221 protein-coding genes and 1 tRNA gene (1 of these 222 running past the window's edge) are annotated in these 230,686 nt (G+C 32.8%); 166 read left to right on the plus strand and 56 right to left on the minus strand.

Translation table 11 applies throughout. From position 1 onward, the window contains the following. Window positions 1-595 precede the first annotated feature (595 nt). From M4I21_RS04010 to M4I21_RS04025, 4 genes are all read right to left on the minus strand, one after another. Complete coding sequence (locus tag M4I21_RS04010; protein WP_013621600.1) at window positions 596-787, minus strand: cold-shock protein; 192 nt, start codon at window positions 785-787, stop codon at window positions 596-598. 68 nt (window positions 788-855) lie between these two features. After that, entirely contained in the window at window positions 856-2,322 is a 1,467-nt protein-coding gene (locus M4I21_RS04015; RefSeq protein WP_249557827.1) for a glutamate synthase subunit beta, read from the minus strand. Window positions 2,323-2,331: 9 nt separating this feature from the next. After that, window positions 2,332-6,843 (minus strand): glutamate synthase large subunit, encoded by a 4,512-nt coding sequence (gltB, locus tag M4I21_RS04020; protein WP_249557832.1) that lies wholly within the window; start codon window positions 6,841-6,843, stop codon window positions 2,332-2,334. A gap of 230 nt (window positions 6,844-7,073) precedes the next feature. Continuing rightward, on the minus strand, window positions 7,074-8,216 hold the full coding sequence (locus M4I21_RS04025; protein ID WP_249557834.1) for an acyl-CoA dehydrogenase: 1,143 nt from the start codon (window positions 8,214-8,216) through the stop codon (window positions 7,074-7,076). Between the two features lie 304 nt (window positions 8,217-8,520). Between M4I21_RS04025 and M4I21_RS04030 the strand changes: the two genes are divergently transcribed. From M4I21_RS04030 to nagB, 9 genes are all read left to right on the plus strand, one after another. Further along, on the plus strand, window positions 8,521-9,744 hold the full coding sequence (locus M4I21_RS04030) for a Glu/Leu/Phe/Val dehydrogenase dimerization domain-containing protein (RefSeq protein WP_249557836.1): 1,224 nt from the start codon (window positions 8,521-8,523) through the stop codon (window positions 9,742-9,744). Between the two features lie 21 nt (window positions 9,745-9,765). Continuing rightward, complete coding sequence (nhaD, locus tag M4I21_RS04035) at window positions 9,766-11,100, plus strand: sodium:proton antiporter NhaD (RefSeq protein ID WP_249557838.1); 1,335 nt, start codon at window positions 9,766-9,768, stop codon at window positions 11,098-11,100. Between the two features lie 50 nt (window positions 11,101-11,150). Next, window positions 11,151-11,843: a MotA/TolQ/ExbB proton channel family protein gene (locus M4I21_RS04040; RefSeq protein WP_072303303.1), complete on the plus strand. Its 693-nt coding sequence runs from the start codon at window positions 11,151-11,153 to the stop codon at window positions 11,841-11,843. A 10-nt stretch (window positions 11,844-11,853) separates the two neighbouring features. Next, complete coding sequence (locus tag M4I21_RS04045) at window positions 11,854-12,240, plus strand: ExbD/TolR family protein (protein ID WP_034642970.1); 387 nt, start codon at window positions 11,854-11,856, stop codon at window positions 12,238-12,240. Beyond that, window positions 12,240-13,148 carry an energy transducer TonB gene (locus M4I21_RS04050; RefSeq protein ID WP_249557839.1) on the plus strand — a complete coding sequence of 303 codons (909 nt, stop codon included), beginning with the start codon at window positions 12,240-12,242 and terminating at the stop codon, window positions 13,146-13,148. The genes M4I21_RS04045 and M4I21_RS04050 overlap by 1 nt, the downstream gene beginning before the upstream one ends. 54 nt (window positions 13,149-13,202) lie before the next feature. Continuing rightward, window positions 13,203-14,414 (plus strand): bifunctional folylpolyglutamate synthase/dihydrofolate synthase, encoded by a 1,212-nt coding sequence (locus M4I21_RS04055; protein WP_249557840.1) that lies wholly within the window; start codon window positions 13,203-13,205, stop codon window positions 14,412-14,414. Window positions 14,415-14,501: 87 nt separating this feature from the next. Continuing rightward, a tRNA-Val gene (locus M4I21_RS04060) sits at window positions 14,502-14,576 on the plus strand. 280 nt (window positions 14,577-14,856) lie between these two features. Continuing rightward, window positions 14,857-15,720, plus strand: a complete 864-nt coding sequence (locus M4I21_RS04065) for an outer membrane beta-barrel protein (protein ID WP_249557841.1) — start codon at window positions 14,857-14,859, stop codon at window positions 15,718-15,720. A 393-nt stretch (window positions 15,721-16,113) separates the two neighbouring features. Further along, window positions 16,114-18,042, plus strand: coding sequence for a glucosamine-6-phosphate deaminase (gene nagB / locus M4I21_RS04070; RefSeq protein WP_249557843.1), 1,929 nt, complete (start codon window positions 16,114-16,116; stop codon window positions 18,040-18,042). A gap of 64 nt (window positions 18,043-18,106) precedes the next feature. Here nagB and M4I21_RS04075 read toward each other — a convergent pair whose 3' ends face one another. Both M4I21_RS04075 and M4I21_RS04080 read right to left on the minus strand, forming a co-directional pair. Continuing rightward, on the minus strand, window positions 18,107-18,943 hold the full coding sequence (locus tag M4I21_RS04075) for a universal stress protein (RefSeq protein WP_249557845.1): 837 nt from the start codon (window positions 18,941-18,943) through the stop codon (window positions 18,107-18,109). 94 nt (window positions 18,944-19,037) lie between these two features. Next, the gene (locus tag M4I21_RS04080; protein WP_249557847.1) at window positions 19,038-19,724 is read right to left on the minus strand and encodes a Crp/Fnr family transcriptional regulator; all 687 of its coding nucleotides are present in this window, start codon (window positions 19,722-19,724) and stop codon (window positions 19,038-19,040) included. A 119-nt stretch (window positions 19,725-19,843) separates the two neighbouring features. Here M4I21_RS04080 and M4I21_RS04085 point away from each other — a divergent pair, with 119 nt between their 5' ends. Beyond that, window positions 19,844-22,219, plus strand: a complete 2,376-nt coding sequence (locus M4I21_RS04085; protein ID WP_249557849.1) for a heavy metal translocating P-type ATPase — start codon at window positions 19,844-19,846, stop codon at window positions 22,217-22,219. Between the two features lie 98 nt (window positions 22,220-22,317). On the opposite strand, the gene M4I21_RS04090 is transcribed toward M4I21_RS04085, so the two are convergent. From M4I21_RS04090 to nirK, 5 genes are read right to left on the minus strand one after another with little or no spacing between them, the layout of a single operon-like run. Further along, window positions 22,318-23,577, minus strand: coding sequence for an alginate export family protein (locus M4I21_RS04090; RefSeq protein ID WP_249557851.1), 1,260 nt, complete (start codon window positions 23,575-23,577; stop codon window positions 22,318-22,320). Next, window positions 23,574-24,308: an iron-sulfur cluster repair di-iron protein gene (ric, locus tag M4I21_RS04095; RefSeq protein WP_249557853.1), complete on the minus strand. Its 735-nt coding sequence runs from the start codon at window positions 24,306-24,308 to the stop codon at window positions 23,574-23,576. The genes M4I21_RS04090 and ric overlap by 4 nt, the downstream gene beginning before the upstream one ends. Before the next feature lie 4 nt (window positions 24,309-24,312). Further along, complete coding sequence (locus tag M4I21_RS04100) at window positions 24,313-25,026, minus strand: SCO family protein (RefSeq protein ID WP_249557854.1); 714 nt, start codon at window positions 25,024-25,026, stop codon at window positions 24,313-24,315. Next, entirely contained in the window at window positions 25,013-25,792 is a 780-nt protein-coding gene (locus tag M4I21_RS04105) for a formylglycine-generating enzyme family protein (protein ID WP_502798711.1), read from the minus strand. Before M4I21_RS04105 ends, M4I21_RS04100 begins: the two co-directional genes overlap by 14 nt. Window positions 25,793-25,830: 38 nt before the next feature. Further along, window positions 25,831-27,300, minus strand: coding sequence for a copper-containing nitrite reductase (gene nirK, locus M4I21_RS04110; protein ID WP_249557855.1), 1,470 nt, complete (start codon window positions 27,298-27,300; stop codon window positions 25,831-25,833). Window positions 27,301-27,431: 131 nt separating this feature from the next. Between nirK and ccoS the strand changes: the two genes are divergently transcribed. From ccoS to M4I21_RS04150, 8 genes are read left to right on the plus strand one after another with little or no spacing between them, the layout of a single operon-like run. Continuing rightward, window positions 27,432-27,632: a cbb3-type cytochrome oxidase assembly protein CcoS gene (ccoS, locus tag M4I21_RS04115; protein ID WP_249557857.1), complete on the plus strand. Its 201-nt coding sequence runs from the start codon at window positions 27,432-27,434 to the stop codon at window positions 27,630-27,632. Window positions 27,633-27,635: 3 nt separating this feature from the next. Further along, window positions 27,636-29,834, plus strand: coding sequence for a cytochrome-c oxidase, cbb3-type subunit I (gene ccoN, locus M4I21_RS04120; protein WP_249557859.1), 2,199 nt, complete (start codon window positions 27,636-27,638; stop codon window positions 29,832-29,834). 4 nt (window positions 29,835-29,838) lie between these two features. Beyond that, window positions 29,839-30,033, plus strand: a complete 195-nt coding sequence (locus tag M4I21_RS04125) for a CcoQ/FixQ family Cbb3-type cytochrome c oxidase assembly chaperone (RefSeq protein ID WP_249557861.1) — start codon at window positions 29,839-29,841, stop codon at window positions 30,031-30,033. A 4-nt stretch (window positions 30,034-30,037) separates the two neighbouring features. After that, window positions 30,038-30,931: a cbb3-type cytochrome c oxidase N-terminal domain-containing protein gene (locus M4I21_RS04130; RefSeq protein ID WP_249557862.1), complete on the plus strand. Its 894-nt coding sequence runs from the start codon at window positions 30,038-30,040 to the stop codon at window positions 30,929-30,931. A gap of 31 nt (window positions 30,932-30,962) precedes the next feature. Next, the gene (gene ccoG, locus M4I21_RS04135; protein ID WP_249557867.1) at window positions 30,963-32,378 is read left to right on the plus strand and encodes a cytochrome c oxidase accessory protein CcoG; all 1,416 of its coding nucleotides are present in this window, start codon (window positions 30,963-30,965) and stop codon (window positions 32,376-32,378) included. 11 nt (window positions 32,379-32,389) lie between these two features. Further along, the gene (locus M4I21_RS04140) at window positions 32,390-32,836 is read left to right on the plus strand and encodes a FixH family protein (RefSeq protein ID WP_249557868.1); all 447 of its coding nucleotides are present in this window, start codon (window positions 32,390-32,392) and stop codon (window positions 32,834-32,836) included. A gap of 2 nt (window positions 32,837-32,838) precedes the next feature. Next, entirely contained in the window at window positions 32,839-33,540 is a 702-nt protein-coding gene (locus tag M4I21_RS04145; protein WP_249557869.1) for a sulfite exporter TauE/SafE family protein, read from the plus strand. A gap of 18 nt (window positions 33,541-33,558) precedes the next feature. Next, window positions 33,559-34,827 carry an acetyl-CoA hydrolase/transferase family protein gene (locus M4I21_RS04150; protein WP_249557870.1) on the plus strand — a complete coding sequence of 423 codons (1,269 nt, stop codon included), beginning with the start codon at window positions 33,559-33,561 and terminating at the stop codon, window positions 34,825-34,827. Between the two features lie 26 nt (window positions 34,828-34,853). Here M4I21_RS04150 and M4I21_RS04155 read toward each other — a convergent pair whose 3' ends face one another. Continuing rightward, window positions 34,854-36,065 (minus strand): hypothetical protein, encoded by a 1,212-nt coding sequence (locus M4I21_RS04155; protein WP_249557871.1) that lies wholly within the window; start codon window positions 36,063-36,065, stop codon window positions 34,854-34,856. Window positions 36,066-36,196: 131 nt separating this feature from the next. On the opposite strand from M4I21_RS04155, the gene M4I21_RS04160 reads away from it, so the two are divergent. The 9 genes from M4I21_RS04160 (at window position 36,197) to M4I21_RS04200 (ending at window position 49,741) form a co-directional block, all read left to right on the plus strand. Further along, entirely contained in the window at window positions 36,197-38,020 is a 1,824-nt protein-coding gene (locus M4I21_RS04160) for a hypothetical protein (protein WP_249557872.1), read from the plus strand. Window positions 38,021-38,139: 119 nt separating this feature from the next. Further along, the gene (locus M4I21_RS04165; protein WP_249557873.1) at window positions 38,140-38,553 is read left to right on the plus strand and encodes an HYC_CC_PP family protein; all 414 of its coding nucleotides are present in this window, start codon (window positions 38,140-38,142) and stop codon (window positions 38,551-38,553) included. A 129-nt stretch (window positions 38,554-38,682) separates the two neighbouring features. Further along, window positions 38,683-42,465 carry an efflux RND transporter permease subunit gene (locus M4I21_RS04170; protein ID WP_249557874.1) on the plus strand — a complete coding sequence of 1,261 codons (3,783 nt, stop codon included), beginning with the start codon at window positions 38,683-38,685 and terminating at the stop codon, window positions 42,463-42,465. Window positions 42,466-42,680: 215 nt separating this feature from the next. Then, complete coding sequence (locus M4I21_RS04175; RefSeq protein ID WP_249557875.1) at window positions 42,681-43,034, plus strand: four helix bundle protein; 354 nt, start codon at window positions 42,681-42,683, stop codon at window positions 43,032-43,034. Between the two features lies 1 nt (window position 43,035). Continuing rightward, complete coding sequence (locus tag M4I21_RS04180) at window positions 43,036-44,391, plus strand: TolC family protein (RefSeq protein ID WP_249557876.1); 1,356 nt, start codon at window positions 43,036-43,038, stop codon at window positions 44,389-44,391. A 2-nt stretch (window positions 44,392-44,393) separates the two neighbouring features. Then, on the plus strand, window positions 44,394-44,948 hold the full coding sequence (locus M4I21_RS04185) for a helix-turn-helix domain-containing protein (RefSeq protein ID WP_249557877.1): 555 nt from the start codon (window positions 44,394-44,396) through the stop codon (window positions 44,946-44,948). 70 nt (window positions 44,949-45,018) lie between these two features. Next, a complete protein-coding gene (locus M4I21_RS04190; protein WP_249557878.1) occupies window positions 45,019-47,514 on the plus strand; it encodes a heavy metal translocating P-type ATPase in 2,496 nt (831 codons plus the stop codon). A 3-nt stretch (window positions 47,515-47,517) separates the two neighbouring features. Next, entirely contained in the window at window positions 47,518-49,281 is a 1,764-nt protein-coding gene (locus M4I21_RS04195) for an efflux RND transporter periplasmic adaptor subunit (protein WP_249558280.1), read from the plus strand. 43 nt (window positions 49,282-49,324) lie between these two features. Beyond that, window positions 49,325-49,741, plus strand: coding sequence for a heavy-metal-associated domain-containing protein (locus M4I21_RS04200; RefSeq protein ID WP_249557879.1), 417 nt, complete (start codon window positions 49,325-49,327; stop codon window positions 49,739-49,741). Window positions 49,742-49,816: 75 nt separating this feature from the next. Here M4I21_RS04200 and M4I21_RS04205 read toward each other — a convergent pair whose 3' ends face one another. Next, window positions 49,817-50,482 (minus strand): 3'-5' exonuclease, encoded by a 666-nt coding sequence (locus M4I21_RS04205; protein ID WP_249557880.1) that lies wholly within the window; start codon window positions 50,480-50,482, stop codon window positions 49,817-49,819. Next, a complete protein-coding gene (locus M4I21_RS04210; RefSeq protein ID WP_249557881.1) occupies window positions 50,479-52,401 on the minus strand; it encodes a DUF294 nucleotidyltransferase-like domain-containing protein in 1,923 nt (640 codons plus the stop codon). Before M4I21_RS04210 ends, M4I21_RS04205 begins: the two co-directional genes overlap by 4 nt. A 604-nt stretch (window positions 52,402-53,005) precedes the next feature. Between M4I21_RS04210 and M4I21_RS04215 the strand changes: the two genes are divergently transcribed. From M4I21_RS04215 to M4I21_RS04240, 6 genes are read left to right on the plus strand one after another with little or no spacing between them, the layout of a single operon-like run. After that, window positions 53,006-54,409, plus strand: a complete 1,404-nt coding sequence (locus M4I21_RS04215) for an arginine decarboxylase (protein WP_249557882.1) — start codon at window positions 53,006-53,008, stop codon at window positions 54,407-54,409. Continuing rightward, window positions 54,393-55,343 carry an agmatinase gene (speB, locus tag M4I21_RS04220; protein WP_249557883.1) on the plus strand — a complete coding sequence of 317 codons (951 nt, stop codon included), beginning with the start codon at window positions 54,393-54,395 and terminating at the stop codon, window positions 55,341-55,343. Before M4I21_RS04215 ends, speB begins: the two co-directional genes overlap by 17 nt. A 9-nt stretch (window positions 55,344-55,352) precedes the next feature. After that, a complete protein-coding gene (locus M4I21_RS04225; protein WP_249557884.1) occupies window positions 55,353-56,885 on the plus strand; it encodes a bifunctional GNAT family N-acetyltransferase/carbon-nitrogen hydrolase family protein in 1,533 nt (510 codons plus the stop codon). A gap of 8 nt (window positions 56,886-56,893) precedes the next feature. Continuing rightward, window positions 56,894-57,862: a deoxyhypusine synthase family protein gene (locus M4I21_RS04230; protein WP_249557885.1), complete on the plus strand. Its 969-nt coding sequence runs from the start codon at window positions 56,894-56,896 to the stop codon at window positions 57,860-57,862. A gap of 2 nt (window positions 57,863-57,864) precedes the next feature. Beyond that, entirely contained in the window at window positions 57,865-58,164 is a 300-nt protein-coding gene (locus M4I21_RS04235; protein WP_249557886.1) for a hypothetical protein, read from the plus strand. A 2-nt stretch (window positions 58,165-58,166) separates the two neighbouring features. Beyond that, window positions 58,167-58,943 (plus strand): RMD1 family protein, encoded by a 777-nt coding sequence (locus tag M4I21_RS04240; RefSeq protein ID WP_249557887.1) that lies wholly within the window; start codon window positions 58,167-58,169, stop codon window positions 58,941-58,943. Window positions 58,944-58,979: 36 nt separating this feature from the next. On the opposite strand, the gene M4I21_RS04245 is transcribed toward M4I21_RS04240, so the two are convergent. Both M4I21_RS04245 and gldJ read right to left on the minus strand, forming a co-directional pair. Next, a complete protein-coding gene (locus M4I21_RS04245) occupies window positions 58,980-60,257 on the minus strand; it encodes a UDP-N-acetylmuramoyl-tripeptide--D-alanyl-D-alanine ligase (protein ID WP_249557888.1) in 1,278 nt (425 codons plus the stop codon). Window positions 60,258-60,324: 67 nt separating this feature from the next. After that, window positions 60,325-61,992: a gliding motility lipoprotein GldJ gene (gene gldJ / locus M4I21_RS04250; RefSeq protein WP_249557889.1), complete on the minus strand. Its 1,668-nt coding sequence runs from the start codon at window positions 61,990-61,992 to the stop codon at window positions 60,325-60,327. 405 nt (window positions 61,993-62,397) lie between these two features. Here gldJ and porV point away from each other — a divergent pair, with 405 nt between their 5' ends. From porV to M4I21_RS04295, 9 genes are all read left to right on the plus strand, one after another. Further along, on the plus strand, window positions 62,398-63,543 hold the full coding sequence (porV, locus tag M4I21_RS04255) for a type IX secretion system outer membrane channel protein PorV (RefSeq protein WP_249558281.1): 1,146 nt from the start codon (window positions 62,398-62,400) through the stop codon (window positions 63,541-63,543). Further along, window positions 63,544-64,026: a cytidine deaminase gene (locus M4I21_RS04260; protein ID WP_249557890.1), complete on the plus strand. Its 483-nt coding sequence runs from the start codon at window positions 63,544-63,546 to the stop codon at window positions 64,024-64,026. It abuts the gene before it with no gap. A gap of 172 nt (window positions 64,027-64,198) precedes the next feature. Continuing rightward, window positions 64,199-65,197: a pyruvate dehydrogenase (acetyl-transferring) E1 component subunit alpha gene (pdhA, locus tag M4I21_RS04265; protein ID WP_249557891.1), complete on the plus strand. Its 999-nt coding sequence runs from the start codon at window positions 64,199-64,201 to the stop codon at window positions 65,195-65,197. Window positions 65,198-65,200: 3 nt separating this feature from the next. Beyond that, window positions 65,201-66,832, plus strand: coding sequence for a dihydrolipoyl dehydrogenase family protein (locus M4I21_RS04270; protein WP_249557892.1), 1,632 nt, complete (start codon window positions 65,201-65,203; stop codon window positions 66,830-66,832). 87 nt (window positions 66,833-66,919) lie between these two features. Beyond that, a complete protein-coding gene (locus M4I21_RS04275) occupies window positions 66,920-67,879 on the plus strand; it encodes a M28 family metallopeptidase (protein WP_249557893.1) in 960 nt (319 codons plus the stop codon). Continuing rightward, window positions 67,879-68,559: an SDR family NAD(P)-dependent oxidoreductase gene (locus M4I21_RS04280; RefSeq protein WP_249557894.1), complete on the plus strand. Its 681-nt coding sequence runs from the start codon at window positions 67,879-67,881 to the stop codon at window positions 68,557-68,559. Before M4I21_RS04275 ends, M4I21_RS04280 begins: the two co-directional genes overlap by 1 nt. Window positions 68,560-68,739: 180 nt before the next feature. Then, a complete protein-coding gene (locus M4I21_RS04285) occupies window positions 68,740-69,339 on the plus strand; it encodes a SprT-like domain-containing protein (protein WP_249557895.1) in 600 nt (199 codons plus the stop codon). Window positions 69,340-69,343: 4 nt separating this feature from the next. After that, on the plus strand, window positions 69,344-70,414 hold the full coding sequence (locus M4I21_RS04290; protein WP_249557896.1) for a mannose-1-phosphate guanylyltransferase: 1,071 nt from the start codon (window positions 69,344-69,346) through the stop codon (window positions 70,412-70,414). An 11-nt stretch (window positions 70,415-70,425) separates the two neighbouring features. Then, on the plus strand, window positions 70,426-71,931 hold the full coding sequence (locus M4I21_RS04295; protein ID WP_249557897.1) for a DUF389 domain-containing protein: 1,506 nt from the start codon (window positions 70,426-70,428) through the stop codon (window positions 71,929-71,931). Here M4I21_RS04295 and M4I21_RS04300 read toward each other — a convergent pair. Together M4I21_RS04300 and M4I21_RS04305 are read right to left on the minus strand one after the other, a co-directional pair. Continuing rightward, the gene (locus tag M4I21_RS04300; RefSeq protein WP_249557898.1) at window positions 71,928-72,695 is read right to left on the minus strand and encodes an ABC transporter ATP-binding protein; all 768 of its coding nucleotides are present in this window, start codon (window positions 72,693-72,695) and stop codon (window positions 71,928-71,930) included. The two genes, M4I21_RS04295 and M4I21_RS04300, sit on opposite strands and share 4 nt — an antisense overlap. Further along, window positions 72,695-73,432, minus strand: a complete 738-nt coding sequence (locus tag M4I21_RS04305) for an MlaE family ABC transporter permease (protein WP_249558282.1) — start codon at window positions 73,430-73,432, stop codon at window positions 72,695-72,697. Before M4I21_RS04305 ends, M4I21_RS04300 begins: the two co-directional genes overlap by 1 nt. 113 nt (window positions 73,433-73,545) lie before the next feature. Here M4I21_RS04305 and pafA point away from each other — a divergent pair, with 113 nt between their 5' ends. Further along, window positions 73,546-75,240, plus strand: coding sequence for an alkaline phosphatase PafA (gene pafA / locus M4I21_RS04310; RefSeq protein WP_249557899.1), 1,695 nt, complete (start codon window positions 73,546-73,548; stop codon window positions 75,238-75,240). On the opposite strand, the gene M4I21_RS04315 is transcribed toward pafA, so the two are convergent. From M4I21_RS04315 to gcvP, 4 genes are all read right to left on the minus strand, one after another. Beyond that, on the minus strand, window positions 75,237-76,088 hold the full coding sequence (locus tag M4I21_RS04315; protein WP_249557900.1) for a glycosyltransferase family 2 protein: 852 nt from the start codon (window positions 76,086-76,088) through the stop codon (window positions 75,237-75,239). The two genes, pafA and M4I21_RS04315, sit on opposite strands and share 4 nt — an antisense overlap. A 20-nt stretch (window positions 76,089-76,108) precedes the next feature. After that, entirely contained in the window at window positions 76,109-76,633 is a 525-nt protein-coding gene (locus M4I21_RS04320; RefSeq protein WP_249557901.1) for a class I SAM-dependent methyltransferase, read from the minus strand. A gap of 2 nt (window positions 76,634-76,635) precedes the next feature. After that, entirely contained in the window at window positions 76,636-77,694 is a 1,059-nt protein-coding gene (locus M4I21_RS04325) for a 3-oxoacyl-ACP synthase III family protein (protein WP_249557902.1), read from the minus strand. Between the two features lie 157 nt (window positions 77,695-77,851). Then, window positions 77,852-80,704: an aminomethyl-transferring glycine dehydrogenase gene (gene gcvP, locus M4I21_RS04330; RefSeq protein ID WP_249557903.1), complete on the minus strand. Its 2,853-nt coding sequence runs from the start codon at window positions 80,702-80,704 to the stop codon at window positions 77,852-77,854. A gap of 134 nt (window positions 80,705-80,838) precedes the next feature. On the opposite strand from gcvP, the gene M4I21_RS04335 reads away from it, so the two are divergent. Further along, complete coding sequence (locus tag M4I21_RS04335) at window positions 80,839-81,693, plus strand: UbiA prenyltransferase family protein (RefSeq protein WP_249557904.1); 855 nt, start codon at window positions 80,839-80,841, stop codon at window positions 81,691-81,693. A gap of 195 nt (window positions 81,694-81,888) precedes the next feature. Here the strand turns inward: M4I21_RS04335 and M4I21_RS04340 are convergent, their stop codons facing one another. Beyond that, window positions 81,889-82,437, minus strand: a complete 549-nt coding sequence (locus M4I21_RS04340) for a sigma-70 family RNA polymerase sigma factor (RefSeq protein WP_072303252.1) — start codon at window positions 82,435-82,437, stop codon at window positions 81,889-81,891. A 73-nt stretch (window positions 82,438-82,510) separates the two neighbouring features. On the opposite strand from M4I21_RS04340, the gene M4I21_RS04345 reads away from it, so the two are divergent. After that, a complete protein-coding gene (locus M4I21_RS04345) occupies window positions 82,511-82,873 on the plus strand; it encodes a rhodanese-like domain-containing protein (RefSeq protein WP_249557905.1) in 363 nt (120 codons plus the stop codon). A 1-nt stretch (window position 82,874) separates the two neighbouring features. Here the strand turns inward: M4I21_RS04345 and M4I21_RS04350 are convergent, their stop codons facing one another. The 6 genes from M4I21_RS04350 to M4I21_RS04380 all read right to left on the minus strand — a co-directional run bounded on the left by M4I21_RS04350 (window position 82,875) and on the right by M4I21_RS04380 (window position 87,275). After that, complete coding sequence (locus tag M4I21_RS04350; protein ID WP_249557906.1) at window positions 82,875-83,762, minus strand: TIGR01777 family oxidoreductase; 888 nt, start codon at window positions 83,760-83,762, stop codon at window positions 82,875-82,877. Between the two features lie 418 nt (window positions 83,763-84,180). Next, entirely contained in the window at window positions 84,181-84,927 is a 747-nt protein-coding gene (locus M4I21_RS04360; protein ID WP_249557908.1) for a class I SAM-dependent methyltransferase, read from the minus strand. Beyond that, a complete protein-coding gene (locus M4I21_RS04365) occupies window positions 84,921-85,655 on the minus strand; it encodes a DUF2071 domain-containing protein (protein ID WP_249557909.1) in 735 nt (244 codons plus the stop codon). Before M4I21_RS04365 ends, M4I21_RS04360 begins: the two co-directional genes overlap by 7 nt. After that, window positions 85,649-86,041 (minus strand): DoxX-like family protein, encoded by a 393-nt coding sequence (locus M4I21_RS04370; protein WP_249557910.1) that lies wholly within the window; start codon window positions 86,039-86,041, stop codon window positions 85,649-85,651. Before M4I21_RS04370 ends, M4I21_RS04365 begins: the two co-directional genes overlap by 7 nt. A 6-nt stretch (window positions 86,042-86,047) precedes the next feature. Continuing rightward, on the minus strand, window positions 86,048-86,551 hold the full coding sequence (locus M4I21_RS04375) for a GbsR/MarR family transcriptional regulator (RefSeq protein WP_249557911.1): 504 nt from the start codon (window positions 86,549-86,551) through the stop codon (window positions 86,048-86,050). Window positions 86,552-86,555: 4 nt separating this feature from the next. Further along, window positions 86,556-87,275 carry a YqjF family protein gene (locus tag M4I21_RS04380; protein WP_249557912.1) on the minus strand — a complete coding sequence of 240 codons (720 nt, stop codon included), beginning with the start codon at window positions 87,273-87,275 and terminating at the stop codon, window positions 86,556-86,558. A 211-nt stretch (window positions 87,276-87,486) separates the two neighbouring features. On the opposite strand from M4I21_RS04380, the gene M4I21_RS04385 reads away from it, so the two are divergent. The 8 genes from M4I21_RS04385 to M4I21_RS04420 all read left to right on the plus strand — a co-directional run bounded on the left by M4I21_RS04385 (window position 87,487) and on the right by M4I21_RS04420 (window position 98,338). Then, window positions 87,487-88,248 carry a hypothetical protein gene (locus M4I21_RS04385; protein ID WP_249557913.1) on the plus strand — a complete coding sequence of 254 codons (762 nt, stop codon included), beginning with the start codon at window positions 87,487-87,489 and terminating at the stop codon, window positions 88,246-88,248. 27 nt (window positions 88,249-88,275) lie between these two features. After that, entirely contained in the window at window positions 88,276-93,267 is a 4,992-nt protein-coding gene (locus M4I21_RS04390) for a DUF4132 domain-containing protein (protein WP_249557914.1), read from the plus strand. A gap of 121 nt (window positions 93,268-93,388) precedes the next feature. After that, on the plus strand, window positions 93,389-93,805 hold the full coding sequence (locus tag M4I21_RS04395) for a hypothetical protein (protein ID WP_249557915.1): 417 nt from the start codon (window positions 93,389-93,391) through the stop codon (window positions 93,803-93,805). 43 nt (window positions 93,806-93,848) lie between these two features. Beyond that, entirely contained in the window at window positions 93,849-94,358 is a 510-nt protein-coding gene (locus M4I21_RS04400) for a hypothetical protein (protein WP_249557916.1), read from the plus strand. Between the two features lie 281 nt (window positions 94,359-94,639). Next, complete coding sequence (locus M4I21_RS04405; protein ID WP_249557917.1) at window positions 94,640-95,158, plus strand: hypothetical protein; 519 nt, start codon at window positions 94,640-94,642, stop codon at window positions 95,156-95,158. Window positions 95,159-95,256: 98 nt separating this feature from the next. Next, window positions 95,257-95,655 (plus strand): hypothetical protein, encoded by a 399-nt coding sequence (locus tag M4I21_RS04410; RefSeq protein ID WP_249557918.1) that lies wholly within the window; start codon window positions 95,257-95,259, stop codon window positions 95,653-95,655. A 31-nt stretch (window positions 95,656-95,686) separates the two neighbouring features. Next, window positions 95,687-96,565, plus strand: coding sequence for a hypothetical protein (locus tag M4I21_RS04415; RefSeq protein ID WP_249557919.1), 879 nt, complete (start codon window positions 95,687-95,689; stop codon window positions 96,563-96,565). A gap of 30 nt (window positions 96,566-96,595) precedes the next feature. After that, window positions 96,596-98,338 (plus strand): leucine-rich repeat domain-containing protein, encoded by a 1,743-nt coding sequence (locus tag M4I21_RS04420; protein WP_249557920.1) that lies wholly within the window; start codon window positions 96,596-96,598, stop codon window positions 98,336-98,338. A gap of 4 nt (window positions 98,339-98,342) precedes the next feature. Here M4I21_RS04420 and M4I21_RS04425 read toward each other — a convergent pair whose 3' ends face one another. Both M4I21_RS04425 and M4I21_RS04430 read right to left on the minus strand, forming a co-directional pair. Further along, entirely contained in the window at window positions 98,343-98,927 is a 585-nt protein-coding gene (locus M4I21_RS04425; RefSeq protein ID WP_249557921.1) for a hypothetical protein, read from the minus strand. Window positions 98,928-99,054: 127 nt separating this feature from the next. Next, the gene (locus M4I21_RS04430; RefSeq protein WP_249557922.1) at window positions 99,055-100,065 is read right to left on the minus strand and encodes an LLM class flavin-dependent oxidoreductase; all 1,011 of its coding nucleotides are present in this window, start codon (window positions 100,063-100,065) and stop codon (window positions 99,055-99,057) included. 342 nt (window positions 100,066-100,407) lie between these two features. Here M4I21_RS04430 and M4I21_RS04435 point away from each other — a divergent pair, with 342 nt between their 5' ends. Next, on the plus strand, window positions 100,408-100,989 hold the full coding sequence (locus M4I21_RS04435; protein ID WP_249557923.1) for a DUF4494 domain-containing protein: 582 nt from the start codon (window positions 100,408-100,410) through the stop codon (window positions 100,987-100,989). 83 nt (window positions 100,990-101,072) lie between these two features. On the opposite strand, the gene M4I21_RS04440 is transcribed toward M4I21_RS04435, so the two are convergent. From M4I21_RS04440 to M4I21_RS04450, 3 genes are all read right to left on the minus strand, one after another. After that, a complete protein-coding gene (locus M4I21_RS04440; RefSeq protein ID WP_249557924.1) occupies window positions 101,073-103,088 on the minus strand; it encodes a M3 family metallopeptidase in 2,016 nt (671 codons plus the stop codon). A gap of 65 nt (window positions 103,089-103,153) precedes the next feature. Beyond that, window positions 103,154-103,642: a 5-(carboxyamino)imidazole ribonucleotide mutase gene (gene purE / locus M4I21_RS04445; protein ID WP_249557925.1), complete on the minus strand. Its 489-nt coding sequence runs from the start codon at window positions 103,640-103,642 to the stop codon at window positions 103,154-103,156. 2 nt (window positions 103,643-103,644) lie between these two features. Then, on the minus strand, window positions 103,645-104,799 hold the full coding sequence (locus M4I21_RS04450) for a 5-(carboxyamino)imidazole ribonucleotide synthase (RefSeq protein WP_249557926.1): 1,155 nt from the start codon (window positions 104,797-104,799) through the stop codon (window positions 103,645-103,647). Window positions 104,800-104,927: 128 nt separating this feature from the next. Here M4I21_RS04450 and M4I21_RS04455 point away from each other — a divergent pair, with 128 nt between their 5' ends. The 7 genes from M4I21_RS04455 to M4I21_RS04475 all read left to right on the plus strand — a co-directional run bounded on the left by M4I21_RS04455 (window position 104,928) and on the right by M4I21_RS04475 (window position 110,351). Beyond that, window positions 104,928-106,037 carry an adenylate kinase gene (locus M4I21_RS04455; protein ID WP_249557927.1) on the plus strand — a complete coding sequence of 370 codons (1,110 nt, stop codon included), beginning with the start codon at window positions 104,928-104,930 and terminating at the stop codon, window positions 106,035-106,037. A 38-nt stretch (window positions 106,038-106,075) separates the two neighbouring features. Continuing rightward, a complete protein-coding gene (gene obgE / locus M4I21_RS04460) occupies window positions 106,076-107,077 on the plus strand; it encodes a GTPase ObgE (RefSeq protein ID WP_249557928.1) in 1,002 nt (333 codons plus the stop codon). Between the two features lie 114 nt (window positions 107,078-107,191). Then, window positions 107,192-107,719, plus strand: coding sequence for a DUF4136 domain-containing protein (locus M4I21_RS04465; RefSeq protein WP_249557929.1), 528 nt, complete (start codon window positions 107,192-107,194; stop codon window positions 107,717-107,719). Window positions 107,720-107,904: 185 nt separating this feature from the next. After that, the gene (locus tag M4I21_RS18535) at window positions 107,905-108,039 is read left to right on the plus strand and encodes a hypothetical protein (RefSeq protein ID WP_283771751.1); all 135 of its coding nucleotides are present in this window, start codon (window positions 107,905-107,907) and stop codon (window positions 108,037-108,039) included. A 194-nt stretch (window positions 108,040-108,233) separates the two neighbouring features. Beyond that, complete coding sequence (locus M4I21_RS18540) at window positions 108,234-108,368, plus strand: hypothetical protein (RefSeq protein WP_283771752.1); 135 nt, start codon at window positions 108,234-108,236, stop codon at window positions 108,366-108,368. A 148-nt stretch (window positions 108,369-108,516) separates the two neighbouring features. Next, on the plus strand, window positions 108,517-109,605 hold the full coding sequence (locus M4I21_RS04470) for a sensor histidine kinase (RefSeq protein WP_249557930.1): 1,089 nt from the start codon (window positions 108,517-108,519) through the stop codon (window positions 109,603-109,605). Beyond that, window positions 109,602-110,351 (plus strand): LytR/AlgR family response regulator transcription factor, encoded by a 750-nt coding sequence (locus M4I21_RS04475; RefSeq protein ID WP_249557931.1) that lies wholly within the window; start codon window positions 109,602-109,604, stop codon window positions 110,349-110,351. Before M4I21_RS04470 ends, M4I21_RS04475 begins: the two co-directional genes overlap by 4 nt. 170 nt (window positions 110,352-110,521) lie before the next feature. On the opposite strand, the gene cls is transcribed toward M4I21_RS04475, so the two are convergent. Beyond that, window positions 110,522-111,979 (minus strand): cardiolipin synthase, encoded by a 1,458-nt coding sequence (gene cls, locus M4I21_RS04480; RefSeq protein WP_249557932.1) that lies wholly within the window; start codon window positions 111,977-111,979, stop codon window positions 110,522-110,524. Window positions 111,980-112,028: 49 nt separating this feature from the next. After that, window positions 112,029-118,061, minus strand: coding sequence for an alpha-2-macroglobulin family protein (locus tag M4I21_RS04485; RefSeq protein ID WP_249557933.1), 6,033 nt, complete (start codon window positions 118,059-118,061; stop codon window positions 112,029-112,031). A gap of 252 nt (window positions 118,062-118,313) precedes the next feature. On the opposite strand from M4I21_RS04485, the gene M4I21_RS04490 reads away from it, so the two are divergent. Both M4I21_RS04490 and M4I21_RS04495 read left to right on the plus strand, forming a co-directional pair. Next, the gene (locus M4I21_RS04490) at window positions 118,314-119,669 is read left to right on the plus strand and encodes a UDP-N-acetylmuramate--L-alanine ligase (protein WP_249557934.1); all 1,356 of its coding nucleotides are present in this window, start codon (window positions 118,314-118,316) and stop codon (window positions 119,667-119,669) included. A gap of 71 nt (window positions 119,670-119,740) precedes the next feature. Beyond that, a complete protein-coding gene (locus tag M4I21_RS04495) occupies window positions 119,741-121,858 on the plus strand; it encodes a hypothetical protein (protein WP_249557935.1) in 2,118 nt (705 codons plus the stop codon). Window positions 121,859-121,933: 75 nt separating this feature from the next. Here the strand turns inward: M4I21_RS04495 and M4I21_RS04500 are convergent, their stop codons facing one another. Further along, window positions 121,934-124,426, minus strand: coding sequence for an Hsp70 family protein (locus M4I21_RS04500; protein ID WP_249557936.1), 2,493 nt, complete (start codon window positions 124,424-124,426; stop codon window positions 121,934-121,936). Between the two features lie 6 nt (window positions 124,427-124,432). Then, window positions 124,433-124,726: a hypothetical protein gene (locus M4I21_RS04505; RefSeq protein WP_249557937.1), complete on the minus strand. Its 294-nt coding sequence runs from the start codon at window positions 124,724-124,726 to the stop codon at window positions 124,433-124,435. A gap of 74 nt (window positions 124,727-124,800) precedes the next feature. Between M4I21_RS04505 and radC the strand changes: the two genes are divergently transcribed. The 7 genes from radC (at window position 124,801) to M4I21_RS04540 (ending at window position 132,390) form a co-directional block, all read left to right on the plus strand. Further along, window positions 124,801-125,499, plus strand: a complete 699-nt coding sequence (gene radC, locus M4I21_RS04510; RefSeq protein WP_249557938.1) for a RadC family protein — start codon at window positions 124,801-124,803, stop codon at window positions 125,497-125,499. 102 nt (window positions 125,500-125,601) lie between these two features. Next, window positions 125,602-127,290, plus strand: a complete 1,689-nt coding sequence (locus tag M4I21_RS04515) for a right-handed parallel beta-helix repeat-containing protein (RefSeq protein WP_249557939.1) — start codon at window positions 125,602-125,604, stop codon at window positions 127,288-127,290. A gap of 310 nt (window positions 127,291-127,600) precedes the next feature. Further along, on the plus strand, window positions 127,601-128,896 hold the full coding sequence (locus tag M4I21_RS04520; protein ID WP_249557940.1) for a polysaccharide deacetylase family protein: 1,296 nt from the start codon (window positions 127,601-127,603) through the stop codon (window positions 128,894-128,896). Then, a complete protein-coding gene (locus M4I21_RS04525) occupies window positions 128,889-129,578 on the plus strand; it encodes a YjjG family noncanonical pyrimidine nucleotidase (protein ID WP_249557941.1) in 690 nt (229 codons plus the stop codon). The genes M4I21_RS04520 and M4I21_RS04525 overlap by 8 nt, the downstream gene beginning before the upstream one ends. Window positions 129,579-129,616: 38 nt before the next feature. Beyond that, window positions 129,617-130,168, plus strand: coding sequence for a hypothetical protein (locus tag M4I21_RS04530; RefSeq protein WP_249557942.1), 552 nt, complete (start codon window positions 129,617-129,619; stop codon window positions 130,166-130,168). Beyond that, window positions 130,165-131,592: a DUF5723 family protein gene (locus M4I21_RS04535; protein WP_249557943.1), complete on the plus strand. Its 1,428-nt coding sequence runs from the start codon at window positions 130,165-130,167 to the stop codon at window positions 131,590-131,592. The genes M4I21_RS04530 and M4I21_RS04535 overlap by 4 nt, the downstream gene beginning before the upstream one ends. 9 nt (window positions 131,593-131,601) lie before the next feature. Then, the gene (locus tag M4I21_RS04540; RefSeq protein WP_249557944.1) at window positions 131,602-132,390 is read left to right on the plus strand and encodes a hypothetical protein; all 789 of its coding nucleotides are present in this window, start codon (window positions 131,602-131,604) and stop codon (window positions 132,388-132,390) included. Here the strand turns inward: M4I21_RS04540 and M4I21_RS04545 are convergent. After that, window positions 132,387-133,664 carry a replication-associated recombination protein A gene (locus M4I21_RS04545; protein ID WP_249557945.1) on the minus strand — a complete coding sequence of 426 codons (1,278 nt, stop codon included), beginning with the start codon at window positions 133,662-133,664 and terminating at the stop codon, window positions 132,387-132,389. The two genes, M4I21_RS04540 and M4I21_RS04545, sit on opposite strands and share 4 nt — an antisense overlap. 89 nt (window positions 133,665-133,753) lie before the next feature. Here M4I21_RS04545 and M4I21_RS04550 point away from each other — a divergent pair, with 89 nt between their 5' ends. Continuing rightward, window positions 133,754-134,500, plus strand: a complete 747-nt coding sequence (locus M4I21_RS04550; protein ID WP_249557946.1) for a rhomboid family intramembrane serine protease — start codon at window positions 133,754-133,756, stop codon at window positions 134,498-134,500. Between the two features lie 3 nt (window positions 134,501-134,503). Here the strand turns inward: M4I21_RS04550 and rlmB are convergent, their stop codons facing one another. From rlmB to M4I21_RS04575, 5 genes are all read right to left on the minus strand, one after another. Next, entirely contained in the window at window positions 134,504-135,241 is a 738-nt protein-coding gene (rlmB, locus tag M4I21_RS04555) for a 23S rRNA (guanosine(2251)-2'-O)-methyltransferase RlmB (RefSeq protein WP_249557947.1), read from the minus strand. An 80-nt stretch (window positions 135,242-135,321) separates the two neighbouring features. After that, window positions 135,322-136,917 (minus strand): SusD/RagB family nutrient-binding outer membrane lipoprotein, encoded by a 1,596-nt coding sequence (locus M4I21_RS04560; RefSeq protein ID WP_249557948.1) that lies wholly within the window; start codon window positions 136,915-136,917, stop codon window positions 135,322-135,324. Between the two features lie 5 nt (window positions 136,918-136,922). Further along, window positions 136,923-140,132, minus strand: coding sequence for a SusC/RagA family TonB-linked outer membrane protein (locus M4I21_RS04565; protein ID WP_249557949.1), 3,210 nt, complete (start codon window positions 140,130-140,132; stop codon window positions 136,923-136,925). A gap of 359 nt (window positions 140,133-140,491) precedes the next feature. Then, window positions 140,492-141,952 (minus strand): RagB/SusD family nutrient uptake outer membrane protein, encoded by a 1,461-nt coding sequence (locus M4I21_RS04570; protein WP_249557950.1) that lies wholly within the window; start codon window positions 141,950-141,952, stop codon window positions 140,492-140,494. 10 nt (window positions 141,953-141,962) lie between these two features. Beyond that, entirely contained in the window at window positions 141,963-145,067 is a 3,105-nt protein-coding gene (locus M4I21_RS04575) for a SusC/RagA family TonB-linked outer membrane protein (protein ID WP_249557951.1), read from the minus strand. Window positions 145,068-145,371: 304 nt separating this feature from the next. Here M4I21_RS04575 and rpsL point away from each other — a divergent pair, with 304 nt between their 5' ends. From rpsL to M4I21_RS04770, 39 genes are all read left to right on the plus strand, one after another. Next, window positions 145,372-145,746, plus strand: a complete 375-nt coding sequence (gene rpsL, locus M4I21_RS04580; protein ID WP_013621708.1) for a 30S ribosomal protein S12 — start codon at window positions 145,372-145,374, stop codon at window positions 145,744-145,746. A 26-nt stretch (window positions 145,747-145,772) separates the two neighbouring features. Continuing rightward, window positions 145,773-146,249, plus strand: coding sequence for a 30S ribosomal protein S7 (gene rpsG / locus M4I21_RS04585; RefSeq protein WP_072303198.1), 477 nt, complete (start codon window positions 145,773-145,775; stop codon window positions 146,247-146,249). 2 nt (window positions 146,250-146,251) lie between these two features. Then, the gene (fusA, locus tag M4I21_RS04590) at window positions 146,252-148,384 is read left to right on the plus strand and encodes an elongation factor G (protein WP_249557952.1); all 2,133 of its coding nucleotides are present in this window, start codon (window positions 146,252-146,254) and stop codon (window positions 148,382-148,384) included. Window positions 148,385-148,394: 10 nt separating this feature from the next. Beyond that, window positions 148,395-148,700 carry a 30S ribosomal protein S10 gene (rpsJ, locus tag M4I21_RS04595; RefSeq protein WP_249557953.1) on the plus strand — a complete coding sequence of 102 codons (306 nt, stop codon included), beginning with the start codon at window positions 148,395-148,397 and terminating at the stop codon, window positions 148,698-148,700. Window positions 148,701-148,860: 160 nt separating this feature from the next. Next, on the plus strand, window positions 148,861-149,478 hold the full coding sequence (gene rplC, locus M4I21_RS04600; RefSeq protein WP_249557954.1) for a 50S ribosomal protein L3: 618 nt from the start codon (window positions 148,861-148,863) through the stop codon (window positions 149,476-149,478). Continuing rightward, window positions 149,478-150,107 carry a 50S ribosomal protein L4 gene (rplD, locus tag M4I21_RS04605; RefSeq protein ID WP_249557955.1) on the plus strand — a complete coding sequence of 210 codons (630 nt, stop codon included), beginning with the start codon at window positions 149,478-149,480 and terminating at the stop codon, window positions 150,105-150,107. The genes rplC and rplD overlap by 1 nt, the downstream gene beginning before the upstream one ends. Before the next feature lie 7 nt (window positions 150,108-150,114). Further along, a complete protein-coding gene (gene rplW / locus M4I21_RS04610) occupies window positions 150,115-150,405 on the plus strand; it encodes a 50S ribosomal protein L23 (RefSeq protein WP_249557956.1) in 291 nt (96 codons plus the stop codon). Between the two features lie 9 nt (window positions 150,406-150,414). Beyond that, a complete protein-coding gene (rplB, locus tag M4I21_RS04615) occupies window positions 150,415-151,239 on the plus strand; it encodes a 50S ribosomal protein L2 (protein WP_249557957.1) in 825 nt (274 codons plus the stop codon). A 12-nt stretch (window positions 151,240-151,251) separates the two neighbouring features. Next, window positions 151,252-151,530, plus strand: a complete 279-nt coding sequence (gene rpsS, locus M4I21_RS04620) for a 30S ribosomal protein S19 (protein WP_072303192.1) — start codon at window positions 151,252-151,254, stop codon at window positions 151,528-151,530. Window positions 151,531-151,533: 3 nt separating this feature from the next. Then, window positions 151,534-151,941, plus strand: coding sequence for a 50S ribosomal protein L22 (rplV, locus tag M4I21_RS04625; protein WP_013621717.1), 408 nt, complete (start codon window positions 151,534-151,536; stop codon window positions 151,939-151,941). Between the two features lie 9 nt (window positions 151,942-151,950). Next, on the plus strand, window positions 151,951-152,667 hold the full coding sequence (rpsC, locus tag M4I21_RS04630; protein ID WP_249557958.1) for a 30S ribosomal protein S3: 717 nt from the start codon (window positions 151,951-151,953) through the stop codon (window positions 152,665-152,667). Window positions 152,668-152,687: 20 nt separating this feature from the next. Beyond that, on the plus strand, window positions 152,688-153,107 hold the full coding sequence (rplP, locus tag M4I21_RS04635; RefSeq protein WP_072303190.1) for a 50S ribosomal protein L16: 420 nt from the start codon (window positions 152,688-152,690) through the stop codon (window positions 153,105-153,107). Window positions 153,108-153,125: 18 nt separating this feature from the next. Then, window positions 153,126-153,317 (plus strand): 50S ribosomal protein L29, encoded by a 192-nt coding sequence (gene rpmC / locus M4I21_RS04640; protein WP_249557959.1) that lies wholly within the window; start codon window positions 153,126-153,128, stop codon window positions 153,315-153,317. Between the two features lie 13 nt (window positions 153,318-153,330). Next, window positions 153,331-153,588 (plus strand): 30S ribosomal protein S17, encoded by a 258-nt coding sequence (rpsQ, locus tag M4I21_RS04645; protein ID WP_013621721.1) that lies wholly within the window; start codon window positions 153,331-153,333, stop codon window positions 153,586-153,588. A gap of 1 nt (window position 153,589) precedes the next feature. Beyond that, window positions 153,590-153,958 (plus strand): 50S ribosomal protein L14, encoded by a 369-nt coding sequence (gene rplN, locus M4I21_RS04650; RefSeq protein ID WP_034642780.1) that lies wholly within the window; start codon window positions 153,590-153,592, stop codon window positions 153,956-153,958. Between the two features lie 11 nt (window positions 153,959-153,969). After that, window positions 153,970-154,284, plus strand: a complete 315-nt coding sequence (rplX, locus tag M4I21_RS04655) for a 50S ribosomal protein L24 (protein ID WP_249557960.1) — start codon at window positions 153,970-153,972, stop codon at window positions 154,282-154,284. Between the two features lie 2 nt (window positions 154,285-154,286). Further along, window positions 154,287-154,838, plus strand: coding sequence for a 50S ribosomal protein L5 (gene rplE, locus M4I21_RS04660; RefSeq protein ID WP_249557961.1), 552 nt, complete (start codon window positions 154,287-154,289; stop codon window positions 154,836-154,838). Between the two features lies 1 nt (window position 154,839). Next, a complete protein-coding gene (rpsN, locus tag M4I21_RS04665; RefSeq protein WP_249557962.1) occupies window positions 154,840-155,109 on the plus strand; it encodes a 30S ribosomal protein S14 in 270 nt (89 codons plus the stop codon). 73 nt (window positions 155,110-155,182) lie between these two features. Then, the gene (gene rpsH, locus M4I21_RS04670) at window positions 155,183-155,581 is read left to right on the plus strand and encodes a 30S ribosomal protein S8 (RefSeq protein WP_249557963.1); all 399 of its coding nucleotides are present in this window, start codon (window positions 155,183-155,185) and stop codon (window positions 155,579-155,581) included. 19 nt (window positions 155,582-155,600) lie between these two features. Next, a complete protein-coding gene (gene rplF, locus M4I21_RS04675; protein WP_249557964.1) occupies window positions 155,601-156,143 on the plus strand; it encodes a 50S ribosomal protein L6 in 543 nt (180 codons plus the stop codon). Window positions 156,144-156,154: 11 nt separating this feature from the next. Then, on the plus strand, window positions 156,155-156,508 hold the full coding sequence (gene rplR / locus M4I21_RS04680) for a 50S ribosomal protein L18 (RefSeq protein ID WP_072303182.1): 354 nt from the start codon (window positions 156,155-156,157) through the stop codon (window positions 156,506-156,508). 6 nt (window positions 156,509-156,514) lie between these two features. Beyond that, window positions 156,515-157,039 carry a 30S ribosomal protein S5 gene (gene rpsE, locus M4I21_RS04685; RefSeq protein ID WP_249557965.1) on the plus strand — a complete coding sequence of 175 codons (525 nt, stop codon included), beginning with the start codon at window positions 156,515-156,517 and terminating at the stop codon, window positions 157,037-157,039. 10 nt (window positions 157,040-157,049) lie between these two features. After that, window positions 157,050-157,229, plus strand: a complete 180-nt coding sequence (rpmD, locus tag M4I21_RS04690; RefSeq protein ID WP_013621730.1) for a 50S ribosomal protein L30 — start codon at window positions 157,050-157,052, stop codon at window positions 157,227-157,229. A gap of 15 nt (window positions 157,230-157,244) precedes the next feature. Then, the gene (rplO, locus tag M4I21_RS04695) at window positions 157,245-157,697 is read left to right on the plus strand and encodes a 50S ribosomal protein L15 (protein WP_249557966.1); all 453 of its coding nucleotides are present in this window, start codon (window positions 157,245-157,247) and stop codon (window positions 157,695-157,697) included. Between the two features lie 14 nt (window positions 157,698-157,711). Beyond that, window positions 157,712-159,055 (plus strand): preprotein translocase subunit SecY, encoded by a 1,344-nt coding sequence (secY, locus tag M4I21_RS04700; RefSeq protein ID WP_249557967.1) that lies wholly within the window; start codon window positions 157,712-157,714, stop codon window positions 159,053-159,055. 3 nt (window positions 159,056-159,058) lie between these two features. Continuing rightward, entirely contained in the window at window positions 159,059-159,274 is a 216-nt protein-coding gene (gene infA / locus M4I21_RS04705; RefSeq protein ID WP_013305172.1) for a translation initiation factor IF-1, read from the plus strand. A 1-nt stretch (window position 159,275) separates the two neighbouring features. Next, on the plus strand, window positions 159,276-159,392 hold the full coding sequence (gene ykgO, locus M4I21_RS04710; protein ID WP_013621733.1) for a type B 50S ribosomal protein L36: 117 nt from the start codon (window positions 159,276-159,278) through the stop codon (window positions 159,390-159,392). Window positions 159,393-159,394: 2 nt separating this feature from the next. Beyond that, window positions 159,395-159,769, plus strand: coding sequence for a 30S ribosomal protein S13 (gene rpsM, locus M4I21_RS04715; protein ID WP_072303178.1), 375 nt, complete (start codon window positions 159,395-159,397; stop codon window positions 159,767-159,769). A gap of 99 nt (window positions 159,770-159,868) precedes the next feature. Further along, entirely contained in the window at window positions 159,869-160,261 is a 393-nt protein-coding gene (rpsK, locus tag M4I21_RS04720) for a 30S ribosomal protein S11 (protein WP_013621735.1), read from the plus strand. A 97-nt stretch (window positions 160,262-160,358) separates the two neighbouring features. Beyond that, entirely contained in the window at window positions 160,359-160,964 is a 606-nt protein-coding gene (gene rpsD / locus M4I21_RS04725; RefSeq protein WP_249557968.1) for a 30S ribosomal protein S4, read from the plus strand. A gap of 16 nt (window positions 160,965-160,980) precedes the next feature. Further along, window positions 160,981-161,973 (plus strand): DNA-directed RNA polymerase subunit alpha, encoded by a 993-nt coding sequence (locus tag M4I21_RS04730; RefSeq protein ID WP_072303176.1) that lies wholly within the window; start codon window positions 160,981-160,983, stop codon window positions 161,971-161,973. Between the two features lie 37 nt (window positions 161,974-162,010). Beyond that, on the plus strand, window positions 162,011-162,499 hold the full coding sequence (gene rplQ / locus M4I21_RS04735) for a 50S ribosomal protein L17 (RefSeq protein WP_249557969.1): 489 nt from the start codon (window positions 162,011-162,013) through the stop codon (window positions 162,497-162,499). 113 nt (window positions 162,500-162,612) lie between these two features. Further along, window positions 162,613-163,725 (plus strand): glutamine-hydrolyzing carbamoyl-phosphate synthase small subunit, encoded by a 1,113-nt coding sequence (gene carA / locus M4I21_RS04740; RefSeq protein WP_249557970.1) that lies wholly within the window; start codon window positions 162,613-162,615, stop codon window positions 163,723-163,725. Window positions 163,726-163,854: 129 nt separating this feature from the next. Beyond that, window positions 163,855-165,147: a phosphopyruvate hydratase gene (eno, locus tag M4I21_RS04745; RefSeq protein WP_249557971.1), complete on the plus strand. Its 1,293-nt coding sequence runs from the start codon at window positions 163,855-163,857 to the stop codon at window positions 165,145-165,147. A gap of 238 nt (window positions 165,148-165,385) precedes the next feature. After that, on the plus strand, window positions 165,386-166,669 hold the full coding sequence (locus tag M4I21_RS04750) for a citrate synthase (RefSeq protein WP_249557972.1): 1,284 nt from the start codon (window positions 165,386-165,388) through the stop codon (window positions 166,667-166,669). 119 nt (window positions 166,670-166,788) lie between these two features. Next, the gene (locus tag M4I21_RS04755) at window positions 166,789-167,700 is read left to right on the plus strand and encodes a dimethylarginine dimethylaminohydrolase family protein (protein ID WP_249557973.1); all 912 of its coding nucleotides are present in this window, start codon (window positions 166,789-166,791) and stop codon (window positions 167,698-167,700) included. Between the two features lie 18 nt (window positions 167,701-167,718). After that, window positions 167,719-168,651, plus strand: coding sequence for a citrulline utilization hydrolase CtlX (gene ctlX, locus M4I21_RS04760; protein ID WP_249557974.1), 933 nt, complete (start codon window positions 167,719-167,721; stop codon window positions 168,649-168,651). A gap of 58 nt (window positions 168,652-168,709) precedes the next feature. After that, window positions 168,710-170,485 (plus strand): arginine--tRNA ligase, encoded by a 1,776-nt coding sequence (gene argS / locus M4I21_RS04765; protein WP_249557975.1) that lies wholly within the window; start codon window positions 168,710-168,712, stop codon window positions 170,483-170,485. Window positions 170,486-170,500: 15 nt separating this feature from the next. Next, on the plus strand, window positions 170,501-171,313 hold the full coding sequence (locus tag M4I21_RS04770) for a zinc-dependent peptidase (RefSeq protein ID WP_249557976.1): 813 nt from the start codon (window positions 170,501-170,503) through the stop codon (window positions 171,311-171,313). Here M4I21_RS04770 and M4I21_RS04775 read toward each other — a convergent pair. From M4I21_RS04775 to M4I21_RS04785, 3 genes are all read right to left on the minus strand, one after another. Beyond that, on the minus strand, window positions 171,310-173,844 hold the full coding sequence (locus M4I21_RS04775; RefSeq protein ID WP_249557977.1) for a TonB-dependent receptor: 2,535 nt from the start codon (window positions 173,842-173,844) through the stop codon (window positions 171,310-171,312). The two genes, M4I21_RS04770 and M4I21_RS04775, sit on opposite strands and share 4 nt — an antisense overlap. Then, entirely contained in the window at window positions 173,831-174,739 is a 909-nt protein-coding gene (locus M4I21_RS04780) for a FecR family protein (protein ID WP_249557978.1), read from the minus strand. The genes M4I21_RS04775 and M4I21_RS04780 overlap by 14 nt, the downstream gene beginning before the upstream one ends. A 94-nt stretch (window positions 174,740-174,833) precedes the next feature. After that, a complete protein-coding gene (locus M4I21_RS04785) occupies window positions 174,834-175,346 on the minus strand; it encodes an RNA polymerase sigma factor (protein ID WP_249557979.1) in 513 nt (170 codons plus the stop codon). Between the two features lie 116 nt (window positions 175,347-175,462). Here M4I21_RS04785 and M4I21_RS04790 point away from each other — a divergent pair, with 116 nt between their 5' ends. From M4I21_RS04790 to M4I21_RS04825, 8 genes are all read left to right on the plus strand, one after another. Beyond that, window positions 175,463-176,872, plus strand: a complete 1,410-nt coding sequence (locus M4I21_RS04790; protein ID WP_249557980.1) for a hypothetical protein — start codon at window positions 175,463-175,465, stop codon at window positions 176,870-176,872. A gap of 132 nt (window positions 176,873-177,004) precedes the next feature. Further along, the gene (gene ffh, locus M4I21_RS04795) at window positions 177,005-178,345 is read left to right on the plus strand and encodes a signal recognition particle protein (RefSeq protein WP_249557981.1); all 1,341 of its coding nucleotides are present in this window, start codon (window positions 177,005-177,007) and stop codon (window positions 178,343-178,345) included. Between the two features lie 55 nt (window positions 178,346-178,400). Continuing rightward, window positions 178,401-179,288, plus strand: a complete 888-nt coding sequence (locus M4I21_RS04800; protein WP_249557982.1) for a bifunctional 5,10-methylenetetrahydrofolate dehydrogenase/5,10-methenyltetrahydrofolate cyclohydrolase — start codon at window positions 178,401-178,403, stop codon at window positions 179,286-179,288. 153 nt (window positions 179,289-179,441) lie between these two features. Then, complete coding sequence (locus tag M4I21_RS04805) at window positions 179,442-180,407, plus strand: sulfurtransferase (protein WP_249557983.1); 966 nt, start codon at window positions 179,442-179,444, stop codon at window positions 180,405-180,407. Between the two features lie 3 nt (window positions 180,408-180,410). After that, a complete protein-coding gene (locus tag M4I21_RS04810) occupies window positions 180,411-181,136 on the plus strand; it encodes a helix-turn-helix transcriptional regulator (protein ID WP_249557984.1) in 726 nt (241 codons plus the stop codon). A gap of 37 nt (window positions 181,137-181,173) precedes the next feature. After that, window positions 181,174-181,635, plus strand: coding sequence for a GyrI-like domain-containing protein (locus tag M4I21_RS04815; protein ID WP_249557985.1), 462 nt, complete (start codon window positions 181,174-181,176; stop codon window positions 181,633-181,635). 91 nt (window positions 181,636-181,726) lie between these two features. Then, window positions 181,727-182,401: an APC family permease gene (locus tag M4I21_RS04820; protein ID WP_249557986.1), complete on the plus strand. Its 675-nt coding sequence runs from the start codon at window positions 181,727-181,729 to the stop codon at window positions 182,399-182,401. Between the two features lie 125 nt (window positions 182,402-182,526). Then, complete coding sequence (locus tag M4I21_RS04825) at window positions 182,527-183,384, plus strand: alpha/beta hydrolase (RefSeq protein WP_249557987.1); 858 nt, start codon at window positions 182,527-182,529, stop codon at window positions 183,382-183,384. 71 nt (window positions 183,385-183,455) lie between these two features. On the opposite strand, the gene M4I21_RS04830 is transcribed toward M4I21_RS04825, so the two are convergent. Next, window positions 183,456-184,103: a 7-carboxy-7-deazaguanine synthase QueE gene (locus M4I21_RS04830; protein WP_425291838.1), complete on the minus strand. Its 648-nt coding sequence runs from the start codon at window positions 184,101-184,103 to the stop codon at window positions 183,456-183,458. Between the two features lie 172 nt (window positions 184,104-184,275). Here M4I21_RS04830 and M4I21_RS04835 point away from each other — a divergent pair, with 172 nt between their 5' ends. The 5 genes from M4I21_RS04835 to M4I21_RS04855 are packed head-to-tail and all read left to right on the plus strand — an operon-like array spanning window position 184,276 to window position 188,056. Further along, the gene (locus M4I21_RS04835; protein WP_249557988.1) at window positions 184,276-185,784 is read left to right on the plus strand and encodes a helicase HerA-like domain-containing protein; all 1,509 of its coding nucleotides are present in this window, start codon (window positions 184,276-184,278) and stop codon (window positions 185,782-185,784) included. Between the two features lie 36 nt (window positions 185,785-185,820). Next, window positions 185,821-186,366 carry a hypothetical protein gene (locus tag M4I21_RS04840; protein WP_249557989.1) on the plus strand — a complete coding sequence of 182 codons (546 nt, stop codon included), beginning with the start codon at window positions 185,821-185,823 and terminating at the stop codon, window positions 186,364-186,366. Beyond that, window positions 186,367-186,735 (plus strand): cupin domain-containing protein, encoded by a 369-nt coding sequence (locus tag M4I21_RS04845; RefSeq protein ID WP_249557990.1) that lies wholly within the window; start codon window positions 186,367-186,369, stop codon window positions 186,733-186,735. Between the two features lie 36 nt (window positions 186,736-186,771). After that, window positions 186,772-187,614, plus strand: a complete 843-nt coding sequence (locus tag M4I21_RS04850; protein WP_249557991.1) for an alpha/beta fold hydrolase — start codon at window positions 186,772-186,774, stop codon at window positions 187,612-187,614. Between the two features lie 13 nt (window positions 187,615-187,627). Then, a complete protein-coding gene (locus M4I21_RS04855; RefSeq protein WP_249557992.1) occupies window positions 187,628-188,056 on the plus strand; it encodes a VOC family protein in 429 nt (142 codons plus the stop codon). 45 nt (window positions 188,057-188,101) lie between these two features. Here the strand turns inward: M4I21_RS04855 and M4I21_RS04860 are convergent, their stop codons facing one another. After that, entirely contained in the window at window positions 188,102-188,914 is an 813-nt protein-coding gene (locus tag M4I21_RS04860) for a zinc metalloprotease (protein WP_249557993.1), read from the minus strand. A gap of 68 nt (window positions 188,915-188,982) precedes the next feature. Beyond that, entirely contained in the window at window positions 188,983-189,699 is a 717-nt protein-coding gene (locus M4I21_RS04865; protein WP_249557994.1) for a class I SAM-dependent methyltransferase, read from the minus strand. Window positions 189,700-189,758: 59 nt separating this feature from the next. Here M4I21_RS04865 and M4I21_RS04870 point away from each other — a divergent pair, with 59 nt between their 5' ends. The 3 genes from M4I21_RS04870 to M4I21_RS04880 all read left to right on the plus strand — a co-directional run bounded on the left by M4I21_RS04870 (window position 189,759) and on the right by M4I21_RS04880 (window position 191,662). Continuing rightward, window positions 189,759-190,274: a DUF2059 domain-containing protein gene (locus tag M4I21_RS04870; protein WP_249557995.1), complete on the plus strand. Its 516-nt coding sequence runs from the start codon at window positions 189,759-189,761 to the stop codon at window positions 190,272-190,274. Next, entirely contained in the window at window positions 190,274-190,768 is a 495-nt protein-coding gene (locus M4I21_RS04875; protein ID WP_249557996.1) for a YkgJ family cysteine cluster protein, read from the plus strand. Before M4I21_RS04870 ends, M4I21_RS04875 begins: the two co-directional genes overlap by 1 nt. 63 nt (window positions 190,769-190,831) lie before the next feature. Next, the gene (locus M4I21_RS04880) at window positions 190,832-191,662 is read left to right on the plus strand and encodes a sterol desaturase family protein (protein ID WP_249557997.1); all 831 of its coding nucleotides are present in this window, start codon (window positions 190,832-190,834) and stop codon (window positions 191,660-191,662) included. A 6-nt stretch (window positions 191,663-191,668) separates the two neighbouring features. Here the strand turns inward: M4I21_RS04880 and M4I21_RS04885 are convergent, their stop codons facing one another. After that, complete coding sequence (locus M4I21_RS04885) at window positions 191,669-192,904, minus strand: exo-beta-N-acetylmuramidase NamZ family protein (protein ID WP_249557998.1); 1,236 nt, start codon at window positions 192,902-192,904, stop codon at window positions 191,669-191,671. Between the two features lie 3 nt (window positions 192,905-192,907). On the opposite strand from M4I21_RS04885, the gene M4I21_RS04890 reads away from it, so the two are divergent. The 10 genes from M4I21_RS04890 to M4I21_RS04935 all read left to right on the plus strand — a co-directional run bounded on the left by M4I21_RS04890 (window position 192,908) and on the right by M4I21_RS04935 (window position 204,924). Continuing rightward, window positions 192,908-194,149 (plus strand): ABC transporter permease, encoded by a 1,242-nt coding sequence (locus M4I21_RS04890; protein ID WP_249557999.1) that lies wholly within the window; start codon window positions 192,908-192,910, stop codon window positions 194,147-194,149. Between the two features lie 91 nt (window positions 194,150-194,240). Next, window positions 194,241-195,221 carry a PLP-dependent cysteine synthase family protein gene (locus M4I21_RS04895; RefSeq protein ID WP_249558000.1) on the plus strand — a complete coding sequence of 327 codons (981 nt, stop codon included), beginning with the start codon at window positions 194,241-194,243 and terminating at the stop codon, window positions 195,219-195,221. A gap of 12 nt (window positions 195,222-195,233) precedes the next feature. Further along, on the plus strand, window positions 195,234-195,824 hold the full coding sequence (locus M4I21_RS04900) for a sugar O-acetyltransferase (RefSeq protein WP_249558001.1): 591 nt from the start codon (window positions 195,234-195,236) through the stop codon (window positions 195,822-195,824). A 28-nt stretch (window positions 195,825-195,852) separates the two neighbouring features. Continuing rightward, the gene (locus M4I21_RS04905; RefSeq protein ID WP_249558002.1) at window positions 195,853-196,638 is read left to right on the plus strand and encodes an aldose epimerase family protein; all 786 of its coding nucleotides are present in this window, start codon (window positions 195,853-195,855) and stop codon (window positions 196,636-196,638) included. Window positions 196,639-196,712: 74 nt separating this feature from the next. Continuing rightward, window positions 196,713-198,437, plus strand: coding sequence for a SulP family inorganic anion transporter (locus M4I21_RS04910; protein WP_249558003.1), 1,725 nt, complete (start codon window positions 196,713-196,715; stop codon window positions 198,435-198,437). Between the two features lie 65 nt (window positions 198,438-198,502). Next, window positions 198,503-199,912: an MBL fold metallo-hydrolase gene (locus M4I21_RS04915; protein WP_249558004.1), complete on the plus strand. Its 1,410-nt coding sequence runs from the start codon at window positions 198,503-198,505 to the stop codon at window positions 199,910-199,912. A 201-nt stretch (window positions 199,913-200,113) separates the two neighbouring features. After that, entirely contained in the window at window positions 200,114-201,484 is a 1,371-nt protein-coding gene (gene fucP, locus M4I21_RS04920; protein WP_249558005.1) for an L-fucose:H+ symporter permease, read from the plus strand. Between the two features lie 101 nt (window positions 201,485-201,585). After that, window positions 201,586-202,635 (plus strand): lactonase family protein, encoded by a 1,050-nt coding sequence (locus M4I21_RS04925; RefSeq protein ID WP_249558006.1) that lies wholly within the window; start codon window positions 201,586-201,588, stop codon window positions 202,633-202,635. Window positions 202,636-202,721: 86 nt separating this feature from the next. Next, complete coding sequence (gene hemN, locus M4I21_RS04930) at window positions 202,722-204,083, plus strand: oxygen-independent coproporphyrinogen III oxidase (RefSeq protein ID WP_249558007.1); 1,362 nt, start codon at window positions 202,722-202,724, stop codon at window positions 204,081-204,083. A 22-nt stretch (window positions 204,084-204,105) separates the two neighbouring features. Further along, the gene (locus tag M4I21_RS04935) at window positions 204,106-204,924 is read left to right on the plus strand and encodes a universal stress protein (RefSeq protein WP_249558008.1); all 819 of its coding nucleotides are present in this window, start codon (window positions 204,106-204,108) and stop codon (window positions 204,922-204,924) included. A gap of 64 nt (window positions 204,925-204,988) precedes the next feature. On the opposite strand, the gene M4I21_RS18545 is transcribed toward M4I21_RS04935, so the two are convergent. Continuing rightward, complete coding sequence (locus tag M4I21_RS18545) at window positions 204,989-205,120, minus strand: hypothetical protein (RefSeq protein WP_283771753.1); 132 nt, start codon at window positions 205,118-205,120, stop codon at window positions 204,989-204,991. A 93-nt stretch (window positions 205,121-205,213) separates the two neighbouring features. Then, window positions 205,214-205,390: a hypothetical protein gene (locus M4I21_RS04940; protein ID WP_249558009.1), complete on the minus strand. Its 177-nt coding sequence runs from the start codon at window positions 205,388-205,390 to the stop codon at window positions 205,214-205,216. A 183-nt stretch (window positions 205,391-205,573) separates the two neighbouring features. Here M4I21_RS04940 and M4I21_RS04945 point away from each other — a divergent pair, with 183 nt between their 5' ends. Genes M4I21_RS04945 through M4I21_RS04960 form a run of 4 tightly spaced genes read left to right on the plus strand, consistent with a single transcriptional unit; the run spans window position 205,574 to window position 206,831 of the window. Next, entirely contained in the window at window positions 205,574-205,903 is a 330-nt protein-coding gene (locus M4I21_RS04945) for a YtxH domain-containing protein (RefSeq protein WP_249558010.1), read from the plus strand. After that, window positions 205,903-206,250 (plus strand): hypothetical protein, encoded by a 348-nt coding sequence (locus M4I21_RS04950; RefSeq protein WP_249558011.1) that lies wholly within the window; start codon window positions 205,903-205,905, stop codon window positions 206,248-206,250. The genes M4I21_RS04945 and M4I21_RS04950 overlap by 1 nt, the downstream gene beginning before the upstream one ends. An 11-nt stretch (window positions 206,251-206,261) precedes the next feature. After that, window positions 206,262-206,459: a hypothetical protein gene (locus M4I21_RS04955; RefSeq protein ID WP_249558012.1), complete on the plus strand. Its 198-nt coding sequence runs from the start codon at window positions 206,262-206,264 to the stop codon at window positions 206,457-206,459. A gap of 54 nt (window positions 206,460-206,513) precedes the next feature. Beyond that, on the plus strand, window positions 206,514-206,831 hold the full coding sequence (locus tag M4I21_RS04960; protein ID WP_249558013.1) for a hypothetical protein: 318 nt from the start codon (window positions 206,514-206,516) through the stop codon (window positions 206,829-206,831). A gap of 63 nt (window positions 206,832-206,894) precedes the next feature. Here the strand turns inward: M4I21_RS04960 and M4I21_RS04965 are convergent, their stop codons facing one another. Further along, on the minus strand, window positions 206,895-207,254 hold the full coding sequence (locus M4I21_RS04965; protein WP_249558014.1) for a hypothetical protein: 360 nt from the start codon (window positions 207,252-207,254) through the stop codon (window positions 206,895-206,897). A gap of 330 nt (window positions 207,255-207,584) precedes the next feature. Here M4I21_RS04965 and M4I21_RS04970 point away from each other — a divergent pair, with 330 nt between their 5' ends. The 24 genes from M4I21_RS04970 to M4I21_RS05085 all read left to right on the plus strand — a co-directional run bounded on the left by M4I21_RS04970 (window position 207,585) and on the right by M4I21_RS05085 (window position 225,018). Next, entirely contained in the window at window positions 207,585-207,998 is a 414-nt protein-coding gene (locus M4I21_RS04970) for a hypothetical protein (protein ID WP_249558015.1), read from the plus strand. Window positions 207,999-208,393: 395 nt separating this feature from the next. Next, window positions 208,394-208,756 (plus strand): hypothetical protein, encoded by a 363-nt coding sequence (locus tag M4I21_RS04975; protein WP_249558016.1) that lies wholly within the window; start codon window positions 208,394-208,396, stop codon window positions 208,754-208,756. A gap of 249 nt (window positions 208,757-209,005) precedes the next feature. Beyond that, complete coding sequence (locus M4I21_RS04980; protein ID WP_249558017.1) at window positions 209,006-210,337, plus strand: RHS repeat domain-containing protein; 1,332 nt, start codon at window positions 209,006-209,008, stop codon at window positions 210,335-210,337. A gap of 263 nt (window positions 210,338-210,600) precedes the next feature. Further along, on the plus strand, window positions 210,601-211,095 hold the full coding sequence (locus tag M4I21_RS04985; protein WP_249558018.1) for a hypothetical protein: 495 nt from the start codon (window positions 210,601-210,603) through the stop codon (window positions 211,093-211,095). 169 nt (window positions 211,096-211,264) lie between these two features. After that, a complete protein-coding gene (locus tag M4I21_RS04990; protein ID WP_249558019.1) occupies window positions 211,265-211,579 on the plus strand; it encodes a hypothetical protein in 315 nt (104 codons plus the stop codon). A 165-nt stretch (window positions 211,580-211,744) separates the two neighbouring features. Then, window positions 211,745-212,266, plus strand: coding sequence for a hypothetical protein (locus M4I21_RS04995; protein ID WP_249558020.1), 522 nt, complete (start codon window positions 211,745-211,747; stop codon window positions 212,264-212,266). A gap of 115 nt (window positions 212,267-212,381) precedes the next feature. Further along, on the plus strand, window positions 212,382-212,897 hold the full coding sequence (locus M4I21_RS05000) for a hypothetical protein (RefSeq protein WP_249558021.1): 516 nt from the start codon (window positions 212,382-212,384) through the stop codon (window positions 212,895-212,897). A 529-nt stretch (window positions 212,898-213,426) separates the two neighbouring features. Beyond that, window positions 213,427-214,239, plus strand: a complete 813-nt coding sequence (locus M4I21_RS05005) for a hypothetical protein (protein WP_249558022.1) — start codon at window positions 213,427-213,429, stop codon at window positions 214,237-214,239. A 65-nt stretch (window positions 214,240-214,304) separates the two neighbouring features. Further along, entirely contained in the window at window positions 214,305-215,156 is an 852-nt protein-coding gene (locus tag M4I21_RS05010; RefSeq protein WP_249558023.1) for an RNA 2'-phosphotransferase, read from the plus strand. A 196-nt stretch (window positions 215,157-215,352) separates the two neighbouring features. Continuing rightward, a complete protein-coding gene (locus tag M4I21_RS05015; RefSeq protein WP_249558024.1) occupies window positions 215,353-216,090 on the plus strand; it encodes a hypothetical protein in 738 nt (245 codons plus the stop codon). A 281-nt stretch (window positions 216,091-216,371) separates the two neighbouring features. Then, complete coding sequence (locus M4I21_RS05020) at window positions 216,372-216,590, plus strand: hypothetical protein (protein WP_249558025.1); 219 nt, start codon at window positions 216,372-216,374, stop codon at window positions 216,588-216,590. A gap of 11 nt (window positions 216,591-216,601) precedes the next feature. Next, window positions 216,602-217,627, plus strand: a complete 1,026-nt coding sequence (locus M4I21_RS05025) for a hypothetical protein (protein WP_249558026.1) — start codon at window positions 216,602-216,604, stop codon at window positions 217,625-217,627. Window positions 217,628-217,719: 92 nt separating this feature from the next. Further along, complete coding sequence (locus M4I21_RS05030; protein WP_249558027.1) at window positions 217,720-218,319, plus strand: hypothetical protein; 600 nt, start codon at window positions 217,720-217,722, stop codon at window positions 218,317-218,319. Window positions 218,320-218,326: 7 nt separating this feature from the next. Next, a complete protein-coding gene (locus tag M4I21_RS05035; protein ID WP_249558028.1) occupies window positions 218,327-219,127 on the plus strand; it encodes a hypothetical protein in 801 nt (266 codons plus the stop codon). A 188-nt stretch (window positions 219,128-219,315) separates the two neighbouring features. Beyond that, window positions 219,316-219,693: a hypothetical protein gene (locus tag M4I21_RS05040; protein WP_249558029.1), complete on the plus strand. Its 378-nt coding sequence runs from the start codon at window positions 219,316-219,318 to the stop codon at window positions 219,691-219,693. A 12-nt stretch (window positions 219,694-219,705) separates the two neighbouring features. Next, window positions 219,706-220,176, plus strand: coding sequence for a hypothetical protein (locus M4I21_RS05045; protein ID WP_249558030.1), 471 nt, complete (start codon window positions 219,706-219,708; stop codon window positions 220,174-220,176). A gap of 85 nt (window positions 220,177-220,261) precedes the next feature. Then, window positions 220,262-220,621 carry a VOC family protein gene (locus M4I21_RS05050; RefSeq protein WP_249558031.1) on the plus strand — a complete coding sequence of 120 codons (360 nt, stop codon included), beginning with the start codon at window positions 220,262-220,264 and terminating at the stop codon, window positions 220,619-220,621. A 20-nt stretch (window positions 220,622-220,641) separates the two neighbouring features. Beyond that, entirely contained in the window at window positions 220,642-221,103 is a 462-nt protein-coding gene (locus M4I21_RS05055) for a MarR family winged helix-turn-helix transcriptional regulator (RefSeq protein ID WP_249558032.1), read from the plus strand. A gap of 455 nt (window positions 221,104-221,558) precedes the next feature. After that, window positions 221,559-222,128: a hypothetical protein gene (locus M4I21_RS05060; RefSeq protein WP_249558033.1), complete on the plus strand. Its 570-nt coding sequence runs from the start codon at window positions 221,559-221,561 to the stop codon at window positions 222,126-222,128. Between the two features lie 7 nt (window positions 222,129-222,135). Then, entirely contained in the window at window positions 222,136-222,762 is a 627-nt protein-coding gene (locus M4I21_RS05065; RefSeq protein WP_249558034.1) for a hypothetical protein, read from the plus strand. A 25-nt stretch (window positions 222,763-222,787) separates the two neighbouring features. Then, entirely contained in the window at window positions 222,788-223,258 is a 471-nt protein-coding gene (locus M4I21_RS05070) for a hypothetical protein (protein ID WP_249558035.1), read from the plus strand. A 387-nt stretch (window positions 223,259-223,645) separates the two neighbouring features. Next, a complete protein-coding gene (locus tag M4I21_RS05075) occupies window positions 223,646-223,993 on the plus strand; it encodes a hypothetical protein (protein ID WP_249558036.1) in 348 nt (115 codons plus the stop codon). Window positions 223,994-224,010: 17 nt separating this feature from the next. After that, window positions 224,011-224,493 (plus strand): hypothetical protein, encoded by a 483-nt coding sequence (locus M4I21_RS05080; RefSeq protein WP_249558037.1) that lies wholly within the window; start codon window positions 224,011-224,013, stop codon window positions 224,491-224,493. A gap of 192 nt (window positions 224,494-224,685) precedes the next feature. After that, window positions 224,686-225,018 (plus strand): hypothetical protein, encoded by a 333-nt coding sequence (locus M4I21_RS05085; RefSeq protein ID WP_249558038.1) that lies wholly within the window; start codon window positions 224,686-224,688, stop codon window positions 225,016-225,018. A 117-nt stretch (window positions 225,019-225,135) separates the two neighbouring features. Here the strand turns inward: M4I21_RS05085 and M4I21_RS05090 are convergent, their stop codons facing one another. Continuing rightward, window positions 225,136-226,503 carry a DUF4374 domain-containing protein gene (locus M4I21_RS05090; RefSeq protein ID WP_249558039.1) on the minus strand — a complete coding sequence of 456 codons (1,368 nt, stop codon included), beginning with the start codon at window positions 226,501-226,503 and terminating at the stop codon, window positions 225,136-225,138. A gap of 19 nt (window positions 226,504-226,522) precedes the next feature. After that, window positions 226,523-228,949: a TonB-dependent receptor gene (locus M4I21_RS05095; protein ID WP_249558040.1), complete on the minus strand. Its 2,427-nt coding sequence runs from the start codon at window positions 228,947-228,949 to the stop codon at window positions 226,523-226,525. Window positions 228,950-229,072: 123 nt separating this feature from the next. Here M4I21_RS05095 and M4I21_RS05100 point away from each other — a divergent pair, with 123 nt between their 5' ends. Both M4I21_RS05100 and M4I21_RS05105 read left to right on the plus strand, forming a co-directional pair. Beyond that, complete coding sequence (locus M4I21_RS05100) at window positions 229,073-230,047, plus strand: helix-turn-helix domain-containing protein (RefSeq protein WP_249558041.1); 975 nt, start codon at window positions 229,073-229,075, stop codon at window positions 230,045-230,047. Between the two features lie 243 nt (window positions 230,048-230,290). Beyond that, a protein-coding gene (locus M4I21_RS05105; RefSeq protein ID WP_249558042.1) for an ankyrin repeat domain-containing protein crosses the window boundary here: on the plus strand, window positions 230,291-230,686 show its 5' end (the start). It continues 1,080 nt past the right edge of the window; 396 of the gene's 1,476 nt are visible here — the first part of the coding sequence; its start codon is at window positions 230,291-230,293; the stop codon falls past the right edge of the window.

The raw sequence follows: 230,686 nt of genomic DNA on the forward strand, positions 1-230,686 counted from the left end.
TATTTTTAAGTAAAAAAACTTATTTCTTACTTAAATAATATTAAAAACTGCTTGTAATTGATGTAAAGACCTACAAAATATAAAGAAGTTGTAAAGTAATTGATGTAGTTTTTTTTATCTAAAATCAAAAATAGAATCTCTTACTGTGTTTTAATCGATGTTTATTGTATTTAATCGATTTAATTTTATCAAATGTTTTAGTCACTGCTTGTAAATTGCAAACCTCTTTTTGGTGAAAGGAATACGTATAGTGAACTTAAACTAAGTAGCGAGTATTTATGGAGTAGTACTATCTATTTGATAAAATACTGAGGAATAGATTGTTCTAAGTTCTTCTAAGTAAATTATTAGGGCTGCTGCACTGTTAAATTGCATCGAGTAAGTTTTATGTGTTTTCTTTGAGTTATGTATTCTTTCAAAAAATTGATAAATGTAGGCTGTTTAAAACTCTGATTGGTAAAACAGTTAATTGCACGTACTCTTTATGTTTCTTGTAATTTAAGATCAACTTAATTTAAATCTGAATATAAAACACAAAAAAGCCTGTTGTTAAAACAACAGGCTTTGTAATGTAATAAGTTAAATTCTTTATATATTAAAGGACTTCAACGTTTACTGCATTAGGTCCTTTTTTTCCTTCTTCAACGTCATAACTAACTTTGTCTCCTTCAGCTATTTCGTGTGTTAATCCACTGATGTGAACAAAAACGTCTTTACCACCATCATCTGGAGTGATAAAACCAAATCCTTTAGAGTCGTTAAAAAATTTTACTGTACCGTTACTCATAATTTTATTTTTAATTTAAAGTGCAAAGATAGTATAATATCAATACAAATGGGTTTTTTTTTATTCTTCTATAATCTAGGTAAATCTCCTTCTCCTTTTAGTGGTAGAGTAGAGCTTCCTGTAAGGTAAATATCTACGTGATGCGCTGCCTGCCTGCCTTCAGAGATTGCCCATACAATTAAGGACTGTCCTCTACGTTGGTCACCAGCTACAAAAACACCGGGAACATTGGTCATATAATTTTTTGCAGTGGCTTTAATATTCGTCCTAGAATCGGCTTCTAAGCCTAGTTGTTGAGCTACAGTCATTTCCGATCCTGTAAAGCCCATTGCAAGCAAAACTAAGTCACATTTCCACTCTTTTTCTGTTCCTGGAACTTCTTTTAAGCTTGGTCTTTGTCCAGGAGTTTTAATCCATTCTACTTCTGTTGTAATTAAGGCTTTTAGGTTGCCATCCTTGTCGCCAACAAATTCTTTTGTAGAAATACTAAAGAAACGTTCTGCGCCTTCTTTATGAGAAGAGCTTGTTCTTAAGCGCATTGGCCAAAACGGCCAGGGTTGATCTTCTGGTCTCTCTGCTGTGCCTTTGCTCATAATTTCAAAGTTAGATACAGAAGTAGCTCCATGGCGTATAGATGTTCCTATACAGTCAGACCCAGTATCACCACCACCAATAACAATAACATCTTTGTCCGTAGCTTTAATCTCTTCGCCTAAATCTGTAATGCCATCTACACGTTTGTTATTTTGCTTTAAAAAGTCCATTGCTTGTACAACACCTTTTAAATCTGCTCCTTTTATAGGTAGATTTCTGCGAATAGTAGCGCCTCCCGAAAGAACAACAGCATCAAAATCGGCTTTTAGTGTGTTGGCATCTATGTCTACACCAATATGTGTATTGGTTTTAAATACAATGCCTTCTTCCTTTAAAACTTCTAATCTACGGTCTATTACATTTTTTTCCATTTTAAAATCTGGAATGCCATAACGTAATAATCCGCCAACTTTTGCATCACGCTCAAAAACAGTAACTAAATGTCCGGCTCTGTTTAATTGCTGTGCTGTTGCTAAACCTGCAGGTCCAGAGCCAACTACGGCTACTTTTTTACCAGTTCTTGTTTTTGGTGGTTGTGCAATAATCCACCCTTTAGAAAAAGCAGTTTCTACAATGTTTTTTTCTATATTTTCTATAGATACGGGGTCTTCATTAATTCCTAATACACAAGCTTCCTCACAAGGAGCAGGGCATAGTCTGCCAGTAAATTCTGGAAAGTTGTTGGTAGAGTGCAGAATTGTTGCGGCCTTTTCCCATTTTCCTTTGTATACAGCATCATTAAAATCTGGAATTAAATTACCAAGCGGACAACCGCTGTGGCAAAAAGGTACGCCGCAATCCATACAACGTGCACCTTGATTTTTTAATTCATCTTCTTTTAAAGGTTGTGTAAATTCTTTATAATTTTTTATGCGCTCTTCTACAGGAGCGTAGTCTTCTACTTTTCTATCGAATTCTAAAAATCCAGTTATCTTTCCCATAGTATCGATTTATATTATGCTAGCTTTTTCTTCTTCTTCAAGCCTTTTAAGTGCTTGTCTGTATTCTTCAGGGAATACTTTTATAAACTTAGGTAGACTTTCTTCCCAGTTCTCTAATAATCGCTGTGCTAATGGACTCATTGTGCAGTTGTAATGACTTTCTATTAAGTCTTTAAGTTCTGCGATGTCTTTAGCTTCTTCTACAGGAAGTAAATTAAGAGCTTCTTTGTTGCAGTTTTTTTCAAACGTTTTGTTTGGGTCGTATGCATATGCAATACCACCACTCATACCTGCACCAAAGTTTCGCCCAACTTCACCTAAAATTACAGCAACACCACCAGTCATATATTCGCAACCGTGATCTCCAATACCTTCTACTACTGTTTTTGCTCCTGAATTACGAACACAAAAGCGTTCGCCGGCTTTCCCATTTATATAGGCTCTACCAGCAGTAGCTCCATATAGCGTAACGTTACCTGTGATAACATTGTCTTCTGGTATTATAGTAGCGCCTTCTGGTACTTTTATAACAAGCTTAGCTCCAGATAAACCTTTGCCTAGGTAATCATTAGTATTACCATTAACGGTCATAGTTAAACCTCTTGTAGCAAAGGCACCAAAACTTTGACCCGCAGAACCTGTAAAGTTTAATCGTAAAGTGTTTATAGGTAATCCTTTTGCTCCGTAAGTCTTAGATATTTCGTTGCTTATGATGGCACCTACCGCTCTATCTGTGTTTTTTATAGGGTAATCTAAAGTCAGTTTTTCTTTTCTAAATAAAGAAGGGTTTGCTTTTTCTATAATTTTAAATTCGATTGACTTATAAATGTCGTGCTCCTGTTTTTGAGTATTGTATAGTTTTGTACCTGCAGGAACAGCTACTTGGTGTAAAATAGGTGTAAGATCTATGCCTTCTGCTTTGTAATGTTGTATTGCTTTATTACGATCTAATTTTTGTACTTGGCCAACCATTTCGTTTACCGTTCTAAATCCTAACTGTGCCATTATTTCTCTTAGTTCTTGAGCTATAAAGTACATGTAGTTCACAACGTGTTCTGGTTTTCCTTTAAATTTTTTACGTAACTCAGGGTTCTGAGTAGCTATACCAACCGGACACGTATTTAAATGACAAACACGCATCATAATACAACCAGAAGCTACTAATGGAGCGGTGGCAAAACCAAACTCTTCGGCGCCAAGTAAACAAGCAATAGCAACATCACGACCAGTTTTTAACTGTCCGTCACATTCTACAACAACTCTATTTCTAAGGTCGTTCATGACCAAAGTTTGTTGTGCTTCTGCAATACCAAGTTCCCAGGGTAAACCAGCGTGTTTTAAAGAGGTAAGCGGAGATGCTCCTGTACCACCATCGTGACCAGAAATTAAAACCACATCTGCTTTTGCTTTTGCAACACCTGCAGCAACAGTACCTACGCCAACTTCTGAGACTAATTTTACGTTTATTCTTGCCTCTCTATTCGCAGATTTTAAATCGTATATTAATTGAGATAGATCTTCAATAGAATAAATATCATGGTGTGGAGGTGGCGAAATTAACCCTACATAAGGAGTAGAATTTCTTGTTTTTGCTATTGATGGATTAACTTTTGGTCCAGGCAATTGTCCGCCTTCACCAGGTTTGGCACCTTGTGCCATTTTAATTTGTATCTCCTTAGCACTTGCTAGGTAGTTAGATGTAACACCAAACCTACCTGAAGCAACTTGCTTTATAGCGCTGTTTCTCCAGTCTCCAGTTTCGTTCTTATAAAAACGTTCTGCATCTTCACCGCCTTCACCAGAATTACTTTTACCGCCAATACGGTTCATGGCTATCGCTAAGTTTTCATGAGCTTCTTTGCTAATAGAGCCGTAAGACATTGCGCCAGTTTTAAAACGCTTAACAATATCTGTCCATGGTTCTACTTCATCAATAGGAATAGGATCGTAATTAGAGAATTCAAATAAGCCTCTAATAGTCATCAAGTGCTTAGATTGTTCGTTTATTAAACTAGAGTATTCCTTATATGTATCTGGCTCGTTATTGCGTACAGCTTTTTGAAGTTTAGCAATAGTCTCTGGGTTAAAAAGATGTTTTTCTCCATCTCTACGCCATCTGTAAGCGCCACCCATTTCTAATTCTAAATTAGCAGCAACTTCTTTACTGTTAAATGTTTTTAAGTGTCTTTTTGCAATTTCTTTTTCAATTTGATACAAGCCAATACCTTGTATTCTTGTTGGTGTGTTAGGGAAATAGTTGTCAACCACCTTTGTGTTTATCCCTATACATTCAAACAACTGCGAGCCTCTGTAAGAATTTAAAGTAGAGATCCCTATTTTGTTCATCACTTTTAAAACACCTTTTCCAATACCTTTGTTGTAGTTTTTAATAGCTTCATCAAAAGTAATATCGGTAATATCGTGTTCTTGTATTTGCTCGGCAATAATCTCGTTTACTAAATACGGGTTTACTGCACTAGCGCCATAACCAAATAATAATGCAAAATGATGCACTTCTCTTGGTTCTGCAGATTCTACAATAACACTAAGTTTAGATCTTTTTCCTAGTTTTTGAAGACCACTATTTACAAATGATAATGCAAGTAATGCAGGAATAGGAGCATTGTCTTTATTTACATTTCTATCTGATAAAATAATAATATTTGTACCGTTGTCTATAGCTTTTGATGCTTGATCAAGAATTGAATCTAGCGCTTCTTCTAAAGCATTGTGTCCACGTGCTATTTTATATAGAATGGAAATAGAAGTTACTTTGTAGTCTGGACTAACATCATAATTCTTTATTTTATCTAAATCTTCTTTAGATATTACAGGATTCTGAATCTTTAGTTTACGACAGTGTAATTCTGAAAAGTCGAAAATATTATGATCACTACCTAAAGTAAGACTAATATCTGTAATTAATTCTTCTCTAATACCATCTAAAGGCGGATTGGTTACTTGTGCAAATAATTGCTTAAAGTAATTGTATATGAGTTGAGGCTTGTCTGATAAAACCGCTATTGGCGTATCAGACCCCATTGAGCCAAGAGGTTCCTTGGCAGTTTTAACCATTGGTAAAATAATGGTGTTTATGTCTTCTAAAGTATATCCAAAAAGCGATTTTCTTTTTTCTAAGGTTTCTTCACCCAAAAATAAAGGGCAATCGTTATATGGTATGTCTTTTAAATGCACTAAATTTTTATCTAACCATTTTTGATATGGTTTTAGTTGTGCTATTTTTTCTTTTATTTCTTCGTCATTAATAATACGGCCTTCTTCCATATTTACTAAAAACATTTTTCCTGGTTCTAATCGACCGTGAAATTGTATGTTACTCGGTTCTATATCTACAACACCTGTTTCAGATGACATAATTACATAACCATCTTTAGTAACAGAATACCTGGAAGGTCTTAAGCCGTTACGGTCTAATACTGCACCAATGTAATTGCCATCTGTAAAAGGCACAGATGCTGGTCCGTCCCAAGGCTCCATCATACAAGAATTATACTCGTAAAAAGCTCTTTTAGCAGGAGACATATCTGGGTTTTTTTCCCAAGCTTCTGGTACCATAATCATCATAACTTCCGGTAAAGAACGACCAGTCATTAACAATAATTCTACAACCATATCCATAGTGGCAGAATCTGATTTTCCTGGCAATATTATAGGGAGTATGTTTTTTATTTCGTCTCCGAATAAATCACTTTTTAAAAGTTCTTCTCTAGAGCGCATTCTAGAAACATTACCACGTAATGTATTTATTTCACCATTATGACACATATACCTAAACGGTTGCGCTAAATCCCAAGTAGGGAAGGTGTTTGTAGAAAAACGTTGGTGTACCAAAGCAAGTCTAGTTACGACTCTAGGATCCATTAAATCTTTAAAGTAAAATTTAATGTCTTGTGGCATTAAAAGTCCTTTAAAAATAATTATTTTGGTTGATAAACTTGGTACGTAGAAAAAGCCGCTTTCAGATAATTTTGAACTTAAAATAGTGTGTTCTGTTACTTTACGGGCAATGTAAAGTTTTAGGTTAAACGCATCATAACTTTGAGAAGCATTCTCTTTAGCAATAAAGATTTGCTTTACAAAAGGCTCTGTTTCCATAGCAATGCGCCCGGGAACATTTTTGTTTACAGGAGCATCTCTCCATCCTAATAAGTTTAGGCCTTGTTTTTTTATGTTTTCTTCAAAAGCAGAAATACAGAAGTTTCTTTGGTTTTCTTTCTGAGGTAAAAATATGTTGGCAACTGCATATTCTCCAGGTTCAGGCAAGTCAAAATCACAAACTGCTGTAAAGTAGTCGTGTGGTATGTCTATTAAAATACCTGCACCATCTCCTGTTTTGCCATCAGAGCTTACAGCACCTCGGTGTTCTAATTTGTCTAGTATCTCTAAAGCTTTGTGTATAATATCATTAGACTTTTCTCCTTTTAAGCTACAGATAAACCCAGCTCCACAATTATCATGTTCAAAATCCGGTAGGTATAACCCTTGTTTTTTTAGCTTCATAAATTATCACATTTACTCAAATATATCACAAATGTTAAATTATGTTTAAATAATTAGCAATAACTAAGAAATAAATTCATCATTTTCAGGATAATGATAAGTTAAATGAAATTTTGCATTTTTAAGCCTAGCTAAATTGTGATATTCATAATTGCATATTTCGGTTTGGAGCATAAAAAAAGCTGCATACAAAAGTATACAGCTTTAATAGTAACTAAAAATTATAATAATTAATCTCTTAAAATACTTCTAGAGATTACAATTTTCTGGATTTCAGAAGTACCTTCATATATCTGAGTAATTTTAGCATCTCTCATTAAACGCTCTACGTGGTAATCTTTTACAAAACCATTACCCCCGTGTACTTGTACTGCTTCTACAGAAACATCCATAGCAACTTTAGATGCGTATAATTTTGCCATAGCTCCAGATAAATCATAGTTTTCGTGATTATCTTTATCCATTGCAGCTTTGTAAACTAACATTCTAGCTGCCTCAATAGAAGTATGCATATCTGCTAATTTAAACGCAATGGCTTGGTGGTTTGCTATCTCTGTACCAAAGGCTTTTCTTTGTTTAGAGTATTTTAATGCTAACTCATAAGCACCTGCAGCAATGCCTAATGCTTGTGCAGCAATACCAATTCTTCCGCCAGAAAGTGTTTTCATAGCAAATTTAAAACCAAATCCGTCTTCACCAATTCTGTTTTCTTTAGGTACTTTTACATCGTTAAAAATTAAAGAGTGTGTATCACTACCTCTAATTCCTAATTTATTTTCTTTAGGACCAATTTCAAAACCTTCTGCGCCTTTTTCTACAATAAGTGCATTAATTCCTTTATGACCTTTTTCTACGTCTGTTTGTGCAATTACAAGGTAATAATCTGCAGAACTACCGTTTGTAATCCAGTTTTTAGTACCATTTAATATGTAGTGGTCTCCTTTATCTATTGCAGTTGTTTTTTGTGATGTTGCATCACTACCCGCTTCTGGCTCAGACAAACAAAAAGCACCAATGCTTTCGCCTGTAGTTAGACGTGTTAAATATTTTTGTTTTTGTTCTTCGTTACCAAAAGTTTCTAATCCCCAACAAACAAGAGAGTTGTTTACAGAAACAATTACGGAACAAGAAGCATCTACTTTAGACAGCTCTTCCATAACTAGAACATAAGAAAGTGTATCTAGACCACTTCCGCCATATTTAGGGTCTACCATCATTCCTAAAAACCCTAATTCCCCCATTTTTTTTACTTCTTCTTTAGGAAACCTCTGGGCATCGTCTCTTTCAATTACTTCTGGCAATAATTCATTTTGAGCAAAATCTCTTGCTGCTTGCTGAATCATTAATTGTTCTTCTGTTAACTTAAAGTCCATCTTGTTGCGATAATGTTAATTTATGTATGCAAATATAGGTTTATATTGTGATATATTCAACAGCATATGGTTCTCTTTCTCTATCATTTACAACCGTTCAACGTAAAATTAATGAAAAATTAATCATTCTATGACTGTTAAAAGTTTAAAAATGCCGCAATATTTTTATATTTGTTGAATTGAATTTTTATTAATTGATTTAATATTAAAATTATGAGACAGCAGTAACTCCCGTTTGGGAGGGATATTTTTAACAACAATAGCGATGCAGAAATAATGTTACATAATTTATAATCAATTTAAAATGAAAGATTTACTACAAAAATACGAGGATAAACAACCTGAAATAGTTTTTAATTGGAAAGATCCTGAAACTGAAGCTGAAGGGTGGACAGTTATAAATTCTTTACGTGGAGGCGCTGCCGGAGGAGGAACAAGAATGCGTAAAGGCTTAGATATGAACGAGGTTCTTTCTCTTGCAAAAACAATGGAAGTTAAATTTACAGTTTCTGGACCAGCAATTGGTGGTGCAAAATCTGGAATAAATTTTGATCCAAGTGACCCAAGAAAAAAAGGAGTTTTAAAACGTTGGTACAGCGCAGTTGCTCCTTTATTAAAAAGTTATTATGGTACTGGTGGAGATTTAAATGTTGATGAAATACACGAAGTAATTCCTATCACTGAAGATGCAGGAGTTTGGCACCCGCAAGAAGGTGTTTTTAACGGGCACTTTAAACCTACCGAGGCAGACAAAATTAACCGTATTGGTCAGTTGCGTTTAGGAGTTATTAAAGTAATAGAAAGTAAGTATTCGCCATCTGTAGACCACAAGTATACAGTTGCAGATATGATTACAGGTTTTGGTGTAGCAGAAGCAGCTAAGCATTTTTATGATATTTATGGCGGAACCATAAAAGGTAAACGTGCAATTGTACAAGGATTTGGTAATGTTGGTGCGGCAGCAGCGTATTATTTAAGCCAAATGGGAGTAAAAATAGTTGGTATTATAGATCGTGATGGTGGTGTAATAAATAAAGAAGGTTTTTCTTTTGAAGAAATAAAAGAATTTTACCTGAATAAAAACGGAAATACGCTTGTTGCAGAGAATATGATTCCGTTTTCTGAAATAAATGAACAAATTTGGGGATTAGAAGCAGAAATATTTGCACCTTGTGCAGCTTCTAGATTAATTACCAAAGATCAAATAACACAATTAATAGATACAGGTTTAGAAGTTGTTACTTGCGGCGCTAATGTACCATTTGCAGATAAAGAAATTTTCTTTGGTCCTATAATGGAATATACAGATGAGCGTGTAAGTTTAATTCCAGATTTTATATCTAACTGTGGTATGGCAAGAGTATTTGCTTATTTTATGGAAAGAAGAGTAGAGATGAATGACGAGTTGGTTTTTCAAGATACATCTGAAACTATAAAAAAGGCAATGCAAAATGTGTTTAAGAACAACGCATCTAAAAAAGAACTGAGCAAAACTGCTTTTGAAATAGCATTAAAACAATTAATATAAACTAAACTAAGAGAAAGAAGAATGGAGACCATTATAATTATTATTTTTTTTGTTGGTTATTTGGCAATAACCTTAGAGCATAATCTAAAAATAGATAAGCTAATACCTGCACTTGCAATGATGGCATTGCTTTGGGCGGTAATAGCGTTAGCTCATATGCCTGTTTTTGAGGTGGATGCTGCTTTGCGAGAATTAGCACCTTCACACGTAGATGAAATTTTACTGCATCATTTAGGTAAAACGGCAGAAATATTGGTCTTTTTATTAGGGGCAATGACCATTGTAGAAATCATAGATTACTTTAATGGGTTTGCAACAATTAAAGATTTTATTAAAACCAAAAAGAAGAGTAAACTTTTATGGTTGTTCTCCATTCTTGCTTTCATCTTATCAGCAATTATAGATAACTTAACAGCTACAATTGTATTAATCACAATTTTACAAAAGGTAATTAGAGATAGGGAAACACGTTTGTGGTTTGCTGGTATGGTTATTATTGCGGCAAACGCTGGTGGTGCTTGGTCTCCTATTGGTGATGTTACAACAACAATGCTTTGGATAGCACATAAAGTATCTGCTGCACAATTAGTAGAGCACGTATTTGTACCTTCAGTTTTATGTATGGTTATACCAACATTTATAGCGAGTAAGTTTAAAGCGTTTAAAGGTAATATTGAAGATATTGAAGAAGCAGAAGAGGAAAAGAAATCTAAATTTGGGTCAACAATGTTGTACTTAGGTTTAGGAGCTATTGTTTTTGTTCCTTTCTTTAAAACAATTACACATTTACCTCCTTATGTAGGTATGATGTTGTCTTTAGCAGTAGTAGCTGCTTTTGCAGAAATATACAGTAACTCTAAATTTAGTATTTCTAATGTAGATGGTGAAAGTGAAGCAGCTTCGCATCACAGTCCAGTACACCATTCATTATCTAAAATTGAGTTGCCTAGTATTTTATTCTTTTTAGGGATATTATTAGCTGTTGCAGCATTGGAATCTTTAGGTATGTTATTCCATTTTGCAGAAGGTCTTAATTCTGCAATACCAAATTCAGATATCGTAGTTATGTTATTAGGGGTTGGTTCTGCAGTAATTGATAACGTTCCGTTGGTAGCAGCAAGTATTGGTATGTTCCCTCAAGGAATGGATGATCCGTTGTGGCATTTTATAGCATATTCTGCTGGTACAGGTGGTAGTATGTTAATAATTGGTTCTGCGGCAGGTGTTGTTGCAATGGGTATGGAAAAAATTGATTTTTTCTGGTATCTGAAAAAGATTAGTTGGTTAGCATTAATAGGATTTTTAGCTGGTGCGGGATCTTTTATTTTAATTAGAGATTTTATACTAAACGCATAATTTTATTTGCAAAATAACGTTATAAGAGCAACTTAAATACTGGAAAATATATGTTATTGTTTCAAGATGCTGCTAATGAGGTAGTAATGGGAGAAAGTGTATCCGAGGAAAAAACACTATCTGTAATAGATTTAATTGTAGATGGTGGTGCAGGAAGCATTATTATCATAGGAATTTTAGGAATTCTATTATTTGTTGCGCTATATATTTATTTTGAAAGAGTCTTTGCAATTAAGGCTGCTTCTAAGATTGATAAAAATTTTATGAATCAGATTAAAGATCACATAACAAATGGGAAGTTAGATGCTGCTCGTATGTTGTGCGCGCAAACAGATTCTCCAGTAGCAAGATTAACAGAAAAAGGGATCTCTAGAATTGGCAAACCTCTAGACGATATTAATACAGCAATAGAAAACGCTGGTACATTAGAAGTCTATAAATTAGAAAAAAATGTAAGTGTTTTAGCTACGGTTGCAGGTGCTGCACCAATGATTGGTTTCTTAGGAACAGTAATTGGTATGATTTTGGCATTCCATGAAATGGCATCCGCAGGCGGACAAGCAGAAATGGGGTCTTTAGCATCTGGTATTTATACTGCAATGACAACTACAGTAGCTGGTTTAGTAGTAGGTATTATTGCCTATATTGGGTATAACCACCTTGTAAACAGAACAGGTAAGGTTGTACATGCAATGGAAGCTAATGCGGTTGACTTTTTGGATTTATTAAACGAACCACTTTAAATTTCTATAGATGAAATTAAAAGGGAGAAATAAAGTGAGTCCAGACTTTAGTATGTCATCAATGACAGACATTGTGTTTTTACTGTTGGTATTTTTTATGCTAACATCAAATGCACCAAATGCGCTAGATTTGTTACTGCCTAAGGCAAAGGGAAAATCGACCAATACACAAAATGTATCTGTAAGTATTAATAAAAACTTAGAGTATTTTGTGAACAATGAAAAAATTAACGGGAAGTACATAGAAATTGAATTAAAGAAAGCACTAGAAGGTCAAGAAAAACCAACAATTATTTTAAGAGCAGAGGAGACAGTACCTGTTAAGGAAGCAGTAAATGTTATGGATATTGCTAATAAAAATAATTACAAGGTTATACTAGCTGTGCGAGCTAAATAATGTCGTTCTTAAATACAAAACACAAGAAAAAATCTTTTACGCTAACAACATTGTTGTTTAGCGCACTCTTGTTATTGCTTTTTTATATAGGTCTTACTTATATGGATCCTCCAGAGGAAAAAGGTATTGCGGTTAATTTTGGTCAGATGGATTTTGGTAAGGGAGATGTACAGCCAAAAGAAAAGATAAAATCTGAGCCAATAAAAACAGTAAAAGAAATTGTAGAGGAGCAACAAGAAGAGGTAAAACCAGTTACAGAGCCAGAAGTACAAGTATCTGCAGAAGAAAAAGCAGCAGAGAAACTGGTTACTCAAGAAAATGAGGAATCTATCCTAATAAAACAAAAACAAGAAGCTAAACGTAAAGCAGATGCTGCAGCTAAAAAGGCTACGGCAGATGCAGCGCGTAAAGAGCAGCAACGAGTGGCTGCAGAAAAAGCTGAAACAGAACGCAAAAGAAAAGCCGAACAAGCCAAAAGAGATAAAGTAGATAACCTTTTTGGTGGTTTAGCTAAATCTGATGGTACCGCAAAAGGCGGCGAAGGAGATGATAATAAAGCAGGCGATAAAGGTAATCCTGCGGGAGATCCTTATGCTACTAGTTATTATGGTACTCCAGGTTCCGGTAGTGGTGGTTCTGGTTATGGACTTTCCGGTAGAAAACTACTAAAAAAAGGTCAGGTCAAACAACAATGTAACGAAGAAGGTAGAGTAGTTGTTAAGATTGTGGTAGACCGTAATGGTAAAGTACTATCTGCAACAGCAGGGGTAAAAGGCACAACTAATAACGACCCTTGTTTGTTAAAACCTGCAGAAGCAACTGCGCGTTTACATAAATGGAATTTAGATGCTAACGCACCTAGCCAACAAGTAGGTTTTGTTGTTGTAAACTTTAAATTAGGAGAGTAATTATCTAAAATTACTTTAATTTTACTTCTTATTTAGACAACTTAATAAACTTTAATGACATATACCCAAACGTTAGATTGGATGTTTGCACAGCTTCCAATATACCAAAACAAAGGAAAATCTGCGTTCAATGGTAAGTTAGATACTATTTTATTATTTTCTAAAGCATTAGGATCACCAGAAAAGCATTTTAAAAGTATACACGTAGCAGGTACCAATGGTAAGGGCTCTAGCAGTCATATGTTAGCTTCTATTTTGCAAGAGGCAGGGTATAAGGTTGGTTTGTATACATCTCCTCATTTAAAAGATTTTAGAGAGCGTATTAGAATTAATGGAGAGATGATATCTAAAAAAGATGTTATTAGCTTTATAGCGCACAATAAACAGTTCTTTAATGATCATAAGTTGTCTTTTTTTGAGATGACTGTGGCAATGGCTTTTAAACATTTTGCAGATGAGAAAGTAGATATAGCCATTATAGAAGTTGGTTTAGGCGGAAGATTGGATTCTACCAACATTATTACTCCGGAAGTATCTTTAATTACAAATATAGGTTTAGATCATACAGATTTGTTGGGAGATACTATTGCTAAAATTGCAGTAGAAAAAGCAGGTATTATTAAGGAAGGGGTTCCTGTGGTGGTTAGCGAGTCACAAGAAGAAACAACTTCTATATTTAAAACTATAGCAAAAGAAAAGAACGCTACTATTATTTTTGCAGATTCGGCTTCTATAAAAGAATACAAGACATCTTTGTTGGGTTATTATCAGAATAAAAATATAAAAGGAGTGGTAGGCACTTTACAGCAGCTTAAAAACTTTGTTATTAAAGAAAGCGCTATAATAAATGGTTTATTAAATGTAGTTGTTAATACAGGTTTAATGGGTAGGTGGCAAGTGTTACAAGATAGCCCAAGGGTAATTTGTGATACTGCACACAATGCAGAAGGACTAAGTTTAACCATGCAGCAATTAAAAGCGCAAAATTACAAGGAGCTTTTTATTGTTTTAGGTGTTGTTAAAGACAAGAATTTAGATGCTATTTTCCCCTATTTTCCTAAAAATGCAAGCTATTTTTTCTGTTCTCCAAAAATAGAAAGAGGTTTAGATGCAACCTTGTTACAGCAACGTGCTAGTGACTTTTTGTTAAAGGGAGCGGTCTATTTATCTGTAAAAGAAGCACTTGAAAAAGCAAAATCTTTAGCGGGAAAAGAAGATTTAATTTACGTTGGGGGCAGTACATTTGTTGTTGCTGAAATAGTTTAATTTTTTTTCATATTTTATTTGCGGGAATCGAAAAACAGTTATATATTTGCACTCGCAATAAGGAAATAACCTTCTAAATTGCAGTGAGGGCTCTTAGCTCAGTTGGTTTAGAGCACCTGCCTTACAAGCAGGGGGTCACTGGTTCGAATCCAGTAGGGCCCACATTATAAAAAGCTTCCGATTTTATCGGGAGCTTTTTTGTTTTCTACTATTTTGTAGGTGTAATACAGTAAGTTGTATGCCTAAATAAAACATCAATATCTTAAAATATTTGAAAATAAACATAGCTTATGAGCTATTGTTTTTGCTATGTTTTGTATTTTAAGTTAAATGTTATTAATTTGATAAAATTACCGTTAAACGTGCGAAATTACTGTAATTGAGTGCTTCTCCATTTTCCTTTTTTTTATATTTACATTATATTAATTTTAAATTATTTATTTTGAAACAAAGGGTAATATTATTAGTCGGTATTTTAATTAGTACTATGTCTTATGCTCAATTTGAAATTTCGGCAGGGTCAGGTTATGCAATAAGTAGTGCAGGGATGAAATTAGGAACGGAAACAAGTACTTCAGGTGTAGAGAATACATATGGTAGTTTTGGAGAAGGTACTAACATACAAGTAAGAGGTGCTTATTTTTTTAATGATAAAGTAGGTGTAGATGTTGGTGTAGGTTATTTACATGGAACAGATAAAACTGTTAATGAAACTAATTTACCTGGTGTAAATGTAGATGCAATTGCAAGAGCTAGAGCTTTTGGTGCAACAGCTACAGTGGTTTACAAATTTACAGATAATTTTTATGGTCGTGTTGGTGCGTTGTTAAAAATTGCAGGTAAAACGGAAGCTGTTGTTTCTAGTAATACGGTTTTTTCCAAAGCGCAATCTGATGCTCAAAGTTTACCAGAAGGTTCTTATTCAGAAACAAATTATATCGAAGATTTTCATGGGAAGTTTCCATTAGGTTTTGTTGGTGCTTTTGGATATAAATTTCCTATAGATGCTAACTTTAGTGTTTATGTAGAGGCAGAATACTATGGTATTAGTTTAAAACGTAAAGATTCTGAATTACAAGAATTCAATACAAACATATTTAGACCAGACGGTACTATGGCTGCGGAAAGTGTTTATACTTTAGATAATTTACCTGCAGGTACGTATAAGAAGACTACTTACGTAGATGAATTGCCAAACAATAATACAGATCCATCTAAAAAATTATCTCAAAAAGTACCATATTCTTCTTTCGGAGTTAATGTAGGTGTAACATACAAGTTTAAAAAATCTGCTAAAAAGCAGTAGTACTTAAAGGAGTTTAAAATTCTTTACGTAAAGCCTACTAAAAATGTTTTAGCATTTTTAGTAGGCTTTTTTATTTATCATCGTTGTTTTAGACGATTTAAATTTATAAATAATTACACTTTATTGTTAAATTTTTGTCAATTTATTAGTTATTGTTTGCTTGCTAGTTAGTTAATCATACCTTAGTGAGCTTATTGTCTTCAGAACAGTTTTTGAGTTCTTAGTAGTAATAAGGCTCATTTGTTTTTATTGATGATATTAAAAATTTGGTCTTTAGTTTGCTTTTGCTTTACGTCTAGAACACTTAAATGGGTGTTAGTCTAAAAATTATCAAATTATACAAAAAGACTTTTAATCTTTGATTTAAATAACCCCAATATAAATTGAAAGAGCATGTTGAAAAGTAAGATTGATAAGGCTACAGGTTTTGAAAAACGTTTTGAAAACATAAATACCGTTGTTTTTGAAAATTCAAACACCGCATCTAAAGCCGTTGCAAATGAGATTGCCGATTTAATTAAAGAAAAGCAAAAGGAAAACAAACCTTGTATTTTAGGTTTAGCTACCGGTTCTACACCAAAAGGATTGTATGCAGAATTAGTAAGATTGCATAAAGAAGAAAATCTAAGTTTTAAGAATGTAATTACATTTAATTTAGATGAGTACTACCCAATGGAACCAGATTCTATTCATAGTTACGTTAGGTTTATGAAGGAATTACTGTTAGACCAAGTAGATATTCTTCCTGAAAATTACCATATTCCAGATGGTACATTAACCAAATCACAAATTTCTAAGTATTGTAATGACTATGAGACTAAAATTGAAAATTTAGGTGGTTTAGATTTGCAAATTTTGGGTATTGGTGGTAATGGTCATATTGGTTTTAACGAATCGGGATCTCTACAAAATTCTAAAACAAGATTGGTTGCTTTAGACCATATTACAAGAGTTGCGGCTAGTAAAGATTTTGGTAGTTTAAGTAATACACCTAGAACAGCAATTACACTTGGGGTTAAAAAAATAATGGAAGCCAAACGTGTTGTTTTAATGGCTTGGGGAGAAGGAAAATCTAATATTGTATCACAATCTGTAGAGGGTGAGGTTACTAATAAGATACCTGCATCTTTTTTACAAGAACACAATAATGTAGTTTTTATTTTAGATAAAGAAGCTGCCTCTAAATTATCTAGGGTAGATACACCTTGGTTGGTAGAGAAAGTAGAGTGGACAGATAAATTAATCCGTAAAGCAGTATTAGGGGTAGCGCTACGCTTAAATAAGCCTGTTTTAATGCTAACAGATGCAGATTATATAGAAAACGGTATGAGTGATCTATTGGCAGATTCTGGACCGGCTTACGATATAAACATTAAAATATTTAATAAGTTACAAAGTACAATAACAGGTTGGCCAGGAGGTAAGCCTAATGCTGACGATAGTAATAGACCAGAGCGTGCAGAGCCAGAAAAAAAACGTGTTCTAATTTTTAGCCCACACCCAGATGATGACATAATTAGTATGGGTGGTACTTTTAAAAGATTAGTAGAGCAAGGTCATGATGTGCACGTAGCATACCAAACATCCGGAAATATAGCTGTTGCAGATGATGAGGCTTTGCGTTTTGCTAGTTTTGTGTGCGACTATAATGAGAAGTTTTCTATTAAGAGTGATGAAGCACTTGGTATTTATGCTAAAGCTGCTAAATTTTTAGCAAATAAAAAGGCTAGTGAGGTAGATATACAAGAAGTAAGATATATAAAAGGACTTATAAGAAAGGGTGAGGCAAGAGCTACTAGTCATTTTATAGGTTTAAATGATAGTCATATTCATTTTATGAACCTTCCTTTTTATGAGACAGGAACTATAGAAAAGAATCCATATGGTGAAGAGGATTTAAAACGTACTATGGATTTAATAGCAGAAATAAAACCACATCAAATATATGCAGCAGGAGATTTAGCAGATCCCCACGGTACGCATAAGGTTTGTTTAGATGCTATTTTTGAGTCTATTACAAGACTGAAACCTGAATCTTATATGGATAACTGTTGGGTTTGGTTGTATAGAGGTGCTTGGCAAGAATGGGGAATAGATGAAATTGAAATGGCGGTACCAATGGGGCCAGATCAAGTTCTAGAAAAAAGACGCGGTATTTTTAAACATCAATCTCAAAAAGATGGTGTAGTTTTTCAAGGAGCAGATAGCCGTGAATTTTGGCAAAGAGCAGAAGATCGTAATAGAGAAACCGCAGATATTTATGATGCCCTAGGAATGGCTCGCTATGCAGCTATGGAAGCATTTGTTAGATGGCGTTTTTAATTAAAAAATTCGAATTATAAAAAAAAGCGAAAGACACATCTTTCGCTTTTTTTATAGCTAATGGTTAGCTAGGTAAAACCAATAACGGTATTTTAGTATGGTGATCTGCGTCTAATAAAACGGACTCTTTTATAATATCTTCTAAATAGCTACGGTTATTATATACCAAAGCTAAAGTATCTATGTTGTAGTCTTTAGTAAACCTACTTAGTATTTCAGACTTATTTGCGTAAGATGGTAGTATGTGTAACTTAATGGTAACTGGCTGTAAATAGTTTTGTAATATTTTTAAGTTTGATTTCTGAAAATCATCTAATATATTATTTACTTTTAAATGAAGAATATGTACAGTGCAATTGTACATTTTTGTAATAAATAATAATGCTTCTAGCGCTTCTGGTCCTAAACTTCTTTTTAAATCGGTTGCTAACACAATTTGTTTTGGTTTACGATACATATAGTTATTTGGTATTGCTAAGACAGGACATTCTTTTATGGCGTTTATAATACGCATTGTATTTGCTCCAATAAAAACACGCTCAAAATTTGTAATACCTTTTGTGCCAGACACTACAAAATCTATTTTTTCATTTTTAATAATATCAACAACTTCATGTGTTAATAAATCAAAAGAAGAAATAGTTTTGTAACTATGTTTGGAGTTTTTATGATGAAGAGAAATATAAATTAGCGTATTTTTAAGTCCCTTTTTAGAGTCGGTCTCTGCGCATTTTTCTACTACTTCTGTTGAGGTAGCCATAAACCTGCTGTGTGGTATGGCAGGTGTATAAGTATTTAATATGTAGAATGTAGTTGCTTCGTTTTTAAACAATTCAAGTGCATAAGAAATTGCATTATATGCATTTTCTGAAAAATCAGTAGGTAAAAGAATATTTTTCATTACACTATTATTTAATATCTAATAATGTAAAAGTAGCAGTAGTGGTATCTTTAAACTATGACATTTATCATTTAATAAAAAAGAAGGAAGTTTTCTACAAACCGCTAATAACGGTTTCCAATTTTGGAATATTTAAAATACGTATTTTTTTACCAGAAGTTTCTATTATTCCTTTTTTCTTAAATTCAGATATAATTCTAATTGTAGACTCTGTAGCTGTACCTACTACATTACTCATATCTTCTCTAGTAAGGCTCAGGTTTAAAAAACCAAGCTCGTCTTCTCCAAAGTTATCTTTAAGGTAAATAAAAGCTTCTGCAATACGTTGTTTTACTGTTTTCTGAGAGATATTTACAATAACATCATCTGCATCTCTTAGGTCTTTTGCCATATGGCGCAATACCTCTACAGCAAAGTTAGGGTTGGTGTTTAAAGTGTGTAGAATACTTTCTTTAGGGATAAAGCAAACGTCCATATCTTTAATAGCAATTGCGCTTAAGTTTGCAGATTCTTCTGCAATAACAGAGCGTTGGCCTAATATTTCTCCTTTAGAAGCAAGTTTTATTATTTGGTCTTTTCCGTTAGAACTTAATTTAGATAGTTTAGATACGCCATCTCTAACACAAAAAACACCATCTAATCTATCTCCTTCTTCAAAAATTGCATCGCCCTTTTTAAAGGTCTTGGAAACCTTGGTGTCCGAAACCTTTTTTAACTCTTCCTTGCTCATAGCTCGCAAAGAGTTAAACTGACGAATAATACAATTTTCACATCTACTCATAATGTTTTTTTACCTGACACAACAAATTTACAGCTTCTACGATAACCGAAACCTGACAATTGTCATATTTTTAAATACTTCTATCATGGACCTTTGTTTTTAGCTTAACTTGCTTATAAATGAATAAAGAAAAATGTTTTCATTGTGGAGATGACTGTGATATAGTACCAATTGTGTTTAAAGATAAGCATTTTTGTTGCAATGGATGCAAAACAGTCTTTGAGATTTTTGAGTCTAATGATTTGTCGTACTATTATGATTTACAATCTGCTGCTGGTGCTACACCAAACGAGGTAGAAGGTAAATACAACTTTCTAGATACTCCAGAAATTTTAGATAAGCTTATCGAGTTTAATGAAAAGAAGCATCAGATAGTTAATCTATATATTCCACACATACACTGTAGTTCTTGTATTTGGATTTTAGAAAACCTAAATAAATTGCAAAAGGCAGTAAGTAGTTCTCAGGTAGATTTTCCAAAAAAAATGGTGCGTATAGCCTACAATCCAGAAGAGTTAACGCTAAAGCAATTGGTTATTTTATTAGCTAAAATTGGCTATGAACCGTATATCTCTTTAGACGATTATGACAAAGGAAAAAAGAGCGTAGATCGTGGTCTTATTTATAAATTAGGGGTTGCTGGTTTTGCCTTTGGTAATGTTATGTTTCTATCCTTTCCTGAGTATTTTGAAGTTCAGGAATTTTGGTTAGATCAGTATAAAAATATATTTAGGTGGTTAATGTTTGTTTTTGCTTTACCTGTTGTTTTTTATTCGGCTCAGGATTATTTAATATCGGCATACAAAAGTATTGCTTCTAAAATTTTAAATATTGATGTTCCAATAGCATTGGGTGTTTTGGTTCTTTTTATACGCAGTACTTTAGAGATTGTTTTTGATTGGGGAACCGGTTTTTTTGATAGTCTTACTGGCTTAATTTTCTTTTTGTTATTAGGTAAATTTTTTCAACAAAAAACATATTCTTTTTTATCTTTTGAGCGCGATTATAAGTCGTACTTTCCAATAGCAGTAACTAGAATTTTATCAGGAGGTAAAGAAGAAACAGTACAGGTTTACGACATTAAACAAGGCGACAGGCTTTTAATTAGAAATGAAGAATTAATACCAGTAGATGGTATCGTTTTAAAAGGAAATGCACGTATAGATTATAGTTTTGTAACGGGGGAATCAGAGGCCGTAGAAAAGGTTTCTGGCGATAAAATTTTAGCAGGGGGCAAGCAGTTACAAGGGGCCATAGAAATGGAAGCCTTAAAATCCGTATCTCAGAGTTACTTAACACAGCTTTGGGGTAATTCTGTTTTCTCTATAGATAAGACTAGCAAGTTCCAAACCATAACAGATAAAATTAGCCAACGTTTTACTATAGCTGTTTTAACCATTGCATTTGTAGCTACTTTTATTTGGATGTTTATAGATAGTAGTAAGGCTATGAATGTGTTTACGGCTGTATTAATAATTGCTTGTCCGTGTGCAATTGCCCTAGCGGCACCTTTTACATTAGGGAATATGTTGCGCATTTTTGGGCGTAAAAAATTCTACTTAAAAAACACCCAAACTATAGAGCAGTTAGCACAATTAACTACCGCTATTTTTGATAAAACAGGTACATTAACTACGGCTCAAAAAAGCACCGCTACTTATGAAGGTCTTACTTTAACTAAGGAGGAAGAATTACTCTTAAAAAATACATTACGTGCCTCTAATCATCCATTAAGCAGAACACTTTATAGCTTGTTAGCTGAGCAAGATATTTTAACCTTAGATGAGTATCAAGAACATCTAGGGAAAGGAATTGTAGGAGTTTTAGAGCATAATAATATCAAAGTTGGTTCTGCAAGCTTTGTTGGTAATGCTAGTATTGTTAACCAAGAAAATACTGCTGTTTATGTTAGTAGTAACGACACTTATAAAGGTAGATTTGTTTTTTCTAACGAATATAGAGAAGGTGTTTCTAAATTATTTTCAGAAATGCAAGAAATGTTAGATTTAGGTATTTTATCTGGTGATAACGAAGGAGAGAAGCAACGTTTGGAGGCTTTGTTGCCAAAAAATACTCCGTTATATTTTAATCAGAAACCAGAAGATAAATTAGGTTTTATACAGCGTTTACAGGATCAAGGAAAAAAAGTACTTATGGTTGGCGACGGATTAAATGATGCAGGGGCTCTTGCACAGAGTGATGTTGGTATTGCAATATCTGAGAATGTAAATGTGTTTTCACCTGCGTGTGATGGTATTTTGGATGCATCTAAATTTAAACAACTAAATCAATATATAAAAGCATCTAAAAGTGCAATGAATATTATTAAATTTAGTTTTGGGTTTTCTCTCTTGTATAATGTAATAGGGTTATACTTTGCTACAACTGGGCAGCTAATGCCCGTTATTGCGGCTATTTTAATGCCTTTAAGTTCTATAAGTATTGTATTGTTTACCACTATAGCAACAAATTTTTTAGGTAAAAAACTAGTGTAAAAAAAGTTAAGGTAGTAAGCTAAGGTAGAAAGTATCGTATATAAAAAGAGCAACTCTAAAATCAAGAGTTGCTCTTTTGCTGCTAAATAATAAAAAGGTTAGTTACTAGTATAGCTAAAAAAATGAGGTTTAAAAGTGATCATTGCCCAAGCCCAATTGTTGGTTTTAGAGGCATCTCCTCCTTTTATTGTCTCCATAGTGTCTGTGGCAAACATTTGTGAATAACCAGCGTTAAACGTAATACTTTTAGATGCTTTGTAACCTAATGTAAGATCTATTTCTGTTCCTAAGTAGTTGTCTTGTTCTATATTATTAATAGCTATTACGGTAGCTGCCGCACTAAAAAAGTGAGGGGCCAAATTAGCAGAGAATTTATTTTTAGTATAGTTTATTTTTGCATTAAAATCTAAAAGGCCAACAGAGTTACTATGGTTGCCGACATAAAAATAATCCATAGTACCATTAAATTTATGATTGGTTCCAAACCAAGGAGTAAAAGAATGTAACTCGCCATCTGTCTCGTTCATATCTGTACCAGAGATATATTCTGCACCAAGACCAACCAGAAACTCTGAGTTAAGGCTATAGCTAAAATTAGCACTTGCGTTTAAAGCGGAAAGAGCTGTTTTTTCTATTTTACCTGTTTGTACATAGATAGCAGCATCTGCATTCCATTTATTTTCTGTAATACCACTGGTTAAACCAATAGTTTGGTTATATGCTATTTTTTGCTCGTTAACATCTGTATATGCAAAACCTGTATTTAAAAATAAGAAACTTAACCCTATTTTATTAAAATTGGTATTGTACCATAAGTACTGAAAGTTTTTATAATTGTTTACTGTGTAATCTTGTTCAAAAACGGATTCAGAATTCTCGTTTAAAGCAAAACCAATATCTATTCTATTGTTAACATCTGCTTTAAATTTAATTCTAAGAGCATCGTGGCTACGTGCTTGTTGGTTCCAATTTACGCTACCAAAAATACGTTCGTTATCATAGGCAATTTCTTGCCTACCTAACTTAAAACTAAACTTTCCTAAAAAAGCTTCTGCCCAGGCTTGTTGCAGTGTTATGCCATTTAGATCTGTAGTAGATAATGTGCCAACGTCTCCCCAGGTTCTAACATTTTGAGCAGATATGTACGCATTAAAATCAGTGCTTAAATAGCCAAAATTAAGCCTAGTTCTTTGCGATACAAAAGACGCAGCATCTACAGCATCGGAATTAAGAGTTTTGTAACCGTTTCTATATTCAAATCTAGGTTTTAACTCAGCATCTAAGTCAAACTGTTGCGCGTTAGATTGCTGAATGCATATTAAGAATAGAATACTAAATATACTTTTTAATAACTTCATACCTGTTCTTTTTTTTGTATCGCTTTCTCAAAGATGATGGCTTTAGGAAAAAGAATGTTATTCTCTAAATGTACATGCTTATGTAAGTCCTGTTCAAACTCATTTAATTTATTATAGAGTGCTTTAAATGTGTTGCAAGCACCTTCAGGCGGAGTATAGTTATTACTTAATATGGAGATTTGTTTTAATAGATCACCTGCAATTTCATGTTCCGTTTCCATCATTTTTATTGGATTTTCTATAGTTCCAAATTGTGGTTTACTTATAAAAGAAGCTCCATTTTTTTCTGCAACCATACGTTTTATAAAGGGGAAAAGAATAATTTCCTCTTTTTTCATATGTGATGCAAGTTCTTGTATAACCTGGTGTATTATGTTGTTTATTTCTACTACTTCGGTATAATGATGTCCATGTACTTTAGCAACTTTGTCTGAATATTGAATAAGTATAGTGCTAGCTTCTTCTACATATTTATGATGTGTGTTTACTATATAATCTGCTAAATAGTCTATTTCCCATTCGTTGTAATTGTGACTGGTAACCACATTAGCATCAATAGCAATAAGTTCTTTTTTTAGTTCGTCTAAATTTGTGTTACTTTTTTCACAAGCTTTTTCTAGTGTAATGCCTCCACCGCAACAAAAATCTATGCCGTGCTTTTTAAATATATCTGCAGTCTTAATATTTTCTGTTACTATTGCTGCTACTGTTTTGTTTTTAATTATTTCCATACTACTAGTAATTAGATTCCGTAATTATTTTAGCTACTGTTTCTGCATTATCTACACCCAAACCTTCTTGTTGGTGCATAAGAACACCTTCTTTGTTAAAAACACTTATAATATTAGAGTGAGAAAAATCTTTTGGTGAAATTTGCTTATAACTTACTGCTAAAACGGCTGCAAATTCTCTTGTATCTTCTACTGAACCGGTTAAAAATATAAACTGATCACTGTCCATTTGGTTTTCTTTAGCAAACTCTTTTAAACGAGTAGGTGTATCTGTTATAGGATCTATACTTACAAAAACTAATTTTACGTTATTTTTTTGTTCGTCCGGAATTTGTCTTTCTATATTTCTCATATCAGAAACAAGTCTAGGACAGGCAGATGTGCAGGTGGTGTAAATCATAACCATAACCAATACATCGCCTTTTAAATCTAGCAAAGAGATGTTTTCGTTGTTTTGGTTTGTCCATTTTGAGGGTAAATTAAAAATGGACATTTCTGGAATTTCACCATCGTTTTTTATACTGGTGTTTGCTAGTTCCGTATCCATTTTACAAATAGGACATTTTTGTGGTTCTGTATAGGTTTTTTCTCCTTCGCAATGCATTGGGCATTGGTATAAAGCAGTGTCCTTCTTCACTGTTTCTTTGCAAGAAAATGTGACTACTGATAGTAAAATAAGTAGGATTACATTTACTTTTTTTAAATTATAATTTTTCATCTGTTATGTCTTTTACGCATCTAAATCCTAAATTTCTCATAGCATAATTTGCTTTTATACTGCCTCTAAATGCATAACGCATAAAAGCGGCATAGTTCATTAGATCTGTAGCCCCAATAGCGGCTGTGCCACAGAATAAATTGCTGTCTTTGTCTACATCTTTTCTAGATTCTCCAGATATTAAAACGGAGTTAAAATCACCAGTCCATTCCCAAACTAATCCATGTAAATCATAAATCCCCCAATAGTTTTTAAACGTACTGCCTATTTTGTTTTTATTAGTTTTAGGGGTTTCGTACCAGCTTAAAATAAATTGATTGTATGTTTTTTTTTGTCGTGCATCTGGCAATTCTTCATCCGCCATAGCAGCGTATTCCCATTCATCAATTGTAGGTAATCTTTTGTTTTGGCACTCGCAGTAATTTTTTGCTGCAAACCATGATACTTCTGTAATAGGCGTATCTTTTTTTAAATTGATGCCCAGAATGGTATCAGATTGCCACGTACTAAGGTAATTTTTATCAGCAAAAAGACCTTTTACATTAGATCGTCTCCATTTTGGATTTTCTTTTACAAAATTTAAAAACTGAAGATTGGTTACTGGGTACACATCCATTTTAATACTAGCTACTTTTACCTTAACAGAATCGCTACCATAAAGCGGAATATATTCTCCGCCTTTAATAATAACCATTGGGCTAACTTGAGCCTGTGCTATACAAAGTGTAGCAATTAAAAGGGATAACGTAAGTCCAATGGTTCTCATAGTTTATAATTTTAAAGAGGTGTATAATTAAGTTTAGATTAATGGCTATTTTTAACACCGTTAACCATTTTTGTAGTTACTACACTTTTGTTATTGCCCCAGTTGTTATATACATAAGTTAATACATCTGCGATTTCTTCAGAAGAGATTACCTGCTTGGTCATAACACTATTGTATTTTTGTCCGTTTACAGTAATTTCTCCTGATTTCCCATGCAATACAATACCAATAGCTCTGTTTACATCAGCATTTAAATAATCTGACTTCGCTAAAGGAGGAAAAGCATTTGGTATACCTTGCCCTTCTGCTTGGTGACAAGCAAAACAGGTTTGGGAATATATCTGCTTACCAGCAGATAGTTGTTCTTCTAAAGATTTTATAACTTCTACATCTGCAACTTCTTTTTTATTGCCATTAGGCATTTCTTGTATACCACTTCCTTCTGGCTGGTAAATTCCTTCTTGTATAGTTCCAGAGTAAATATCTTTTTTTTCTTCACCAGAAACTTTAAGCATTCCTAGTGCACCTTTATTAAAAGCTCTAAAAATTGAATGATCTACCAGTATAAAAGTACCAGGGACCTCAACCTTAAACTCAACTATAGTAGCACTACCAGCTGGTATAAGTGTGGTTTGTACATTTTCATTAACTAAAGAACCACCTTCTACGTGTACTTTGTCAAAAATTTCACCAATTACGTGGAAAGATGATACCAAGTTTGGACCACCGTTACCAACATATAGTCTAATAGTTTCACCAACCTCAGCAACAATAGCATTATCACCAGTAAGGGCATCTACACTACCATTAAAAACTACATAGTCTGCATTTTCATCTACTGCTTTTTGCATATCAAATGCTTGTAAGCCTGGTTCTCCGTTTTTACCTTTTGTATAAAAATCGCCCTGCATAATATAATATTCACGATCTACAGGAGGTAAGCCACCTTTAGGTTCTACTAAAATTAAACCGTACATACCATTTGCAATGTGCATACCAACTGGTGCAGTAGCACAGTGATATACATAAAGACCAGGATTTAATGTTTTAAACGAAAATTTAATCTCGTGTCCTGGAGCAACAAAAGAAGATGTTGCACCACCACCAGGGCCAGTAACAGCATGCATATCTATGTTGTGTGGTAGTTTGTTGTCTGGGTGGTTTTTTAAAGTAAATTCTACTTCATCACCAACACGGGTTCTAATAAAGCTACCTGGTACACTACCACCAAACGTCCAGTAGTTATATTTAACTCCATTAGTCATAGTACCTTCTTTTTCTAGCACTTCCATATTAACCAACAACTTTTTTGCCGCACGGTTGCCAACAGATCTAGGCACATTAGGAGGCGAAGTTAATGTCGCAACTAATTCGCCACGTGTTTCTATAGTCGTAGAATCTTGGTTTGTACTTTCTGCTTTTTTGCAACTAGCTACTAGTAGTAAGAAAGCAAAAAGAACATACAGAACTTTTAGATTTGGTAAATAATTATTGAATTGATTTTTCATAATAAACTGTTTTAAATGAAGGGGTTGTTATTGTGAACAAAGATCATTGTGATAAATAGTTTAAAGTATGATATATATCATATATTGTAAAAGTGAACATTATTATTTTTGTAATATAAATTCAGGTAGGTATGAGTGTAATTTATGTGTTGCTGTCTATAAGTATTGTAGTGGCGCTGTTTTTCTTTGTAGCATTTATAGTTTCGGTAAGGAGTGGTCAGTATGACGATTCTTACACACCGTCTGTACGTATGCTTTTTGAAGATGAACTGGTAAAAGAGAGCTCTAAAGCTCAAGAAAGTAAAAAAATCGAACAAACTAAGATGAATTAAATTATGGAAGTACAACAGTTTTATTACGATAACAAGATCGTAAAGAAATTTCTCTATGCTACAATATTTTGGGGTATTGTAGGTATGTCAGTAGGTCTACTTTTAGCCTTTATGTTTCTTTTTCCAAATATAACCGATGGTATTTCATGGTTAAGTTTTGGTAGGCTAAGACCATTACACACAAATGCAGTAATTTTTGCCTTTGTTGGTAACGCTATTTTTGCGGGTGTTTATTACTCTACGCAACGTTTGCTTAAAGCGCGTATGTTTAGTGATGGACTAAGTAAATTTAACTTTTGGGGCTGGCAAGCTATAATTGTAGCGGCAGCAATTACGTTACCATTAGGGTATAGTACATCTAAAGAATACGCAGAATTAGAATGGCCAATAGATATTGCTATTGCTGTAGTTTGGGTAGCCTTTGGCTGGAATCTTATTGGGACCATGTTACGCAGAAGACAAAGACATTTATATGTTGCAATTTGGTTTTACCTAGCAACATTTGTAACTGTAGCTGTATTACATATTTTTAATAGTTTAGAATTGCCAGTAAGTGCCTTTAAAAGTTACTCTGTTTATGCCGGTGTGCAAGATGCCTTAGTGCAGTGGTGGTACGGACATAATGCAGTTGCATTTTTCTTAACTACACCATTTTTAGGGTTAATGTATTACTTTGTGCCTAAAGCGGCGAATAGACCGGTATACTCTTATAGGTTATCTATTGTACACTTTTGGTCGTTAATATTTATATATATCTGGGCAGGACCACACCACTTGTTGTATACTGCTTTACCAGGTTGGGCTCAAAATTTAGGAGTAGCGTTCTCTATTATGTTACTTGCTCCTTCTTGGGGTGGTATGATAAACGGACTTTTAACCTTGCGTGGGGCTTGGGATAAAGTACGTACAGACCCTACTCTTAAATTTATGGTAGTAGCCATTACTGGTTATGGTATGGCAACTTTTGAAGGTCCTTTACTTTCGTTGAAAAACGTAAATGCCATAGCTCACTTTAGTGACTGGATTATTGCTCACGTACACGTTGGTGCATTAGCCTGGAACGGATTTTTAACTTTTGGTATGATCTACTGGATGGTGCCTAAAATGTTTAAAACAAAATTACACTCTATCAGTTTGGCAAATGCTCACTTTTGGATTGGTACTTTAGGTATAATTCTTTATACGTTACCAATGTATGTGGCAGGGTTTACACAAGCCTTAATGTGGGAAGATTTTAATCCAGATGGGACATTAGTTTATGGTAACTTTTTAGAAACTGTAAAAGAAATTATACCAATGTATTGGATGCGTGCAATAGGTGGTAGTATGTATATTATTGGTGCATTTATAATGTTGTACAATGTCTTTAGAACAATACGTTCTGGACAAAAAGTTGAGGATGAATTGGCAGAAGCAGCTCCGCTTACTAGAGTCTCTAAAAAGAGAACAAAAGGAGAGACATACCACTCTTGGTTAGAGCGTAAGCCAGTACAGTTAACAATATTAGCTACAGTAGCTATTTTAATTGGTGGTATAGTGCAGATTGTACCAACCATTTTAGTGAAATCTAACATACCAACGATTACAAGTGTAAAACCATATACACCATTAGAATTAGAAGGTAGAGATTTATATATAAGAGAAGGTTGTGTTGGTTGTCACTCGCAAATGGTGCGTCCGTTTAGAGGAGAGGTAGAGCGTTATGGCGAATATGCCAAGGCAGGTGAGTTTGTGTACGATCATCCATTTTTATGGGGGAGTAAGCGTACAGGTCCAGATTTACTTAGAGTAGGTGGCAAATACTCAGATAACTGGCATTTAAACCATATGTACGATCCACAAAGTACATCTTCGGGTTCTATAATGCCTGCATATCAATGGCTAGTTCGCGATGAGCATGACAGAAGCAATATTAAAACTAAAATGGAAGCAATGGTAACTTTAGGGGTGCCATATACAGAAGAAGATATTGCTAATGCAGAACAATCTATGGATGTACAGGCAACCAAAATAGAGAAGAATTTATATACAGATCCAGATTTTGCAAAGAACTACGAGGCAGATAAAAAATATGCCAAAGAAAACGGAGAACCTTTTGTAGAAATGAGAGATAGAGAAATAGTGTCTCTAATAGCTTACTTACAGCGTTTAGGTACAGATATTAAAATAAAAAACGTAGAAGAAACAACCACTAAAAATTAATTATATGCTAAAGTTTATAAAAGGCCATATGGAGAGCATGGAGGGTATAGCAACTTACCCTATGATATCGCTACTTATATTTTTTGTGTTCTTCGCCATACTTTTTTGGTGGGTGCTTACAGCAACAAAAGAACATATTAATGAGGTAAGCCATATTCCTCTAGATGATGATGATACAACCAACCTAACAAAAGAATAATACTATGAAAAATATGACACCATGGTGGATAAGGATCCCCGTAGTTTTCTTCATCGTTTTTGGATTGATGGAGTACTTTGTAGACTCTGGTGATAAACCTGCATTTATTACTTATCCTATAGTTTCAGGTTTCTTAGTTCTTGTTTTACTAATACTAATTGCTACCGAGCTTATTGTTAGGTCTATTGAGAATGTAATGTTTCAGACCTTACCAGAAGAAGCAAAGCAAAAGTATTTAGAAGAGGACACTAAGAAGTTTGAGTGGAAATGGGGTAAAAGAGTGTATTCTAAATTATTAGGTACTAAATCTATAGAAGAAGAACACGAAATTATCTTAGATCATAATTATGATGGTATACAAGAATTGGATAACAATTTACCACCTTGGTGGGTATACCTTTTCTATGCAGGAATTATTTTTGCTGTTGTTTATTTGGCTAGGTTCCATGTGTTTAATGATTATGATCAAATATTAGAGTACGAGCAAGAAGTTGCAGCTGCTAAAATAGAGATAGAAGAGTATAAAAAAACAGCTAAAGGTTTGGTAGATGTTAATACTGTTGAATTGTTAACAGATGCAGCAGATATTAAAGCTGGTAAAAAGATATATACGACGAGCTGCGTGGCTTGCCATATTGTAGATGGTGGTGGTGGTATTGGTCCTAACCTAACAGATGAGTATTGGCTTTTAGGTGGTGGTATTAAAAATGTTTTTAACACCATATCAGAAGGTGGTAGAGACGGTAAAGGTATGGTTGCTTGGAAACAAATACTTAAACCTTTAGAGCGTGCACAAGTAGCAAGTTATGTGCTAACACTACAGGGTACAACGCCAGCTGCTCCAAAAGAACCACAAGGAGATATCTGGAAACCAGAACAAGTAGAAGAGAGTAAATAAAGGAGTATTATTACTAGTAAAAATAATAAGAATGGCTGCAGATGAAAAATTTAGAGATTCTATTGGTACAATAGATACTGATGGTAAAAGAGCCTGGGTTTTTCCAAAAAAACCAAGTGGTAAATTTTATAAATATCGTAAATGGGTTAGTTACACATTACTGTTATTTTTACTAGTATCTCCTTTTATAAAAATAAATGGCAATCAGTTTATATTATTTAATGTAATAGATCGTCGCTTTAATATTTTCGGATTTCCTTTTTGGCCACAAGATTTTCATTTGGTAGTAATCTCAATGATTATTGGTGTGGTTTTTATCGCCCTATTTACAGTAGCATTTGGTCGTATTTTTTGTGGGTGGATGTGTCCGCAAACCATATTCTTAGAAATGGTTTTTCGTAGAATAGAATATTGGATAGAAGGTGACCGTGGAGCCCAAATACGTTTGGATAAACAAAAGTGGGATGCCGTTAAAATAAGAAAAAGAGTAACCAAATGGATAGTCTTTTTTATTATATCGTTTATTATAGCAAATGTATTTTTAGCATATTTAATTGGAAGCGATAAATTAATTAGTTACATCACCGACGGACCAATGTTGCATACAAGCACAATGATTTCGTTGTTAATTTTTACAGCTGTCTTTTATTTTATTTTTGCTTGGTTTAGAGAGCAGGTTTGTATTATAGCTTGTCCTTATGGACGTATGCAAGGTGTGCTTTTAGATAATAAATCTATAGTTGTTGCATACGATCATAAAAGAGGAGAAGGAGAAAACGGAAGAAAAAAGTTTAGAAAAAATGAAGATCGTTCTGCTCTTGGTAACGGAGATTGTATCGATTGTTTTCAATGTGTAAATGTTTGTCCTACGGGTATAGATATAAGAAACGGCACCCAACTAGAGTGTGTTAACTGTACAGCCTGTATAGATGAGTGCGATACCATCATGGAAAAAGTAAACTTGCCAAAAGGTCTTATTAGATATGCAAGTGAAGATAATATAGAGAAAAAAGCAAAATTTAAGTTTACACCAAGACTTAAAGGATATTCAGCTGTTTTGGTAATTTTAACAGGTTTGCTAATAGGTATGTTGTTTTTAAGAAATGATATAGAAGCAAATATTTTAAGACTTCCAGGTCAATTATACGAGCACAAAGAAGGCAATATTATTAGTAATGTGTACACCTTTAAATTGGTGAATAAGACAACTGAAGATGTAGAAGATGTTAACTTTAAATTATTGTCTCATAAAGGAACAATTAAATTAGTTACCCATCAAAATTTTAAAGTTCCAGCTCAAGAGTTAGCAGAAGGTACATTGTTTATAGAGATAAATAATGCCGCTTTAAATGGTGATAAAGACAAACTTAAAATTGGTGTATATAGTAAAGGTAAGTTAGTAGAAACAACTACAGCTCGCTTTTTAGCACCAAGAAGTTATAAATAAAACGAATAGTTATGAAAATAAATTGGGGAACAGGAGTTGTACTAGCGTTTTTAGCTTTCATAAGCTTTATTCTATATTTTGTTATTAGGATGAATTCTGAAAACAGAGCAAAGCACGATTTAGTGACGGAAGAATATTACAAAGCAGAGTTAGGCTACCAAAAAGAGTTGAATGACGCTACTAATGCTTATAAATTAACGAATAAACTTGTTCTAGAAAAAACGGAGGACGGCTTGTTAATTGAATTTCCAAAAGATCAAGATTTTAATAAAATAACAGGTAATGTGTCCCTATATAGACCATCTAATAAACAATTGGATTTTAACTTACCCATAAGTTTATCCAAAACACATTTGCTCATACCTGACAAACGTTTGTTAGATGGTCGATGGGACATTAAAATTACTTGGCAATACAATAAAGAAGAATATTTACACAAACAAAGTATTACGTATTAGTTATGCTACTATCTGCTTTTATACTGGGATTAATGGGGAGTCTGCACTGCGTTGGTATGTGCGGTCCTATTGCTTTTATGTTACCAGTAGATAGACACAGTAAGCTCAAAAAAACAATCCAGATATTTATTTATCATTTTGGGAGATTATTGGCTTACGGAATAATTGGGCTTGTTTTTGGCCTGCTTGGTAAGGGTTTGTATGTTTTTGGTTTGCAACAAAAATTGTCAATCTTTATTGGTGTTGTTATGATTATTATCGTTCTAATTCCATCTAAAACATTAAATAAATACAATCTGTCTAAGCCTATATATAGACTTATCTCTAAGGTGAAGTCTAGGTTGGGGAAAGAACTTAAAAAGAGAACTCCAGATACTTTTTTAACCATAGGATTTTTAAATGGTTTTTTACCTTGTGGGTTGGTTTATATGGCACTGTTTGGAGCTATTGCAATGGGTAATGCAGCACAAGGATCTCTATATATGATTCTTTTTGGAGCAGGGACTATACCACTTATGACTGTTGCTGTTTATTTTGGAGGAATGTTAAAAGGCGTAGCTCGTAAAAAGGTACAACAATTAATTCCGGTTTTTGTGGTCGTAATTGGTGTGTTATTTATTCTTAGAGGCTTGGGCCTTGGTATACCTTATGTGTCTCCTAAGCCTGTAGTAGAAATGGTTTCTACAGATATGGAGTGTCACTAATTTTTAAAAATTAAATTTATGAATATTGTTTCTGCAGCGCAAGCCGCAAAATCTATAGAATCTGGTAATAGAGTTTTTTTACAAGGTGCAGCAATGACGCCTAATGTATTAATTGATGCTTTGTGTGAGCGATACAATGAGCTAGAAAACGTAGAAATTGTATCTATACATACAGAGGGCGAAGCTAAGTATGCGCAAGAACCTTATAGCAATAGTTTTAAGATGAATAGCTGTTTTGTTGGTAGCAATGTTAGAAAACTAATAAACACCACTCAAGGAGATTATATTCCAATTTTTTTAAGTGAAATTAATCTCTTGTTCAGAAATGGTATTCTTCCGTTAGATGTTGCTGTGGTACAAGTATCACCGCCAGATAAACACGGGTATTGCTCTTTAGGTGTTTCTGTAGATATTACATTGCCAGCGATACAAACAGCTAAAAAAGTAATAGCACAAATTAATCCTTTTGTGCCAAGAACACACGGTGATGGTATTATACATATAAGTAATATAGATTGTGCTATAGAAGTAAATACTCCAATACATACACACGGTATTACACCTATATCTAGTATAGAACAAGAGATTGGAAAACACGTAGCTGGTTTAATAGAAGATGGTGCAACCTTGCAAATGGGTATTGGTAACATACCTAATGCGGTATTAAGTAATTTAGGCAACCACAAACGTTTGGGTATACATACAGAAATGTTTTCTGATGGTGTTTTGCCTTTAATAGAAAGCGGCGTAATTACGGGTGAAGATAAAGTGGTAAAACACGGAAAAATTGTAACTTGTTTCGCTGTTGGTTCTCAAAAGTTGTACGACTTTGTAGACGATAATCCATTAGTGCACTTTAAAGAAGCAGCCTATACCAACGATACTTCTATTATACGTAGAAACCCAAAAGTTACAGCTATTAATAGTGCTATAGAAATAGATATCACAGGTCAGATTTGTGCAGATACTATTGGTAGTAGACAATATTCTGGTGTAGGCGGACAAATGGATTTTATACGTGGTGCATCTTTATCTAAAGGTGGTAAGCCTATTTTTGCAATGCCATCTATGACAGCAAAAGGGATTTCTAAAATAACTCCGTTTTTAAAGCAAGGAGCCGGAGTTACAACAACACGTGCACATGTACATTATGTAGCAACAGAATACGGAGTAGTTAATTTATATGGTAAAAATTTACAAGAAAGAGCAAAAGCATTAATCTCTATTGCACACCCTAACTTTAGAGAAGAATTAGAAAAAGAAGCATACAACCGTTTTAAAAGTTAATTTTATAGAACGATAAAAGCTTCAGACTAGTTTTCTTTTTTAATGAAGAATGATGTTGCAAAAATATATAAAATTGCGATTACAATTAATAAACTAGCTAAGGCTAATAGTTTAAAATATGTATGGGGTAATGGTAAACTTTGCCAAATAATAAAGCCTTTATAAAATATAAGAGCTTCAGTTAATAAAAATCCTGAGAGGTATATGTAATATGCTTTTTTCGGGATTTTTATCATTCTAAAATAGTCTAGAAATAAGAATAAAGTAATAGTTACTACACCTAAAAAAGTCCAGTGTAAATAACCAATTGTAAAATCTAAAATTGTCACGGCTAAATTAGCAAAATAGGGTAGTGCCGTTAATAATTGAAGTGTCATTTTTAGCACTAATAAGAAACCAACTGTTTTTAATAGTAAGAGTTGAAAACTAGAAAATAGAACACTAATTTTTTTACTGTTTTGTTTTAAATAGTTAACTATTAGAAACAAACTATATAGCTGAAAAATAGCACCAATGCCACCCAGTATATATAAAATAATAGGAGGTTTTGTAAATAGAGTAGATAAAAAGAATGTTCCTATTATTCCGATATTTATACTGTAAAAAAAGCGTTTAAAAACAGCTTTAGGTACTTGTATATTTTGTTCCTCTAAAATGTACAGTAGTATGCCTATTAAGGCTAAAATCATCCATCCGTTGTACTGAAAGTGTAAATAGAAATAGATAGCCAATCTGTACCAAATAGATGTAGCGCCTAGTGTGGTCATAATTCCGCCTAAAGCCCAAGGGCCTATGCTAGAAATTACCAGATACCACAGCGCAGCGTTACTACAAGAATAAGAGTTTCGGTTTTTATCTTCTAATGAAATGTACTTTTTAAAAAATATAAAAAACCAATACGATGCTATTAAAAACAGCGTAGAAAATACAATTGAAAATAAGGCATATCCCTGAAAAGGAAACGAACAAAGCATACCAACTAATGTAAGTTGAGTAAACCAGAATATATAATTGTATTTTTTTTGTACCTGTAATTTTTCTAGATACAACTTATAAATAAGTGTGGTTAGTGCAATGTATACCCAGCCCAGCAATGCGATATGCGAATGTGCGTGCACTACAAATTTAAACGTAATTGGTATTTCTAAAACATAGAAAAAACGTAGAATTAACCCTAATAAAGCAGCCATTAAAAAATAACCTAATGCTAGTCTAGAATGATTTTTTAGATACTTCATGTTACATATTTATTAGACTAAATATCTTTTTTTAAAAATAGGCAAAGCCTGACTAAAATCATATAATAACATCTTTTATGTTCTCTATTTTGTGAAATGAATAAAAAGAATTTCTAAAGTATAGATCATTTATGGATAATTACAATACAATTACAACAAATAGCTTAAAAGCACATTCTTTTCATATTCCAGTTATGGGCATCGGCTTTACCATAGATACGCCTTTAAAGGTATCTAAGTATGGTATAGACTCTGTTATTTCTTTGGTAGACGATATTCTGTTAGAGAAGTTACGTAAAATGTACTGCGATAAATTTAATATGCAGTACACAGAAATATCTGAAAAGATAGAAGATTTTAGAGCAAAAAGAATAACATCTTATTTAAACATGATGCATAGTATTTCTAATGCTAAGTTTGAAGAGTTTAAAAATACCACAGTAAAAACTGCAAATAGTATTAAAGGTTTTTTTGATACGCTACCAGATATGTCTTCTGTTAAGCAAGAATTTAAAAAGTATACAGATACTGTAGATTTAGATGCTATAAGAGGCTGGGTTAAAGACCATATGGTTATGGGGAGTATAGATGTAAATATTATGACCAAGGTAGATAAAGAGAATTACATTAAAAAAGAAAAACTACCAACAGAATATAACGATGCACACGCTGCTCTTCGCGGTTTTGCTAATAGTACATTAAATTCTTCTGTTATTCTTTCTGCGGGGATGAATCCTAGGTTGTATAGTTATTTAGAAAATTTTAAAGATTTTTACCCAGATGCAAATGGGAACATTAAAAAGAAAATTGTTTTAAAAGTGAGCGATTATCGTTCAGCTTTAATTCAAGGTAAATTTTTAGCTAAAAAAGGTCTTTGGGTGTCAGAATATAGAATAGAATCTGGCTTAAATTGTGGCGGACATGCATTTGCGACAGATGGGTATTTAATGGGGCCTATTTTAGAGCAATTTAAAGTGAACAGAAACGAGCTAATAGAAACAGTGCATAAAATACTAATAAAGGCATTAAGTGATAAGAATATGACTGTTCCGGCATCTTACTTGCAACTAAAAATTAGTGCGCAAGGTGGAGTTGGTACGGCAGAGGAACATCAGTTTATAGTAGATTATTACAATGTAGATTCTGTTGGCTGGGGATCTCCTTTTTTACTAGTGCCAGAAGCAACAACGGTAGATAAATCAACTTTAAATAGATTAAAAGAAGCTAAAGAAGAAGATTTGTACTTAAGTAATACGTCACCGTTGGGAGTTCCTTTTCATAGCTTAAAAGGGAATACGAAAGATCAAGAAAAACAACATTTAATTAATAAGGGTAGGCCAGGTAGCTCTTGCCCTAAAAAGTTTGTGGCTCTTAATAAAGATTTTTCAGATAAAGGAATATGTACTGCATCTAGAGAGTATCAATATTTAAAAATAAAAGACTTAGATAAAGCGGGTTTGTCTAGTTCGCAGTATCAATTAAAATATAATAAAATAATAGAAAAATCTTGTACTTGTGTTGGCTTAGGTACTTCTGCTTTGTTGGCATATGGATTAGATACAAAGACAGAAGGAGAAGGGGTTTCTGTTTGTCCAGGTCCAAATATGGCCTATTTTTCTAAAGAAATGAACCTATCTGAAATGATAAACCATATTTACGGTAAAGCCAACGTAATTACTAGAACAGACAGGCCAAATATTTTTATTAAAGAACTTGGTATTTATATTAAATATGTAAACGATAAATTAGAGGAGAGTAGAGAAGGCACAACCGATAAGCAGCGTAAATATTTAACGGTTTTTTTAAATAATTTAAAGGAAGGTGTATTGTACTATCAGACATTATTTACTACATCTGGTAAGGTTTTTAAAGAAAATAAAGATCAAATTATAGACGATTTACAGAAAAGTTTAGGAATTCTAGGTGTATTAGAAATTGAAGTAAAGAGTCTGTAGCTTTATTAAATAATTGATACGTAATTATATAGGTGTATGTAAAATAAGAAATTTGAATATGCGTTTTTAAGATAGTAATAACAGTTGTCATTCTTTTTTTTAGTAATTTTGTGACTAATATGAAACAAGTATTCCATAAAATAATGTCTAGCTTGCTGGCTATTGTAGTTTTATTTTCTACAATGTCCTTTGCTATAGATATGCATTATTGTGGCGATACTTTAGTAGAAACAGCTGTTTTTTATAAAGCAGAAGGTTGTGGTATGGAAATGCAAAAACCACAAACTAAAGAGTGTTCTATTACAAAGAAAAGTTGCTGTACAGATGAGCAATTGGTTATAGACGGACAAGATAGTTTGCAATTATCGCTAGGCGCCAGCTCTTTTGATCAGCACATATTTATTACTTCATTTGTTTACACCTATATTTCTTTATTTGAAGAATTAGAAGAGAATGTAACCTTATACACAAAATACAATCCTCCCCTTGTCGTCAAAGACATTTTTAAGTTAGACGAGACTTATTTAATCTGATTTTTTTTAGTAGTTGGTTATAATGCAAAGCTTTTTGTGTTATGCCTTTTTATGTTTAGAAGTTAACTTTTTTACAAAATACTTCTTGGTATCTAATACCTTGTATTCACTACTAAAATTTTATAATCAATGCTAAATAGAAGCATCAAATTTCTAATAGAAAATAAGCTTGTAGCTGTTTTGTTACTCGTTCTTTTTATAGGCTGGGGAACCGTAAATGCACCGTTTAATTGGGATACAGGTTTTTTGCCAAGTAATCCGGTAGCTGTAGATGCTATACCAGATATTGGCGAGAACCAACAAATTGTGTATACCAAATGGGATGGTCGTTCACCACAAGATATAGAAGATCAAATTACATACCCATTAACGGCATCTTTATTGGGTATTCCTGGGGTAAAAACCATTCGTAGTTCATCTATGTTTGGGTTTTCTAATATTTATATCATTTTTGATGAGGATGTAGAGTTTTACTGGAGTCGTAGTAGAATTTTAGAGAAACTAAATTCTTTGCCAAGTAATTTATTGCCAGAAGGTGTAAACCCTGCCTTGGGTCCAGATGCAACAGGTTTGGGACAAGTGTATTGGTATACCCTAGAAGGTAGAGATAAAGATGGTAATGTTACTGGCGGTTGGGACTTAAATGAACTTAGAAGCGTGCAAGATTACTATGTAAAGTTTGCGCTGTCTTCTGCAAGTGGAGTATCTGAGGTTGCTTCTATTGGGGGGTACGTACAGGAATATCAGATAGATGTTAACCCAGAATTAATGCGCCAATATAATATTGGCTTGGACAAAGTTGTAAAAGCAGTAAAAGATAGTAATAAAGATATTGGTGCGCAGACTTTAGAAATTAATAAAGCCGAGTATTTAGTTCGTGGTTTAGGATATGTAAAATCTGTGGAAGATATAGAGAATGCAGTTGTTACTTCTGTTAACTATACCGCTATAAAAATAAAAGACATTGCTAAAGTGTCTTTAGGGCCTGCTGCTCGTAGAGGTATTTTAGACAAAGAAGGTGCTGAGGTTGCAGGTGGAGTTATAGTTGCACGTTATGGTGCTAATCCAATGGAGGTGATAACCAACGTAAAAGAAAAAATAAAAGAACTTAGTGCGGGTATGCCATCTAAGGTTTTAAAAGATGGTAGAACATCACAATTAACTATAGTTCCTTTTTATGATAGAAGTGAGCTTATACAAGAAACACTAAGCACATTAAACGAAGCCTTAACGTTAGAAATACTAATTACTATTTTAGTAATTATTGTAATGGTATTTAACCTTAGAGCATCTGTTCTTATTTCTGGTTTGTTACCAGTAGCAGTCTTAATGGTTTTTGTAGCTATGAAACTTTTTAATGTAGATGCTAATATTGTAGCTCTTTCTGGTATTGCAATTGCCATTGGTACAATGGTAGATGTAGGTGTTATTTTATCAGAAAATATTATTAGGCATATAGATGAGGAAAATCTTAGAGTTAAAAGGGAAGAGTTAAATGTTAACACGATAAATGTTGATGAAGAAAAATTATCAATTAATCAAATTGTATACAATGCTACTGCAGAGGTTTCCGGAGCAATTGTAACTGCTGTATTAACCACTATAATTAGCTTTTTACCTGTTTTTACAATGTTAGGAGCAGAGGGTAAATTATTTAGACCGTTGGCTTTTACCAAAACATTTGCGCTTATTGCCGCATTGGTTATAGCTTTATTCTTAATTCCACCGTTTGCCGCATCAATATTTAAAAAAGTCAACCTAAAAAAAACGGTATCTAATGTTTTAAATGCATTATTAATTGTTGTTGGTAGTGTAATAGTAGTTTATGGGTATTGGATAGGTACTTTGCTTATTGGCTTTGGTCTTACTGCTTTTTGGTTTACTTTCTCTAGTCAAAAAGAATATAGAATATCGTTTTTCAATTTCAATTTTACAATTAATAAGAATACGGTAAATATTATATTGTCTTGCGTGGCTATTGTGCTTTTACTAGCAGAACATTGGAGACCATTAGGTGTTGGGAACAGCCTATTTTTAAACCTTCTATTTGTTTCTATTATTTGTTTTGGCTTGTTAGGTGTATTTAGTGTTTTTCAAAAATACTATAAGCAAATTTTACAATGGGCGTTACAAAACAGACTGTTGTTTTTATCAATTCCTTTAACGTTAGTTGTTTTTGGATTTTTCATTCTTAAAAATACAGGTAAAGAGTTTATGCCGTCTTTAAATGAAGGTTCGTTTTTATTAATGCCTACATCTATGCCACATTCTGGTGTAGAAGAAAATAAACGTGTTTTACAACAGTTAGATATGGCTGTGGCTAGTATTCCAGAAATTAAAACTGTAGTTGGTAAAGCGGGTAGAACAGAATCTGCTCTAGATCCTGCACCATTATCTATGTACGAGAATATGATTCAGTATAAACCGGAATATATGCTGAATGAAAAAGGAGAACGTCAACGTTATAAAGTAAATGATGATGGTGATTTTGTTCTTAAAAACGGAATGTTATTACGTGTAGAAGAACGTGAAACTTGGGAATCCATCAACCTAAAGGAACAATTAATTCCAGATAATAGTGGAGATCTTTTTCGTAATTGGAGACCAGAAATTAAGAGTCCAGATGATATTTGGAACGAAATTGTTAGGGTGACTAAATTACCAGGAGTAACATCTGCACCAAAACTGCAACCTATAGAAACTCGTCTAGTAATGCTGCAAACAGGTATGCGTGCACCAATGGGCATAAAAGTAAAAGGTCAAGATTTAAAAGAGATTGAAGCTTTTGGTATTCAGTTAGAGGGTATTTTAAAACAAGCAGAAGGAGTAAAAGTAGAAGCTGTTTTTGCAGATCGTATCGTAGGTAAACCTTATTTGTTAATAGATATTGATAGAGAAAAAATAGCGCGTTACGGTATTTCTATAGATAATGTGCAAAGCGTTTTACAAGTTGCCGTTGGTGGTATGGTATTAACCCAAACAGTAGAAGGTCGCGAGCGTTATGGCGTTCGTGTACGTTACCCAAGAGAGCTGCGTAGCAATCCAGAGGATTTAAAAAACATTTATATTCCAGTAGAAAAAGGAAGCCCAGTTCCGTTAAGCGAATTGGCAAGTATTACCTATGAGCAAGGGCCACAAGTTATAAAAAGTGAAGATACTTTTCTTGTTGGTTATGTTTTGTTTGATAAACTAGATGGTTTTGCAGAGGTAAATGTTGTAGAAAAGGCGCAAGAGTTAATAGAAAGTAAAATTAGCACAGGCGAATTGGTTGTGCCAAAAGGAATAAATTATCAATTTACGGGAACGTACGAAAATCAGTTGCGTGCAGAAAAGACGTTATCTGTTGTTGTGCCATTAGCGTTGGTAATTATTTTCCTTATTCTGTATTTTCAGTTTAGATCGATAACAACGTCATTAATGATTTTTACAGGAATTACAGTTGCTTTTGCAGGTGGCTTTATAATGATGTGGTTATATGGTCAAGATTGGTTTTTAAATTTCAGCCTATTTGGAGAAAATTTAAGAGACCTGTTTAATATGAAAACTATTAATCTAAGTGTAGCAGTTTGGGTTGGTTTTATTGCATTATTTGGTATCGCTACAGATGATGGTGTTGTAATGGCAACATACCTTACACAGACTTTTAATAAAGAAACCCCAACAACTAAAAACGAAATTAGGTTAGCGACTTTAGAAGCAGCAGGTAAACGTATTAGACCTTGTTTAATGACAACCGTTACAACTGTTTTAGCATTGCTGCCAGTACTTACATCTACAGGTAGAGGTAGTGATATTATGATTCCTATGGCGATTCCAATTTTTGGCGGAATGATTATAGATATAACATCCTATTTTATTGTTCCGGTTTTATATAGTTGGAGAGAAGAGGCGAAATTGAAAGTGAAAAACTAAAAGTGATAAGTTAAGAGTGATAAGTGAAAAACTAAAAGTGATAAGTTAAGAGTGATAAGTGAAAAACTAAAAGTGATAAGTGAAAAGTGATAAGTTAAGAGTGATAAGTGAAAAACTATAAGTGATAAGTTAAGAGTGATAAGTGAAAAATGAAGAGTGATAAGTTGAAAGTGAAAAGTTGAAAGTGAAGATTGGAAAACTAAAAGTGAAAAGTTATGGCAGAAAGTATTTTAAAAGAAAAGAGTTATGCCTTCGCAATTTTAATTGTTAAGTTATCACAGGTATTGGTTGCAGAAAAAAAGGAATATATTTTAAGCAAACAACTTTTGCGAAGTGGAACCGCTGTTGGAGCGTTAATTCGTGAGGCTGAATTTGCACAAAGTAAGCCTGATTTTATACATAAAATGAGTATTTCATTAAAAGAAGCTAATGAATCTCTTTACTGGATAGACTTATTAAAAGATACAGGTTATATGAGTAAGCAAGAATATAATACCCATTATAATCTAAATAAAGAATTGGTAGCAATGTTAGTGAGTTCAATTAAAACTACAAAATCGCGATTGTAATATGAAAATATTTAAAATCATAAAATTTAATAAAGAACAGACGAAAGTGAAAGGTGAAAACTTAGAAATAGATAAAACGAAGTTATTTATTTATTTAAACAAAATGTTAGCTTTTCGCTTTACAGTCTTCTCTTTTCGTTTAAAGAATGCTGTTATTTTTAGCTTTTCTCTTTTAACTTTTCACTTAAGTAATGGTCAGAAACTAGAAACATATATACATGAAGCTTTGGAGAACAGTCCAGAGATTCAGAAGTACCAGTTGCGTTACGGTATTGCATCAGAAAAGGTAAACGAATCTAATACATTGCCAAATACAGATTTCTCTGCAGGTTATTTTGTGAGCGAGCCAGAGACAAAAACTGGTCCGCAACGCTTTAAATTATCGGCAAAACAAATGTTACCTTGGTTTGGGACTATTACTGCTAGAGAAAATTATGCAAGTTCATTAGCAGATGCAACCTTTGAAGACGTAGTTATAGCAAAGCGTAAATTGGTGGTTTCAGTAACACAGTCGTACTACAACCTTTACACATTAAAAGCAAAACAGACAGTTTTAAAAGAGAATTTTGAATTGCTAAAAACGTATGAGACTCTGGCTTTATCTTCTGTAGAAACAGGTGCTGCATCTGCAGTAGATGTGTTGCGTTTGCAAATGAGACAAAACGAGATAGAACAACTAAGACAAGTTTTAGAACAGCAATATGTAGGAGAACAAACTGTGTTTAATAAATTATTAAATAGAGCTAAAAAAGAAGAGGTTCATGTAGTAGAAACATTATTTCTTCCGACTAATGATATGCAAATTGTAGACAAAGATTTTACATTGCATCCAGAATTAATTAAGTATGATAAGTTGTATCAATCTATAGAAAAATCTGAATTGTTAAACCAGAAAGAACGTAAGCCTCTACTAGGTTTTGGAATAGATTACATAGCGGTTACAGAATTGCCTAATCAGAGTTTTACAGACAATGGTAAAGATGTATTAATGCCAATGGTAGCATTGTCTATTCCTATTTTTAATAAAAGTTATAAATCTAAAACCAAACAAAATGAGCTTTTACAGCAAGAAATTGTACAGCAAAAACAAGAACGATTAAATGTTTTGGAAACACAATTAAGTAAAGCGGTAACAAATTTAAATGCAGCTAAAATTAATTACAATACACAACTTAAAAATATACAGCAAGCGAAAGATGCAGAAGAAATTTTAATAAGAAGTTACGAGACGGGAACAATAGATTTTAATGACGTATTAGATGTACAAGAATTGCAGTTAAAGTTTCAGATAAATCAGATTGATGCAGTCTATAACTATTATTTACAGTTTGCAATAATTAACTATTTAACACAGTAATAATGGAAACTATCTATATAAAAAATATGGTTTGTAATCGCTGTATAGTATCGGTTTTAAATATTTTTAAAACTGAAGATTACACTGTGGAATCTTTAAAATTAGGGGAGGTTGTAGCCATTAAAGGGCTAAAAAGTGAGTTTGGTAATTTAAGCTATGCTCTTGAAAAAGCTGGTTTTGAAATTATAGAGAATGATAATGATGCTTTAATAGAAAAAATAAAGGTTGCTATAATTCATAAAATTGAAATAGGAGAAACAGCGAATTTGTTTCAGGCATTAGCAGTGAAATTTAGTAAAACAGAAGCCGCTCTAAGTAAACTTTTTAGTAAATCTGAAGGGTTAACCTTGGAGAAATATACCATCAACCTAAAAATTGAAAAAGTAAAAGAACACATACAATTAGGGCAATTAAATTTTTCTGAAATAGCTTATAGCTTAAATTATAAAACAAGCAGCCATTTAGCGCGACAGTTTAAGGCTGTTACAGGAATGTCTATGAGCAATTATAAAAGCCTAGGAAGTTGGGATAGAAAGACATTAGACAGAATTGTATAAATAAGAATCGGAATTGTGAAAACCAAAGAAGAAGCATTTATTTAATTTTGTAGTATAAAAAGAAGACAGAATGAAACATACATATCACATACACGGAATGACTTGTAATGGTTGTCGTGGCCACGTAGAAAAAACACTTTCTAATATAGACGGAGTAACTAATGCTGCGGTTAATTTAGAAAAAGCTGAAGCTATTATAGAAATGGAATCTCATATAGCATTAGAAACTTTAGCAGAAGCATTAAAAAACGATGGCGGTAGATATAGTATACATAATTTAGGTGAGCACGTGCATACTCCTAAAAAGGAAGCGCAACCCAAAGGGCAAGGAACAGGTGTTTTTTATTGCCCAATGCATTGTGAAGAAGATAAAACATATGATAAGGCTGGCGACTGTCCAGTGTGCGGTATGGACTTGGTAGAGGAACAGAATTTAAACGCTGTTGCAGAACAACAATATACGTGCCCTATGCACCCAGAGGTTGTAAAAGACGAACCTGGCGATTGTCCTATTTGTGGTATGGATTTAGTGCCAATGAAGCCTAGTCTTTCTGCTGAAGAAAAAACATATAACAAGCTAATTCGTAAGTTTTGGATTGCATTAGGGTTTACATTGCCTGTTTTTTTAATAGCAATGAGCGAGATGCTTCCGAACAACCCATTGTACACTATTCTGGACCAGAAATATTGGAATTGGGTGCAATTAGTACTTTCTATTCCTGTTGTTTTTTACGCAACTTGGATGTTTTTTGAGCGTGCTTACAGAAGTGTAAAGACGTGGAATTTAAATATGTTTACGCTTATAGGCATTGGTGCAGGTGTAGCTTGGTTGTTTAGTGTGTTTGGCTTACTAGTCCCAGATTTCTTTCCGGCCGAGTTTAAAACAGAAAGCGGTGCAGTACACGTTTATTTTGAGGCTGCTACGGTAATATTAACGTTGGTTTTAATGGGGCAAGTGTTAGAGGCACGTGCGCATAGTAAAACAAATGCAGCAGTAAAAGAGTTACTTAAATTAGCACCTAACAAAGCAGTTAAAGTTGTAAACGGAGTAGAAGAAGAGGTTTCTATAAATGCCGTTGTTAAAGGCGATATTTTAAGAGTTAAACCAGGTGAAAAAATACCGGTAGACGGTTTTATTACAGAAGGGAAAACGACGGTAGATGAATCTATGATTTCTGGTGAACCAATTGCTGTAAGTAAAACAGTAAAAGATGAGGTTAGCAGTGGAACTATGAACGGTAATCAATCTTTTTTAATGCAAGCAGAAAAAGTGGGTGCAGATACATTGCTTTCTCAGATTGTAAAAATGGTGAATGATGCTAGTCGTAGTAGAGCGCCAATTCAGAAATTAGCAGATAAAGTATCTGGTTATTTTGTGCCAATTGTAGTATTTATTTCTATAGTTACATTTATAGTTTGGGCAGTTTTTGGTCCAGATCCAGCTTATGTTTTTGCATTGGTAAATGCTATTGCGGTTTTAATTATCGCGTGCCCTTGTGCGTTGGGTTTAGCAACGCCAATGTCTATTATGGTAGGCGTTGGTAAAGGAGCACAAAATGGTGTTTTAATTAAAAATGCAGAGGCTTTAGAATTAATGAATAAGGTAGATACATTAATTGTAGACAAAACAGGAACCATTACAGAGGGGAAACCTACAGTAGAAAAAGTAGGTGGTTTTTCGGCTGATTTTACCACAGATAAAATTACACAGTATATCGCTTCTTTAAATAGTTCTAGTGAGCACCCTTTAGCAGAGGCAACTGTAAATTATGGTAAAGAAAAAGGTGTTACAGTTTTAAAGGTAGATGAATTTAATGCGGTAACAGGAAAAGGAGTAGAAGGTGTTGTAGCCGCTAAAAAAATAAGCCTAGGTAATGCTAAAATGATGGAGTTTGCCAATGCTGCTATTTCTCCTTCAATGAAAGAAGAAGTTCAAGTGTTTCAAAAACAAGGAAAAACAGTTTCTTACGTAGCAATAGAGACTTCTATTATTGGCTATGTTGTTATAGCAGATAAAATTAAAGAAACCAGTGCTAAAGCTATTAAAGAATTACAAGATAGAGGCATTGCTGTAATTATGCTTACAGGTGATAATTATGACACAGCAAAGGCTGTAGCAGACGCACTTAATTTAACCTCTTTTAAAGCTGGTATGTTACCACAAAACAAGTTAGAAGAAGTTGAAAAACTACAAAAGCAAGGTAAAATAGTAGCTATGGCTGGTGATGGAATTAATGATGCACCTGCTTTAGCAAAAAGTAGCGTTGGTATAGCAATGGGCACAGGTACAGATGTTGCTATAGAGAGCGCAATGATTACACTTGTAAAAGGAGATTTACACGGTATAGTTAAAGCGCATAATTTAAGTGATGCAGTACTTAAAAATATTAAGCAAAACTTATTCTTTGCGCTAATCTATAATACTATTGGTGTGCCAATTGCTGCAGGTGTTTTATATCCTGTTTTTGGGTTGTTATTATCTCCAATGATAGCTGCTTTGGCTATGAGTTTTAGTTCAGTTTCTGTAATTGCAAATGCATTGCGATTAAAAAATATAAAAATATAGATGATGAAAAAATATCTAGTGTATGCGGTTATTTTAGTTGTGGGGCTTTTGTTGGGAAAACTTTTTTTTGGCGGAACAATGGAAGTACAAAAAACTAAAGATAATCATAACCATAATGAAACTTCAATGGTTAATGAAATGTGGACGTGCTCTATGCATCCACAGATTATGCAACCAGAAGCTGGCGATTGTCCTATTTGTGGTATGGATTTAATTCCTGCAGAAACTAGTGCAGAAGGTTTGTTAGCAGATCAATTTAAGCTGACAAAAAATGCAATGGCTTTAGCTAATATACAAACCACAGTTGTTGGACAAAGTAGTGCAGATAACAATGATGGTATAACGCTATCTGGTAAGGTTGTAATTAATGATGATGAGACGGCTATACAACCAGCTCATTTTAATGGTAGAATAGAAAAGTTATATGTTACCTCTCTAGGTGAAAAAGTGAGTAGAGGACAGGCTGTTGCTAAAATATATTCACCCGAGTTAATTGCAGCGCAACAAGAGCTAATTACGGCATATAAATTAAGAGCATCACAACCACAATTATACAAAGCTGTACAAGCAAAATTTAAAAATTGGAAAGTACACGGGTCACAATTAGAAGAGGTTGTAAAAACAGGTAATGTAAAAACTAGTTTCACAATATATTCTCACGTGTCTGGTGTGGTAACAGAAATTGCTGTGAGTGATGGGGCCCATATTATGGATGGTAAACCTATTTTTAAAGTATCTAACTTAAATACGGTTTGGGCAAATTTTGATGTATACGAAAATCAAATTTCATTATTTAAAAAAGGTCAAAATATTAAAGTAGTAACCAAGGCATATCCCGATAAATTTTTTAATGCAAAGGTGTCTTATATAGACCCTATTTTAAATTCGCAAACCAGAACAGTAATACTTAGGACTGTTCTAAGTAATAAAGACAATGTGTTTAAGCCGGGAATGTTTGTAGAAGGTAAAATACAAACAGGTACAGAGACAACAAAACAGGTTGTAGTTGTACCTGCATCGGCAGTTTTGTGGACAGGTAAGCGTTCCGTGGTATATACAAAAGCTACCGCTAACGAACCCGTTTTTGAAATGAAAGAAATTGAACTTGGTGCTAAAATTGGAGATAATTACCAGGTTATAAGCGGATTAGATAATGGAGATGAGGTGGTAACCAATGGAGCTTTTACTGTAGATGCTGCGGCACAACTACAAGGAAAAAAATCTATGATGAATAAGTCGGGCGGAAAAGCAACTACGGGCCACGAAGGCCATATGAAAATGCAATCTAATAAAGGGGCTAAAAACGTGAGAATTAAAGTGTCTGAAGATTTTCAGGCTCAGCTAGCAGCTGTTTTGGAATCTTATATTTTAGTAAAGGATGATTTAGTTAATGAGAGTACAATAGCATCAAGCAAGAATGCAAAAGCAATGCTTAAACAAATAGAAAAAGTAAATTTGAAGCTTTTAAAAACTGAAGATGCTCTTAAAGAAGGAGAATTATTTATCAGTCCTATAAAACAAGAAACAGAACTTTTTGTAGCATCAGAAGATATAAAAGAACAACGTAAACATTTTCAAAATATATCAGCAAAACTATTAAGTGCTATAGAAGTTTTTGGAGTTAATAAAAAAATATACAGCCATTTTTGTCCAATGGCAGACAGTAATAAAGGTGCTTTTTGGTTAAGTAAAGAAGAAAGTATTGTTAATCCATATTTTGGAAAAGCAATGCTTAATTGTGGTGAAATTAGTAAAATTATAGAATAAGAATACAAAAACAATTATAGTAACAACTAAATAATTAACTATTATGAAAAAGATGATTTTGAGTATAACTGTATTAAGTGTGTTAGCCTTTGCAAGTTGTAAAAACGAAGCAAAGCAACCAACAGAGGAAGCTAATGAAACTACAACAGTGGCCGTAGAAAATGAATTAGCTACGACTAAAGCTACTTTTGGTGTGCGTGGCAACTGTGGTATGTGTAAAAGTACTATAGAAAAAGCCGCAAAGTCCGTAGATGGAGTTTCTAGTGCAAACTGGGATGTAAAAAAGAAACAAATTACGGTAGCTTTTAATGGTGATAAAACAAATGAAACTGCTTTGCATAATGCTATAGCGGCTTCTGGTTACGATACTGATAAATCTGTAGGTCGTGAAGACGCTTACAAAGAATTACCTGCTTGTTGTAAATACGATCACGAAATGGCAATGAGTTTAGAAGAATAGGGAAACTATTTTTAAAAATGGAAAAGCACTAAATCCTTGCATAGGTTTTGGTGCTTTTTTTAGTTATAATTATGCCTAGTAAATTCGCAACAACTGTTTTAAAGTAGAAATATTTTTCTCTTTTAATTTTGATAAAATCTTTAGAAAGGCGATCGCAGTAATATAGGCATCACCAAGAGCAGTATGTCTGTCTTTTACAGAAAGATTAAACTTTTCTGCCAATTCATCTAAAGAGTAATGCTCTTTTTTCACTAATAAATTAGAGCGTATAAGTGTTTTTTTATACAGAGTAGATGTGTCTAGTATTTTGTTTTTAAGCTTAGGTAAACTATAACGTTCTAGAGCTGTATTTATAAAAGTAACATCAAAACCTGCGTGATGAGCTACAATAACACTATTTCCTAAGTACGCTAGAAATAATTTTAAAGTTTCTAATTCTTCTAACCTAGTGGCTTTACCTTCTTTTAAAATTCCGTGTATCTCTGCAGTTTGTTGGTTGTAGTGATCTTGATGTATAAACACCTCAAAACTATCGCCTACATTAATATCATTATTCTTAAGTTTTAATGCGCCAATACAAAGCATGCGATCTTCTTCATAACTAAAACCAGTAGTTTCTGTATCTAGAACAACAAAGGTTATATCTTCTATTTTTTCTGGGAGCTTAGCATCAAAAAGATTTTCATAACTACGCCAATAGTCTGGTAAGTCTAACTTACTTTTTTTAAAGAAGTTTCTCATCTTAATAAGTTTGATACTTTAAATCTAATATACACCAATTCTTGAATTTCTTTAATAGTCCTAAAGGTCCGTTTTAGTTTAATTTTTTCTGCTTTTGTAAGCTTACTTAAGGATATATATCTGCCAGAATCGTTGTGAGCTAGACCTTGTTTGGTTCTAAATTTTAATAGCGCTTTTGTAGCATACGAAGCAGCCATAAAAAGTTCTGCATTGTTGGGTTCTAATTCAGCTAATTTTTCAAAACGTTCTGCTGTATAATTTATAGATTTTATAGAGTGCGATAAAAGAAGTACTCTAGCGGCATCTGTTAAGGGCATTAGTGCTCTTCTTTTAATATCAAAAGAATCTTTGTTTGCACCATCTTGTTCTACTAAAAATTGTCTAAAGAATCCTGTTGGCGATGGATTTTGTAATGCGCCACTAGCTAAATGTAAAAAGAAGCTAGGGTAGTTTTTTGCAGTTTTAAATATATGGTCTGATAGGTCTGAGACTAGATCGTGATTGCCATAAACATTATTATAATCAAAAAATATCGAGGATAATAGAACTTCGTCTGGACCAGGATTGGTAATCCAAGTCGTTATGTTCTTTTTCCATTCGCTTAAACTTAAACACCAGCTAGGGTTAGACGCCATCATCTCTGCAGGGCAGTACTCGTAGCCAATAACATTAAGTCGCTGTGTAACCTGTTTGGCAAAATGTATAAAAAAGGCTCTGGTTTCCTCTAAGTCTTCAGGAGCTACATCTTCAAATACTAACGCATTATCTTGGTCTGTATGCAAAAGTTGCTCACTTCTACCTTGACTACCCAACGCAAGCCATGCAAAAGTTACAGGTGGCGGTGTATCTAGCTTTGCTAAAGAGTTTTTAATTATTTGTTTAATACAAGCATCATTAAGCTCAGAGATTATTTTAGAAATTAACGTCATTGGTATATTCTGATCTAAATAGCCTCTAAGAAGCATCATTATACCTTTTCTAACTTGTTTAATTTCTTTGGTTCTAGTTGCTCTTTTTATTGCCTTAATTAAAACTGTAGGGTTGTTACCAACAGCCAGCATAACATCATGCTTAGATAATATACCAACTGCCTTAGAGTTTACTGTACCATCTTTGGTTAAGCATAAATGACTAATATTGCTTTTAATCATAGCCATTTGTGCCTGTGTAATTGTTAGTTTTTTAGAATAAGTAATTACAGGAGATGTCATTATTTCGCTAGCTGGTGCAGAAATAGGTAATTGGCCTGTCACAATTTTATTACGTAAATCTTTATCTGTAATAATACCAATAGGCATCTTATCTTCTAACACTAAAATAGCACCAACATTTTTACTTGTCATTTTTGCAGCTAACACCTTTGCTTGGGTTTTAGGAGAGCAGCTAACAAGTTTTTTAGAATATTTAACGGGTTGTAAATCTAATAACTCAGTACTAGGATTGTAAATTTCTGTACTTTCTGGTTCGCCATATAAAGTTCCTCTGTGACTTTTAGAATAGGGATTTCTTGTATTAGACGCAAAACTGTCTATTAAAAAATTACCAACCTCTCTATTGCTGGTTGCATAAGGTTTAAAAGTGGTTATTGGTATGGCATAAAGAATACTCTCTTCATGCGCTTTGGCTTCCATTTTGTAATTTTCATTAGCAATTAAAGGTCGTAATCCAAAAATATCTCCCTCATCACAGATGTCTACAATAGTACTGGTTTGGGTTTTATTTAAAGATACAGCTCCTTTGTGTACAATATAAAAATGAGAGTGTGGTACATCGTTCTCATTAAAAATGATAGCATCTTTTTCTTTATAAACTATAGAAATTTGAGTAGATAATTCTTGCAACTCTTCTAATAATAGTAGATTAAAAGGAGGGTAGTTTTTTAAGAAATCTGCTACTCTGTGCGAAATAGTATTTTTCATAGAGGGTGACTATAGTGTTTGTTTTTTGTGTTCTCTAGCTATATAATTTAGAAATGAAGCTATAAAATAACAGAACTAATGTACGTTAGTGTGTCAATAGAATGCAATTTGTTTGTTGTTTTTTATAAAATAATCTTTTTTTTATTTTTTGAAATGATATTTAAAATGCTTTTAGCCCTTAATTTTAGAGGTGTTTTCTATGGTTGCGTTTTTTAAATGTTAAGCAAAAATTATTTTTTTCATTTTTTTTATTTGAATATTAGTTTTTTCGTTTTTTTTGTTTTCATTTGTTCTGTCAAAATAACATAACAATTTTGGCGTTTTAGCACGTAGCTGAGCATAAATGTATAATGTTTATATGTTCGGGTTTTTGGGAATTAGGAAGGTATACCCACAAACAACCTATAAGATAGGAAACCGAATTTTAAAGCTAACTTCCGGTAACAACTCTATAGTCTGCAGTCAGCATGACTACTTCTTCGTGCCAACCACGGAGCGTCAAATCATTGTTTAGTATTTAGAAATTTTTTTACAAAAAATAGTGCCAAAAGGTGCAAGGTTTTCTTGTGCTTCAAATTTTTAATTTTACTAAAATAATAATTTAATGAATACTAAATATATCGATTTAATTGACCAAACTTATCATTTTCCACAAGAAGAATTTAAGTTAGATGGTGAAAACCTTATGTTTCATGACATACCGCTAAAGCAACTAGTAGAGCAGTATGGCAGCCCTTTGAAATTCACATACTTACCAAAAATCTCTGACAACATTTCTAGAGCTAAAGATTGGTTTGGTATTGCAATGGAGAAGCACAAATACAAAGGTAAATACCATTACTGTTACTGTACAAAAAGTTCTCACTTTAAGCCTGTATTGCACGAGGCATTAAAGAATGATATTCATATAGAAACGTCTTCTGCGTTTGATATTGATATTGTAGAAAATTTAAAAAAGGATGGTAAAATTAAAGATGATACATATGTAATTTGTAACGGTTTTAAGAGAGACCAATACGTAACTAACATTGCTAGATTAATTAATGAAGGTCACCGTAACTGTATTCCTATAATAGATAATTACGAGGAAATAGATTTGTTGTCTAATGAAATTAAGGACGATTTTAAAGTAGGTATACGTATAGCGTCTGAAGAAGAACCTAAGTTTGAGTTCTACACTTCTCGTTTAGGTATTGGGTACAAAAACATAGTTCCTTTTTACGAAAGTCAGATAAAAGATAATGATAAAGTGCAATTAAAAATGTTGCATTTCTTTATTAACACAGGTATAAAAGATAACGCATATTATTGGAACGAACTTTTAAAGTGTTTAAAGGTTTATGTTAAACTGAAAAAAATATGCCCATCATTAGATAGTTTAAACATAGGAGGCGGTTTTCCTATTAAAAACTCGTTGGTGTTTGATTATGATTATCAATATATGATTGATGAAATAATTAATCAAATTCAATTAACTTGTGATGAAGCAGATGTAGATGTACCAAATATTTTTACAGAATTTGGTAGCTTTACAGTAGGTGAGTCTGGAGGAGCTATTTATGAAATTTTATACCAGAAGCAACAAAACGATAGAGAAAAGTGGAACATGATAGATTCTTCTTTTATTACAACATTGCCTGATACATGGGCAATTAATAAGAGATTTATTATGTTGGCAATTAATAGATGGGAAGATGAGTACGAGCGTGTTTTACTAGGTGGTTTAACTTGCGATAGTGATGACTATTACAACAGCGAGCAAAATACAAACGCTATTTATTTACCAAAATATAAAAAAGATAAACCATTATATATTGGATTCTTTAATACAGGTGCTTACCAAGAAAGTATTGGTGGTTATGGCGGTTTACAACACTGTTTAATACCACACCCTAAGCATATATTAATAGATAAAGATGTAGACGGAAATATAACAACCAAATTATTTAGTGAACAACAAAAGGCAGAAGATCTGCTTAAAATTTTAGGATATGAGCACAACAAATAATTACGCAGGCATACCAGACCAGTTTGCGCAATTGGAAACCGCAAAAGTAGTTTTAATACCTGTTCCTTATGACGGAACAAGTACATGGGGAAAAGGAGCAGATAAGGGGCCAGAAGCCTTTTTAAATGCATCGGAAAATATGGAGCTGTACGATATTGAAACAGGAACAGAACCATACCAGCAAGGTGTATATCTTGCAGATGCAATTACTGAAAATAGTTCTCCAGAAGCTATGGTAGATGCAGTGCATAAAATAACCAAAAAATACATTAAGCGTAATAAGTTTGTTACCTTGTTTGGTGGTGAGCACTCTATATCTATAGGAACAATTAGAGCTTTTAATGAGTGTTTTAGCAACTTAACAGTATTGCATATAGATGCACATGCAGATTTAAGAGCATCTTATGAGGGTACTACTTGTAATCATGCTTGTGCTGTACATGAAGCTAGTCAGCAAACGAACTTATTACAAGTTGGTATACGTAGTATGGATGCAATAGAAAAAACATTCATGGACGAAGAAAAAACATTCTTTGCACATGATATGGTAAACGATGAGTATTGGATGGATAAAGTTGTAAATCAAATGACAGAAAACGTATTTATTACGTTAGATTTAGATGCTTTTGATCCTTCTATAATGCCATCTACAGGTACGCCAGAACCAGGAGGCTTACTTTGGTACGAGATGCTTGAGTTTTTAAAACAAGTGTTTACAGAGAAAAATGTTGTTGGTTTTGATATTGTTGAGCTTTGCCCAAATAAAGCAGATAAATCATCAGACTTTTTGGCTGCAAAATTATATTACAAAATGTTAAGTTATAAATTTGCGACTAACGATGATAGTTATGACAATGGTGATGATGCTGATAAAGCAAATCCATTTAGTAAACTATCTAAGTTTAAAGATGCTGCTGATAACGATGATTTTTAGTATTATAAAATGATCAAAAATATAGAAAACATTGAGCTTCATTATTTAACCTTAACTGACTATAAGCAGTTAAAAGAAGCAATGATTCAGGCATACTCTAGTATGCCAGGTTCTTATTGGAGAGAGAGTCAAATTAAATCTTTAATTGATAAATTTCCAGAAGGGCAGGTTGTAATAAAGATAAATGGAGAGTTGGCGGGTTGTGCATTATCTATAAAATTAGATTATGATAGTTTCGACGATCAACATACGTATGAAGATATTACGGGCAATTATACCTTTGATACGCATCATGAAGATGGTGATGTTTTATACGGAATAGATGTTTTTATAAAAAAAGAATACAGAGGTTTACGTTTAGGTAGAAGGTTGTATGATTATAGAAAAGAACTGGCTGAAAAACAAAATTTAAAAGGAATTGCTTTTGGCGGTAGAATTCCTAATTATCATAAATATGCAGCAACTTTATCACCAAAAGAATATATAGAAAGTGTAAAGCGTAAGGATATACATGATCCGGTTTTAAACTTTCAAATTTCGAATGATTTTCATCCTTCAAAAATTTTAAAAGGATATTTAGAAGGTGATGAGAATTCTGGTGAATTTGCAGTTTTGTTAGAATGGGATAATATTTACTACGAGAAAAAATCTAAAAAAGCAGCGACAAAGAAAAAAGTGGTGCGTTTAGGCTTAATTCAGTGGCAAATGCGTTTGTATAAAGATTTGGAAGAATTAATGCAACAAGCAGAATATTTTGTTGATGCAGTTTCTGCTTACAGATCTGACTTTGCATTGTTTCCAGAGTTTTTTAATGCGCCTTTAATGGCCGATAATAATCACTTGCCAGAATCGGAAGCAATTAGAGAATTAGCAAAATATACACCACAAATTGTTCAGAAATTTTCTGAGTTAGCGATTACGTATAATATTAATATTATTACGGGTAGTATGCCAGAAATTAAGGATGAATTGCTGTACAATGCTGGTTATATCTGTAAAAGAGATGGTTCTACAGAGCGTTATGAAAAATTACATGTTACACCAGATGAAGCCAAGGTTTGGGGAATGCAAGGTGGTAATGAAATAAAAACGTTTGATACAGATTGCGGTAAAATTGGGGTATTAATTTGTTATGATTCTGAGTTTCCAGAACTAAGTAGAATTTTAGCAGAAGAAGGAATGGATATTTTGTTTGTTCCGTTTTTAACAGATACTCAAAATGGATATTCTAGAGTGCGCCATTGTGCACAAGCTAGAGCAATAGAAAACGAGTGTTATGTGGCCATTGCAGGTAGTGTTGGTAATTTGCCAAAAGTAAATAATATGGACATTCAGTATGCGCAATCTATGGTATTTACACCTTGCGATTTCTCTTTTCCTGCAAACGGAATTAAGGCAGAAGCAACTACAAATACCGAAATGATTTTAATTGCTGATGTGGATTTAGACTTGTTAAAAGACTTGAATAAATTTGGTAGTGTACGTAATTTAAAAGATAGAAGAACAGATATTTTCGAAGTTAGAAAATTATCAAAAAAATAAAAAATAAAATGAGCAAACCAATTACAAATTTTATAGAAAAATACTTTTTACACTTTAATGCTGCTGCTTTAGTAGACGCTGCAAAAGGGTATGAAGCACAATTAAATAAAGGGTCTAAAATGTTAGTTTCTTTAGCAGGAGCAATGAGTACTGCAGAGTTAGGAAAGATTTTTGCAGAAATGATTCGTCAAGATAAAGTGCAAATAGTTTCTTGTACAGGAGCCAACTTAGAGGAAGATGTTATGAATCTTGTAGCACATTCTCATTACAAACGTGTGCCTAATTATAGAGATTTAACGCCTCAAGATGAATGGGATTTATTAGAAAAAGGACTAAACAGAGTTACAGATACTTGTATACCAGAAGAAGAGGCTTTTAGAAGAATTCAAGAACATATTGTAAAAATATGGAAAGATGCAGAGGCAAATGGTGAGCGTTTTTTACCTCATGAATATATGTACAAATTATTATTGTCTGGGGTTTTAGAGCAATATTACGAGATAGATATTAAAGATTCTTGGATGTATGCAGCTGCAGAAAAGAACTTGCCAATTATTTGTCCAGGTTGGGAAGATTCTACTATGGGTAATATTTTTGCTTCTTATGTTTTAAAAGGCGAATTAAAAGCGAGTACGGTAAAATCTGGTATAGAATATATGACTTTCCTTGCAGATTGGTATACAAATAATTCTGAAAACGGAATTGGATTCTTTCAAATTGGAGGAGGAATTGCAGGAGATTTTCCAATCTGTGTTGTTCCAATGTTGTATCAAGATATGGAAAAACCGGAAACTCCATTTTGGAGTTATTTTTGTCAGATTTCAGATTCTACAACAAGTTATGGTTCGTATTCTGGAGCAGTACCAAATGAGAAAATTACTTGGGGTAAATTAGATATTGATACGCCAAAGTTTATTATAGAAAGTGATGCCACGATTGTTGCGCCATTAATTTTTGCTTACTTGTTAGAGATGTAACTATGGATAATTTAAAAAGAGTTATAGTAGATTTTAAAAAGCTAACACCTGAAGTTTTAAAACTTTTAGTAGAAAGGTATCCTGATGGTTATGATGACCTAAATGTTATTCGTTTTTCTAATGCCAAAGGAGAGCGTATAGAGGCCGTTGAGGTGTTAACAGAGGACACTAAGTACTTGGTTAAAATTAGTGAGAAGTTAGAAGTAACTATGGCTAATTATGATGAAGATGATTATGAAGGTTTTGATGATGATGACCCTGATGCAATACCAGATGTACCTTTAGAAGAAGATGAAGATTAGCTATGTATAGCGTAGACGCCTACCAAATTGCGGCCTCTATATCTATTAGAGAATGCAAACGTAATTTATCTTGGAACCTGCTTTTTTTAGACGGAGACGAGTTGTTTTATGAGATGGGTGATGAAAAGTTTGTGTACATCTTTCAATACGGAATGGTTGGTTTTTTTAACCATTCCTTAGAAGAGAAAAGAATAATTTTAGATGGTATTAAACCTTTTTGCAAGGGGTTAAAAGAAGAACGTTTTTCTGAAGAGGTTAACGTTATAATAGAACCAGGTAAGCAAGAGGTATCATTTTATAAAGTGATAATACCTTCTTTTGATACAGAAGCAATACGTTTAATAGTTTTAAATGCATCGCAGTCTGTAGCTTTGGATAATTATTTTGAAATTACAGAGAAACTTTTAGGAGAAACAAACGAACATACAAAGTATCTTGAGCAAAAAGGAAAATTAGATATATCTGGCAATAAGTTAAAACGATTTATAGGTCGAGTTTTAAACATTAAAAACGAGATTTCTGAAAACTTATATATTTTTGATTCACCAGATGTAACTTGGGATAACGAAACTTTAAATCATTTAAACCTAGAGTTAAAAAAGACGTTTGACTTAAAAGACAGGTACAGATACATTCACGAGCGGTTAGGTGTTATAAAAGAAAACCTAGAGCTGTTTAAGGATATAATGGATCATAAAGAAAGTAGTAGGCTAGAATGGATTATTATAATCTTAATTGTAATAGAAGTTTTAGATATGTTTTTTCTGAAATTAATATAAAAACTAAAAAGCCTCTCTGTAATAGAGAGGCTTTTTTTATAGTATATCTAAAATTCTTTCTAGGGCCATACCTCTAGAACCTTTTATTAAAAGGTAGCTGTTGGCTTGTAAAGGATGTTCTTTTAAGTACGTTGGTATGTCATTAAAACTAGGAAGTTGTATAGCTTCAGTTTTTACTTTAGCAAAATTCTCTCCTACTAAAAAGGAAGTAGTAAAATTCATTTTGGTAACCTTGTCTGCAATCTCTTGGTGTTCTGCAGCGGCTGTATTTCCCAACTCAAACATATCGCCTAAAAAAACAATTTTGTGGGCAGCTTTTAAGCTGTTAAAATTATCTAATGCAGCCGTCATACTTGTTGGGTTGGCATTATAAGCATCTAGTATTATTTTATGGCCGTTTAGTTCTACTATTTGCGATCTATTATTTTCTGGAACATAACGTTCTATTGCATCTTTAATTTCGGGTAACGTAATATTAAAATATTTTCCCATTAAAATGGCAGCACAACAATTTGTAAAGTTATAGGCGCCAACTAAGTTAGATGTTATAGTGGTATCCTTAACTTTTATAGTCACAAAAGGATTTGCATTTACTAATTCTATCTTGTAGTATTGCTCGTTACTTGTGCTAAACCCTATTTTTTTAATATAGTTGCCAAGTTTGCTTTCTTGTATAGAATCATCAGCATTTAAAAAAATATGCTTTTGGTTTGTTGTTAGGTAGTGGTATAATTCGCTTTTGCCCTGTATTACACCCTCTGTACTTCCAAAACCTTCTAAATGGGCCTTTCCAAAATTAGTAATATAACCGTAGTCTGGTTCTGCTAAGTTGCTTAAAAATTCTATTTCTTTAAGGTGATTAGCACCCATTTCTACAATTGCAATTTCCGTATCTTCTTTTATAGATAAAAGAGTTAAAGGAACACCAATATGGTTGTTTAAGTTGCCAACGGTAGCAATGGTTTTATATTTTTTTTGAAAAACAGCTTTTATAAGTTCTTTGGTCGTAGTTTTTCCGTTACTACCTGTTAGACCAATAACTTTTGCTATACATTGCTTTCTATGGTATTTACCAAGTTGTTGCAAAGTTTGTAAAACATCTTCAACCAAAATAAATTGATCTGATATTGCGTATTTCTTTTCGTCAACAATAACATAAGCAGCACCTTTTTGTAGTGCTTCTTTGGCATATTTATTACCATTAAAATTATCGCCTTTAAGAGCGAAAAAAATACAGTCTTTGGTGATTTTTCTTGTATCTGTACAAACGGTAGAATACGTTAAAAATAGTTGATGGATTTGTGCTATTGTCATAAAGCGAATATAAAAAAAAAAGACCGCTCTAAGGAGCAGTCTTTTTTAAAAAATATGTTATAGTAAGTTATTTTACTTTTTTACCTCTAGCAGTCTTATTTTTAGTTTTAGACTTAGAACCAACTCTAGACATTGCACATCTAAAGCCAATATCATCTGTAGCCATATACTGTGGTAAGTATCTACGTTGTGCAGGGTCTAACCAGAATGCACGGTCTCTCCAAGAACCACCTTTGTATACTCTAACTTCATTGTTAATTAAAGAAGTTCTATAATTAGATTTGTCATAGTTTCTAATAAATTTACCAGCACTATCTCTTTCTATCTTGTTTGTAGGTGAGTTGTACATAGATTTCTTGTTAGATTCATCACCATCTGCATCATTAAACTTATCGTAAAATCTTGTAGATCCTGGTTCACCATCTCTGTAACCTCTGTTGTCACTAGAAGAGAAGTTTGTTCTTAAGTACGTTTCTTCTTCATCTACAGGAACCATTTTAATTTCTCCTGGTAAGTTAACTGCTACTATTTTTCCGTTTGGTAAGGTGTCATATAAAACAGAATCTCTAAGGATGTTTACTTTACCATCTTCGCCAATAGCTGTTTTCATATAAATGTTACCTCTATAGTAGTTAAAATCACTAATTTCATCATCTACTATTGGTCTGTATACATCGGCAACCCATTCAGATACGTTACCGGCCATATCGTAAAGACCTAAATCATTTGGTTTGTAAGACATAACTGCGTTAGTAATATCTGCACCATCGTCAGACCAACCAGCAATTCCGCCATAATCACCTTTACCTTGTTTAAAGTTGGCTAATTGATCACCTCTACCAACACGTTGCCCGTTACGAGTGTAATCACCATCCCAAGGATATTTTTTTCTACCTCTATAGTTATTGTATTCTCTATTACCTTGGTTAGCTTGTGCAGCATATTCCCATTCTGTTTCTGTAGGTAATCTATATTCTGGTAAAATTATACCACTACTTCTTTTAGCAAAAGTAGAAACTGAATCCACCTTTTGAGCTTTACCTTGTAAAGAATCTATTTGTCCGCCATATACAGACTCTGGTCTGTTTAGGTAAGCCTCAGTACTAAAGGTACCACCGCCTTCACCATTTAAGGCTTTATATTTAGCTTCGTTATTAAGAAAACCTTCTTTTTCTAGCATTAGTTCGTTAACACGGTCTGTACGCCATTCCGCAAATTGAGTAGCTTGCACCCAGTTAACACCAACAACAGGATACTCTGCATAACCAGGGTGTCTTAAATAGTTATTAGTCATAGTTTCGTTAAAACCAAGTCTGTTTCTCCATACTAACGTATCTGGTAAAGCACCTTTATATATGTTAGCATATTTAGGGTTTTCTGGAGGGTAAACAGATTTTAAGTAATCTAAAAATTGTAGGTACATTTTATTAGTTACTTCAGTTTCATCCATATAAAAGGATTGTACGTGTTGCTGAGTTGGCGTATTATTCCAATCGTGCATAACATCATCTTGCACTTTACCTTTTGTAAAGGTACCTCCTTCTACAAAGACAAGACCGGGTGCGGTAACTTGTTCTTTAAAATCAGAGTTGTGCTGAAAACCACCTTCTTTGGCGTTAATTTTCCAACCTGTGGCACGAGATACATCTTTGGAAGAAGATGATTTTTTACAACTTGTAATGCTACCTGCTACAACAGCACACGAGAGTACAACTTTAATGAATTGTTTTTTCATAATTAAGACTTGAGTTCTATTCTTTACTGCTAATTTGCAGTTATACTATACTTATTTTCTATTTAAACTTTGCTTACTATCGGCTTATTAAACGCAAATTTTCTAAGAATATTTTACATATCCTAAAAAAAACTGAAACTAGCAGAAAAACAAGGTTCAACACATCTATAACGGAGTAAAGAATAGAATAGTATTATTTTTTAAATTCTTTTTAGTAGAAATTCTTATATCCTTAATAATAAGGAAATAACAGATTTTATTTTTATAGTACATTAGAAGTCTTTAGGTTTGTCATTAAAAATAAAGTTATTTATTTATAAGATATTTTAAAAAAGAGCGTTAATTAAATTATTGTACCTAATTAGATATAAAAAGGTAGGGAATACCACTATTATACATATGATGATGAAAAAAATACTATTCGTAGCGCTTTTAATATCCGGATACACTGGCAAAGCCCAAGAAAACAGATCTATTACTACTGCAGTACCTTTTTTAAATATTGCGGCAGATGCTAGAGCAGCTGGAATGGGGGATATGGGAGTAGCAACATCTGCAGATGCATATTCTTTGCAGTGGAATGCAGCTAAATTTGCTTTTGCAGAACAAAAAATGGGGTTTGGCATAAGCTATACACCATATTTAGAAAACATAGTTACAGATGTAGCCTTACTTAATGCTAGTTTTTATAATAAGTTAGATGATAGAAGTGCTTTTGCTTTTGGTTTGCGATATTTTGGTCTAGGAGAAGTAGAACTTAGGCAAACTATAGATGAAGAAGGTACTACTGTTAAACCAAATGAATTTGTTTTAGAGGGTGCATACTCTTTAAAATTATCTACCCAATTTTCTATGGGTATTGGAGGTAGATTTATTAGCTCTAATTTAAAATTCCCTTTAGATCCTAGTGTAGACTCTAAAGCAGCAACAGCTTTTGCAGTAGATATCTCTGGTTTTTACAGATCTCCAGAAATAGCTTATGATAAGTTTGATGGTAGATGGAGAGCTGGTTTTAATATCTCTAACTTAGGAAGTAAAATAGCATATGATAATAACGGACAGGAAAACTTTCTGCCAGGTAATTTAAAATTTGGTGCAGGGTTTGATTTTATTTTAGATCAAGACAATGTATTATCATTAACAACAGAATTTAATAAATTGTTAGTTCCTACTCCTCAAGATTTTAATGAAGACGGACAGATAGATAGTCAAGATAACGAACGTTACCAACAAATAAGCTTTTTAGAAGGGGCCTTTAATTCTTTTACAGATGCCCCAGATGGTTTTGGAGAAGAAATTAAAGAAGTAACTTGGGCATTAGGAGCAGAGTATTCTTTTCAAAATGCATTTATGTTACGTACAGGCTATTTTAATGAAAACGAATTAAAAGGAGCTCGTAAATTCTTTTCTTTAGGAGCTGGATTTAAGTTTAAAGCTACCCAGGTAGATTTATCTTATTTATTCTCTACATCAAAAATAAAAAACCCTTTAGAAAATACACTGCGTTTTTCTCTTACCTTTAACCTAGGTGAAGAATTATTAAACGACTAAATGAAGAAACAAACAATATCTTTTGATATGTCTGTTTACGACTCTATTGATGAGTTGTCTAAAACAGACAAAGACCTTATGCTTAAAGCTGTAGGCGCTCGTAGTAACGCATATGCTCCATACTCTAGTTTTTTAGTAGGTGCGGCAGTGCTTTTAGAAAACGGAGAAATAGTAGTAGGTAATAATCAAGAAAATGCAGCGTACCCTTCTGGTTTGTGCGCAGAGCGTGTTGCAATTTATCAAGCAGCAGCTATATACCCAAACGTAAAAATGGTTTCTGTAGCAATTTCTGCTACATCAAAAAATTATAAGGTGTTGGAGCCTGCGGCTCCTTGTGGAAATTGTAGGCAATCTATGATAGAATATGAGCAAAAACAAAAAGAACCACTCTCTTTAATGTTAATGGGTGAGGTAGGTAAGGTTTTAAAGTGTAATTCTATCTCAGATATTTTACCGCTAGCTTTTAGTAATTCTTTCTTATAACTGCTTTTTTTTAATGAATTATTTTTTTATAGCTAATTTTCTGATAAAAATTTAATTTAAAAAAACATTAAGCATCTTGTCTGTGCTTTTTCTTTATTTTTTTTTTGATAGTGGATTTAATGTGTATTTTTGCTACTCTGTAAAACAGACCTTTTTAAAAAAAAAGTTTTCAATGAAAAAAATAACCAAAGAAGTTTACCTTAATTGGTACAAGGATATGTTGTTCTGGAGAAAGTTCGAGGATAAACTTGCTGCAGTGTATATTCAACAAAAAGTTAGAGGCTTTCTACACTTGTATAACGGACAAGAAGCTGTTTTAGCTGGGTCGTTACATGCAATGGATCTTACTAAAGATAAGATGATTACAGCATACCGTAATCATGTACAGCCAATTGGTATGGGAGTAGATCCTAAAAGAGTAATGGCAGAACTTTATGGTAAGGTAACAGGTACTTCTCAAGGTATGGGAGGTTCTATGCATATCTTTTCTAAAGAGCACCGTTTTTATGGTGGTCATGGTATCGTAGGAGGACAAATTCCTTTGGGAGCTGGTCTAGCATTTGGAGATAAATATGCAGGTAACAACGCAGTAACCCTTTGTTATATGGGAGACGGTGCTGTTAGACAAGGATCTTTACATGAAACATTTAACTTAGCAATGCTTTGGCAATTACCAGTTGTTTTTATTTGTGAAAACAATGGATATGCGATGGGTACATCTGTTGCAAGAACATCTCATTCTACAGAAATTTGGAAACTAGGTTTGGGTTACGAGATGCCTTGTAAGGCAGTAGAGGGTATGAACCCCGTAACTGTTGCAGAAGAGGTAAGTAAAGCAGTAGAAAGAGCAAGATCTGGAGGAGGACCAACTTTCTTAGAGATAAAGACATACCGTTATAGAGGTCACTCTATGTCAGATGCACAACACTACAGAACTAAAGCAGAAGTAGAAGAGTACAAGAAAATAGATCCTATTACGCAGGTTTTAGAGGTTATAAGAGATAAAAAATACGCTACAGAAGATGAAATTGCTGAAATGGGCAAAGAAGTTAAGCGTATGGTTAAGGAGTGTGAGGAGTTTGCAGAAAGTTCTGATTACCCACCAGTAAGTCAATTATACGATATGGTTTACGAGCAAAAAGATTTTCCATTTGTACAACATAAATTATAAAAAATGGCAATTATAGTAAATATGCCAAGACTTAGCGATACCATGGAAGAAGGTACTGTTGCTGCTTGGCTTAAAAATGTTGGTGATAAAGTTGAAGAAGGAGACATTCTTGCTGAAATTGAAACAGACAAAGCTACAATGGAGTTTGAGTCTTTTAATGAAGGTGTTCTTTTACATATAGGGATACAAGAAGGTGATACCGCTCCTGTAGATTCTCTTTTAGCTATTATTGGTGATGAAGGTGAAGATATTTCTGGATTGTTATCAGGAGATGCTTCAGCTGTAACCAATGAAGAGGCTAAAGAGGAAAAGGAAGAAGAAACTGCTGCACCTGTAGCAGAAACTTCTACGTCAGCTGCTATTCCGGAAGGGGTAGAAGTAATAAAAATGCCTCGCCTTAGTGATACTATGGAAGAAGGTACAGTTGCTGCTTGGTTAAAAAATGTTGGTGATAAAGTTGAAGAAGGAGATATTCTTGCTGAAATTGAAACTGACAAAGCAACAATGGAATTTGAGTCTTTTTACTCAGGTATTTTATTATACGTTGGTATAAAAGAAGGAGAATCTTCTCCGGTTGATGAAGTTTTAGCAGTTATAGGACCAGAAGGAACAGATGTAAATGCTGTACTTAGTGCTGGTAATGCTCCTGCGTCAAAACCAACTTCAGATGCTCCTAAAACAGAAACTAAAAAAGAAGAAAAAGCAGCGCCAGTAGAAGCAGTTTCTACAGATGGTAAGCGTATTTTTGCTTCTCCGTTAGCTAAAAAAATAGCAGCAGATAAAGGTGTTAACTTAGCAGATGTTACTGGTTCTGGTGACAATGGAAGAATAGTAAAGAAAGATGTGGAGAGTTTTACTCCTTCTGCAGCTTCTAGTTCTTCTAATGTAACAGCGGCAAAAGCGACTGCTCCAGAAGCAAAATCACAGCCTGCAATATATGCACCAGTTGGTGAAGAAGGTTTTGAGGATGTTAAAAACTCTTCAATGCGTAAAGTAATTGCTAAAGTTCTTGGACAGTCTAAATTTACAGCACCACATTTTTACCTTACAATAGAGGTAGATATGGACAATGCAATAGCTTCAAGAGTTCAGATTAATAGCTTGCCAGATATTAAGGTGTCATTTAATGATATGGTTCTAAAAGCTTGTGCAATGGCTTTAAGAAAACATCCGCAAGTAAATACAACTTGGAAAGATGATGTTACGCGTTACAACAAACATATACATGTTGGGGTAGCAGTAGCGGTAGATGAAGGATTGGTTGTGCCAGTTCTTAAATTTGCAGATCAAATGAGTTTAACTACAATTGGTGCTTCTGTAAGAGATTTAGCTGGTAAAGCAAGATCTAAAAAAATTGCTCCTTCAGAAATGGAAGGCAGTACATTTACAGTGTCTAATTTAGGTATGTTTGGTATTCAAGAATTTACATCAATCATAAACCAACCTAACGCAGCAATATTATCTGTAGGTGCAATTGTAGAAAAGCCAGTTGTTAAAAATGGAGAAATAGTAGTAGGTAATACTATGAAATTAACTTTAGCATGCGATCACAGAACAGTAGATGGTGCAGTTGGAGCTCAGTTTTTACAAACTTTAAGAAGTTTTATAGAGAATCCAGTTACAATGTTAGCGTAATTGTAAAAACTTTAATAAATTATATTAAAAAGCATCTCATTAATTTTGAGATGCTTTTTTTATCTTTAGTGCTTAAATAAATTAAACATGAGAAAGACACTTTATTTTTTAGCTATAATTATGTTAGGTTCTTGCACAACGCAAGCACAACAAAACTCTGTAGATCATAGTGTAGACGTAACACCAATGAGTGTAAAAAAAATTGTTAACTTTTTAGCTTCAGATGATCTGCAAGGAAGAATGTCTGGTTCTGAAGGTATTGCAGAAGCAGCTACGTTTATCGAAAATAGTTTTAAGTCTAGTGGTGTAAAACCATATTTTTCGTCATACAGAGATACATTGACTAATTTCGAGGCAAAAAATGGTGTAGCTTATAATATTGTTGGGTATATAGAAGGTAATGATCCAGTTTTAAAAAATGAGTTTATTATTTTAGGAGCGCATTATGATCATATAGGTAAGGCTAAAGCAGATGGAGACGATGTAATAGCGAACGGAGCTAATGATAATGCATCAGGTACTTCTGCAGTTATGGAATTTGCACGTTACTTTGGGAAGAATAAAACCAATAAACGTAGTATTATTTTTGCTTTGTTCTCTGCAGAAGAAATGGGACTTTTAGGTTCTAAACATCTTGCTGCTAAATTAAAACAAGCAAACCTTAATTTGTATACAATGCTAAATTTTGAAATGATAGGTATACCAATGAAAGACAAAGATTACGTAACATATGTTACAGGTTTTAACGAATCTAATTTGGCAGAAGTAAGTAATACGTATGCAGGAGAAAATATAGCGGGATTTTTACCTAAGGCAGGCGAATTTAGACTGTTTATGAGATCTGATAATTATCCTTTTCATGAGGAGTTTAATGTTCCTTCACAAACCTATTCTACATTCGATTTTACAAATTTTGACCATTACCATAAAGTAGGTGATGAGCCAGATGTAATGGATTTTGATCATATGGCGAGCTTAATTAATAAGTTTGTGCCAGTATTAGAAAATATTGCAAACGCTAAAACAAAAGAAATAAAATACAATTAATGGCTAATATTATAATTACAGGATCTAGCAGAGGTATAGGGTATCAAATGGCGCAACTATTTGCTAACAATGGGCATAAAGTTTTGGCATTGTCTAGAAATAACGAGCCTATAGCATCTCTAAATAATTCAAATATTTTTTCTTTTCCGTTTGATATTTCAAAAGAAGAAGATTTAAAAAAGGTAGAGAATTTTATTACCGAAAACTGGCAACAGGTAGATGTTTTAATTAATAATGCCGGAAAATTAGCAAATAAACCATTTTTAGAAACTACAACTCAAGATTTTGAGGCTGTTTATAAAGTCAATGTTTTTGGAGTAGCAAGTATTACAAAACTAGTGATTCCGAAAATGCCTAAAGACGGACATGTAGTAACTATAAGTTCTATGGGTGGTGTGCAAGGTAGTGTTAAGTTTGCGGGCTTATCTGCATACAGTTCTAGTAAAGGAGCTGTGGTGACATTAACAGAGCTCTGGGCAGAAGAATTTAAGGAAACCGGACCATCTTTTAATGTTTTGGCATTAGGAGCAGTACAGACTGAAATGCTAGAAGAAGCTTTTCCGGGGTATACAGCGCCAACTACTGCCTTAGAAATGGCAGAATATATTCAAAATTTTGCGCTTACAGGACATAAAATGTATAACGGTAAATTATTACAAGTAAGTAATAGTACTCCTTAACTTGTAACATAAATTATAGAAGTAAAACTGCCTGTTTTTTTTAATAGGCAGTTTTGTTTTGATGTGTTGGGAGTAACTATTATAAAAGCCGTTAAAAAATAATTTAAAAAAGTTGTATTTTACTACAAAATAAACTGTGAACCTTAGCAGTAAAAGGTAGAATCTATTATTTTTGTTTATATGGAGAGTACCCTTGTGAAATATCTACCAGAAAGAGCTGTGCAATCTTGTGTTTCTTTAATAAAAGTAAATGCAGTGCATCTAAAAATTGTGGGAGACAGAGTTACACGTCATGGAGATTATAGAAGATTGCCAGGAGGGATGCATCAAATAACAGTAAATGCATCATTAAATAAATATAGGTTTTTAATAACCTTAATACATGAGATTGCACATTTAGTCGCATTTGAAAAATATGGAAGACGTATTAAGCCGCACGGTATGGAGTGGAAAAAAACGTTTCAATCTTTAATGTTACCATTTATAAGACCAGAAATATTTCCAACAAAGGTATTGCCGGTTATAGCTAATCATTTTAAAAATCCTAAGGCAAGCAGTGATACAGATGCTAAGTTATCGTTAGCATTAAAACAATTTGATCCTGAGTCAAATAAAACATATATTTTTGAGTTACCAATAGGTAGTGTGTTTAGAATTCACAACGGTAAGTTATTTAAAAAGGGAGCAAGGAAAATAAAGAGATATGAGTGTGTTGAAATATCTAGTGGTAGAACGTATGTTTTTCAACCTAATGCAGAAGTAGAACTTATAAAAGATTAATAACATGAACAAAAATTATTACGCAGTTATAATGGCTGGCGGTATTGGGTCTAGGTTTTGGCCTGTAAGTACTGCTGAATACCCTAAGCAGTTTCATGATATGTTAGGGTCTGGTTATACTTTAATTCAGAAAACGTTTAATAGACTCCATAAGTTTATTCCAAAAGAAAATATTTTGGTGCTAACTAATGAAAGTTACAATGACCTGGTTTTAGAGCAATTGCCAATGTTAACACAAGATCAAGTAGTTTTAGAGCCTGCAATGCGGAATACTGCTCCTTGTATTTTATATGCTGCCCTTAAAATTAAGAAAGAGAATCCCAATGCGGTAATGATAGTTGCTCCTAGTGACCATTGGATTGAAGACGAAGAAGCTTTTGAAGATAATGTAAAGCAGTGTTTTGCAAAGTGTGAGAAAGAAGATGTGTTATGTACATTAGGTATAAAACCGACCTTTCCTAATACAGGATTTGGTTATATTGAGTATAATAAAAATGCTGATTTAGAAATTAAAAAAGTAAATCAATTTAGAGAAAAACCAGATTATAACACAGCTAAAGAATTTATTAGTCAAGGTAATTTTCTTTGGAACGCAGGTATTTTTATGTGGAGTGTAAAGACAATAGTTGATGCATTTAAAACGTTTCAGCCTAAACAATACGAATTGTTTAATTCGGGAATGGATGATTACAATACACCAGCGGAGAAAGATTTTATAACTAAGAACTATGCTTTAGCAGAGAATATATCTATAGATTATGCTATTTTGGAGCATTCTAAAAGCATATTTGTTTTACCTGCTACTTTTGATTGGAATGATCTTGGTACTTGGGGTTCTTTATATGATAAGTTAGATAAGAATGAAGCTGAAAATGCTGTTGTTGGAGCTAAGTTGTTAGATAGAAACTCTAATGGTAATATAGTGCGTACGGCAAAAGATAAAGTTGTAGTTTTAGATAGCTTAGACAATTATATTGTAGTAGATAAAGAAGATGTTTTATTAATTTGTCCTAAAGACAAAGAGCAAGATATTAAGGTTATCTTAAACGAGGTTAAAGAAAAATTTGGTAAATAATACCAGTCTATATGAGTAATAATACAGAGCAAGAAAATAATGTTGCAGGTAATGAGTCTTCAGAAAATGTAAAGAAAGATTTTCAAGGCTTATTGGGGAGTACAAAAAAGTTTTTAAAAGAGCTTTTAGATATTCGTACTAATACAGACCAGGAAGCTACTAGAGAATCTATAGTAGCAGATATACCTTTTAAGGGGCACACTTCTTGGATTTTAATTTGCTCTATATTTATAGCTTCTATTGGGTTAAATGCGAATTCTACAGCTGTTGTTATTGGTGCCATGTTAATATCACCATTAATGGGGCCTATTTTAGGGATGGGCTTATCATTGGCAATTAATGATATAGATACATTACGTCGTTCTCTTAAGAATTTTGGGGTAATGGTGGTGCTAAGTATTCTTACCGCCTTTTTGTTCTTTAAATTTTTTCCATTACGCAATGAGTCTTCTGAACTTTTAGCGCGTACGGCACCAGATATTAGAGATGTACTTATTGCTTTTTTTGGTGGTTTGGCCTTGGTTATTGCGCGTGCAAAAAAAGGAACTATTGCCAGTGTAATTTTTGGTGTGGCAATTGCGACAGCATTAATGCCTCCTTTGTGTACAGTAGGTTTTGGTCTGGCTATTGGCAATTGGAGTTATGCCAGTGGAGCTATGTATTTGTTTACGATAAACACCATATTTATTGCTTTAGCAACCTTTTTAGTGATTAAGATATTACGTTTTCCAATGGTGCGGTATGCAAATTCTGAGCGCCGAAGGTTAATTAGTAGATTAGCTTCTTTAGTGGCTATTTTAGTAATGGTACCTGCAAGTTGGACGTTTTTTAAGGCTTGGAGAGAATCTAACTTTAAGAGTCAGGCATATGAATTTGTTTCAGAAAATATAGCAAAATATCAGTTTTCGGGTAATGGCCTGTTCTTAGATAATCTTACTAATGTTGAGTATCATGGTGGGGATCAATCTTTATATGAGATGATATTTAAAAAAGAAAATGATCATCAAAAATCTGTGATAGAAGTAATGTTTATGGGTGAAGAATTGGTGCCTGATAATATTATTTCTAGTTGGAATTCTATTAAGAGTGAAGACTATAAAGAACTGTCTAATACAGAGCTAAAGGTTATTCAAGGCTCTAGAAATAAAGAGGTAGATCAGATGAAATATATTGATGAGTTATACCAAACGAAAAAGGCGGAGTTAATGGGGAAAGAAGAAAAAATTGCCATGTTAGAGTCAGAATTAACCCAACTTCAGAAATTAGTGTCAAAACAAATTCCTTTTAATGATGTTAGTGCAGAAGCTAAAGCTAATTATGAAAACTTAGCATCTTTAGGGTACTCATATACCATACGTACGGACTTTAAAAAAATAGATACAATTCCTGTTTTCGAGGTTAATTGGAAACCAAAAACAAAGTCTAAAGATAAAGACGCAGATATGAAAAAAATATCGGAATGGTTAAAACTAAGGTTAAAAGATAAAAATATTCAGGTACGAGAATTAGCGAATTAATTTCGTTCTTCAATATACATTTGTCTAACTTTTTTAAATAATTCAGAAGAATAAACAAAGTCAGTTACAGCTTCATTATCTGTTTTAAAAATTTCTTTATTAGTACCTTCCCATTCTTTATGGCCGTTTTTTAGGAATAATATTTTTTGTCCAATTTCCATAACAGAGTTCATATCATGGGTGTTAATTACCGTAGTGATATCATATTCTTGAGTAATCTCTTGTATAAGATTATCTATTAATATTGCTGTTTTTGGATCTAAACCAGAGTTTGGTTCATCGCAAAATAAATACTTAGGATTCATTACAATTGCTCTAGCAATTGCAACCCTTTTTTGCATACCTCCAGAAATCTCAGATGGATATTTATGGTGAGCATCTATTAGGTTTACTCTTTTTAAAACTGCATTTACGCGGTCTTGCATTTCTGATTTAGATTGTTTTGTAAACATTTCTAAAGGAAACATTACATTACCTTCTACAGTAAGAGAATCGAACAAGGCACTGCCTTGAAAAACCATTCCCATTTCTTGTCTAAGGTTTCTTTTTTGATCAGGGGATAAGTCGTTATAAATATTTCCATTATAACAGATGTATCCTTCATCTGGAGTAAACAAACCAAGCAAGCATTTTAAAAATACCGTTTTACCAGATCCACTTTGTCCTATAATTAGGTTAGTTTTTCCTTTTTCAAAATTAGTTGTTACACCTTTTAAAATATGCGATTCGCCAAAAGATTTGTGTAAGTTATCTACCTCTATCATTATCCTAATAGTAATTGAGTTAATATATAGTTTAAAATAATAATAGCAACACTGGTCCAGACAAAGGCAGTGGTACTTGCTTTACCAACTTCTAAAGCGCCACCTTTCATGTAATATCCGTGAAAAGATGGTATAGTGGCAATAACAAAAGCGAATATTATAGATTTTATAAAAGCATACGCAACATGGTACGGAATAAAATCTAGTTGAATTCCTTCAATAAAACTAGCACTTGTTGTAAAACCACCAAAAACACCGGCAACCCATCCGCCAAAAATACCAACGTACATGGCAATTGCAATAGCAAACGGATATAGAAGTAAGGCTATAATTTTAGGAAAAACTAAATAGTTTAAAGAGTTTACTCCCATAACCTCGAGTGCATCTATTTGTTCTGTAACTCGCATTGTACCAATACTAGATGTAATATAAGATCCAACTTTACCAGCCATAATAATAGATGTGAATGTTGGAGCAAACTCTAATATTACAGATTGCCTTGCCGCAAAACCAATAAGACTTTCTGGTATTAAAGGGTTAGTAAGGTTTAATGCAGTTTGTATGGTTACAACACCACCGATGAAAAACGAAATAAAGATAATGATACCCAAGGAACCAAAAACCAATTCGTCTATTTCTTTAAGGATAAGAGTTTTCATAATAGACCATTTTGTGGGCTTTCTAAAAACTTCTTTAATCATTATAAAATAACTGCCAATAGATGCTATGTAATTCATATAAAATAGACTTCTGTCTGTAAAAATAATAATATTAACTTTCATTTGACATCCAAATAAAAAATTTAAAAGTTTATTTATTTACATTTACGTTATCAATAAAATTAATTGCAATGAAGAGAAGACTAATTGTGGCATTATTAGCAGTGTTTTTTGTGTCTAACACGGAAGGAATTAATGCGCAAAAAAAATCTAAAAAGAAGAGTAAGAGCAATGTAGAAGTGCAAAGTACAACCTCTCTAGGTACAACTCCTAAGTTGGTAGTTGGTATTATAGTAGATCAAATGAGATACGACTATCTTACACGTTTTTGGAATCAATACGGAGAAGACGGTTTTAAACGTATGGTAAATGAAGGTTTTACAGCTAAAAATCATCATTATAATTATTCACCAACAAGTACAGGTCCTGGGCATACTTCTGTTTATACAGGTACTACACCTGCTATGCACGGTATTATAGGTAATAATTGGTACGACAAAGATTTAGGGGTAAATGTTTACTGTGCAGGTGATAGTAACTATAATTCTGTTGGTACAAACGGTAGTGAAGGTAAAATGAGCCCAAATAGAATGCTAACAACTACGGTTACAGATCAATTGCGTTTACATACACAAATGAAGGGTAAAGTTATTGCTGTTGCTATAAAAGATAGAGGAGCTGTTTTACCTGGTGGTCACGCAGCTAATGCTGCATATTGGTTTGTTGGTAAAGATGAAGCTAACTTTATAACTAGCTCTTATTATATGAATAGTTTGCCTAACTGGGTTACTAGTTTTAATGCTTCTGATGCAGCACAGAAATATAAAAAATCTTGGACTACTTTAAAAGATATAAATGCATATGTAGAAAGTGGTTCTGATGAAAATAATTATGAAGGTAAGTTTAAAGGCGAAACATCAACAAGTTTTCCTCATAATTTGCCAGCAATTTGGAATGATAATAACGGTTTTGATATTATTAAGGCTACTCCTTATGGTAATAGTTTAACAGCAGATTTTGCTATTGCAGCTTTAAAAGGAGAAAGTTTAGGTAAGGATGCAATTACAGATTTTTTGGCTGTTAGTTTTTCTTCTACGGATTATGTTGGACATCAATTTGGGGTTAACTCTAAAGAGGTTCAAGATACTTACCTTCGTTTAGATCAGGATTTGGCTCGTTTGTTTAAAGAGTTAGATTCGGAAGTAGGAAAAGGAGAGTATACTGTGTTTTTAAGTTCAGATCATGCGGCAATACAAGTTCCAACCTATTTAAAGGATCATAATATACCGGGTGAATATATAAGTTATAAAGAGATATCTGCTAAATTAAATGAATGGTCTAATTTTAAATTTGGTTCAGAAGATTTAATTAAGAATGTTTCTAATGACCAAATATTTTTAGATCATAAAGTAATTGCAAACTTAGATTTGGATCCTAAAACGGTACAAGAAGCTTTTGCGAATGAACTACTTACTTTTAGTGATGTAGATAAAACGTATACTGCATACCAGATGTGGCAGAATAATTACACAAGAGGTATACCTTATGTTGTACAGAATGGTTACAATCAAAAGCGTTCTGGAGATGTTATAGTTGTTTTAAAACCTGGTTATATTAGTTACTCTAGAACAGGGTCTACGCACGGTTCTCCTCGAGTTTATGATACGCATGTACCTTTGTTGTTTTTTGGAAAAGGAATTAGAAAAGGAAGTACAGTACAACTTACTGAAATTCCTGATATAGCACCAACAGTCTCTGCTTTATTGGGTATGGCTGCTCCTAATGGAACAACCGGTAAGCCAATTGAAGCTGTTTTGCAGAATTAAAATAATTTACTTTTAATATTCTTCCAACGAAGATTACGAATAAAATTGCCTTCTTTTGGTGTAACCAAAAAGGGCAATTTTTCTTTTTTAGCACTTGAGTAACCAGATAGGTTATCAAAAAAAACAGCTGCTTTTTTTTGTTTTAATCCCATTTTTAGAGAAGCAATGCAACTTATGGCAAAACCATATCGCATTGCGTACATCGCTTTACCTTGTAGTAATTTCGCTTGTTTGTTATATGCGTTTCCTGTAGGTCTTAAATGCTTTACTTTTAAGGTTGTATCTGTAAATATAGTGTAGTTGTTGTATTGCGCTAGAAGCTCGTCTACAGTGTCCCAACCCATTGCACTTCGCAATCCGTTTATGCTTTTAAAGCAAGATTTTCTATAGGCTTTAAATGCACCGCGAACGTGGTCTTTGTTCATTGGATGGTTAAGTTTCCATTTCCCATTTTTATCTTCTTCATATGCAAAGCCACCAGCAATACCTATAGTTTCATCACTCTTAAAAATATGAACTATTTTTTCAAAGTAATTTTCAGGTAAAATAATATCTGCATCTAACTTTACAATAAAGTCGTATTGGTTATCTAAGACGGCTAGTCCTTTGGTAAAAGCATTTATAACTTTGCTACCAGGCATATGTTTGGTAGAAGATGTTGTATTTACTTTTTTAAAGATGTTATGTTTGTCTGTAAAAGAGTCTATAATTGTTTCTGTAGTGTCTGTAGAATTATCATTTACAATAATTACTTTTTTAGGCGCTAAGGTTTGATGAAGTATAGAATTTAATGTCTTAGCTATAAAAGCTTCTTCATTATGTGCGGGAATTATAATGTAATACATCATACTAAAAAGATAAAAGGATACTATTTTTTTCTTTCTGCATATACAATATAGTACCTAGGAGTAAAGCTACGTAGTATTGGTCTAAGTCCAATTTTTTTAATAGGATTAGTCCATTTTGCAGTATCTTTTATTTCCCAGCCAGCTTTTTCTAGTAACCAATCAAACTGCCAATCTTCAAATTCGTGGTAGTGTCTATCCCATTTATCTGTTTTACTTCTGTATGCGGGAGCAAACCAAAGGTTAAGCGGAATACTAGTAACTAGTTTATCGCTCTTAATTTCTTTTAGCACATTAAGAGGAGCTAGTAAATGTTCAAAAATTTCAAAGGCCGTTACCACATCTGATTGGGTTGTAATAACAGAAGAAAAATCGATATCTAAATCTTCTCCTTTTGTATTAGTTACCTGGTAACCTTGTTCTACCATAATTTTAGATAGAGGGTTTTCTACACCTAGATCTAAAATGGATTCACTTGTGTTAATGTGTTTTTGAAGAAATTCTAGCGTATGTTTAAAACGTTTGCTAGGATATGTTTTTTCGTACATTTTTAATATTTGTAAACTATGGCATTGATGTTCATACCAGCGCCAACGCTCGCAAATATAACAACATCTCCTTTTTTTACAGCGTGATTTTCTAATTTTCCTTTTCTAACAACATCAAAAAGTGTCGGAATGGTTGCTACAGAGCTATTACCAAGTTTATAAATATTCATTGGCATAATGTCTGTGGGCATAGTTTTATCGTACAATTTGTAAAACCTGCTTACAATAGCTTCATCCATTTTCTCATTTGCCTGATGTATAAATATCTTTTTTACATCTTCTATTGCCACTCCGCTTTCGTCCAAACAATCTTTCATTGCTTGTGGAACGTGAGTTACTGCAAATTCATATATTTTACGACCATGCATTTTAATATATACTCGGTCGTTTTTATCTTCTTTGTTAAATGTTTTTCCAAAGAATAAATAGTTAGCCTCGTCAACAGTATAGGTTGCTGCGTTGTGGGCTAAAATATTACCAGCATCTTCGGTAGCTTCAATAATAGTAGCTCCTGCGCCATCGGAATATATCATAGAATCACGATCGTAAGGATCTACAACTCTAGATAGTGTTTCTGCACCGATTACCAAACATCTATTTGCTAAGCCGGCTTTGATAAAGGCATAGGCTTGTATGGTGGCTTGTACCCAACCTGGACAACCAAAAAGAATATCGTAACCAACACATTTTGGATTTTTAATTTGTAGTAAGTGTTTAACCTTACTAGCTAAACTAGGTAAGACATCTCCTTGAATTTGTCCGTGAGAAACATCTCCAAAATTATGAGCAACAATAATATAATCTATACTTTCTTTGTCTATATTGGCATCTTTAATTGCTTTTTTGGCAGCTAGATATGCAATGTCCGAAGTATTTTGATCTTCTTTTACATACCTTCTTTCTTCTATTCCTGTTATTTTTTTAAACTTCTCTATGATAACTTCATTAGAGTTAGGTATGGCGGAGCCATCTGTATTTAAAAAAGTGTTATTTATAAAGTCTGAGTTTGGGGTAGTTATGGATGGTATATAACTACCAGTTCCTGTAATTCCGATATGCATAATTAGGGTTTAATTTAAAAAATAAAGTTACAAAAAACGAATGAAATAAACTATGCGTGCATAATAAATTGTATGATGTTCAAGCTAAAAAATTAAAATAAAAAAAGCCGTTTAGATTTTTCTAAACGGCTTTAGTGCATTGATTTTGTTGAGCTTATTAAGCTTCCATATATGCTTCTATAGGAGCGCAAGTACATATTAAATTACGGTCTCCATATGCTTCGTCTACACGTCTTACTACAGGCCAAAATTTATTGTCTGCAATATAGTCTAAAGGAAAAGCAGCTTTTTGTCTGCTGTAAGGAAATTCCCAGCTATCACTAGTAACCATATCTAGTGTGTGCGGAGAGTTCTTTAAAACATTGTTAGGGTTATCTAATGTTGCTTCGTCTATTTCTGCTCTAATAGCTAACATAGCGTTACAAAAACGATCTAGCTCTGGTAAACTTTCACTTTCTGTAGGTTCTATCATTAAAGTTCCTGCTACAGGGAAAGATACAGTTGGCGCATGAAAACCGTAGTCCATTAAACGTTTAGCAATATCTGTTACCTCTATACCATTTTGCTTAAATGGTCTACAGTCAATAATCATCTCGTGTGCAGCTCTACCTTTTTCTCCTGTGTATAAAACATCAAACTTACCAGTTAATCTTTCTTTTATATAATTAGCATTTAAAATAGCAATAGAAGTAGATTGTTTTAGTCCGGCTTCGCCTAACATTACAATGTATCCGTAAGAGATAAGGCAAACTAAAGAACTACCCCAAGGAGCAGAAGAAATTGCAGTTATGGCTTTTTCTCCACCAGTTTTTATTACTGGGTTGCCTGGTAAAAATGGTACTAATTGTGGGGCAACACAAATTGGACCAACACCTGGGCCACCACCACCATGTGGAATGGCAAAAGTTTTGTGTAAGTTTAGGTGGCATACATCTGCGCCAATATTGCCTGGGTTAGTTAAGCCAACCTGAGCATTCATATTAGCACCATCCATATAAACTTGTCCGCCATTGTCATGTATAAGTTTTGTTACTTCTTTAATTGAAGATTCAAAAACACCGTGAGTAGATGGGTAAGTAACCATTAAGGCTGCTAAATTGTCTTTGTGCAATTCAGCTTTTTCTTTTAAGTCTGTTACGTCTATATTTCCAAATTCATCAGTTTTAGTAACAACTACTTTCATACCAGCCATTACTGCAGATGCAGGATTTGTACCGTGTGCAGAAGCAGGAATTAAACAAATATTTCTGTGAGACTCGTTTCTAGATTCGTGATACGCTCTAATTACCATTAAACCCGCATATTCTCCTTGTGCACCAGAATTTGGTTGTAAAGAAGTTGCTGCAAAACCAGTAATTTCACTTAAGTAATTTTCTAGTTTTTTTAATAGAATTTGATACCCTTCTGCTTGGTCTATTGGAGCAAATGGGTGAATGTTTCCCCATTGTGCAGAACTTAAAGGAAGCATTTCTGATGCTGCATTTAATTTCATAGTACACGACCCTAAAGAGATCATAGAATGATTTAAAGCTAAATCTTTACGTTCTAGTTTTTTAATATAACGCATTAATTCTGTCTCAGAATGATAAGAATTAAAAACTGCGTTTTCTAAAAATGGTGTATTTCTCTTTACAGCAAATGGTATTACATCTGCTAAGTCCTCTGAGAATGAAGCGGTATTATCTTTATTGTTAAGCGTTGCAAAACAATCTAAAATAGCAATAAGATCTTTTTTAGATGTAGCTTCATGTATAGAGATAGATACAGTGGTATCATCAATATAATTAAAGTTTATTTTATGAGCTTCAGCTATCGTTTTAAGAGCGCTTGCGTCTTTAACTTCAACTTTAATAGTATCAAAATAAGCAGAGTTTAATTGCTTAAATCCTAAATTTTCTAATGCAGTTGCAGTAGCTTTAGCTGTGTTATGTACTTTAGTAGCAATATACTCTAAACCTTTTGGGCCATGATAAACTGCGTACATACCAGCCATAACAGCTAATAATACTTGTGCAGTACAAATGTTAGAGGTTGCTTTATCTCTTTTAATATGTTGTTCTCTGGTTTGTAGCGCCATACGTAAAGCTGGCTTGCCATCTGTATCTTTAGTTACTCCAATAATTCTTCCTGGAATGTTTCTTTTGTACGCATCCTTAGTTGCAAAAAATGCAGCATGAGGACCACCGTATCCTAAAGGTATACCAAAGCGTTGTGTTGTTCCAACAACAACATCTACACCAAATTCAGCCGGGGCTTTAAGTTTTACTAAACTTAATATATCTGCAGCAACGGCTACTTTTATTTCGTTGGCATTACAGTTTTCTACAAAATTAGCATAGTCATAAACTTGACCAAATTTACCTGGGTACTGTAATAAGGCCCCATAAAAATCTGTTCCAAATTTAAACTCTTCATGATTTCCAATAACAAGTTCTATTCCTATAGGGGTAGCTCGTGTTTGTAATAGAGATAAGGTTTGAGGTAGTATTTCTTCAGAAACAAAAAACTTAACTATATTTTCTTTTTTCTGTGCTCTACTGCGAACATCAAAAAGCATAGCCATTGCTTCTGCAGCTGCTGTACTTTCATCTAAAAGAGATGCATTTGCAAGTTCCATACCTGTTAAATCACAAACCATTGTTTGAAAGTTTAACAATGCTTCTAAACGACCTTGAGCAATTTCTGCTTGGTAAGGAGTGTAAGCTGTGTACCAACCCGGGTTTTCTAAAATATTTCTTTTGATAGGAGAAGGCAAAAGACCTTCGTTATATCCTAGACCAATATAAGATTTAAAAACTTTGTTTTTGTCTGCTAGCTCTTGTAAGTGCTCTAAGTACTCATTTTCACTTAAGGCTTCTGGCAGGTCTAAGTTCTTTTTTAGCTTAATGTCATTTGGGATAGTTTCATGTATCAGTTGGTCTAAGTTTTCTACACCAACAGTTTTAAGCATATGTTGATAGTTGTCTTCATTTATACCAATATGTCTTAAGGCAAACAAATCTGTTCTCATATTCTAGAGTGTTTTTTATAAAAGATGTGCAAAATTAATGATATTTTTTATCAAAATTGATAAATTGTACCGTACTTAATCTAAAGTTTTTAACCAATAATTAATGTTATGAACACTTTAGTTACATTTGCGTAATGAAATTAGTCAGGAGAATTTTTAATTTTTATCTAGATGCAAGCGTTCACGTTGCTGCTTCTGTGTTTTGCCTGCTAGAAATTACCGCACTACTTTTAGATATCACTATAAATCAAAACCTTGCTTATTTTTGTTTTTTTAGTACTATAGCTTGCTATAATTTTATAAAATATGGTGTAGAGGCAAAGAAGTATATTTTGGTCGTAAATAAATACCATAAAAGCATTCAGGTTTTTAGCTTTTTAGCCATGGCTTTTGCTGTCTATTTTGCTTTTTTTCTACATAAAGACGTTTGGTATTGTATGTTTGCTTTAGGTGTTTTTACAGCTATCTATACATTGCCTGTACTACCTAAAGCTAAAAATTTAAGAAGTTTTGGTGCATTAAAAGTATTTATGGTGGCCATTGTTTGGGCGGGAGTTACAGTGCTGTTGCCTGTTTTGTCTGCTAATATGGACTTAAGTGCAGATGTTTGGATAGAGACTTTTCAGCGTTTCCTAATTGTTTTAATACTACTAATGCCTTTTGAGATTAGGGATTTAGCGTACGACTCACCATCTTTAAGAACAATACCACAGCGTTTTGGTGTAATACATACTAAGTTAACGACAGGTGTTGTTGTTCTAATTTTCTTTTTTACAACGTACTTAAAAGAAACAATTACACCTTTAGATTTAATAGCTAAGGGTATTCTTTTTTTAAGTTTTGGCTTTTTAGTGTTGTATACACAAGGTAAGCAAACAAAGTATTTTGCTTCTTTTTGGGTAGAAGCAATTCCTATTGCATGGCTTTTAATAGTCTACCTAGTAGATTACTTTATTCATTTACATTTTCTAGCTCTCGTTTCATCTTAACTTTATCTTGTTCTGTTAAAGATTGTAAGTGAGCTTTTTCGCAAAGCGATGTAAACTCAGTATTTTTTTTAGAAAACTGAGGACAAGTTTTGCAAATTAATAAATGAAACTTAAGACTTATCTTTTCGAAAAAAGAAGCTTCTTTGTATTGTATTTTGTTGCAGATTTTAGCTGCTTTTTCACAAGAAATCATAATTAAAACCAATTAGTGTTTAGGCATCCCATTAAAGCAGTTCTAGCTCTATGGATAATAACCCAAAGGTTAGACGAATTAATGCCAAGTTCATTACAAATATCTTCTGTACTTATGCCTTGAATTGTTTTCATTTTAAAAACTAATGCTTGTTTTTTAGGTAACTTAGAAATACATTCTTGGATCGCAAGACCTAATTCTTCGTTTTCTAAATCGCTATTCTCTAGTTTACTAAAAGGATCTGCTACTTGTTCTTCTAACCAATCTCCGTCAGAGTCAATGCTAGAACTATAAGACATTCTAACCTCTGCTTTACCTTTGTTAGAATTTATTTTACGGTAATGATCTATCACTTTTCGTTTTAGAATAGCGATTAACCAGGTGCGTTCTGCGGCATCTCCCTTATAATTTTTTGCAGATTTTAATCCTGCAAAAAAAGTTTCTTGCACTAAATCTTTAGCAATTTCGGAATCGCTTACTCTAGCTACTGCGTAATTAAATAAATAATCAGCATAGTTATCTACCCAAGTGTTAGGTTTAAGTTGGTGCATTAGTTCATATTGATTTTCCAAATGTAGGGGATTTTAATTAAAATGTTTAATTTTGAATAAAAACAATCTTCTTATGAAATCTTTTTTCAGTATTATTTTTTTTGCGCTTGTAATTACTGCTTGTTCGCAAAGTAAGTCTAAACATATCACAGAATTTTCACAGACTGATATTAAAAACGCTCTGTTAGTAGACGTACGTACTTCTGAGGAGTATGGTTTGGGTCATTTAGAAAATTCTAAAAATGTAAATGTACTTAGTGATTCTTTTGCTAGTTATTTTGATAGTATACCAAAGAGTAAAACTATTTATGTGTACTGTAAAAGTGGAGGAAGAAGTACAAAGGCAGCAGAAAAGCTAACATCTTTGGGCTATAACACCATAAACTTATTAGGAGGTTATGATGCTATAAAGGAAAAAGAGAACGCTAAAAAGTAAGTTATTTTAAAATGTTTTTTAAAGCAGATTCTAATGTTGCATATTTAAACTTGAATCCGTTTTTAATTAATTTTTCAGGATAAACATTCATGCTATTTAAAATTAGGCTTGGTTCTGTGCCAATAATAAAACCACCTATTTTAAGCATCCAACTAAAAGAAGGTAAGCCAAAAGGTACTTTTAAAGTCTTTCTTATTGTTGCCATTAATTTTTTATTAGATTTTGAATCTGGAGCAGCAACAACTACTGGTCCGTTCACCGATTTGTTTTCTAGTAAAAAGTTAGTGATACTCACAAAGTCTTTACTGTGTACCCAGCTTACCATTTGGTTGCCACTGCCTTGTTTGCCACCAAGTCCAAATTGGGTAATCTTTTTTAAAGGAAGTAAGGCGCCACCACCTTTACCAAAGACTAAGGAGATGCGCAAAGCTACTTTTCTAGTTTCTTTGTTTGTAATTGCATTAAAAGCTTTTTCCCATTCTTGACTAACGTAAAGCATAAAATCTTCTCCGTTTTCTTCTTTATTAGGATGAGATATTGCTGCAGAAGATGCATTTAGCCAAACTTTAGGAGGATTGTCTACCAAGTTTATTGCCTTGCCAAGTGCTACTGTAGAATCTATTCTGGAATTTAAAATGAGTTCTTTGTTTTTTTTGGTAAATCTACAATCTACAGATTTCCCTGTTAGATTTATCAGTGCATCTGCATTGTCTAAACTGTGGTGCCATTTGCCAATAGTTTTGGCATCCCATTGTATATAAGATATATTTTTAGATACACGAGATTCTCCGCGCGTTAAAACAACTATTTCATTGTATTTACTGCTGTAAAAATCTAGTAGCTCTTTTCCTAAAAAACCTGTTCCGCCTGCAATTACTAACTTACTCATATGTTTAGTTGTTAAAATAGATCGTAAAAAAAATTGTACATAAATATACCCAAAATCCTGAGAATACAATATGAATTATGGTCTCAAATTTTTTGCCTTTCCATAACATTTTAGAATACACAAAAAACTGAAAAAATAACCTAATACTCCAAAATATAGCTAAGCCTAAGGTTATCTTGTTGCCTAAACTTGTTTCTATTAATTGGGTTGCAGATGTTACACATAATAACCCCATTAAAAACACAGTTAGTGCAATAAAAAAGGTGTGTGTGGTCATTATCTGACGGTTAATTAAACTAAGCGTTTGCAACTCTATTTTCCAATTAAAGTACTTAGGGAAAATAATGTGTACTATCGCTAAAACCATTAATAGCGAGCCAATAATATATAAATGAAATTCCATATGTAAATAGTAAGATTATGAACTGCAAGTGAAAACCGACATAAATGGTGTAAATTTCTTTTCCTCAATTTTAGTAAACCCTGCATTTTTAAATACTTTTTGCCACGTTTTTTTGCTAAAGAAATGGGTAAAGCCAACAGAGAATGCAAAAAAATTAGGTAAATCTCTTAAATGCTCTACTATTATTACTTTGCCTGTTGGTTTGCACACTCTTCTACATTCTTTTAAAAACAACACTTTTTCTTGGAGGGATCTAATTTCATGTGCTGCTGATAATAAGAATAATAAATCTATAGATTTTTCTTCTAAAGGAATTTTTGTTGTTTTTATGGTTGATGTTTTTGGGAATACTAAACTTACTTTACGTGCACGTACAATGGCAGGTTCTGTGTGTTGTTCTGCATTATAAAAATCGAATACTTTCACCTCTGATGTTGGAAAGTTTTTTTGAAGAATGAAACTGGTCTCATCAAACCCAGCATTTATGTTTACTATTTTTTTTATATTAGTATCAATCTCTTTTTTCAACCAATTAAAATTATAATAACCTGAAAAATCGTAAACATAGGCAGACACTAAAAGGGGTGTCAGTAGGCCATAGGTAAATGCCGCTATGATAATCCATAGTATAATAACTGGTGTTTTTAATACAAGTAGTACTGTTAATATAATTGCCAGTACAAGCAAGCCAATAACATAAAAATGCCTATTAAAATTTAGGATGTTTAATACACCTTGAAATTTTTTTCTGTCTGTTACCATAATTCTAGTTTTCCTTTTTTCCAGTGATATGGAATGTTCTTAATACTAAAAGCATTTGCTAAAATTGGATTTTTAAATCCAGCTTCCTCTAAAAAATTAAAGTAGTACTTATTAATGTGAATAGGAACGGGTTTCCAATTTTGGCGTACACCTTGTATTATTAAAATACTGTTGTTTTCTTTTTTGTATGAAAATGTAAATGGCAACGGACCTGCAAATCTTCTTGCTTCTTTATAGTCGCTAAAAGGTGAATCGTCAGGTAGGTTAACTAGTTCTAAGTTGTCATTATAATCAACCTTAAAATTAGATGCTAAAGAACTTATTTCTGTTTTTCCTTTTTCTTTAGTTATGGTAATATCTGTAGTTGTGTAGTTGTAATGTGTAAAAATATTACCCATGAACTGCATCTTTTTTTTATTTGTTTCGGACTTTAAAATGTACAATCCTCTAAGGCGTTTACCAGCTTTGTTTGTGTAGGTTACAAATACTCTATAGCCAATTAAAAAAAAGTTGTTACCCATGAATTTAGGAAAACCTTTAGGTCTTAAATCTTGTGTCTGTACCATTGCAATAGCAACAAAAGCCCATTTGTCTTTAAATGTGTCTAGTTTTAAGTGTTTGGGTATTCTGTTTTCTAATTCTTCTTTAGGAATTGCGAAGGTGAGTACAGTAGAGTTTGTAAAAAACGCTTCAACAGCAAACGGATGATTTTTTAAGGCGTTTACCATAATGTATTTGTTGTTTTTTTATTTAAATAAAACTCATTGTAAAAAATAACACCTATCAAAAGAAAAGCAAAAACCAAATTTAATTTACCCCATAGAAGTAAATCAGGTACTAGTGCAAATTCTAAAATGTTCATTACACCTATAATTAGTATTTGTAACATTGCGTTTGTTTTAGATTTATAACCAATAAAAATCCAAACGGCCATTACTATTTCTAATATTCCAATACCTATGGTTAATGGTTTTGCAAAAGTACCTCCTAAAATACGACCTACAATTTGCTCGTGTCTAGGAACAAGGTTTAGTACTTTGCATAACAATCCGTTAGCAAGCCATACCAGTCCAATACTAATGGTTAGTATTTTATTTAGGATGTTTTTTTGCATTTTTGGTTAATTAAAGATTTTAAAAATGGATTTTGTTAACCAATTTTGTTTATGACTTACTAGCCTGTTTAGCATTGTGTCTGCTGTTTCAGCTAGATCATGCAATGCTTTTGTTTGCTTTATAAGTTCCTTAGTTTCTGCAGTACCATCGTCTGTTATAGTATACACCTCTTTTAATGTTTTTACAGCAGGTTGTAATTCTCTTCGACTACGTTCTTTTGCTATAATACGTGTAAGCTCTTGCACGTCTTTTTCTGTTGAAAAATACTCTTTGCGTTCACCAGCTTTAAACTCTTTGGTTACAATACCCCAGTCTATAAGCTGCCTAAGATTCATACTTGTATTGCCTCTAGATATCTTTAATTCTTCCATTATTTCTTCCATAGAAAGGGGAGAGGTAGAAACAAATAAAAGAGCCTGTATTTGTGCCATTGCTTTATTTATGCCCCAAAGAGACCCTAAAGTTCCCCAAGTGTTTATAAACTTTAATTTAGCTTCAATATAGTTCATTACGTTATTTTTTAAAAGTAAGTTTTCTTTTGCTTTCTACTGTTATGGTAGAGCCTTCAGCTAGCATTACAGACGATGGTTTTTTGGTTGATAAAAATTGAAATTCCTCGCCGTACAATGTTCCAAAGTCTACTGAAATAGAATAGTCCTTTATAGCATATTGTTCCCATTTAGGATGTGTAACTTCATACTCATTAGAACTATTTTGACTAACTGTTGCGTAACCCCAATAATGTTCAGTTATAAATTCTGTTTCGCTATTAGGTGCTATGGTTTCAGAAGTAGCATCTGCATCAATAGAAAATGAATTCCATTTGTTATTCTTTTTCCACTTGTAAACTACTTTTTTAATGGTGTTATTTTGTTCCCACTGATGTTGCATTGGTAGCGTTTCATAATTTTCATTATAAACGGTATTTGCCACAAAAGTTAATGCAGGCTTAGGAACTATTTCTTTAATAAAAACAACACCTCTTTTCCAAACTTCGCCATCAAACCTTTTTACATAAAAGCGAAGATTTACTTCTTCAAAATTAGAATGAAAAGGAATTTTAACTCCAAGTAACTTTGTGTTTACAAACATAAAACCAACTAAACTAACATAGCATTTGCCTTTGTAGCTGTCTAGTTCTGTGCCAAACGGAACATATTTTTGCAATAATTTAGGATCTATTGTATAGTTTGCAAATGCTAGCTTTCTCCATTCTGCTTTTAAAAAACTCATAATAAATATGTTATGTTCACTGCAAAGGTATATTAAATATATTAAACTTTCAGTAATTATTGAAAGTTTAATTAGGTTCTGATTAATAACACTATGGACAGTTGGGGAATTATCCCTTAATTCAGGGATAAAAGAGTTCTACATTCATTTTAAATTGCAAAAGAATTTAGGCTTGTATAAAATAAGATAAAAAGGTTTCTGTTTATAACGTATGCATATAAAACACATTTTAAAAAAACAAAGGGATAGATACTTACTAGTTGTATCTGTTATGTTATTTAGCATAACCTCTCTTAGTGCGCAGAAAATAACTACGTCAATAGATTCTATACTATTTGAATCTTCCTATTTAAAAATAACAACAAAGAAAGCAACGGTTATGGGGACTGTTTTGTATCATACAAAAACTGATAGCATCAACTTTTTTATAAAAAATAGACAAGATTCTAGTGAATGCAAGCCTTTTTATTCCCCCTATTACAATCCCCTTTCTCTTGTAGGTCCTTTTTATAGTTATGAATATGGTGTTAGTAGTCAAGAAGCGTGTGGCCCATTGGGTAACTCTTTAGGAGTTGTTACACTAGATTTACGTACAATGCAAAATGTTACACTGCAAGAAGTTTTTACAGAAGAATCTCTTTTAAATGCATTAAGAAATGATTCTTGGATTAAAGAGTTAGCACAGTTGAATAATGTTACTATTTCAGAAATTAAAACCTATAAAGCATTTTTACATTTTTTAAGCGAAGCAGCATCAATGCAATTTTTAACGCACAGTTTTACTGTGCTGGATTATACTAGTGTAACTAATGAGGCACAAGTGCGCTTTGTTGCTCAGGAATACATGGGCTATGATCACAATAAACATTTTCAACTAGGACTTACACTACAGCCAAGAGAAGATCTTAAAGAGGTTTTTAAAAGTCATATAGATTTTAAATTAGGAGCCTACAAAAACGGACTAATAAAATAAAAAATACATCAAAAGAATAGCATAATTATGATTCCATTTGAAAAAGCACAAGAGTATATAAAAAAGCACCAAAAAGCAGTGTTAAAAGATGAAGATTTAGCGGGTTTTTCGTATCCATATGAGGTATTAGGACAAATACTAGCAAATTTGCTTAACCCACGAATGGATCAAGAAACACTAACCATTTTTTCTAATGTTTTTGATGATGCAGTTACGGTTAACCCATGGACAACAGATGAAGGTTTTCGTTTAGGGGTTTTATTGTACGGAGAAGTACAAGCTCCATATTTAGCTGCTATGTGGAGCTTGTTCGATTATTTACCATATCAGAATGGTTATGGTAGAAGAGCTTTTAGAGCAAAAGTAAATACAACCCATTTACGTAATAAGTTAGATTACTTTAGAACTTTTTTAGCTTTTAGTCGTAAAGGCTTTGGAGCGTTGTCTTTAGTAGAGCAGTTTCAATATAGTACCTATTTTGATCACAAAAACAGTTATTTTTTTGGTACGGTATTACAATACAAAACAGAGTTAGTTATAGATGTTGTTAAAGATATTATACAAGCTGAAGATGAAATTGGAGGTGTAAGTAGAGATATTATAAAAGGGTTGTTGTTAACCCAAAAGGAAGAAAATTGGGAATTAGTTTCTAAATTATTATTGGCAGCTCAACGTCAAGAAGGTTTAAGACAAACTATTTTAGAATCTTTAGATTTTACCAGTCACGGTGCATTAAAACATATGATTGGAGTTATTCTAGAGAACGATTTAACCCGCTTTAGTAGTGTAGTTAGAGCTGTAGATACTTGGTTTGGATTTGGCTGGGAAGCACCTAAAAAAGCAACTATAAGAAGAGTGTTAGAATTGAGTAAGGCTTCTATTTTAAACCTAAAAGATATAGACGTATTACTTACTAGTAAAGATAATTTAGAGGTTTATGTTGCTCTTTGGGCTATTGGCTTAGTAGATGTAGATGTAGCAAATAAAAAAGCACTAGAACTGGTGTATACATCAGATAAACTAGAGAAAAAATTGCTAGGACTTTATTTTGTTCATCAGACCCAGCGTACAAACGAATCTATTGTAGCGTATTACAAAAAAGAACTTGGTACGAACCCAGCTTTAGATTATTGGCTAAGTTTAAGCTTGCCTGCAATAAATATAGATAATAAACTTTTCGCGCAAATACAGAAAGTTGCAGAGTCATTACCAAAAGAAGGAAAAAGCTATGACGGAATGGTATTCTCTTGGCATAGTTTTACAATTACACCAAATTATTTCTATAATTTAATTATAGAAAAAGCATCGGAAGAGCAGTTGCTTTTATTGTCTAATAACATTGCTCTTTTGCCATCAGAAATTAGAGAAAGTTATATTAGAAAAATATTTCCAGATCATTACACGTATTCTTTTGGGTATAACTATGGAAGTAAAAAACCAGGAATGCTTATACTATCTAAAGATGCTTGGCGTAGGAAATTAGCGCACCAAGCAATTAAGGATAGGAGTGAATCTGTAATGTCTACAGGTTTAACTGTTTTTCATTATATGCCGATGTTTCGGGAAGATTTAGATATAGTAGAAGACCTTTTTACTAGAAAAAATAAAAGTCTACGATCTGGATTAATGAAGTTGATAATTAAACAGCCAGAAGCTACATTTAAAAATAGTACTCATAATTTAATAACAGCAAAAAGTGTAGACCAACGTTTAGCTGCTTTAGAAATACTAACATTAGTACAAGACGAAGAACAATATCTAGAATTTATAGAAGAGCAAGTTAGTTTATACAAAGAGCGACCAAAATTCACAAAAAATGAGAGTGTGTTTTTAGAGAAGTTTTCTAAAACAAAAATTGGGTATTCGTATAGCAATGGTTTTGGAGAGGTAGATTACTCTAGCTTATCTCCATTATATACGCCACAAGTTAGGTTTAATGACAATAAAGGTTTTTTTAGCAAGCTAGGCATTACAACGGGTAGTTTTAAATTTAGAGATTTTATAGATGAGCGTAAAATAGTAACTGCAATTAATAATTTAATAGGACTTGTACACGAGCATAGAAACCATGAATATCAATTCGAGGCTTATGATGGTGAAACAGGAACAACCTTAATAGCAAACAATATTCATGAAATTAAGAGAATTAAAGAAGATGTTGCACCCGAAGTACATTTACAAAATATTCCTTTAGCAGATCTATGGATAAAATGGTATGAAGAGAGTAATCTTAACGATTTTGAAATGTATTCTGCTATTCGTTATATCAATAGAGTTAATGCTCCTTATGGTAATTATGAAAAATTAGAAGAATATGCCAAGCAATACGTTCCTGACTTAACACAGATAAAATTAGATACTACAAACCGTAGCTATTACAGTACAAATAACAAGTATACAACAATTTTAAAACGTTTGTTTAATGTTAATGCAGACAGAGCGGCTGTATTTAGCTTTAAATTAGATCTATGGGAAGATGTGATTGCTAATTTTCCTGAGAAACTAAAAACTAGTAAGTTTTCTTACGGTAAAGGTTATAGATCCGATGATTACCACTGGATTAATGTTGTTGATGGGTTGGTTTGTGTAATAAATGAAGAAGATTTAAAAGAATTAGCAGATGAAGCCCGGCTAAAGAGGTTTTGGGATATAAAAATGTTTTTAGTAGCTCAATATATTGGGTATCCAAACCCAATTAAAGATGTTAAAGACATTACAGAGAAAAAAGTAGCAGATAGAGGTCTTGTATTACCATTCACAGGTGTTTCTTTAGAGCTGTATCAAAAGAATTTAATTACGAAAGACGATTTGCTTTTTCAAGCCCTAAACTCACACGAGTTAATGTCTATTTTAGATGGTGCTCAAAACTACAGAATACGCAATGGGAGTTTAGATGTAAGCCTAGTACCTAAAGGTATTTTCAACGATTTAAAAACAAATATTCTTTCGGTAGAATTAGAGCGTGGCGATTTAGCAACAGACGCATCAGAATATATTTCTAGTCTTAGTAAGGTAGAAGGTGTAGATTATGTTTTTAAAGTATTGCAACGTATGGGCAAGGATACTTTTGAGCGTGGCTATAGTTATTATGGCGATACAAAAAAATCTAAGTTTAGTGCTATTCTAAAAAAGAGTGTACTTAAAGAAACTGAAAGCTATTCAGATTTTGCAGCACTTGCAGATGAAGCTAAAATTCCTAAAAAACGATTGGTAGAACTAGCGTGTTATGCTACCCAATGGGCGGGTTTTGTAGGTGAATATCTAGGATTGAAAAAATTAGAAGATGCGGTTTGGTGGTTCCAAGCGCACGCATCAGATTATATGAGTAGTGAAAAAGAGACTATTATTTCTAGGTACTCTAATATTCCAAAGTCCGATTTTGCAATTGGAGCCATAGATATAGATTGGTTTAATAAAGTATACCAAAGTATAGGTAAAGCCAACTGGAAAATTTTACACGAAGCAGCTAAATATATTACAGATGGTAATGGTCATAGACAAGTAAAATTATACTCTAGCGTAATGTTAGGCGAAGTAAAAATTACAGAAACCTTAAAGAAAATTACAGAGAAAAGAGATAAGGATTATGTGCGTGCACTAGGATTAATTCCGCTAAGTAAAACCATCCCAGAAAAAGATTTATTAAAACGTTACAATCTGTTACAGCAGTTTTTAAAAGAAAGCAAACAGTTTGGGGCACAACGACAAGAAAGTGAGAAAAATGCTGTAGAAATTGCATTAGACAACCTGTCTAGAAACGCAGGTTTTCAAGACCGTGTACGCTTTAGTTGGGCTATGGAAAGTAAAGCAACAATAGCAATAATGGAAAATGCTGTTTTAAAGTTTGATGATGCGGTTATAGAATTGATAATTACAGACGAGGGTAAAACAGACATTCTAGTTACCAAAGGAGATAAAAAACAAAAATCTATTCCTGCTAAGTATAAAAAAGACAAGCAAGTATTGGCATTAAAAGAAGGTAAATCTTATTTGTCTAAACAGTACAGCAGAACTCGTTTGTCTCTAGAAAATGCTATGGTAAACGAAGATAAGTTTACGGCAGCAGAGATTCATAAAATAATGCAGCATCCCATTGTAAAAGTTATGCTTAGCAAATTGGTGTTGTTTTCTCTAGAAAAAGAAATCTCTGGTTTTTATGCAGATGGCGTATTAACAGATACAGAAGGTAAAAAACATAATTTACAAGAAGATGATGTTTTGGTAATTGCGCATCCATCACATTTATACAAAGCCGTACAATGGGATCTGTACCAGAAATACCTCTTTGCAGAACGTTTAGTGCAACCCTTTAAACAAGTTTTTAGAGAATTGTACTTGGTCACTAAAGACGAGCTAGAACTTGGTGCAAAATCAGAGCGTTATCAAGGACACCAAATACAACCACAAAAAACGGTAGCCTTATTACGAGGTCGTGGTTGGACGGTTAGTCACGAAGACGGTTTGCAAAAAGTATATCATAAACTAGGGTTTATGGCAACAATGTACGCTATGGCAGACTGGTTTTCGCCAGCAGATATAGAAGCGCCAACCTTAGAGCATATTGTGTTTTACTCACTAGAAAATTACAAACCAATTCCGTTAAAAGATGTGCCTTCTGTAGTTTTTAGCGAAATTATGAGAGACATAGATCTAGTGGTAAGTGTTGCTCACGTAGGCGGCGTAGACCCAGAGGCTAGTCATAGTACAATGCAAATGCGGGCAGCTTTAGCAACCGAATCTGCGCAACTATTTAAGCTTAAAAACATCACGGTAAAGGAGCGCCACATATTGGTAGCAGGTACTTTGGGCGAGTATAGTATACATTTAGGAAGCGGACAAGTAAGTAAAAATGGCTTGCAATTATCCATAATTCCGGTTCACAGTCAGCACAGAGGACGTATGTTTTTACCCTTTGTAGATGATGATCCAAAATCGGCAGAAATTATTTCTAAAATGAAACTCTTGTCAGAAGATAATAAAATTCAAGATCCAACTATTTTGGCGCAAATAAATAGCTAATTTTAAAATTTTAAGGGCGTTCCCCACTTAGGTGGGGCGGGCTTTTGTTTCAAGTCCTCGTGCTATCGCACTGTGGGCTTTTTACGCCAATCCCTAACGCACCAAAAAACAATATATTCATATGCCACAACTAACATTACAACTTAAAAGACTAGGCAAAAAAAAGGTAAAACAACTACCGCTAACGCTAAAAGTTATACCAAAAAATTTACAAGAGTTATTGGTGGCTTGTGTAAAAAATCAAGTAGATGCTTTTAATAAAAAAAGGCAAGAAGTTAATGTAGTTGGTTTTTTAAGTCCGCCAGAAATTCAAGAGCAAGCCCAAAGTGGTAAAGTAGATTTTGGAGATTTAGCAAATAAAGATTTAGCCGTAGAACAAGATGCTATAGACAATGTGTTGTTAGCTTTTAAAGATGGTCTATTTGTTGTTTTTGTAGATGGAGATGAGGTTGCCAGTTTAGATGCTCCTTTACAATTAACTCAAGACAGTGTTGTAGCCTTTATACGTATGACGTTTTTGGTAGGGACTTACTGGTAATTTTTAGGTTTAGCTTCAACTGTATTCAATCTTAAAAATAATAATGAAAAAAATAGTAATACTAATACTTCTTGTTTTAAACTTAGGGTGCGCCGAGCATATGGTAAAGCTTCCTAAGGCTTCAAGAATCACGGTAAAATATAGGGTTTTGGATGAAGAATTAAGTCCTAATAATGTAAACTGCGCTAACAAAGTAGTTCCGTATTCAAAAATGAAGGATCACGATTGTTCCTTTAAAATAGAAAAATTTGAGTTTGATGTAGAACGTAAATATGTGCTTAACAAGAATGGAGGTTTAAAGGAGTATTGGCGATACTTGGCAGAAGGGCCATTGACCTATTCTATGCAGCAATTAAATGACGATCTAAATTTTAAAGCCTATGAAGAACTCGATAGTTTTAATATAAAAATAGCTAAAGATAGAACAGCAATTATAGATAACAATACCAACTTTAAAATTGAAAGAATTTTTGAAAAAGAAAAACTAATTCTAATTGAAAAAGGAAGCGATAAAATTTTAAGCGGTAGAAGAATTTTGTATGCATATAAGTAAACAGATTTTTCAAAGGAAATAATTGTAAAAAGATCTTCAATTAAGAATATTAAAACAATGAAAATTGCAGCTCTCAAAACTACAACGGGTAATTCTTCACAAGAAAAAAGTGATAAGAATACCAACTTTATTACCAATTGTAGATACTAAGACAAAAGAGAGGTAATTATACTGTAATTCTGTGTTTTTAGAGTTCTTTGGAAACAATACCCCTGAAAAGAGGGAGTTTTATAACAATGTATTGCAGTAAATTGCGGTCAATTAATAGGTGTACAATTGTTATGATAAAGTATAAAGTTGTTTTAATGTTTTTGTTTGTCAACCTTGTTTCTGCACAGCAAAAACAAAATGAAGTTTCTACTAATGATGTAAAGAAGGTTTGGAGTACTTTTTTATCAGCCTTAAAAACAAAAGATACAATTGCGTTTAAACAATTAGTAGCGCCAAAAATTCGGTGTTATTATTGTTTAGAAAATACACCAGAAGAACAAGAAGCATTGGCTTATTCTAGAGATAACGATAAGGATTGGTATGCTAAAATTTATGAGCAAGATATTTATATTCCTGTAGCTAAATTTTTAGCAGAAGATTACGATATCATTTTTACACATACGTTTATTGGGCTTTTAATAGAACGTGAAACTATTTATGTATACCACGTTAATGAAGGTGTAGGCTATATGGAAGTTTTGGTAACAACAACTAAGCCTACTCTTTTACATGAGGGTGGTCAACATACTTTTCAGTTTGTAAAGCTAAAAAATCGTTGGGTTTTAAATGAAATAGGAACCATACCTTAAAATAAAATTTAAGGGAACAACCAAACTAAATAAAAACGTAAAATTAATTTCTTTAGCGCCTGCATGGTCTGTTAAACAATATGTGAAAATTATTAAAGATGAGTGAAACAAACGAAAACACATTACCAGAATTAAGTAAAATTCCAGAAGATAAGCTAACAGTTATTTTAAATGAGTATATAGCTTTAATGGGAACAACTAAATATGTGCAATACATTTTTTTAGCTATAGGTGCTCTTGTATTGTTTTATAACATATTTATTGCTGGTAATACGTACACTTATTCAGAATACAATACTATAAAAATGATAATGCTTGTGGTTGCCTGTTTATTTGGAGGCGGATTAATTGTTTTTGGTATAGTGTTCTATGCAAAACAGCTAAGGGTAAGAGGTGATTTAAAAGAGATTTCAGAAAGACAAAAATTAGATTTTAAAAAAGTACATAAAGAGTTTAATGTATTCGTAAAAGATAATTTTGGAGGATACCCAATTTAATTAATACATAGTTTATATAAACACTACCAATATGAAAAATAATTTAATAAGGCTATTTGCAATAAGTACTATTGTGGCAGCCACATCTTGTAATTTTAATAAGTCTATAAATAAAGATTTTGCAACTGGTTTAAAAACCACTGGAGACGGTATTAGCGCATCTAGCGTAGAGATTACTGTAGATAATGAAGACGCAAGCAGTGATACCTATACTTACGGACAAACAATTGTAACTACATTTAACGATATAGATGGTTTTACGGTAGAAGACGGAAAATACTTTCCCAAAATGCAAGTAGCTATGGTTTCTAAAAAAGGAGATACCGTTTTTGCTAATTCAGATTTATTGCCAAATTCAGCTTTAGGTTTAAGTTCAATTAAAAGGCAATTAAAAGGTCAGGTCATTCTAGCAAATCCAATTTTATCTGGAGATACGTACGAGCTAATTTATACAATTAGCGATTTAAAAGGAGATGGAGTGTTTACTTCTAAAATGCCAGTAGAATTAATTAAGGATTCAAATATTGCAATTTCTTCCGAAAAGCTTAGCTATTCAGAGGGTTATATTATGTCTACGATCCATAAGTCTGTGATTACCAATAGAAAAGTTGCATTTAATGACAAATTGTTGTTTATATTTGAAGGCCTTAAGGGATTTACTACAAAAGATGGTTTTGTAGAATTAGGAATGACAATGACTGTAGAAGATGATAATGGTACTGTTATTCTAGATCAACCAGATATGTTTTTAAACCAAAAAGCAACTGAAGCACAGATCGCGCAGTCTATACAAGCCTCTTTAGTTTTGACTAAGGGCGCATTAGAGAATCCGTTAAAGTGGCATATAAAAATTTGGGATAAAAATAGTAAGGCGAAAATTACAGCAGAAAGACTACTAGAGGTGGAGTAATTTTTAAAAGGCTAAAAACACAACTAACCATTGGAAGAATTAATTTTAGAAGCATTATTTCAGGACTTAAAACCAAGAGAAGTTTTGGAGGTGTCACCTTTTGGAGATATTTTTTTTAAGGAAAATGATTTAAGACGGGGAGAAGTATATTCTGTTTGTCAAATTTTACCACCAAGGCGGAAAGTAAGTAACCCCGCAAAAAAAGGGGAGTTTGTATTTTTGTGTCAAATAATTGCTTTTGATGAGGCTACTTTTCAGCAATTTTTAAGTGTAAAAAGGAAATCTTTTTTTAAACGCAGTGCTCCAGAACAAATTCAGAATTTATATGAAGCTTTGTTTACTAGGTTTGGGTTACGCTTAGAGCTTAAGAAAAGGCTTGGTAAAAAAAATAAAAATCAAATTTATGGGTATTGTACTTCTGACGCTCATAATAGTGAAAATCCATTAGCAGAAAAGGTAGATCAATCCGTATATCATAAGCAAGTTTTAAGATATATAGAGAGTCATCCGCGCGCGCATTACTCAGATATTTGGGAGTTAAATAGTGAAAATGATTTTGGGCTAGCAACTCAAAAATTATACTATGGTTACGGTTTTGAGCTTCCTCAAGGTATTTTTAATAGTTATAACCTTAGGTGTTTATCGGTATCTAACCAAACTGTACAAGATTTATACCCAGGTATTTTAAAACTAAAAACTTTAAATGAGCTTACATTGCGTAATGTTAGCTTATTAGCCCCGGATTTGGTTGGTAAGCTGTATCAATTTAAATATCTGGTTTCATTAACTATTTCTAGAGATGGGGATTATTACAGTGTGCCATTAAACGGCTTACCTCCAAAACTAGAAGAAATAAAGAGTTTAAAATATTTAAATTTTTCGGGTAATAAAAGTCCGCTTTGGACTTCTGTGGTTAAAATTAAGGGCTTAAAAGTTCTTAATTTATCTAATACATCGTTAAGTAGAATATCATCAAGAATAAAATATTTAAACCAATTAGAGGAATTAGATTTATCTGATAATAAAATACAAGAATTGCCAGAGAGTTTAGTCACTTTAAAAAGATTAAAAGTACTTAAATTAAGTAAAAATCCAATTATGACTTTGCCTAGCTGGTTGGGGAAAATGAAACAGTTAGAGGTTTTAGATTTAAGTGAGACAGAGATCTCTACCGTACCCGAAAGTATATCAGAATTGGTTCATCTAAAGACGCTTAATTTAAAAAAGAATTCATTTACAGAATTACCTGCTGCATTAAAGCAAATACCAGTTAAAGTATTGCAATTAGAATTAAAAAAGCAAGCATTGTTTAATGATGAGGTACAGTTGAAACTAAAACAATTACCAGAAGGAGATTGTTATTTTGAATCTGACTTTAATTTTAAATTAATGGTAATAAATAAATTAATGTATGTAGATCAGGTGATGTACCCAAAATTTAATGTTCGTTTTTTTGTAAAAAATTACAAGGGCCGTACTATTGATATTGAAGAAGAGGGGTATGATATAATACCAGAGGTTGCTGCGTATTTTAAAAAATTACCGATTCCGTCATCATTATTGCTGGATATTAGCACTTTAGAGTCAGATGGTGGGGACGAAGTATATAGTCAATTAATTCCGTTTTGGAGTGGAGAAGACGATTCCTTTGATGTAAAATCTATTGAGGACATTAAATATTTACCTAGTTTGGAAATGATCAATTCTATGAACTTTACAGATGATTTGGTTCATCAGCTTAAAGATAGAAATATTAGAGTGGAAGAATATTAAAACGTTACGCGCTACAATCAGACGTTACCCTGTCTATTACGGTTAAAGTCCATTTTTTATGTATGTAGGTTAAATGAAAAATAAGATCTTCATCGTACGTATCTATCAAAATTACTCGGCAACTATTTTTTTCTAGAGTATAAGCGCGTTTTAATTCTTTCTGATACGCATCATTAGAAAGTTCGTATTTTAAATTGGTAATAGTATTAGATAAAAGACTAGGTATTAGAAGTGTGTCGCAATACAGTCCTTTTTTAGACCAATTCTCTGTGTCACAACTAAAGCTTGGTAATGTTGTAAAGGTTAAGTTGCTGCTAGAAATTGGATCTGTATAAGGTAAGTAACTTGGAGTAGGGTTGTTAAAATCTATAGAATCTAGAGTTACATAATTATCTAAAACACCATAGCGTACAACTATTGTTACGCCTATTTCTTTGGCAATAAAACTATTTAAGCTGTTAGAATTTTTTTCTTTAAAAGCAGTAACTATATCATTTATAGTTTGTTCTAATGCTACTTTTTTATTTTGTGCATTACTCGGTAATGCTAAAGTTACTAGTATGGCTAAATATAAAAATCTACTTTTCATTCTTTAGTTTAAGTTCTTAGAATTTTAACCAAAAGTAAAGCAACTTTCTAAAAAAGGATACACTGTTTACAGTGAAATACTAATTTAAAAAGTTGCTTTCAAACAAAACAAAAAAACAAAAAAATCTTTATTCCTTATTTATTTCATTCATTATTTCTGCAAATAATTTATAAGATTTAATTCTGTCTGCGTGATCGTAAATATTAGTTACCGCTATAAGTTCGTCTACTTGTGTTTGTTCTAAAAACTCTTTCACTTGCTTTTTAACCGTTTGTTTACTTCCTATAAAAGAATACTTTAACATCTGCTCTACAGCGGGGTGTTTAAACATCTGGCGTAAATCATCTGTCATTTCTACAGGGGGCAGCATAAAATCTCTTTGGTTGGTTAACAAACCAACTATAATTTTAAGTAATGATGTAGCTATTTTTTCTGCTTCTTCGTCTGTATCTGCAACAATAACATTTACACCAGCCATAGTGTATGGCTTGTCTAAGTAGTTAGATGGCACAAACTCTTCATTATAAATTTTAAGTGCATCGTGTAGCTTTGCAGTAGCAAAATGACTTGCAAAAGCATATGGTAATCCTTTTCCGGACGATAAATGTGCACTATCTGTACTAGATCCTAAAATGTATAATGGCACATCTACACCTTCGGCAACTGTGGCTCTTACTTTAGAATTTTTATTGTCGGCAGAAAAGTATTGTTGTATTTGTGCAATTTCTTGCGGGAACGAGTGTGCTGCCTCTGTGTGGTTTGCTCTTATGGCGTGTGCTGTTTCTGGGTCTGTTCCTGGAGCTCTACCTAAACCTAAATCTATGCGGTTAGGATATAAGGTGCCTAGCGTACCAAACTGCTCTGCTATTATTAAAGGAGAGTGGTTTGGCAGCATAATGCCACCAGAGCCTATACGTATAGTTTTAGTGTTCTCTGCAACATTACCTATTAATATTGCAGTTGCAGAACTACCTATAGTTATAGAGTTATGGTGTTCTGCAAGCCAAAAACGTTTATATCCAAATTCTTCCGCCTTTTGGGCAAGATCTATGCTATTTTTAAATGTGGTTTTTAAAGAACTGCCTTTGGATACAATGGCTAATTCTAAAACCGAGTATGTTATTTTTTTTGATGACATTTTTCTGTTTTTTTGCGGCTGTTTAAAGAATACAACAACTTTTTGTGCCCTAATTTGTCGTGCTAAAGGTCTAATCATTACACACGTCTAATGAGGTGTAAATTACTAAATACAAAGGTACAATTTAGGTATAAATAAGGGTGCTTATTTATGATGTGTTGTGACTAATTTAAGTCAATTTTAGTAAAACAAAAAAGGAAGCAAATAAAATTTAGAGAGTCAACTTGCTTGTAATAAGAACAGTATGGTTTTAAATTTTAAATTGTGAATATCTATTTGTGTAATTGCATTCTAATTTTTTATGTATCGGCTATATTTGGCTTCCCAAAAAAGAGAAAAATTATGAGCGCAACGTGGTACGAATGCAAGGTAAAATATAGAAAAATGAGCGACACAGGAGCTCAAAAAGTAACAACAGAACCTTATTTGGTAGATGCTATTTCTTATACAGAAGCAGAAACTAGAATTAATGAGGAGATGAAAGCTTACATTAGTGATGAGTTTAAAATAACGAACATTAAGGTTGCTAACTTTGCGGAGATTCATCCATTTGAAAATACGGATCGTTGGTTTAAAAGTAAAGTTTCTTTAATTGCTTTTGATGAAGAAAGTGGTAAAGAGCGTAAAACAAATATGTATTTATTAGTACAAGCTAACGATGTTAAAGAAGCATACGATAATACAGTTGCTGTAATGAAGGATACTATGGGAGATTATACCATACCTGCAATTACTGAGTCGCCTATTATGGATGTTTTTCCTTATTTCTCTGGAGAAGAAGGAGAATTAGATCGTATTCATAAATTTAACGAAATAAAAGATTCTGTTCCTGAGGTAGAAGAAACGGAAGAAGTTTTAGATACTATTGAAGAAGAGGTGTTAACTCCTGTTCTTGCAGACACAGATTTAGACGAAGAAGAGTAGAGAGGAAGTACTCTTTTAAGAATAAAAAAACAGGATAATAACTTAGTTATTATCCTGTTTTTTTGTTTTAAGATTATAGTAATTTATAACAATCCTGCTCTTTCTAATAAAGCTTCAACCTTTGGTTCTGCACCTCTAAAACGTTTGTATAATACCATAGGGTTTTCTGTACCTCCTTTAGATAATACATTATCTTTAAATTTAGTAGCAACTTCTTTATTAAAAATTCCTTCTTGTTTAAAGTAGGCAAATGCATCTGCATCTAAAACTTCTGCCCATTTGTAACTGTAGTATCCAGAAGAATATCCTCCTTGAAAAATATGAGAAAAAGCAGTGCTCATACAAGTTTCTGCTGTGTTTGGGTATAAATCTGTGCCAGAAAAAGCCTTGTCTTCTTGTGCTTTTACATCTGTAATAGATGTAGGGTCTACACCGTGCCAAGACATATCTAACAAGCCAAAACTTAATTGACGTAGGGTTTGCATACCTTCTTGAAAAGTTGCAGACTCTTTTATTTTTTGTACCAAGTCCATTGGTATTACTTCTCCTGTTTGGTAATGTGTTGCAAAAAGCTCTAGAGCTTCTTTCTCATAACACCAGTTTTCTAAAACCTGACTAGGTAGCTCTACAAAATCCCAATATACAGATGTTCCAGATAAACTAGGATACGTTGTATTTGCTAACATACCGTGTAATCCGTGACCAAACTCGTGAAATAAAGTAGTAACCTCGTTAAAAGTTAATAGAGATGGCTTTGTATCCGTAGGTTTTGTAAAGTTGCATACGTTAGAGATATGCGGACGTACATTTTCTCCATCTTTTATATACTGCGATTTAAACGATGTCATCCAAGCACCACCACGTTTGCCTGGTCTTGGGTGAAAATCTGCATAAAATAACGATACAAAATTATTATCAGCATCAAAAACCTCGTATGTTTTTACATCTTCGTGGTATTTGTCTATGGTAAATACTTCTTTAAACTGTAGGTCAAATAATTTTTCTGCTACTTTAAAAACACCAGCAATTACATTTTCTAATTTAAAGTAAGGTTTTAGTATTTCATCATCTAAGCTAAATAAATTTTGCTTTAGCTTTTCAGAGTAATACGCACCATCCCATTTTTGTAATTGGTCTATACCATCTAATTCCTTAGCAAAATCTTCTAGTTGTTTAAACTCGCGTTCAGCAGCTGGTTTTGCTTTTTCTAATAATTCATTTAGGAAAGCGTGTACTTTTTCTGGCGTTTCTGCCATACGTTCCTCTAATACAAAATTAGCGTGTGTTGCATAGCCAAGTAAGTTAGCACGCTCGTGACGTAGCTTTGCTATTTTTAATACGTTTTCTTGGTTGTCTAATTTATCTCCTTTAAAAGATTTGCTACCAAAGGCTAATGATAGCTTTTTGCGAAGTTCTCTGTTTTTAGCATACTTCATAAAAGGAACATAACTAGGGTAGTCTAAGGTAATTAACCAACCGTCTAAGTCTTTAGATGTAGCCATTTGTGCGGCTGCCTCTTTTTCTCCTTCTGGCAAGCCATCTAGATCTTCTTCATTTGTTAAATGCATTTTAAATTTATTGGTCTCTGCCAATACATTTTCTCCAAATTGTAATTTTAACTTGGCAGATTCTGCATCTATTTCTCTAAGTCTAGTTTTTTTATCTTCAGCAAGGTTTGCTCCGTTTCTGCTAAACCCTTTGTACCTTTTATCTAAAAGTGTTTGTTGTTCTACTGTTAGGTCTAAACTGTCTTTTTGCTTAAAAATAGCTTTAACTCTTTTAAATAATGCTTCGTTTAGGGTAATGTCATTTCCAAATTCAGATAGCAAAGGAGAAACCTCTTGTGCTATTTTCTGAATTTCTTCATTCGTTTCTGCTGAATTCAAATTAAAAAATACACTTGAAATTCGGTCTAATTGCTGACCAGCAAAATCTAAGGCTTCAATAGTATTTGTAAAGGTAGGAGCTTCTTTGTTTTCTGTAATAGCATCTATTTCTGCTCTAGCATCTGCCATTGCTTGTGTAAAAGCAGGCATAAAATGCTCGTTTTTAAGTTTAGAAAAAGGTGCTGTATCAAAAGGGGGTAAAAGTGGATTCATATATTTTAGTACTATTTTAATAATTGAAGATTGTTTGTAAATTGATTAAATTATTTACAAGTATGCTATTTACCGTTTACAGCTTTAGCACCTTCAATAACTTTTAGTTTTAAACCTTCTTTATAAAAAATTATTTTATCTAAAACACATTTGTCTGAAGCACCAATAATTTGCGCTGCTAGAATACCCGCGTTTTTTGCACCATTTAAGGCAACAGTTGCTACAGGTACACCGCCGGGCATTTGTAAAATTGATAAAATAGAATCCCAGCCATCTATAGAGTTGCTACTTTTTACAGGAACACCAATTACTGGCAACGGAGACATAGATGCCACCATACCAGGTAAGTGTGCTGCACCACCTGCCCCCGCAATAATTACAGAGTATCCATTTGTATGTGCGTTTTTACTAAAGTCGAACAATTTTTCTGGTGTGCGGTGTGCAGAAACAATATCTACATCTACCTCTATATCAAAACCTTTTAAAATATCTATTGCGTCTTGCATTACAGGAAGGTCACTTGTGCTTCCCATTACTACGGCTACTTTGCTCATAATTATTCGCTTATTACTTTAATTGTATTTTTTACTTGTTCGGCTATTTCACGAGCCTTATCTATATCTTTATTAACTATAGTTACGTGTCCCATTTTACGAAAAGGTCTTGTTTGCTTTTTTCCGTAAATATGTGGTGTAACTCCTTCTAGTTTTAATATGTCTTCCATATTTTGGTATACCACATTCCCAGCGTAACCTTCTGCACCAACAAGATTAACCATAATTCCGGCTACCTTACTTCTTGTATCGCCTAGTGGTAAGCCAAGAATTGCACGTATGTGTTGCTCAAACTGATTTGTATAACTAGCTTCTATACTATAATGTCCGCTATTATGAGGTCTAGGGGCAACCTCGTTTACTAAGATTTCATCTTCATTGGTTTGGAACATTTCTACTGCTAATAAACCAACGTGTTTTATTTTTTCTGCAACTTGTAGTGCAACTTCTTGTGCTTTTTTCGCTACAGTATTTGGTATTCTAGCAGGACAAATTACATATTCTACTTGGTTGGCTTCTGGATGAAACTCCATTTCTACCACAGGATATGTTTTTACTTCTCCTTTGCTATTACGAGCAACAATTACAGCAAGTTCATTTTTAAAAGGCACCATTTCTTCTGCAATACATTCTACATTTGGTAAGCCCTCTAAATCTGAAAAAGTACGTACAACTTTAACGCCTTGTCCGTCATACCCAAATTGTGCACATTTCCAAACAAACGGAAATGATAAGCCACCATTTTCTATACTATCTTTAATTTCGCTAGTGTAGGCAAATCTGTGAAACTCTGCAGTAGGGATGTTATTATCTACATAGAATAATTTTTGCGTAGCCTTGTTATGTATAATGCGTAAAGCACTTGTCGGTGGATATACTTTAGTTCCTTCGTTCTCTAATTTTTCAAGCGCAGAAAGATTTACATTTTCTATTTCAATAGTAAGTACATCTACTGTTTTTCCAAAATTGTAAACATCATCAAAATTTAAGAGCTCTCCTTTAACAAATTCGTTACATGCAATTCTAGAAGGTGCATCGTCTGTAGCCTCTAAAACCTTAGTAAAAATGTCTAGTTTGCGAGTTTCGTATAGCATCATTTTTCCTAATTGGCCGCCGCCTAAAATGCCAAGTTTAAAATCTGAAGAAAAAAAGTTCATTTTTTATAATTTTTGCAGTATTGTTAACTTGGTAACAAAAATACACTTAAATCTTAAAACGGCTCTTGTATATCCTAAAAAGAGAAATCAAAATGGTATATTTGCGCTTTTAATAAAAGAACGTTCAATTGATTAAGCTACACGACAAATATTTTAGACCTTATTTAACCGAGCAGGAGATTTTAGCTGCGGTTAAAAATATAGCGGATAAAATTGCCGAGGATTACAAAGATGAAGTTCCGGTTTTTATTGGCGTGCTCAATGGCTCTTTTATGTTTGTTGCAGATTTGCTTAAAGCATACCAGCACAATTGCGAAGTTTCTTTTGTTAGACTAAGTTCTTACAGCGGATTGTCTTCTACAGGAATTGTAGAAACATTAATAGATGTATCTGAAACGATTGAGGGCAGAAGTGTAATAATATTAGAGGATGTTATAGATACTGGCCGTACTGTTAAAGAACTGGTGCATATGTTTAGCAACAGTAACGTTAAGGAATTTAAAATAGCTACGTTGTTTTACAAACCATCTGTGTACAGTGGTGAGTATAACATAGATTATGTAGGTATAGAAATTCCGAATAAATTTATTGTAGGTTACGGACTAGATTATAACGAGCTTGGACGAAACTTAAAAGAAGTGTATCAACTAAATCAAAATAATATGATAAATCTTGTACTATTCGGGAAACCGGGAGCTGGCAAGGGCACACAGGCAAATTTTTTAAAAGAACAGTACAATTTAAAACATATTTCTACAGGAGATGTGTTTCGTTACAATATAAAAAATGGTACGGAATTAGGAACGCTAGCTAAATCTTTTATAGATAAGGGTGAGTTGGTACCAGATGAAGTAACTATTAATATGTTAAAGGAAGAGGTAGAGAAAAATCCGGATGCAAGCGGGTTTATTTTTGATGGTTTCCCTAGAACAACGGCACAGGCAGAAGCATTAGATAACTTTTTATCTACAAAAGATATGAAGATTGATGCAACAATTGCTTTAGATGCTAATGATGAGATTTTAATTCAGCGTTTATTAGAACGTGGTAAAGTTAGCGGTAGATCTGATGACCAAGACGAAAACAAAATTCGTAACAGGTTTGATGAGTACAACCAGAAAACGGCTCCATTACAAGCATATTACGATAAACAAGGAAAGTTCCATACTGTAAATGGTATAGGAGAAATAAAAGAGATTACAACAAGGTTAAGTAAAGTAATAGATACTTTAAAATAATCTAAAATTTAATTATATTAATACCATAACCCAAGACAATGACCGAAGGTAATTTTGTAGACTATGTAAAGATGACGGTTTCTTCTGGTAACGGAGGTAAAGGTTCTGTGCATTTGCATAGAGAAAAATACATTACTAAAGGAGGCCCAGATGGTGGTGATGGTGGTCGTGGAGGACATATAATCTTACGTGGAAATAAAAATTTATGGACGCTTCTAAACTATAAAGTACAAAGGCACTTTAAAGGTGGTCACGGAGAACACGGTAGTAAAGGCCGTAGCTCTGGAGCAGACGGACAAGATGTGTATATGGAAGTGCCATTGGGTACAGTTGTTAGGGATACAGAAACTAACGAAATTGTATTAGAGGTTACGGAACACGATGAAGAAGTAATACTTGTAAAGGGTGGTTTAGGAGGCCGTGGTAACTGGCACTTTAAAACAAGTACCAACCAAACTCCTAGATATGCACAACCAGGTAAAATTGGTGAAGAAATGGAAATAACACTTGAGTTAAAAGTGTTAGCAGATGTAGGTTTAGTTGGTTTTCCTAATGCAGGAAAATCTACGTTACTATCTGTATTAACATCTGCAAAGCCTAAAATTGCAGATTACGAGTTTACGACTCTTAAGCCAAACTTAGGGATTGTGGAATACCGCGATTTTCAGAGTTTTGTAATGGCAGATATTCCAGGTATTATAGAAGGAGCTGCAGAGGGTAAAGGCTTGGGACATTACTTTTTAAGGCACATAGAGCGTAATTCTACATTGTTGTTCTTAATACCAGCAGATAGTGATGATATTGGAAAAGAATATAGAATATTACTAGACGAACTTAAAAGATACAATCCAGAACTTATAGATAAAGAACGTTTTGTAGTTATTTCTAAGAGTGATATGCTAGATGATGAACTTATTGCAGAAATGAGTTTACTATTAGATAAAGATTTAGATGGCGCTACATATATGTTTATTTCTTCTGTTGCACAACAAGGTTTACAAGAGTTAAAAGATAAATTATGGCAGCAATTAAACAATTAAATTGTTTAATTGCAGTGTCTTACTATTTCTTTTTATAACTTTAAAAGCCTTATTCATAACTATATAATGGTATAGTCTTTATTTAAAGGTTTTAGAAAATTAAAAAATATACAGATGAAAAGCTACGTATCTATACTTGTAATTCTACTTTTAGTTTCTTGTAATACCATACGCGTAAATTATGACTACGATAAGGAGTTAGATTTTACTGCATATACTACATATGGTTTTTATGAAGATATGGAAACGGGTTTAAACGATCTAGATACAAAGCGCTTATTAAACGCAATAGAGTCTGTAATGCGTAATAAGGGGTTTAAACTTGCAGAAGAGCCAGAATTATACATTAATATTACTACGCAGGTTTATAAAGGTGCACCAGGCAATTCTGTAGGTGTTGGTTTAGGTGGCGGAGGCAACAACCTTGGTGGTGGCCTATCTGTAGGCTTACCAATAGGAGGTGCAAAGCTAGAACGTGAAATTAAATTCGATTTTATAGATGCACAGAGAGATGTATTAGTTTGGCAAGCAGTTAGTATAAGTGGTTATAAAGAAAACCAAACTCCAGATGCAAAAGAACTAAAACTACTACAAATAGTAGAAAAAGCACTAAGTAAATATCCTCCTAAAACAAAAGAATAACTAGTTTATCTGTTACAAGATAGTTAGTTACGTATACTAAATACGGCTATTTCAATTCATTTCTTCAAAATTACCGTTCGCTATTCTTAAATTACCGTTTGTCATAAAACGTATTTTTTAAGAGATAATGCGCTGTACATTTACATCATAATCAAACAATTATTAACAACTTAAATTATTGTATTATGAAAAATAAAATAGCAATCATCAAAAGAGCAGAACAAATTAAAGCCTTATTAATATGTAGCATTATAGCAATAGTGCCAGTATACCACGTAGGCTACAAATTAGGTGGTGCTATTGTACAGTTATTTGTATAAGAAACCAAGGCGTTAACGTGTATTACCGTTTAGGTTTTAAATACTACCGCTCGCCATAAATTACCTAAAAAGACATTTAAACTATTCTATTTTTGAATCATCAATCAAAAGACAAATCATCAATCAATCAATCAACAACAGTTCATTAATAAATAGTTCATCAATCAAAATCATCAATTTTAAAACTAACAGTTATGCAGAAACAAACAACTCAAACTCAAAAAGTAAATACAATTGCTTACGGTATTTTAATTAGCACTTTTGCTCTTGTACTACTTTTTGGTTTAGGTTATAACTTTGGGAAACTTCTGTACCACTTGGGATTTTAAAATAAACCAATTATCAACCATCAACTTAAAAAAACACATTATGATACTACTAGCAGAATTATTGATTATCGTAATTTTAAACATTATCGCTTAAGCCTACGAATAAAAAGCTTTTATTAGCGTATTAATGTATTAGAATAAAAACTAAATGAAACTTATAAATAACTGGAAATACTGGGTCTTTGCCTTAATAGCGTGGTTAGTTTTAATACTTTCTACACTTACTTTTGACAAAATCTCTTATGGAGTAGAAGTAGCCAATGATAGTAAATACTACGGTTATATAGGTTACTTGGTAGCAGAAGGTATTGCATGTGGCTTACTAGCATATGCACTGTCTTTTATACTATTATACTATATAGAAAAATATATAGCATTTGGGAATCTTAAAAAAGGCAACGTTGTTGTATTGGTATTGCTCTTTATAGGTGTGCAAATTTTGTACTCTTTATTACTATGGCCTATGTTAGATATAGTGCAAGGGTTTACAGATTATTCCCCGAATTCTAAGCTATTAGACCGGATGAGTTTATTTATGCGTGTAGCTAATATTCCTTTTTTCTCGGCAATGTTTGTAATATGGCTCTTTACAATATTAGTTATAAAGGCTTATGATTATAACAAAAATATAACCCTTAAACAATTTAAGTTAGAGGGTAGTTTAAAGGAGTCGCAACTAAACTCTTTAAAAGGGCAAATTAACCCTCATTTTATGTTTAATAGTTTAAATAATATTAGAGGTTTAATGTTAGAAGACGTTAGTAAATCTAGAGATATGCTAACAAAATTATCAGAGATGCTACGGTATTCTCTTATTAAAAATGATGTAAACTCTATTGCTCTAGAAGAAGAATTAGATATGGTAGAGAATTACATTGCATTGTCTAAAATTCAGTTTGAAGATAGATTAGAATTTATAAAAGAAGTAGATCCAAACTCGTTAGCTGTTTCTATACCACCAATGATAATACAGCTATTAATTGAAAATGCTGCCAAACATGGAATTGCAAATTTAATTAAGGGAGGAACAATTACTTTAATAACAAACAGAACCGAAGATTATTTGCACATTATAGTAAGGAACACAGGGAAATTAAAAATAGTAAAAGGTTCTACGCAATTAGGCCTTAAAAATATAAAACAACGACTACGGTTGTTATACGGAAACTTAGCAGAGTTTTCTTTAGATGAGGTTGAAGACGAAGTAGTAGCAAATATTAAAATACCAATGGTATGAGTATGATTAAAGCAGTTATAGTTGAAGATTCTAGATTAGCTAGAAATGAGCTAAAAGAATTGATAAAAAATCACGGCGAGATAGAAATTGTTGGTGAAGCTGAGAATGTAGACGAAGGTTACAGGTTAATAAATGAAACGCAACCAGATCTTTTGTTTTTGGATATTAATATGCCAGAAAAAGATGGATTTGAGCTTCTTGAAATGCTAGATAAAGTTCCAATTACGGTATTTACCACGGCTTTTGATGAATATGCAATTAAATCTTTTGAGTACAATGCATTAGATTATATTTTAAAGCCAATAAATGGCAAACGTTTTGCAAAAGCTATAGAAAAGGTAAAAGCGCAGTTAGAAGGTTCTGCACCCGTTAGCAATGAGGAAAATGAAACTACTGAGGCTAAAGAAAAACTAACAGAGAGTAGTCAGATTTTTATAAAAGATGGCGATAAATGTTGGTTGGTTAAAATAGGAGATATTTCTTTATTTGAAATTGTAGGCAATTATACACGTGTGTATTTCAATGGAGAAAAACCAATGCTATACAAGTCTTTAAATCAAGTTGAAGAAAAATTACCAGAACATAACTTTTTTAGGGTAAATAGACAGCAAATTATTAATGTGAACTATATTTCTAACGTTGTACCCTGGTTTAATGGCAAACTTAAATTAACTATGAATACGGGTGAAGAAGTAGAGGTGTCTAGAAGGCAATCTTATATATTTAAAGATAAAATGAGTATCTAAATAGATGCTAAAAAGTAATGATTAATTTGATAAAGCAATCACTATTTTTTATAAACCCGTGCATTTACTTATAAATTAGACTGGTGTATATTATTTTAGAATAATATTAGATGTTATCTAATTGTAGCGTTCATCAAAATAATTTAAGGGGTAAAGCTAAAAAGGAATAATTATAGCATAGGAGACAGCAGTTTTGCTATTTTATCTATTAGTTTAATATACCAAGGTCTATCTATCCAAGATTGTTTGTCTATTTTTTCGGCATCTTTTAAGTCATTATAGAATACTTCGCTCAATTCTTTTGCAATTTCTTCGTCGTAAACAATGGCGTTTACTTCAAAATTAAGCTCATAACTTCTTGTGTCCATATTTGCAGTACCAACAATGGCAATTTTTTTATCTGTTACTATTGTTTTAGCATGTACAAAACCTTTTTTATACCTGTAAATTTCTACTCCTGCATTTAATATTTCTCTGTAATAAGCTCTAGATGCTGCGTTAGTTAGCATTGTGTCCGACTCAAACGGCACAAGTAATTTTACTGTTAAGCCGCTCATAGCAGCTATGTTTAATGCATCTAGCATACTCTCCCCTGGGATAAAATATGGTGTAGTAATTAAGATTTCTTCTTTAGCTAGGTAAATAGCCTGTAGAATAGAATATAAAATAGTTGGCGATTTAGAGTCTGGACCACTAGCTGCTATTTGCACCAATTTATTTTCTGTATGCGTAAAAGAGTCAAAAGAAGCATACATATCTTTCTGTAACAGTAAATTTTGTTCAGAGCAAGAATTCCAATCAGATAAGAAAAGATACTGTAAGTATGTAATAGCAGGACCTTCAATTCTTAAATGTGTATCTCTCCAGTATACTTTGTCTGGTGTATTCTCCTTATTTATATAGTTGTCACTAACATTAATTCCGCCTACAAAACCAATTTGGCCATCTATAACAATAATTTTTCTATGGTTACGATAGTTTAATCTGTTTGCAAAGGCTATTAATTTTATTTTATAAAACGGAACAGCTTCTATCCCGGCTTCTCTTAGCCTATTGCTAAGCGTTTTTCTAATTTCGGAACTTCCATAGTCATCATAGATAAATCTAATTTTAACGCCTTCTTTCGCTTTTTTAAGAAGTAGTTTTTCTATGGTATTACCAATTTCATCATCCCTAAAAATATAATACTCTATATGTATGTGGTGTTTGGCATTTTCAATAGCCTTGAGAACTTCGGGGAATTTTTTCTCTCCATTCAGGAGTAGTTCAACTTTATTATTATTTGTAAGCGGACTAGTAGTATCTTTTAGTAATAGGTTTACCAATTCTGCCCTGCTTTGTACAGGTTCGTTGCCATTCGCTAATATCTCTCTAGAGTGTGCTATAATCTCTTTTTGTAATGTCTCTTTTTGTTTCGTGTCTAAAAGCGATTTATTAGCATACATTTTATGCTTTCTGTAATTTATACCGAAAGAAAAATAGATGATAATACCAATAAAAGGCAAAAACACTGCCGCCAATAAGTAAGCCAGTGTTTTTGTTGTTCCTCTGGTGTCATAAATTATACGCATACACGTAAAAGTTAGTAACGGTAGGTATAGTATTTGTGATAGTAAAATCCAGTTCATAGCAGTGGTATATCTTGTTAATATAAGTAATAGATTTGTTTAAATTCTATTATTTATTAATAGAAACACGGACACCTTCACTATGGCTACTAAATTCTGGTGCATACATACTTTGTATTGTTGTAATACCATTGCTAAAATCGCCAGCATTATTTACGCGTAAATCATACTCAAATACATAAACCCCTTTTGGTAAATAGTCAAAAAAGAAGTTTGTACTTGCATCTTTAGTACTTTCATAATAGCCTAAACCATCTTGCCATTTGTATCTAGATATCACATTTAAAGGTTCTAAGCCAGAGGCTCTCATATCTTTCATATGTACAAATTCCATTGGTCTGTCTGCTCTAAGTTCTATGCGTACTTTAACCAAATCACCTACCACTAATTTTGTGTTTTTGGTAATTTCAGATATTTGCTCACCAGTATCTGTGTTCTTTTTTAAGAATAGTTTTTTAGATAATTTAAGCGGAGTTTCTGCAGAAGTAATTTTATCTAAATCTTCAAAATACTGCCAATACATAGCACCCCAAGCAATACCATTGCCTTTTTTGGTAATTTGTACATCTGCCATTTTGGGTTCTATTTCCTTACCGTTCCAAGCTGTTTTGTAGTAACCAGTACCAGCTTCTACTTTAACATCTTCTAATTTGCTAGGATCTATCTTTTTATCACCTACTAAAACAGCTACAGCATCTGTAACAGAAAGCCAATCGCTGCCTTGTAAAAGCAATGCGTAAACAGCTTCTGTGGTTGCTTTTGTGGTTTTCCATTGGTTGGTTTGCTTGTTTTTAAGCAACCAAATTTTTAGATTATCAACTGTTTCTGTATCGTTTTCTATTTCTGCAAAAGCTTCAATTAATAACGACTGAGTTTCAATTGGTGCTTGGTACCAATACCAAGAGTTGGTATTTTCTTTCCAGTACATTCCTAATTCATCAGAAGTAATACTGTTCTGTTTTAAAGATTTTAAAATCTTTTTAGCCGTAGCATCTTCATCCATTCTAAATAAACTTAAGGCAAGTAACCCTTTATTGTATAGGCTGCGTTTGGTCCAATATTTTTTGGCTTGTTCTCTGTAATATGCTGTAACTTCTTTTGTTTTTTTAGATGATTTTACATCCGGATAAAAACTACGCATATATAAATAGTGTAGCTGCATATTACTTAAATGATCACTTTTTAAGTTAGAGCTATGTTTTTTCATATACTCATACTCACTTACAAATTCTTTATCTAAGTAAGCAATAGCTTTTTTAATCATTTGTTCTACATCTTTATCAGTATTATTTAAAGCTTTTAGAGCATCTAAATGTCCAAAACCGGTAATAATATGCTGTGTAATGTATCTGCTTTCTTTACCGCCATTAAACCAAGCCCAAGCACCTTTGTTGGTTTGGTTATTTGCTAATTTGCGTACAACAGTAGACTGCTCACTCTTCATTTTATTTAAATTGAAAAGTAATGCAATACGTTTTTTCTGCTCTGTCTCAGACTGTGCATCTCGCAACCAAGGAGTTTCTTGTATTAAAAGCGACTTTAATTCTTGGTTCTTTTCTAAGTTACTAAGTAATGCATCAGAATTAGCCCATTGTTTAAAAACCTCTTGTATTCTAGGGTTGCTATTTGCAATGTGACTCGCCAATGTATTTGCATAATATCTAGAGAATAACTGCTCATTACATTCGTGTGGGTATTCCATTAAATACGGCAGTGCTTGTACTGCATACCAAGCAGGGTTAGATGTTATTTCTAAACTTAATCTATGATTTGTTAATGTCGTAGACGTATTATTTTTTAATTTATCTAAACTGAATTTTTTAGTTTGATTGCTTCTTACCCACATTGGTAAAGTTTCTGTTACTAGCATTCTATTGGTAAGTACAGGCAGCAAGTTTTGTTCACCGTCACTAAAATCACCTGCTTTAGCAATAACAGTGTATTGTACCGCCTGTAGATTTTTAGGAATCTCTAATGTCCAAGAAACTTGAGTGTTTCCTTTAGCGTCTACAGAGAAGTTATTTTCTGTAACAGATGTTATTAATTCTGCAGTAATATCTTTACCCGTAACAGCATCTTTAAGTTCTAAGGTAGCAACGCCAGATAAATTTTTCTCTGTAATATTCGCAATTTTAGTGCTAAAAATAAGCTTATCTCCTTCACGTAAAAAACGTGGGGCATTTGGCATAACCATTAGCTCTTTTTGGGTTACGGTTTGCAATGTTGTTACAGCACTTTCTAAACTCTTAGTATGTGCAAGCAATTGCAATTTCCATTTGGTTAATGCTTCTGGTGTAGTAAAATTAAAAGAAACATTGCCCTCTTTATCTGTTTTTAAATCTGGAAAAAAGAATGCTGTTTCTTGCAAGTTTTTTCTAATTTTAACCTCTTCTTTTTTAGAAGGAGCGGGAGGAGGAAGGCTATCTTCTTTAGATTCCATTGGGCTACTCATAGCATCATCTAAAGCTCCAGAGGCGCTTTCCTCTATAGCAACTATTTCTTCGGTGTCTTCTTCAACCATTTCCATAGAAGCAGGAGAACTAGACATTTTCATTACAGATCTACGTTTGTAAAGCCTGTTTTGTAAGTATAAACCATACCAGTTAAACGAGTCAAAACTTTGGCCTTGATAGTAATAGGTATATGGTTCATCACTATAAACTCTAAATGAACCTGAAGAAAAACTTTTGTAAGCATCTGTTCTTATTCTAGAAGAATGTGTTTGGTAGCTTATAGGGTAAAAATACCAGCCGTGACCTCTAAATTCATCCAAAGAAGCATCATACATGCTTGCTAGTATTTCTGCAGCAACTTTATCATCCTTATCACCTTTAACTTTAAACGTCCAAGTTTCATCTGTACCAGGTTGTAATTTGTCTCTAAAGGTTACGGTTTCTATTCTTATAGATTTACTTGGGTATGGTACGTTAATATACACTTTACCATTCTTAAAAGAGTTGTAAGCTGTAAAAGAGTAGTTAATAGATAGGCCACCCATATCTTCTTTAGTTACGGGTATTGTAAATGTTTTAGAATTATTGTTAAGTGTTATTATTTTTGTTTCTATAGGTTTGTTATTCCTATCAATGTATACTGTAACATTTAAAGGTGCAGCAGCAGATAATAGCTTAACTTCTACCTTATCCCCAACGCTGTAACTAGTTTTATTAATTTTTATATCAAAAAGCTCATTGTCTGCAGTAGTTTTATCTGTAGTACTATACAAACTTGTTATTGCTTTGTCTGTTACCGTTTGCCCAAATTTATCTTTAGCCTCTAGCTCAATAATATATTTGCCAGATTCCCATTTTTTAATAGCAGGCAAATTAATTATAGTAGATTTTCCGGTATCAAAATTAGTGCTCCATAAAAGTTCTCCTTTATCCCAGTCTTTGGGTTGCTGCTTCTTGTATATTTCGTTAGGAAAATTTGTGTTAAACGTAGCCTCGTCTATTTTGTAATCTGGAGCGGTCCAAGGTCTGTTACGCTTAACATTTTTAGGTGCTTGTAATTTATATATTTTTAAGGAGCCTTTTGCAGCGGTAAACTGTCCGTTTAAGTTGCTGGTATTTACATAAAGCACGCTGTCTTTTTTAATTTTATCTATTTGCGAGCTTACATTTATAGTGGCGTTTAGGCTGTGGTAGCCTACGTTAACAACGGTATATGTACTTTTAGTTTCTCCGTTTATATCTGTAACATCCGCAGTAATTTCATAATTAAAAATAGGTAGATTTTCTTTATTGGCACTTTTTTCTGGTTCTGCCTTAAACGTTATTTTATAATTACCATTAGCATCTGTTTCTGTTTCTCCGTGTTTAATTTCTTGCGGAGCGCTACTGTTGTAAGATCTCCTCCAATAGTACCAGTTAGGATACCTAACCAATCTTTTTACGGTGTACACAACTTTAGCATCACTAATAGTACTACCTGCAAAAGCATTAGCAGTACCGTTTACAGTTACCATATCATGAACCTTGTACGTTTCTGTAACAGGTTTAAAACTTGTTGTAAACTTAGGTCGTTTATATTCTTCTACACTAATGTAGCTGGTGCTATTTATACTATTGGGTGTAGAAATAGCTTCTATAGTAAAATTACCTGTTAGCCCGTTACTAGGCAGTATAAATTCGCCATTAAAAGAGCCATATTCATTTGTAGTTAATTCCAACGTTTTTACAGCTTGGTAGTTTACATCTTTTAGAGTTACAGTAAACTTAATATTTTCTAATACAGCAGATTTATTATTTTTTTGATGAATAGCAATGCCTTTAAAATAGACAGGTTGTCCAGGTCTATAAATACTACGGTCTGTAAATAAGAATGCATTGTTGTTATCTATGTTATTATTTCTATTAGATTTAGTATAAACGTTGTAGTCGCCAAACGTAGCATAATCATCATTACTACTAACCTTTAGTTTTATGTTCTGCCATCTTTGTTTTGTTTTGTGAATGGTAACTATACCTGCACTATTGGTTTTAAATTTAGCATGTTGTACCGGATCATCATACGTCTTATGATACTCTAGCTTAACCGTGGCATTTGCAATTGGCTTACCATTTGCTCTGTCTACTACCTGAAAATAATCTTCTGTATCTGTATAAGTATTTACAATAGCTAAGTCTGTAACTTGTATTGTAGTAAATGCGAATGTTTTAGTTAATTTGGTAGGTTCTGCAAGTATAAGTAATTGCCCAACTTTTAAATTAGGAACAATAACTTCTGTACTGTGATTTTGATAATCTTTTTCGTTTTTTAATTTCGATTTCCAAGTTTTAACGCTTTTAAGTTTTTTTATAAACTGTAGCTTTTTGTCATCGTCATAAATTGTATCTAAAGTAAAAAGTTGCTTGTCTGATACGCTATACGCGGTAAAATTTAAATCGTCTACATTTTTATAACTAACAAGAACCTTAGAAGGTTTGTTGGTTTGTATGTAACTTTCGGTATTTATACTAAGTTGAGTTCTTTTTATAGACGTAACCAAGTCGTTACACATATCTGCAGCTCTGCTTTTAGGAAATTTAGTACTTACAGCCTTACAAATTTTAATGGCGTCATTTGTCTTCCATTTGTTTTCTTGCTCAACACTATTTGGTTGGTAGGTGCCTCCTTGGCTGTTATAAAAGGTAGCAATAGTGTAATTGTATAAACCAGAAACAGCATCGTTTTTATATACGGTTGCCATCTTTTTTAAGGTTGATACATAGTGTTTATCTTTCTCTAGAAAAACAGCGTTAGCGTAGACAAAATTTAATCGTTCTAAATCTACTTCTACAAAAGCCTCTGGTGAAGCATCATTTTTATGAAAATCTAATAAACCTTGGTATACTTTTAATGCTCTAGATTTTAATGATGTTTTATCGGTTTCATTAATAGGTAACTCAATAAAATCTGTTCCGCTACATAACATATTATGGTCGTCTACCTCAAATTTATCTGCAGGTCTTGTAATGCTACTTTCATCGGTCTTATAAAATTCTAAAGCAGTATGTGACAAAAGATCAAACAAGGTTGGTCTGTAGAGTTCAGAGTCGGTTCTGTGGTCTAAAATAGCTTTAAAATTAGTAACCTTTATATTTTGTAAGGTCTTGCTATCTTCTAACGAAGCAGTAAAGTGGGAATTAATTTCATTAAAAAGTGTAGTTAAATCCCAAGTTCTAAAGTCTACACTATCTACTTTGGTTTCTGTATTTGTTCTATTGTAAAACTGATATCTATTTTGTCTAAAATATTGCAAATATAAATTTGCCAAATAACTGTGTAAAACGTTTTTTGTTGGCGTATCACTTTTAGCAATTTCAGATTTAAAATTGTTTATAATAGATAGCACGGAATTTTCTTCTAGCGTCATTGCATATTTAGATATGTACAATAAAGCTTTTACATTCTGCGGAGAGTTGCCTTCTTTTTTTGCCTTTGCTGCAATTGTCTGCGCTGTTTCTAATGCAGATTTTGTCATAGAAGAGCTCTCGTGCTTGTCTACGGTTTCCCAAAGTGTGTCAAAACTATTATTTTCTTGTGCCATTGCTATGTTTGCAAATAAAATTAGAACTATAGTAGAAGTTAAGTTTTTCATTAGCTGTATGTTATCTTGTTGAGATTAAAAATCTAAATCCGCTTTAAATGTACTAACAAAATTGAGCTTTATAGTACAACTGCGCAATTAAGAATGCGTTAACTTACCTTCTGAGTGAGTAAACTTCTCTAAATGAAACAAAAGTAGTATTATTTGAAGTTTTCTATATCCCAATTTCCCGTGTAATTGTCTGTTGTGTTTATTTTTTTTAAACCTATTTGTATTCTTATCTTTACGGCTATAATTTTACGTATGAAAATTCATTTTATCGCCATTGGCGGAAGTGCAATGCACAATTTGGCTTTAGCCTTAGAACATAAAGGATACACAATTACAGGTAGTGACGATGTTATTTTTGAACCATCTAAAGGTAGGTTAGCCGCAAAAGGATTATTGCCAGATTCTTTTGGCTGGTTTACAGATAAAGTAACAGCAGACTTAGATGCAGTTATTTTGGGTATGCACGCAAAAGAAGATAATCCAGAGCTTTTAAAGGCAAAAGAACTTGGACTTACCATTTATTCTTATCCAGAATTTTTATACGAGCAAAGTAAAAATAAGACAAGAGTTGTTATTGGTGGTAGCCACGGAAAAACAACAATTACATCTATGATTTTGCACGTGCTTAAGTACCACGGCAGAGAAGTAGATTATATGGTTGGTGCGCAGCTAGATGGTTTTGACAGAATGGTGCATTTAACAGAAGAAAACGACTTTATTATTTTAGAGGGCGATGAGTATTTGTCTTCTCCTATAGACAGAAGACCAAAATTTCATTTATACAAACCAAATATTGCTTTGTTAAGCGGAATTGCGTGGGACCATATTAACGTTTTTCCTACGTTTGAAAACTATGTAGAGCAATTTAAAATATTTGTAGATAGTATTGTTAAAGGTGGTAGCATTACTTTTAATGAAGAGGATGCTACTGTTGTAGATGTAGTAGAAGCATCTGAAAATCCAATACGTAAGTTAGGATATACAACACCAGAGTACACTATTGAAGACGGTGTAACATTATTAGAAACTCCAGAAGGTCCAATGCCAATAGAAGTTTTTGGTAAGCACAACCTAAGTAATTTAGCTGGGGCAAAATGGATTTGTCAAAATATTGGAATAGATGAGGACGATTTTTACGAGGCAATAGCAACGTTTAAAGGAGCCTCTAAAAGATTAGAGAAAATTGCAGAGAGTAAAACCTGCGTTGCTTATAAAGATTTTGCGCACTCGCCAAGTAAAGTGGCTGCCACTACAAAAGCAGTAAAAGAACAGTATGCAAACAGAAAATTAATAGCCTTTTTAGAGTTGCATACCTACAGTAGCTTTAATCCGGAATTTTTAAAGGAGTACAAGGGAGCTTTAGATGCAGCAGATGTAGCAGTGGTTTTTTATATTCCAGAATCTGTAGCTATTAAAAAATTAGACCCAGTTAGTCCGCAACAAATAAAAGATGCTTTTAAAAGAGATGATCTGCAAATTTTAACAAATGCAGATTCGTTTAAAGAGCTTGTGTATGCACAAGATTACAACAATTCTGTTGTTTTGTTTATGAGTTCGGGTAATTATGGAGGTTTAGATTTAAATGATTTTAAAGCTCTAATAGAATAGTATTTTTAATTTTTAAGTAATTACATCATAAAGTTTAGATATTTTCGTTAAAAGAATATCTAAACTTACTTATGTATATTTCCCCTGTAAATCTTTTAGGACTATCTCTAGACGAACTTATGAACTTGGATAGCCGAGGAATTATAAGGCTAGAAAAAACTCTAAAAATTCAAAGGTTGCGTTCTGGCGCTAATGCCTACAACCCAGAACAGGTAAGTAGCATAGTAAAACAGTTATCTAGCCCAGAAGAAAAGAAGTCCGTTTACTTTATAGAGAAGCATAGATATTTAAAGGAGTTTATTACAACAGGTAAGGATAGCGGTGAAAAAACATTTATTATAGATGCAGCTATTTTAGCAAATACACCAAATATAAAGGAGTTTTTAGAGCCTTATTTTGAAGCTTACTTTATGAAAATGGTAAAAACGGACTTTGCTGTAAAAAAGTACGATACTATTATAAAAGCGCTGTCTCATAAAGAGCTTTTTACAGACAATCTTTTAACCACATACTACCGCTACATAAAGTCACAAGCAGATATAATTACAGAGAAAGTATCCGTATCAGAAAATGGTGAATTAATATTAAAGTGTCCTGAGGTTGCCTATAAAACCTACATTTACTTATTAAATACTGTTTCTTTAGGGGTTATTTCTAAGTCAAAGATGGACTATGTTAGTGCTATGATAGATTACTATAATAGGACTAAAAATATATATTCAGAATTCTCGGTTGTGCAAAGAGCTTTTCGTAATTTTAAATTAATAGAAGTTGCCAGTCAAGAAACAAAAGATTTTTACGCTAAAGCAGCAAACCAAGTAGGTAGCCTTCGTTCTAGTTCCGAGCAGTCAAGATCCTCGAACCGGGAAATGGATAAAGGATCTAATTCGTCTTTTTCGGGCTTAAAAATGATAGGACTTATTATTGGTATTGTTATCTTTTTGGTTAGGGTAGGGCGTATTTTTACTTCGTCCTCATCATCATCTAACACCTCAACATACAGTCCGCCAAATTATAAAATACCTACGTTAGAGTTTTCTTATGAAGATGATAAAACCGCGTTTTATTCAGATTTAATACATAAAGCAGAAGCAGATAGTATTTCAGCAGAAAATAAGGTTATAATTAAATCCGGTTTTACACCTTATACCGGTTCTTTTAAAAGTAATAACCCTGTAATAAGCAACGATTTAATAAAGGTTTATAATAAAAGAACTAGGCCGTTTATACTTTTTAAGCATTACAATGGTATGGAAACTGACTATGCATCTTATAGTAGGCCAAACGATACCTTAAATATTCTATATAAAGACTATATTAAAGAATTGGTTTTTTATATGGGAGATGACTTTGTGGGGTCCGAAGAGGTAAAAAGAATTATTTCAAGATCATCTGTAAAGTTAAGTTCCGGTAAAAAGTATTTTAAAGATGTTCATGCAGATGAATTAGTATTTTTGAAGAATAAATATATAATTGATAGTATAGGAACCGATCCTAAAATTATTGTTTATGATAATGATATTTCTTTTACAGATGTTTATTACCATATAGAACAACATAAGATTCTAGAGCCAGAAGTAGAGATTGAAGAAGAAGTGCCAGAAACTATGATTATGGATGTTGATTCTGAAATAATGTATAGTACAAGTGAAAACGCATACGAACCAAACAGCAGTGTTTGGAGAAAAGATAAAGAGCCATTTTTTAAAACCTTATTTAAAGGAACACAGGATATTAGCCTTGATAAATGGAGAGCTGTTACCTTTGAAACAGGAGATAATCCTTATCCAGATCTTTTTAAAAGCATAACAAATAGTACGCTAAATGGTTATGAGGTTAAGATCACGAATAAGAGTGATGAAGATTTATTTTTGTTTACTAGTAATTTTGGATTAGAACGGGATCAAGCAACATATATAAAAAGTGATGACTCTGTGGTTATTAATCTTCACCCAGATGGAGATACGCTCTATTTTTATATGGGAACAGATTTTTATAAATTTCGAGGATCTTATGATACAGAAAACTTTAGTAAGCCAAGAGGATATTTTAAAGCAACATCTAAAACAAGTAAGAGCTATTTTAATAAAGGTTTTTTAATAGAAGATTTAGGTGTTCAGCCCCAAATAAATATTAACCTTTTTGGAGTAACTTTTGTAGATATAGAATACAAGGAAAAGAAAATTTAGTAGCCTTAAAACTATGAAATAAAAAAAGCGACTATATTTAATTAGTCGCTTTTTAGCTTTGTACTATTATCATGATTAACTTAAACCAGTCTTGTCTTGATTGCCAAAAGATGTTTTTGGTTTCTCGTTAGGGAACATACTAGCTAGCTGGTATACAATTTGTTTAACTACATTGTATTGTCTGTTTTCTAAAGCCTTATCGCCTTCAGCAATTAACATAGCAGCTTTGTTTTGATCCGGATAATTAGCTAATGTTTTGTAGTGTATGTAAGGGCCAATAAAGTTGGTATCATCAGCAGTAAACATAGCATTTCTAATCGCGTTTAATTCTTCAATTTTAGAACGTATTAAATACTTGTTACCCGAGTTTAAAAATGCTTTTTCGTTAGCAATAACTTTATTAAATTGGTCTTGGTAGTATACGCTATTTGTAGTGCTTAAATGATGTTTTACCGCTAGAATTTCAGATTTGTACTCAGATATATCATTATCTAAATCTTTATGTCTAGTAAGTAAGTCGTATTGTTGTATTAAGCCTCTTTTTTGATTGTCTATTTTAAATTTAGCATCTGTAACATCATTGTCAGCTAATAGACTAAGCTCTATTTGCAATTCTATTAAAGCGTGTTCTATTGTTTTAAATTTTTGCAGTAATTCATAATTATCTGCATTATCTTGTTTTGCAAGTTCTTTTTCTATTTTATGGGTAACTACTCTTATTTCGTTTTCCATTTTAGAGCTGCTAATATATCTTTCTGTAGGTTTAAAAGTGTTGCTAAATTCTTGATCACAACTACTTAAAAATACGTCTACAGCTATATCTCTAGATTCAGAAACAGAAATGTTTAGTTCTATGTCTGTACCTTTTATTAGATCTTGTTCTAATTCTTTTCCAGAAATTTCTATATAACCTATAGATAATCCAGAACTTGGTAGTCCGTTACCATCGCCTTCTACAATATTAATTTGCAGCTTATTATCACTACCTAATAGAATAGTTTTAGAGGCCGATTTGTAAAATGTTTTTTTAAGGGGTAAAACTGTGTTTTTAGTAAAAATAGATTCTAATCTTGTGACATTGTATTGTACATCATCTATTTCTAAACAAATATCATTTGGTAATAATTGACCTTGAATATTGTATTTACCTTGGTTAATGTGTATTGTGTTGTTTGTGTAAATTATAGTTTCATTGTTGTCAAATATTTTTAGACTAAATGTATTTACTTGTCCCTGTAGTAAATCTACAAAAATGTTTATTCCATTTTCTAGAGCAACAAGACCAGTGTCAAAACCACCATCTTTTCTGGTTATTCTGTAGTAGCTGTTTGTGTTTTTATTAATGGCAACCGCAATTAATTCTTCTAAATCTTTAGTGTTTTTCTCATAAATCAGATCCACGATAAGTTCTGTGTCTGTTGCTTTTTCTGCTTTAATTGTATTGTTTTCTGGTTCAGAAGGCTTAAGGTTAGATAGTTTAGAGCCTGCGTAATAGGCGGCGCCAATGCCAACAGCCGCAGTAGGGTCTACACTAGTATCTATAGTAATTGCTAAGTTTTTTTCTACTTGTTCTCTAACATAAGGTATAAGTGTGCTACCACCAACCATTATAATTTTCTCTATATCTGTACTTGTAAGATTGTTAGAGTCAAGTATTTTTTTAGAGAAGTTAATAGTGTGCTCTACTAAAGGAGCAAGTAAATTATTAAAATCTGCTCTTGTTATTTCAATACTTGTGTAAATATCTTTGTCTGCGTAGTCTATGTCTATTTCGGTAGCATCAAATCTAGAAAGTTCTTTTTTAGCTTCTTCAGCTCTAAATAAAAGTTCAAAGTATAATTTCTGCAACGGATTATTTGGTTCCTTAAATTGGTCCCAAAGTTTAGTCTCATTTAAAAGAGACTCTAATTTAGGGACAAGAAGCTTTTCTATAATTAGGTTGTCTATATCCATGCCTCCCAGAAAATTATCGCCCTCGTTATCTAAGACGTTCATTTCTCTTTCGTTTATTTGGAGTAGAGCAACATCAAAAGTACCACCACCAAAGTCATAAATAAGCCACTTTTTGGTTTCGTTTAACTCAAGATTGTTTTTATTAGCAAAAGCTAAACTGGCAGCAATAGGTTCTTGTAAAAGATAGACTTCTTTAAAACCAGCGTCATGACCGGCAGTTTTTGTAGCGTTAGATTGTACGGTGTCAAAAGAAGAAGGTATTGTTATTACAGCCTCTTCTAGCTGCTCGCCAGTATGTATAAAGTTTTTAAGCTCTTTTAATACGTACGCACTAAGTTCTACAGGAGATACGTGTTTATCTATGCTTTTTGCAAAGTAACGGTCTGTAGTACCCATTTTTCGTTTAAAACTGGTAAACACATTTAAAGGGTCTTTCTCTAATAAATCTCTTGCTTTATCACCTACTAATATTCTACTACCTCTAAAGGCAACGGCAGAAGCAAGTGTTTGTTTTTGTCCCATTGGGTTTTTAAAAACCTCTAAAACACCATTTTCATATTTAGCAATTAAACTATTTGTTGTTCCTAAATCTATTCCAAAATTTACTGTTTTCATACTTGTTTATTCTACTATTGCTACTCCTTTTTGTATAATAATTAATTGGTCACCATCTTTTTTATAAATGATTGGCTTTAGCACCTTTGTAATTTTAGAGTTAGGGCCTAAATTATTTATTAAGGTAGCGTCTATATCTGTTCTTAATTCAGTGAATTTTTCACCTATAGGATTTTTTATAAAAAAACCTTGTTCTTCAATCTCATGAAATAAACGTTTTAAGTTCCTATCAAATAAAGTAATCTCGTTTTTAATACTTTTTTGTTCAATTTCATAAAGTTGATTAAGAATTTCCTTCATTTTAATAGTTGTTTATAGAAGTAACGTTTTTAAGATGAAATACGTATGTAAGTAAAGATTATTATCTTTAACAAATGCAAAACCAACCAAACTCCTTTTCAATTAAAAATTGGTCTAACGATGATAAACCTAGAGAGAAATTAGTGCAAAAAGGTAAAGCAGTATTATCTGATGCAGAACTTGTAGCAATTTTAATAGGTTCTGGTAGCAGAGATGAAAGCGCTGTAGAATTATCTAAACGTATTTTGGCATCTGTAAATAATAATTTAAACCAGTTAGGAAAACTATCTATTGGCCAGCTTATGCAGTTTAAAGGCATTGGTGAAGCAAAAGCAGTAACCATAGCAGCTGCTCTAGAAATGGGAAGACGCAGAAGGGGAGAAGAGGTTGCTAAAATAGAAAAGATTGGGAGTAGTAAGGATGTGTTTAATTTGTTGCAACCCATCTTAGGAGAATTACCACATGAAGAGTTTTGGATTGTGTATCTTAACAATTCTAACAAAGTATTGCACCAAGCACAATTAAGTAAAGGTGGTATTACAGGTACTTTAGTAGATGTTCGTTTGGTTTTAAAACAAGCATTAGAAATAGGAGCAATAGGTTTAATTTTGGCGCACAATCATCCGTCTGGAGGTTTAAATCCTAGTGCAGCAGATAAACAAATTACACAGAAGCTTAAAACAGCTGCACAAGCTTTAGATATGAAAGTTTTAGACCATATCATCATTACTCAAAGAGCATATTTTAGCTTTGCTGATGATAATTTGCTTTAGTCATTTTATTTTTTTCAGAAAATCTAATTACTAAAGAAAATAAAATCCTTGATTTATAACAATAAAGAATTTATAAGTCAGTTTACTATCTAAATATTAAATATGAAAAAGGTTTTGCTTAGAACTACGTTGATAGCTTTAACTCTAATTGGTATTACTAGTTGCAATAAGGATGATATAAGTGATTCTCTCATTGAGAAACCGCCTATTTCTGGCTCAGAAGGAGATTATGTTTTGCCTATTGGTGTACCTAATGCGTGGATTTCTCCAGATATTGCAAGACCAGAAAGACCTACTACTTGGGATACCGAGCAAATTGGTTATTATTTTGTGGAATATGCCGTTGGTACTGATACTGATAATACCTACGGAACACCAAGTGCTCCGCGTAAAACAATTCCGTATCCTGTTCCTGCAGGATCGTATGTAGTTGTTGCTGGCGATTATCATTATGTGCAAAATTACATTAAGCTTGAAGGTGAAGGAACTGGTGAAGCATGGGTAGCTGGTGAAAGCGGACCTGTATGGGTGGTTAGTGATACTGAAAATAAAGCGGAAATTACGGGTAAACCTTTACTTATATCGGGTAGTTATGTGTATTTAGATGGTTTTTATTTTCATTCTGGAGGTAGAATACAATTAGGCTCGTATAAATTAGGGTTTCAAGTAGATCACATCTTGGTTAGAAATAGTGAAATGAAAGGTGAGGTTGATGTTGCTGGCGGTGTTTTAATAAATACGGTAGGCTTAAAAGAAGAACCTGCTAGCGATATTATTATATATAACAATAAAGCACATAGAATTGGCCCTTTAGATTCTGATGTAGATATTGATGCACGTGGTTGTTCCATACAATCGTATACCAGTAATATGTGGGTATTAGATAATGAGTTTAGTAACTCGTCTGCCGGACTTCAAGTAGAGGCTGGGTCACTCGAAAAACAACCAACAGCACATCATATATATATTGCACGCAATCATATCTTTAATATTGCTCAAGCAGGTATCGGAATAAAGTATGCCTTAGACATTATCATCAGTGAAAATGTAATTCATGATATTATAGATACCCCATGGTCTCCCGCAAAAGGAATTGGTTTTCAATATGCACCAGATCGTGTCTGGATACTTTATAACGAAATCTCTAACGCATACACTGGTATTCGCGGAGGTAGTGATAATGGTGGTGCAGGTACTAATGGTAAAAGTGTTTTTATTATTGGTAATTTAATTAAGGATGCTACTATAAACGGCACTGCGTATAATGGTGCTACTAGTGGTTTAGGTATAGAAATAAACAACGGCGCCACACCAAGATATATCATTAATAATACCATTGTAAATAGCGATGTTGGGGTTGCGAATGGCTATTACAATTCTACCTTGTTTATTGAAAATAATGTTATTTCTAATACGCGAGACTTTGATATTATGCTAGAAGATAGTTATTTGACAGGGTCACAATCTACACTTAAAAATAACCATTTTGATACTGAAGCTAAAATTTCATGGAGTAATGGTGTTATGCATAATTTAGCAAGTTTTCAAGCAGCTTTTAATAAAGGTGAAGGTTGCATAAGTACAGATCCATTATTTAAAGATGCCAACGCTAACGACTTCTCTTTGCAAGAATCTAGTGCTGCGGTAGAAGCTGCATTGTCGCCAAATGACTTATCTTTTGATGTCTATGCTCATTTTAAAGCACTATATGGAATTGATATAAAGGTTGATATCAATCAAGTTTCTAGGCCAAATACTGGTTTCTGGAATATGGGTGCATATGAAGATTAGGTTGCTCAAAATTGATTCCTGTTTTTAAATAAAAAAGCAATCAATTTTATATAAGTAAAAACATAGCTGCTTTAAGGAGTAGCTATGTTTTGTTATTTAGTATAAGGAGTAATCTGTTTTTTATAAAAACAACTTCTTAAGTTGCCAATACTAAATTTAGCTAAGCTATAAAAGAGGAGTTAATCTTTGATATACGAAAGTTATAGAGCATATTCTTATTACTAAACAGAATGCTTTAGCTTTGCAACGATAAATTTTACAGTAGTAAACACTTATAAAACATAAACAGATATAAATCCTTAAGATTAGAATGCTATTAATTTATACACATAAAATAACGCCTCGTTTCACCTATATAATGAAACATCTTTTTGGTAAAGTTCTAGGTATAGAAGTTACCTTAACAACCAAGGTAGAAGATTTTATTAAGCATTCTGGGGCAAAAATCACATACAGTAAACAACCGTTACAAAACGAGTTTTTTATACGTAGTAACGATTTGTTGTATCAGCAAGGAATAAGCGATTTAGAGATTAATATTAGCGAATGGGATGGTACCCCTTGTTTTTTTGCAACAGGGGAACGTAGTAATATCCCTTTTGATGTTTTTGCAGCCAGTTTTTATTTAATCTCTAGATATGAAGAATATTTGCCACACGTAAAAGATGCCCACGGTAGATACCCTGTAAAGGAGAGTTTAGCGTACAAGCATAAATTTTTAGAGAAGCCAGTAGTAGATATCTGGATGTATAAGCTTTTGGCTGTTTTATTAGAACAATTTCCAGATTTAGAATATAAAAAACAAGCGTATCAGTATACATCTGTTATAGATGTTACAACATCTCACTGTTATGCACATCGTGGTCTTTTACGCAGTGCTGGTGGTTTATTATTAGATTTGGTCACTTTAAAATTTAAACGCGTTTTTCAAAGAGTATCTGTATGGTTTAATCCTAAAAAAGATCCATATAATAATTTTGATCATCTAATAAGTTTGCACAAAAAGAATAATGTAAAAAGTATGTTCTTTTTTCAGTTTGCGGACTATTCTACTTTTGATAAAAACGTGTCTACAAGCAACAATAAATTTAGATACTTAATAAAATCGGTAGCAGATTATAGTGTAGTTTCTTTAGCTGCATCTTATAATTCTTTTTCTAATATAGAAGTACTTAAAGAAGAAAAAAGAAAGCTAGGAGCGGTGGTAAATAGGCCTATTAAATATGTGCGGTTTAGATATAATAGAGTAGAGATACCCACAACGTATAAAGAGTTGGTAGATGCAGAGTTTAGCGAGGATTTTACAATGGGTTACACACATTGTATTGGCTTTAGAGCTGGTACTTGTTCGCCATTTTCTTTTTACGATATTCATTTAGAGTCACAACAACCAATAAAAATACACCCATTTGCAGCGCATAATTATGCATTAGGTTCTTTAAAAAACGAGAAAGAAATTAGTATTAAATTAGATTCAGTTTACCATCAACTAAAAAAAGTGAACGGTAAATTAATTACTATTTTTTCTAATGAGCTACTAGGCAAAAAGCAGCGAATTAATTGGATGAGAGTTTACGAAAATGTTATAAAAAAATACAATGTATAAAGAATTAATTACCGATGTTTTTTTTGATTTAGATCATACGCTTTGGGATTTTGAAAAGAATTCTGCTTTGACTTTTACAAAAATTTTAGAAGAAAATAAGGTAGGAGTAAAGGTTGAAGATTTTTTAACAGCCTATATTCCTATTAATCATCACTATTGGAAACTTTTTAGAGAAGAAAAAATATCTAAGGAAGATTTGCGTTTTCAGCGCTTGCAGACTACGTTTAGGACTATAGGTTATAATGCAAGCGATAAAGAAATTAATTTGTTGGCAGCAGAGTATATAAATCACCTGTCTTCATTTAATCATTTATTTCCTAATGCTATAGAAATTTTAGAGCATCTAAAGCCTAACTATAAACTGCATATTATAACGAATGGTTTTCAGGACGTGCAAAATAAGAAAATCAGAAATTCTAAAATAGATAATTATTTTGATGTAATTGTAGATTCTGAAATGGCTGGAGTTAAAAAACCAAACCCTTATATTTTTGAACTTGCGCTACAAAAAGCAAACACTACAGCAGATAAATCTTTAATGATTGGAGATAGTGTAGAAGCAGATATTTTAGGAGCTAAGTCAGTAGGTTTACACACTTTACATTTTAATGCTCATCAAGAGCCAACACATAATCATTGCGCTATAATTAACTCTTTAGATGAAATAAAAAGCTATTTATAGAGTTATTTAATAACGCATATTAACACAACCATTTGATAATGAAGATCCCCCACTATTTATTTAGTGTTCTATTTCTATGTTTAACTCTAGTTTCTTGTATAGAAGAACAAGACTTTGGTCAGACAGATGATATTGTAATAGAACCTACTTTTCAAGCCAGTATATTTTATTTTGAGACTACAGAAGATGTAATAAACAGCAACCCCGATCCTACAGGGTTTTATACAAACGATTTTAATTTTGAGGCCTTTAGAGCTGAGTATTTTTCAGATAAAGTTATCGAAGGGTCAATTTTTTATCAACTAGAAAATACAACAAGTAAACCCGTAATAGTAACTATAGAGTTAATAGATGATGGTGGTAATGTACTAGATACTACAACTCTAAATATAGGAGCAGAAGCTGTAAATACTACAGATGTAGAAGTGTTTTACGGTGGCACTAGTGCTAGGTCTTTAGATATTATTAGAAACACGTCTGCACTGCGCCTTTCTGCACAGAACCTTGGAGATGATACAAGTATTTCTAGTCAAGCAAATCCCAAACTAATTTTTAGGTCAAGTGCTAATTTTAAAATTAGTGTAAGATGATAAATAGGTATTTTATAGTACTACTTTTTGTGTGTACGTTTTTAGGTTATGCACAGAATAAGCAACTTATGTACGATTTTAAAGAGGTGCCACAAGCTATTCTTTTAAACCCTGGTATGGAAACAGGCTTAGGAATGTATGTTGGTGTGCCTTTACTTTCTGGAATATCATTTCAGGCAGGTTCTAGCGGAGCATCAGTAAACGACTTTTTTGCTAACGATGGCTTAGATATAAACGATAAAATTAGAGAGCGTGCTCTTTACGGTATGAAACCTTCGGATGAACTTAGTGGTTCATTTCAGGTAGAAATATTAAATGTTGGATTCAGAAGTAAAAAGAATCCGGATAATTTTTACTCCTTTGGTATTTATACAGAAGGTGATGCCATAGGGTATTGGTTTAAAGATTATGCTATTCTAGGTTTTGAAGGTAATGCAAATAGACTTAATCAAAGGTTTAATTTGTCTCACCTTAATACAAGAGGAGAAATGGTTAACGTTTTTCATTTTGGTATAAATAAGCGAATAGACCGTAAACTTATAGTAGGAGCAAGAGCTAAATTGTATTCAAGTATTTTTTCATTTAGATCTACAAAAAATAAAGGGTATTTTGTAACGACACCGGGAGAAAATAATTTATTAGCATCTACTTTGGTTGCAGATATGGAGTTGCAAACCTCTGGATTAAACAGCATAAAAGATGCTAATGATGATGGTACAGGTGTTGGTAGTTTGTTAGCTAAAAGAGGTATGTTAGGTGGTGATTTAGGGGTGGGAGTAGATGTAGGGTTTACTTATCAACTAAATAGAAATACAACTATAACAGGGAGTATTTTGGATTTAGGCTTTATATCGCACTCTAAAGACGTTAAAAATTATACCCTAAAAGGACAAGCAACAATAGAAGGTGTTCAGGTAATTTTACCAGATGCACTAGTAGATCCGTCTCAAGATTTTTGGCAGAATTTAATAGATGATGTAGATGTACTTATACCTTACGAAGAAAATAACAAATCGTATATTACTTTTAGACCAACAAAACTGTATGGATCTATACGTTATAATTTTGGAGAGCAAAATAGAAGTATGCGAGATTGCGATTGTAAGGCAGGTGGAAGTAAAGGTAGTTTAGGGTTCCCCAATGCAGTTGGCGGACAGCTTTATGTAATTAACAGACCACGTGGACCACAAACAGCAGTTACCGCATTTTATCAAAGAAACTTTGGTAAAACATTAAGTTTAAAAACAACATATACTGTAGATAAATTTTCGGCTACTAATGTTGGGCTTGGTGCTAATTTAAACATCGGGCCTGTAAATATTTACGCTATGGCAGATAATTTAATTGGCTATAAAAACTTAGCAGCTTCTCAGTATGCCTCTTTTCAGTTAGGAATTAATGTTATATCTTGGGGCAAAAATTAAGTTAGTCTTATGAAAAAGTTTCTTTTCAGTGCAATTTTTATGTGCTCGTTTTTCCTTTCTGCACAAAATTTTAATGGGTACAAATATATTATTGTACCTAAAAAGTTTAATTCATTTAAAGAGGCAGATCAATATAGAACAAGTGCTTTAATTAAATTTTTATTTACTAAAAAGGGATATACAGTTGTATACGATGATGACTTGCCACAAGACTTAAAATCTAACAGGTGTTTAGGCTTGTTAGTAGATCTAAAAGACGAGTCTAGTATGTTTACAACAAAGGCTGGTTTGTTATTAAAAGATTGTAATTCGGATCAGATTTTTGAGACAGCAGTAGCTAAAAGCAAGCAAAAAGAGTATCAAAAATCGTATAGCGAAGCAATTAGAAATGCTTTTAAATCTTTTGACACTATAAGTTACAGCTATCAACCAAAAGAAGAAGAAAAGCAAAACTCAGCTCCTGTTGTTGTAAGTTTTAAGAACGATGTTAAAAAGGTTGAAGAGAAAGAAATAGTTTCTGCTTCAGAAGAAAAACAAGTACAAGTGAGTAGTACAGCGAAAGCTGAGGTTGTTATTGCTACGGATGTGTTATATGCGCAAGAAATTCCAAATGGTTTTCAGTTGGTAGATAGTACTCCTAAAATTGAATACAAAATATACAAAACTACAGTTCAAGATTATTATATAGCAACAAACAATACACTAAATGGTGTTGTTATAAATAAAACAGGTAAATGGTTCTTTGAATATTACCAAGGAGATAAATTAATGTCAAAAGAATTGGAGATTAAATTCTAAAGTTCATACTTGTCTTTCCATCTGTTTTTTAAGAACTCTTTAATGGTTCTTTCTCTGCTGTTATTTCCTGGTACATAAAAAGATGTACCAGATAATTCATCTGGTAAAAATTCTGCTGCAACAAAATTATTTTCATAGTTATGTGCATATTGGTAGTCTTTACCGTAACCTATATCTTTCATTAGCTTAGTTGGTGCATTACGTAAAGCTAGCGGTACAGATAAATCTCCCGTTTGTTTTACAACTTGTTGTGCTTTTCCTATGGCAGCATAGCTAGCATTGCTTTTTGCTGAGGTAGCTAGGTAAATTGCACATTGACTTAGTATTATACGAGCTTCAGGATAACCAATTGTTGTAACCGCTTGGAAAGTAGTGTTAGCCATAACCAAAGCAGTTGGGTTGGCATTACCAATATCTTCCGATGCAGCAATAAGCATTCTACGTGCAATAAATTTTACATCCTCGCCACCTTCTATCATACGTGCTAACCAGTATACGGCTCCGTTAGGATCGCTACCACGAATAGATTTTATAAAAGCAGATACAATATCGTAATGTTGTTCACCAGTTTTGTCATACAAAACAGTATTTCTTTGTACTTTACTAAGGACTAATTCATCTGTAATTACAACATCATCTGTATTTTCAGAGTTTATTACGAGCTCAAAAATATTTAGTAATTTTCTGCCATCACCACCAGAAAGTCTAAGTAGAGCTTCAGTTTCTTTAAGTTCTATGTTTTTCTTTTGTAGCTGTGTATCTTGCCTAATTGCGCGCTCTAATAATGTAACTAGATCATGCTTATCAAAAGGTTTTAGTATATAAACTTGGCACCTGCTTAAAAGTGCAGGAATTACCTCAAAGCTTGGGTTTTCTGTAGTTGCGCCAATTAAAGTAACCCATCCTTTTTCTACAGCTGCTAATAAAGAATCTTGCTGAGATTTACTAAACCTATGAATCTCATCTATAAATAAAATAGGATTTTTAGTAGTGAATAGTCCGCCACCTTTTTTAGCTTTCTCAATAACTTCCCTAACATCTTTAACACCACTACTAATTGCACTAAGCGTGTAAAACGGCCTATCTATTTCATTTGCAATAATGGTAGCTAAAGTTGTTTTACCGGTGCCAGGAGGTCCCCAAAGAATTAAAGAAGGCAGTATTCCTCTTTTTATTTGGTGCGTTAGTGTGCCATTCTCACCAACTAGGTGCGTCTGACTCACATATTCTGACAATGATTTTGGTCTTACTCTTTCTGCTAAAGGCTCGTTCATAATGTAAAAATAAAAATAATCTAAATGACAATTTAGCAGATTTGTGTTTTTTGGCTAAATCATTGCGTTATTATAGTAAATTAGTGTTAATGGTAAACAATAATTACTTTAAATTTTCATATTCTGTACTGCTTGTTCCAATAATTGCGGTGCTTAGTATTTGGACAGTCTATTGGGTAGAACTGCAATTCAAAGTTAATTTTAATAATTATGGAGTGTATCCTAGAACTTTAAGTGGTTTAAAAGGAATTTTGTTTAGCCCTTTTATACATGGTTCTTTGAAACATTTATACAGTAACACTTTACCACTGGCCGTTTTAAGTACAGCATTATTTTACTTCTATAAACCAGTAGCTTTTAAAGTGCTATTTTATGGTACGCTTTTGTCAGGTTTAATTACGTGGTTAATAGGTAGACCATCTTACCATATTGGCGTTAGTGGTGTAATATACTTATTAGCAAGTTTTATTTTTTTTAAAGGTGTATTTGCTAAACACTACAGACTAATAGCTTTATCTTTATTTGTTGTGTTTGTTTATGGTAGTATGCTTTGGTACATTCTCCCTATAAAAGACGGAATTTCTTGGGAAGGACATTTAGGCGGATTTCTTACAGGATTATTTTTTGCTTATTTTTTAAAAGCAGATATACCTAAACCTAAGAAGTTTGCTTGGGAAGAAGATAATTATAATGAAGAAGCAGATGAGTTTTTAAGTCATTTTGATGAAAACGGTAATTTTATTGAATCTAAACCAGAAGAAGATCCTGATTTAGATACCAATACTACAATAGGTGTAACCTACACTTATCATTATAAAAAAGCAGAGGAAGAGTAGAGCTTATCCTAATCTTTGTCTAACAGCTTCGTATAAGAACACACCACAAGCTACAGATACATTTAGAGATTCTATATCACCTAACAAAGGTAATTTAGCGGTATGGTCTGCTGCCTTTAAGATTGATGGAGAAATACCAATATCTTCAGAACCCATAATAATAGCACAAGATTCTTTAAAAGAAACATCATAAATAGTATCGGTTGTTTTTTCTGATGCAGCAATAATTTTTATTCCAGATGCTTGTAGATAATGTACAGCATCTTTTAAGTGATTTACTTTAGCAATTGGAACTTTAAATGCAGCTCCAGCAGATGTTTTAATTGTATCGGCAGTTACAGGAGCAGCTCCTTTTTTCTGAATAATAATACCATCTACACCAGTGCATTCTGCAGTTCTAATTATTGCACCAAAATTACGAACATCAGATAATTGATCTAGTAATAAGAACAATGGTTTTTCTTTTGCAGCAATTACACTTTCTACTAATTCTTCAAAATTATAAAATGTAATAGGAGATATGTTGGCAACTACACCTTGGTGATTACTTCTTGTTAACCTGTTTAATTTTTCTACAGGAACATAAGAAATATTAATTCCTTTTTTTCTGGCTAAATTTTCAAGTTCCTTAAAAAGATCACCTTTTAATCCTTTTTGAACAAAAATTTTATCTAGAGCTTCATTAGCATTAATAGCTTCTATAATTGCTCTAATACCATAAATTTGGGTAGTTTTTTCCATTTGGCAAAGGTATAAAAAAAACCTGCGGAAATCTCCGCAGGTTTAAATATTAAATAATTATTTAGTCTTAAAACTAGAACTTAGTTTAAATCCCAGAATAATTTACTTGTAATTAAATCTCCATTAGAAAGATCAGAAGCTGCAGCAGCTCTGTTTGCTCCATTAAGAGTTTGTAATATTTGTGGATACCTTAAACGGAAAGGTAAGTCATTTACAGAAGGATCAACTGGACCTGGCTCAAATGTGTAGCTAGTTAAAGGTGTATCTGTATTTTGTTCATCCACTTGTGTTTGCGGTAAAGATATCACGTCATTAGGTTTTACTAATGTGTTAGGAAAACCAGTTCTTCTATATTCTGTATAAGCTTGGTGTGCTTGCATATATAGAGCAATATATTTTTGATTTAACACATTGGCTTGGTTTGCAGCAGGAAGACCAGATACAAATGCAGTAACATCTGCTGGATCTACTCCCCACTTTTCCATACTAGCAGTAACTCCATTTTCGTAGTTCGCTTGTGACCAATTATTACGTTCAGAAATTAAAAATTCAACTTCTGCATATTCCATAAAAACTTCGCGGTAATCAGGTTTTAATACATTACTACTTGGGTACGAGTATGCTATGTTTCTCAAGAAATTTGTATTTCTAAAAGCATAAGGAACACCTAAATAATCATCATAATCTTCCGTTACAACCGCAGTTCCTGACTTTACTTCACTAATACCAACAGATATTGGCACAGCCATCTTGAATAAACGAGGATCTGGATTAAAATTACCTCTTTCACCTTTTAATAATTCAACAAAGGGCGCAGCTACAGCAAAATCTGTTCTTGAAATAAAAGCCCCCCAAAGAGGTGAAGAGTTTGCATCCGCAGCTTCGTATGCTTGTGAAGCATTATCGTCATTAGATGTCATAACACCACTAGCAATAGCAGCATCAAAAGCAGATTGATAAGTTGTTGCATCTACATCTTTAATTGTAGTTGCAACTCTTAAAATAAGTGAGTTTGCGAATTTTTTCCATTTTTCTGCATCTCCTCCAAATACATTGTCACCGCTTACAAAAGAGGCAGAACCTACATTTATCATATCTGCTGATTCTCTTAATTCTTTAAGTATATCTGCATAAATATCTTCTTGAGCAGCAAATACTGGAGTAGGAGTTAAATCAAGATTTAAAGCTTGAAAAGTCTCATTGTCAGATCCATATGAGTAATAAGGAACATCTCCAAAGAAATTAGTTAATTCATAGAACATATAAGATAACATAATACGAGATGCGGCAATTTGATTATCGTTATCGCCATAAGCAGCAGCAAGTCCACGTGATTCTTCGTTTGTATTTTGATCTAGTATAGCTTTAAAATCTGTAGCTACAAGGTACGTGTTACGGTAAATAGACTCAGCAGAAGTTTCACGGTAAAGATACCTGTCTTCATCTGCATAAGCTGTTTGTCCCCAATACTGAACCCATGGAAGCGTTAAACGACCTTCGTTAAAAGCATCTCTTGAGAAATCAGTAAATTGTTTCGTAGCACTAGCGAAAATATTGTTAGTAGGTACTACTTCAGGATTGTTTGGATTTGCGTTAATTTCAGCTAAATCTTTATCACAAGAATTAAAAGTAGTCGCAATAACAAGTACTAATAATAGTATAAGTTTATTTTTCATTTTTCTTAGAATTTTAATTGTAAGTTTAATCCATAACTTCTAGTAGAAGGAAGTGATCCACCTTCAGAACCTTGAATATTTCCACTTCCTGATGTAGCTACTTCTGGGTCAAAGTTGTCATTATCTAGTCCCCATACTCCTAAGTTTCTTGCGAAACCAGATATGTTAATACTAGATATACCTGAGTTTTTTAATAAAGTTGACGGTAATTTATAGCTAAGACTAATTTCTCTTAGTTTAATGTAGTCAGCATCAAATACGTTGGCTGCATCATTTCCAAAGAAATAATCCGTACCTTCTTGTTGTGCAGATATTACTTGAGTGTTAGGGGCTGTACCCGTAACAGTATAGTTTCCATCAGCATCGTATGTAACAGTTCCTGTAACACCATCTAAAACAGTACCAACTTCTCTTTTGTTGTTCGTAGCTGTTTGTTCAAGTATACCAGAGTAATTACCCCATATATTTGTTAAAGATCTGTATTTACCACCTTTTTGCACATCAATTAAAAAGCCTAAGCTAAGGTTCTTGTAACGTAATGTATTTTTAAAGCCCATATTGTAATCAGGAAGTATAGATCCTAAATTTTCAACATTTTGAGTTTCTGCGTAGCTACCATTAGCATTTACAACTTTGTTACCTTGATCATCAAATACAAAATTAGTACCTCTAATAACTCCGTAAGATTCTCCTACAACAGCATTAATGGTTACAGAGTTAAATGGAAATGAAGCTATTTGAAGAGATTCTACACCATCTATAATTTCTAGTAACTCATTATTATTTTTAGAGAAATTCCAAGTGAAATCCCAAGAGAAATCATCTGTTTGTATAGGAGTAATATTAACTAAAGCTTCAACACCTCTGTTTCTTAAAACTCCTGCATTTGTAAATGTTGAATTATAACCAGAAGAAGGATCTATTGTTACTGGCGTAATTAGATCGCTAGTTTCTTCGTTGTAATATGTAAGATCAAAACTTATACGATTCTGTAAAAATGCCATTTCTAAACCAACTTCATACGATTGTTTTAGTTCTGGACGTAAGTTAGGGTTTTGACTTGTGTTACTAGTACTAAATGGAACATCTCCTAAAAATGGAATTTGAGCGCCAAAGGTAGTAGCTAATTGGTAAGGATCAGTATCACTACCTACCTCTGCATAACCACCACGTATTTTACCAAAAGATAACCAATCTGCTTTAAACAGATTAGAGAATACAATACTACCATTTACACCAGGGTAAAAGAAAGAATTGTTATTTTCAGGAAGAGTAGAAGACCAATCGCTACGACCAACAACTGTAAGGTATGCGAAATTGTCATAACCTAAAGAAACCGAACCGTAAACACTATTTACTCTTTTTTCAGAATCATATTCTGTTGGCTGAGCAGGGTCTGCAGAGTTACTAATAGTAAAAAGACCTGGAACAACTAAACCACCAGAAGTAGACGCAGATAACCTGTGAAATTCATTTTCTCTTCTGTTAGCTCCTATAAAAGAGTTTATGCTAAATTTGTTATCAGCAAATTTTTTGTCAAAATGTAAACGAGCTTCATAATTAACTTCTTGGAAATCCCTATCTGATTCAGAGTAAAATGGTTGATCTTGTGATCCAATTACTCTACGCTCATTAACCCTAAAGTCATAAGTATCTGCGTAAATTTTACCAACAACATAAAGTTCTTCAGTAATATTATAAGTTGCACCTATGTTACCGTACCAACGTGTACGTTTATCTTCTGCTGTGTTTTCGTATAAAGTCCAGTATGGATTATCAGAATAACGAGCGCTACCATCTTCTGCAGATATACGGTTCCATGGACGTTGTACACCATCACCTCTCTTGTAATCTTTAAGGCGATCATAGTCTAAAGATGCTTGTCCAAATTGGTATAACTGTTGTACGACACCTGATCCAGTATAACCAGAAGCAGGTCTATTGAAACCTTCAGTTACTGTTAAATTAACAAGAGCCTCTACTTTTAATTTATCAGTTAATTGACTTGTAGCATTAAAGTTAACAGAGCTTTTTGTTAATTCTGAGTTAGGTACAATACCTTCTGTTTTAGTTTTATTTGCACTTAAACGAACTGTTGACTTTTCTGTTCCTTGAGAAAATGAAATTCCATTGTTATAAGATACTCCTGTGTTCCAGAAAGAATCAATATCATTAGATGGAGATAGCCAAGGACGAGTTTGTAAATAATCATCAGAAAACTCGGGATCAAAAGCATCCCAGTGTAATACTTGTTGTCCTTCAAATTTTGGACCCCATGTTTCATCTGTACCATAATCTACTACGTTGTATTCAGTTCCATTAATTGTTGTAGTTCCAAATCCACTTTGACCAATAGTACTAGCGTCACCAGCACCACCACCGTATAGTTTCTGTATTTTAGGTAAAATGTTAACTTGTTGGAAAGTAACACCAGAATTAATTGTTATTTGAGCTTTTCCTTTTTTACCAGATTTAGTTGTAATAAGTATTACACCGTTACTTGCCCTAGATCCGTAAAGTGCAGCTGCAGCTCCCCCTTTAAGTATGTTTAAAGATTCAATATCATCAGGGTTAATATCAAAACCTGCATCTCCGTAATCACGGCCACCACCACCTGACTGTGTAGATGAACTATTGTAGTTAGAGTTATCCAAAGGAATACCATCTACAACCATTAGAGGTCTATTCTCTTGTGTTATAGAACTTGGTCCTCTTAATACAATTCTTGTAGAGCCTCCTAAGTTACCTGAGTTGTTAGATATTTGTACCCCCGCAACCTTACCCGACATAGCGTTAAGAGCGTTAGACGTTCTTGTTTCGGTAATGTCCTCGCCAGTTACTGTTTGTGTTGAGTAACCAAGAGATTTTTTGTCTCTAGATATACCAAGAGCTGTAACTACTACTTCTTGCAGCGCTTCTGCATCTTCTTCCAATTGTACATTAATGGTATTTTGATCACCAATTGTACGAGAACTTGATTTTTGTCCTAAGTAAGTGAACAATAAAACTTGACCTTTAGATGCAGAAATTGAATACTCTCCATCAAAACCTGTCTGTGTTCCAGTTTGTGTTCCTTTAACTAGGATGTTTACTCCTGGTAGTGGTATTCCGTCTTGATCGGAAACTATACCAGAAATCGTTTTTTGTTGTGCAAATGTTAAATGCACAATAAACGCTAACAGTAGCGTTAAGATTCCTCTTTGTTTTGTTTTCATTTTTTTGTAGTATTTGAATTAGTCGACATCAAAAATCAAAAAATTATGTTAATAAGCAAACTAATTTTCTATTTATTTTAACAAAACAGTAATAAAATACCACAAATAAATGTAGGTTTAATGCCACTGTTATCAATCGATAATTTATAATGTACATTTGTGCATTAAAATAATAACATTTGCTTTTTAGCTTAATCTGTTCTGTTCTTATTTTTAAATTTGATTAGGTAGACTAGTTAAATACTTAAGTTATTAATTGTTTTTTGTTAATTCTGTTAGGGGTTTAGTAGTGGTTTTTTAATAAAAAAAATGCCTTCGAATTTCTTCAAAGGCACTTTAATACTACTCAAATATAAAAATTATCTCCAGCCACCAGTAGAATAATCCTCACCAGCTACTCCGGATGTTCCTCCAAAAGTATAGTAATCTGCAGGTATTGCATCTAATGCTTCTCCTGGAACAGGGAAGTGTAAAAGTGTTCCTGATTGTAATTGATCTTCTTTTCTCATTTCAAAGAAACCAAGTCCCATACTCGTAAAACTAAATTCAACTAGCCTTTCATGGTGTATGGCAGCTTGTACATCTGTAGTGTTTTCTGCTACAGCAGGTAATTCACCTCTTGTAATTCTTGTTCCTGCATTAACTATTGCAGCAGCACCACTAACATCATTAGTCATTAATAGAGCTTCTGCTTTGTACATATCTAATTCTGCTTTTGAGAATTCAGTTACATTAATTGTCCATTCAGTAATGTAATCATCATATCTAGAATAACGATAGTTGCTAAAATGATATTTACCTCTTTCTGGTCTAAAGCTATTTGAACCTAAAAATTCGAAATCAGAATTAAGTCTGGCATCAATAGGTGAAGTAGATTCTGGAACGCTAACTAAATCTTCTGTCCAGTAATCTGGTTGTGTAGGGTCTAACATATTTACAATACGCATATCTAGTCTAGCCCAACCTGGGTATACTAAATAGGTTTTTGGAATTAAGTCATACCAAACAACATCATCCATTAAAATTTCAAAGTCGTTAGTTATGCCGTTGTCTGCATATTGAATTACTTTTGACCAAGTAATATTTGTTTTTTGAGCCGTATTACGCACGTTACTAACTAACATTCTTGCGCCAATAGAGTTCATTAATTCTGATAAGTTTTCAGATGTACCTGTATAACCTGGAATCCAAGATTCAGGTAATGTAAAACTATTAGCGTCAGCTATAGCAATAGCTTCATCTAATCTGTCTAATGCATATGCCATTCCAGTTTCATAATCAGTAGAACCATCACCTTCACCAATTGGTCCTTCAGCGTCATATAGCCATACTTTATCAAAAACTAATGCTAAATATCCAATAGATAAAGCCTGTCCAAATTTACCCATAGCTAAAACCATTTGCGGATCATCAAATTCAGTTCCATTTTCTACAGCAGCTACTATTGTATTAGAATCTGTAAGTAAAGAATATAGTGAATTAAAATAGCTTTTGGTTACGTTGTTACCATACGAACTAGTGTTGTTAAATGCAAGTCTAGGTTCACTTGATAAATCTCTCATTCCAAAGTTACCCCAAGAACAAGTAGATACATCGGCCATAGTTGCAAATGCAGCACCAGGTCCGGAAGTAGAGTGAGTTGTTATAAACCAACTGTTCATAATATTACCTGCTGTAGATAATAATGCAACTGGGTCAGAACCTAATATTTCATCATTAGGACTTTCAAAGTTTGTTGCGTTTAAGTCTGTTTCAAAATCTTGGCAAGATGCAATGATCAATACCAACATTACCATTAAATATTTGTTTATACGTTTCATATTTACCTTATTAAAATTTAAGTTGTAATGACATAGAGTAAGATGACTGGTTTGGATATACACCATAGTCAACTGCGAAGTATTGTTGAGTATCTGCAGAATATTGAGATACTTCAGGATCCCAACCTTTGTAATCAGAAATTGTTAATATGTTTCTTCCGATAAGACTTAATTTTACTTCTTTAAAGAAGTTTCCATTAATTTTCTGTAATACTTTTGAAGGAATTGAGTATGCTAAAGAAATTTCTCTTAGTTTAACATAAGATGCATCTTCAACCCAGAAAGAATTATTTTGATTTACATCATAAAGGCTACCGTAGTAAACTCTAGTTTTCTTTTCACTATCAGCTTTTCCAGCTTGGTCTACCATAACATTTCTTTCGCTAATGGTATTCCATTGTCCGTTTCTGTTGTATACATCACCACCTTGTTTCCAGTCCCAGAGCATATAGAAATCAAAGTTTTTGTAGCTGAAATTAGAAGTGATACCAACTCTAAAATCTGCATTTTGGTTACCTATTTTTTCGTTTACGGCTACACCATCCGAATCAACTTCTATAATTGCAGCTTCACTAGTTGTTCCTATAGATGCTGTTTCTACAACAACACCATCACTATTAACCGAATAATCTGCGATTGTTGCTCCATCTGGTAATTGACTTCCCATGGTATTTAAATCTGTTACAAATTTTCTGCCAAACATGCTTCCGAATTCTACACCTTCTTTTATCAAGAATAAATCATCTGGACCAACTTTTTGTTCTGGCGCATTTAATTTTGTGATTGTAGCACTAGATTTTGTGAAGTTAACTCCAACATTCCATTTAACATTTTGCTTGTCAATAATTTTAGAATTTAATGACAATTCATATGTGTCAGATTCTAAATCACCTACATTTTGCCATTGGCTAGACTTACCTGCATTAGCTGGAGAAAATAAATTTACAATCATAAATTGATCAGAAGCAACTTGGTTAGAGTATGCTACACTTAATCTAAATCTATTTAAAAAGGCAGCGTTTAAACCGTATTCGGTCTCTGTAGTTAAAGATGGTTTTAAGAATGGGTTTCCAGCTCTTCTAGCAGAAGATAGAACTCCTGTGTTTAAGGCTGTAGCTTCATACTGCCAATCAAAACCAGGTCTTTGGCCAGAAGTACCTCTTGCTGCATTTATTTTCAATTCTTGTATCCCTGGAATTTTTATATCTTCAGAAATTCTATATGCTCCAGATACTCTATAGTAGTTATTCCATCTATTTTCAGATCCAAATAAAGAAGAACCATCTCTTCTGAATAAACCATCTACAATGTATCTATCTTTAAATACAAGACCTAAAATTGCAAACATATTTTGTGCTCTTTCATCTTGTTGATTAGAGTTTGCACTTACATTAGCAGAGTCAAAGTTGTCTAAAGAAGGTAGGTTTTTAAACTTAAAGTCATTTCCTGTTACAGAATAGTACTCGTAATGTCTATCTTCGGCTAGGTAACTTAATTTAGATTTAACATCTAAGTCTCCAAAAGTTTTGGCAAAATTTAAAGTTGTTTGTACTTTTTGAGAAAGATCAAAAGAATTGTTTTTATTTAAAGAACCTTTACTGTATCCAAATCCTATTTCGTCTCCAGATGTAGTGTAAGTTTCATACTTATTTGTTCTGTTAAATCTATATGTATTATTCTCAAAAGAATATTCAACATCAGCATTTAACCAATCTGTTAACTTAAAATTTAATAAGTAACCACCTAAGAAACGTTGTTGTTTAGATTCTGCATCTCTTGAATATAGAGAATAAAGTGGATTGTCTATTTCAGATTCCCATGGATCTGGCTTAAAATAATAAGGTTGTCCATCAGGGTTGTTAGCTATTAAATTAGCATCAGGAGCTAATCTAGTTATAGATCTAAAAACACCATCTCCACCTCCCGGACTAAAGTCAGATACTCTAATATAGTTGTTACTAGCTTTAAAAGTTAACCAATCAAAAACTTGGTAATCTATATTCGCTCTAATGCTACTTCTTTTGTACCCTTCTGTTTCTGCTAAAATACCTTCTGCGTCAGTGTTTTCAAAAGAGAAAAATGTTTTTGCTCTTTCTCCACCAGAAGAAATAGAAGAGTATAGGGTTTTGTTGATACCTGTCTTAAAGAATAAATCTTGAAAGTCATTATAAACACCATAAGGATTATCAGAATAACCATCTGCAGACTCTATTCTGGAACCTTGAACAGCAGTTGGTCCGTTGTTGGCATACACACTTTGATAGTTGCTTGGGTAGGTTACACCTTCGTATTTAGTGTATTGACCTTGAAAGTTTTGCCAGTCAGAAGCAAGTTCATAACCGTGCGATTGGTTTGTGTCTACTAAGTTTGTTATTTTAGAAAATCCAGTTTCTGCTCTTACAGTAACTTCTGTCTTTCCTATTTTACCTCTTTTTGAGCTAATTACAATAACACCATTTCCTGCTCTTGATCCATATAGTGAAGATGCTGAAGCACCTTTTACTATCTCAAAACTAGCGATGTCATCTACATTTATATCGGCTAAACCACCTTCTACAAAAACACCATCTAAGATAACTAATGGAGATTGTGAACCGTATAAATTGGCAGCACCTCTTAATATAATTGTAGCTCCTTGTCCAGGTCTACCTAAATTATTAACAGATATACCAGACACTTTACCTTGTAAAGCACTTGCGGCAGAACCAGCAGGCACCTTTTTTAGTTCCTCTGCGGATACTGATGCTACTGTTACAGATAGTTTTCTTTTATCTGTTGCACCTGCAACACCAGTAACTACTACCTCTTGCAGAGCTTCGGCATCTTCTTCCATTTGAACATTTATTGAATTTTTAGCATCAATAGTTCTTGTTGTTTCTTTTTGGCCAAGGTATGTGTAGATTAATACTTGTCCAACATTTCCGGCTATGGTGTATTCACCATCAAATCCGGTTTGCGTTCCAGTTTTTGTTCCTTTAACAAGAATGTTAACGCCTGGTAATGGTAATCCATCTTGATCTGTTACCGTACCTGAAATCGTTTTTTGTTGCGCAAAAGACAGATGCACAATAAACACTAACAAGAGTGCTAAGATTCCTCTTTTTTTTGTTTTCATTTTTTTGAGTTTTGAATTAGTCGATTCCAAAAATCATAAAATAATGTTAATAAAAAAAATAATTTTGCTCTTTTTTTAACAAACAATAGTAATATTTTAATTAACAATTGTTTTCTATATATGAATTTTAGTATTTTTTTACTGTATGAATGTACTCTTTTCGGCAGGTGTGTTGTATGTTTTTATTTGTTCTTTCTGATTTAAAAGATTAAAATAATGCGTAAGTGTTTGAACTTTAATAAATAATTACTACATTTGCGCCCCTTAAAAGAAGGGAAAAAATTTATATACATATAAATATAGTATGCCAACAATTTCACAATTAGTACGAAAAGGAAGGGTCTCAATTACTAAGAAGAGTAAATCGGCTGCTTTGGATTCGTGTCCTCAAAGAAGAGGGGTTTGTACACGTGTTTACACAACTACTCCAAAGAAACCAAACTCTGCAATGCGTAAAGTAGCAAGAGTTAGGTTAACAAATGGAAAAGAAGTAAATGCTTACATCCCAGGAGAGGGTCACAATTTACAGGAGCACTCGATAGTATTAGTAAGAGGCGGAAGAGTAAAAGATTTACCAGGTGTTAGGTACCACATCGTTAGAGGTGCTTTAGATACGGCAGGTGTTGCTGGGAGAACTCAGCGTAGATCTAAGTATGGAGCAAAACGCCCTAAGAAGTAATAAACTAACACTTACAAAGAGAAGAAATGAGAAAAAAACAGGCGAAAAAAAGGCCTCTTTTACCAGATCCAAAATTCAATGATCAATTAGTGACACGTTTCGTTAATATGATGATGTGGGATGGTAAAAAATCTGTTGCCTTTAAGGTTTTCTATGATGCAATTGCAATTGTAGAAGAAAAAAATACTGATGAGGAAAAGTCAGCTTTAGAATTATGGAAGGAAGCATTGTCAAATGTTATGCCGCACGTAGAAGTACGTAGTAGAAGAGTTGGTGGAGCTACTTTTCAGATTCCAATGCAGATTAGACCAGATCGTAAAATTTCTACTGCTATGAAGTGGTTGATTAGTTATTCTCGTAAGAGAAATGAAAAATCAATGGCTCAGAAGTTAGCTGCTGAAGTTTTAGCTGCGGCTAAAGAAGAAGGTGCTGCGGTTAAGAAAAGAGTTGATACTCACAAAATGGCTGAAGCTAACAAAGCATTCTCACATTTTAGATTCTAGATATGAGTAGAGATTTAAGATATACAAGAAATATTGGTATTGCTGCGCATATTGATGCTGGTAAAACAACAACAACAGAACGTATTTTGTTTTATACGGGTGTTAGTCATAAAATAGGAGAAGTGCATGATGGTGCTGCTACTATGGACTGGATGGAGCAAGAGCAGGAAAGAGGTATTACAATTACTTCTGCTGCTACAACTTGTACTTGGCAGTTTCCTATGGAAAATGGCGAACCTACTGAAGATGCAAAAGGATACCACTTTAATATTATAGATACTCCGGGTCACGTAGATTTTACTGTAGAAGTAAATAGATCTTTACGTGTTTTGGATGGTTTGGTTTTCTTGTTTAGTGCTGTTGATGGTGTTGAGCCTCAGTCAGAAACTAACTGGAGATTAGCAGATAATTATAAAGTTCCTCGTATTGGTTTCGTTAATAAAATGGACCGTCAAGGATCAAACTTTTTAATGGTTTGTAAGCAAGTTAAATCTATGTTAGGTTCTAATGCAGTTCCAATTGTATTGCCAATAGGTGATGAGGCTGATTTTAGAGGTATAGTTGATTTAGCTAAGAACAGAGCTATTGTGTGGCATGAAGAGGGCTTTGGTGCTACTTTTGATGTTGTTGATATTCCTGAAGAGATGAAAGCTGAAGTACGTGAGTATAGAGGCGCATTAATTGAGGCTGTTGCTGAGTATGATGAAACTCTTATGGAGAAATTCTTTGAGGATGAAGATTCTATTACAGAGGACGAGGTGCATGCTGCTTTAAGGGCTGCTGTTATGGATCGTGCTATTATACCAATGATTTGTGGTTCTTCTTTTAAAAATAAAGGAGTTCAATTTTTATTGGATGCTGTTTGTAGATATTTACCTTCTCCTGTTGATAAGGAGGATATCGTAGGGACTAATCCTGATACAGGTGAAGAGGAAACTCGTAAGCCAGATGCTAAGGCGCCTTTCGCGGCATTAGCTTTTAAAATTGCAACTGATCCGTTTGTAGGTCGTTTAGCATTTTTTAGAACATATTCAGGTCGTTTAGATGCTGGTTCTTATATATTAAATAATAGATCTGGTAAAAAAGAACGTATTTCTCGTATTTACCAAATGCATTCTAATAAGCAAAATGCTATCGATTATATCGAAGCAGGAGATATTGGAGCTGCAGTAGGGTTCAAGGATATTAAGACTGGTGATACTATGTCTGATGAAAAACATCCTATTGTTTTAGAAAGTATGGACTTCCCTGATCCGGTAATTGGTATTGCGGTTGAGCCTAAAACTAAAGTTGATGTAGATAAGTTAGGTATGGCTTTAGCTAAATTAGCTGAAGAAGATCCGACTTTCCAAGTAAAAACAGATGAGGCTTCAGGACAGACTATTATTTCTGGAATGGGTGAGCTTCACTTGGATATTATTGTTGATCGTTTAAGAAGAGAATTTAAAGTTGAAGTGAACCAAGGTGAGCCTCAAGTTGAATATAAAGAAGCATTGACAAAAACGGCATCGCATAGAGAAACTTATAAGAAGCAATCTGGTGGTCGTGGTAAGTTTGGAGATATTTCATTTGAGATGGGTCCTGTGGATTCTGATTTCGAAGGTGAAGGTCTTCAGTTTGTTGATCAGATTAAAGGTGGTCGTATTCCAAAAGAATTTATACCATCTGTTCAGAAAGGATTTGATATCGCTATGAAGAATGGTCCTTTAGCAGGTTATGAAATGGATTCAATGAAAGTTGTTCTTAAGGATGGATCTTTCCACCCTGTGGATTCTGATGCATTATCTTTTGAATTAGCTGCGAAAATGGGTTATAAAGCTGCTGGTAAAGCTGCTGGAGCTGTAATAATGGAGCCTATAATGAAAATGGAGGTATTAACTCCAGAAGAAAATATGGGTGATATAGTAGGTGATCTTAATAGAAGAAGAGGTGTTATCAGTAGTATGGATGACAGAGCTGGCGCTAAGGTTGTTAAGGGACAAGTTCCTTTATCGGAAATGTTTGGATATGTTACATCATTAAGAACATTATCTTCTGGTAGAGCAACGTCTACAATGGAATTTTCGCATTATGCAGAAACTCCATCTAATATATCTGAAGAAGTTATTAAGTCAGCAAAAGGAGCAACCTCTTAAATTTACGAAAATGAGTCAAAAAATTAGAATAAAATTAAAATCTTACGATCATAATTTAGTGGATAAATCTGCTGAGAAGATTGTTAAGACAGTTAAGGCTACTGGAGCGGTTATTACAGGTCCAATTCCGTTACCTACTCACAAGAAAATATTTACAGTATTGCGTTCTCCGCACGTAAATAAGAAATCTAGAGAGCAGTTTCAGTTAAGTTCTTATAAAAGATTACTAGATATTTACAGTTCTTCTTCGAAGACAATTGACGCTCTAATGAAGTTAGAGTTGCCAAGTGGTGTAGAAGTAGAGATCAAAGTTTAAGTATCTCTGTCTGCTTCTGTATGGAGTAGATGACATGTCCTGAGCGTTTCGCAAAGGAAAAACGGAAAAAATAAATTCAGGGTTGAGTTATTTTTGACCCTGTTTTTTTGTCGTAAAGTGAAATAATAAATAAGTAATTAATAACAAATAATTAATAAATATGTCTGGGTTAATTGGAAGAAAGATTGGCATGACCAGCATCTTTGATGAAAATGGAAAGAATATTCCATGTACAGTAATCGAAGCTGGGCCGTGTGTTGTTACCCAAGTCAGAACTGAAGAAGTTGATGGGTATAGTGCTCTTCAACTTGGTTTCGATGACAAGGCAGAAAAGCGTGCTAATAAGGCTCAAACGGGTCATTTTAAAAAGGCAGGTACTTCTCCTAAAAAGAAAGTCGTTGAATTTCAAGGTTTTGATGGTGAGTTTAAACTTGGTGATGCCGTAGGTGTTGATCAGTTTAAAGAAGGTGAATTTGTAGATGTAGCTGGTACATCTAAAGGTAAAGGTTTTCAAGGTGTAGTAAAAAGACACGGCTTTGCTGGTGTTGGTCAAGCTACGCATGGTCAACATAATAGATTAAGGGCTCCGGGTTCTATTGGTGCAGCTTCTTACCCTGCAAGAGTTTTTAAGGGTATGAAAATGGCAGGTAGAATGGGTGGTGAAAGAGTCACTGTTCAAAACCTTAGAATTTATAAAATAGTTCCAGAAAAAAATCTTTTAGTAGTAAAAGGTTGTGTTCCTGGTCATAAAAACGCTTACGTAACTATTCAGAAGTAATGAAAGTAGCAGTTTTAGATAGTAAAGGAAAAGATACGGGTAGAAAGGTAGACCTTTCTGATTCAGTATTCGCAATAGAGCCTAATAACCATGCTGTATATTTAGATGTAAAGCAGTATTTGGCACATCAGAGGCAAGGAAACCACAAGTCGAAGGAAAGAGCTGAGATAGCTGGTAGTACAAGAAAAATTAAGAAACAAAAAGGAACTGGTACTGCTCGTGCGGGTAGTATTAAGTCTCCTGTTTTTAGAGGTGGTGGTCGTATTTTTGGCCCACGTCCTAAAGACTACAAGCAGAAATTAAACAAAAACGTAAAGCGTTTGGCTAGAAAATCTGCTTTTAGTATTAAACAAAATGAGAAAGCAATTTTAGTAGTTGAAGACTTTAATTTTGATGCACCGAAAACGAAAGAATTTAAGAAAGTTCTTGAATCATTAGGTGTTGAAAATAAAAAATCTTTATTTGTGTTGGGTGATTCAAATAATAATGTATATTTGTCATCGCGCAATTTAAAGCGTTCAGAAGTTGTAATTAACTCAGAACTAAGTACTTACAAGATACTTAACGCTTCAACTGTAGTGTTATTTGAAGGTGCTTTAGAGGGAATTGTATCGAACTTAAACAAATAGAAAAGCAATGAGTATAATAGTTAAGCCAATAATTACGGAAAAAATGACCGCTGATAGCGAGTTGTATAATCGTTATGGTTTCGTTGTGGATTTAAAAGCCAATAAAATTCAGATTAAGAATGCTGTAGAGCAGGCTTATGGAGTTTCGGTAAAAAATGTTCGAACAATGATTTATGGACCAAAGCGTAAAACACGTCACACTAAGACAGGTGTGCAGCACGGAAAAACTAATAGCTATAAAAAAGCTATTATTGACGTGGTAGAAGGAGATATAATTGATTTTTATAATAATCTATAAAGACAAAGCATGTCAGTTAGAAAATTAAAACCAATCACTCCAGGACAGCGATTTAGAGTAGTAAACGGATTTGACGCGATTACTACTGATAAGCCGGAGAAAAGTTTACTTGCTCCGTTAAAAAAGTCTGGAGGTAGAAACAGTCAGGGTAAAATGACAATACGCCAAAAAGGTGGAGGTCATAAAAGAAGGTATCGTGTAATAGATTTTAAGCGTGACAAACAAGGTGTTGTTGCAACTGTAGAATCTATACAATACGATCCTAACAGAACAGCATTTATTGCATTGGTAGAGTATACTGATGGCGAAAAGAGATATATTGTTGCTCAAAATGGTTTAGAAGTAGATCAGAAAATTTCTTCTGGTGAAACAGCTTCTCCGGAAGTTGGTAATGCTTTACCTTTAAGTGCAATTCCTTTAGGAACAATTATTTCTTGTATAGAACTACGTCCTGGGCAAGGTGCTGTTATGGCAAGGAGTGCGGGTACTTTTGCTCAGTTAATGGCAAAAGATGGAAAATTTGTAACTGTTAAGTTGCCGTCAGGTGAAACTAGATTAGTTTTAGCTGGTTGTATGGCTACGATAGGAGCGGTATCAAATTCTGATCACCAATTACTAGTATCTGGTAAAGCAGGTAGAAGTAGATGGTTAGGTAGAAGACCAAGAACAAGACCGGTAGCGATGAACCCTGTAGATCACCCAATGGGAGGTGGTGAAGGTAGAGCTTCAGGTGGTCATCCAAGATCAAGAAATGGTATACCAGCTAAAGGATTTAGAACTCGTTCTAAAACTAAGGATACAAATAGATATATATTAGAACGTAGAAAGAAATAAAATTAGAAAAAAATGGCACGTTCACTAAAGAAAGGACCTTACGTTCATTATAGTTTAGATAAGAAAGTTCAACAAAATGTTGAGTCGGGTAAAAAAGCAGTTATTAAGACTTGGTCTAGGGCTTCTATGATTACTCCTGATTTTGTTGGTCAAACTATAGCAGTACACAACGGTAGACAATTTGTTCCTGTTTATGTAACAGAGAATATGGTAGGGCATAAATTAGGAGAATTTTCACCAACTAGATCTTTTAGAGGTCACGCTGGTGCGAAGAACAAAGGAAAAAAGTAAGCTATGGGAGTTCGTAAAAAACAGATGGCCGAAAGAATTAAGGCTGAAAAGAAAAAGATTGCTTTTGCAAAGTTGAACAATTGTCCAACTTCGCCAAGAAAAATGCGTCTTGTTGCAGATTTAATTAGAGGTGTACAGGTAGAGAAGGCTTTGGCTATATTAAAATTTAGTCAAAAAGAAGCTTCAAGAAGAGTAGAGAAGTTGTTACTTTCTGCTATTGCTAACTGGCAATCTAAAAATGAAGATGCAGATATTGAAGAGGCTGATCTTATTGTTAAAGAGATAAGAGTAGATAGTGGAGCAATGTTAAAAAGGTTAAGACCAGCGCCACAAGGAAGAGCACATAGAATTAGAAAACGTTCTAACCACGTAACATTAGTGTTAGAATCTAACAATAAAACTCAAAGCTAAGACATTACTATGGGACAAAAAACAAATCCAATCGGGAATCGTCTAGGTATCATCAGAGGTTGGGAATCTAACTGGTACGGTGGAAATGATTATGGAGACAAATTAGCAGAGGATGATAAAATACGTAAGTATGTTCATGCTCGTTTAGCTAAGGCTAGTGTTTCTAGAATTATTATAGAACGTACTTTAAAGCTTGTTACAGTAACTATTACAACTGCAAGACCTGGTATCATTATAGGTAAAGGTGGTCAGGAAGTTGATAAGTTAAAGGAAGAGCTTAAGAAAATTACAAGTAAAGAGGTTCAGATCAATATCTTTGAAATTAAGAGACCTGAAGTAGATGCTAATCTTGTTGGAGCTAGTGTTGCACGTCAAATTGAAAATAGAATTTCTTACAGAAGAGCTATTAAGATGGCAATTGCAGCTGCAATGAGAATGAATGCAGAAGGAATTAAAATACAGATCTCTGGGAGATTGAATGGTGCTGAAATGGCTCGTTCTGAATCTTACAAAGATGGTAGAATTCCGTTATCTACTTTTAGAGCAGATATAGACTACGCATTAAATGAAGCGCATACTACTTATGGAAGATTAGGTATTAAAGTGTGGATTATGAAAGGTGAGGTTTATGGAAAGAGAGAGCTTTCTCCATTAGTTGGGATGTCTAAAGGACAGAGCAAAGGTGGTAGAAATGAAGGACCTAAGAAACAACGTCGTAGAAAGTAATTATTTAAAGAGATATAGAAATGTTACAACCAAAAAGAACCAAATTTCGTAAAGCGCAGAAAGGCCGTATGAAAGGACTTTCGCAAAGAGGGCATCAGCTTTCTAACGGTATGTTCGGTATAAAATCTTTAGATACTAAGTTTATTACTTCACGTCAGATTGAAGCTGCTCGTATTGCTGCAACTAGATATATGAAGAGAGAAGGACAGTTATGGATTAAGATATTTCCGGACAAGCCTATTACTAAAAAGCCATTAGAAGTACGTATGGGTAAAGGTAAAGGGGCTCCAGAATATTTTGTAGCTGTTGTGAAGCCAGGTAGAATTATGTTTGAGATCGCAGGTGTTCCATTGGACATCGCTAAAGAGGCTTTACGTCTTGCAGCTCAAAAACTACCGGTAAAAACTAAATTTATCGTTGCTAGAGATTATTCAGCTTAATTTATAATTTAAGGAATCATGAAACAATCAGAAGTAAAAGAATTATCAGTTGAGGATTTGAAAAATAAATTAGCTGAATACAAAAAACAGTTTGGGGATTTAAAATTAGCTCATTCTGTAACACCTTTGGAGAATCCACTTCAGATCAGAAAGACGAGAAGAACGGTGGCTAGACTAGCAACTGAATTAACTAAAAGGGATAACCAATAATTGGTTCTGCTTTATGGAAAAAAGAAATTTAAGAAAAGAGAGAGTAGGAGTTGTTACTAGCAACAAAATGGAGAAATCAATTGTGGTTTCAGAAGTTAAGCGTGTTAAACACCCTATGTACGGTAAGTTCGTGTTAAAGACTAAGAAATATGTTGCGCACGACGAAACAAACGATTGCAATATTGGTGATACAGTTAAAATAATGGAAACTCGTCCATTAAGTAGAACTAAGTGTTGGAGATTGGTGGAAATTTTAGAAAGAGCTAAATAATATGTTACAGCAAGAATCTAGACTAAAAGTGGCAGACAATACAGGGGCAAAAGAAGTTTTGACTATACGTGTATTGGGCGGTACCAAAAGAAGATATGCATCTGTTGGGGATAAAATAGTAGTATCTGTTAAAGATGCTACTCCAAATGGTGGTATTAAAAAAGGAGCTGTTTCAACTGCAGTAGTTGTAAGGACTAAGAAAGAAGTAAGAAGACAGGATGGATCTTATATTCGTTTTGATGATAATGCTTGTGTATTATTAAACCCAACGGGTGAAATGAGAGGTACACGTGTTTTTGGACCTGTTGCAAGAGAGCTTCGTGATAAGCAGTTCATGAAAATTGTTTCATTAGCCCCTGAGGTACTTTAATATTCAGAAAAATGATGAAGTTAAAAATAAAAACAGGAGATACTGTAAGAATAGTAGCTGGAGACCATAAAGGTGTTGAAGGTAAGGTTGTTACTGTAGATCGTGAGAAAAACAAGGCGATTGTTGAGGGTGCTAATATGGTATCTAAACATGAAAAGCCTAGTGCAAATAATCCTCAAGGAGGAATCGTAAAAAAGGAAGCTCCATTACACATTTCTAATCTATCTTTGATAGATCCAAAATCTGGTGAAACTACGAAAGTAGGTTATGAAGTAAGAGATGGTAAGAAAGTGAGATTTTCTAAAAAATCTAATGAAGTAATTTAATTATGACTTACACTCCAAGATTAAAACAAGAATATAGAGAACGTATAGTTCCAGCTCTTACAGAAGAGTTTGAGTACGGAAACGTTATGCAGGTGCCAAAGCTTACTAAAATAGTTTTAAGTAGAGGTGTTGGTGCTGCAGTTGCAGATAAGAAGCTTATTGATCATGCAATGGATGAGTTAACGCTTATTACGGGTCAAAAGGCAGTTTCTACTTTGTCTAAGAAAGATGTTGCTACTTTTAAATTACGTAAAGGAATGCCTATTGGTGTAAAAGTTACGTTAAGAGGAGAAAGAATGTACGAATTTTTAGATAGGTTGGTTACAAGTGCATTACCACGTGTTAGAGATTTTCAAGGAATTAAAGCTACAGGTTTTGATGGTCGTGGAAACTATAACTTAGGTATTACTGAGCAAATTATATTTCCAGAAATTAACATTGATAAGATCAATAGAATAAATGGTATGGATGTAACTTTTGTAACTACAGCAGATACTGACAAAGAAGCTAAATCATTATTAACTCAACTAGGATTACCTTTTAAAAAGAATTAGTATGGCTAAAGAATCAATGAAGGCCCGCGAAAGAAAAAGAGCCAAAACAGTTGCAAAGTATGCTGAGAAAAGAAAAGCTTTAAAAGAAGCTGGAGATTACGAAGCGTTACAAAAATTGCCAAAGAATGCATCTCCTGTACGTATGCATAATAGATGTAAATTAACAGGAAGACCTAAGGGTTATATGAGAACATTTGGTGTTTCAAGGGTAACTTTCAGAGAAATGGCTAACAATGGTTTAATCCCAGGGGTTAGAAAAGCAAGTTGGTAAAAATTAAACAATCAATATAAATTGGTTTCAGGTTTAGCGATAAGTTAAAAACCGTCACCGCAAATTATTTTAAATGGTAACAGATCCTATAGCAGATTATTTAACAAGAGTTAGAAATGCCAGTAGTGCCGGTCACAGAGTGGTAGATATTCCTGCTTCAAATCTAAAAACAGAAATAACTAAAATATTATTCGATCAAGGATATATTTTAAGTTATAAAGTCATCGATGATGCAGTACAAGGTTCTATTAAAATTGCTTTGAAGTACAATAAAGCAACTAAAGAACCTGTAATAAAAAAAATACAACGAGTAAGTAAGCCAGGTTTACGTAAGTATGCTGGTTCTACGGACTTGCCAAGAGTACTTAACGGTTTAGGTATCGCTATAGTTTCTACTTCTCATGGAGTTATGACTAGCAAGCAAGCTAAGTTAGAAAAAGTTGGTGGTGAAGTTTTATGCTACGTTTATTAATCTATAAAGAAGAAGAATAATGTCTAGAATAGGTAATAATCCAGTAACAATTCCTGAGGGCGTAACCGTTGAATTAAACGGTAATGTAGTTACTATGAAAGGTAAATTGGGTGAGTTAACTCAAGATTTTTCAGGAGTTTCTGTAAGAATAGAAGAGGGTTCAATTATAGTAAATAGAGATTCAGATAGTAAAGAGCACAAGTCAAGACATGGTTTATACAGGTCTTTGTTCTTTAATATGATTGAAGGAGTTTCTAAAGGTTGGACAAAAGAATTAGAATTGGTTGGTGTTGGTTATAGAGCTAGCAACCAAGGACAAAAATTAGATTTAGCTGTAGGTTACTCTCATAACATTGTTTTGGATATAGCTCCAGAAGTTAAAGTGGAAACTATTTCTGAAAAAGGGAAAAACCCAATCGTAAAATTAACATCTTTTGACAAACAATTAGTTGGTCAGGTAGCGGCAAAGGTAAGAGCTTTCCGTAGACCAGAACCTTATAAAGGAAAAGGTATTAAGTTTGTTGGGGAAATATTAAGAAGAAAAGCAGGTAAATCAGCTTAATAATTAGCACTATGGGATTATCAAAGACTGAAAGAAGACACAGAATCAAGAGAAGGATTAGAAAAGTTTCATTTGGAACAGCAACTAAGCCTAGATTAGCGGTGTTTAGAAGTAATAAAGAGATTTATGCTCAAATTATAGATGATAATGCAGGAACTACTTTAGTTTCTGCTTCATCAAGAGATAATGGGCTAGATGCAAAAGGAACTAAAATAGAAATAGCTAACCAAGTAGGTAAAGTTATAGCTGAGAAGGCTTTAAAAGCCGGTATAGAAACTATTGCTTTTGATAGAGGTGGTAACTTATACCACGGAAGAATTAAATCATTAGCAGAAGGTGCTAGAGAAGGCGGACTTAAATTCTAATATATTATGTACCAGAGATATAAAAACGTAGAGACAGTTAAACCAAGTGGATTAGATTTAAAAGATCGTTTGGTTGGCGTACAAAGAGTTACTAAGGTAACAAAAGGTGGTAGAGCTTTTGGTTTTTCTGCTATAGTAGTTGTAGGAGATGAGAGCGGTGTTGTAGGACATGGTTTGGGTAAATCTAAAGATGTAGCTACTGCTATTGCTAAAGCTGTTGAAGACGCAAAGAAGAATTTAATTAGAATCCCTTTAATAAAAGGAACTATACCTCATGAGCAAAAAGGTAAATTTGGTGGTGCGCGAGTATACATACAACCTGCATCTCACGGTACAGGAGTAATTGCTGGTGGTGCGGTTAGAGCCGTACTAGAAGCAGTAGGTGTACATGATGTGTTATCAAAGTCACAAGGATCTTCTAACCCTCATAATGTAGTTAAAGCAACTTTTGATGCTTTATTACAGATTAGGGATGCAAAAACAATTGCAGATCAAAGAGGAGTATCTTTAGAAAAAGTATTTAAAGGATAAATAGGATACAATGGGAAAGATTAAAGTAAAGCAAGTTAAGAGTAATATAAAACAGACTCAAAGACAAAAAAGAACCTTAGAGGCTCTTGGGCTTAGAAAAATTGGTCAAGTTGTTGAGCATGAGGCTACGCCAAATATCCTTGGTATGGTAAATAAAGTTGAACACTTAGTTTCTACTGAAGAAGCTTAATTATAATTTATCGAGATGAATTTAAGTAATTTAACACCTGCAGAAGGTGCTGTCAATAAGGCAGGTAAAATCGTAGGTAGGGGACAAGGTTCTGGTAAAGGTGGTACTGCTACTAGAGGGCACAAAGGTGCTAAATCTAGATCAGGTTACTCTAAGAAAATTGGTTTCGAAGGAGGGCAAATGCCGTTACAAAGACGTGTGCCTAAGTTTGGTTTTACAAACATCAATAGAAAAGAATACCAAGGTATTAATTTAGAGAAATTACAAGAGTTGGTAGAAAAAGGAACTATGAAAGATGTAGTTACTTTTGAAACTCTTATAGAGAATAGATTAGTAAGAAAAAATGATTTGGTTAAGATTTTAGGAGGTGGTGAATTAAAAGCTGCACTTAAAATTTCTGCTCACAAATTTACTGCATCTGCTAAGCAAGCTATTGAAGCTGCTGGAGGAGAAGCAATAAGTCTTTAATCACTAAATAGAAGATGAAGAAATTTTTTGATACCATATCCAATATTTGGAAAATAGAAGAGTTAAGAAATAGAATTATTATTACGCTTACTTTACTATTAGTATACCGTTTTGGTGCTCAAATTGCACTACCAGGGATAGACTCTCAGGAATTGGGTAATTTACAATCGGGTACAGAACAAGGTATATTTGGTTTATTAAATGCATTTACAGGTGGGGCTTTTGCCAAAGCATCTGTTTTTGCGTTGGGTATAATGCCTTATATTTCTGCATCTATTGTAGTACAGTTAATGGGAATAGCTATTCCTTACCTTCAGAAATTACAAAAGGAAGGGGAGAGTGGTAGAAAGACTATTAACCAAATTACAAGATGGTTAACTATAGCTATTTGTATTGTACAGGCTCCAGCTTACCTTTTAGGTTTAGGTGCATTTGGTGTTCCTGATGCTGCTTTTGTTATGGGTAAGGGATTAGATTTTATGATTCCAGCTGTTATAATATTAGTTACGGGTACTGTATTTGCAATGTGGTTAGGAGAGAAAATTACTGATAAAGGTATTGGTAATGGTATATCATTACTTATTATGGTTGGTATTATTGCAACAATGCCTCAGGCATTTATACAAGAAGTAGCTTCTAGAACAGGAGAAAATAGTGGTGGACCAATGTTTATACTTGTAGAAGTAATATTATGGTTCTTAGTTATTCTAGCTTCTGTATTAGTTATTATGGCAACTCGCCAGATACCAGTGCAGTACGCAAGAAGAACTGCTTCTGGTGGTTATGAAAAGAATATTACTGGATCTAGACAATATATCCCTTTAAAATTAAATGCATCTGGTGTTATGCCAATTATATTTGCTCAAGCTTTAATGTTTTTGCCAGGTATGATAGGTAAGTATTTTAATACGTCATCAATAGGTTCATGGTTAGAGGTTCAATTTCAAGATCCTTTTGGATTAGCTTATAATTTATTGTTCGCTTTTCTAATAATAGTATTCACATATTTCTATACAGCTATCACAGTTCCAACAAATAAGATGGCAGATGACTTAAAAAGAAGTGGTGGGTTTGTACCGGGGACAAGGCCTGGGAAAGAAACTGCAGATTTTTTAGATAAAATTATGTCATTAATTACGTTACCAGGATCTATTTTCTTAGCTTTGCTCGCTGTTTTACCGGCGATTGTTGTACAGTTGTTTGGAATTACAGGAAATTGGGCAATGTTTTATGGTGGTACATCACTGTTAATTATGGTAGGTGTGGCAATAGATACGGTTCAACAAGTGAATTCATATTTGTTAAATAGACATTATGATGGCTTAATGAAGAGTGGTAAAAATAGAAAAGTAGCATAAGATATGGCTAAACAAGCAGCGATTGAGCAAGACGGATCTATAATTGAAGCATTATCAAATGCAATGTTCCGCGTAGAGTTAGAAAATGGACACGTAGTTACAGCGCATATATCTGGAAAGATGAGAATGCATTATATTAAATTATTACCAGGTGATAAGGTGAAATTAGAAATGAGCCCTTATGACTTGACTAAAGCAAGAATTACATATAGATATTAAGATGAAAGTAAGAGCATCAATAAAAAAGAGAAGTGCCGAGTGCAAAATAGTGCGCAGAAAAGGACGGTTGTACGTAATTAATAAAAAGAATCCTAGATTTAAACAAAGACAAGGGTAATTATGGCAAGAATTGCAGGTGTAGATATACCAAAACAGAAAAGAGGAGTTATCGCTTTAACCTATATATTTGGTTTAGGTAGAAGCAGAGCTAAAGAGATTTTAGCTAAAGCCCAAGTTAGTGAAGATACAAAGGTGTCAGATTGGAATGATGACGAAATAGGTCGTATTCGTGATGCTGTATCTGAGTTTACAATTGAAGGTGAATTACGTTCAGAAATTCAGTTAAGCATCAAGCGCTTAATGGATATCGGATGTTATAGAGGAATTCGTCATAGATCTGGTTTACCTTTAAGAGGTCAAAGAACTAAGAACAACTCTAGAACTAGAAAAGGTAAAAGAAAAACTGTTGCTAACAAGAAAAAAGCAACTAAATAATTAAAAGTCATTAGTATTTAGAAGTTGGATTGAGTCTGCTTGAAATGTAAAAGTTTAGGATTCTAATACTAACAACTAACAACTGAAAACTAAAAAAATATGGCAAAGTCAAATACAAAAACAGCTAAGAAACGTAAAGTTATAGTTGAGTCAGTTGGGGAAGCTCACGTGACTGCATCTTTTAACAACATCATTATTTCTTTGACGAATAAAAAAGGAGATGTTATCTCTTGGTCATCTGCCGGTAAAATGGGCTTTAGAGGATCTAAGAAGAATACTCCTTATGCTGCGCAAGTAGCATCAGAAGATTGTGCTAAAGTTGCACATGAAGCTGGTCTTAGAAAAGTGAAGGTTTATGTTAAAGGCCCAGGTAATGGTAGAGAATCTGCTATTCGTGCAATACACAATTCAGGAATTGAGGTAACAGAAATTATTGATGTTACTCCATTACCACACAATGGTTGTAGACCTCCAAAAAGAAGAAGAGTTTAATTAATTTAATGGCCCAATGGGCATTTCACAGAAAGTGTAATTACGATTATCGAAGGATAAGCCTTAATTCATAGTCTCACTTTCAAAATTTTAGAAAATGGCAAGATATACAGGACCTAAAACTAAGATCGCACGTAAATTCGGAGAAGCGATATTTGGAGAAGATAAGTCTTTTGAAAAAAAGAACTACCCTCCAGGACAACACGGTAACACTAGACGTCGTGGTAAAAAATCTGAATATGCGATCCAGTTAATGGAAAAGCAAAAAGCTAAATATTCTTATGGAATTTTAGAAAAACAATTCAGAAACTTATTTGCTAAAGCAAATAGTAGTAAAGGAGTAACTGGTGAAGTATTACTTCAATTATGTGAATCTCGTTTAGATAACGTTGTTTACAGAATGGGTGTTTCTAGCTCAAGAAGAGGAGCAAGACAATTAGTTTCTCACCGTCACATTACAGTGAACGGTAATTTGGTTAACATACCATCTTATTCTTTAAAACCAGGAGATGTTGTTGGTGTTAGAGAAAAATCAAAATCATTATCTGCTATACAAGATTCATTGGCTGCAAATAGTCGTGTTTATGAGTGGATAACTTGGAATACTGAAAAAAGTGAGGGTTCTTATGTATCTATCCCTGAAAGAGTTCAGATTCCTGAAAATATCAAAGAACAACTAATCGTCGAGTTATACTCTAAATAAACAACCTGATTCAACTATGGCATTATTAAATTTTCAGAAGCCCGATAAAGTTATAATGATCGATTCTACCGATTTTGAAGGGAAATTTGAATTCCGTCCTTTAGAGCCTGGTTATGGATTGACTGTTGGAAACGCATTAAGAAGAGTATTACTTTCTGCTTTAGAAGGTTTTGCTATTACTTCTGTAAGAATGGATAAAGTGGAACATGAGTTCTCTGTTATTCCAGGTGTTGTTGAAGACGTTACAGAAATGATTCTTAACTTAAAACAAGTACGTTTTAAGAGACAAATAGAAGACGTAGAAACTGAAACAGTTTCAATTTCTGTAAGTGGAAAAAATCAGTTAACTGCAGGTGATTTTCAGAAATTTATTTCTGGGTACCAAGTATTAAATCCTGATTTAGTAATTTGTAATATGGATGCAAAAGTTAGCATCAATATGGAAATTGTTATTGAAAAAGGAAGAGGATACGTACCAGCAGAAGAGAATAAAAAGCCTGGTGCTGCAATAGGAACTATTCCAATTGATTCTATCTTTACACCTATAAAGAATGTAAAGTATAGTATTGAGAACTATCGTGTTGAGCAAAAAACTGATTATGAAAAATTAGTTTTTGAAATCAGTAGCGATGGATCAATAAATCCTAAAGATGCTTTGACAGAGGCTGCAAAGGTTTTAATTCATCACTTTATGTTATTCTCTGATGAGCGTATTACATTAGAAGCTGATGAAATAGCTCAGACAGAAACATATGATGAGGAATCATTACACATGCGTCAGTTGTTAAAAACGAAATTAGTAGATATGGATCTTTCGGTTCGTGCTCTAAATTGTTTGAAAGCAGCAGAAGTAGACACATTAGGAGATTTAGTTTCTTTCAATAAAAATGACCTTATGAAGTTTAGAAACTTCGGTAAAAAATCATTAACGGAATTAGAAGAGTTAGTGATTAATAAAGGGTTGAGTTTTGGAATGGACTTATCAAAATATAAATTGGATAAAGATTAATTTTATTTCCATTAAAGGAAATATATAAGATATTACAATGAGACACGGTAAAAAAGTTAATCATTTAGGAAGAAAGGCAGCGCATAGAAAAGCTATGTTAGCAAATATGGCTTGTTCTTTAATTGAGCACAAAAGAATTAACACTACTGTTGCTAAAGCGAAAGCTTTAAAACAATTTGTTGAGCCTTTAATTACAAAATCTAAGGCAGAAAACAATCAGTCTGTAGAGAAAGGTACTCACAATAGACGTATAGTGTTTAAGAACTTGAGAGATAAGTATGCTGTTACAACCTTATTTGGTGAAGTTTCTTCTAAAATAGGAGATAGACCAGGTGGTTATACAAGGATTATTAAGCTTGGAAACAGATTAGGTGATAACGCGGATATGGCTCTAATAGAGTTAGTAGATTTTAATGAAATCTATACTGTTGGTAAGCCAGTAGAAAAGAAGAAATCTAGAAGAGGTAGAAGTAAAAAAGCGGAAACGCCGGTTACAGAAACAAAATCAGATGATTCAGAAGAATAAAATAATGATTTTATTTTTTTTTAAATATTCAAAAGGGATAGACTTATAGTCTGTCCCTTTTTTTTGTGTTAGATTTGTAGAGTAGAAATATTAAGTTTTAAATTTTTTATAGGGTGAAATATCAAACAAGAAGAAAAGCGCTAATATTATTGGCAGATGGTACAATTTTTCACGGTAAAGCTGTAGGGGATGCAACTGGTACTGCATTTGGAGAGGTATGTTTTAATACTGGTATGACAGGTTATCAAGAAATATTTACGGATCCATCTTATTTTGGTCAACTAATGGTAACTACCAATGCTCATATTGGTAATTATGGTACTAACAAAGAAGAAGTAGAGTCTAACTCTGTTAAGATTTCAGGTCTTATTTGTAAAAATTTCAGTTATGACTATTCAAGAGTTGATGCTGATGCTAGTTTGCAAGAATTTTTAAATGATAGTAATCTTTTTGCTATATCTGATGTTGATACTAGGGCTCTAGTTAGCTATATTAGAGATAATGGAGCTATGAATGCTGTTATAACAACAGAGGTAAACAACGTAGAAAGTCTAAAGGAGCAGTTGGCTAAAGTACCTAGTATGGAAGGCTTAGAGTTATCTTCAAAAGTTTCTACTAAAGAACCTTATTTTTATGGAGAAGAAAATGCAACTTATAAAATTGCAGCTTTAGATATCGGTATAAAGAAAAATATACTTAGAAATTTAGCGAAAAGAGATGCTTACATTAAGGTTTTTCCATATAATGCTTCTTATGAAGATTTAAAGGCATTTAATCCTGATGGATACTTTATTTCTAATGGTCCTGGCGATCCAGAGCCATTAACAGATGCAATACAGACAGCAAAAGATATTATAGCTAACAATAATACATTGTTTGGTATTTGTTTGGGGCATCAAGTTATTGCTATAGCAAACGGAATATCTACTTATAAAATGCATAATGGGCATAGGGGTATTAATCATCCTGTTTTGAACATTACTACAGGCAAGGGTGAAATTACATCTCAAAATCATGGTTTCGCAATTAATAGAGAAGAGGCAGAAGCTAATAGTGAATTAGAAATTACACATACGCATCTTAACGATCATACTGTAGCTGGGATAAAAATGAAAAATAAAAATGTATTCTCTGTACAATATCACCCAGAAGCAAGTCCAGGACCACACGATTCTAATTATTTGTTTGACAATTTTTTTGAATTAATAAAAAACAATCAGAACTAAATAATACGATATCGTTTTCGTTTAAATTATAGTTAATTCTTGATGTAGTTGTCTTGTAAAGACCATAGAAACAGTATCACTTTTGTATATTTACAATTAGATTATATCAACCTAAAAAAATAAAATTCTATGAGTATTATCATAAATGTGCACGCAAGGCAAATATTAGATTCAAGAGGTAACCCTACTGTAGAAGTAGATGTATATACAGAAAATGGTGTTTTAGGTAGAGCCGCAGTTCCTTCTGGAGCATCTACGGGAGAGCATGAAGCTGTAGAATTAAGAGATGGTGGGGATATTTTTATGGGTAAGGGTGTTTTAAACGCTGTTGCAAATGTAAATACTACTATTGCTGAGGAAATTGTTGGAATGTCTGTTTTTGAGCAAAATCTAATAGATCAAACTATGATAGATTTAGATGGTACTCCAAATAAATCTAAATTAGGAGCTAATGCTATTTTAGGTGTTTCTTTGGCGGTTGCTAAAGCTGCAGCTAACGAAATGGGTATGCCTTTATATAGATACGTTGGTGGTGTAAGTGCAAATACTTTACCAGTACCAATGATGAATATTATTAATGGAGGTTCTCACTCCGATGCTCCTATTGCTTTTCAGGAGTTTATGGTGATGCCAGTTAAAGCAAAAAACTTTACGCATGCCATGCAAATGGGAACAGAGATCTTTCATCATTTAAAGAAAGTTTTACATGATAGAGGTTTAAGTACTGCTGTTGGTGATGAAGGTGGTTTTGCACCAAATTTAGCTGGTGGTACAGAAGACGCTTTAGATACTATAGCAAAAGCTGTTTCTAACGCTGGTTATAAATTAGGTGATGAAGTTATGATTGCTTTAGATTGTGCTGCCGCAGAATTTTTTGTAGATGGTAAATATGACTATACTAAATTTGAGGGAGATAAAGGAGTAATAAGATCTTCTGAGGAGCAAGCACAATACTTAGCAGATTTATCAGCTAAATACCCTATTATATCTATTGAAGATGGTATGGATGAAAATGACTGGGATGGTTGGAAATCTTTAACTGAAAAAGTTGGGGATAAAGTACAACTTGTTGGTGATGATTTATTTGTTACGAATGTAGAGCGTTTGTCTAAGGGTATTAAAAATAACATAGCAAACTCTATCTTAATTAAAGTGAACCAAATTGGTACGTTAACAGAAACTATTGCAGCTGTAACAATGGCTAAAAATGCAGGTTATACTTCTGTTATGTCTCACCGTTCTGGAGAAACTGAAGATAATACAATTGCAGATTTAGCAGTAGCTTTAAATACAGGTCAAATTAAAACAGGTTCAGCATCTAGATCTGACCGTATGGCTAAGTATAACCAATTATTACGTATTGAAGAAGAATTAGGTTCTGTTGCATATTACCCGCAAATGGATGCTTTTAAAATAAAATAAGAAAACGAATTCTTATTATAAAAACCGCTCTGTAATAGAGCGGTTTTTTTTGTTGTTAATACGAATGTCATATAAAAAGTAGTGCTATTAATTCCATTTAAACGGTAAACACAATCTGTAGTGTATCTTTTGCCGAAAATAAGTGTTATTAAAACTATAAATAGTGATAACTAATTGATAAACTAGTGTCTTTTTCTTAAATTTACAGTTAGATTAATAATATTAGTAAATTATACCAATGTCAGATAAAGTTACTTTAGAATTTAACGGAAATAAATACGATTTCCCAGTAGTAGAGGGCACAGAGAAAGAACAGGCCATAGATATAAAAACATTACGTTCTGCAACCGGTTTAACAACAATAGATCCAGGATTTAAAAATACAGGTTCTTGTGAAAGTGCCATAACATTTTTAGATGGAGAAAAAGGTATTTTAAGATACCGTGGCTACTCTATTGAAGAATTAGCTGAAAAAGCTGATTTTTTAGAAGTAGCATACTTATTAATCTTTGGAGAACTTCCAAATGATGAACAGTTAGCAAAATTTCATTCAGATATAAAAAAGGAATCTCATGTAGATGAGGAGATGAAGAAGATTTTAGATGGTTTTCCTAAGTCGGCACACCCAATGGGCGTGTTATCTTCTTTAACAAATGCATTAATAGCATTTAACCCATCTTCTGTAAATGTTTCTTCAGAAAGCGATATGTACCATGCAATCGTAAGAATCTTAGCAAAATTCCCAGTATTAGTTGCTTGGACCTTAAGAAAGAAGAAAGGTCTTCCTTTAGATTATGGAGATGATTCTTTAGGTTATGTAGAGAACATTCATAAAATGATGTTTAAAAGGCCTAGTGAAGAGTATAAGTGTAACAAGATTGTTATAGATGCTTTAGATAAGCTTTTAATTTTACATGCAGATCATGAGCAAAATTGTTCTACATCTACAGTAAGAATAGTAGGTTCTTCTCATGCAGGTTTATTTGCTTCATTATCTGCGGGGATTTCTGCACTATGGGGTCCTTTACATGGTGGTGCAAACCAAGCTGTATTAGAAATGTTAGAAGCTATTGAGGCTGATGGTGGTGACACTAAAAAGTACATGGCTAAAGCAAAAGATAAAAACGATCCGTTTAGACTAATGGGCTTTGGACATAGAGTTTATAAAAACTTTGATCCTAGAGCTAAGATTATTAAAGTCGCTGCGGATGAAGTTTTAAACGATTTAGGTATCGATGATCCTATTTTGGCTATTGCAAAAGGTTTAGAGAAAGAAGCTTTAGAAGATCCTTACTTTGTAGATCGTAAATTATATCCTAATGTAGATTTCTACTCAGGGATTATTTACAGAGCTTTAGGTATACCTACAGAAATGTTTACTGTTATGTTTGCATTAGGTAGATTACCAGGTTGGATTGCTCAATGGAGAGAAATGAGATTAAATGGTGAGCCAATAGGTAGACCAAGACAAGTTTACGTAGGTGAAAACCTTAGACCTTTTGTAGAAGTGAACAAAAGATAAAAACAATACAAATATATTTTTTTTAAAGCCTTTTTGTTTCTGCAAAAAGGCTTTATTATTTTACAGATTCTTATTTTTAGTTACAGAAATACTTGCCATATTTGCAATAAAATTAGTTTATGCTTCAAATAAATGTGAAAAACGAAACTTCTAGGTTAAAAACAGTTGTTTTGGGTACAGCAGAAAGTTGTGGTCCAACTCCAAAACCAGAAGACGCTTACGATCCTAAATCTTTAGAATATATTTTGGCTGGTACATATCCGCTAGAAAAAGATATGGTAGAAGAGATGAGCGCCTTTGAAGCTGTTTTAAAAAAGTACAATGTAGAGGTTTTAAGACCTAAGTTACTTAAAGATTGTAATCAGATTTTTTCTAGAGATATAGCTTTTGTTATCGATGATGTTTTTTTTAGAGCTAATATATTACCAGATAGAGAAGAAGAATATTTAGCAATACAGTACATCGTAGATCAGATTAATCCAGAGAAGGTTATAGAGCTTCCTGAAGAAGCGCATATAGAAGGAGGCGATGTTATGCCTTGGAACAATCATATTTTTATTGGTACATATACAGCAGAAAATTATTCTCACCATATAACTGCAAGAACTAATAAATTGGCTGTAGAGCATATCACTAAACTTTTTCCTAATAAAATAGTAAAGTCTTTTGAGTTGCGTAAGTCTACTAATGCTAGAGAAAACGCATTGCATCTAGATTGTTGTTTTCAGCCTATAGGTAAAGACAAAGCAATTCTTCATAAAAACGGATTTTTAGTAGAAGAAGAGTATCAATGGTTGCTAGACTTTTTTGGAAAAGAAAATGTTTTTGAGATTACTAGCGATGAAATGTATCAGATGTATAGTAATGTGTTTTCAATCTCGCAAGATGTAATTGTATCAGAAAAAAACTTTACAAGATTAAATAATTGGCTTAGAAAACAGAGCTTTACGGTAGAAGAAGTACCATATGCGGAGATTTCTAAACAAGAAGGTTTGTTGCGTTGTAGCACATTACCATTACTAAGAGAATAATATAATTAAGATTTTACTATGCAAGTTACCAATACAATTTTAATGATAAGGCCAGTTGGTTTTCGTAAGAACGAACAAACGGCTGTAAATAATTATTTTCAAGAAGATCTTGATATTAAAAATGCTGAAATAAACACAAAAGCACAAGCAGAGTTTGATGCTTTTGTAAACGTATTGCGCGTAAAAGGTGTACAAGTAATTGTTGTAGATGATACAAAAAGTCCAGATACTCCAGATTCTATTTTTCCTAATAATTGGGTTTCTTTCCATAGCAATGGTACAGTAGGTTTGTACCCAATGTATGCAGAGAATAGAAGAAATGAACGTAGAGAAGATATTTTAGAGACTTTAGAGGAACAAGGTTTTTCTATAGACCACACTATAGATTATACTAGTGCAGAAGAGGAAAAATTATTTTTAGAAGGTACGGGTAGTATATTGTTAGATAGAGTAAATGAAAAAGCATATTGTGCTTTATCTGTAAGAGCAAATGAAGATCTCTTTATTGAGTTCTGTGAGGATTTTGAGTATACACCAGTAGTTTTTACAGCATATCAATCTGTAGAAAATGAGCGTTTGCCTATTTACCATACGAATGTAATGATGTGTTTAGCAGAAAAATTTTCTGTGATATGTTTAAATACTATAGATGATAAAAAGGAACGTAAAAATGTACTAAAGAATTTAAAACAAGACGGTAAAGAAATTATTGAAATTACTGAAAAGCAAATGCATTCTTTTGCAGGTAATATGCTTCAGGTAATGGGACAAGACAATAAACGTTACTTGGTAATGAGTTCTGCAGCTTATAATAGCTTAACGGATAAGCAAATTGCAACTATAGAGAAATCATCGGAAATTATACATAGTTCTTTAGAAACTATAGAAACTTGTGGTGGTGGTAGTGCAAGATGTATGATGGCAGAAGTATTTTTGCCAAAAACAAACTAAAATCGACCTAAGTAAAAAGATAAAAGCCGTAATTTTACAGGCTTAAATACAATTTAGAATGAATATCCAAGAAGTGTTAACGCAAAAGGTAAAAGATGCCGTTTTATCTATTTATAGTATAGAATTGCCAACTGTAGAATTTCAGCCAACAAGAAAAGATTTTGAGGGCGATGTAACTGTAGTTGTTTTTCCTATTCTGCGCTTTGTAAAAGGGAATCCTGCACAAATTGGAGAGCAAATAGGTAGTTACTTAAAAGAAAACGTAGCCGAAGTAGAAAACTTTAATGTTGTTAAAGGTTTTTTAAATATTGTAATCAGCGATGCTTTTTACTTTAATTTTTTTAAAGCTATTAAAGACACGGAGAATTACGGGGCTATAGCTGCTGTAGCTGCTGATGCTGTTATGGTAGAATATTCTTCTCCTAACACAAACAAACCATTGCATTTAGGACATATTAGAAATAATTTATTAGGTTATTCTGTTGCAGAAATAATAAAAGCTTCTGGTAAAAAAGTATATAAAACTCAAATTATTAATGACCGTGGTATTCATATTTGTAAGAGTATGTTGGCTTGGCAAAAATTTGGAAACGAAGAAACTCCAGAAAGCACAGGTCTTAAGGGCGATAAATTAGTTGGTAATTACTACGTTAAATTTGATAAAGAATACAAAGTACAAATCGCGGAATTAGTTGCGGCTGGTACAGATGTAAAGGACGCTGAAAAAAAAGCGCCACTTTTAGTTGAAGCTCAAGAAATGCTTCGTAAGTGGGAGGCTGGAGATGCAGAAGTTGTTGCACTTTGGAAAAAAATGAACGAGTGGGTTTATAAAGGTTTTGAGGTTACTTATAAAAATTTAGGTGTAGATTTTGACACTTATTATTATGAGAGTGAAACTTATCTTTTGGGTAAAAACATTGTAGACGAAGGTTTAGAAAAAGGTGTTTTCTATAGAAAAGAAGATGGCAGTGTTTGGATAGATTTATCTGATGAAGGTTTGGACGAGAAAATTGTATTACGTGCAGATGGTACTGCAGTTTATATGACTCAGGATATAGGTACGGCAATACAACGTGTTAAAGATCATCCAGATGTAAGCGGTATGGTTTATACAGTGGGTAATGAGCAAGATTACCATTTTAATGTATTGTTTTTAATACTTAAAAAATTAGGTTTTACTTGGGCAGAACAGCTTTATCATTTAAGTTATGGTATGGTAGATTTACCAAGTGGAAAAATGAAGAGTAGAGAAGGTACCGTTGTAGATGCAGATGATTTAATGAAAGATATGACGGCTACTGCTGCTAGTATTTCTGAAGAATTAGGAAAGTTAGAGGGGTATTCTGATACAGAAAAAGAGGAGTTATATAGAATTATAGGCCTTGGGGCTTTAAAATACTACATACTAAAAGTAGATCCTAAAAAACGTATTTTGTTTAATCCTGAAGAGTCTGTAGAATTTCAGGGAAATACAGGGCCTTTTATACAGTATACGTATGCTAGAATACAATCTATTTTAAGAAAATCAGATTTTGATTATTCTGTTGTTGTAGAAGGAAATGAATTACATGAAAAGGAAAAAGAATTGTTAAAGCAAATGCAAATGTTCCCTTCTGTAATACAAAATGCTGCTCAAAATTATAGTCCAGCTTTAGTTGCTAATTACACGTACGATTTGGTTAAGGAGTTTAATTCTTTTTATCAAAACGTACCAATTTTACCTGAAGAAGATTTACAAAAGAAAATATTTAGAGTCCAGTTATCTAAAAAGGTGGGCGAGATTATAAAATCTGCTTTTGCGCTATTAGGGATAGAAGTGCCAGAACGTATGTAATTTTAAAATAATTAAATGGGTGATGATTTAGGGGTAAGTATTTTTGGTATAATTGCTTTGCTGGCTATAGTAGGTTACTTTATTTATATTTTATATTATATAGCTGATTTGTATTTTTTTACGCCATCTAAGGACACTATTAGATTGTCTGCTATAGACGAGCAATTAATAATTGAAAAATTACCAGCCTACTCATTATTATCTCTTGAGCAAAAGAAAAAGTTTAAGAATAGAGTATCTAGGTTTAGAGCAAATAAGACTTTTATCTTTACAGAAAAAAGTGATAGAGACGAAGAAATAAAGCTGCTGTTGTCTGCAACAGCAGCTTTTTTAATGCTTGGTTTTAAAGATTATAGAATAGCTTCTATACGCAAGATTTTAATTTATCCTTCTGCTTATTTTTCTACTTTAACAAAGCAAAATCATTTAGGAGAATACAATCCTCAGCTAAAAACACTGGTTTTTTCTGCAGAGCATGTGTTAAGTGGTTTTGAAGATGCTACAGATAATTTAAATCTGGGAGTGCACGAGTTTGCTCACGCTTTGGTTTTTCATTTTAAAAAAGACTTAAAATTTACTGCTGTAAAATTTAGGAGAGGTCTTGCTAAAATGAATAGACTTTTAGAGAATAAAGAGTTTCTAAAAAGAGTAGAAACTACGCAGTATTTTAGGCCATATGCAATTACTAATATTCACGAGTTTTTTGCTGTTACTCTAGAAAATTACGTAGAGACACCATCAGATTTTGTAGCTACTTTTCCTGAGTTATACGATATAATGACAAGGATGTTAAATTTTGAAGCGTTTAGTTTTCATAGCAAGCTTTAAAAGTTAACTCTAAAACTAATATTTGGTGTAATACCTAAAGAAGCACTTTCTACAGTTTCAATCTCATTTTCATCTGTAACCCTATAATACCTATTTAAAATATTTTCTTTGTTTAAAATATTTAAAATAGATGCTCCAAAGGTAGCATTGCAAGTTTTACTTAGTTTAAAATTGTATAATGCAGATACGTCTGCTCTTACGTAGTTAGGTAGTCTACTACTATTTGGGTTTTTATAGTTTATTTTAGTAGGGAAGCTAAGTAAGTCTAATGCATTTATACCTTCTTTAGGCTCTGTATACGGTTTTCCAGAATTGTAATTAACTCCTAAGCCAAATCTAAAATCTTTATAATTGTAGGTGCCTGCAAAAGTTACTGTATGCGTAATATCTAGGTTGTTAGGAAAAGTATTTGGAGTAATAGTTTTAAAAGTATAGTTATTTATATTGTAGGTATAGCTAAGCCAAGTACTGTAATTGGTTGCTTTTTTATTAATTAAAAATTCAATACCTTTTATATTGTACTTTCCTATTTCCCCAGTAAACTGATCCTGATTTTGAAACCCTTGCGTTTGTGTGCTTATGCCTTCTACATCTTTATAGAAACCTTCTATGCTAATATACAAGCTGTTCTTATCGTAATTAAAACCTAAAGATAATTGTTTGCTTGTTGTAATTGGTAATTGATCTTCATCTGCCAGTATCCATCTTCTTTTTTCTACGCCTAAGAAGTTTTGTTCTAAATCTATAATTTGGTTGGTAGTCTGACTCTTAAACTCTCCTAAAAGAGTGGTATTAAAATGAGGTGCCAAATTGTAATTTACATTTAAACGCGGTTCTACAATCCAGCGTTTAAAAGTATTTATGTTCTCTATGTGGTTTACACGCACACCAGCTCTGGCATTTAACTTAGTCGCCTTGTAATCTAATTCAGAATAGATAGAATTGGTTCTAATAACTCCCTTAATGTTTTTTCTGTAGGGAGGCTGAGTAACATTGGTAAGATTTAAAATACCTGTTTCTATAAGTTGGTAGCCATTAAGTAAACTAATTTTATTGGTAAGCTTGTAGTTGGTATTTAATTTTAATCCGTTTTCTAAAACCTTATTTGTTTGTTGTAGTTCTTGCTTTTTGTTATTAGATATTGCTTTGGTGTTTAAATTATAAGAGGTGCGATAAGCGTTAATTTTGGTAGAGAATCTAGGTGTCCAATTGCTTTCTAAACTACCGCCAAAGGAGGTGTTTTGCTGATCTAGATTGCTACGCGATTTTTCATTGTTAGCATTAGTTTCTTGATAATCTAATGCATTGTTCATGTGAATAAAACTAAATCTTAGTTTCTGTTTCTCTGTTATATTATATAAAATTTTGGCTGTAACATCATAAAAATAAAAATCTTCTTCTCTAGAGATATCATTATTGGTAGTGTTGTTATCTATATCACTATCCTGAAAAGTTTTATCATAATACCTATTGTAAGTAGGTGAGTTTAAAAAATCTGTTATAGATCTTCTTGCAGAAAATTGAAAAGCCGATTTTTTAGTAATTGGTACTTGTGCATAGACATCTGTACTTATCATATTAAAACCACCACCTAAAAAAGAATTTGCTACTTTATCATTGGTGCGCATATCTATAACACTACTTATACCATCGCCGTATTGCGGACTAGTACCGTTTTTTGTAATGGTAACGCTATTGGTTAAGTAGGGGTTAAATGCAGAAATTAAACCTAAGAAATGTCCAGATTGATACATTTTTATACCTTCCCATAACACCAGGTTTTGGTCGTTTGTGCCGCCACGAACATTAATGTCAGACACTGTTTCGTTGCTGCTTTTTATGCCTGGTAAAGCTTGTACTGCTTGTAGCACATCTGGTTCTATAAGTCCAGGTAAAATGCCAAAATTAGTAGTGTTTAAAACGATACTTCCGTCTTTAGATTTAGAAAGCCCAGTTGTTAAAAATTTGGAAACAATAACTTCTTTTAGAGCTACATAGTGTTGACTTAATAAAAATGTTTTACTTGGGTTGCTGCTGTCTAATTCTTTTGCACTTATATGCATTGTTTTAAAACCGATAAAGCGTATTCTTAGTATAGCATCTTTAGGGACATTAGTTAATTTAAAGTAACCCATAGCATCTGTAACTATTGCTAAGTTGCTTTCTAGTACTTCTACAGTTGCACCATTTATAGTATTTTGCTCGTAATTATCTAATATTTTCGCGTGTATGCTAATTGTATTTTCTTTTGATAAGGCATAGTACCGCTCATTTAACTTAGTTAATGTTAAATCTGTTTTTTTAGATATATACTTTAAAACTTCTCCTAAAATAGTACTTGTGCTTGGTTGTATATTAAAAGAGTCTATGTCTTTATTTACATAAGATATTCTAATATTAAACTCTTGTTCTAGTTGTTGTATGTAGTTCAGTAATGGTATTGCATTACTGGTTTCTTGCGCAGTAGTTAGTAGACTAACGGCAAAGAAAAGAAAGCAACAAAAAGATTTTAGAAAATTATTTTTCTGCATAAAACAACACCTTATTCTCGTCTAATGTATAGCTTATCTTAGAAGGTATACTTATACTTTTTAACGCAAGATTTAAATCCTTGTTGTTAAAAGAGCCCGTGTAAAGTTGTTCTGTGTTTATATTTTTAGTAGTTACGTTTAAATTAAATTGTCTTTGTAATTCATTTAAAACAAACTCTAATGGTATGCTTTTAAATGTACTCTCGTTTAATGTCCAAGATGGCACACGTGTTTTTACGTGGCTTAAAGGTGCTATTTTACCGTTTACAACCATAAAAGAAGTTCCGCCAGGCACTTTGTAATTTTTACCGTTGTAATGTACATTTACAAGGCCCTCGTAACACGTAACTTCAAAAAAGTTAGTTCTAGTTTCTACATTAAATTGTGTGCCCAAAACACTAATAGTTCCTTGGTTTGTTGTAACCGTAAATTTTTCTCCTTTCGCGACTTTAAAAAATGCTTCGCCTTCTAGAGATACATCTCTTTTTTTGTCCCATTGGTTTTTATTGTAAGCAATTTTAGATTCAGCATTTAAAAAAACCTCAGAGTTATCTGGTAGGGTTAATTCGTTATTCTGAGCATAATCTGTGCTAATCGTTTGGTCTAATGTAGTAGTGTAATAATAGCTCAAACTACATAAAAGTAATATTGCCGCAGCAATACTTGCGTATTTCTTATACGGATGTAGTTTAACAACCTTAATCTCTTTAGCGGAGTTGCGTTTGTTATTAATTGCTTGTAAAGCCTTTTCTTGGTTAAATTCTGGTGCCTGCATTTTATTAGATGCAGTAATTATTTTTTGGTAAGCGGTGTATTCTTCCGTTTTTTTAAACTGAATAATTTCCTCTTCCGTTAACTCGTTATTTAGCCATTTAGCTAGGTAATTCTCTTGCATAACTTTTGCTTTACGTAGGTATAACAATTAAAAAGTGAAAAACCCTACTTTATATTTTATTTTTTATCAGTCTATATAATTCTGCATCAATATTTTAAAGGCCGTCTATATGTTCTCTAAGTGATTTTAATGCTAAATGCATTCTTTTTTCTATTGCTTTAATACTAACACCTTCTAGTTCTGCAATTTCTGCATATTTTTTTTTATCAATTCTATTTAATAAAAAAGTGGTGCGCTGGTTTTCTGGTAAACGCGCTAAGGCTTTGTCTAATTTTTCTTGAAACTGTTTTTCTTCCAATAAAAACTCTGGTGTCTCGTTAGTAATATCTGTATTTAGGTGTGCATATTTTAATCGTACTTTATCTGCCTTAATCATATTTAAATATAAATTATTGGCAATCGTATATACATAAGATTTTGCTTTGCTTGGTACAACTTTAGCGCAATTTTCCCATAGTTTTACAAATGCTTCTTGTACTGCGTCATATGCTTTTTCTTCGTTGCCAAACTTATAATATATATAGTTAAACACCGTTTTAGAATTGGTGGTAAAGATTTGGTTGTATACCTTTTCTTCGCAAACGTTAGTGTTGTTCTCTGTATTCAAAACTAGATAGGTTTATTTTTTGTCAAAGGTATTTTAAAAAAATGATTTTATTATGGTAGGGTATTTTTAGACTCAGTTGTTATAGAGCTATAAAAACAAAAATAAACCAAATTATTATGAAAAAAGTTTTTGCAAAATTTATGTTCGCAGCCCTACTTATGGGAACATTTACGTTAACCTCTTGTCAAGAAGAGTTTGAGGAATTACCAGACAATAACAATGATAAAGCAATAGAAGCATCGTCTGCGACGGCATCTTTAATTAAAGACACATCTTCAGAAGGTGGTCAAAATAATAGCATAGAGTGTATAGACTTTGTGTATCCTATAGATTTATTCAGTTTTAATATCAACCTAGAAATTACAAATACAATAACAGTAAAGAATGATACTGAATTAAGATTGTTTTTTACAGGTTTAGGAGAAAATGATATTGTTGGGATAGATTTTCCTATTACTTTAGAAAAGTACGATGGTACTAAAATTACTATAAATTCTAATGCAGAACTTGTTACAGCCATAGAAGAAGCAAAAGATTCTTGTGACATAGGGCAAAACGAACCTTGTAGTGATGAAGATATTAATGAAGGTTTATTAGGAGAGTGCAAATTTAAAATTACAAATTTAGATGGTACTTTCTTTGAAGAGTTGTATATCGATTTTTCAGGTAATAATGTTCACGTTTACGATGCTAATAATACAGTAGTAGATGAAGGGAACTGGTCTTTACAAAGCGGAAACTTACAAATTAATAGCTTAAGCGCTACTTTAGGAAACTATGTTGGTGAATGGAAAGTTATTTCTTGTGGAGATGGGTTGTTTAAACTGAAAAAAGGAGAAGAAACTATTGTTTTAGCTAAAAGCTGTGACGCAACAGAGAATTCTAATGATGAGGTGGCAAGCTTACTTAAAGAGTGTGTTTGGAGCTTTACAGATGCTAATAATACATTTATTGGTGTGGTAAACCTTAAGTTTCTTCAAGGAGGAGAAGTTAAGTTTGTTGATGAAAATGGAGGTTTAAGTGTCACTGACCGTTATACATCTTGGGAAATTAATGCTGGTGCAATTGTTTTTTACAATGCCAACCAAGAGTTAATTTCTGAAAGATGGGAAATTACTCAGTACTCAGAGACTGAAATTTCATTAGATATTTATGACAATACAGAATTAGAATATCAAAATGTATTAAAGAGAGATTGTAATGAATCTGCTGCAGCTTGCAGTGATACAGATATAAACGATGCATTATTAGGGCAGTGTAAATTTAAAATTACAAATGTAGACGGTACTTTCTCTGAAGAATTATTAATAGATTTTTCAAGTAATAATATTCACGTTTATGATGCTAACAATACAGTTGTAGAAGAAGGGAATTGGTCTTTACAGAGCGGAACCTTATCATTTAACAATTTAAGTACGACCCTTGCAAACTACGGAGGAGAATGGAAAGTAATAGAATGTGGTGATGGTTTGTTTACGTTAGAAAAAGGAGAAGAAATAATTGTCTTAACCAAAGTATGTGGCTAGAAATAGCGCAAATAATTATGCTAAAGGGCTACTTTTTTAAAGTAGCCCTTTTTTTATACCATATTTTTTTGTTGAAACACTACACATACCAATGTAATTATTAAATTTGCAATTCCAGAAAAAGGTAGACTTATGTTCAATAATTTAAGTGAAAAGTTAGATAAAGCGTTCCATGTACTAAAAGGACACGGGCAAATAACAGAAATTAATGTTGCAGAAACCTTAAAAGAAGTTCGTAGAGCTTTATTAGATGCCGATGTTAACTTTAAAATAGCAAAAGAATTTACCAATAAGGTAAAGGAGAAAGCTTTAGGTCAAAACGTATTAACTAGCCTGCAACCAGGACAGTTAATGGTTAAATTGGTTAAAGATGAGCTTACTGAGCTTATGGGTGGCGATGCAGAAGGTATAAACCTTTCTGGTACACCATCTATAATTCTTATGTCTGGTTTACAGGGGTCAGGTAAAACAACGTTTTCTGGTAAACTTGCCAATTATTTAAAAACTAAAAAAACTAAAAAACCATTATTAGTAGCTTGTGATATTTATCGTCCAGCTGCAATAGATCAGTTACACGTAGTTGGAGATCAAATAGGTGTAGATGTTTTTTCTGATCGTGGTAATACAGATCCAGTTGCCATTGCAGAAGCTGGTATAGCATACGCAAAGGCAAACGGACATAATGTTGTTATTATAGATACAGCTGGTCGTTTAGCAGTAGACGAGCAAATGATGAAGGAAATTGCTAACGTACATAAAGCAATTAAACCACAAGAAACCTTATTTGTTGTAGATTCTATGACAGGGCAAGATGCTGTAAATACGGCAAAAGCCTTTAATGATGTTTTAAATTTTGATGGTGTAATACTTACTAAGTTAGATGGTGATACCCGTGGTGGTGCAGCAATTTCTATTAAGTCTGTAGTAACTAAACCAATTAAATTTATTGGTACTGGTGAAAAGATGGACGCAATAGACGTTTTTCACCCTTCTCGTATGGCAGAACGTATTCTAGGAATGGGAGATGTTGTGTCTTTAGTAGAACGTGCTCAAGAGCAGTTTGATGAAGAAGAAGCGCGTAAAATACAAAAGAAGATAGCCAAAAATAAATTTGGGTTCGATGATTTCTTAAAGCAAATTCAGCAAATTAAGAAAATGGGTAGCCTTAAAGATTTAATGGGAATGATACCTGGTGCTGGTAAAGCATTAAAAGGTATGGATATAGATGATGATGCGTTTAAACATGTAGAGGCAATTATACATTCTATGACTCCTGTAGAACGTGAAACACCAACATTACTAGATGCTAGTCGTAAAAAGAGGATAGCAAAAGGTAGTGGTAGAACTGTGCAAGAGGTAAACCAATTACTTAAGCAGTTTGACCAAATGAGTAAGATGATGAAGATGATGCAAGGCGGAGGCGGCAAAAAAATGATGCAAATGATGGGCGGCTTAAACGGAGGACGTCCATAATTTATAAGTTTTAATATATATCTCGTAGCTAAAAACCATCAATAAAAATCTAATAATGGAATTACTAGACGGAAAAAAAGTATCAAATCAGATTAAAGAAGAGATTACCGTTGAGGTAACCAAAATGAGAGAGCGTGGTGAAAAAGTACCACACTTAGCAGCAATAATTGTTGGTAGTGATGGAGCTAGTTTAACATATGTTGGTAGTAAGGTTCGTTCTTGTGAGCGTGTTGGCTTTGAGTCTACTTTAGTGCAAATGCCAAGTACAACTAGTGAAATAGAGTTGCTTCGTAAAATTGAAGAACTTAATCATGATGATGAGATAGATGGTTTTATTGTACAGTTGCCATTGCCACCACAAATAGATACCCAAAAAGTACTTTTGGCAGTAGATCCAGATAAAGATGTAGATGGTTTTCATCCAACTAACTTTGGTAAAATGGCTTTAGATATGAGTACATTTATACCGGCAACGCCGTTTGGTATTTTAGAGTTGTTAGAGCGTTACAAAGTAGATACAAAAGGAAAACATACTGTAGTTATTGGTCGTAGTCATATTGTAGGTAGACCAATGAGTATTTTAATGGGACGTAAAGGTTGGCCAGGAAACTCTACTGTAACTTTAACACACAGTGCAACAAAAAATATTACACAGATTATTTCTCAGGCAGATATTGTTATTTCTGCATTAGGTGTTCCTAATTTCTTAAAAGCAGAAATGGTAAAAGATGATGCTGTAGTTATAGATGTTGGTATTACACGTGTAGCGGATGACACAAAACCAAAAGGATACTATATTACTGGTGATGTAGATTTTGAAAACGTAAGTAAAAAAGCGTCTTTTATAACACCTGTTCCAGGTGGTGTAGGGCCAATGACAATTGCAATGTTATTAAAGAATACTTTATTAGCAAGAGAGCGTCATAGAAATGCGAACAGATAAAAGTAACAGCTATTTTTTGCTATAAAAATTTAGCTATTCTTAGTAATTATATAAAACCATTGCATTCTGTGTAATGGTTTTTTTTATGTTAATAAGTTAGCGCTAAACCAACCAATTAATTGGGTAATTTTAAGGCCGCATAAATACATAAAAATGAAAACACCCCTGATCTCGGCTAAAGAATTAGAAGCCTTATTGGTAGAAGAAACCAATATCATAATTTTAGATGCTAGTCCGGCTACAAACGTATCTGGCTTACATAGCGATTTAGAAGATTTGCAAATAAAAGGAGCACGTAAGTTTAATATTAAAGATAATTTTAGTGATGCTTCTAGCGACTTTCCAAATACAATCCCTAGTACAAAACAGTTTCAAGAAGAGGCCCGTAAACTAGGTGTGCAAAAGAATAGTAAAATTGTAGTATATGATAATTTAGGAGTGTATACATCGCCCCGAGTTTGGTGGTTGTTTAACACTTTTGGTCATCATAACATAGCTGTTTTAGATGGCGGTTTACCAGAGTGGGTAGCACAAGGATTACCAACAGAGCAGCCAGCTAAAAAAAGAGTTCCATTAGGAAATTTTATTGCAAACCAAAAGGAGTTTGCTGTTGTAAACTTTTCTATGGTTAAAGAAAATACAGAGAGTAACACAGCTTTGGTTGTAGATGCACGTTCTGCCGGTCGTTTTAATGGTACAGAGCCAGAGCCAAGAGCAGATTTAGCAAGTGGTAGTATACCTGGTTCTATTAATCTTCCTTTTAATGATGTGCTTCTAGATGGTAAATTCAAATCTAAAGAAGAATTAGCTGCTATTTTTAATCCAATTTTAGCAGAAGATAAGCCACTTGTTTTTAGTTGTGGTTCTGGTTTAACAGCTTGCGTTATTTTATTGGCAAGTAAGTTGGTAGATGATACTAAAGATTCATCTGTTTATGATGGTTCTTGGACAGAGTGGGTACAGTTGTATAAAGAAGAAGTAGATGAAGTGAAAACAGACGAAGAAAGTTATGATGAGGTAGAAGAAAAGAGTGCTCAAGCAGAAGTAAATGATGCCGTTGAATTAAATGATGAAGAAGAAGTAATTGAAGAGGAAATAGGTCAAGAAGAAGAAGAGTAATAAATGGAAAAAGGGAAACCCAGATTGGTTAGACTTACAGCAATAGTGACGCAGTTACAAGGCAAAAGAATTGTAACTGCTGCAGAGTTGGCTGCTAAGCATAATGTTAGTATTAGAACTATTTATAGGGATATACGCACTTTAGAACAATCTGGAATTCCTATTTATACAGAAGAAGGTAAAGGGTATTGTTTGGTAGAAGGTTACAAGTTACCGCCTGTAATGTTTACAGAAGAAGAAGCGAATGCTTTAATAACTGCGGAGCAAATTATACATAAGAATAAGGATACTTCTTTGGTAGATGGATATGTTAGTGCGGTAGAAAAAATTAAAGCTGTACTTAAATATGCTCAAAAGGATAAGGCTACATTGCTTAGCCAACGCTTAGAGATAAGGAGTAATTTAGAGAATCAGAAAACAAGTAGTTATTTAATGCAACTGCAAACCGCATTAACTAATTATAAAGTAATACAAATAAACTACTTGTCCTTAGCACAGAAAGAAACAAAAAGGGACATAGAACCATTTGCGTTAATACATAATAATGATAACTGGGTGTTAATTGCTTTTTGTAGACTTCGTAAAGACTTTAGGGCTTTTAGGGTAGACTGTATGCGGCAAATGGTAATTTCTACCAGTAGTTTTAATCCGCATAAAATAACACTTGAGGATTATTTTGATATGGCTAAGAAAAAATGGGAGAGTACCCCTGACATACCTATGGCATAGTGCCTATTTATTTTTGAAATAAATAAAATAGAAAGCTATGAATACTGTAAAATTAGAATCTTTTAGTGTAATTGGTATTAAAGTACGCACTACAAATGAAAATGAGCAAGCTGCAAAAGATATAGTTGCATTGTGGAATACATTTATGTCGCAAAATTGTATTGATAGAATACCAAATAAAGTGAGTACAGCTGTTTTTTCAATCTATACAAATTATGAGAGTGACTATACAAAAGCGTACGATACCATTTTGGGTTGTAAAGTTTCTTCATTAGATAAAATTCCAGAGGGTATGGTTGGCCACTCTTTTAATGCATCGACTTATAAAGAATTTAAAGCTCAAGGAAATTTATCCGCAGGTATTGTATATAAGAAGTGGTTAGAGATTTGGGGTAAAGATCTAGAGCGTTTGTATACCGTAGATTTTGAAATATATGGCGATGCTGCAAAAGATACAGTAAATGCTGAGGTTCCTATTTATGTCGCAGTACAAGAGTAATCTTTTAAGAAAATTCTGATATATTTTAAATTCTTTTTATTTTTTAAGTAAGATTTTTTCTATTTTTAGAAGATAATCAAACAGAGACTTAATGACCAGAGAAGAGCAACTTGTATTTTGTAAAAAATGCACCAATCGTAAATTAGATATGCAGCAAGGTTTGTTGTGTGGCTTAACAAATGAGAAAGCAGACTTTAATTTAAAGTGCGATACATTTAATTTAGATGCAGAAGCTGAAGAAAGACTAAGTAAAACAGAAGAAGTAGAAGGAGAAGAAGCTACCATTGCAATTACAGAAAAAGAATTAGAGAAACTAAAAAGGCATCAAAATTACAGATTAGCTTTAATTGCTGGTTTGGTTGTTGGTTTGTTAGGGGCTATTCTTTGGGGCGTCATTACTGTTGTTACTGGGTATCAAATAGGGTATATGGCAATAGCTATAGGTGCAGGTGTAGGTATAGCAATGCGTTATGCTGGAAAAGGGATAGATCCTATTTTTGGTTTTACAGGAGCAATTATTGCTATTCTAAGTTGTGTTTTAGGAAATTATTTCAGCATTGTTGGCTATCTAGCAGATTTTGCTAGTGTAGGATATTTAGAGGTGATTAAGACATTTAGCTTTAGTGATGTTTTTTCCTTAATGGTAGAATCATTTAGTCCTATAGATATATTGTTTTATGGTTTTGCTGCTTTTGAAGGATATAAATTTGCGTTTAGAGTGGTGACAGAAGAGGATTTGTTAACGTTAAAAAAAGAAAGATTTTAAGTTGGTCTAGAGTTATTGTAATAGTAACTTAACCAATATATTACGATGTTTAAGGAGAATGTAGTTCAGTTATGGGCTACATTTTTTATATTTAAGGACAATAGCCTACTTAAATTTTTTGTCCCATGAAAAAATTAATGTCCACTATCTGTTTTAGTTTACTATTTGGTTTTATAGTACAAGCACAAACAGGTAAAGTTTTTGACAATTTAAAAGTTACTAGTAAAATACTTAAAAGCGAACGTAACTTTTCTATATACCTTCCGCCAGATTACGAGTCGTCTAAAAGAGATTATCCCGTTTTATATTTATTACACGGTGCTGGTGATGATCATACGGGTTGGGTACAGTTTGGAGAGGTTCTACATATTACGGATAAAGCAATAAAAGCGGGTAAAGCAACACCTATGATTATTGTAATGCCAGATGCCGATACGGGCAAACGTGGTTATTTTAATACTGAAGATTGGCGTTATGAAGATTTCTTTTTTGAAGAATTAATGCCGTATGTAGAAAGTAAATATAGAATTAAAAGTGAAAAGAGATATAGAGCTATTTCTGGTCTTTCTATGGGTGGCGGTGGTACATTTATGTATGCACTGCATAAACCAGAGTTGTTCTCGTCTGCTTGCCCTTTAAGCGCATCTGTTGGTATGTTGCCGCAAGACACAACTAAAATAAAAGATTTTGCAGAGAGCGAGCAAAAATCTATAGCAGAAATGCAAAAGTATTTTGAGAAACACTCGGCTATTTCATTGTTAGATAGTGTGCCTGTAGATGAGGTTAAATCTGTTCGTTGGTATATAGATTGTGGTGATGATGATTTTTTGTTTGAAGGCAATAGTCTAGTACATATTTCTATGATGAAAAAAAAGATTCCGCATGAGTATAGAGTTCGTGATGGGGCACATAATTGGACGTATTGGAGACAATCCTTGCCCGAAGTATTAAAATTTGTGTCTGCTGCTTTTCATCAACATTAATAATAAAGTAGTAGTGCTACAAACTAAAACTAGCTAGTATTACAATAATACTAGCTAGTTTTTATATTTTACTATGGTATGTTTAAATACTTATGTGTTTGTAAAGAAACTTTCCATTGTGGATTTTTCATAACAAAATCTACAATTAACGGAGTCATTTTATCTTTAACACTCCACTCTGGCTGTAAATATAAAATACAATCTTTGTTTACTTTTGCCGCTTGTTCTTCAGCAAATTTAAAATCGTTTTTATTGTAAATTATCATTTTTAACTCATCAGCCTTGTCATAAATAATACCTTCTGGTAATTTATTTTTCTTAGGTGATAAGCATATCCAATCCCAAGTACCTGTTAATGTATAAGCACCAGAAGTTTCTATATGTGTTTGTAAATTTTTAGCTTTTAAGGCATCAGTTAATGGAACCATATTCCAAGTTAATGGCTCGCCACCCGTAACTACAATAGTGTTAGAGTATTTTGCAGCATTATCTACTATAGCTTTTATAGTTGTTGGTGGGTGTGTTTCCGCATTCCAGCTTTCTTTAACATCACACCAATGGCAACCCACATCGCAACCGCCAACACGTATAAAATATGCAGCCGTTCCTTTATGAAAACCTTCTCCTTGTATGGTATAAAATTCTTCCATTAACGGAAGCATTTCTCCCTTATCTACCAATGCTAATACCTCATTTTTAACCATTATGCAAAGATACATTTTTTGTTTTTCTCTATCTAAACTTTATGTAAAAGTTAGTATAGTGCGTAGTGTATTAAATCAAAAAAAATAAAAACAGTAAAAGTTGATACTTAAGGTTTTAATGCGATTAGCGTAGAACTAATCTTTTTAGTTGTTTAAATTTAAGCTATTTTTATCAAAATTTTAGGAAATGAGCACCAAGGAAAAATTCTTAGCAGATATAGAAAAAGGGTATACTACAAAAGGAGACTTTATAACTATGGGCGCAGGTATAGTAGATGGGGAAACCGTTACTAATGCGTTTGTAAAAATACCTTTAAAAACACTTAACCGTCACGGTTTAATTGCAGGAGCCACTGGTACGGGTAAAACTAAAACATTACAGGTGTTAGCAGAGAATTTATCAGAGAAGGGTGTTCCGGTTCTATTGATGGATTTAAAAGGAGATTTAAGTGGCTTGGCACAACCTAGTCCAGGACATCCTAAAATAGATGAGCGCCAGGCTAAAATAGGATTACCTTTTGAAGGTAAGAGCTTTCCTGTGGAGATTTTATCATTGTCCGAGCAAGATGGTGTTAAACTAAGAGCAACTGTATCTGAATTTGGACCGGTTCTTTTATCTAGAATTTTAGACTTAACTGTAACGCAAGAAGGTATTGTTGCTGTTATTTTTAAATATTGTGACGATAATAAATTACCTCTTTTAGATCTTAAGGATTTTAAAAAGGTATTGCAATATGCTACCGAAGAAGGAAAACAAGAGTTTAAAGAGAGCTACGGTAGAATTTCCTCTGCATCTACTGGTACTATTCTTAGAAAAATAATAGAATTAGAACAACAAGGAGCCGATTTATTTTTTGGTGAAAAATCTTTTGAGGTAGATGATTTAACTAGAATAGATAAAAACGGTAGGGGATATATTAATATTTTACGATTAACAGATATACAAGACAGACCTAAATTGTTTTCAACTTTTATGTTGAGTCTTTTAGCTGAAATTTATGATACTTTTCCGGAACAAGGAGATAGTGATAAACCAGAATTGGTTTTATTTATAGATGAGGCTCACCTAATTTTTGATGAGGCCTCTAAAGCTTTATTAAACCAGATAGAAAGTATAGTAAAATTAATACGTTCTAAAGGTATTGGCGTTTATTTTGTTACTCAAAACCCAACAGATGTGCCTGAAGATGTATTGGCACAATTAGGTTTAAAAATACAGCACGCTTTACGTGCATTTACAGCAAAAGATAGAAAAGCTATTAAGTTGGCAGCTCAGAATTATCCGGATAGTGAGTATTACAACACTGAAGATGTATTAACATCTTTAGGTATTGGTGAAGCTTTAATTTCGGCTCTAGATGAAAAAGGTAGACCAACTCCGCTAGCAGCAACTATGCTACGTGCGCCTATGAGTAGAATGGATGTTTTAACTGAGAGCGAATTAAAAGAGGTAATTGATTCTTCTGCTTTGGTTAAAAAATACAATGATGTTATAGATAGAGAAAGCGCTTATGAAATGCTTACTAAAAAAATAGATAAAGCAGAAGAAATAGCAGCTAAAGAAAAAGAAAAACCAGAACCAAAAAGAACAAGTAGTCGTGCTAAAAGCACAAGACAAAATCCTATTATAAAAGTATTAACCAGTGCTACCTTTATAAGAGGTATGCTTGGCGTGCTAAAAAAAGTACTACGCTAAACAATAACAAACTTACCTACTAACCACATATTTTAAATGAAAAAGATAACAATTACTTGCGTCGTTGCAGCTGTTGCAATTTTAACGCAGTGTGCTAAAAGTACAGATGTAGAATTTTTAATTACGCCAACGAGTTTTGGCAAACTAACTAAAGATAATTCGGCTAAAGAAATAGCCTCTATTTATGCAACAGACTCCATAGTAAAAGACGATGCTGTACAATTAAATGCAAGTATGCGCAAAGAGCATATTTATGAAAAAGGAGGTAAACCTTTGTTTACTGTTAGTGTTAGCAATGATTCTATTATAGATAATATTAGAGTTTTAGATCCGCGTTATACTACAGATAAAGGGATAAATTTACGTAGTACTTTTAAAGATATAAAAGATAATTATACAGTGAGTAAGGTGCTTACGTCTATGAATAACATAGTGTTGTTTATAAAAGATAGCGAGATTTATTTTACTATTGATAAAAAAGAATTGCCAGAAAACTTACGCTATAGTAATAGTACTAAAGTAGAAGCGATACAAATACCAGATGCAGCTAAAATTAAGTATTTAATGATAGATTGGGAGTAGATGAAAAAGAAGTATACCTTACAAACACAGCCATTTGTGGTTCCTACTACAGATGGTAAATTAATAGAAGAACACTTTGGTGGTGTAACAAATCAGCAAAAAGATATGAGTATAGCTCATATGGTGGCTCCTCCTGGTTGGTCAGAGCCTTTTCAGACGCCAGAATTTACGGAATATACCTATGTTATAAAAGGTAAAAAGCAATTTGTGATAGATGGTGATACTGTTGTGTTGGAACAGGGGCAGTCTATAAAAATAGAAAAGAATACACGTGTAAAATACTCTAATCCTTTTGAGGAGGTTTGTGAGTATATGTCTGTATGTACACCAGCTTTTTCTATAGATACGGTAAACAGAGAAGAAGAATAAAAACGATTACGTTAAAATAGATCTATTATTTATTTTATGAAAAAACTCTTAAATAAAATAATTCCTGTTGCTTACGGAGCATACTTTAATATACTATCTGTGTTCTCTAAGAAGAAAGCTGCAAAAAAAGCATTCTATCTTTTTTGTACGCCTAGAAAAGGTAAGGTATTACCATTTCAGTCAGAGTTTTTAAATAAAGCTAAAAAAGAGGTTGTACACAGTAATACTATAGATTTGCAGGTGTATGAGTGGGCTGGTGAAAAAGAAACTGTTTTGCTTTTACACGGCTGGGAAAGTAATGTGTTTAGATGGCGAAATTTAATTTCTTATTTAATAGAAGAGAATTATAATATTATTGCTTTAGATGCTCCTGCACATGGAAACTCTAAAGGTGAAGTATTACACGTACCTATTTACACAGAAGTAGCACAAACACTAATAGATAAATACAAGCCAAAACACATTGTAGGGCATAGTCTGGGTGGTATGACAACCTTGTACAATAATTACAAATACAATAACCCTAGTGTAGATAAACTTATTATTCTTGGAGCACCATCTGAATTTTATACTATTTTGTTGAACTACCAAAATATGCTTAAGTTTAATGATAGCGTTTTTAATGAGCTAAAGGCATTTATAACAGAAAAATTTGGTTTTAGGCCAGAAGATTTTTCAATATCTGAATACGTTAAACAGAATAAAAAGAAAGGCTTATTGGTACATGATAAGCTAGATTTTATTGCTCCGTGTTCAGACTCGGAATTAGTCCATAAAAATTGGAGTAATAGTAAATTCATTACCACCGAAGGTTATGGGCATTCTTTACACCAAGATGAGGTGAGTAATGCCGTAATGTCATTTTTAAAAGAAGATTAAAATAAATAGAAAGATGAAATATCCAGTAGCACCTTTTCATATTGCAATTCCTGTTCATAATTTAGAGGAATGCAGAGTATTTTATAGAGATGTATTAGATTGTCCGGAAGGTAGGAGTAGTGATCATTGGGTAGACTTTAATCTGTTTGGACACCAATTGGTAATACACTATAAAGAAAAAACAATAACTGAAGACTTGCATACCAATGCTGTTGATGGCAAAAATGTTCCTGTACCACATTACGGTGTTGTATTGCCTTGGGAAACTTTTGAGACCTTTTCTAAAGAATTAAAAGATAAGGGAGTCAATTTTGTAATAGAACCTTACGTAAGATTTAAAGGAGAAGTAGGGGAGCAGGCCACTATGTTTTTCTTAGATCCTGCAGGTAATGCTTTAGAGTTTAAATCTTTTAAAGATATAGACCAGTTGTTTGCAAAATAGGAAGCTATAATTCTTTTAATGTTAGTGATAGGTAGTTTTCTAAAATTAAAATTGTCTACCTCCGTTTGCTTTTAAATCTGCCAAACATTCAGCGTCTAATTCAGGAATACCATTTTTACTAGCAATTAACATTTTTTTCATTCCAGAACCAAATTCTAATTCAGCGTTCATTAAACAATTGTCTACGTTACAATGGTTGCTGCCTATGGTGTCACCATCATCATTTGTAGCTTCGCCTTCATGTGGGTGAATCATTTCTGTACCTAAATTAACTAAGCCCATTAAGTGTCCAAGTTCGTGATTAAGTGTTGAGGTTTCAACAGAAGTCTCAGAAATTAAAGCACTTTTATTTGCTAATTCTTTAATTGTAGCTTCATAAATAACCATAGACGTATTTCTGTATACAGCTCCTAGGGTTACAGAATTTGTGTCCTCATCATCATTATTAGATGGCGCATCTGCAAAATAAATGTAGATAGCTAAAGTATCATCACTATTGTAAATTGTTCTATTTGTTGTTTCTAATTTAGCTACTTCTTCTGTAGTTAAATCTTCTTCATTGGGTGAGTCTAATTCAACTAGTTTAATTGCTATATCATTCTTAAATGTAATAGATTTTATAAAGTCTGTAAAGTTAATTAAAGTCTCATCAGCAGGTTTAAATCCTTTTACATATGCAATCTCTAAAGAAAGTTTAGAGAATGTATTATTAGATAGTATGTCGTTAGCTGAGTCGCCAGAACCTTGCAAGTTTGCGGTTTTCTTTATTTGTTCTTTAGATTGTTTATCAGAGTCATCGGTGCTAGAGCAACTTGCAAAAAGTAAAACGGATAATAGTAAAGCACTAAAGTTTTTCATAGAAATCTTTTTATAACAAACAATTGTTTAAGGTAAAACCCTACTAGCAAACGTATAAAAGAGAACTTCTATTGCGTAATAAGAGTAAGTTTAGCTAAATAGTCGTAATGCTCGCCTTCTACTATCAATTCGCAATTAAAACCATTTAAATTTGCGGCACGTTGTAGTGTGTTGTAATCTAAATAAAGCCAAGGAAAAGAATCGCTTTTTTGATCTTTGTACTGCATTGTAAAATCTACTTCTCCATAATATTCTTTTCCAGGAGGAATCCAGTACCCACCATCTTCATCTTCATCAAACATATAAATAATATCACTAGAATCTAGTAATAACTGTCCGTTTGGTTTTAAAAGTGATTTTAAATGTAATAAATATTCAGCTAAATTATTTAAACGACCAACAATACCTATGCCGTTCATTAATAACAATAGAGTGTCGTACGTAGCTGCGTTATATTCTAAAATAGTAGAATGGATAGTTTTGGCTACACCTCTTTGTTTACAGGCTTCTATAGCTCCTTTAGATGCGTCTAAAGCTGTGACATCTATGCTTTTTTCTTGTAAATACAAACTATGGCTACCAGCACCGCAACCAATATCTAGGACTTTCCCTTTGCTTAAATCTAATGCTTTTTGCTCTAGGAGAGGCATGGCGGCATAGTCTCTAAAAAGATATGGCACAGGAATTGTATCTTCTTCAGAAATGGTAGAAAGCGTAACAATGTCTTCTGTATATGTCTTATTTAAATAATCTAACATTGCGGCACCAAAAATATCGCTTCCCATTTTATTTGTATTTTAGCCAACAAAAGTGGCAATTTTTAACAACATTTAAAAGTATTTATATGAAACAACTGGGTATAGCACTAGTTTTAATTTTCTTTGTATCAACAAATACCTTCGCTCAAAAAGAGAAAGAACAAAGTTTAATTGCCACCTATTTAAAAAGTAATGGATCTGCAGCTCAATACGAGTATGCGTACGATCAATTAATAACTATGCTAAAACAGAAGCATCCAAAAACGGATGCTAATGCAGAGGGTTGGAAATACTTAAACGAAAATAAGAGTAAAGCTGTAGCTGATATTATGGTCGATTTAGGAAAGGTTTACCAGAAGCATTTTACAACGGAAGACATAAACGAAATGTTAGGTTTTTATAGAGGTGACGCTGCCAAGCAAATGCTAAAAGATAGAACCCAAATGACAGAAGACCAAAAGCAAGAGCTTAATGCGTATTACAATTCTGAAATTGGTAAGAAGATAATTTCTAAGCAACAAGTATTAAGTACGGAGATAGGTGCTGCTTCTGAGGCTTGGAGTAGAGATTTGTATGAAACAGCAATGACTTTATTAAAATAATGGAAGGCTTTTTAAAGGAACTACCTAAAAAGGCACAAGAGAAACAAACTGAAAGTAAGAAGTTTTTTGTGAAGCTTAAAAAGAAGCCACCAAAGAATTTAGATTATGTAATGCAAGAATTACATGAAAATGAATTTCAAAAAACAGATTGTTTAACGTGTGCAAATTGTTGTAAAACTACAGGGCCTTTATTTACCAATGCAGATGTAGAACGTATCGCAAAGTCTTTTAAACAAAAACCACAACAGTTTATCGCAAACTATTTACGTGTAGATGATGAAAATGATTATGTGCTGCAAAGTGTGCCTTGTACATTTTTAGGCGCAGATAATTATTGTTCTATTTACGATGTAAGACCAAAAGCGTGCAGAGAATTTCCGCATACAGACCGTAAAAAATTTCAGCAAATAAGTAATTTAACAATGAAAAATGTAGCTATTTGTCCGGCTGCTTATAACATTGTTGAAGAAATGAAAAAGAAAATCAAGGTCTAATAGTTCTTAGTTTAAATATAGCGTGTTACTATAAAAGTTAACAGTTTTTTCTATATTTAGAAAATGGAAAGTATTATTAGTTATTTTGAAACAATACCCTCTGCGCACAGAAGTATTATTTTGGTTGGTGGTATAACTCTATTTTGGATTTTAGAAGGTATTTTGCCTTTGCAACGCTTTACGTATAAAAAATGGAGACACGCATTACCAAATCTATTTTTTACGTTAACGACTATAGTAATTAATTTTTTACTTGCCTTTCTTTTATTAAAAACGAGCGACTGGACGGTTGTAAATGATTTTGGAATTATTAACTGGTTGCCAGAAATGCCACTGTGGCTGTATGTTGTTGCAGGGGTAATGTTACTCGATTTTTTTGGAGCTTACTTAGCACATTTTACAGAACACAGAGTAAAACCTTTATGGATGGTGCATTTGGTACATCATACAGATCATAATGTAGATACGACTACGGCAAACAGACATCATCCGTTAGAGAGTGTTATTAGATTTGCCTTTACTTTAATGGGTGTTTTTATTGTAGGTGCTCCTATGGGTGTGGTAATGTTATATCAATCTTTATCTTTAATAGCAACCCAATTTGGACACGCAAATATTAGATTACCTAAAAAGGTAGATGCTTTTATTAGTTACTTTTTAGTGTCTCCAGATATGCATAAAGTGCACCACCATTATATGTTACCTTATACCGACTCTAACTACGGAAATATTTTTTCTATTTGGGATAGAATGTTTGGTACGTTTATGAAACTAGATCGTGATAGTATAGTTTATGGTGTAGATACTTTTCCAGACGAAGTAGAGAATGCAAGCATAAAGGGGCTACTAAAGCAACCTTTTCATACCTATAGAAACCCTACAACTAAAGCATAGTTTAGCTTAATTATAGACAAGGTATTTTGCTCTTATTTTCTTAAAATCTTCAATAGCTGGTTGCCACGTTTTTTTAATTTCAGCTTCAGACATACCAGAAACTATCTGTTTTTGTAATTTATCTGTTCCTGCATGTTTTGTAAATCCACTAGTTAAAAATACGTTGCTTTTATCGGTGCTATTGATATAGGCGTCTAGTATCCATTTTAAAGACATTGTAGTCATTCTTTCTGTAGTAGATAAATCGTTACCATAACATAACTCATCTTTATGCTTAGGGTTTTTGGAACCAAAATTAGGTTTTGGTGTGTATGTAAAACTGTATTTTGTACTGTCTAAAAAAGGAGCTCCATAACGTTGAAACTGAAATTCTGTTCCGCGACCGGCATTAATATCCATACCTTCAAACAAACCTAAGCTTGGGTACAATGTAATTGCGGTATTATTTGGCAAGTTAGGCGAAGGTCTAATAGGTAAATTATAATCACTTGTATGCTCATAATTATCAAGCTTAATTATAGTTAAGTCGACTTTTTTATTGCCATTTAACCAACCTTCTTCGTTGATCATTGTTGCATATTCTGCTATAGTCATTCCGTAAACTAAGGGGATATTTGTCATTCCTAAAAAACCTTTATGTTCTGTTTCCATTGTTGGTCCGTCTACATAATGTCCGTTTGGGTTTGGTCTGTCTAATACAATAACTTTAATGTTGTTTTCTGCACAAGCTTCCATTACCAATTGCAATGTAGCAATGTAGGTGTAAAAACGAACGCCAACATCTTGTATGTCAAAAAGAACAACATCTATAGCCTTTAATTGCTGGTTATTTGGTTTTCTATTTTTACCGTAAAGTGATATTAAGGATAAGCCAGTTTTAGTGTCTACACCATCTTTTACGTGTTCGCCAGCATCTACCTTACCTCTAAAACCGTGTTCTGGCGCAAATACTTTTTTTATATCAACCTTTAGTGCTTGCAAAGAATCTACTAAGTGTGTGTATGTGTTATCGGTCTTAAAAATAACACTAGTTTGGTTTGCAACTATGGCAACCTTTTTGCCGCTTAATAGTGGCAGGTATTCTTCAGTTTTGTTCGCAGCTACCACTATTTTTTTTGGAGTAGTCGCTTTAGGTTTTTCCTCTGTTTTGGATGTAATAGTCGCTTTAGGAGTGTTTCCGCAAGCAGAAAGTATTAAAAACGATAATAAAACTGTACTTTTGAAACTGGAAAAAATCGACATAAATTGAATTTAGAATTTTTTATTACTAAACGCCTAATTAAAGGTAAAGAGAATAAAAGTAGTATATCTGCTCCAATTATAAAAATTGCTATTGCAGCAATTGCTATGAGCGTTATAATGATGCTTTTTGCTATTGCTACAGGAGAAGGGCTAAAAGAGAAGGTAAGAGAAAAAGTAGCTGCTTTTAATGGGCATATTCAAATTTTTAATTACGATAATAACACATCAGATGTTTCTGTAGTTCCGGTTTCATTGGAACAAGAATTTTACCCCAAATTCACTAGTATAGATGGTATTACACATATACAAGCTATTGCTAATAAAGGCGGAATTATTATTGCTGATGAAACTTTTGAGGGTGTAATAGCAAAAGGTGTTGGTAAAGATTACAATTGGGAGGTTTTTAAGGAATATTTAGTTGAAGGTAGATTGCCAAACTACAATGGTAAATTAAATGAAGAAGTTTTAGTCTCTTCGCTTATTGCAAATCGATTACAACTTAAAGTTGGCGATACATTTTCGACCTTTTTTCTAAAAGATAACAATCCCTCACAAACACCAAATCGTAGAAATTTTACAATTGTTGGTTTGTACAATAGTGGCTTTGAAGAGTTTGATGGCACGTATATTTTTGTAGATATACGCCATATACAACGAATAAATAAATGGAGCGAAAATGAAGTTGGTAGTTTTGAAGTTTTTTTAGACAGCTTTGATGCTATTGATAAAAAGAGCAAAGAAGTTTACGGAGCTACATTATCTACTTTAGATTCTACGAACATAAAAAAGAAATACGGAAGTATTTTTGAATGGATTGGTTTGTTCGATTTTAATGTGACGCTTATTATAGGAATAATGATAATTGTTGGAGGTATTAATATGATAACCGCACTTTTGGTTCTTATTTTAGAGCGTACTCAAATGATTGGTATTTTAAAAGCACTTGGTGCGGCGAATTGGAGTGTACGTAAAGTGTTTTTATACAATGCAGTTTACTTAATTGCTATTGGTTTATTTTGGGGAAATTTAATAGGTTTAGGTCTTCTTTGGATGCAAAGCAAGTTTAAATTTTTAAAATTTGCCGATCCTAAAGAATATTATATAGAGTATATACCTGTACATATAGATCTGCTAACTGTGGTGGCTTTAAACGCAGGAGTAATGGTGCTTTGCTTGCTAATGTTGTTGGTGCCATCTTACATTATAACAAAGATAAGTCCGGTAAAGTCTATTAAATTTGAGTAGGTTAATAGGTCTCATAATCTAACAATAACCTAATGTTTAGTTATTTTTCTGTGTCATTAATTTATCTTTGCACTCAAATACAAATGATTAAATGATTTACGCAGAGAATATTTTAGAGACTATAGGGAATACACCTATGGTTAAATTAAATAAACTAACAAAAGAATTACCTTGTTTGGTATTGTCTAAATACGAAACTTTTAACCCTGGAAATTCTGTAAAAGACCGTATGGCTTTACAGATGATTGAAGATGCAGAAGCAGACGGAAGACTAAAGCCAGGCGGAACAATAATAGAAGGTACTTCTGGTAATACAGGAATGGGCTTGGCACTTGCCGCTGTTATAAAAGGATACAAATGTATTTTTGTGATGGCAGACAAACAGTCTAAAGAAAAAGTAGATATTTTAAAGGCAGTTGGCGCAGAGGTAATTGTTTGTCCTACTGCAGTAGATCCAGAAGATCCACGTTCGTATTATTCGGTTTCTAAAAGATTAGGAGAAGAAACACCTAACTCTTGGTATGTAAACCAGTACGATAATCCTTCTAACGCAAAAGCACACTTTTTAAGTACTGGTCCAGAAATATGGGAACAAACAGAAGGTAAAATAACACATTTTGTTGTTGGCGTTGGTACTGGAGGTACTATATCTGGTGTTGGTAAATACCTAAAATCTAAAAACCCTAATATTAAAATTTGGGGTGTAGATACCTATGGTTCTGTATTTAAAAAATACCACGAAACTGGTGAGTTTGATGAGAAGGAGATTTACCCATATATTACTGAAGGTATTGGAGAAGATATTCTACCAAAAAATGTTGACTTTAGCATAATAGATGGTTTTACAAAAGTAACCGATAAAGATGCCGCTGTTTATACACAACGCCTAGCAAAAGAAGAAGCTATGTTTTTAGGTAACTCTGCCGGAGCTGCTATAAAAGGTGTATTGCAATTAAAAGAACATTTTACAAAAGACGATGTTGTGGTTGTACTTTTTCACGATCACGGGAGTAGATATGTTGGTAAAATGTTTAATGATGAATGGATGAAAGAACAAGGTTTTTTAGATTAAAAAATAAGATATATGCAGAGTGAAAAAGAAAAAATGCTTTCTGGTAAACCGTATTCGCCTTTTGATAAAGAATTAACAGCGGAGCGTTTTAAAGCCAAAGAAATTATTTTTAATTTTAACTCTCGTAGACCAACAGAAGTAAAAGAACAAAAGCAAGATTTAATTCAGCTTTTTACAAAAACACCTAAGCGGTTCTATATAGAGCCGCCCTTTAGGTGCGATTATGGTTATAATATAGAAATTGGCATAAACTTTTTTGCCAATTATAACCTTACCATTTTAGACTGCGCAAAAGTAACCATAGGAGATCATGTAATGTTAGGGCCTAATGTTGCTATTTATACCGCAGCACACCCAATTCACTATACCGTTAGAAACAAACACTATGAGCACGCTTTGCCTATAACTATTGGCGATAATGTGTGGATCGGTGGTAACGTAGTTTTAAATCCAGGAGTGACCATTGGTGCTAATACCGTTATAGGTTCTGGAAGTGTAGTTACTAAAGATATTCCTAGTAATGTAATAGCAGTGGGGAACCCTTGCAAAGTAAAAAGAGAAATTACAGAAGAAGACAAAGATTATTTTAATAGTAAAGCATAACTTCATCCTTGATTTTAATTTTTTTATAATGATAGCTCTAAAATTACCAAGCCAAACCGTTAAGATTGATAAAGGTGAATTAGTAAGTTACAACGTTAATTCGGTTGAATATATACACCAAAAAGGAGCTCCAGGATGGCGAAATGCAGATACAGAAATGTTTCCTGTTATTGGGCCTACTGCAGAAGCAAACTTTACGGTTTGGACACCTAAAGGAGATGCAATACAAGACCAACATGGGCTTTTAAGAGAGTTAATATATACGTTGGTAAAGGCAGATGATACTACTGCAATTTTTCAGAAAGAATATCTAGCTAATACTAAAATAGCAAACTCCAAATATCCTGATAAATCTACAGTGAGTGAGTTGTATTGGCCTTATAATTTTAAATTTCAAAAAAAATACGAGCTTACAAAAAATGGTTTAGAGATTACCTTTGTAATTACAGCAGAAGAGGGTATGCCTTATATGTTAGGGTATCATCCAGCATTTAAAACAGAAAGTAAATTTACCGAACTATCCGCAGAGAATAATAGTACTATTAATGTAAAAGAAATACAAGCAGTTGGTAATAGAGCCTATTTGTTGGAAAACAGAACTGAGACAACACTTAAAAATACAAATTCGGTAACAATACAAACTAAAGGGTTTAAACATCTTATGTTATGGACAGCGGTAGATACTATGTTGTGTATAGAGCCTATTACATTTTACCCTTATGCGGTTACCCAAGATAAATTATCTGAAGGATATAGTTATATGGGCAAGTTGCCGGCAGAATATAAGGTGTTTTTAAAGCCAACTTATTTATAGTTTAATAAATTAGTTGTCACCCAATTTTTCAATTTTATAATATATAGTATAAACAATAATAGTAAATTTGTTTAATGCAGAATTTCTTTCCAATACTTGCGTGGCTTAAAACTTATAAAAAAGGAGATCTTATAAAAGATTTACTTGCGGGTTTTACTGTAGGTATCATCTTAATACCGCAGGGTATGGCGTATGCTATGATAGCAGGTTTACCACCTGTTTATGGTTTGTATGCAGCATTGTTCCCTACATTAATGTATGTTTTTTTAGGCACATCTAGGCAGTTAGCAGTTGGTCCGGTTGCTATGGATTCTTTATTGGTTGCCGCTGGTTTAGGAGCTTTGTCACTCGCTACAACAGAAGACTATATTTCTATGGCCATTGTATTGGCTTTTATGGTTGGTGCTACTCAGTTTTTATTGGGTCTGTTTAGAATGGGTTTTTTGGTCAACTTTATGTCTAAACCCGTAATTAGTGGGTTTACTTCTGGAGCAGCAATTATAATAATGTTTAGTCAACTTAAGCACTTATTAGGAGCCAATATAGAAGGTAGTAGTAAGTTTATAGCATTAATAAAGAATGTTATGGCTAAGATAGCAGAAACCAATATGTACGACTTTGCTATTGGTATTGTTGGTATTATTTTAATTGTAGTTCTTAAAAAAGTAAATAAAAAATTACCTTCTATTTTATTTGTGGTTGTACTAGGTATATTGGCTGTTTATTTTTTTAATCTAGATCAATATGGTGTAAAAATTGTGGGTGCTATTCCAGACGGATTACCTTCTTTTGGTGTGCCTAACATAAATGTAAAAAACATCTTAGATATTTGGCCTATAGCAGTTACATTGGCTTTAGTTGGGTATTTAGAAGCTATTTCTATTGGTAAGGCATTAGAAGAAAAAAGCGGAGAAGAAACTATAGATGCAAACAAAGAGTTAATTGCCATTGGCTCTTCTAATATGGTAGGGTCTTTTTTTAGATCTTTTCCGGTTACAGCTAGTTTTTCTAGATCAGCAATTAATTACGAAGCAGGAGCAAAGACCAATTTAGCATCACTTTTTAGTGTTGTAATGGTGGTGGTTGTATTGCTTTTTTTAACACCTCTATTTTTCTATCTACCTAATGCAGTATTGGCATCTATTATAATGGTTTCTGTTTTTGGACTAATAGATCTTAGTTATCCTAAAGAATTATGGATACACCGTAAAGATGAATTTTTAGTGCTATTAGCAACATTTATTTGCACCATCTTTATTGGTATAAAAGAAGGGATTTTGGTAGGTGTTTTATTTTCTTTATTGTTAATGGTTTACAGAACATCTAAACCACATTTTGCGGTGTTAGGCAATGTAAAAGATACCGATTATTATAAAAATGTAAGTCGTTTTGGGACAGAGGTAATTACTAGAGAAGATCTTTTAGTTGTTAGGTTTGATGCACAATTGTACTTTGGTAATGCAAGTTATTTTAAAACCGAATTGTATAAACACATAGAGAAAAAAGGCGCTGCTCTAAAAGGCGTAATATTAAATGCAGAAGCTATTAATTATATAGATTCTAGTGCAGCCCAAATGTTAGAGAAAGTAATTAGAGAAATACACGATAAAAATATTCAGTTTTATGTAGCTGGTGCAATAGGACCTGCACGAGATATTATTTTTACAAGCGGAATTATAACAGAACTGCACAGGGAATTTTTATTTGTAAAGACAGTAGAAGCTGTTACTTATTTTGATGAACCTAAAGAGATATCAATGTTGAGAGCTAAAGTAGCTCATCAAAAGAATTTTAACTGATAAATATCAGTATTATAAAAAATAAAAAAGCGTAATTTTACGTCTATTGAAAATAGAAATTGACTATGAACATAGAACAGATTTATACAGGATGTTTAGCGCAAGGCGCATATTATATAGAGAGTAATGGTGAGGTTGCAATTATAGATCCGTTAAGAGAAATAGATCCATATCTAAAAAGAGCAACTGCAGATAAGGCTACAGTAAAGTATATTTTTGAAACACATTTTCACGCCGATTTTGTAAGCGGACACGTTTCTTTATCAAAGGCTACGGGTGCTCCAATAGTTTTTGGTCCTAATGCTGTTACTAGTTTTGATGCTATTATAGCTAAAGATCTACAAGAGTTTAAAGTTGGTAACATTACTATAGTTGTTTTGCATACGCCAGGGCACACTATGGAAAGTACAACCTATTTATTACGTGATGAAAACGGTAAAAATCACGCTATTTTCTCTGGAGATACATTATTTTTAGGTGATGTTGGTAGACCAGATTTAGCACAAAAAGTAGGGGAGATTACAGAAAAAGATTTAGCTGGCTTTTTGTTTGATAGTTTACGCAACAAAATTATGCCTTTAGCAGATGATGTTATTGTGTATCCAGCTCACGGTGCAGGTTCTGCTTGTGGTAAAAATATGATGAAGGAAACGGTTGATACTTTAGGCAACCAAAAGAAAATGAATTACGCCTTACGTGCAGATATGACTAAGGACGAATTTATAAAAGAGGTAACAGATGGTTTAGCTCCACCTCCAAAATATTTTCCTTTAAATGTAAAGATGAATAAAGAGGGGTATGATGATATTGATGTTGTACAAGAAAGAGGAACAACACCTTTATCACCTGAAGAATTAGAAGTTCTAGCAAATGAAACTGGCGCTATTGTTTTAGATGTAAGGCACCAAAATGAATATGTTAAGGAACATATTCCTAGATCTATTTTTATTGGACTTAATGGTAGTTTTGCTCCTTGGGTAGGCGCTTTAATTGCAGATGTAAAACAACCGCTTATATTAGTTGTACCAGAAGGATTAGAGAAAGAAGCAATTACACGTTTATCTCGTGTTGGTTTTGATCATACTATTGGATATTTAAAAGGAGGAATAAAAGCATGGAAAGCCGCAGGTAAAGAAATAGATAGTTTACGTTCTATTTCTGCTGAAGATGCTAAAGCTGAGGTGTTAAAAAATAATGCTACTATTTTTGATGTGCGTAAGGACACAGAATTCGAAGCAGAGCATATAGAAGGAGCTAAAAGCACACCTTTAAGTGTGTTAAATAGTCATTTGGCAGAGTTTCCTAAAGATGAGCCTTTTTATGTACACTGTGCAGGTGGTTACAGATCTGTAATTGCTGCATCTATATTAAAAAGTAGAGGTATTCATAACTTAGTAGATGTTGCAGGTGGTTTTGCTGCTATGCGCACTGCAGATATGAATATTACAAAATTTGTTTGTCCGTCTACATTATAGTAGCACCATAACATAATTTATAAAAGGTTAAAACCGTTTAGTATAAGCTAAGCAGTTTTAACCTTTTTTGTTTTTACTTCTTACTGTTCTTAATGCGTCATAATTGCCTCAAAAGCATCTGTTAGTCGAAAAAAAATTGCTTGGCTAAGGTCTTTTAAATACATTGTACAGTAAATTAATAACAACCACATAAACTACTGCATGAAAACTACTGAGAAAATACCTGTTGTAACCAAAAAAATGTTGCTTCCGTTTATTTTAATTACGTCTTTATTTGCGTTATGGGGATTTGCAAATGCAGTAACAGACCCAATGGTATCTGCATTTAAAAAGGTGTTAGAATTAAGTAACACACAGGCATCTATGGTGCAAATGGCTTTTTACGGAGGGTATTTCTGTATGGCTTTGCCAGCAGCAATGTTTATGCGTAAATATTCTTATAAAGTAGGTGTGTTAATTGGTTTAGGGTTGTTTGCTACAGGAGCATTACTTTTTTATCCGGCAGCAGTAACAGAACAATTTTGGTTTTTTTGCTTGGGATTGTATATTTTAACTTTTGGTTTGGCTTTTTTAGAGACTGCAGCAAATCCATATGCCTTAGCAATGGGCGCAAAAGAAACGGCGACACAACGTTTAAATTTGGCACAAGCTTTTAATCCGGTTGGTTTAATAGCAGGTATATTAATTGCTAAATTTTTTGTTGCAGAAAAATTACAGTCAGACGATTTTGATAATTTCGCAGCTTTAGACTCCGTAAAAAAAGCAGCCATAACAGCATCAGATTTAGCAGTAATTAGAGATCCTTATGTAATATTAGGTTTGGTGTTAATTGGGTTTTTTATCTTGTTTTTGGTAAGTAAAATGCCTCAGAACAGTACAGAAGGTAAAATGCCAAGTATAAAAGAGACATTTAAAGACTTAGCAAAAAATAAAAAATATGCACTGGGTGTTTTAGCCCAAGTACTATACGTTGGTGCACAAATTATGTGTTGGACGTATATTTATCAATACGTAGAAGGATTGGTAAATACAGGAGTATTTAAAGAAAGTTACATTACTGTGTTTGGTACAGAGGTGTTAAAAGACGGATTTTATTATCAAATTATAGCATTTTTACTTTTTGTGGTAGGTAGAGTTATTGGAACAGCAATGTTGCGTTATATGAGCGCCGGTAAATTACTATCTGGCTTTGCTGTATTGGCAATGGTGTTTGTTTGTGGTACTATATTTATAGATGGTATGTTTGGTTTATATAGCTTGGTAGGGGTATCGTTCTGTTTGTCTTTAATGTTCCCAACAATTTACGGTATTGCGTTAGAAGGCTTAACAGAGGACCAGTCTAAAGTAGGTTCTGCAGGTTTAATAATGGCAATTGTTGGTGGTGCTTTAATGCCGCCATTACAAGGTTTAATAATAGATTTAGGAGGTACAGGAGTATCAGACACTACAGTGTTGGGAGTTTCAGAGATTAACTTCTCTTTTGTACTGCCACTTTTTTGCTTTTTATATATTGCCTGGTACGGTTTTACAGTGTATAAAAAGTACGAATCTAAAATTGTTACATCAGTTTAATATCATAATCTAGATTCTTAATGTTATAAATTTTTAGACGCTATAGACTTGTATGTGTCTTTTATTTGTAATTTGTGATTGAAATAATTAGCGTTAAAATTATGATAGTATTGGTTGGTGGTTACACAGAAAAAATGTCTGAAACCCTAATAGGAAAAAGTAAAGGGATTTATATTCTAAAATGGAATGAAGATTCTGGAACGACTACAGAAATAGGACACTTACCACTAAAAAATCCTAGTTATTTTGTTTATAATGACAAAAACGATTGTTTGTATGTTATAGAAGAAATAGCCTATGAAGACACACCAAAACTAAAAGCTTTTAAGCATAATGGTAATGGTACTTACACCTTAATAGACGAAAAGTTTATACATGGTGCTTACCCATGCCATATTGCAATTTCTCCCAATGGTAAGGAGCTTTCGGTTGCCAATTACGGTACCGGAAACGCTGAGGTGTATGCCATACAAAAGAATGGGACTATGCAAAATGCACAAATACTGCAACATACAGGTAAAGGTGTAAACCCAAGCAGGCAAGAAGGTCCGCACGCGCATATGTGCTTGTACCATAAAAACAGAATGTATGTAACAGATTTAGGTTTAGATGTTGTTAAAACCTACGAGAAAGGTAGTAATACGGGTTTTATGAACAGGGCTAATTTAGATTTTAAAGTTGCAGCAGGTAGTGGAGCCAGACATTGTGTTTTTCACCCTAGAAAAGACTTTGTATATGTATTAACCGAAATGTTTGGAACGGTAAATGTGTTTTCAACCAAAGACAGTACATTAGTGCAAACCCTAAAATTATTACCAGATTCGTTTACAGATGTGCCGGGTGCGGCAGCCATCAGAATAACTGAAAATGGTAAATTCTTATATGCATCAGAAAGAACCACTAGTCAGATTATAGTTTTTAAGATTGATAAAAAATCTGGAGAATTAGAATTGGTACAGCGCATTGATGGAGGAGGGAAAGTGCCAAGAGATTTTAATTTGTCTCCCTCTGAAAAATGGTTGTTAGTCGCGGGTCAAAGTTCTAACGATGTTACTGTTTTTAAACGTAATGATGATTTAGGAACCTTATCACTGTCACACAAAATAAAAGAATTAAACACACCAACTTGCGTGCTTTGGCATAAGGCTTAAATAACAGCTGTATTTTAAGAGTATGATATTTGTCATAGTTATAGCCTAAAATAGCCTGTATTTTTACCCTAAAATACGCTATATAAATGTGCAATTTAGTTCAGAAATATAATATACCAGGACCACGATATACCAGTTACCCAACCGTGCCTTATTGGGACAATGCTACATTTTCTGGTAGAGAATGGCAGCAAACACTTATACAATCTTTTACAGAAAGTAACCAAAAAGAAGGGATAAGCCTATACATACATTTGCCTTTTTGCGAGAGTCTTTGCACATTTTGTGGTTGCCATAAAAGAATAACTAAAAGACACGAGGTAGAGACACCGTATATACAAGCTGTACTTAAAGAATGGCAGTTGTATTGCGATATTTTACCAGAAAAACCAATTGTAAAAGAATTGCATTTGGGCGGTGGTACGCCAACTTTTTTTACTCCTGAAAATTTAAAAGAGTTAATAAACGGTATTTTTAGAAAAGCCGACAAGGCTGCTGAGTACGAGTTTAGTTTTGAGGGCCACCCAAATAACACAACCAAAGAACATTTACAAGCATTATATAACGTAGGTTTTAGACGTGTTAGTTATGGTGTACAAGATTATAATTTAACGGTACAAGAAGCTATACATAGAGTGCAACCTTTTGAGAATGTTAAAAATGTTACCGAATGGGCTAGAGAAATAGGGTATACATCTATTGGACACGATATTATTTTTGGACTCCCTTTTCAGACTTTAGAGCACGTAGAAGAAACTATTTTAAAAACAAAAGAACTAGTGCCAGATAGGTTAGCTTTTTACAGCTATGCGCACGTGCCATGGTTAAAAGGAAACGGACAACGTGGTTATAGAGATGAAGATTTACCAACAGCATCGCAAAAAAGGGAACAGTACGAAAAAGGAAAAAGCTTACTTGCTAGAGTAGGGTATAAGGAAATTGGGATGGATCATTTTGCTTTAGAGTCAGATAGTTTATATGTGTCTATGGATACAAATAAACTACACAGAAACTTTATGGGGTACACAGCATCTAAAACCCAAGTAATGATAGGTCTTGGTGCTTCTAGTATTAGCGATAGTTGGTATAGTTTTGCACAAAATGTAAAAAGTTTAGAAGAATACAGCCATTTAGTACTTAACAATATAATTCCTATTTATAGAGGGCATATTTTAACAGAAGAAGATCGAATAATAAGAAAACATATTTTAAATTTGATGTGTAGGTTAGAGACTTCTTGGAGCAATAAAGAAGAAGAATTTGCGCAGTTGCCAGATACTTTAGAAAAATTGCAAGAAATGAAAAATGACGGCCTAATAGAAATTTCTACTACAAAGCTTACCGTTTTGGATAAAGGAAGACCTTTTATTAGAAACATATGTATGGCTTTTGATGTTTTGTTGCATCAGAAAACACCACAAACAAGACTGTTTTCAATGACTATTTAATGATAACCTATAAATGTAAACTATGAAAAAAATTATTGTACCGGTAGACTTTTCAGATCAATCTAGTTATGCACTAGAAGTAGCTGCGTCTTTGGCTAAAAAGCACAATTCAGAAATTATAATTTTGCATATGCTAGAGCTTAACTCTGTTATGATTTCATCTGAAGGTATACCACAGGAGCAAGTTGTGTTTTTACTAAAGTTAACTGAGAAAAGATTAAAAGAGTTTTTAGATAAACCATTTTTAAAAGATATTACCGTTACACCTATAATAAAACATTATAAGGTTTTTAGTGAGGTTAACGAGGTTGCAGAAGACCATAAGGCAGATTTAATTGTTATGGGCTCTCATGGAGTAGATGGTTTAGAAGAAATTTTTATAGGTAGTAACACAGAACGTGTAGTACGTAATGCAAAAATACCAGTGTTAATTATAAAAGAGCAGATTAAGGATTTTGATGTACAGTCTATCGTATATGCATCTAACTTTGAGCCAGAAGGCGTTAAAGCTTTTCATAAAGTAAAAGCCTTTGCAGATCTTTTAAAAGCAACAGTTAATTACGTGTATGTAAATACGCCAGGAGACAACTTTTTAAGTACAGAAGATACATATACAAGAATAGCAGAGTTTATATCTACAGCTAATGCAGCGGTAGAAGTAGAAATTTATAATGACTATACGGTAGAAAAAGGAATTCTTAATTATAGCAATACAACCAATGCAGATTTAATTGCAATGGCAACACACGGAAGAAAAGGGTTATCGCACTTTTTTATGGGTAGTATAGGAGAAGATATTGCTAACCACGCAAGTGTACCAGTAGTTACATTTAAAATCTAACAAAAAAAAGAAGCAGGTTTTTTAAAACCTGCTTCTTTCATTTTAACCAACTATTACAACTAAATTATTCTTTCTTCTTTTTACCGGTCATTAAAAAGCCAACTACAATTGCTACAAGTATAACACATACTAGAGCAAAAATGGCTATCATTATTTTACCATTACTTAGGTTAGATAGGGCTATAGATAAATTCATTTTTATGGTGGTTATTAAAGTTCTACAGTGTAAAGGTACTATCTGTAGTATTCTTTAAATATGATATTTATCAGTTTATTGTTTTTACTAAAATTAAATCTGACTAGAGGTAGCAAATACGCTAACCAATAGAGCTATAAGTATTACAAGTACAATTATAAATGCTAGAACTGTAATCTTATTTTTTTGAAATAGGTAGTTCCTAGTTTTTTCATTTTTATCTTTAACAAGCTTCATATTTTCTTCTCCTTGTTTCGTGTCTTTTCTCATTGTTATTTGTTTTAGTGTTGCGCTACAATTATATACGAATTTACTGGCGTTTATTAGCGCAATAGCTAAAAATGGTAACACAAATGCTTTGTTGTAAATGAGTTAAGCTTTGCATCATTTACGTTAATGAATAGGCAAAAGAATCCTGACCTTTGTAGAACAAACAAATAAATATATAACACTATGAGTAACAATAGCAACACAGTATTAGGAGTATTAGCCGGAACCGCAATAGGAGCAGCATTAGGAATTTTGTTTGCCCCCGATAAAGGTGTAAACACTAGAAAAAAATTAGTAGACGAAGCTGTAGCAACAAAAGAATCTATTGCAGATACAGCTTTAGATATTAGAAACACAGTAGCATCTACAGTGGTGGCTAATAAAGAAACCTTAGACTCTAAATTAGAATCTTTAGTATCTGACGCTAGTTATAAGGCAGACGATGTAATAGGACAGTTAGAGATTAAACTTAAAGAGTTAAAGGCTAAGAACAAGAAATTACAGAAGTCGTAATGAGCGTATTAAAATCCATAGACAAAACGGCAACCGAAGCTGCAGCGACTGGAAAACAATATGTAGAGGTATCTAAAAAGTACTACGAGCTTAAAGTTTTTCAGCAGCTAACAACCATATCTTCTTATGTGGTAAAAATGGTAATCCTAGGCGGACTATTGTTGTTAGCATTTTTGTTTATGGCAGTAGCAGCTGCATTAGCTTTGGGAGACTTGTTTAATAGTATGCCTTTAGGGTATTTATCAGTTGGCGGAATTTTTATTTTAATTTGCCTACTGGTGTATAGTAGACGAGGATTTATAGAGAAAATATTAATTAAGAATATGTCTAAGACCTATTTTGATTAAAACCAGAAACTATGCAATACAACTCGTTTAAAGAAATAGAATTAGATTTAAAAAGACTTAGTCTGCAACGCCAAATATTGGTAGAAGAATTAAAGCAACAAAAACACAATGTTGCCGAAGATTTAAAACCATACAATTGGGTTAATTGGGTATTAAAATTTGCACGTAAATACGGCGCATTAATGCTAATTAAAAAAATATTTAAGTAAAAACAATTCGTTTTTATACTAGCTACGTCTTTTAACACACTTAAAACACACATTATGATTAGTGATTATGCAAAGAGTGAAAGAGAGAACATAGAAAAATACCAAAACCAAGGCTACAAAAGCAACTACAATGTAAAAGATGCTAGTTTGTTAGATGTAGCAACAAAAAAGAAATACAAGCCAGAAGAGGTCACTGTAGTAAAAGAGTATAGGTACGAGGGTATGAGTAACCCATCTGATATGTCTATACTGTATATTATAGAAACTGCAGATAACAATAAAGGAACAGCCCTTATTGGTTACGGACCATCTGGAGATTTAAATGCCGCAGAATTTTTTAAGGCAATACCAAAAAAGAATTATAAAAATTAAGGCAGTTCCTTAATGCAACCCCACATATAAAAAGCAACACTATTTTAGTGTTGCTTTTTTGGTTTAGTTTAATAGCTCTTTTTCTTCTTTACTTCTAAAGCAACGTTCCTCTCCTAAGTAATTAGGATCTCCGTGCTTCTCTGACCAAAAGCCATCTAGAATATCTTTAGAGATGCACTTGTACACCACAACACCTTTAAAAATAGCATTGTTCTCGCCTTTGTAGTTAAAGTTAATAACCAGAATATTGTCTTTAAAAAAACCAGTACCCATTTGGTATTGCTCACCGTTAATAAACCATTTGGCTATAAACCTGTTAGTAGCATCTAAAACAAGTGTAAGCGTGCCTTTGTAAGTGCTGTTGTCTGCATCTTGGTTACTGCCTATAATAGCGAATGTACCAACTAAATCTTTACTGCGCATTTGGGTATAAGTTAATAAGTATAATACGTTTTAAAATGTATAATACCTAGTTGCGACTATAAAGAAAGTAAAAAATAGGGTAACAGATACACTTACTATTACATTGGTAAGCCCTTTTGCTAACAAACACCTAAAACATACCATTTATGTGGAATTTTGGTGCAAATACACATATACATAATAGTACTACAAGAAATAATTTTATATTGTAAGAAAAATAAAAATGAACCACGATGCTATATGTGCGTTTACACCTCCGTATTGGCAGAATAAACACAATAAATAGCGTTTACTGAGTAGTTGTAACACATTTAAAAAAAAGAGGAAATTTTGATTGAAGAAAAGGATTTTATTCTAAGAGAGGTTCTAAGGTTAACCTTATTATTAAAACAACTTATAAGCAAAATTACAGGTTTAGATTCTGGAAATGTAAGTATTGGAATAGAAGAAACGGAGCAATCACTAAAAAGTAAATTTGACCTATCAATAAAGGAAATCTCAGAAATGAGTAATGACGATTTATTGAAAATAGTTCAAGGAATGAATGAAACACATGTTGAAAAATTAATTGAATTGGTATTCGAATTAATCAAAAAAATAAGAGCTAGTAATGAAAATATTAATCTAGAGCAATCTGAATTAATTAAAAAAAATATACTAATGATTAATTTACTGGATGAAAATTCAAAAACGTTTTCAATGGAAAGAATGAGCATAAAAAACGTGTTACAACGATGGCTATAATTAATACGGACTTCGGGTTTTACGCCAAGGTCTGTGTATATTTATAAAGTCGCAAAATCTTTGGGATTTTGCTTCGTGCAAGAAAAAAACAAAACAAAACCCTAAGCTTTTGCTTAGCGCAAGACAGGAAATCCGCTGGATTTCCGCCCCGCACTAATCATAGCCGAACCGTTACAAAATAGTAAAAATGAGATTAGCTAACCTTAATATTAGTTAAAGTAGAATTATTTTGGACTGCATTGAATTATCATATAGAATTTATAATGAATATAAAACTGTCTATTCAAATTATGGATAAATGATTCATATTTAATTTTCTACAAAAAAAGATACGACTGTCATTTTTAAATATAACACTTAAGAAAGTTTATAAAAGTTTTAAAAAGAATTAAGCAATGAAAAAAACAATATACATATTATTGATTATAGGTACCTGTATTGGCTTAAGTCAGTATTTTTATAATTCAGAAAAACAACTAGCTACTTATCAAAGTCCAGATGGTAAGTATGAATTAATAATAAAAAATGGAAGAGGTTTTTTTGAAACTACAATGCCCGGAGATGGAGGTGTAGGAAGTTTACCTGTAGAGGTAATACTAAAAAATTCTAACGGTAAAGTAATTGGTAAAAGTAGTGATAATAGTGATTGTGGGCTTTTTTATGATAGTATTGAAGTGTTATGGTATATAGAAGAAGGATATGTATCATATGGTAGATCTAGAACTATCAACTTAAAAACTGGTCAAGTTGAATGTTAATAAATACCAAAAGACAGTAAAATAGTTGGAGGAACTTGTGCAAAAGTAAACAAAAACGGAACACCTGATAGAAGGTTTAAGGATAATTATAAAATTCCAATAGCACGCTATGGAGAATTTATTTTCTAAAGTAATACTGGAGTTTTTGAGGTTTTTCTTTTTAGTAACGAGGATTATTCAAAGGAGTTTTCTGAAAGATATAATGAATATGTTAAATAAAATACTGACGCTAACAAACTTTAAAAATATATGAAAAATAATGCACTTACATTTTTATTGATCTTCTCTTTTTCAACATTATTTTCACAAGCTTTGAAAGTAGAACTACCTGAAAAGCTAGATTACGAAATATATTGGAGAGATTTTAAAAGTAAAAATAGATTTGAGTTAGATTTTAAAAACATTACCAAATCAAATAATGAATATTGGAGAAATAGGGCAGATTTACGCTTTGATGGAGGTGAAGACTATGCACAACATTGGAATCACCTAACGAAGAAGATAAAGTTTATTGAAGAACATATTTACGAAGACAAAAAAGGAGAAAATAATGAAAAAGAATGCCTCAATATTTACAAATTTAATTCATTTGGAAATATAACTGAAAAAGTATATTCTCGTTTTAAGGGAGATTCAAAAATTAAAGAGACTTTTAAATGGGACGAGCATCAAAATATTATAGAATATAGTAAATATAGCTTAAGTGAATACACTAATAATCAATATGAAATAGAAGAAAAACAAATATTTAAATATAACAATAAACATCAGCTTGTATTAAAATTAGGGCAAAGGCCAGAAAAAATAATATATACTTACAATACCGCTGGGCTAATTAGCAAAATTGAGCATTTTGGTTGGGAAACTGGTCCATATTCAGGCGTTATAGCGACTACATCAGATATTACAGAAGAGGCTTTAGAGAAATATACTAATGAATTAAAAAACACACCACTTATGGCATATACTTTTGAGTACGACAGTCGTGGTAATATAACTTTAGAAAAGAAAGAAAATTTAGAAAATAACGAAATATTGTTTTATCATTTATATGAATATAATGAGGATAATTTACTTTCTAAATTTAGTGTAGATAGTTATATTTTTGAATACTTCTACAATGATTCACATTTACTAATTAAAGAAGTTCTAACTAATACAGAAACAAATGAAGTTTTAAAATCGACCAGTGTTTACAATAAATCAAAACTGTTAACGTCAAATAGTTCTAATGGGAGCTATGGAAACAATATTTATCAGCATGATTACAAATACGACGATTTTAATAACATTATTGAAGATAAATTATCCGTAATTAGTTTTATGGGTAAAAAACAAAGGTATATTTCTAATTTTGAATATGATTCTAAAAATCAATTAGTGAAAGATACTACACAGAGCGAATATCATTGGATTGAAAAATATGATTATGATAACTTAGGAAGACTTTTAAATTATACAAGGACAGAGACAATTGATAATAAAATCTGGAATGAATTCAGATCTATTTATGATGAAAATGGAGGTATAATAGAAGAAGTTTGGAATGAATTAATAAAACGAAAAATTGAATATTATTAAAAAACAACAGGGAATAATGTGATGTAAAATATATATAATATAGGTTTTTTGGATTGGTCTGTGTTTATTTACAAAGTCCGCTAAATATAAAGTTTGGCTTTAAAACAAAAAAGATAAAACAAAACAATAAGATTTGGCTCAGTGCTTAATCGGAAATTAATTAATTTTAATCACGGAACAAGCCATACACCAACCGTTCTGCGTCTGCTAAAAAGAACAACGAAAAACAGAATGAAATTAAAGAAAAGATTAGATTTATAAATATGACAAATCAAAATAATTATGTTGATGAATTAACTTTAATGCTTGAAAAATCATTGAAACGAATGAAATTGGAACAATCTGATTTCATAGTTTTTACAGTAAGTATTTGGACAGATAGAAATGCCAACGTAAGTGCAATAAATTTTGATAGTAAGATTAATTCGTTACAAAATAGTAAAGAATCCAATGAGCATAACAAAAAATATTATGATAAATATGTTGCGGAAGGAGATTTAGAAATGGCTGAATTATTTAAACAAAAAGAAAGTATTAGATTTCTTAATCCTGCTAATTTCGAATTGTCAGATTTTGAAGAAGTTAAACATAATTCTGTACCGCCAAATTGGTATAGTTATCTTGTGAAGTTTGGAGAACTTGCATTTGATAAAATAGTAAGCGAACTGAAAATTGATGCCGAAAATTTTGAATTAGGAATTAATTCAACGAAAGATTGGTATGATAAAACTTGGAACATTAAGGCATATAAAAAATAACTATCGTTAACACGGTATATAATTTATTGCTAGTTCTAACCTAGTTACGAATCCCTAGGCTACTGTACTATCGGAATATACTATCTGTGATTTATGTGCTAAATTAGGTGCTATAGTACGGAGCGTACCATATACATAAACATTACCAGCTATTAGAAGAAATAAAACTATGAAAACTGAAAAGAGACATCTATTATTACGTGCTTTATTTTTTATTTTTTGGCTAGTTATAGGTTTAGGAATAAGCGTTTTTATCTCATTAAATTATGATAGTGGCTACACTATGGAAAATAGACAAAACTGTGGAATGGGAACGGGGTTTCTTATTGCAATTTATACCATGGGTTTTTTTTACATTTCGGGAATGTTATTCGTATTAATAGAAGCATATTTATTTAATAAAAAGAAAGAAATTACTAAACGGAATAAAAACCTACTACTTTTTAGCTTGCAAGTACTTGTTTTACTGTTATTCATAATCTAAAACAGTTCATAAGTTTATTGCTTAGTAATTTTAAAACGATAGTAGAAAATAAAGAGCGTCTAAAAACAGGTTTTTTGTCTTGGAATATCCTTCTAGATGCCTTCAAAAAAAAATAAACTATTGTCTAAAATTTTATATTTAAGTCAAAATTTAAAAGAATAAAAAATGAAACAAATAGTAATCTTAATTCTTAGCTTTTTATCCATACTATCACTTTGTAGTTTTATTAATTTTGATGACAGCATACAATGTTCTGATAACGGATGTAATGGACAATATGTAGGTGCAGAGTTTATAAATAGGTCTGATATAGCACATCAGTTTTCAAACAAAATGTCGGCAAAAGTGGGAGATAAGCTTAAAGAATTATTTAAAGGAGGTAAATATTCTAAAGTAGATTTTGAAAATATTAAAATGACAACAAAAGGAATGGGGAGCGGAAATGTAACTTATTATCTAGAAATACCTTTTAAGCGAGTTAATACAAAATGTGATGCCTATACTTCTTTTGATCATGTTGGCGGATGGAACCATAAACCTGAATTGAAATCTAGAAAATTGCAACTTAAAAATGTTGTTATAGACAAGCATAAATTAGATATTAGTACTCTTAAAACAACTCCTGAAGGATTACAAGAATACTGGATACAGTGGAAAAACAAGGTTACTCAATCCATGTGTAAATAACAACATACAACAAGGTTAATAAAACATAGCCAATAAGAGCTAAAATTAAAATGTAGTGTCTTTTTAAGCACTACTTTGTCTACACTTAACTGTTAGGTGCAAACCACAACTAAATATGAGCAAACAGAAACTAATTAAAAGATTAAAGGTTTATTATCCTTTGGAAAGATTACACGCTTTTGTGACTTTCCCAGCAATATTAGTATATCTAATCTTTAAGAACTCATTTGTAGATATATTTTTTCTGTTGTACGGTATTTTTGTTTGTATCGTAATACTAATTCAAGGGCAACACTATTGGAAATTAAAGTTATATAGATTGATGAACAAGCCCTTTCATCAAGAAAAAAACCTAAATATTTTCAGGAAATCTAAAAAAATAAATTTGATATTAATAGGTTTCATTCCAATAGTATTTGCAATTCAATTGTATCAAAATAACTGGGGAATTACTCCTGAAAACTTAATTTTGTGGGGAGTATTAGCCAATTTATTCGCAATTCTTGAGCATATAAATTATTATATTCGTCAGTTAATGGTTGATAATTTTGCTGATTTTGAATATATAATGCGAAATAAGAAATTAAAAATTGCAAGTTTAGCTAAAGATTTAAAGGAGAGCGAACTATAAAGTCAACATTGGACAATGACTATAACAAACAGTGTACAACGTATTATATGTAATGGCTTGGGCGTATTTACCAAGTATGCCAATTTTTTTATTTCGCTTTAAAACAAAATAAATCATAAAGCATCAGAACTAACGTACTTTATAATAGGGTAATATTTACTAAATTGGTTGTATTAACAATTTAGTAAATATTAGAATAATGAAATATTTTATAATTATATTATATATACTTGCCATATTATTAGCAGTATACGAATTAGTTACAAGTAAACTTTTTTCTGAAAAGGGTAGGAGAAATTTTAATAAGTTTCTTTTAGTTATGCTTATCGCAATGTTAATATTTAAAGTAATTGAAATGATAAGTGAGTTTTATTCCTAAAGATAACTAAACACACAATAATGTATATAATTAATTGTTACAGTCTACTTACAAAACACTCTTGAATTTTTTAGTAAGATAATATTTACTAAATTAGGAACTTAAACTCCCAATAAACCATATACCAATACCTTACCAAACATTTTAAGAATGAATACAATAAAAGTTAATTTACTATTGGTTGTAACCATTATACTAGCATCTTGTAATACATCAGACAAGGCTAAAAATGATAATTCAAAAACAAAAGAACGTACTCAGATAAAGACGTTAAATGATACTATTACAAATTTAAAATCTGGAATAGAAAATTTGAAATATGAAATTACAAGTTTAAAGTCTGAAATAGATATACTAAACAACAAACATAGTTTTCATTCAAAAGAAAATTATGAGGAAATAGTCGCTAAGGCAAAAGAAGACGATGTAAGGTTAATTGAAGTATTAAGCTGGAGATTTCATATAAGTGAAGAAAATCATATATCAAGATCTCTCATTAATAACTGGCATAAATTAGATACAGTTGAAATGATGACCTATAGAAAAAAAGAATTTTTAACTTCTTTTTTTTCAGACAGTAATTTGGATTTAATTACTTATTTATTAAGTAAAAATAATTTATATGAAAGTTCTAAAATGAATCTGTATGTTAATGCTTTAGTTGATAGTTACCAAGATGTTGATTCTAAATTTTTAGAAGAATTGTATAATTTGGCCGAAGAAGTAAACGATACTGAAAATATAGATGAAATTGAAACCTTATTAAGGAGCGTTGCAACCACTGATGATAGCGACTTTTATAAATTTCAAAGTAGGCAAGCTACAAGTTTTAGTCCAACTTTTATGCTTTATTCTTTTTGGGCTAGGAGACATCATGAAAATAATGAGGAAATAGTCTATGATGTTTTAAGACAAATACAAACAAGAATGGACACAATATATGGCGAAGCCATATATAATTAATACAGGTTTTAGTGTTTAAGTAAGCTGGTAAACCATATACAAATACGTTTTGAATACTACGTAAAGTGAGCAAAAATCAACAAGAAATAAGCAAATTAATTAGTTATTGGTTAAGGCATAAACCAGAAGAAGGTTTTATTAAGCTAGACAAATTTGGTTGGGCAGAGATCCAAAGTGTTATTAAAGCATTGAAATTAAATAATTTTGATTTTAATGAAAGTGAGCTTATACAATTAAATGAAAGCTTTGATAAGGTTCGTTGGAAAATTGATTTAGAAACAAAGAGAATAAAAGCAACTCACGGACATTCCGTTTCTATAGAACAAGAATTAGCTCCTGAAATACCAGGAGAAACACTATATCACGGAACGTCTATAAATAACATAAACGGAATTCTGAGAAAAGGTCTTATTTCTGGAGAAAGACAATACGTACATTTATCGGACACTAAAGAAATGGCTCTTGAGGTAGGTAAAAGGCACGGCAAACCATTCTTAATTGAAATAGATACCGAAGAGTTAATTAAAAACGGTTGGGTATTTTTTAAAACAGAACAAAATGTTTGGCTTACGTTAAATATTCCTGTTCAATTTTTATATTTTGAACCGTGGGTATTTAATGTATCTGAAAATCGCAGTAAGTATACTAAAGAAGAGCTTAAGAAAGAATTTAGATATACTCAAAAACTTTATTGGATAATAGATACGTTGGAACTTATTGCTACATCTAGTCGTGATGATGATGTTCTTTTTCTAGACAAAGACAGCTTAAAATTATATGTAATACACCCTACGTGGAGTGGAAAAACAGAAAGAAGGAACTGGCCATCTGTAGAAAAATATAAAAATATGGACGAATGGATGGAAAAAAGATTTATAATAGATCAAGAAGATTGGTACTTGGATTTTGAGACCTAAACATTAGTTCTATAAAAATTTTAATATAAAAAATAAATATAAACTAATAGTTGGGTCAATAGTCTTTGTGGTTTTGGTAGCTTTCTTGTCTGACTGGGCCAATTTTAAAGCAGGGTTATTTGGTGAAGCTCCAATTGAAAAAGTACATAAACAGGTATATATTCTTCTTATAAATAACCATTAACAGTAATAAAAAATGAAAGTCTTTATCATCATTGGGGTAGTTTTACTTATTTTAATTTCTGTCTGGTATGCTAAAAAATCTGGAGCAAATGCTGAATTTCATAATAATCAGAAACCATTAAAAGTTTCAGACAGTACAGATAAGCCCGTAAATTTTGGATACAAAATGGTTTGGATTGCTGTAAAAACAAATCAGAAAAATAGACTTGCAGAAATAATAAAATTAAAGAATATTAAAAAAGCCAACTGGGAAACAGGGATTGAAGCGGCTTACAATGATGGGGTTTTTATTACTCCCCAAATAGGAGAGTGGACTTTAATAACAGGAACAGGAATACCCAATAAAGGCGATAGTCTAGAAAATATTTTAGAATTAGAGAATTTTATAAATGATTTGAGCGCGGAATTTGGAGAAGCTCAGTTCTTTGGTACGCACCGTGTAGTTGAATTTCATAGTTGGATGAAATCTATAAAAGGAAAAACGGAACGTATTTATTCTTATGTAGGAGAAAGTATGGAAACTATAAAAGTATTTGGCGCACCAACTGAAGCTGAGGACGGACTAAACTTATTTAATTCTTTATCAAAGGAAGCAGAGCAAGAAGAATATTTTGAGCGTGAAGATTTAAATTTTGCTGATGAAACGTTAGTGATGAGTATAGCAGAAAAATGGAGTGTTAATCCAACAAAACTATTGGAACGGACAGACATAAAAAATGAGTTAGGATTGGTAGGGAAATTATTTTTATAGATTGCGGTTGTGGAATATTTGATAAAACGCAGCAATGATACAAACTATAATTTTAGTTAGTTGAACTTGGTCTTCTACGAGAAGATTTAAAGCATCATAGAAAAATCTCGAACAAGGAAAAAGAAAACGGAATAAAAAGACCATTTTATAAGTACTTTTTACAACCGAGTTCTATTGTGGTAATTTTTGTTTTTGTAATAACCACTTTGAGTTTTTTCTTGGTTTTTAATTATCAGAGCAAATTCATTTTTCCTAAAAAAACTAAAAAGGAAATAGAGGAAATGAGTGATCGAATGGAAAATTGTAATGAGAATTTAGGGAGATACCCAATAGATTTGAATGAACTGATTGGGGATAATCCAACTAGACAAGGCCGGAGAAAAGACGCTTGGAATAGAGTTTATAAATTTGCGATGACCCAAAATGGAAAAGATTTTTTAATTACGCCTGCTGGTCCTGACGAGAAGTTTGAAACGGAAGATGACATTATATCAAAATAAAATAATATAAAATGAAAAAAATATTTATACCCTTATGTCTATTAGCATTTTCAAATTTCTTTAGTTCTTATGCCCAGGGAACTAAAAAAATAGATGCTCAACTAGAAGAAGCTAAAGCCCAAATGATAGCGAGTATCTCAAAGATAAATGATAGACTTTTAGAGCCAACGGAGATACTACAAATGGGAGTAAGTGACGACCAAGGACTAAACGCTAAACCATATTTTTTTGATAAATCTGAAGTAGATAGTTATGATGAAATAAGGAAAGACGTTGATGAGTATTTAGGTGCATTATTGTTTTCTCAAATGTCATTAGATACTAGAAGTCAAATTAATATAAAAGGGTTTAAATCGGCTTTAGAACTAAAAAGCAGACAAGATGATTTTTACTCTAATAACAATAAAATATTACCTGAAATTATTGTAAAGAAGCTATTTTATAAAAGTGGAGAGGTAGATTTGTTTAAAAAGGATACAACTTTTTTTGAATATTCTGCAGACGCATATATAAAGCTTGAAAATGGTAATCCTATAGACAGTATAGAAGCAGAAATTAAATATTTACTTCCAGAAAATATACAAATATCAATTAATAAAAAAGAGAAAAAATATTTTATAAATAATGACTCTCTAGTAATTCAATCATTTGAGAATAATTCATTTTCATTCTACGCTTCAGAAAATGTATATGATCAAATAAGAGAAATACAAGGTGTTTATAAAGACGGAAAATTATTTGAACCCTCTGGAAGTTCTAAGTTTAGTGTTCCTGTTGATTTAGAGATAGAATATTTGAAGAAATTCAAGGTTTTAGAAGAGAAAGCTATTAAGTTAATAGATGCAAATACAATTAAAAATATGGATGAATTAAGGGATTATTTTGAGAAAAATGCGATTTCTCAATTAAAAAGCAAAGAGCCCTATTTATTAATAAAATATGTGTTTGCAGCTAAGGTTGAAAAAATTAATTTATTTATTAATAATCAAGATATTAAGCCGATCACCAAAAAAATAATTATTCGAAATAAGTTTTAAATAGTACCAAGAATAAATAGAAATTGAATCGAATAAATAAAAAATACTCACCACGCTGTTAGTAACAGACACCATACATTTACAAACAATAGATGGAAGTAAAATACATATTTATAATAATTGGCTTATTACTGCTTATTGTGGTCGTTGGCGGTTACCTCTATATTAGAGCACTTGGCAAAATGTGGGTTGTGCATACACCAGATAAAAGCCCTTTCTTTAGAACCACAAAACCACTCATTGTACATAATATATTGTTGCCAGAAAAGACAAAAATAACATACAAAAAGCGCTATTCTTGGGAAAAGTACGAGCAAAAAAAACCACTGAAAAACAAAAATATTACTCAGATTTCTTTTGATGAGGGAGTAACAATAGAATGGGGTGGAGTACCCATTACAAAAATTATTAAATACTTTAACCCAGAAATGATTGGCTATACTGTGTATGCAGATTTTAACAGCTTAAATAAAAACAAAGAGACAGAATTCTCTAATCTTTGGAAAGGCTGTGATAACAGCTTAGGTATAGCTGTTAAAAACCCAGATGATTGGTCTTTTGCTAAAGATAATATTGTGGATGTAGATTCTTGTAGTGTTGTTTATCAACGGTATTTTAAAGAAGATATAGAACAACAACTATTTTTAGATAAACTGTATAGTGCATTGATGAAATTAGATATTAAAAATTAATATAAAATTGAAGAAACTACTTAAGACGCTATTAAAAATACTCCTTTTTGTTGTGCTGACTGTAAGTACTCAGATCGGTGGAATTGTTTATTTACTAAGTTTACTAGTCTCTAAAAAATGGAATAAAAAACTAAAGTATAAAACGCCAGTAATTTTTATAGGACTGTATCTTTTTTCTACATTTTTAATTGTTCCTTTTGTAGCTCCAATCTTTGGGCGCGAAAAAGTAAAGCATTCAGAAAAAATAAAAGCAACAAATTATATGACTGTTTTATTAAATAGAAACTATGTAAGGCCAAAGCTAAACGATCTATTAAGTAAAACAGCAAAAGAACTATCTGCAACAGCTATAGAAATTCACTATTTAGATGCAAATTTTCCTTTTATTAATAAGTTTCCGCTACTTCCGCACTTAAGTCATAACGACGGAAAAAAGATAGATCTAAGTCTAATTTACCAAACAGAAAACGGGATTATAAAAAATGGACAAAAATCTGTTAGTGGCTATGGTGTTTTTGAGGATCCTACAGTAAATGAATATGACCAAGTTACAAAGTGTATTAGCAGTGGTTATTTTCAATACGATTATCCCAAGTATATGACGTTCGGAACAATAAATAAAGGTTATATATTCTCTGAAAAAGGAACAAAAAAATTGATAAACAGTATCTTGAAAAATCAAAATTTAGGGAAACTATTTATAGAGCCACATTTAAAAAGTAGAATGAGTTTAAACGATAGTAGAATTAGATATCACGGTTGCAGGGCAGTAAGGCACGATGATCATATTCACATTCAATTAAAGTAAAAGGAACGAACAGGATAGCGCTTATAGCGCAGTAGTTGGGAGATTTATCCAAGGATGGCCTTCATTATAAAGTCTATCCACTTTATTACGAATATAGGTTTTACAGCTGCACATATAAATTGTGTCTGCTAATTTTAGAGCTGTAGTACTACTTTTATACCTATAACTTCTAAACGATATTTAAACCAATGAAATTATTTTATACAAATTACGGAACTAACGAAACGGTTGCATCTAGTAACGCCATAGACGTAACTGTAGAATCTGCTATAGATACGTTTTTAGAGTTATTAGACGGATCAGAAAACTTTTTAGGGCTGGTAGATGAAGATAAAAACTGTATACAGTTTGTAAATGAAGATAAGAAGTGGTTGTTGGATATTCCTAAGCCACCTAATTTTGAAAATCTACAGGCATATGTAAACGATAAAGAATGTTTAGCCATCCTAGAAGATAGTATTACAAAAAATAAAATAAGTGTAAATGTAAAACTATATAAAGTACACATTATGGATGAAACCTTAGACGATGTGCTGTCTAGGGAACAAAATATGAGCATTAAATAAGGAACGCTACAAATGAAACAAAAACTACTATTAGTGTGTCTTGCACTGTTTACCTCAATAGGGTATGCGCAAATCAGTATAGATGAACTAAATATTAACTCACAGCTTACAGACCGTATACAGTTTTCTAAATGGGAAGTTCATACAAAAGAAATGTCTAAACCAGGAGATACTGAAAAGGAATACAAGAAGGAGTTAAAAAGGGTAACCTTAAGTAAAGAAGATCAAGAATTAATTAGTGCAAAGTTAAAAGACCCAGAATCATACACTCAAGAAAGAGACTTGCTATACCATTACGATCTAGTTTTTCTCTTTTACAAAGAAGATGTTGTTGTAACAGAAGTGCGTCTTTCTACATTAACAGGAAATATTGACATAGATAATAAATTAACCAAGAGTTCTATAAAAAGTAAATGTGCTAACACTATGAAAAGTGTGTTGCTTAATTTGCTAAGAAAACACGAGTTTTTATCAGAAGAGTAGAGGTGATTTTTTTATAATTTGTTAAATCACCACATTATTGTTGTCGAATATACTATATTTGCAGCAACAATTAGATTAAGATAAAATGAAACAATTAACATTTGCATCTTTACAAGTGAAAAACTTGGAAGCATCAAAAGACTTTTATACAAAAAAAATAGGTTTTCAAATTGATAACTCCAACCCTCAAGCCTGTATTTTTAAGTGCAATCAAGGACAAGCAAGTTTTGCTATTCGCACGCCTCTTGAACCCATTGAAGAGAAAGATCTAGGAATAGGTGTTGCTCTTTGGTTTTCCGTTAATGAAAATGTAGAAGAACTAAAAGAGAAATTTGTTGCGAATGGGGTAACTACTGTAGGATCAATTATTGAAACACCTTTTGGAAAAGCATTCCATATAAAAGATATTGATGGTTATAAACTAACTTTTTTACAAGCTAAATAATTAAATATTTCAGTATTATTATGCCTAAAAAAATTCAGTTTAATTTTAAGAGTCCACAAGATAGTCCAGGTTATTTACTAGGGCAAGTAACAATACTGTGGCAACGTAGACTAAAAAAAGTATTAGATCCTTTAAACCTAACACAAACACAATTTGTTCTTTTAACAGCATTAGGTTGGCTTTCTAAAAAGACTGAAGTTGTTACTCAGGTTGATATTGCTAACCAAAGTAATACAGACAGAATGATGGTTTCTAAAGTACTTAGAACTCTTGTGAAAAAGAAGTTTATAACTAGAGAAGAGCACCCTACAGACACCAGAGCTAAAGTAATTAAGTTGACAAAAGAAGGAGCAGAAATTTTACAAACAGCTTTAACTACGGTTGAAAATACTGATATTGAATTCTTTTCTATTTTAGGAGATAATTTGTCTGTATTTAACAGGAATATGGCAGACATAATTGAGAAGAATAAAGAAGAATAAAGAAGAATAAAGAAGAATAAAAGTATTACAGAAAACAATAATTTTCAATACAAAATAAACTACTTAATATAGCTGAAAATAGAACCTGTAGATTTTTCTACAATTACAGGTCGTTAGCTAATACATTTTGGTATGGTAGTGTGTCTTTGTAATACCCTAAAATCAAGGATAATATCTTATCGTTTATAATTACGTACCATTATATTTCGTTTTCTTATAGAGGATTTACAATAATAGGCGCTTGGTGTCAAATATATATTCAACCTACTCAAATATACATTTACAATATTAATTTATCGTAATTCACAATATGTTTGCTACGTATTAAAATTGTTTTACAGTTATAAAAAGCCATAGGTAATAACCACATAATATGTTCGTTATATAAAAAAGAATGTGATTAGCTTATTAAAGAAAAATCTTTTTTAAGCGAACTTTAAATAATTTAAGAATAAATGAAAAAGGCATTAATAGTTTTGGTTTTTGTAAGCGTTAGTCTGTTTTCTTGTAAAGACAAGGAGATAAGTACAGAAGAAGGTATTTTAAAAATTGAAAAGACTTTACAAGAAAATTTTGATGATGATTTTGAGGTGTATCAATTGTCTTTAAATGCATCAACATTAGAAAGTAATCTAGATAATATTAGCAGAGTATATAAAGTAAAGAATATCTTTTTTACAGATAAATTTATGTACAATGGGTTTACAGATCCAGTTAAAAGTCCTTTAGGAAATCTATTTAAAAACAAGAATCCGTTTACCATAGGTCAGGTAGATGTGTCTATTATACCAGTCAAGTATAATGAAGCTTTAGCTCTTTTAAAGGAAAAAGGATTGTTTAAAGAGGGTAAAGATTACCTTTTAAATGATTGGTTTTTTGAAGCAGATAAAAACGGTGCTATTTTTTCAGAGTTCGATGTGCAGTACGAGACCGGCTCAAGTAGTTCTGGTAAAGTAATAACTGTTACTTATGAAGAATACAGTTTTAAGGTTGATAAAAACAATAAATTAAATTTGATAAAGTAATCGTAAAATGAATAAAGCATTTAAAAGTTTATGTTGTGTGTTGCTTCTAGTTTTGTCTAGTTGTGCTGCAGGAACTAGTGGTAGTATTGAGTTAAGTACAGAAGAAGGTATTTCTGAGATTAAAAATATAATAGAAACCCAGTTTGGCTTAGATACAGAAGTGTACTCATTAGCTATTTCTAATAAAAACGAAAATTCTACAGAGGTAGAGCAGGTAACAATTATGCTTTTAGAAGATGGAAAATCATCAATGTGGTTTTATTCTACAACTATGAATAAACTTTTTAAGCCAGAATCTAGCATAAAAGACACTGATAAAACAAAGGTGCTAAAATTAAAAGATTTTAAAATAGATCGCATTCTAGAAAATTTTAAAAATGCGACTATTTTAATAGAAAAAGAAACAAAGGAGTTTAATAACTATGCGTTAGAAGGTAGTTATAGTATGACAGTAGACCAGAAGACAGGAAAAATAAATGAATCTTTTAATTTATTTGCTGATAAAATTTCTGCTAAAGCAAACAGTTTTTACGGGAAAAGAATAGCCGACACAAATACGTTTAAATTTTCTTTTAAGACAGATGAAAATGGAACGCTTGTGAGTACAGACGGATTAAACGTATTTGAAGAATAAAAAACAACCATCTAAATAAAATAAAATGAAAATAGAAATTTACAAAGCAGTAGATCACCCTACAATTGAAGATGTAGAAAAATTATTAATAGAAAAATTAGGTGATAAGTACGAGTACAAATTAAAGAAAGAAGCTGGTTTAGCTGGTAAAATGATGGGCGGAGCAGGTTCTGACCAAATTACAGTAATTAAAAATGCATACCACAGAACTGTAGTTGGCATTGAAAGAACTTCTAGTTCATCAGCAGCGGTTCCTAAGTTTACAACTATTAATTTTTCTGAAGCAACATTAGCTGGCTGGTTAGGTTTTTTACACAATCAAGTTGGTTTTATTGGTAGAATTATAATACGCTTAATATATGGTAGTGATTCTGAAGTTTACGATGATGTAAGAAACACTATTAAAGACAACATGAATATAGAAGTAGAAGTTCATGAAGCAGGTTTAGGAGCCTTATTCAAAAAGAAAAAAAAGGAAGAAACTGTAGAGGCATAAACACGTATTTTATTTTAATAAATTACATGCTAAGTTTTAAAAGAGCACCAATGGTTTTTAGTCATTGGTGTTTTTATTTTAAAGGTGCTTTGTAGAAAAGTACAGTAACAGTAAAATTATACGTAACTCATAAGAAGTACTTTACTGCCAACTTAAAAAGGTTATATAGGTATGAGAGGTACATCATAAATACAACCATTTAAGGCTAAAGAAATAGAGCATATAGACGCTGGTATCGTAAATCCAGAAAAAAAAAGATATTTTAGAAGCAGTATTTATGCAGGCGTATTTTAGTTTTTTTCTGAAAGACGAATAAAGAAGAATAAAAACAGTGCAGAAAACGTTCTACATAATAAAACCAAACATAAACCCACCAAAAAATAGAATATGAAAAATAGAATGTACTCAGCACTAATTGTCTTTGCTTTAGTTTTTATGGTTTCTTGTGGTAATAAAATGACTTTTCAAGAACAAATAAAACAAGATGTCTTTGATAAAATTGAAAACGGTTATTGCGATGCGGACAAAATACCCAAAGGCACAGAAATTAGAAATTTTAAAATAGGTGAGATCACACCTATTGGAGATAGCGGAATGATTGATGTTGCATTAGAATTTGATGTAACAGATAAAGATGGCAATGAGCAACACATTACGGAAGCAATGCTTTATTTAGAAAGTGGAAACGATAAAAAAAAGTTAGCAATTTTTTGTGACTATGATTACAGAGAATAAAGGTTATAGCAAATATAATGAAGAGCAATAAACCTCAAATAAAACCATTTAATTCAAAAGAAATAGAGCGTATAGACTCTGGTATAGTTACAGATTATGTAACCATTATTTTTTTTGGAATACTGGCATTGGTATTTAGTTATTTAATGGTGTTTGGTATTTTTAAGTCAAAAGATGTTTATTCCGTTATTGTATACTTGGCTATTATAGTGGTTATATGGGTAATAACCGTATATAATCTTAAGCCTTTTGTAACTAATATAAAAGAAAGTCAATTGCTTCTGCAAAAAAACCAGAAGTTTTGTAATTATGGACACATAGAAAAGAAAAGATCTGTTTATAAAAGACTAACTATAAAGTCTATGTCTAGTAATTTTTATATTAGTATAGATGGTAAAGAATATGAAGTAGGCAAGCAAAGTTTTGATGATGTACAAGAAGGAGATTATGTGTATTACGAAGTAAAACCACCACTTTATACAGAAGTAAATAAGGTTTAAAAGACTACTTTTTATAAACCTTCTATGATGTATATTAAAGCGGTATGTCTAATTATTTTCTCAACTAAAAAAAGAAGAAAATTCTATTTCCATGTATTTTACATTAAGGAACTTATTTGTTAATTTTAATATGAAGTGATCTGGAAGAATTATCGCAATCAGTTTTTATAAAATCTATTTAAAAAAATAAAAATGGGCTTATTTAGCAAAAGTAAAAAGGAAAATATACCGGCAAATAAAGAAGGGTATGCAAGAGTGCTTAATTACATTAAAATTGATGCTATAAACGGAAAACCACTAGAGACGTTTTTTTGGGAATATAGTAAACAGAAAAAAGGCATTTTTGCGGGTAAATTAGAAATTATTTATCTAGAAGAAGGAGCGTATGAGGTTTTTGCTCATGGCGTAACGTACCAAACCAAAACCACACAAATACATATCGCTGTTGAGGCTGGAAAAAATTATATTTTGGGAGCAGGTGTACTTGAAGATGATACGGAAGGTTTGTATTTTGAAGAACGCTAACAAAGTCTTTAGCATTAAAAACATTATAGTACGATAAATACTAATAAATAAAAAGTCCCTTACCTAGAATTTAGATAAGGGACTTTTTGTTTGTACAAAGTATATTTTTTTTTGGGCTTAGAAAGCACCAATAAAATGACTACCAGTTGTGTTAACCAATTCAGCACCTTTAGTAACGTCACCAGTTACGGTGTTTATAACGTAAATGTTTCCATTTTTACCAACAGGAGCTTGTGTTACATATATTTCGTCTCCGTCTACTACAAAACCTTGGTATTGGAATAAGTAGAAATCAGGATCGTAAGGAATAGCATCTATCTTTACAGCAGTTTTAGCATTTAAGTCTACTAAAGCAAAAAATCCTTGTAAACCGGCAACACCTTCAGCAGAACCGTTGTGACGGTAAGCAACTACAGCTTTACCGTTAGCAGCTGGTCTCCAAGCTAAAATATAAGCACCTTCTATACCTAAAGCAGTATCTAAATTAAAGTCGTACGTATTATCGTATTCGTTATTAGCATCAATCTTTAAGATATGAGAACCTTCAGGGTCGCTTTGGTTTGCTTGGTATACACTCCCATTATATTCAAAAGAATTAATACTACGGTAACCGTTTGTATTTCCGTGACCTACAGTAGAGGTAATTATTGTTGGGTTTGTTAAAGAAGGGTAATCTAATACAATAGTTTTAGAGCCTAAAATCTCATAACCACTTTCGCCTTCTGCTGTTGCAGGATCTAATTTACTTAAACGAGCACCAATGTATAATTTATCTCCGGCAGCGTTTAATGTTGGCATATCTATTCTAGAGATGTAATACCCTAATGCTTCTTCTTCAGTAGTTAAAGGAATACTAGACTCTTCAAAGTTCTTAATTGAAGAATTTTCTAAATCTAATGTTACTACTCCCATAGTAGCTTCAGTACGTAAGTAGGTATCATCTGTAGCATCATCAGGCGTACCATTATCGTCAAACTTGTTTTCTGTAGAAACATAAACAGCAGATCCTGTTTTATCACCATCAAATAATTTTATCCACCTTGGAGCAGTACCAACATAAGGAGCAATACTTACCTCTGTACCTATTTTAGTAAAATCTTGTCCTCCTTCTACATTGTACTTTGTATAGTTACCACCAGTATCACCAGCGTAGCTAATATTAAACATAGTGCTACCATCTTCAGAAGATTGTAACCTTGCAGTTCTGTTAGATGGTACAATAAGTCCGTTGTTAAAAGCATCTATTTGTACAGTAGGGTCTTTAGCGTCCTCACTGGTTACAGAATAAATTAGTGTACCACCATTGCCATCTCCAGGATTGTCTCCCATTTTAGCAGCAGCAACAGTTATCCATCTACCAGCAGTTGGTTCTACAGGATCTACCGATGGGTCATCTCCATTATCATCACTACTACAAGAAGCTAATAAACCAATACAAGTAAGGGCTATGGCAAATGTTTTGTTGTGTATTAAATTGCGTTTCATATTGTATGTTATTTAAGAATTAAAATTTATGAATTGAATAATTAAGTTTAAAGTAAAAAGCTCTACCTGGTTTTTGTACCGATAGATTGTCATATACAGGCTCATCAAAAATGTTTTTAATATCAAAACTTGCAACTAGTCTTTTGCTAGGAAATGCATAGCTAAATCCAAAGTCTTGTGCCAATTGTGTAGGTACTTTAAAGAACTCGTCTCCTACAGTATTTGTTCCTTGTTTTGGTAGGTAAGAGAACTCATCTGTAAAGTACATAGTGTAGAATAAGTTTAATCTAGATTTTTTCTGAAAAACATCTTTAAAAGAGTAGCGTAAATTCCCGTTCATAGTAAAAAATGGAGTGTTAGGAACGTCTATTTCTATGCCGTTATTTACAATGTTTAGACTAAATCGAGAGACATTAAAGTTTATCCCAAAGTTCTTGTTATAGGTGTAGTTAAATTGAGCATCTATCCCTTTAGAAGTACCACTACCTTGGTTTACGTATAAAATTAATTCGTCATCAATATTTAAAGATGTTTCTATAGGCAGACCAATACGGTCTTTAATGTTTCTTGTAAAGAGATTGGTTGCTACAGAGAACTCGTGCTTCTTAATTTTATAGCTTCCAAATCTAAATCCTAAGTTGTAATTGTTACTTTGTTCTGGGTTAATACTTGGGTTGGCAACCACGTTATCACCATCGTTACCAAATACTTCAGTTTCATTAGGTAGGCGTATTGCTTTCTCTGCAGATGCCAATACCGTAAAATCTGGAGAAACAGCGTAAGAAGCTGCAAAACCGTATCCTTCATATTTTTTATTGCTGTCAACAATTTCATCAACCACAATGGCATTACCGTCTTCATCTTGTACAATATCTGGATCTATACTTATTGTTTTTTGCTGATATAATTTTCCAAAGACACTAGCTCTTAACTTATTTTGTAAGGCAGACAGCTCGTAACTTAAAGCGTAAATATTTTTATGTAAGTCTCTAGATCCTTTAAATGTATTTTCTAAAACAGATCTTAGTGCATCACTATCTTCTCTGTCTATTCCGCTATAAAAATGATTTGCTGTAATCTTATTGTTCTGGTTAATAGCATAAGAAACACCAGTTCTAATAGAAGCAACTTTTCTGTCTATTTTGGCTAATGTTGGTCCGCCTTCTTGTTGCGACCTCCAAGTATATTGGTACTCGTCTCCTCTAAAATCTATAGCTCTATCACCACTCCAGCTATAGGCCCAAGAAACAGTATCGTTAATACTACGGTTTCTTTTACCGTACACACCATTTACTTTTACATCTAAGCCCTTTGTAAAAAGATCTCTTTTTTGGTACGTTAAGTTTGCTAGTAAAGCATTAGACTCTAAAAAACGGTCTTTATATGGTGTAATGGTCATAAACGCACCGTGTTGTACTTCTTTATAATCATCTGAACCTGTTACACCAATTAAGAATTGATCTGCCCATTTTACATCGGTATAGCCAAGCTGTACCATACCACCAGTAGACCTGTAAGCATCGTTAAATCTGCGTGCTGTAATTGGTGTTTGTACACCACCTAAACCAGTCACAACTACGCTTCTGCCAGTTACTTTATAATCGTTATCAGAATAATTATGAAAGAGTGATGCCTTAACTGTAAATCCTGTTTTTTCAAATCGATACAAACCATTAAGATTTGCTTGTAAGGTGTTAAAAGACCCATAAGAAACAGACGCGTTTAAGTTTGTTTTAGCGTCTTGGTGTAATACTACATTTATAGCGCCACCCAAAGCATCATCTGCTAAATGTACAGGAACAACACCTTTGTAGACTTCAATATTTTTTATCATTGAAGTAGGTATACTATTTAGGTTAAATGAAGAACCATACATAGAAATAGGAATACCGTCTATAAAAATACGTACAGCACTACCAGACAACCCATTTAGGCTGTAACTAACCTCTGATCCTAAACCACCGTTTTGCCTAATTTTTACACCAACAGATGTGTTTAATAATTCGTTAGTTTGTATATTTCTAATGCTGGCTTCTTCGGTTTTTATAACGTTAACAGCAAAACCCTGTGTCTCTATTTCTGTTTCTTTTGTCTTTCCGCTAACTAAAACTTCATCTAGCTCATTTGTTTCGTTGTAGCTAAGTGTGTGTTTAATTTGTATGTTTTGTTTGTCTACGGTAATGGTACGTTTTTCAATTTCTTTACCGTAGTATTTTATGGCAATTGTGTAACTACCGTACGGTAAATCTTCTAAAGAAAAAAAGCCTTTGTCATTTGTATATGTGTGTTTTATAGGTTTTTCTGTAAACACAGAAGCGGCTGCAACTGGGGTTCCATTTTTAAAATAAATAGTTCCGGTAATAGTACCTCTTTTGGTATCCTCAGTTGGTTGAGAGAAGGCCGAAATAGAAAGTAATAGACTTAAAACCGATACTATTTTTAACATACAATTAAAATATTTTTATATTTATTAAGACTTAGTCTAAATTAAATTAGATTTGCAAACTTAAGTTCAGTTTGGGTGAAACGAATAACGCAAACGGAAGTTTTAACAACGCATTAAGAAATAATGAAACAAAGTTTAAAAAGCTTTTCTGCTTCTATTAATTTTAGTAATACCATTGCGAACAGCACGGGTGCTACTACTGCATTTGTAGAAAGTAATATCAATTACAATAGTCAGGGTGTTTTAGGGCAAGAATCCCAGTCGCACTATAGTGAGTTTTTGGTTGGCAGTAAAAATACGGAGAGTGCAAAGGGATATGCAGTTGCTATATCTTGCAATTGTCCTGTTTTTAAGTTGCATTTTTCATTGTTGGGCAGCTACAGTCACCAAACAAATAACGATTTGGTGGTAACCATACCAGAAGGATGTTGCAATCTTTTTTTTTTGCCTTTGCAGCCAAGTAAAGATATATTTACGAGCAAACACACAAGAACCTTAGAAGTGTTTTTTACCCAGAGTTTTCTAGAGCGCATACTAGGGGAGCAGCGTACCGCAAATCTACTAGATATGACTACGGCCATAGATGCAGAAGTTCCTTTTGTCTTTTTTAAAGAGCGCAGACAAATACCTTTAAAGTTAAGCAACCAAATAAAAGAAATTCTAAACTGTGCTTATACGGGTAGTCTTAAAAAAAACTATATAGAAAGTAGAATTACCATTCTGTTGTTAGATTTTTTAATGGATACAACAAAGCTAGAAGTTGTAGATACTGTTATGCCAGAAGCAGATTATGCTGCAATTGTTAAGGTAGAAGAATACTGTAGGTTAAACCTAAAGCAGAAGCTAACGATTAATACCCTATCACAGATAGCAGGTTTTAATACAACAAAGTTAAAGCGCGATTTTAAAAAAATATACAAAACCACCATTTTTAAGTACATCACTCAATTGCGAATGGAAAACGCAAAACAACTGATACTAGAAAAAGGGTATTCTATAGCTGAGGTTTCTTATGAGGTTGGGTATTCTAATCCGCAACACTTTACCACAGCATTTAAAAAAACGATGGGGTATTTACCAAGTCAGTTAATTAAATAAGAAGAATAACTAGCTCCCGATACCATTTTCTGTTTCTTCAAATTACTGGAACTGCCCTTGGATAAGACTTTTAATTTACAAGAAAATCACTAGAGATAAAGCAGCTGTTAACATCAGAAAAAAATAGTTTATAAAAATTCTATCTTTAATCATTCTAAATAAAAATAGTTCTTATATTTGCGCTTTATCAATAATAAGTCTAAATAAAGAAATAAGCTTTATTTATTAAAAATAGATTCAAAAATGAAAAAATTATTTACCCTAACTCTTTTGTTAATTGTTGGTACAATTACCGCACAAGACGCTAATGTTTTTTTAAATCGTGGTTTTTTTAAGCCAGCTACAACAGTAAAAGAGGTTCAGCAAAAAGTAAAAGAAGGCAATAGCCCTGTAGATTTAAGTTCTAATGGGTTCGATGCTACTACAAACGCTATTTTAGCAGATGTTTCTTTAGATGTTGTAAAATACCTTTTAAGCATAGAGGGTAATGTAGTAAATAAGGTAACTCACGATGGACGTACCTACTTGTTTTGGGCAGGTATGAAAGGGAACTTACCAGTAATGAAACACCTTTTAAAGCTTGGTGCTAAAACAGATGTTATAGATGATAAAGGGAGTTCTGCGTTGCTTTTTACAGCT

The sequence above is a fragment of the Cellulophaga sp. 20_2_10 genome (assembly GCF_023476645.1).
Lineage (GTDB): Bacteria > Bacteroidota > Bacteroidia > Flavobacteriales > Flavobacteriaceae > Cellulophaga.

Excerpts from the sequence above, each read along its gene's own strand:
- M4I21_RS04010 (WP_013621600.1), bottom strand. The coding sequence starts at position 787 with ATGAGTAACGGTACAGTAAAATTTTTTAACGACTCTAAAGGATTTGGT.
- M4I21_RS04015 (WP_249557827.1), bottom strand. The coding sequence starts at position 2,322 with ATGGGAAAGATAACTGGATTTTTAGAATTCGATAGAAAAGTAGAAGAC.
- gltB (WP_249557832.1), bottom strand. The coding sequence starts at position 6,843 with ATGAAGCTAAAAAAACAAGGGTTATACCTACCGGATTTTGAACATGAT.
- M4I21_RS04025 (WP_249557834.1), bottom strand. The coding sequence starts at position 8,216 with ATGGACTTTAAGTTAACAGAAGAACAATTAATGATTCAGCAAGCAGCA.
- M4I21_RS04030 (WP_249557836.1), top strand. The coding sequence starts at position 8,521 with ATGAAAGATTTACTACAAAAATACGAGGATAAACAACCTGAAATAGTT.
- nhaD (WP_249557838.1), top strand. The coding sequence starts at position 9,766 with ATGGAGACCATTATAATTATTATTTTTTTTGTTGGTTATTTGGCAATA.
- M4I21_RS04040 (WP_072303303.1), top strand. The coding sequence starts at position 11,151 with ATGTTATTGTTTCAAGATGCTGCTAATGAGGTAGTAATGGGAGAAAGT.
- M4I21_RS04045 (WP_034642970.1), top strand. The coding sequence starts at position 11,854 with ATGAAATTAAAAGGGAGAAATAAAGTGAGTCCAGACTTTAGTATGTCA.
- M4I21_RS04050 (WP_249557839.1), top strand. The coding sequence starts at position 12,240 with ATGTCGTTCTTAAATACAAAACACAAGAAAAAATCTTTTACGCTAACA.
- M4I21_RS04055 (WP_249557840.1), top strand. The coding sequence starts at position 13,203 with ATGACATATACCCAAACGTTAGATTGGATGTTTGCACAGCTTCCAATA.
- nagB (WP_249557843.1), top strand. The coding sequence starts at position 16,114 with ATGTTGAAAAGTAAGATTGATAAGGCTACAGGTTTTGAAAAACGTTTT.
- M4I21_RS04075 (WP_249557845.1), bottom strand. The coding sequence starts at position 18,943 with ATGAAAAATATTCTTTTACCTACTGATTTTTCAGAAAATGCATATAAT.
- M4I21_RS04080 (WP_249557847.1), bottom strand. The coding sequence starts at position 19,724 with ATGAGTAGATGTGAAAATTGTATTATTCGTCAGTTTAACTCTTTGCGA.
- M4I21_RS04085 (WP_249557849.1), top strand. The coding sequence starts at position 19,844 with ATGAATAAAGAAAAATGTTTTCATTGTGGAGATGACTGTGATATAGTA.
- M4I21_RS04090 (WP_249557851.1), bottom strand. The coding sequence starts at position 23,577 with ATGAAGTTATTAAAAAGTATATTTAGTATTCTATTCTTAATATGCATT.
- ric (WP_249557853.1), bottom strand. The coding sequence starts at position 24,308 with ATGGAAATAATTAAAAACAAAACAGTAGCAGCAATAGTAACAGAAAAT.
- M4I21_RS04100 (WP_249557854.1), bottom strand. The coding sequence starts at position 25,026 with ATGAAAAATTATAATTTAAAAAAAGTAAATGTAATCCTACTTATTTTA.
- M4I21_RS04105 (WP_502798711.1), bottom strand. The coding sequence starts at position 25,792 with ATGAGAACCATTGGACTTACGTTATCCCTTTTAATTGCTACACTTTGT.
- nirK (WP_249557855.1), bottom strand. The coding sequence starts at position 27,300 with ATGAAAAATCAATTCAATAATTATTTACCAAATCTAAAAGTTCTGTAT.
- ccoS (WP_249557857.1), top strand. The coding sequence starts at position 27,432 with ATGAGTGTAATTTATGTGTTGCTGTCTATAAGTATTGTAGTGGCGCTG.
- ccoN (WP_249557859.1), top strand. The coding sequence starts at position 27,636 with ATGGAAGTACAACAGTTTTATTACGATAACAAGATCGTAAAGAAATTT.
- M4I21_RS04125 (WP_249557861.1), top strand. The coding sequence starts at position 29,839 with ATGCTAAAGTTTATAAAAGGCCATATGGAGAGCATGGAGGGTATAGCA.
- M4I21_RS04130 (WP_249557862.1), top strand. The coding sequence starts at position 30,038 with ATGAAAAATATGACACCATGGTGGATAAGGATCCCCGTAGTTTTCTTC.
- ccoG (WP_249557867.1), top strand. The coding sequence starts at position 30,963 with ATGGCTGCAGATGAAAAATTTAGAGATTCTATTGGTACAATAGATACT.
- M4I21_RS04140 (WP_249557868.1), top strand. The coding sequence starts at position 32,390 with ATGAAAATAAATTGGGGAACAGGAGTTGTACTAGCGTTTTTAGCTTTC.
- M4I21_RS04145 (WP_249557869.1), top strand. The coding sequence starts at position 32,839 with ATGCTACTATCTGCTTTTATACTGGGATTAATGGGGAGTCTGCACTGC.
- M4I21_RS04150 (WP_249557870.1), top strand. The coding sequence starts at position 33,559 with ATGAATATTGTTTCTGCAGCGCAAGCCGCAAAATCTATAGAATCTGGT.
- M4I21_RS04155 (WP_249557871.1), bottom strand. The coding sequence starts at position 36,065 with ATGAAGTATCTAAAAAATCATTCTAGACTAGCATTAGGTTATTTTTTA.
- M4I21_RS04160 (WP_249557872.1), top strand. The coding sequence starts at position 36,197 with ATGGATAATTACAATACAATTACAACAAATAGCTTAAAAGCACATTCT.
- M4I21_RS04165 (WP_249557873.1), top strand. The coding sequence starts at position 38,140 with ATGAAACAAGTATTCCATAAAATAATGTCTAGCTTGCTGGCTATTGTA.
- M4I21_RS04170 (WP_249557874.1), top strand. The coding sequence starts at position 38,683 with ATGCTAAATAGAAGCATCAAATTTCTAATAGAAAATAAGCTTGTAGCT.
- M4I21_RS04175 (WP_249557875.1), top strand. The coding sequence starts at position 42,681 with ATGGCAGAAAGTATTTTAAAAGAAAAGAGTTATGCCTTCGCAATTTTA.
- M4I21_RS04180 (WP_249557876.1), top strand. The coding sequence starts at position 43,036 with ATGAAAATATTTAAAATCATAAAATTTAATAAAGAACAGACGAAAGTG.
- M4I21_RS04185 (WP_249557877.1), top strand. The coding sequence starts at position 44,394 with ATGGAAACTATCTATATAAAAAATATGGTTTGTAATCGCTGTATAGTA.
- M4I21_RS04190 (WP_249557878.1), top strand. The coding sequence starts at position 45,019 with ATGAAACATACATATCACATACACGGAATGACTTGTAATGGTTGTCGT.
- M4I21_RS04195 (WP_249558280.1), top strand. The coding sequence starts at position 47,518 with ATGAAAAAATATCTAGTGTATGCGGTTATTTTAGTTGTGGGGCTTTTG.
- M4I21_RS04200 (WP_249557879.1), top strand. The coding sequence starts at position 49,325 with ATGAAAAAGATGATTTTGAGTATAACTGTATTAAGTGTGTTAGCCTTT.
- M4I21_RS04205 (WP_249557880.1), bottom strand. The coding sequence starts at position 50,482 with ATGAGAAACTTCTTTAAAAAAAGTAAGTTAGACTTACCAGACTATTGG.
- M4I21_RS04210 (WP_249557881.1), bottom strand. The coding sequence starts at position 52,401 with ATGAAAAATACTATTTCGCACAGAGTAGCAGATTTCTTAAAAAACTAC.
- M4I21_RS04215 (WP_249557882.1), top strand. The coding sequence starts at position 53,006 with ATGAATACTAAATATATCGATTTAATTGACCAAACTTATCATTTTCCA.
- speB (WP_249557883.1), top strand. The coding sequence starts at position 54,393 with ATGAGCACAACAAATAATTACGCAGGCATACCAGACCAGTTTGCGCAA.
- M4I21_RS04225 (WP_249557884.1), top strand. The coding sequence starts at position 55,353 with ATGATCAAAAATATAGAAAACATTGAGCTTCATTATTTAACCTTAACT.
- M4I21_RS04230 (WP_249557885.1), top strand. The coding sequence starts at position 56,894 with ATGAGCAAACCAATTACAAATTTTATAGAAAAATACTTTTTACACTTT.
- M4I21_RS04235 (WP_249557886.1), top strand. The coding sequence starts at position 57,865 with ATGGATAATTTAAAAAGAGTTATAGTAGATTTTAAAAAGCTAACACCT.
- M4I21_RS04240 (WP_249557887.1), top strand. The coding sequence starts at position 58,167 with ATGTATAGCGTAGACGCCTACCAAATTGCGGCCTCTATATCTATTAGA.
- M4I21_RS04245 (WP_249557888.1), bottom strand. The coding sequence starts at position 60,257 with ATGACAATAGCACAAATCCATCAACTATTTTTAACGTATTCTACCGTT.
- gldJ (WP_249557889.1), bottom strand. The coding sequence starts at position 61,992 with ATGAAAAAACAATTCATTAAAGTTGTACTCTCGTGTGCTGTTGTAGCA.
- porV (WP_249558281.1), top strand. The coding sequence starts at position 62,398 with ATGAAAAAAATACTATTCGTAGCGCTTTTAATATCCGGATACACTGGC.
- M4I21_RS04260 (WP_249557890.1), top strand. The coding sequence starts at position 63,544 with ATGAAGAAACAAACAATATCTTTTGATATGTCTGTTTACGACTCTATT.
- pdhA (WP_249557891.1), top strand. The coding sequence starts at position 64,199 with ATGAAAAAAATAACCAAAGAAGTTTACCTTAATTGGTACAAGGATATG.
- M4I21_RS04270 (WP_249557892.1), top strand. The coding sequence starts at position 65,201 with ATGGCAATTATAGTAAATATGCCAAGACTTAGCGATACCATGGAAGAA.
- M4I21_RS04275 (WP_249557893.1), top strand. The coding sequence starts at position 66,920 with ATGAGAAAGACACTTTATTTTTTAGCTATAATTATGTTAGGTTCTTGC.
- M4I21_RS04280 (WP_249557894.1), top strand. The coding sequence starts at position 67,879 with ATGGCTAATATTATAATTACAGGATCTAGCAGAGGTATAGGGTATCAA.
- M4I21_RS04285 (WP_249557895.1), top strand. The coding sequence starts at position 68,740 with ATGGAGAGTACCCTTGTGAAATATCTACCAGAAAGAGCTGTGCAATCT.
- M4I21_RS04290 (WP_249557896.1), top strand. The coding sequence starts at position 69,344 with ATGAACAAAAATTATTACGCAGTTATAATGGCTGGCGGTATTGGGTCT.
- M4I21_RS04295 (WP_249557897.1), top strand. The coding sequence starts at position 70,426 with ATGAGTAATAATACAGAGCAAGAAAATAATGTTGCAGGTAATGAGTCT.
- M4I21_RS04300 (WP_249557898.1), bottom strand. The coding sequence starts at position 72,695 with ATGATAGAGGTAGATAACTTACACAAATCTTTTGGCGAATCGCATATT.
- M4I21_RS04305 (WP_249558282.1), bottom strand. The coding sequence starts at position 73,432 with ATGAATTACATAGCATCTATTGGCAGTTATTTTATAATGATTAAAGAA.
- pafA (WP_249557899.1), top strand. The coding sequence starts at position 73,546 with ATGAAGAGAAGACTAATTGTGGCATTATTAGCAGTGTTTTTTGTGTCT.
- M4I21_RS04315 (WP_249557900.1), bottom strand. The coding sequence starts at position 76,088 with ATGATGTATTACATTATAATTCCCGCACATAATGAAGAAGCTTTTATA.
- M4I21_RS04320 (WP_249557901.1), bottom strand. The coding sequence starts at position 76,633 with ATGTACGAAAAAACATATCCTAGCAAACGTTTTAAACATACGCTAGAA.
- M4I21_RS04325 (WP_249557902.1), bottom strand. The coding sequence starts at position 77,694 with ATGCATATCGGAATTACAGGAACTGGTAGTTATATACCATCCATAACT.
- gcvP (WP_249557903.1), bottom strand. The coding sequence starts at position 80,704 with ATGAGAACAGATTTGTTTGCCTTAAGACATATTGGTATAAATGAAGAC.
- M4I21_RS04335 (WP_249557904.1), top strand. The coding sequence starts at position 80,839 with ATGAAATTAGTCAGGAGAATTTTTAATTTTTATCTAGATGCAAGCGTT.
- M4I21_RS04340 (WP_072303252.1), bottom strand. The coding sequence starts at position 82,437 with ATGCACCAACTTAAACCTAACACTTGGGTAGATAACTATGCTGATTAT.
- M4I21_RS04345 (WP_249557905.1), top strand. The coding sequence starts at position 82,511 with ATGAAATCTTTTTTCAGTATTATTTTTTTTGCGCTTGTAATTACTGCT.
- M4I21_RS04350 (WP_249557906.1), bottom strand. The coding sequence starts at position 83,762 with ATGAGTAAGTTAGTAATTGCAGGCGGAACAGGTTTTTTAGGAAAAGAG.
- M4I21_RS04360 (WP_249557908.1), bottom strand. The coding sequence starts at position 84,927 with ATGGTAACAGACAGAAAAAAATTTCAAGGTGTATTAAACATCCTAAAT.
- M4I21_RS04365 (WP_249557909.1), bottom strand. The coding sequence starts at position 85,655 with ATGGTAAACGCCTTAAAAAATCATCCGTTTGCTGTTGAAGCGTTTTTT.
- M4I21_RS04370 (WP_249557910.1), bottom strand. The coding sequence starts at position 86,041 with ATGCAAAAAAACATCCTAAATAAAATACTAACCATTAGTATTGGACTG.
- M4I21_RS04375 (WP_249557911.1), bottom strand. The coding sequence starts at position 86,551 with ATGAACTATATTGAAGCTAAATTAAAGTTTATAAACACTTGGGGAACT.
- M4I21_RS04380 (WP_249557912.1), bottom strand. The coding sequence starts at position 87,275 with ATGAGTTTTTTAAAAGCAGAATGGAGAAAGCTAGCATTTGCAAACTAT.
- M4I21_RS04385 (WP_249557913.1), top strand. The coding sequence starts at position 87,487 with ATGCATATAAAACACATTTTAAAAAAACAAAGGGATAGATACTTACTA.
- M4I21_RS04390 (WP_249557914.1), top strand. The coding sequence starts at position 88,276 with ATGATTCCATTTGAAAAAGCACAAGAGTATATAAAAAAGCACCAAAAA.
- M4I21_RS04395 (WP_249557915.1), top strand. The coding sequence starts at position 93,389 with ATGCCACAACTAACATTACAACTTAAAAGACTAGGCAAAAAAAAGGTA.
- M4I21_RS04400 (WP_249557916.1), top strand. The coding sequence starts at position 93,849 with ATGAAAAAAATAGTAATACTAATACTTCTTGTTTTAAACTTAGGGTGC.
- M4I21_RS04405 (WP_249557917.1), top strand. The coding sequence starts at position 94,640 with ATGATAAAGTATAAAGTTGTTTTAATGTTTTTGTTTGTCAACCTTGTT.
- M4I21_RS04410 (WP_249557918.1), top strand. The coding sequence starts at position 95,257 with ATGAGTGAAACAAACGAAAACACATTACCAGAATTAAGTAAAATTCCA.
- M4I21_RS04415 (WP_249557919.1), top strand. The coding sequence starts at position 95,687 with ATGAAAAATAATTTAATAAGGCTATTTGCAATAAGTACTATTGTGGCA.
- M4I21_RS04425 (WP_249557921.1), bottom strand. The coding sequence starts at position 98,927 with ATGAAAAGTAGATTTTTATATTTAGCCATACTAGTAACTTTAGCATTA.
- M4I21_RS04430 (WP_249557922.1), bottom strand. The coding sequence starts at position 100,065 with ATGTCATCAAAAAAAATAACATACTCGGTTTTAGAATTAGCCATTGTA.
- M4I21_RS04435 (WP_249557923.1), top strand. The coding sequence starts at position 100,408 with ATGAGCGCAACGTGGTACGAATGCAAGGTAAAATATAGAAAAATGAGC.
- M4I21_RS04440 (WP_249557924.1), bottom strand. The coding sequence starts at position 103,088 with ATGAATCCACTTTTACCCCCTTTTGATACAGCACCTTTTTCTAAACTT.
- purE (WP_249557925.1), bottom strand. The coding sequence starts at position 103,642 with ATGAGCAAAGTAGCCGTAGTAATGGGAAGCACAAGTGACCTTCCTGTA.
- M4I21_RS04450 (WP_249557926.1), bottom strand. The coding sequence starts at position 104,799 with ATGAACTTTTTTTCTTCAGATTTTAAACTTGGCATTTTAGGCGGCGGC.
- obgE (WP_249557928.1), top strand. The coding sequence starts at position 106,076 with ATGACCGAAGGTAATTTTGTAGACTATGTAAAGATGACGGTTTCTTCT.
- M4I21_RS04465 (WP_249557929.1), top strand. The coding sequence starts at position 107,192 with ATGAAAAGCTACGTATCTATACTTGTAATTCTACTTTTAGTTTCTTGT.
- M4I21_RS18535 (WP_283771751.1), top strand. The coding sequence starts at position 107,905 with ATGAAAAATAAAATAGCAATCATCAAAAGAGCAGAACAAATTAAAGCC.
- M4I21_RS18540 (WP_283771752.1), top strand. The coding sequence starts at position 108,234 with ATGCAGAAACAAACAACTCAAACTCAAAAAGTAAATACAATTGCTTAC.
- M4I21_RS04470 (WP_249557930.1), top strand. The coding sequence starts at position 108,517 with ATGAAACTTATAAATAACTGGAAATACTGGGTCTTTGCCTTAATAGCG.
- M4I21_RS04475 (WP_249557931.1), top strand. The coding sequence starts at position 109,602 with ATGAGTATGATTAAAGCAGTTATAGTTGAAGATTCTAGATTAGCTAGA.
- cls (WP_249557932.1), bottom strand. The coding sequence starts at position 111,979 with ATGAACTGGATTTTACTATCACAAATACTATACCTACCGTTACTAACT.
- M4I21_RS04485 (WP_249557933.1), bottom strand. The coding sequence starts at position 118,061 with ATGAAAAACTTAACTTCTACTATAGTTCTAATTTTATTTGCAAACATA.
- M4I21_RS04490 (WP_249557934.1), top strand. The coding sequence starts at position 118,314 with ATGAAAATTCATTTTATCGCCATTGGCGGAAGTGCAATGCACAATTTG.
- M4I21_RS04495 (WP_249557935.1), top strand. The coding sequence starts at position 119,741 with ATGTATATTTCCCCTGTAAATCTTTTAGGACTATCTCTAGACGAACTT.
- M4I21_RS04500 (WP_249557936.1), bottom strand. The coding sequence starts at position 124,426 with ATGAAAACAGTAAATTTTGGAATAGATTTAGGAACAACAAATAGTTTA.
- M4I21_RS04505 (WP_249557937.1), bottom strand. The coding sequence starts at position 124,726 with ATGAAGGAAATTCTTAATCAACTTTATGAAATTGAACAAAAAAGTATT.
- radC (WP_249557938.1), top strand. The coding sequence starts at position 124,801 with ATGCAAAACCAACCAAACTCCTTTTCAATTAAAAATTGGTCTAACGAT.
- M4I21_RS04515 (WP_249557939.1), top strand. The coding sequence starts at position 125,602 with ATGAAAAAGGTTTTGCTTAGAACTACGTTGATAGCTTTAACTCTAATT.
- M4I21_RS04520 (WP_249557940.1), top strand. The coding sequence starts at position 127,601 with ATGCTATTAATTTATACACATAAAATAACGCCTCGTTTCACCTATATA.
- M4I21_RS04525 (WP_249557941.1), top strand. The coding sequence starts at position 128,889 with ATGTATAAAGAATTAATTACCGATGTTTTTTTTGATTTAGATCATACG.
- M4I21_RS04530 (WP_249557942.1), top strand. The coding sequence starts at position 129,617 with ATGAAGATCCCCCACTATTTATTTAGTGTTCTATTTCTATGTTTAACT.
- M4I21_RS04535 (WP_249557943.1), top strand. The coding sequence starts at position 130,165 with ATGATAAATAGGTATTTTATAGTACTACTTTTTGTGTGTACGTTTTTA.
- M4I21_RS04540 (WP_249557944.1), top strand. The coding sequence starts at position 131,602 with ATGAAAAAGTTTCTTTTCAGTGCAATTTTTATGTGCTCGTTTTTCCTT.
- M4I21_RS04545 (WP_249557945.1), bottom strand. The coding sequence starts at position 133,664 with ATGAACGAGCCTTTAGCAGAAAGAGTAAGACCAAAATCATTGTCAGAA.
- M4I21_RS04550 (WP_249557946.1), top strand. The coding sequence starts at position 133,754 with ATGGTAAACAATAATTACTTTAAATTTTCATATTCTGTACTGCTTGTT.
- rlmB (WP_249557947.1), bottom strand. The coding sequence starts at position 135,241 with ATGGAAAAAACTACCCAAATTTATGGTATTAGAGCAATTATAGAAGCT.
- M4I21_RS04560 (WP_249557948.1), bottom strand. The coding sequence starts at position 136,917 with ATGAAAAATAAACTTATACTATTATTAGTACTTGTTATTGCGACTACT.
- M4I21_RS04565 (WP_249557949.1), bottom strand. The coding sequence starts at position 140,132 with ATGAAAACAAAACAAAGAGGAATCTTAACGCTACTGTTAGCGTTTATT.
- M4I21_RS04570 (WP_249557950.1), bottom strand. The coding sequence starts at position 141,952 with ATGAAACGTATAAACAAATATTTAATGGTAATGTTGGTATTGATCATT.
- M4I21_RS04575 (WP_249557951.1), bottom strand. The coding sequence starts at position 145,067 with ATGAAAACAAAAAAAAGAGGAATCTTAGCACTCTTGTTAGTGTTTATT.
- rpsL (WP_013621708.1), top strand. The coding sequence starts at position 145,372 with ATGCCAACAATTTCACAATTAGTACGAAAAGGAAGGGTCTCAATTACT.
- rpsG (WP_072303198.1), top strand. The coding sequence starts at position 145,773 with ATGAGAAAAAAACAGGCGAAAAAAAGGCCTCTTTTACCAGATCCAAAA.
- fusA (WP_249557952.1), top strand. The coding sequence starts at position 146,252 with ATGAGTAGAGATTTAAGATATACAAGAAATATTGGTATTGCTGCGCAT.
- rpsJ (WP_249557953.1), top strand. The coding sequence starts at position 148,395 with ATGAGTCAAAAAATTAGAATAAAATTAAAATCTTACGATCATAATTTA.
- rplC (WP_249557954.1), top strand. The coding sequence starts at position 148,861 with ATGTCTGGGTTAATTGGAAGAAAGATTGGCATGACCAGCATCTTTGAT.
- rplD (WP_249557955.1), top strand. The coding sequence starts at position 149,478 with ATGAAAGTAGCAGTTTTAGATAGTAAAGGAAAAGATACGGGTAGAAAG.
- rplW (WP_249557956.1), top strand. The coding sequence starts at position 150,115 with ATGAGTATAATAGTTAAGCCAATAATTACGGAAAAAATGACCGCTGAT.
- rplB (WP_249557957.1), top strand. The coding sequence starts at position 150,415 with ATGTCAGTTAGAAAATTAAAACCAATCACTCCAGGACAGCGATTTAGA.
- rpsS (WP_072303192.1), top strand. The coding sequence starts at position 151,252 with ATGGCACGTTCACTAAAGAAAGGACCTTACGTTCATTATAGTTTAGAT.
- rplV (WP_013621717.1), top strand. The coding sequence starts at position 151,534 with ATGGGAGTTCGTAAAAAACAGATGGCCGAAAGAATTAAGGCTGAAAAG.
- rpsC (WP_249557958.1), top strand. The coding sequence starts at position 151,951 with ATGGGACAAAAAACAAATCCAATCGGGAATCGTCTAGGTATCATCAGA.
- rplP (WP_072303190.1), top strand. The coding sequence starts at position 152,688 with ATGTTACAACCAAAAAGAACCAAATTTCGTAAAGCGCAGAAAGGCCGT.
- rpmC (WP_249557959.1), top strand. The coding sequence starts at position 153,126 with ATGAAACAATCAGAAGTAAAAGAATTATCAGTTGAGGATTTGAAAAAT.
- rpsQ (WP_013621721.1), top strand. The coding sequence starts at position 153,331 with ATGGAAAAAAGAAATTTAAGAAAAGAGAGAGTAGGAGTTGTTACTAGC.
- rplN (WP_034642780.1), top strand. The coding sequence starts at position 153,590 with ATGTTACAGCAAGAATCTAGACTAAAAGTGGCAGACAATACAGGGGCA.
- rplX (WP_249557960.1), top strand. The coding sequence starts at position 153,970 with ATGATGAAGTTAAAAATAAAAACAGGAGATACTGTAAGAATAGTAGCT.
- rplE (WP_249557961.1), top strand. The coding sequence starts at position 154,287 with ATGACTTACACTCCAAGATTAAAACAAGAATATAGAGAACGTATAGTT.
- rpsN (WP_249557962.1), top strand. The coding sequence starts at position 154,840 with ATGGCTAAAGAATCAATGAAGGCCCGCGAAAGAAAAAGAGCCAAAACA.
- rpsH (WP_249557963.1), top strand. The coding sequence starts at position 155,183 with ATGGTAACAGATCCTATAGCAGATTATTTAACAAGAGTTAGAAATGCC.
- rplF (WP_249557964.1), top strand. The coding sequence starts at position 155,601 with ATGTCTAGAATAGGTAATAATCCAGTAACAATTCCTGAGGGCGTAACC.
- rplR (WP_072303182.1), top strand. The coding sequence starts at position 156,155 with ATGGGATTATCAAAGACTGAAAGAAGACACAGAATCAAGAGAAGGATT.
- rpsE (WP_249557965.1), top strand. The coding sequence starts at position 156,515 with ATGTACCAGAGATATAAAAACGTAGAGACAGTTAAACCAAGTGGATTA.
- rpmD (WP_013621730.1), top strand. The coding sequence starts at position 157,050 with ATGGGAAAGATTAAAGTAAAGCAAGTTAAGAGTAATATAAAACAGACT.
- rplO (WP_249557966.1), top strand. The coding sequence starts at position 157,245 with ATGAATTTAAGTAATTTAACACCTGCAGAAGGTGCTGTCAATAAGGCA.
- secY (WP_249557967.1), top strand. The coding sequence starts at position 157,712 with ATGAAGAAATTTTTTGATACCATATCCAATATTTGGAAAATAGAAGAG.
- infA (WP_013305172.1), top strand. The coding sequence starts at position 159,059 with ATGGCTAAACAAGCAGCGATTGAGCAAGACGGATCTATAATTGAAGCA.
- ykgO (WP_013621733.1), top strand. The coding sequence starts at position 159,276 with ATGAAAGTAAGAGCATCAATAAAAAAGAGAAGTGCCGAGTGCAAAATA.
- rpsM (WP_072303178.1), top strand. The coding sequence starts at position 159,395 with ATGGCAAGAATTGCAGGTGTAGATATACCAAAACAGAAAAGAGGAGTT.
- rpsK (WP_013621735.1), top strand. The coding sequence starts at position 159,869 with ATGGCAAAGTCAAATACAAAAACAGCTAAGAAACGTAAAGTTATAGTT.
- rpsD (WP_249557968.1), top strand. The coding sequence starts at position 160,359 with ATGGCAAGATATACAGGACCTAAAACTAAGATCGCACGTAAATTCGGA.
- M4I21_RS04730 (WP_072303176.1), top strand. The coding sequence starts at position 160,981 with ATGGCATTATTAAATTTTCAGAAGCCCGATAAAGTTATAATGATCGAT.
- rplQ (WP_249557969.1), top strand. The coding sequence starts at position 162,011 with ATGAGACACGGTAAAAAAGTTAATCATTTAGGAAGAAAGGCAGCGCAT.
- eno (WP_249557971.1), top strand. The coding sequence starts at position 163,855 with ATGAGTATTATCATAAATGTGCACGCAAGGCAAATATTAGATTCAAGA.
- M4I21_RS04750 (WP_249557972.1), top strand. The coding sequence starts at position 165,386 with ATGTCAGATAAAGTTACTTTAGAATTTAACGGAAATAAATACGATTTC.
- M4I21_RS04755 (WP_249557973.1), top strand. The coding sequence starts at position 166,789 with ATGCTTCAAATAAATGTGAAAAACGAAACTTCTAGGTTAAAAACAGTT.
- ctlX (WP_249557974.1), top strand. The coding sequence starts at position 167,719 with ATGCAAGTTACCAATACAATTTTAATGATAAGGCCAGTTGGTTTTCGT.
- argS (WP_249557975.1), top strand. The coding sequence starts at position 168,710 with ATGAATATCCAAGAAGTGTTAACGCAAAAGGTAAAAGATGCCGTTTTA.
- M4I21_RS04770 (WP_249557976.1), top strand. The coding sequence starts at position 170,501 with ATGGGTGATGATTTAGGGGTAAGTATTTTTGGTATAATTGCTTTGCTG.
- M4I21_RS04775 (WP_249557977.1), bottom strand. The coding sequence starts at position 173,844 with ATGCAGAAAAATAATTTTCTAAAATCTTTTTGTTGCTTTCTTTTCTTT.
- M4I21_RS04780 (WP_249557978.1), bottom strand. The coding sequence starts at position 174,739 with ATGCAAGAGAATTACCTAGCTAAATGGCTAAATAACGAGTTAACGGAA.
- M4I21_RS04790 (WP_249557980.1), top strand. The coding sequence starts at position 175,463 with ATGAAAAAAGTTTTTGCAAAATTTATGTTCGCAGCCCTACTTATGGGA.
- ffh (WP_249557981.1), top strand. The coding sequence starts at position 177,005 with ATGTTCAATAATTTAAGTGAAAAGTTAGATAAAGCGTTCCATGTACTA.
- M4I21_RS04800 (WP_249557982.1), top strand. The coding sequence starts at position 178,401 with ATGGAATTACTAGACGGAAAAAAAGTATCAAATCAGATTAAAGAAGAG.
- M4I21_RS04805 (WP_249557983.1), top strand. The coding sequence starts at position 179,442 with ATGAAAACACCCCTGATCTCGGCTAAAGAATTAGAAGCCTTATTGGTA.
- M4I21_RS04810 (WP_249557984.1), top strand. The coding sequence starts at position 180,411 with ATGGAAAAAGGGAAACCCAGATTGGTTAGACTTACAGCAATAGTGACG.
- M4I21_RS04815 (WP_249557985.1), top strand. The coding sequence starts at position 181,174 with ATGAATACTGTAAAATTAGAATCTTTTAGTGTAATTGGTATTAAAGTA.
- M4I21_RS04820 (WP_249557986.1), top strand. The coding sequence starts at position 181,727 with ATGACCAGAGAAGAGCAACTTGTATTTTGTAAAAAATGCACCAATCGT.
- M4I21_RS04825 (WP_249557987.1), top strand. The coding sequence starts at position 182,527 with ATGAAAAAATTAATGTCCACTATCTGTTTTAGTTTACTATTTGGTTTT.
- M4I21_RS04830 (WP_425291838.1), bottom strand. The coding sequence starts at position 184,103 with ATGTATCTTTGCATAATGGTTAAAAATGAGGTATTAGCATTGGTAGAT.
- M4I21_RS04835 (WP_249557988.1), top strand. The coding sequence starts at position 184,276 with ATGAGCACCAAGGAAAAATTCTTAGCAGATATAGAAAAAGGGTATACT.
- M4I21_RS04840 (WP_249557989.1), top strand. The coding sequence starts at position 185,821 with ATGAAAAAGATAACAATTACTTGCGTCGTTGCAGCTGTTGCAATTTTA.
- M4I21_RS04845 (WP_249557990.1), top strand. The coding sequence starts at position 186,367 with ATGAAAAAGAAGTATACCTTACAAACACAGCCATTTGTGGTTCCTACT.
- M4I21_RS04850 (WP_249557991.1), top strand. The coding sequence starts at position 186,772 with ATGAAAAAACTCTTAAATAAAATAATTCCTGTTGCTTACGGAGCATAC.
- M4I21_RS04855 (WP_249557992.1), top strand. The coding sequence starts at position 187,628 with ATGAAATATCCAGTAGCACCTTTTCATATTGCAATTCCTGTTCATAAT.
- M4I21_RS04860 (WP_249557993.1), bottom strand. The coding sequence starts at position 188,914 with ATGAAAAACTTTAGTGCTTTACTATTATCCGTTTTACTTTTTGCAAGT.
- M4I21_RS04865 (WP_249557994.1), bottom strand. The coding sequence starts at position 189,699 with ATGGGAAGCGATATTTTTGGTGCCGCAATGTTAGATTATTTAAATAAG.
- M4I21_RS04870 (WP_249557995.1), top strand. The coding sequence starts at position 189,759 with ATGAAACAACTGGGTATAGCACTAGTTTTAATTTTCTTTGTATCAACA.
- M4I21_RS04875 (WP_249557996.1), top strand. The coding sequence starts at position 190,274 with ATGGAAGGCTTTTTAAAGGAACTACCTAAAAAGGCACAAGAGAAACAA.
- M4I21_RS04880 (WP_249557997.1), top strand. The coding sequence starts at position 190,832 with ATGGAAAGTATTATTAGTTATTTTGAAACAATACCCTCTGCGCACAGA.
- M4I21_RS04885 (WP_249557998.1), bottom strand. The coding sequence starts at position 192,904 with ATGTCGATTTTTTCCAGTTTCAAAAGTACAGTTTTATTATCGTTTTTA.
- M4I21_RS04895 (WP_249558000.1), top strand. The coding sequence starts at position 194,241 with ATGATTTACGCAGAGAATATTTTAGAGACTATAGGGAATACACCTATG.
- M4I21_RS04900 (WP_249558001.1), top strand. The coding sequence starts at position 195,234 with ATGCAGAGTGAAAAAGAAAAAATGCTTTCTGGTAAACCGTATTCGCCT.
- M4I21_RS04905 (WP_249558002.1), top strand. The coding sequence starts at position 195,853 with ATGATAGCTCTAAAATTACCAAGCCAAACCGTTAAGATTGATAAAGGT.
- M4I21_RS04910 (WP_249558003.1), top strand. The coding sequence starts at position 196,713 with ATGCAGAATTTCTTTCCAATACTTGCGTGGCTTAAAACTTATAAAAAA.
- M4I21_RS04915 (WP_249558004.1), top strand. The coding sequence starts at position 198,503 with ATGAACATAGAACAGATTTATACAGGATGTTTAGCGCAAGGCGCATAT.
- fucP (WP_249558005.1), top strand. The coding sequence starts at position 200,114 with ATGAAAACTACTGAGAAAATACCTGTTGTAACCAAAAAAATGTTGCTT.
- M4I21_RS04925 (WP_249558006.1), top strand. The coding sequence starts at position 201,586 with ATGATAGTATTGGTTGGTGGTTACACAGAAAAAATGTCTGAAACCCTA.
- hemN (WP_249558007.1), top strand. The coding sequence starts at position 202,722 with ATGTGCAATTTAGTTCAGAAATATAATATACCAGGACCACGATATACC.
- M4I21_RS04935 (WP_249558008.1), top strand. The coding sequence starts at position 204,106 with ATGAAAAAAATTATTGTACCGGTAGACTTTTCAGATCAATCTAGTTAT.
- M4I21_RS18545 (WP_283771753.1), bottom strand. The coding sequence starts at position 205,120 with ATGAATTTATCTATAGCCCTATCTAACCTAAGTAATGGTAAAATAATG.
- M4I21_RS04940 (WP_249558009.1), bottom strand. The coding sequence starts at position 205,390 with ATGAGAAAAGACACGAAACAAGGAGAAGAAAATATGAAGCTTGTTAAA.
- M4I21_RS04945 (WP_249558010.1), top strand. The coding sequence starts at position 205,574 with ATGAGTAACAATAGCAACACAGTATTAGGAGTATTAGCCGGAACCGCA.
- M4I21_RS04950 (WP_249558011.1), top strand. The coding sequence starts at position 205,903 with ATGAGCGTATTAAAATCCATAGACAAAACGGCAACCGAAGCTGCAGCG.
- M4I21_RS04955 (WP_249558012.1), top strand. The coding sequence starts at position 206,262 with ATGCAATACAACTCGTTTAAAGAAATAGAATTAGATTTAAAAAGACTT.
- M4I21_RS04960 (WP_249558013.1), top strand. The coding sequence starts at position 206,514 with ATGATTAGTGATTATGCAAAGAGTGAAAGAGAGAACATAGAAAAATAC.
- M4I21_RS04965 (WP_249558014.1), bottom strand. The coding sequence starts at position 207,254 with ATGCGCAGTAAAGATTTAGTTGGTACATTCGCTATTATAGGCAGTAAC.
- M4I21_RS04975 (WP_249558016.1), top strand. The coding sequence starts at position 208,394 with ATGAAAAAAACAATATACATATTATTGATTATAGGTACCTGTATTGGC.
- M4I21_RS04980 (WP_249558017.1), top strand. The coding sequence starts at position 209,006 with ATGAAAAATAATGCACTTACATTTTTATTGATCTTCTCTTTTTCAACA.
- M4I21_RS04985 (WP_249558018.1), top strand. The coding sequence starts at position 210,601 with ATGACAAATCAAAATAATTATGTTGATGAATTAACTTTAATGCTTGAA.
- M4I21_RS04990 (WP_249558019.1), top strand. The coding sequence starts at position 211,265 with ATGAAAACTGAAAAGAGACATCTATTATTACGTGCTTTATTTTTTATT.
- M4I21_RS04995 (WP_249558020.1), top strand. The coding sequence starts at position 211,745 with ATGAAACAAATAGTAATCTTAATTCTTAGCTTTTTATCCATACTATCA.
- M4I21_RS05000 (WP_249558021.1), top strand. The coding sequence starts at position 212,382 with ATGAGCAAACAGAAACTAATTAAAAGATTAAAGGTTTATTATCCTTTG.
- M4I21_RS05005 (WP_249558022.1), top strand. The coding sequence starts at position 213,427 with ATGAATACAATAAAAGTTAATTTACTATTGGTTGTAACCATTATACTA.
- M4I21_RS05015 (WP_249558024.1), top strand. The coding sequence starts at position 215,353 with ATGAAAGTCTTTATCATCATTGGGGTAGTTTTACTTATTTTAATTTCT.
- M4I21_RS05020 (WP_249558025.1), top strand. The coding sequence starts at position 216,372 with ATGAGTGATCGAATGGAAAATTGTAATGAGAATTTAGGGAGATACCCA.
- M4I21_RS05025 (WP_249558026.1), top strand. The coding sequence starts at position 216,602 with ATGAAAAAAATATTTATACCCTTATGTCTATTAGCATTTTCAAATTTC.
- M4I21_RS05030 (WP_249558027.1), top strand. The coding sequence starts at position 217,720 with ATGGAAGTAAAATACATATTTATAATAATTGGCTTATTACTGCTTATT.
- M4I21_RS05040 (WP_249558029.1), top strand. The coding sequence starts at position 219,316 with ATGAAATTATTTTATACAAATTACGGAACTAACGAAACGGTTGCATCT.
- M4I21_RS05045 (WP_249558030.1), top strand. The coding sequence starts at position 219,706 with ATGAAACAAAAACTACTATTAGTGTGTCTTGCACTGTTTACCTCAATA.
- M4I21_RS05050 (WP_249558031.1), top strand. The coding sequence starts at position 220,262 with ATGAAACAATTAACATTTGCATCTTTACAAGTGAAAAACTTGGAAGCA.
- M4I21_RS05055 (WP_249558032.1), top strand. The coding sequence starts at position 220,642 with ATGCCTAAAAAAATTCAGTTTAATTTTAAGAGTCCACAAGATAGTCCA.
- M4I21_RS05060 (WP_249558033.1), top strand. The coding sequence starts at position 221,559 with ATGAAAAAGGCATTAATAGTTTTGGTTTTTGTAAGCGTTAGTCTGTTT.
- M4I21_RS05065 (WP_249558034.1), top strand. The coding sequence starts at position 222,136 with ATGAATAAAGCATTTAAAAGTTTATGTTGTGTGTTGCTTCTAGTTTTG.
- M4I21_RS05070 (WP_249558035.1), top strand. The coding sequence starts at position 222,788 with ATGAAAATAGAAATTTACAAAGCAGTAGATCACCCTACAATTGAAGAT.
- M4I21_RS05075 (WP_249558036.1), top strand. The coding sequence starts at position 223,646 with ATGAAAAATAGAATGTACTCAGCACTAATTGTCTTTGCTTTAGTTTTT.
- M4I21_RS05080 (WP_249558037.1), top strand. The coding sequence starts at position 224,011 with ATGAAGAGCAATAAACCTCAAATAAAACCATTTAATTCAAAAGAAATA.
- M4I21_RS05085 (WP_249558038.1), top strand. The coding sequence starts at position 224,686 with ATGGGCTTATTTAGCAAAAGTAAAAAGGAAAATATACCGGCAAATAAA.
- M4I21_RS05090 (WP_249558039.1), bottom strand. The coding sequence starts at position 226,503 with ATGAAACGCAATTTAATACACAACAAAACATTTGCCATAGCCCTTACT.
- M4I21_RS05095 (WP_249558040.1), bottom strand. The coding sequence starts at position 228,949 with ATGTTAAAAATAGTATCGGTTTTAAGTCTATTACTTTCTATTTCGGCC.
- M4I21_RS05100 (WP_249558041.1), top strand. The coding sequence starts at position 229,073 with ATGAAACAAAGTTTAAAAAGCTTTTCTGCTTCTATTAATTTTAGTAAT.